Source organism: Streptomyces sp. cmx-4-9, assembly GCF_046548835.1.
In the GTDB taxonomy this organism is placed as follows: domain Bacteria; phylum Actinomycetota; class Actinomycetes; order Streptomycetales; family Streptomycetaceae; genus Streptomyces.
On the sequence record NZ_JAEBEE010000008.1, the window covers coordinates 224,783 to 451,272 of the forward strand.

At 72.9% G+C, this 226,490-nt stretch carries 202 protein-coding genes, 1 tRNA gene and 1 pseudogene (1 of these 204 cut by a window edge); 124 read left to right on the top strand and 80 right to left on the bottom strand.

The annotated features are described in order from the left end of the window. From ACLJTM_RS25200 to ACLJTM_RS25265, 14 genes are all read left to right on the top strand, one after another. Positions 1-705, top strand: partial view of a peptidoglycan D,D-transpeptidase FtsI family protein gene (locus tag ACLJTM_RS25200; RefSeq protein WP_411105990.1) — the 3' end only. It extends 1,305 nt beyond the left edge of the window; only the last 705 of its 2,010 coding nucleotides appear in the window; its start codon lies off the left edge, out of view; the stop codon is at positions 703-705. Between the two features lie 36 nt (positions 706-741). Next, positions 742-2,472 carry a UDP-N-acetylmuramoyl-L-alanyl-D-glutamate--2,6-diaminopimelate ligase gene (locus tag ACLJTM_RS25205; protein WP_411105991.1) on the top strand — a complete coding sequence of 577 codons (1,731 nt, stop codon included), beginning with the start codon at positions 742-744 and terminating at the stop codon, positions 2,470-2,472. Next, positions 2,469-3,893: a UDP-N-acetylmuramoyl-tripeptide--D-alanyl-D-alanine ligase gene (locus tag ACLJTM_RS25210; protein WP_411105992.1), complete on the top strand. Its 1,425-nt coding sequence runs from the start codon at positions 2,469-2,471 to the stop codon at positions 3,891-3,893. The genes ACLJTM_RS25205 and ACLJTM_RS25210 overlap by 4 nt, the downstream gene beginning before the upstream one ends. Continuing rightward, positions 3,890-4,960, top strand: coding sequence for a phospho-N-acetylmuramoyl-pentapeptide-transferase (gene mraY, locus ACLJTM_RS25215; protein WP_411105993.1), 1,071 nt, complete (start codon positions 3,890-3,892; stop codon positions 4,958-4,960). Before ACLJTM_RS25210 ends, mraY begins: the two co-directional genes overlap by 4 nt. After that, positions 4,942-6,387 (top strand): UDP-N-acetylmuramoyl-L-alanine--D-glutamate ligase, encoded by a 1,446-nt coding sequence (gene murD, locus ACLJTM_RS25220; protein WP_411105994.1) that lies wholly within the window; start codon positions 4,942-4,944, stop codon positions 6,385-6,387. The genes mraY and murD overlap by 19 nt, the downstream gene beginning before the upstream one ends. 67 nt (positions 6,388-6,454) lie before the next feature. Further along, positions 6,455-7,816: a putative lipid II flippase FtsW gene (gene ftsW, locus ACLJTM_RS25225; RefSeq protein WP_411105995.1), complete on the top strand. Its 1,362-nt coding sequence runs from the start codon at positions 6,455-6,457 to the stop codon at positions 7,814-7,816. 6 nt (positions 7,817-7,822) lie between these two features. Next, positions 7,823-8,917 (top strand): undecaprenyldiphospho-muramoylpentapeptide beta-N-acetylglucosaminyltransferase, encoded by a 1,095-nt coding sequence (gene murG, locus ACLJTM_RS25230; RefSeq protein WP_411105996.1) that lies wholly within the window; start codon positions 7,823-7,825, stop codon positions 8,915-8,917. A gap of 14 nt (positions 8,918-8,931) precedes the next feature. Next, positions 8,932-9,777 (top strand): cell division protein FtsQ/DivIB, encoded by an 846-nt coding sequence (locus tag ACLJTM_RS25235; protein WP_411105997.1) that lies wholly within the window; start codon positions 8,932-8,934, stop codon positions 9,775-9,777. 279 nt (positions 9,778-10,056) lie between these two features. Next, entirely contained in the window at positions 10,057-11,262 is a 1,206-nt protein-coding gene (gene ftsZ / locus ACLJTM_RS25240) for a cell division protein FtsZ (protein WP_411105998.1), read from the top strand. Continuing rightward, positions 11,259-11,990 (top strand): peptidoglycan editing factor PgeF, encoded by a 732-nt coding sequence (gene pgeF / locus ACLJTM_RS25245; protein ID WP_411105999.1) that lies wholly within the window; start codon positions 11,259-11,261, stop codon positions 11,988-11,990. The genes ftsZ and pgeF overlap by 4 nt, the downstream gene beginning before the upstream one ends. 3 nt (positions 11,991-11,993) lie before the next feature. Further along, the gene (locus ACLJTM_RS25250) at positions 11,994-12,713 is read left to right on the top strand and encodes a YggS family pyridoxal phosphate-dependent enzyme (RefSeq protein WP_411106000.1); all 720 of its coding nucleotides are present in this window, start codon (positions 11,994-11,996) and stop codon (positions 12,711-12,713) included. A gap of 149 nt (positions 12,714-12,862) precedes the next feature. Further along, complete coding sequence (locus ACLJTM_RS25255; protein WP_411106001.1) at positions 12,863-13,480, top strand: cell division protein SepF; 618 nt, start codon at positions 12,863-12,865, stop codon at positions 13,478-13,480. 60 nt (positions 13,481-13,540) lie between these two features. Continuing rightward, positions 13,541-13,837 carry a YggT family protein gene (locus ACLJTM_RS25260; protein ID WP_411106002.1) on the top strand — a complete coding sequence of 99 codons (297 nt, stop codon included), beginning with the start codon at positions 13,541-13,543 and terminating at the stop codon, positions 13,835-13,837. Positions 13,838-13,919: 82 nt separating this feature from the next. Then, on the top strand, positions 13,920-15,164 hold the full coding sequence (locus ACLJTM_RS25265) for a DivIVA domain-containing protein (RefSeq protein WP_411106003.1): 1,245 nt from the start codon (positions 13,920-13,922) through the stop codon (positions 15,162-15,164). Positions 15,165-15,529: 365 nt separating this feature from the next. On the opposite strand, the gene ileS is transcribed toward ACLJTM_RS25265, so the two are convergent. After that, positions 15,530-18,676 carry an isoleucine--tRNA ligase gene (gene ileS, locus ACLJTM_RS25270; RefSeq protein ID WP_411106004.1) on the bottom strand — a complete coding sequence of 1,049 codons (3,147 nt, stop codon included), beginning with the start codon at positions 18,674-18,676 and terminating at the stop codon, positions 15,530-15,532. A 544-nt stretch (positions 18,677-19,220) separates the two neighbouring features. On the opposite strand from ileS, the gene ACLJTM_RS25275 reads away from it, so the two are divergent. The 5 genes from ACLJTM_RS25275 (at position 19,221) to ACLJTM_RS25295 (ending at position 24,057) form a co-directional block, all read left to right on the top strand. Then, positions 19,221-20,180, top strand: a complete 960-nt coding sequence (locus ACLJTM_RS25275) for a TraR/DksA family transcriptional regulator (RefSeq protein ID WP_411106005.1) — start codon at positions 19,221-19,223, stop codon at positions 20,178-20,180. A gap of 168 nt (positions 20,181-20,348) precedes the next feature. Further along, the gene (lspA, locus tag ACLJTM_RS25280) at positions 20,349-20,909 is read left to right on the top strand and encodes a signal peptidase II (protein WP_411106006.1); all 561 of its coding nucleotides are present in this window, start codon (positions 20,349-20,351) and stop codon (positions 20,907-20,909) included. A gap of 41 nt (positions 20,910-20,950) precedes the next feature. Beyond that, positions 20,951-21,892, top strand: a complete 942-nt coding sequence (locus ACLJTM_RS25285) for an RluA family pseudouridine synthase (RefSeq protein WP_411106007.1) — start codon at positions 20,951-20,953, stop codon at positions 21,890-21,892. After that, on the top strand, positions 21,889-22,383 hold the full coding sequence (locus tag ACLJTM_RS25290; protein WP_411106008.1) for a GNAT family N-acetyltransferase: 495 nt from the start codon (positions 21,889-21,891) through the stop codon (positions 22,381-22,383). Before ACLJTM_RS25285 ends, ACLJTM_RS25290 begins: the two co-directional genes overlap by 4 nt. Positions 22,384-22,467: 84 nt before the next feature. Beyond that, the gene (locus ACLJTM_RS25295; RefSeq protein WP_411106009.1) at positions 22,468-24,057 is read left to right on the top strand and encodes a Na+/H+ antiporter; all 1,590 of its coding nucleotides are present in this window, start codon (positions 22,468-22,470) and stop codon (positions 24,055-24,057) included. A 27-nt stretch (positions 24,058-24,084) separates the two neighbouring features. Here ACLJTM_RS25295 and ACLJTM_RS25300 read toward each other — a convergent pair whose 3' ends face one another. Beyond that, entirely contained in the window at positions 24,085-25,158 is a 1,074-nt protein-coding gene (locus ACLJTM_RS25300; RefSeq protein WP_411106254.1) for a mechanosensitive ion channel family protein, read from the bottom strand. Positions 25,159-25,214: 56 nt separating this feature from the next. Between ACLJTM_RS25300 and ACLJTM_RS25305 the strand changes: the two genes are divergently transcribed. Next, entirely contained in the window at positions 25,215-25,784 is a 570-nt protein-coding gene (locus ACLJTM_RS25305; RefSeq protein WP_411106010.1) for a dienelactone hydrolase family protein, read from the top strand. Between the two features lie 117 nt (positions 25,785-25,901). Here ACLJTM_RS25305 and ACLJTM_RS25310 read toward each other — a convergent pair whose 3' ends face one another. From ACLJTM_RS25310 to ACLJTM_RS25330, 5 genes are all read right to left on the bottom strand, one after another. Then, positions 25,902-26,894, bottom strand: coding sequence for a zinc metalloprotease (locus ACLJTM_RS25310; protein ID WP_411106011.1), 993 nt, complete (start codon positions 26,892-26,894; stop codon positions 25,902-25,904). Between the two features lie 199 nt (positions 26,895-27,093). Further along, complete coding sequence (locus ACLJTM_RS25315) at positions 27,094-28,755, bottom strand: alkaline phosphatase D family protein (protein WP_411106012.1); 1,662 nt, start codon at positions 28,753-28,755, stop codon at positions 27,094-27,096. 138 nt (positions 28,756-28,893) lie between these two features. Continuing rightward, complete coding sequence (locus ACLJTM_RS25320) at positions 28,894-29,688, bottom strand: DsbA family protein (protein ID WP_411106013.1); 795 nt, start codon at positions 29,686-29,688, stop codon at positions 28,894-28,896. Between the two features lie 67 nt (positions 29,689-29,755). Beyond that, positions 29,756-30,445, bottom strand: coding sequence for a hypothetical protein (locus tag ACLJTM_RS25325; RefSeq protein ID WP_411106255.1), 690 nt, complete (start codon positions 30,443-30,445; stop codon positions 29,756-29,758). Between the two features lie 140 nt (positions 30,446-30,585). Next, entirely contained in the window at positions 30,586-31,911 is a 1,326-nt protein-coding gene (locus ACLJTM_RS25330; protein WP_411106014.1) for a DUF2252 domain-containing protein, read from the bottom strand. 168 nt (positions 31,912-32,079) lie between these two features. Between ACLJTM_RS25330 and dnaE the strand changes: the two genes are divergently transcribed. Further along, positions 32,080-35,619 carry a DNA polymerase III subunit alpha gene (dnaE, locus tag ACLJTM_RS25335; RefSeq protein ID WP_411106015.1) on the top strand — a complete coding sequence of 1,180 codons (3,540 nt, stop codon included), beginning with the start codon at positions 32,080-32,082 and terminating at the stop codon, positions 35,617-35,619. A gap of 144 nt (positions 35,620-35,763) precedes the next feature. Here the strand turns inward: dnaE and ACLJTM_RS25340 are convergent, their stop codons facing one another. Then, complete coding sequence (locus tag ACLJTM_RS25340; protein WP_411106016.1) at positions 35,764-35,925, bottom strand: hypothetical protein; 162 nt, start codon at positions 35,923-35,925, stop codon at positions 35,764-35,766. Positions 35,926-36,144: 219 nt separating this feature from the next. Here ACLJTM_RS25340 and ACLJTM_RS25345 point away from each other — a divergent pair, with 219 nt between their 5' ends. The 4 genes from ACLJTM_RS25345 to ACLJTM_RS25360 all read left to right on the top strand — a co-directional run bounded on the left by ACLJTM_RS25345 (position 36,145) and on the right by ACLJTM_RS25360 (position 40,060). Next, a complete protein-coding gene (locus tag ACLJTM_RS25345; protein ID WP_411106017.1) occupies positions 36,145-37,443 on the top strand; it encodes an NYN domain-containing protein in 1,299 nt (432 codons plus the stop codon). A gap of 115 nt (positions 37,444-37,558) precedes the next feature. Then, on the top strand, positions 37,559-38,521 hold the full coding sequence (locus ACLJTM_RS25350) for an ABC transporter ATP-binding protein (RefSeq protein WP_411106256.1): 963 nt from the start codon (positions 37,559-37,561) through the stop codon (positions 38,519-38,521). Then, positions 38,518-39,375 (top strand): ABC transporter permease, encoded by an 858-nt coding sequence (locus tag ACLJTM_RS25355; RefSeq protein WP_411106018.1) that lies wholly within the window; start codon positions 38,518-38,520, stop codon positions 39,373-39,375. Before ACLJTM_RS25350 ends, ACLJTM_RS25355 begins: the two co-directional genes overlap by 4 nt. Positions 39,376-39,409: 34 nt before the next feature. Beyond that, positions 39,410-40,060, top strand: a complete 651-nt coding sequence (locus ACLJTM_RS25360; protein ID WP_411106019.1) for a hypothetical protein — start codon at positions 39,410-39,412, stop codon at positions 40,058-40,060. A 40-nt stretch (positions 40,061-40,100) separates the two neighbouring features. Here ACLJTM_RS25360 and ybaK read toward each other — a convergent pair whose 3' ends face one another. Genes ybaK through ACLJTM_RS25375 form a run of 3 tightly spaced genes read right to left on the bottom strand, consistent with a single transcriptional unit; the run spans position 40,101 to position 42,983 of the window. Further along, positions 40,101-40,595, bottom strand: a complete 495-nt coding sequence (gene ybaK / locus ACLJTM_RS25365; RefSeq protein ID WP_411106020.1) for a Cys-tRNA(Pro) deacylase — start codon at positions 40,593-40,595, stop codon at positions 40,101-40,103. A 14-nt stretch (positions 40,596-40,609) separates the two neighbouring features. Beyond that, positions 40,610-41,347, bottom strand: a complete 738-nt coding sequence (locus tag ACLJTM_RS25370; protein ID WP_411106021.1) for an LON peptidase substrate-binding domain-containing protein — start codon at positions 41,345-41,347, stop codon at positions 40,610-40,612. Positions 41,348-41,387: 40 nt separating this feature from the next. Then, a complete protein-coding gene (locus ACLJTM_RS25375; protein WP_411106022.1) occupies positions 41,388-42,983 on the bottom strand; it encodes an oxidoreductase in 1,596 nt (531 codons plus the stop codon). Between the two features lie 124 nt (positions 42,984-43,107). On the opposite strand from ACLJTM_RS25375, the gene hisD reads away from it, so the two are divergent. From hisD to ACLJTM_RS25420, 9 genes are read left to right on the top strand one after another with little or no spacing between them, the layout of a single operon-like run. Continuing rightward, positions 43,108-44,448 carry a histidinol dehydrogenase gene (gene hisD, locus ACLJTM_RS25380; protein ID WP_411106023.1) on the top strand — a complete coding sequence of 447 codons (1,341 nt, stop codon included), beginning with the start codon at positions 43,108-43,110 and terminating at the stop codon, positions 44,446-44,448. Further along, positions 44,445-45,551, top strand: coding sequence for a histidinol-phosphate transaminase (locus ACLJTM_RS25385; RefSeq protein ID WP_411106024.1), 1,107 nt, complete (start codon positions 44,445-44,447; stop codon positions 45,549-45,551). Before hisD ends, ACLJTM_RS25385 begins: the two co-directional genes overlap by 4 nt. After that, positions 45,548-46,141, top strand: coding sequence for an imidazoleglycerol-phosphate dehydratase HisB (gene hisB / locus ACLJTM_RS25390; RefSeq protein WP_411106025.1), 594 nt, complete (start codon positions 45,548-45,550; stop codon positions 46,139-46,141). Before ACLJTM_RS25385 ends, hisB begins: the two co-directional genes overlap by 4 nt. Positions 46,142-46,143: 2 nt before the next feature. Then, complete coding sequence (locus tag ACLJTM_RS25395; protein WP_411106026.1) at positions 46,144-46,311, top strand: hypothetical protein; 168 nt, start codon at positions 46,144-46,146, stop codon at positions 46,309-46,311. Continuing rightward, on the top strand, positions 46,308-46,958 hold the full coding sequence (gene hisH, locus ACLJTM_RS25400) for an imidazole glycerol phosphate synthase subunit HisH (RefSeq protein WP_411106027.1): 651 nt from the start codon (positions 46,308-46,310) through the stop codon (positions 46,956-46,958). Before ACLJTM_RS25395 ends, hisH begins: the two co-directional genes overlap by 4 nt. Continuing rightward, on the top strand, positions 46,958-47,695 hold the full coding sequence (gene priA, locus ACLJTM_RS25405; protein ID WP_411106028.1) for a bifunctional 1-(5-phosphoribosyl)-5-((5-phosphoribosylamino)methylideneamino)imidazole-4-carboxamide isomerase/phosphoribosylanthranilate isomerase PriA: 738 nt from the start codon (positions 46,958-46,960) through the stop codon (positions 47,693-47,695). Before hisH ends, priA begins: the two co-directional genes overlap by 1 nt. After that, positions 47,692-48,096 carry a RidA family protein gene (locus tag ACLJTM_RS25410; RefSeq protein ID WP_411106029.1) on the top strand — a complete coding sequence of 135 codons (405 nt, stop codon included), beginning with the start codon at positions 47,692-47,694 and terminating at the stop codon, positions 48,094-48,096. The genes priA and ACLJTM_RS25410 overlap by 4 nt, the downstream gene beginning before the upstream one ends. Next, complete coding sequence (hisF, locus tag ACLJTM_RS25415; protein ID WP_411106030.1) at positions 48,093-48,848, top strand: imidazole glycerol phosphate synthase subunit HisF; 756 nt, start codon at positions 48,093-48,095, stop codon at positions 48,846-48,848. The genes ACLJTM_RS25410 and hisF overlap by 4 nt, the downstream gene beginning before the upstream one ends. An 11-nt stretch (positions 48,849-48,859) precedes the next feature. Beyond that, on the top strand, positions 48,860-50,065 hold the full coding sequence (locus ACLJTM_RS25420; RefSeq protein ID WP_411106031.1) for an MFS transporter: 1,206 nt from the start codon (positions 48,860-48,862) through the stop codon (positions 50,063-50,065). 34 nt (positions 50,066-50,099) lie between these two features. On the opposite strand, the gene ACLJTM_RS25425 is transcribed toward ACLJTM_RS25420, so the two are convergent. Next, positions 50,100-50,732, bottom strand: a complete 633-nt coding sequence (locus ACLJTM_RS25425; protein WP_411106032.1) for a TIGR03085 family metal-binding protein — start codon at positions 50,730-50,732, stop codon at positions 50,100-50,102. A 92-nt stretch (positions 50,733-50,824) separates the two neighbouring features. Between ACLJTM_RS25425 and hisI the strand changes: the two genes are divergently transcribed. The 11 genes and pseudogenes from hisI (at position 50,825) to lgt (ending at position 60,152) form a co-directional block, all read left to right on the top strand. Beyond that, on the top strand, positions 50,825-51,193 hold the full coding sequence (hisI, locus tag ACLJTM_RS25430) for a phosphoribosyl-AMP cyclohydrolase (RefSeq protein ID WP_411106033.1): 369 nt from the start codon (positions 50,825-50,827) through the stop codon (positions 51,191-51,193). Between the two features lie 15 nt (positions 51,194-51,208). After that, the gene (locus ACLJTM_RS25435) at positions 51,209-52,699 is read left to right on the top strand and encodes an anthranilate synthase component I (protein WP_411106034.1); all 1,491 of its coding nucleotides are present in this window, start codon (positions 51,209-51,211) and stop codon (positions 52,697-52,699) included. A 14-nt stretch (positions 52,700-52,713) separates the two neighbouring features. After that, positions 52,714-53,382: a TIGR02234 family membrane protein gene (locus tag ACLJTM_RS25440; RefSeq protein WP_411106035.1), complete on the top strand. Its 669-nt coding sequence runs from the start codon at positions 52,714-52,716 to the stop codon at positions 53,380-53,382. Positions 53,383-53,483: 101 nt separating this feature from the next. Then, positions 53,484-53,735, top strand: coding sequence for an HGxxPAAW family protein (locus ACLJTM_RS25445; RefSeq protein ID WP_411106036.1), 252 nt, complete (start codon positions 53,484-53,486; stop codon positions 53,733-53,735). A gap of 65 nt (positions 53,736-53,800) precedes the next feature. Beyond that, a complete protein-coding gene (locus ACLJTM_RS25450; RefSeq protein ID WP_411106037.1) occupies positions 53,801-54,325 on the top strand; it encodes a DUF2752 domain-containing protein in 525 nt (174 codons plus the stop codon). Between the two features lie 172 nt (positions 54,326-54,497). Then, complete coding sequence (gene trpC, locus ACLJTM_RS25455) at positions 54,498-55,307, top strand: indole-3-glycerol phosphate synthase TrpC (protein WP_411106038.1); 810 nt, start codon at positions 54,498-54,500, stop codon at positions 55,305-55,307. A 62-nt stretch (positions 55,308-55,369) separates the two neighbouring features. After that, positions 55,370-55,525, top strand: coding sequence for a tryptophan biosynthesis modulator TrpM (gene trpM, locus ACLJTM_RS25460; RefSeq protein ID WP_411106257.1), 156 nt, complete (start codon positions 55,370-55,372; stop codon positions 55,523-55,525). A 189-nt stretch (positions 55,526-55,714) separates the two neighbouring features. Then, positions 55,715-56,986 (top strand): tryptophan synthase subunit beta, encoded by a 1,272-nt coding sequence (gene trpB, locus ACLJTM_RS25465; RefSeq protein WP_411106039.1) that lies wholly within the window; start codon positions 55,715-55,717, stop codon positions 56,984-56,986. After that, the gene (trpA, locus tag ACLJTM_RS25470; protein WP_411106040.1) at positions 56,983-57,834 is read left to right on the top strand and encodes a tryptophan synthase subunit alpha; all 852 of its coding nucleotides are present in this window, start codon (positions 56,983-56,985) and stop codon (positions 57,832-57,834) included. Before trpB ends, trpA begins: the two co-directional genes overlap by 4 nt. A gap of 103 nt (positions 57,835-57,937) precedes the next feature. Beyond that, positions 57,938-58,723: pseudogene (locus ACLJTM_RS25475) on the top strand (DsbA family protein); the annotation flags it as partial. 337 nt (positions 58,724-59,060) lie between these two features. Continuing rightward, positions 59,061-60,152 carry a prolipoprotein diacylglyceryl transferase gene (gene lgt / locus ACLJTM_RS25480; RefSeq protein ID WP_411106041.1) on the top strand — a complete coding sequence of 364 codons (1,092 nt, stop codon included), beginning with the start codon at positions 59,061-59,063 and terminating at the stop codon, positions 60,150-60,152. Positions 60,153-60,240: 88 nt separating this feature from the next. On the opposite strand, the gene ACLJTM_RS25485 is transcribed toward lgt, so the two are convergent. Genes ACLJTM_RS25485 through ACLJTM_RS25515 form a run of 7 tightly spaced genes read right to left on the bottom strand, consistent with a single transcriptional unit; the run spans position 60,241 to position 68,312 of the window. Then, positions 60,241-61,056: an HpcH/HpaI aldolase/citrate lyase family protein gene (locus ACLJTM_RS25485; protein WP_411106042.1), complete on the bottom strand. Its 816-nt coding sequence runs from the start codon at positions 61,054-61,056 to the stop codon at positions 60,241-60,243. Next, positions 61,053-62,252 carry a CaiB/BaiF CoA transferase family protein gene (locus ACLJTM_RS25490; protein ID WP_411106043.1) on the bottom strand — a complete coding sequence of 400 codons (1,200 nt, stop codon included), beginning with the start codon at positions 62,250-62,252 and terminating at the stop codon, positions 61,053-61,055. Before ACLJTM_RS25490 ends, ACLJTM_RS25485 begins: the two co-directional genes overlap by 4 nt. Beyond that, a complete protein-coding gene (gene rbsK, locus ACLJTM_RS25495) occupies positions 62,249-63,184 on the bottom strand; it encodes a ribokinase (protein WP_411106044.1) in 936 nt (311 codons plus the stop codon). Before rbsK ends, ACLJTM_RS25490 begins: the two co-directional genes overlap by 4 nt. Continuing rightward, positions 63,181-64,587, bottom strand: a complete 1,407-nt coding sequence (locus tag ACLJTM_RS25500; protein ID WP_411106258.1) for an ADP-ribosylglycohydrolase family protein — start codon at positions 64,585-64,587, stop codon at positions 63,181-63,183. The genes rbsK and ACLJTM_RS25500 overlap by 4 nt, the downstream gene beginning before the upstream one ends. A 50-nt stretch (positions 64,588-64,637) precedes the next feature. Continuing rightward, complete coding sequence (locus ACLJTM_RS25505; protein ID WP_411106045.1) at positions 64,638-65,783, bottom strand: ADP-ribosylglycohydrolase family protein; 1,146 nt, start codon at positions 65,781-65,783, stop codon at positions 64,638-64,640. A gap of 7 nt (positions 65,784-65,790) precedes the next feature. Next, the gene (locus ACLJTM_RS25510; protein WP_411106046.1) at positions 65,791-67,329 is read right to left on the bottom strand and encodes an ADP-ribosylglycohydrolase family protein; all 1,539 of its coding nucleotides are present in this window, start codon (positions 67,327-67,329) and stop codon (positions 65,791-65,793) included. Next, positions 67,326-68,312 (bottom strand): ADP-ribosylglycohydrolase family protein, encoded by a 987-nt coding sequence (locus ACLJTM_RS25515; protein WP_411106047.1) that lies wholly within the window; start codon positions 68,310-68,312, stop codon positions 67,326-67,328. Before ACLJTM_RS25515 ends, ACLJTM_RS25510 begins: the two co-directional genes overlap by 4 nt. A 247-nt stretch (positions 68,313-68,559) precedes the next feature. Here ACLJTM_RS25515 and ACLJTM_RS25520 point away from each other — a divergent pair, with 247 nt between their 5' ends. From ACLJTM_RS25520 to ACLJTM_RS25530, 3 genes are all read left to right on the top strand, one after another. Beyond that, positions 68,560-69,291: a VIT1/CCC1 transporter family protein gene (locus ACLJTM_RS25520; RefSeq protein WP_411106048.1), complete on the top strand. Its 732-nt coding sequence runs from the start codon at positions 68,560-68,562 to the stop codon at positions 69,289-69,291. A gap of 386 nt (positions 69,292-69,677) precedes the next feature. Continuing rightward, entirely contained in the window at positions 69,678-74,219 is a 4,542-nt protein-coding gene (gene gltB / locus ACLJTM_RS25525; protein WP_411106259.1) for a glutamate synthase large subunit, read from the top strand. Beyond that, positions 74,212-75,672 (top strand): glutamate synthase subunit beta, encoded by a 1,461-nt coding sequence (locus tag ACLJTM_RS25530; protein ID WP_411106049.1) that lies wholly within the window; start codon positions 74,212-74,214, stop codon positions 75,670-75,672. Before gltB ends, ACLJTM_RS25530 begins: the two co-directional genes overlap by 8 nt. A 147-nt stretch (positions 75,673-75,819) precedes the next feature. Here ACLJTM_RS25530 and ACLJTM_RS25535 read toward each other — a convergent pair whose 3' ends face one another. Continuing rightward, positions 75,820-76,602, bottom strand: coding sequence for a GntR family transcriptional regulator (locus ACLJTM_RS25535; protein ID WP_411106050.1), 783 nt, complete (start codon positions 76,600-76,602; stop codon positions 75,820-75,822). Next, positions 76,599-77,147 (bottom strand): GntR family transcriptional regulator, encoded by a 549-nt coding sequence (locus ACLJTM_RS25540; RefSeq protein ID WP_411106051.1) that lies wholly within the window; start codon positions 77,145-77,147, stop codon positions 76,599-76,601. The genes ACLJTM_RS25535 and ACLJTM_RS25540 overlap by 4 nt, the downstream gene beginning before the upstream one ends. Before the next feature lie 146 nt (positions 77,148-77,293). Here ACLJTM_RS25540 and ACLJTM_RS25545 point away from each other — a divergent pair, with 146 nt between their 5' ends. Further along, a complete protein-coding gene (locus ACLJTM_RS25545) occupies positions 77,294-77,683 on the top strand; it encodes an ATP-binding protein (protein ID WP_411106052.1) in 390 nt (129 codons plus the stop codon). A 136-nt stretch (positions 77,684-77,819) separates the two neighbouring features. On the opposite strand, the gene ACLJTM_RS25550 is transcribed toward ACLJTM_RS25545, so the two are convergent. After that, complete coding sequence (locus tag ACLJTM_RS25550) at positions 77,820-78,353, bottom strand: pyridoxamine 5'-phosphate oxidase family protein (RefSeq protein ID WP_411106053.1); 534 nt, start codon at positions 78,351-78,353, stop codon at positions 77,820-77,822. Between the two features lie 28 nt (positions 78,354-78,381). Next, positions 78,382-78,546 carry a hypothetical protein gene (locus ACLJTM_RS25555; protein ID WP_411106054.1) on the bottom strand — a complete coding sequence of 55 codons (165 nt, stop codon included), beginning with the start codon at positions 78,544-78,546 and terminating at the stop codon, positions 78,382-78,384. 96 nt (positions 78,547-78,642) lie between these two features. On the opposite strand from ACLJTM_RS25555, the gene ACLJTM_RS25560 reads away from it, so the two are divergent. Continuing rightward, positions 78,643-79,368: a class I SAM-dependent methyltransferase gene (locus ACLJTM_RS25560; RefSeq protein ID WP_411106055.1), complete on the top strand. Its 726-nt coding sequence runs from the start codon at positions 78,643-78,645 to the stop codon at positions 79,366-79,368. Positions 79,369-79,378: 10 nt separating this feature from the next. Here the strand turns inward: ACLJTM_RS25560 and ACLJTM_RS25565 are convergent, their stop codons facing one another. Beyond that, positions 79,379-80,380, bottom strand: coding sequence for an acyl-CoA dehydrogenase family protein (locus ACLJTM_RS25565; RefSeq protein ID WP_411106056.1), 1,002 nt, complete (start codon positions 80,378-80,380; stop codon positions 79,379-79,381). Next, positions 80,380-81,525, bottom strand: a complete 1,146-nt coding sequence (locus ACLJTM_RS25570; RefSeq protein WP_411106057.1) for an acyl-CoA dehydrogenase family protein — start codon at positions 81,523-81,525, stop codon at positions 80,380-80,382. Before ACLJTM_RS25570 ends, ACLJTM_RS25565 begins: the two co-directional genes overlap by 1 nt. A gap of 83 nt (positions 81,526-81,608) precedes the next feature. Here ACLJTM_RS25570 and ACLJTM_RS25575 point away from each other — a divergent pair, with 83 nt between their 5' ends. The 5 genes from ACLJTM_RS25575 (at position 81,609) to ACLJTM_RS25595 (ending at position 86,516) form a co-directional block, all read left to right on the top strand. Continuing rightward, positions 81,609-82,394, top strand: a complete 786-nt coding sequence (locus ACLJTM_RS25575; protein WP_411106058.1) for an SDR family oxidoreductase — start codon at positions 81,609-81,611, stop codon at positions 82,392-82,394. Positions 82,395-82,409: 15 nt separating this feature from the next. Next, positions 82,410-83,036: a TetR/AcrR family transcriptional regulator gene (locus tag ACLJTM_RS25580; RefSeq protein ID WP_411106059.1), complete on the top strand. Its 627-nt coding sequence runs from the start codon at positions 82,410-82,412 to the stop codon at positions 83,034-83,036. Between the two features lie 19 nt (positions 83,037-83,055). Further along, positions 83,056-84,213, top strand: a complete 1,158-nt coding sequence (locus ACLJTM_RS25585; RefSeq protein WP_411106060.1) for an acetyl-CoA C-acetyltransferase — start codon at positions 83,056-83,058, stop codon at positions 84,211-84,213. A gap of 300 nt (positions 84,214-84,513) precedes the next feature. After that, a complete protein-coding gene (locus tag ACLJTM_RS25590; protein ID WP_030707191.1) occupies positions 84,514-84,720 on the top strand; it encodes a cold-shock protein in 207 nt (68 codons plus the stop codon). Between the two features lie 104 nt (positions 84,721-84,824). Further along, the gene (locus ACLJTM_RS25595) at positions 84,825-86,516 is read left to right on the top strand and encodes a DEAD/DEAH box helicase (protein WP_411106061.1); all 1,692 of its coding nucleotides are present in this window, start codon (positions 84,825-84,827) and stop codon (positions 86,514-86,516) included. A gap of 174 nt (positions 86,517-86,690) precedes the next feature. On the opposite strand, the gene ACLJTM_RS25600 is transcribed toward ACLJTM_RS25595, so the two are convergent. The 5 genes from ACLJTM_RS25600 to ACLJTM_RS25620 are packed head-to-tail and all read right to left on the bottom strand — an operon-like array spanning position 86,691 to position 91,084. Then, positions 86,691-87,629 carry a tyrosine-protein phosphatase gene (locus ACLJTM_RS25600; RefSeq protein WP_411106062.1) on the bottom strand — a complete coding sequence of 313 codons (939 nt, stop codon included), beginning with the start codon at positions 87,627-87,629 and terminating at the stop codon, positions 86,691-86,693. A 30-nt stretch (positions 87,630-87,659) separates the two neighbouring features. Then, positions 87,660-88,751 (bottom strand): NAD(P)H-dependent flavin oxidoreductase, encoded by a 1,092-nt coding sequence (locus ACLJTM_RS25605; protein WP_411106063.1) that lies wholly within the window; start codon positions 88,749-88,751, stop codon positions 87,660-87,662. Between the two features lie 4 nt (positions 88,752-88,755). Continuing rightward, a complete protein-coding gene (locus ACLJTM_RS25610; protein WP_411106064.1) occupies positions 88,756-89,490 on the bottom strand; it encodes a CoA-transferase subunit beta in 735 nt (244 codons plus the stop codon). Further along, a complete protein-coding gene (locus tag ACLJTM_RS25615; protein WP_411106065.1) occupies positions 89,487-90,338 on the bottom strand; it encodes a CoA transferase subunit A in 852 nt (283 codons plus the stop codon). Before ACLJTM_RS25615 ends, ACLJTM_RS25610 begins: the two co-directional genes overlap by 4 nt. Next, entirely contained in the window at positions 90,335-91,084 is a 750-nt protein-coding gene (locus tag ACLJTM_RS25620) for an enoyl-CoA hydratase family protein (RefSeq protein WP_411106066.1), read from the bottom strand. Before ACLJTM_RS25620 ends, ACLJTM_RS25615 begins: the two co-directional genes overlap by 4 nt. 56 nt (positions 91,085-91,140) lie before the next feature. On the opposite strand from ACLJTM_RS25620, the gene ACLJTM_RS25625 reads away from it, so the two are divergent. The 4 genes from ACLJTM_RS25625 (at position 91,141) to ACLJTM_RS25640 (ending at position 94,591) form a co-directional block, all read left to right on the top strand. Next, entirely contained in the window at positions 91,141-91,905 is a 765-nt protein-coding gene (locus ACLJTM_RS25625; RefSeq protein ID WP_411106067.1) for an SDR family oxidoreductase, read from the top strand. Between the two features lies 1 nt (position 91,906). Then, entirely contained in the window at positions 91,907-92,821 is a 915-nt protein-coding gene (locus ACLJTM_RS25630; RefSeq protein ID WP_411106068.1) for an SDR family oxidoreductase, read from the top strand. A gap of 413 nt (positions 92,822-93,234) precedes the next feature. After that, on the top strand, positions 93,235-93,885 hold the full coding sequence (locus tag ACLJTM_RS25635; RefSeq protein WP_411106069.1) for a DUF4360 domain-containing protein: 651 nt from the start codon (positions 93,235-93,237) through the stop codon (positions 93,883-93,885). 34 nt (positions 93,886-93,919) lie between these two features. Beyond that, on the top strand, positions 93,920-94,591 hold the full coding sequence (locus ACLJTM_RS25640) for a DUF4360 domain-containing protein (RefSeq protein WP_411106070.1): 672 nt from the start codon (positions 93,920-93,922) through the stop codon (positions 94,589-94,591). A 195-nt stretch (positions 94,592-94,786) separates the two neighbouring features. On the opposite strand, the gene ACLJTM_RS25645 is transcribed toward ACLJTM_RS25640, so the two are convergent. After that, entirely contained in the window at positions 94,787-95,473 is a 687-nt protein-coding gene (locus ACLJTM_RS25645; RefSeq protein ID WP_411106071.1) for an HAD family acid phosphatase, read from the bottom strand. Between the two features lie 685 nt (positions 95,474-96,158). On the opposite strand from ACLJTM_RS25645, the gene ACLJTM_RS25650 reads away from it, so the two are divergent. From ACLJTM_RS25650 to ACLJTM_RS25680, 7 genes are all read left to right on the top strand, one after another. Beyond that, the gene (locus ACLJTM_RS25650; RefSeq protein WP_411106260.1) at positions 96,159-96,920 is read left to right on the top strand and encodes a serine protease; all 762 of its coding nucleotides are present in this window, start codon (positions 96,159-96,161) and stop codon (positions 96,918-96,920) included. A gap of 247 nt (positions 96,921-97,167) precedes the next feature. After that, entirely contained in the window at positions 97,168-97,824 is a 657-nt protein-coding gene (locus tag ACLJTM_RS25655; protein ID WP_411106072.1) for a response regulator, read from the top strand. Between the two features lie 433 nt (positions 97,825-98,257). Further along, positions 98,258-99,454: a sensor histidine kinase gene (locus ACLJTM_RS25660; protein ID WP_411106073.1), complete on the top strand. Its 1,197-nt coding sequence runs from the start codon at positions 98,258-98,260 to the stop codon at positions 99,452-99,454. A 106-nt stretch (positions 99,455-99,560) separates the two neighbouring features. Beyond that, positions 99,561-99,911: a chorismate mutase gene (locus ACLJTM_RS25665; protein WP_411106074.1), complete on the top strand. Its 351-nt coding sequence runs from the start codon at positions 99,561-99,563 to the stop codon at positions 99,909-99,911. Between the two features lie 321 nt (positions 99,912-100,232). Beyond that, on the top strand, positions 100,233-102,758 hold the full coding sequence (pepN, locus tag ACLJTM_RS25670) for an aminopeptidase N (protein WP_411106075.1): 2,526 nt from the start codon (positions 100,233-100,235) through the stop codon (positions 102,756-102,758). A gap of 576 nt (positions 102,759-103,334) precedes the next feature. Next, positions 103,335-104,711, top strand: coding sequence for a pyridoxal phosphate-dependent decarboxylase family protein (locus ACLJTM_RS25675; RefSeq protein WP_411106076.1), 1,377 nt, complete (start codon positions 103,335-103,337; stop codon positions 104,709-104,711). After that, on the top strand, positions 104,708-106,117 hold the full coding sequence (locus ACLJTM_RS25680) for a lysine N(6)-hydroxylase/L-ornithine N(5)-oxygenase family protein (protein WP_411106077.1): 1,410 nt from the start codon (positions 104,708-104,710) through the stop codon (positions 106,115-106,117). The genes ACLJTM_RS25675 and ACLJTM_RS25680 overlap by 4 nt, the downstream gene beginning before the upstream one ends. 189 nt (positions 106,118-106,306) lie before the next feature. On the opposite strand, the gene ACLJTM_RS25685 is transcribed toward ACLJTM_RS25680, so the two are convergent. Further along, the gene (locus tag ACLJTM_RS25685; protein WP_411106078.1) at positions 106,307-108,115 is read right to left on the bottom strand and encodes a bifunctional metallophosphatase/5'-nucleotidase; all 1,809 of its coding nucleotides are present in this window, start codon (positions 108,113-108,115) and stop codon (positions 106,307-106,309) included. 154 nt (positions 108,116-108,269) lie between these two features. On the opposite strand from ACLJTM_RS25685, the gene ACLJTM_RS25690 reads away from it, so the two are divergent. From ACLJTM_RS25690 to ACLJTM_RS25700, 3 genes are all read left to right on the top strand, one after another. After that, the gene (locus ACLJTM_RS25690) at positions 108,270-108,968 is read left to right on the top strand and encodes an SIMPL domain-containing protein (RefSeq protein ID WP_411106079.1); all 699 of its coding nucleotides are present in this window, start codon (positions 108,270-108,272) and stop codon (positions 108,966-108,968) included. 160 nt (positions 108,969-109,128) lie between these two features. Then, on the top strand, positions 109,129-110,556 hold the full coding sequence (gene pyk / locus ACLJTM_RS25695; RefSeq protein ID WP_411106080.1) for a pyruvate kinase: 1,428 nt from the start codon (positions 109,129-109,131) through the stop codon (positions 110,554-110,556). 115 nt (positions 110,557-110,671) lie between these two features. Then, positions 110,672-111,127 carry a MarR family transcriptional regulator gene (locus ACLJTM_RS25700; RefSeq protein WP_411106081.1) on the top strand — a complete coding sequence of 152 codons (456 nt, stop codon included), beginning with the start codon at positions 110,672-110,674 and terminating at the stop codon, positions 111,125-111,127. 168 nt (positions 111,128-111,295) lie between these two features. On the opposite strand, the gene ACLJTM_RS25705 is transcribed toward ACLJTM_RS25700, so the two are convergent. Continuing rightward, the gene (locus ACLJTM_RS25705; RefSeq protein WP_411106082.1) at positions 111,296-112,072 is read right to left on the bottom strand and encodes a helix-turn-helix domain-containing protein; all 777 of its coding nucleotides are present in this window, start codon (positions 112,070-112,072) and stop codon (positions 111,296-111,298) included. 87 nt (positions 112,073-112,159) lie between these two features. Next, positions 112,160-112,242, bottom strand: a tRNA-Leu gene (locus tag ACLJTM_RS25710). Between the two features lie 94 nt (positions 112,243-112,336). On the opposite strand from ACLJTM_RS25710, the gene ACLJTM_RS25715 reads away from it, so the two are divergent. Then, positions 112,337-112,990 carry an ANTAR domain-containing response regulator gene (locus ACLJTM_RS25715; protein WP_411106083.1) on the top strand — a complete coding sequence of 218 codons (654 nt, stop codon included), beginning with the start codon at positions 112,337-112,339 and terminating at the stop codon, positions 112,988-112,990. Positions 112,991-113,061: 71 nt separating this feature from the next. On the opposite strand, the gene ACLJTM_RS25720 is transcribed toward ACLJTM_RS25715, so the two are convergent. The 9 genes from ACLJTM_RS25720 to ACLJTM_RS25760 form a co-directional block, all read right to left on the bottom strand. Continuing rightward, positions 113,062-113,778, bottom strand: coding sequence for an ABC transporter ATP-binding protein (locus ACLJTM_RS25720; protein WP_411106084.1), 717 nt, complete (start codon positions 113,776-113,778; stop codon positions 113,062-113,064). After that, positions 113,775-114,647, bottom strand: coding sequence for an ABC transporter ATP-binding protein (locus ACLJTM_RS25725; RefSeq protein WP_411106085.1), 873 nt, complete (start codon positions 114,645-114,647; stop codon positions 113,775-113,777). Before ACLJTM_RS25725 ends, ACLJTM_RS25720 begins: the two co-directional genes overlap by 4 nt. A gap of 3 nt (positions 114,648-114,650) precedes the next feature. Next, entirely contained in the window at positions 114,651-116,468 is a 1,818-nt protein-coding gene (locus ACLJTM_RS25730; RefSeq protein ID WP_411106086.1) for a branched-chain amino acid ABC transporter permease, read from the bottom strand. Positions 116,469-116,473: 5 nt separating this feature from the next. After that, positions 116,474-117,403 carry a branched-chain amino acid ABC transporter permease gene (locus ACLJTM_RS25735; protein WP_411106087.1) on the bottom strand — a complete coding sequence of 310 codons (930 nt, stop codon included), beginning with the start codon at positions 117,401-117,403 and terminating at the stop codon, positions 116,474-116,476. 120 nt (positions 117,404-117,523) lie between these two features. Then, positions 117,524-118,753, bottom strand: a complete 1,230-nt coding sequence (locus ACLJTM_RS25740; RefSeq protein WP_411106088.1) for a branched-chain amino acid ABC transporter substrate-binding protein — start codon at positions 118,751-118,753, stop codon at positions 117,524-117,526. A 301-nt stretch (positions 118,754-119,054) separates the two neighbouring features. Next, positions 119,055-119,723, bottom strand: coding sequence for a Tat pathway signal sequence domain protein (locus ACLJTM_RS25745; protein WP_411106089.1), 669 nt, complete (start codon positions 119,721-119,723; stop codon positions 119,055-119,057). Continuing rightward, positions 119,720-119,869, bottom strand: coding sequence for a hypothetical protein (locus ACLJTM_RS25750; RefSeq protein WP_411106090.1), 150 nt, complete (start codon positions 119,867-119,869; stop codon positions 119,720-119,722). The genes ACLJTM_RS25745 and ACLJTM_RS25750 overlap by 4 nt, the downstream gene beginning before the upstream one ends. A 57-nt stretch (positions 119,870-119,926) precedes the next feature. Further along, the gene (locus ACLJTM_RS25755) at positions 119,927-120,385 is read right to left on the bottom strand and encodes a PaaI family thioesterase (RefSeq protein ID WP_411106091.1); all 459 of its coding nucleotides are present in this window, start codon (positions 120,383-120,385) and stop codon (positions 119,927-119,929) included. A 54-nt stretch (positions 120,386-120,439) separates the two neighbouring features. Continuing rightward, positions 120,440-122,725: an FdhF/YdeP family oxidoreductase gene (locus ACLJTM_RS25760; RefSeq protein WP_411106092.1), complete on the bottom strand. Its 2,286-nt coding sequence runs from the start codon at positions 122,723-122,725 to the stop codon at positions 120,440-120,442. Positions 122,726-122,829: 104 nt separating this feature from the next. Here ACLJTM_RS25760 and polA point away from each other — a divergent pair, with 104 nt between their 5' ends. Next, the gene (polA, locus tag ACLJTM_RS25765; protein ID WP_411106093.1) at positions 122,830-125,553 is read left to right on the top strand and encodes a DNA polymerase I; all 2,724 of its coding nucleotides are present in this window, start codon (positions 122,830-122,832) and stop codon (positions 125,551-125,553) included. 40 nt (positions 125,554-125,593) lie between these two features. Here the strand turns inward: polA and ACLJTM_RS25770 are convergent, their stop codons facing one another. Continuing rightward, positions 125,594-126,457 carry a DUF4184 family protein gene (locus ACLJTM_RS25770; RefSeq protein WP_411106094.1) on the bottom strand — a complete coding sequence of 288 codons (864 nt, stop codon included), beginning with the start codon at positions 126,455-126,457 and terminating at the stop codon, positions 125,594-125,596. Between the two features lie 207 nt (positions 126,458-126,664). Here ACLJTM_RS25770 and ACLJTM_RS25775 point away from each other — a divergent pair, with 207 nt between their 5' ends. Next, a complete protein-coding gene (locus ACLJTM_RS25775; RefSeq protein ID WP_411106095.1) occupies positions 126,665-127,951 on the top strand; it encodes a lytic transglycosylase domain-containing protein in 1,287 nt (428 codons plus the stop codon). A gap of 18 nt (positions 127,952-127,969) precedes the next feature. Here the strand turns inward: ACLJTM_RS25775 and ACLJTM_RS25780 are convergent, their stop codons facing one another. Then, positions 127,970-128,368 (bottom strand): DUF6234 family protein, encoded by a 399-nt coding sequence (locus ACLJTM_RS25780; RefSeq protein ID WP_411106096.1) that lies wholly within the window; start codon positions 128,366-128,368, stop codon positions 127,970-127,972. Between the two features lie 163 nt (positions 128,369-128,531). Between ACLJTM_RS25780 and ACLJTM_RS25785 the strand changes: the two genes are divergently transcribed. Beyond that, entirely contained in the window at positions 128,532-128,672 is a 141-nt protein-coding gene (locus tag ACLJTM_RS25785) for an SPW_0924 family protein (protein ID WP_411106097.1), read from the top strand. Positions 128,673-128,686: 14 nt separating this feature from the next. Next, positions 128,687-129,673 carry a DUF3068 domain-containing protein gene (locus ACLJTM_RS25790; RefSeq protein WP_411106098.1) on the top strand — a complete coding sequence of 329 codons (987 nt, stop codon included), beginning with the start codon at positions 128,687-128,689 and terminating at the stop codon, positions 129,671-129,673. Here ACLJTM_RS25790 and hrpB read toward each other — a convergent pair. Together hrpB and ACLJTM_RS25800 are read right to left on the bottom strand one after the other, a co-directional pair. Further along, positions 129,663-132,218 carry an ATP-dependent helicase HrpB gene (gene hrpB, locus ACLJTM_RS25795; RefSeq protein WP_411106099.1) on the bottom strand — a complete coding sequence of 852 codons (2,556 nt, stop codon included), beginning with the start codon at positions 132,216-132,218 and terminating at the stop codon, positions 129,663-129,665. The two genes, ACLJTM_RS25790 and hrpB, sit on opposite strands and share 11 nt — an antisense overlap. A 4-nt stretch (positions 132,219-132,222) precedes the next feature. Next, positions 132,223-133,071 carry a class I SAM-dependent methyltransferase gene (locus ACLJTM_RS25800; RefSeq protein WP_411106100.1) on the bottom strand — a complete coding sequence of 283 codons (849 nt, stop codon included), beginning with the start codon at positions 133,069-133,071 and terminating at the stop codon, positions 132,223-132,225. 342 nt (positions 133,072-133,413) lie between these two features. Here ACLJTM_RS25800 and rpsA point away from each other — a divergent pair, with 342 nt between their 5' ends. From rpsA to ACLJTM_RS25820, 4 genes are all read left to right on the top strand, one after another. Continuing rightward, a complete protein-coding gene (gene rpsA, locus ACLJTM_RS25805; RefSeq protein ID WP_411106101.1) occupies positions 133,414-134,925 on the top strand; it encodes a 30S ribosomal protein S1 in 1,512 nt (503 codons plus the stop codon). A gap of 202 nt (positions 134,926-135,127) precedes the next feature. Continuing rightward, positions 135,128-136,066, top strand: a complete 939-nt coding sequence (locus ACLJTM_RS25810; protein WP_411106102.1) for a PAC2 family protein — start codon at positions 135,128-135,130, stop codon at positions 136,064-136,066. Positions 136,067-136,104: 38 nt separating this feature from the next. Continuing rightward, complete coding sequence (gene coaE, locus ACLJTM_RS25815; protein ID WP_411106103.1) at positions 136,105-136,716, top strand: dephospho-CoA kinase; 612 nt, start codon at positions 136,105-136,107, stop codon at positions 136,714-136,716. A gap of 63 nt (positions 136,717-136,779) precedes the next feature. Continuing rightward, complete coding sequence (locus ACLJTM_RS25820) at positions 136,780-137,187, top strand: tetratricopeptide repeat protein (RefSeq protein ID WP_411106104.1); 408 nt, start codon at positions 136,780-136,782, stop codon at positions 137,185-137,187. Between the two features lie 43 nt (positions 137,188-137,230). Here the strand turns inward: ACLJTM_RS25820 and ACLJTM_RS25825 are convergent, their stop codons facing one another. After that, positions 137,231-137,611, bottom strand: a complete 381-nt coding sequence (locus tag ACLJTM_RS25825) for a DUF6343 family protein (protein WP_411106105.1) — start codon at positions 137,609-137,611, stop codon at positions 137,231-137,233. 71 nt (positions 137,612-137,682) lie between these two features. After that, a complete protein-coding gene (locus ACLJTM_RS25830) occupies positions 137,683-137,820 on the bottom strand; it encodes a hypothetical protein (protein ID WP_411106106.1) in 138 nt (45 codons plus the stop codon). A gap of 437 nt (positions 137,821-138,257) precedes the next feature. Between ACLJTM_RS25830 and ACLJTM_RS25835 the strand changes: the two genes are divergently transcribed. Both ACLJTM_RS25835 and ACLJTM_RS25840 read left to right on the top strand, forming a co-directional pair. Further along, a complete protein-coding gene (locus ACLJTM_RS25835; RefSeq protein WP_411106107.1) occupies positions 138,258-141,125 on the top strand; it encodes a DEAD/DEAH box helicase in 2,868 nt (955 codons plus the stop codon). Continuing rightward, the gene (locus tag ACLJTM_RS25840) at positions 141,122-142,327 is read left to right on the top strand and encodes an SWIM zinc finger family protein (protein WP_411106108.1); all 1,206 of its coding nucleotides are present in this window, start codon (positions 141,122-141,124) and stop codon (positions 142,325-142,327) included. Before ACLJTM_RS25835 ends, ACLJTM_RS25840 begins: the two co-directional genes overlap by 4 nt. Here the strand turns inward: ACLJTM_RS25840 and ACLJTM_RS25845 are convergent. Further along, complete coding sequence (locus tag ACLJTM_RS25845) at positions 142,308-142,856, bottom strand: hypothetical protein (RefSeq protein ID WP_411106109.1); 549 nt, start codon at positions 142,854-142,856, stop codon at positions 142,308-142,310. The genes ACLJTM_RS25840 and ACLJTM_RS25845 overlap by 20 nt on opposite strands. A gap of 189 nt (positions 142,857-143,045) precedes the next feature. Between ACLJTM_RS25845 and ACLJTM_RS25850 the strand changes: the two genes are divergently transcribed. Further along, positions 143,046-143,705 (top strand): chaplin, encoded by a 660-nt coding sequence (locus ACLJTM_RS25850; protein WP_411106110.1) that lies wholly within the window; start codon positions 143,046-143,048, stop codon positions 143,703-143,705. A 12-nt stretch (positions 143,706-143,717) separates the two neighbouring features. Here the strand turns inward: ACLJTM_RS25850 and ACLJTM_RS25855 are convergent, their stop codons facing one another. Beyond that, positions 143,718-144,380 (bottom strand): DUF2293 domain-containing protein, encoded by a 663-nt coding sequence (locus ACLJTM_RS25855; protein ID WP_411106111.1) that lies wholly within the window; start codon positions 144,378-144,380, stop codon positions 143,718-143,720. A 142-nt stretch (positions 144,381-144,522) separates the two neighbouring features. Between ACLJTM_RS25855 and ACLJTM_RS25860 the strand changes: the two genes are divergently transcribed. Next, positions 144,523-144,891, top strand: coding sequence for a hypothetical protein (locus ACLJTM_RS25860; RefSeq protein ID WP_411106112.1), 369 nt, complete (start codon positions 144,523-144,525; stop codon positions 144,889-144,891). A gap of 32 nt (positions 144,892-144,923) precedes the next feature. On the opposite strand, the gene ACLJTM_RS25865 is transcribed toward ACLJTM_RS25860, so the two are convergent. Next, positions 144,924-146,369 carry a WGR domain-containing protein gene (locus ACLJTM_RS25865; protein WP_411106113.1) on the bottom strand — a complete coding sequence of 482 codons (1,446 nt, stop codon included), beginning with the start codon at positions 146,367-146,369 and terminating at the stop codon, positions 144,924-144,926. A gap of 92 nt (positions 146,370-146,461) precedes the next feature. Between ACLJTM_RS25865 and ACLJTM_RS25870 the strand changes: the two genes are divergently transcribed. After that, positions 146,462-147,106, top strand: coding sequence for a uridine kinase (locus tag ACLJTM_RS25870; protein WP_411106114.1), 645 nt, complete (start codon positions 146,462-146,464; stop codon positions 147,104-147,106). A 58-nt stretch (positions 147,107-147,164) separates the two neighbouring features. Here the strand turns inward: ACLJTM_RS25870 and ACLJTM_RS25875 are convergent, their stop codons facing one another. Both ACLJTM_RS25875 and ACLJTM_RS25880 read right to left on the bottom strand, forming a co-directional pair. Next, entirely contained in the window at positions 147,165-148,064 is a 900-nt protein-coding gene (locus ACLJTM_RS25875) for a carbohydrate kinase family protein (RefSeq protein ID WP_411106115.1), read from the bottom strand. Further along, on the bottom strand, positions 148,061-149,008 hold the full coding sequence (locus ACLJTM_RS25880) for a pseudouridine-5'-phosphate glycosidase (RefSeq protein WP_411106116.1): 948 nt from the start codon (positions 149,006-149,008) through the stop codon (positions 148,061-148,063). The genes ACLJTM_RS25875 and ACLJTM_RS25880 overlap by 4 nt, the downstream gene beginning before the upstream one ends. 216 nt (positions 149,009-149,224) lie before the next feature. On the opposite strand from ACLJTM_RS25880, the gene ACLJTM_RS25885 reads away from it, so the two are divergent. Further along, positions 149,225-149,605 (top strand): cupin domain-containing protein, encoded by a 381-nt coding sequence (locus tag ACLJTM_RS25885; RefSeq protein WP_411106117.1) that lies wholly within the window; start codon positions 149,225-149,227, stop codon positions 149,603-149,605. Here the strand turns inward: ACLJTM_RS25885 and ACLJTM_RS25890 are convergent. The 3 genes from ACLJTM_RS25890 to ACLJTM_RS25900 all read right to left on the bottom strand — a co-directional run bounded on the left by ACLJTM_RS25890 (position 149,592) and on the right by ACLJTM_RS25900 (position 152,913). Further along, the gene (locus ACLJTM_RS25890; RefSeq protein ID WP_411106118.1) at positions 149,592-151,019 is read right to left on the bottom strand and encodes an MFS transporter; all 1,428 of its coding nucleotides are present in this window, start codon (positions 151,017-151,019) and stop codon (positions 149,592-149,594) included. The genes ACLJTM_RS25885 and ACLJTM_RS25890 overlap by 14 nt on opposite strands. Positions 151,020-151,324: 305 nt before the next feature. Then, positions 151,325-151,888: a methylated-DNA--[protein]-cysteine S-methyltransferase gene (locus ACLJTM_RS25895; protein WP_411106119.1), complete on the bottom strand. Its 564-nt coding sequence runs from the start codon at positions 151,886-151,888 to the stop codon at positions 151,325-151,327. Between the two features lie 122 nt (positions 151,889-152,010). After that, a complete protein-coding gene (locus tag ACLJTM_RS25900) occupies positions 152,011-152,913 on the bottom strand; it encodes a glycerophosphodiester phosphodiesterase (protein WP_411106120.1) in 903 nt (300 codons plus the stop codon). Positions 152,914-153,171: 258 nt separating this feature from the next. Between ACLJTM_RS25900 and uvrB the strand changes: the two genes are divergently transcribed. The 4 genes from uvrB to ACLJTM_RS25920 all read left to right on the top strand — a co-directional run bounded on the left by uvrB (position 153,172) and on the right by ACLJTM_RS25920 (position 159,253). After that, positions 153,172-155,325 (top strand): excinuclease ABC subunit UvrB, encoded by a 2,154-nt coding sequence (gene uvrB / locus ACLJTM_RS25905; RefSeq protein WP_411106121.1) that lies wholly within the window; start codon positions 153,172-153,174, stop codon positions 155,323-155,325. A gap of 89 nt (positions 155,326-155,414) precedes the next feature. Beyond that, positions 155,415-155,993 (top strand): TerD family protein, encoded by a 579-nt coding sequence (locus ACLJTM_RS25910; RefSeq protein WP_411106261.1) that lies wholly within the window; start codon positions 155,415-155,417, stop codon positions 155,991-155,993. 43 nt (positions 155,994-156,036) lie between these two features. Beyond that, positions 156,037-157,989, top strand: a complete 1,953-nt coding sequence (locus tag ACLJTM_RS25915) for a TerD family protein (protein WP_411106122.1) — start codon at positions 156,037-156,039, stop codon at positions 157,987-157,989. A 277-nt stretch (positions 157,990-158,266) separates the two neighbouring features. Then, complete coding sequence (locus tag ACLJTM_RS25920) at positions 158,267-159,253, top strand: TerC family protein (RefSeq protein WP_411106123.1); 987 nt, start codon at positions 158,267-158,269, stop codon at positions 159,251-159,253. Positions 159,254-159,261: 8 nt separating this feature from the next. Here the strand turns inward: ACLJTM_RS25920 and ACLJTM_RS25925 are convergent, their stop codons facing one another. The 3 genes from ACLJTM_RS25925 to ACLJTM_RS25935 all read right to left on the bottom strand — a co-directional run bounded on the left by ACLJTM_RS25925 (position 159,262) and on the right by ACLJTM_RS25935 (position 162,223). Next, positions 159,262-160,611 (bottom strand): MFS transporter, encoded by a 1,350-nt coding sequence (locus tag ACLJTM_RS25925; RefSeq protein ID WP_411106262.1) that lies wholly within the window; start codon positions 160,609-160,611, stop codon positions 159,262-159,264. 184 nt (positions 160,612-160,795) lie between these two features. Further along, a complete protein-coding gene (locus tag ACLJTM_RS25930; RefSeq protein WP_411106124.1) occupies positions 160,796-161,452 on the bottom strand; it encodes an MBL fold metallo-hydrolase in 657 nt (218 codons plus the stop codon). 75 nt (positions 161,453-161,527) lie between these two features. After that, positions 161,528-162,223: a maleylpyruvate isomerase family mycothiol-dependent enzyme gene (locus tag ACLJTM_RS25935; protein WP_411106125.1), complete on the bottom strand. Its 696-nt coding sequence runs from the start codon at positions 162,221-162,223 to the stop codon at positions 161,528-161,530. Positions 162,224-162,397: 174 nt separating this feature from the next. Here ACLJTM_RS25935 and uvrA point away from each other — a divergent pair, with 174 nt between their 5' ends. Further along, positions 162,398-165,430, top strand: coding sequence for an excinuclease ABC subunit UvrA (uvrA, locus tag ACLJTM_RS25940; RefSeq protein WP_411106126.1), 3,033 nt, complete (start codon positions 162,398-162,400; stop codon positions 165,428-165,430). A gap of 138 nt (positions 165,431-165,568) precedes the next feature. Here the strand turns inward: uvrA and ACLJTM_RS25945 are convergent, their stop codons facing one another. The 3 genes from ACLJTM_RS25945 to ACLJTM_RS25955 form a co-directional block, all read right to left on the bottom strand. Further along, positions 165,569-166,234: a DUF4232 domain-containing protein gene (locus tag ACLJTM_RS25945; RefSeq protein ID WP_411106127.1), complete on the bottom strand. Its 666-nt coding sequence runs from the start codon at positions 166,232-166,234 to the stop codon at positions 165,569-165,571. Positions 166,235-166,415: 181 nt separating this feature from the next. Beyond that, complete coding sequence (locus tag ACLJTM_RS25950; protein ID WP_411106128.1) at positions 166,416-167,066, bottom strand: NAD(P)-dependent oxidoreductase; 651 nt, start codon at positions 167,064-167,066, stop codon at positions 166,416-166,418. A 149-nt stretch (positions 167,067-167,215) separates the two neighbouring features. Further along, positions 167,216-168,097: a carbohydrate kinase family protein gene (locus ACLJTM_RS25955; protein WP_411106129.1), complete on the bottom strand. Its 882-nt coding sequence runs from the start codon at positions 168,095-168,097 to the stop codon at positions 167,216-167,218. A gap of 92 nt (positions 168,098-168,189) precedes the next feature. On the opposite strand from ACLJTM_RS25955, the gene ACLJTM_RS25960 reads away from it, so the two are divergent. Continuing rightward, complete coding sequence (locus ACLJTM_RS25960) at positions 168,190-168,621, top strand: Rieske (2Fe-2S) protein (protein ID WP_411106130.1); 432 nt, start codon at positions 168,190-168,192, stop codon at positions 168,619-168,621. Between the two features lie 51 nt (positions 168,622-168,672). Here ACLJTM_RS25960 and ACLJTM_RS25965 read toward each other — a convergent pair whose 3' ends face one another. Continuing rightward, positions 168,673-169,734: a hypothetical protein gene (locus ACLJTM_RS25965; RefSeq protein ID WP_411106131.1), complete on the bottom strand. Its 1,062-nt coding sequence runs from the start codon at positions 169,732-169,734 to the stop codon at positions 168,673-168,675. A 231-nt stretch (positions 169,735-169,965) separates the two neighbouring features. On the opposite strand from ACLJTM_RS25965, the gene ACLJTM_RS25970 reads away from it, so the two are divergent. The 13 genes from ACLJTM_RS25970 to pgi all read left to right on the top strand — a co-directional run bounded on the left by ACLJTM_RS25970 (position 169,966) and on the right by pgi (position 185,767). After that, complete coding sequence (locus tag ACLJTM_RS25970) at positions 169,966-170,568, top strand: papain-like cysteine protease family protein (RefSeq protein WP_411106132.1); 603 nt, start codon at positions 169,966-169,968, stop codon at positions 170,566-170,568. Between the two features lie 5 nt (positions 170,569-170,573). Next, positions 170,574-171,383: an LPXTG cell wall anchor domain-containing protein gene (locus ACLJTM_RS25975; RefSeq protein ID WP_411106263.1), complete on the top strand. Its 810-nt coding sequence runs from the start codon at positions 170,574-170,576 to the stop codon at positions 171,381-171,383. Positions 171,384-171,501: 118 nt separating this feature from the next. Next, positions 171,502-173,511, top strand: coding sequence for an excinuclease ABC subunit UvrC (gene uvrC, locus ACLJTM_RS25980; RefSeq protein ID WP_411106133.1), 2,010 nt, complete (start codon positions 171,502-171,504; stop codon positions 173,509-173,511). After that, a complete protein-coding gene (gene rapZ / locus ACLJTM_RS25985) occupies positions 173,508-174,455 on the top strand; it encodes an RNase adapter RapZ (protein ID WP_030720410.1) in 948 nt (315 codons plus the stop codon). The genes uvrC and rapZ overlap by 4 nt, the downstream gene beginning before the upstream one ends. Further along, the gene (locus ACLJTM_RS25990; protein ID WP_411106134.1) at positions 174,452-175,507 is read left to right on the top strand and encodes a gluconeogenesis factor YvcK family protein; all 1,056 of its coding nucleotides are present in this window, start codon (positions 174,452-174,454) and stop codon (positions 175,505-175,507) included. Before rapZ ends, ACLJTM_RS25990 begins: the two co-directional genes overlap by 4 nt. After that, on the top strand, positions 175,498-176,493 hold the full coding sequence (gene whiA, locus ACLJTM_RS25995) for a DNA-binding protein WhiA (protein ID WP_030009075.1): 996 nt from the start codon (positions 175,498-175,500) through the stop codon (positions 176,491-176,493). The genes ACLJTM_RS25990 and whiA overlap by 10 nt, the downstream gene beginning before the upstream one ends. 160 nt (positions 176,494-176,653) lie before the next feature. Further along, positions 176,654-179,611, top strand: coding sequence for a M14 family zinc carboxypeptidase (locus ACLJTM_RS26000; protein ID WP_411106135.1), 2,958 nt, complete (start codon positions 176,654-176,656; stop codon positions 179,609-179,611). Positions 179,612-179,819: 208 nt separating this feature from the next. Further along, complete coding sequence (gap, locus tag ACLJTM_RS26005; protein ID WP_411106136.1) at positions 179,820-180,824, top strand: type I glyceraldehyde-3-phosphate dehydrogenase; 1,005 nt, start codon at positions 179,820-179,822, stop codon at positions 180,822-180,824. A gap of 155 nt (positions 180,825-180,979) precedes the next feature. Next, positions 180,980-182,200, top strand: a complete 1,221-nt coding sequence (locus tag ACLJTM_RS26010; protein ID WP_411106137.1) for a phosphoglycerate kinase — start codon at positions 180,980-180,982, stop codon at positions 182,198-182,200. Positions 182,201-182,206: 6 nt separating this feature from the next. After that, positions 182,207-182,992, top strand: a complete 786-nt coding sequence (gene tpiA / locus ACLJTM_RS26015) for a triose-phosphate isomerase (RefSeq protein ID WP_411106138.1) — start codon at positions 182,207-182,209, stop codon at positions 182,990-182,992. Between the two features lie 162 nt (positions 182,993-183,154). After that, positions 183,155-183,385, top strand: coding sequence for a preprotein translocase subunit SecG (secG, locus tag ACLJTM_RS26020; RefSeq protein WP_411106264.1), 231 nt, complete (start codon positions 183,155-183,157; stop codon positions 183,383-183,385). A 211-nt stretch (positions 183,386-183,596) separates the two neighbouring features. Continuing rightward, positions 183,597-183,932 carry an RNA polymerase-binding protein RbpA gene (locus ACLJTM_RS26025; protein WP_078904317.1) on the top strand — a complete coding sequence of 112 codons (336 nt, stop codon included), beginning with the start codon at positions 183,597-183,599 and terminating at the stop codon, positions 183,930-183,932. A gap of 179 nt (positions 183,933-184,111) precedes the next feature. Next, positions 184,112-185,767, top strand: a complete 1,656-nt coding sequence (pgi, locus tag ACLJTM_RS26030; protein ID WP_411106265.1) for a glucose-6-phosphate isomerase — start codon at positions 184,112-184,114, stop codon at positions 185,765-185,767. Positions 185,768-185,826: 59 nt separating this feature from the next. On the opposite strand, the gene pgl is transcribed toward pgi, so the two are convergent. The 5 genes from pgl to tkt form a co-directional block, all read right to left on the bottom strand. After that, complete coding sequence (gene pgl, locus ACLJTM_RS26035) at positions 185,827-186,609, bottom strand: 6-phosphogluconolactonase (protein ID WP_411106139.1); 783 nt, start codon at positions 186,607-186,609, stop codon at positions 185,827-185,829. Between the two features lie 99 nt (positions 186,610-186,708). Next, on the bottom strand, positions 186,709-187,755 hold the full coding sequence (opcA, locus tag ACLJTM_RS26040) for a glucose-6-phosphate dehydrogenase assembly protein OpcA (RefSeq protein ID WP_411106140.1): 1,047 nt from the start codon (positions 187,753-187,755) through the stop codon (positions 186,709-186,711). Beyond that, a complete protein-coding gene (zwf, locus tag ACLJTM_RS26045) occupies positions 187,752-189,278 on the bottom strand; it encodes a glucose-6-phosphate dehydrogenase (protein ID WP_411106141.1) in 1,527 nt (508 codons plus the stop codon). Before zwf ends, opcA begins: the two co-directional genes overlap by 4 nt. Before the next feature lie 5 nt (positions 189,279-189,283). Further along, the gene (tal, locus tag ACLJTM_RS26050; RefSeq protein WP_411106142.1) at positions 189,284-190,402 is read right to left on the bottom strand and encodes a transaldolase; all 1,119 of its coding nucleotides are present in this window, start codon (positions 190,400-190,402) and stop codon (positions 189,284-189,286) included. Positions 190,403-190,436: 34 nt separating this feature from the next. Next, the gene (gene tkt / locus ACLJTM_RS26055; RefSeq protein WP_411106143.1) at positions 190,437-192,539 is read right to left on the bottom strand and encodes a transketolase; all 2,103 of its coding nucleotides are present in this window, start codon (positions 192,537-192,539) and stop codon (positions 190,437-190,439) included. Between the two features lie 376 nt (positions 192,540-192,915). Here tkt and ACLJTM_RS26060 point away from each other — a divergent pair, with 376 nt between their 5' ends. From ACLJTM_RS26060 to ACLJTM_RS26070, 3 genes are all read left to right on the top strand, one after another. Then, a complete protein-coding gene (locus ACLJTM_RS26060) occupies positions 192,916-193,857 on the top strand; it encodes a heme o synthase (protein ID WP_411106144.1) in 942 nt (313 codons plus the stop codon). 15 nt (positions 193,858-193,872) lie between these two features. After that, positions 193,873-194,235 (top strand): hypothetical protein, encoded by a 363-nt coding sequence (locus ACLJTM_RS26065; protein WP_411106145.1) that lies wholly within the window; start codon positions 193,873-193,875, stop codon positions 194,233-194,235. A gap of 207 nt (positions 194,236-194,442) precedes the next feature. After that, a complete protein-coding gene (locus tag ACLJTM_RS26070) occupies positions 194,443-195,576 on the top strand; it encodes an amidohydrolase family protein (protein ID WP_411106146.1) in 1,134 nt (377 codons plus the stop codon). A 45-nt stretch (positions 195,577-195,621) separates the two neighbouring features. On the opposite strand, the gene ACLJTM_RS26075 is transcribed toward ACLJTM_RS26070, so the two are convergent. From ACLJTM_RS26075 to ACLJTM_RS26090, 4 genes are all read right to left on the bottom strand, one after another. After that, positions 195,622-196,590 (bottom strand): COX15/CtaA family protein, encoded by a 969-nt coding sequence (locus ACLJTM_RS26075; protein ID WP_411106147.1) that lies wholly within the window; start codon positions 196,588-196,590, stop codon positions 195,622-195,624. A gap of 25 nt (positions 196,591-196,615) precedes the next feature. Beyond that, the gene (locus ACLJTM_RS26080) at positions 196,616-197,740 is read right to left on the bottom strand and encodes a hypothetical protein (protein WP_411106148.1); all 1,125 of its coding nucleotides are present in this window, start codon (positions 197,738-197,740) and stop codon (positions 196,616-196,618) included. 82 nt (positions 197,741-197,822) lie between these two features. After that, on the bottom strand, positions 197,823-198,590 hold the full coding sequence (locus ACLJTM_RS26085; protein ID WP_411106149.1) for an ABC transporter permease: 768 nt from the start codon (positions 198,588-198,590) through the stop codon (positions 197,823-197,825). Next, a complete protein-coding gene (locus ACLJTM_RS26090; RefSeq protein ID WP_411106150.1) occupies positions 198,587-199,522 on the bottom strand; it encodes an ABC transporter ATP-binding protein in 936 nt (311 codons plus the stop codon). The genes ACLJTM_RS26085 and ACLJTM_RS26090 overlap by 4 nt, the downstream gene beginning before the upstream one ends. Before the next feature lie 307 nt (positions 199,523-199,829). Between ACLJTM_RS26090 and ACLJTM_RS26095 the strand changes: the two genes are divergently transcribed. From ACLJTM_RS26095 to ACLJTM_RS26135, 9 genes are all read left to right on the top strand, one after another. Next, positions 199,830-200,660, top strand: coding sequence for a helix-turn-helix transcriptional regulator (locus ACLJTM_RS26095; protein WP_411106266.1), 831 nt, complete (start codon positions 199,830-199,832; stop codon positions 200,658-200,660). Continuing rightward, positions 200,657-202,072 (top strand): Fe-S cluster assembly protein SufB, encoded by a 1,416-nt coding sequence (gene sufB / locus ACLJTM_RS26100; RefSeq protein ID WP_411106151.1) that lies wholly within the window; start codon positions 200,657-200,659, stop codon positions 202,070-202,072. The genes ACLJTM_RS26095 and sufB overlap by 4 nt, the downstream gene beginning before the upstream one ends. Before the next feature lie 91 nt (positions 202,073-202,163). After that, on the top strand, positions 202,164-203,342 hold the full coding sequence (gene sufD, locus ACLJTM_RS26105; RefSeq protein WP_411106152.1) for a Fe-S cluster assembly protein SufD: 1,179 nt from the start codon (positions 202,164-202,166) through the stop codon (positions 203,340-203,342). Continuing rightward, entirely contained in the window at positions 203,342-203,659 is a 318-nt protein-coding gene (locus tag ACLJTM_RS26110; protein WP_411106153.1) for a bifunctional 3-phenylpropionate/cinnamic acid dioxygenase ferredoxin subunit, read from the top strand. Before sufD ends, ACLJTM_RS26110 begins: the two co-directional genes overlap by 1 nt. Positions 203,660-203,666: 7 nt before the next feature. After that, the gene (sufC, locus tag ACLJTM_RS26115; protein ID WP_031148089.1) at positions 203,667-204,431 is read left to right on the top strand and encodes a Fe-S cluster assembly ATPase SufC; all 765 of its coding nucleotides are present in this window, start codon (positions 203,667-203,669) and stop codon (positions 204,429-204,431) included. Continuing rightward, a complete protein-coding gene (locus ACLJTM_RS26120; RefSeq protein WP_411106154.1) occupies positions 204,428-205,684 on the top strand; it encodes a cysteine desulfurase in 1,257 nt (418 codons plus the stop codon). Before sufC ends, ACLJTM_RS26120 begins: the two co-directional genes overlap by 4 nt. A 19-nt stretch (positions 205,685-205,703) precedes the next feature. Beyond that, entirely contained in the window at positions 205,704-206,165 is a 462-nt protein-coding gene (gene sufU, locus ACLJTM_RS26125; RefSeq protein WP_411106155.1) for a Fe-S cluster assembly sulfur transfer protein SufU, read from the top strand. After that, a complete protein-coding gene (locus ACLJTM_RS26130; protein WP_411106156.1) occupies positions 206,162-206,506 on the top strand; it encodes a metal-sulfur cluster assembly factor in 345 nt (114 codons plus the stop codon). Before sufU ends, ACLJTM_RS26130 begins: the two co-directional genes overlap by 4 nt. Positions 206,507-206,718: 212 nt before the next feature. Beyond that, entirely contained in the window at positions 206,719-208,086 is a 1,368-nt protein-coding gene (locus ACLJTM_RS26135) for a hypothetical protein (RefSeq protein WP_411106157.1), read from the top strand. A gap of 73 nt (positions 208,087-208,159) precedes the next feature. Here the strand turns inward: ACLJTM_RS26135 and ACLJTM_RS26140 are convergent, their stop codons facing one another. Beyond that, positions 208,160-209,041, bottom strand: a complete 882-nt coding sequence (locus ACLJTM_RS26140; protein WP_411106158.1) for a winged helix-turn-helix transcriptional regulator — start codon at positions 209,039-209,041, stop codon at positions 208,160-208,162. 104 nt (positions 209,042-209,145) lie between these two features. Here ACLJTM_RS26140 and ACLJTM_RS26145 point away from each other — a divergent pair, with 104 nt between their 5' ends. Both ACLJTM_RS26145 and dapD read left to right on the top strand, forming a co-directional pair. Beyond that, positions 209,146-210,516, top strand: coding sequence for an MFS transporter (locus tag ACLJTM_RS26145; protein ID WP_411106267.1), 1,371 nt, complete (start codon positions 209,146-209,148; stop codon positions 210,514-210,516). 9 nt (positions 210,517-210,525) lie between these two features. Beyond that, the gene (gene dapD / locus ACLJTM_RS26150; RefSeq protein ID WP_411106159.1) at positions 210,526-211,506 is read left to right on the top strand and encodes a 2,3,4,5-tetrahydropyridine-2,6-dicarboxylate N-succinyltransferase; all 981 of its coding nucleotides are present in this window, start codon (positions 210,526-210,528) and stop codon (positions 211,504-211,506) included. Positions 211,507-211,592: 86 nt separating this feature from the next. On the opposite strand, the gene ACLJTM_RS26155 is transcribed toward dapD, so the two are convergent. Together ACLJTM_RS26155 and ACLJTM_RS26160 are read right to left on the bottom strand one after the other, a co-directional pair. Further along, entirely contained in the window at positions 211,593-211,847 is a 255-nt protein-coding gene (locus tag ACLJTM_RS26155) for a hypothetical protein (protein ID WP_411106160.1), read from the bottom strand. Between the two features lie 239 nt (positions 211,848-212,086). Next, entirely contained in the window at positions 212,087-213,928 is a 1,842-nt protein-coding gene (locus ACLJTM_RS26160) for an endonuclease/exonuclease/phosphatase family protein (protein ID WP_411106268.1), read from the bottom strand. A 428-nt stretch (positions 213,929-214,356) separates the two neighbouring features. Here ACLJTM_RS26160 and ACLJTM_RS26165 point away from each other — a divergent pair, with 428 nt between their 5' ends. Continuing rightward, complete coding sequence (locus ACLJTM_RS26165; RefSeq protein WP_411106161.1) at positions 214,357-215,853, top strand: hypothetical protein; 1,497 nt, start codon at positions 214,357-214,359, stop codon at positions 215,851-215,853. 276 nt (positions 215,854-216,129) lie between these two features. Then, complete coding sequence (locus ACLJTM_RS26170; RefSeq protein ID WP_411106162.1) at positions 216,130-217,569, top strand: alkaline phosphatase PhoX; 1,440 nt, start codon at positions 216,130-216,132, stop codon at positions 217,567-217,569. A gap of 24 nt (positions 217,570-217,593) precedes the next feature. On the opposite strand, the gene ACLJTM_RS26175 is transcribed toward ACLJTM_RS26170, so the two are convergent. The 4 genes from ACLJTM_RS26175 to ACLJTM_RS26190 all read right to left on the bottom strand — a co-directional run bounded on the left by ACLJTM_RS26175 (position 217,594) and on the right by ACLJTM_RS26190 (position 221,070). Further along, positions 217,594-217,770 (bottom strand): hypothetical protein, encoded by a 177-nt coding sequence (locus ACLJTM_RS26175; RefSeq protein WP_411106163.1) that lies wholly within the window; start codon positions 217,768-217,770, stop codon positions 217,594-217,596. Between the two features lie 101 nt (positions 217,771-217,871). Continuing rightward, positions 217,872-219,125, bottom strand: coding sequence for a TerD family protein (locus tag ACLJTM_RS26180; RefSeq protein WP_411106164.1), 1,254 nt, complete (start codon positions 219,123-219,125; stop codon positions 217,872-217,874). An 87-nt stretch (positions 219,126-219,212) separates the two neighbouring features. Continuing rightward, positions 219,213-219,434, bottom strand: coding sequence for a hypothetical protein (locus ACLJTM_RS26185; protein WP_411106165.1), 222 nt, complete (start codon positions 219,432-219,434; stop codon positions 219,213-219,215). Between the two features lie 100 nt (positions 219,435-219,534). Continuing rightward, positions 219,535-221,070, bottom strand: coding sequence for an aldehyde dehydrogenase (NADP(+)) (locus tag ACLJTM_RS26190; protein WP_411106166.1), 1,536 nt, complete (start codon positions 221,068-221,070; stop codon positions 219,535-219,537). 137 nt (positions 221,071-221,207) lie between these two features. Here ACLJTM_RS26190 and ACLJTM_RS26195 point away from each other — a divergent pair, with 137 nt between their 5' ends. From ACLJTM_RS26195 to ACLJTM_RS26215, 5 genes are all read left to right on the top strand, one after another. Beyond that, a complete protein-coding gene (locus ACLJTM_RS26195) occupies positions 221,208-221,990 on the top strand; it encodes an IclR family transcriptional regulator (RefSeq protein ID WP_411106167.1) in 783 nt (260 codons plus the stop codon). A gap of 379 nt (positions 221,991-222,369) precedes the next feature. Beyond that, positions 222,370-223,818: a peptidoglycan D,D-transpeptidase FtsI family protein gene (locus ACLJTM_RS26200; RefSeq protein ID WP_411106168.1), complete on the top strand. Its 1,449-nt coding sequence runs from the start codon at positions 222,370-222,372 to the stop codon at positions 223,816-223,818. A 63-nt stretch (positions 223,819-223,881) separates the two neighbouring features. Next, positions 223,882-224,391 carry a GNAT family N-acetyltransferase gene (locus tag ACLJTM_RS26205; protein WP_411106169.1) on the top strand — a complete coding sequence of 170 codons (510 nt, stop codon included), beginning with the start codon at positions 223,882-223,884 and terminating at the stop codon, positions 224,389-224,391. Between the two features lie 78 nt (positions 224,392-224,469). Then, entirely contained in the window at positions 224,470-225,174 is a 705-nt protein-coding gene (locus tag ACLJTM_RS26210; RefSeq protein ID WP_411106170.1) for a DsbA family oxidoreductase, read from the top strand. Positions 225,175-225,236: 62 nt separating this feature from the next. Beyond that, on the top strand, positions 225,237-226,295 hold the full coding sequence (locus ACLJTM_RS26215) for an aminotransferase class V-fold PLP-dependent enzyme (protein ID WP_411106171.1): 1,059 nt from the start codon (positions 225,237-225,239) through the stop codon (positions 226,293-226,295). Positions 226,296-226,490 lie beyond the last annotated feature (195 nt).

The window sequence follows — 226,490 nt, forward strand, 5'->3', positions numbered from 1 at the left end:
GAGGCGAACAAGGTCCTGCACTCCTACCTGACCAAGTTCGGCATGGGGCGCCCCACCGGCCTGAACTACCCCGGCGAATCCCGCGGCATCCTCGCCGAGCCGCAGGACTGGTCCACCTCCCAGCAGTACACGATCCCCTTCGGCCAGGGCATGTCGCTCAACGCCATGCAGGCGGCCTCCGTGTACTCCACCGTCGCCAACGGCGGGGTGCGCATCGAACCCACCCTGGTCCGCGGCACCAAGGGCCCCGACGGCCGCTTCACCCCGGCGCCTGCCCCCGAGCAGAACCGGGTGGTCAGCCAGGAGACCGCCAAGACCCTCGCCGAAATGCTCGAATCCGTGGTCGACGACCAGGAGGGCACCGGAGTCAAGGCCCGCATCCCCGGCTACCGGGTCGGCGGCAAGACCGGCACCTCCAACCGGGTGGATCCGGCCACCGGCCGCTACAAGGGCTACACCGCCTCCTTCGCCGGGTTCGCCCCCGCCGACAACCCGCGCATCACCGTCTACTGCGCCATCCAGAACCCCACCAAGGGCAGCTACTTCGGCGGCCAGATCTGCGGCCCCATCTACAAGAAGGTCATGGAGTTCGCCCTCAAGACCCTCCAGATCGCCCCCACCGGAACCGCCCCCGCCGGGCTCCCGGTCACCTTCGACCCCGGCCCGCAGGCCGCTCCGCAGCCCAGTCCGCAGCCCGGTCCGTGACCCGCGACCCGGCCAGAAAAGCGTGAGGCACCATCAGTGACAACGATCACCCCGAATCCGGGGAACCAGTCCGCCGCCGACGCCGGGACCGGGCCCTCGCTTCGCGAGCGGGCGGCCGCGCCCGGTACGCTCACCGCCGTGCCCCACGCTGATCAGCCCAGAACCACCCAGAAAGCCGCCCCGGCAGTGCCGCCGGGAGCGCCCCGGCCCCTGACCGTCAGCCCGACCCCGCTGGGCGAGCTGGCGGCCCTGCTGGGCGTCCAGGTCCCCGGCGAGGCCGCGGTCACCGGCATCACGCACGACTCCCGTGCGGTGCGCCCCGGTGACGTCTACGCGGCCCTGCCCGGCGCCCGGCTGCACGGCGCCGACTTCGCCGCCCAGGCGGCGGACCTCGGCGCAGCGGCCGTGCTCACCGACCCCTCGGGCGCCGACCGCGCGGCCGCAACCGGTCTGCCGGTGCTCGCCGTCGACGACCCGCGCGGCCGGATGGGCGAGCTCGCCGCCGCGATCTACGGCCGCCCCGGCGAGGGCCTGCTGCAGATCGGCATCACCGGGACCTCGGGCAAGACCACGACGGCGTACCTCGTCGAGGGCGGCCTGCGGGCGGCGGGACGCAGCACCGGGCTCATCGGCACCGTCGAGATGCGCATCGGTGACGAGCGGATCAAGTCCGAGCGCACCACCCCCGAGGCGACCGACCTCCAGGCCCTCTTCGCGGTCATGCGCGAACGCGGGGTCGAGGCCGTCGCCATGGAGGTCTCCAGCCACGCCCTGGTCCTCGGCCGGGTCGACGGCTGCGTCTTCGACGTCGCCGTCTTCAACAACCTCAGCCCGGAGCACATGGAGTTCCACTCCGACATGGAGGACTACTTCCAGGCGAAGGCGCAGCTCTTCACCGAGCGCCGCGCCCGCCTCGGGGTGGTCAACGTCGACGACGAGTACGGCCGCCGCCTCGCGAAGGAGGCGCCGATCCCGGTCGTCACCTTCTCCGCCGCCGGCGACCCGGCCGCCGACTGGCGCGCCGAGGACGTCGTGTTCGGGCACATGGACTCCACGCTGACCGTGGTCGGCCCGGAGGGGCAGCGGATCTCCGCCACCGCCCCGCTGCCCGGCCCGTTCAACGTCGCCAACACCGTCGCCGCGATCGCCACCCTCGCCGCGGCCGGCCTCGACCCGCAGACCGCCGCCGACGGCGTCGCCGCGGTCCCCGGGGTGCCCGGCCGCCTGGAGCGGGTGGACGCGGGCCAGCCGTACCTGGCCGTCGTGGACTACGCGCACAAGACCGACGCCGTCGAATCGGTGCTCCGCGCGCTGCGCGAGGTCACCACCGGCAAGCTGCACATCGTCCTCGGCTGCGGCGGCGACCGCGACACCACCAAGCGCGCCCCGATGGGCGCCGCGGCCGCCCGGTACGCCGACCTGGCCGTGCTGACCTCCGACAACCCGCGCTCCGAGGACCCGCTGGCGATCCTCGCCGCGATGTTCGAGGGCGCGGTGTCCGTACCACCCGACGAGCGGGCCGCCGTCGTGGTCGACGCCGACCGGGCGGCGGCCATCGCCGCGGCCGTCGCGCGCGCCGAGCCCGGCGACACCGTGCTGGTGGCGGGCAAGGGCCACGAGCAGGGCCAGGACACCGCAGGCGTCGTACGGCCCTTCGACGACCGGCAGGTGCTCCGGGCCGCGATCGGGCTCCGGCAGCAGCAGGCAGAGCGGGCCGCGCAGGCCGCGTCCCCCGAGCAGGTCCGACAGGCCGAGGTGAACCAGTGATCGACCTCTCCCTCGCCGAGATCGCCGACATCACCGGCGGGCGGCCCCACGACATACCGGATCCGTCGGTGCGGATCAGCGGGCCCGTCGTCATCGACTCCCGCCAGGTGGAGGCCGGCAGCCTCTTCGCGGCCTTCGACGGCGAGCACGTCGACGGGCACGACTACGCGGTGCGGGCGGTCGAGGCGGGCGCCGCGGCCGTCCTCGCGGCCCGGCCGGTGGGGGTGCCCGCCGTCGTCGTCCCTGACGTCGAGAAGGCGCTCGGAGCCCTCGCCCGCGCGGTCGTCGAGCGTCTCGGCACCGACGTGGTGGCCCTGACCGGCTCCGCCGGCAAGACCTCCACCAAGGACCTCATCGCCCAGGTGCTCCAGGCCCACGCGCCCACGGTGTGGACCCCCGGCTCCCTGAACAACGAGATCGGCCTGCCGCTCACCGCGCTGAAGGCCACCGCGCAGACCCGCCACCTGGTCCTGGAGATGGGGGCCCGCGGCATCGGCCACATCGCCTACCTGACCGGGCTCACCCCGCCGCGCATCGGCCTCGTCCTCAACGTCGGGACCGCGCACATCGGCGAGTTCGGCGGCCGTGAGCAGATCGCCCAGGCCAAGGGGGAGCTGGTCGAGGCACTGCCGGCGGCGGCCGAGGGCGGCGTCGCCGTCCTCAACGCCGACGACCCGCTGGTCCGCGCGATGAGCAGCCGCACCCGGGCCCGCACGGTCTTCTTCGGTGAGGCCGACGAGGCCGAGGTACGGGCCACCGATGTGCGCATGGGACCGGGGGGACGTCCCTCCTTCACACTCCACACACCCACCGGGTGCAGTGATGTGACCTTGCGGCTGTACGGTGAGCACCACGTGTCGAACGCGCTCGCCGCGGCCGCCGTCGCCCATGTACTGGGCATGTCCGCATCGGAGATCGCCACCGCGCTCTCCGGGGCGGGCACCCTGTCCCGGTGGCGGATGGAGGTCACCGAGCGGGCGGACGGCGTGACGATCGTCAACGACGCCTACAACGCGAACCCCGAGTCCATGCGGGCCGCCCTGCGCGCGCTTGCCGCGATGGGCGGCACCGCGAGGGCCGAGGGGGGACGCACGTGGGCGGTGCTCGGCCCCATGGCCGAACTCGGTGACGCATCGCTCGCCGAGCACGACGCGGTGGGACGGCTTGCCGTCCGGCTCAACGTGAGCAAGCTCGTCGCAGTCGGGGGCAGGGAAGCGTCCTGGCTGCAACTGGGCGCATATAACGAGGGTTCGTGGGGTGAGGAGTCGGTGGTCGTGTCCGACGCGCAAGCGGCGGTCGACCTGTTGCGCAGGGAACTGCGCCCGGGTGACGTCGTGCTGGTGAAGGCTTCGAGGTCGATCGGTCTGGAGCGGGTCGCGCTGGCGTTGCTGGAGCGCGAGGGCGAGGTCGCCGACCGATGAGGCAGATCCTGTTCGCCGGAGTCATCGGACTCTTCCTCACGCTCGTCGGCACCCCGCTGCTGATCAAGCTGCTGGCCCGCAAGGGCTACGGCCAGTTCATCCGCGACGACGGCCCCCGCGGCCACGCCGGGAAGAAGGGCACGCCCACCATGGGCGGCATCTCCTTCATCCTGGCGACGCTCGTCGCGTACGCCCTGACGAAGGTCATCACCGGCGAGCCGGTGAGCCTCTCGGGCCTGCTCGTGCTCTTCCTGATGGCGGGCATGGGACTGGTCGGCTACCTGGACGACTACATCAAGATCGTCAAGCGGCGCTCCCTCGGCCTGCGGGCCAAGGCGAAGATGTCCGGCCAGCTGATCGTCGGCATCGCCTTCGCGGTGCTCGCGCTCCAGTTCAAGGACTCGCGCGGGCTGACCCCGGCGTCCACCAGGCTCTCGTTCGTCACGGACTTCGGCTGGTCGATCGGGCCGGTGCTGTTCGTCGTCTGGGCGCTGTTCATGATCCTGGCGATGTCCAACGGCGTGAACCTGACCGACGGTCTGGACGGCCTGGCCACCGGCGCCGCGGTGATGGTCTTCGGCGCCTACACCTTCATCGGCGTGTGGCAGTACCAGGAGTCCTGCGTGAACGCGCAGGACCTGACCAACCCGGGCGCCTGCTTCGAGGTCCGCGACCCGCTGGACCTCGCGGTCGTGGCCTCCGCCCTGATGGGCGCCTGCTTCGGCTTCCTGTGGTGGAACACCTCGCCCGCCAAGATCTTCATGGGTGACACCGGCTCCCTGGCGCTCGGCGGCGCCCTCGCCGGCCTGGCGATCTGCTCCCGCACGGAGTTCCTGATCGCCCTGCTCGGCGGCCTGTTCGTCCTCATCACCATGTCGGTCGTCATCCAGGTCGGCTCCTTCAAGATGACCGGCAAGCGGGTCTTCCGGATGGCGCCGCTGCAGCACCACTTCGAACTCAAGGGCTGGTCCGAAGTCCTTGTCGTGGTCCGCTTCTGGATCATCCAGGGCATGTGCGTGATCGTGGGTCTCGGTCTCTTCTACGCGGGATGGGCAGCCGACAAGTGACCTCCTGGCAGGGCAAGAACATCACCGTCGCCGGCCTCGGCGTGAGCGGCGTCAGCGCCGCCCGCGCCCTGGCCGGCCTCGGCGCGTCGGTGACCGTCGTCGACGGCGGCGACGGCGAGGGCCACCGGGCCCGCGCCGCCGAACTGGCCGCCCTGGGCATCTCCGTACGCCTGGGCGACGCGCAGACCCTCCCCGAGGGCACCGACCTGGTCGTCACCTCGCCCGGCTGGAAGCCCGAGAGCCCGCTCTTCGCGGCCGCCGGACGGGCGGGCGTCGAGGTGGTCGGCGACGTGGAGATCGCCTGGCAGCTGCGCGGGGAGAACGCCGCCCCCTGGCTGGCGATCACCGGCACCAACGGCAAGACCACCACCACCCAGATGCTGGCCTCGATCCTCAAGGCTGCCGGCCTGCGGACCGCGGCCGTCGGCAACATCGGCACCCCGATCATCGACGTGGTGCTCGACGAGGGTGCGTACGACGTGCTCGCCGTCGAACTCTCCAGCTACCAGCTGCACTGGGCGCCCTCCGTGCGCGCCCACTCCGCGGCCGTGCTCAACCTCGCCCCGGACCACCTCGACTGGCACGGCTCCATGGGGGCCTACGCCGCCGACAAGGGCCGCATCTACGAGGGCAACACCGTGGCCTGCGTCTACAACGCCGCCGACCCGGCCACCGAGAAGCTGGTCGAGGACGCCGACGTCGAGGAAGGCTGCCGGGCGATCGGCTTCACCCTCGGCGCCCCGGGCCCCTCCATGCTCGGCGTGGTCGACGGGATCCTCGTCGACCGGGCCTTCGTCGCGAACCGGCAGAAGAACGCCCAGGAACTCGCACAGGTCGAGGACGTCAACCCGCCCGCCCCGCACAACATCGCCAACGCGCTCGCCGCCGCGGCCCTGGCCCGCGCCTTCGGCGTGGAGCCGCGCGCGGTCCGCGACGGGCTGCGCAACTTCCGCCCCGACGCGCACCGGGTCGCGCACGTGGACGAGGTGGCCGGGGTCGGGTACGTCGACGACTCCAAGGCCACCAACACGCACGCCGCCGAGGCCTCCCTGGCGGCCTTCGAGCCGGTCGTCTGGATCGCGGGCGGGCTCGCCAAGGGCGCTGCCTTCGACGAGCTCGTGCAGAAGTCGGCCAAGCGGCTGCGCGGGGTGGTGCTGATCGGCGCCGACCGGGCCCTCATCGCCGAGGCGCTGGCGCGACACGCCCCCGAGGTCCCGGTCGTCGACCTCGCCCGGACCGACACTGGGGCGATGCTCGCGGCGGTCCGGGAAGCGGCCCGGCTGGCCGAGCCCGGCGACACGGTCCTGCTGGCGCCTGCCTGCGCCTCCATGGACATGTTCGCGAACTACAACAAGCGCGGGGACGCATTCGCCGACGCGGTGCGCGAACTGGCCGCCGGGGACGCTGCGGACGCGGCCGGCTCCTAGGGCTCCGGAACACGACGGTTCCCTCCGGCCGGCCGCTCGCCCGTACGAGTGGAGGGGAAGATCACAGATGCCGGCCAAGCAAATGCTGCCGGGGCGGCGGCCGTCCGCGGTCCGGGTGAGGGGCCGGGTCCGCCCGGCGGCGAACGTGCGGCGGCCCGGGGGCCGCGGGCCGCTGGCGCGACTGCGGCGTACGCAGCAGCAGCTGCGCAGGGCCTGGGACCGCCCCCTCACCGCGTACTACCTGATCTTCGGCAGCTCGCTGCTGATCACGGTGCTCGGCCTGGTGATGGTCTACTCGGCGTCCATGATCAAGGCGCTCCAGCTCGGCCTGGGTGACGCCTACTTCTTCAAGAAGCAGTTCCTGGCCGCCCTGCTGGGCGCGGGGCTGCTGCTGATCGCCTCCCGGATGCCGGTCAAACTGCACCGCGCGCTCTCCTACCCGGTGCTGGCCGGCACGCTCTTCCTGATGGTCCTGGTCCAGGTCCCCGGGATAGGAGTGTCGATCAACGGCAACCAGAACTGGATCTCCCTCGGCGGCCCCTTCATGCTCCAGCCCAGCGAGTTCGGCAAGCTGGCGCTGATCCTGTGGGGCGCCGACCTGCTGGCGCGCAAGGGCGACAAGGGGCTGCTGGACCAGTGGAAGCATCTGCTGGTGCCGCTGGTCCCGGTGGCCTTCCTGCTGCTCGGACTGATCATGCTCGGCGGGGACATGGGCACCGCCATGATCCTCGGCGCCATCCTGTTCGGCCTGTTGTGGCTGGCCGGTGCGCCGACCCGGCTGTTCGTCGGGGTGCTGGCGTTCGCTGGTGTGATCGTCGCACTGCTGATCAAGACCAGCCCGCACCGGATGGACCGGCTGGAGTGCCTCGGCGCCACCGAACCCGGCAAGAACGACCTCTGCTGGCAGGGCGTGCACGGGATCTATGCCCTCGCCTCGGGCGGGTGGTTCGGTTCCGGCCTCGGCGCCAGTGTGGAGAAATGGGGGCAACTCCCCGAAGCCCACACCGACTTCATCTTCGCCATCACCGGCGAGGAACTGGGTCTGGCGGGGACGCTGTCGGTGCTCGCCCTGTTCGCGGCCCTAGGCTATGCGGGTATCCGCGTGGCCGGACGCACGGAGGACTCCTTCGTACGGTTTGCCGCGGGAGGCGTGACCACCTGGATCACGGCGCAGGCCGTGATCAACATCGGTGCGGTGCTCGGCCTGCTGCCGATCGCCGGAGTCCCGCTCCCGCTGTTCTCCTACGGAGGGTCGGCCCTGCTGCCGACCCTGTTCGCGGTCGGACTGCTCATCGCCTTCGCGCGGGAGGAGCCGGCGGCGCGCGCGGCCCTCGCGATGCGGCAGCCGAAGACCGGCTGGAAGCGGACCGTGGTGAGATGGAAGTCGATGAGACGGCGCGTCAAGAAGCGTCCGTCCGGAGAGCGGTGAATTTCGGTGCATGTCGTACTCGCCGGTGGGGGGACCGCCGGCCACATCGAGCCGGCGCTCGCCCTCGCGGACGCCCTGCGCAGGCAGGACCCTTCAGTGGGCATCACCGCCCTGGGCACGGAGCGCGGACTCGAAACGCGCCTGGTGCCGGAGCGGGGCTACGAACTCGGGCTGATCCCCGCCGTACCGCTGCCGCGCAAGCCCACCCCGGAGCTGATCACCGTCCCCGGGCGGCTGCGCGGCACGATCAAGGCCGCGGAGCAGATCCTGGAGCGCACCAAGGCCGACTGCGTCGTCGGCTTCGGCGGCTACGTGGCCCTGCCCGGCTACCTCGCCGCCAAGCGGCTCGGGGTGCCGATCATCGTCCACGAGGCCAACGCCCGGCCCGGACTGGCCAACAAGATCGGCTCCCGCTACGCGCACGCCGTCGCGGTCTCCACCCCCGACAGCAAGCTCCGCGGCGCCCGCTACGTGGGCATCCCGCTGCGGCGCTCGATCTCCACCCTCGACCGGGCCGCGGTGCGCCCCGAGGCGCGCGCCGCCTTCGGCCTGGACCCCAACCTGCCCACGCTGCTGGTCTCCGGCGGCTCGCAGGGCGCCCGCCGCCTGAACGAGACCATCCAGCAGATCGCGCCGACCCTCCAGCGCTCCGGGATCCAGATCCTGCACGCGGTGGGGCCGAAGAACGAACTGCCGCGTGTCGACAACATGCCCGGGATGCCGCCGTACGTCCCGGTACCGTACGTGGACCGGATGGATCTCGCGTACGCCGCCGCCGACATGATGCTGTGCCGCGCGGGGGCGATGACCGTCGCCGAACTGTCCGCCGTCGGGCTCCCGGCCGCCTACGTCCCGTTGCCGATCGGCAACGGCGAACAGCGGCTCAACGCCCAGCCGGTGGTCAAGGCCGGAGGCGGTCTGCTCGTGGACGACGCGGAACTGACGCCCAAGTGGGTGCTCGGCCAGATCGTCCCGGTGCTGTCCGATCCGCACCGCCTGTACGAGATGTCCCGGGCCGCAGGCGAGTTCGGCCGCCGGGACGCCGACGACCTGCTGGTCGCCATGGTGTACGAGGCCATCGCGGCCCACAGGAACCACTGACGCAGGAGGCAGGAGTGGCCGGAGCGCCGACCGCCCAGCGCGGGACACCGTTTTCCGAACGGCCCGACGGGTCAGCCCGCCAGGGCTCCGGCCCCGCCAAGCCCCCCGAGGCGCCCGGCAAGCCGAAGCGACCCGGCCCGCGGGGCCTGGGCGGACGCGCCCGCCGGGGCCCCGTACTGGCCGCCCTCGCCGCAGCGGCGGTGCTCGCGGGCGCCGTCACCTGGGCCCTGTACGGCTCTTCGTGGCTGCGCGTCGAGAAGGTCACGGCGACCGGCACCGGCGTGCTCACACCCGAGCAGGTGCTGGCCGCCGCGGCCGTCCCGGTGGGCGCCCCACTGGTGAGCATCGACACGGACGAGGTCGAGAAGCGGGTCAGGGGCCGGCTGCCCCGCATCGATTCGGTCGATGTGGTGCGGGCCTGGCCGCACGGAATCGGGCTGAAAGTGACGGAACGCAAACCCGTTCTGCTCATCAAGAAGGGCGCTGACTTCGTCGAAGTGGACGCTTCCGGTGTGCGATTCGACACGGTGGCGAAAGCGCCCGCCGGCGTCCCGGTCCTCGCACTGGACGCCGCGCGCTCCCCGAGTGCCCGCCGTTTCGACGAGGAGCGGCTGCTGCACGAGGCCGTACAGGTCGCCGGCGGCCTCCCGGCGGCCGTGGCCCGGCAGACCGTGCAGGTCAGAGTGGGTTCGTACGATGCGGTCGTGCTGGAGCTGACCGGGGGCCGCAGCGTGATGTGGGGGAGCGGCGAACTGGGTGATGCGAAGGGGCGCGCACTGACCGCCTTGTTGAAAGCCGCTCCGAAGGCCGGTCACTTCGACGTGAGCGTCCCCACCGCCCCTGCGGTGTCCGGGAGTTGACGTCGGGTCGAACAGCGGCGCACCCTGGTTGGCCAGCGATACGGGTGATCACATAGGGTGAAAAGAAAAACGGGAGGTTCGGCGTGTTCGTTGAACCCGCGCTACTTGTCGACTTAGTGTCCTGTTCGGAAGAGTCCAAGGAACAGACACACCCCTAACCCTAAACTTCAGGGTGAGGGTTCGGGTCGGCGCGTTCGGACCGTCCCTATTTCGGCATCAGTCGTCGCAACGCAGGCCCGCGAGGCGGCGACACGTAACTCGAGGCGAGAGGCCTTCGACGTGGCAGCACCGCAGAACTACCTCGCAGTCATCAAGGTCATCGGTGTCGGCGGCGGTGGTGTCAATGCCATCAACCGAATGATCGAGGTCGGTCTCAAGGGCGTCGAGTTCATCGCCATCAACACGGACGCCCAGGCGCTGTTGATGAGCGACGCCGACGTCAAGCTCGACGTCGGCCGGGAACTCACCCGCGGCCTCGGCGCCGGGGCCAACCCGGCGGTCGGTCGCAAGGCGGCAGAGGACCACCGCGAGGAGATCGAGGAGGTCCTCAAGGGGGCCGACATGGTCTTCGTCACCGCCGGTGAGGGCGGCGGCACCGGCACCGGCGGCGCGCCCGTCGTCGCCAACATCGCCCGCTCGCTCGGAGCCCTGACGATCGGTGTGGTCACCCGGCCGTTCACCTTCGAGGGCCGGCGCCGCGCGAACCAGGCGGAGGACGGCATCGCCGAACTCCGCGAAGAGGTCGACACCCTCATCGTCATCCCCAACGACCGGCTGCTGTCCATCTCGGACCGCCAGGTCAGCGTGCTCGACGCCTTCAAGTCGGCCGACCAGGTCCTGCTCTCGGGCGTCCAGGGCATCACCGACCTCATCACCACCCCGGGTCTGATCAACCTCGACTTCGCCGACGTCAAGTCCGTGATGTCCGAGGCCGGCTCGGCCCTGATGGGCATCGGCTCCGCCCGCGGTGACGACCGGGCCGTGGCGGCCGCCGAGATGGCGATCTCCTCGCCGCTGCTGGAGGCGTCCATCGACGGCGCCCGCGGTGTGCTGCTCTCCATCTCCGGTGGCTCCGACCTCGGTCTCTTCGAGATCAACGAGGCTGCGCAGCTGGTCAGCGAGGCCGCGCACCCCGAGGCGAACATCATCTTCGGCGCGGTCATCGACGACGCGCTCGGCGACGAGGTGCGGGTCACCGTCATCGCCGCCGGCTTCGACGGCGGACAGCCCCCGGCCCGCCGGGACAACGTCATCGGTGCGGCGTCCACCAAGCGCGAGGAGCCCGCCCCGGCTCCGGCCCGCGCCCCCGAGCCGGTCCGCCCGGCCTTCGGCGGACTCGGCTCGGTCACCCCGCGCGAGGACCCCCCGGCCCCCGTCGAGGCCGCCCCGGCCGAGGCCCAGGCGCCCGCGCCGCAGGTCCCGACGGCCCGGCCGTACCAGGACAGCCCGGCCGAGGAACTGGATGTCCCGGACTTCTTGAAGTGACACCGGAGCAGCACAGCGTGGGCGGCGCCCACTTCGCCTTCACCGACCGGTGGGGCGGAGTGAGCGCCGTTCCGTACGAAGAGCTCAACCTCGGCGGCGCGGTCGGAGACGACCCGGCCGCCGTTCTCGCGAACCGGGCCCGCGCGGCCCGGTCCCTGGGGCTGGAGCCGGACCGGGTGGTCTGGATGAACCAGGTCCACGGCCGGGACGTCGCCGTGGTCGAAGAGCCCTGGGGGGCCGGGGCGCAGATCCCCGCGGTCGACGCGGTGGTGACCGCCCGTCGGGGGCTGGCCCTCGCGGTGCTCACCGCCGACTGCACCCCGGTCCTGCTCGCCGACCCCGTTGCCGGGGTGGCGGGGGCGGCGCACGCGGGGCGGCCCGGACTGGTCGCCGGGGTGGTGCCCGCCGCGGTCGCGGAGATGGTCGCCCTGGGCGCTGAACCGGAGCGGATCACGGCCCGCACCGGACCCGCGGTCTGCGGGCGCTGCTACGAAGTGCCCGCGGAGATGCGGGAGGCGGTGGCCGAGGCGGTACCGGCCGCCCGGGCCGAGACCAGGTGGGGGACGCCGGCGGTGGACGTGGTCGCCGGGGTGCACGCCCAGCTCGCGGAGGCGGGGGTGGTGGACATCAGCGGATCCGGGTTCTGCACACTGGAGTCGCGGGACCACTTCTCGTACCGCCGCGACCGGGTGACCGGGCGGCTTGCCGGATATGTCTGGTTGGACTGAGCAATGACGGATCGTAAGGCGGAGCTCGCGGAGAACCTCGCCCGGGTGGAGGAGCGCATCTCCTCGGCCTGTGCGACCGCGGGGCGCGCGCGGAACGAGGTGACGCTCATCGTGGTCACCAAGACCTACCCCGCAAGCGACGTACGACTGCTGGCGGACCTCGGGGTCCGCCATGTTGCGGAGAATCGTGACCAGGATGCCGCCCCCAAGGCCGCGGCCTGCGCGGATCTGCCGCTCACCTGGCACTTCGTCGGCCAGTTGCAGACCAACAAAGTCCGTTCCGTGGCGGGATACGCGCACGAGGTGCAGTCGGTCGACCGGCCCCGGCTCGTGAGCGCCCTCTCGGCCGCGGCGGTGCACGGCGGCCGCGAACTCGGCTGCCTCGTCCAGCTCGCCCTCGACGCCGAGTCCGGGGAGCGCGGTACCCGCGGCGGCGCGGCGCCCGAGCAGTTGGCCGCACTTGCGGACCTCGTCGCGGCGGCGCCCGGACTGCGGATCGACGGAGTGATGACCGTCGCTCCGCTGGCCGGGCCGTACGCGGGGCGTGAACGGGCGGCGTTCGAGCGGCTGGTGGAATTGTCATCCCGCCTGCGCGCGGACCATCCTGCTGCCACGATGGTGTCGGCCGGGATGAGCGCAGACCTGGAACAGGCCGTTGCGGCCGGTGCGACACATGTACGCGTCGGCACTGCGGTACTCGGCGCGAGACCCCGGCTCGGGTAACGTCGCGAAGAAAGTCGGACCACAGCAGAAAATATGGTCATTCCCGCTGATGGGCGGGCAGACCACGTGGATCGCGGGCAGTTGGTGACATTCGTGACACGGCGGCACCTGCGACAGGGCGATCCACCACAGAGCGGAGGACTCAGAGAATGGCCGGCGCGATGCGCAAGATGGCGGTCTACCTCGGCCTCGTGGAGGACGACCGGTACGACAACCCGGGGTACGACCCCGACGACGAGTTCGAGCCCGAGCCGGAACCCGAGCGAGCCCGGGAGCGGGACCGCCGCCAACAGCCGGTTCACCAAGCACCCGTAGCGGACGAACCCGTACGAATTGCCCAGCCTCCGGCGCAACGGGAACCTATCCCAATTCCGGTGGAAAACGGACGTCCCGCGCGAATCGCCCCCGTGGCATCCATCACACCTGACCGCACCAACCTGGAGAAGAACTCACCCGTGATCATGCCCAAGGTCGTCTCCGAGCGGGAGCCGTACCGCATCACGACGCTGCACCCCCGGACCTACAACGAGGCCCGTACCATCGGGGAACACTTCCGTGAGGGCACTCCGGTGATCATGAACCTCACGGAGATGGACGACACGGATGCCAAGCGTCTCGTGGACTTCGCCGCCGGTCTCGTCTTCGGCCTGCACGGCAGCATTGAACGCGTGACACAGAAGGTGTTCCTGCTGTCGCCTGCTAACGTCGATGTCACGGCGGAGGACAAGGCCCGCATCGCGGAGGGCGGGTTCTTCAACCAAAGCTAGACCGATCCGTCAGACACGGGGCCGGGAACAGAGCGGGATACGGGGAGAGGGAAGCACGGGATGGGTGTCGCACTCGAGGTCGTCTACGTCGTGCTGGCGTGCTTCCTCGGCGTCCTGATCTTCCGACTGGTCATGGACTACGTCTTCCAGTTCGCACGTTCATGGTCGCCCGGCAAGGCGATGGTGGTCGTTCTGGAGGCCACCTACACTGTCACCGATCCACCGCTCAAGCTTCTGCGGCGGTTCATCCCGCCGTTGCGTCTCGGGGGCGTGGCACTCGACCTGTCCTTTTTCGTTCTGATGATCATCGTTTACATCCTCATCAGTTTCGTGAGCACCGCTGCGAGAAGCGTGTGAACGATGTGCTTCCCCGCAGGCGCGGGGACAGTCCCGATACGGTCTTGCCGACTGCCGACGACTACGTAGAGGTGAAGAAGACATGCCGCTGACCCCCGAGGACGTGCGGAACAAGCAGTTCACGACCGTCCGCCTCCGAGAAGGCTATGACGAGGACGAGGTCGATGCCTTCCTCGACGAGGTCGAATCCGAGCTGACGCGCCTGCTGCGCGAGAACGAGGACCTGCGCGCCAAGCTGGCCGCCGCCACGCGCGCCGCCGCGCAGAACCAGCAGCAGCAGGGCATGCGCAAGCCGGAGCCCCAGGACCAGCGAGGCCCGGGCGCCCCCGTGCCGGCGGCCATATCCGGCCCGCCGCAGCAGCAGCAACAGCAGCAGCAGATGGGCCCGCCGCAGCTGCCGGGCGGCCAGCCCCAGCTGCCCGCCGGTCCCGGCGGGCACGGCCAGCAGGGTCCCGGCCCGATGGGCGGCCCCATGCAGCAGCACCCCATGGGCGGACCGCAGGGCATGGGCCAGCAGGGCATGGGCCAGCAGGGCATGGGTCAGCAGCCCATGGGACAGCAGGGCATGGGCCAGCAGTCCATGGGCGGCCAGAACCCGCTCGGCCAGCAGATGCAGCCCATGGGGCAGCAGATGCAGCCGATGGGCCAGCAGATGCAGGGCATGGGCCAGCCCATGCACCAGCAGCAGCCGCAGCTCCCGCAGCAGGGCCCCGGCGGCGACAGCGCCGCACGCGTCCTGTCGCTGGCGCAGCAGACCGCCGACCAGGCGATCGCGGAGGCCCGTTCCGAGGCCAACAAGATCGTCGGCGAGGCCCGTTCGCGTGCCGAGGGCCTGGAGCGGGACGCCCGCGCCAAGGCCGATGCGCTGGAGCGGGACGCGCAGGAGAAGCACCGCGTCGCGATGGGCTCCCTGGAGTCCGCCCGCGCCACGCTGGAGCGCAAGGTCGAGGACCTGCGCGGCTTCGAGCGCGAGTACCGCACCCGCCTGAAGTCGTACCTGGAGTCCCAGCTGCGCCAGCTGGAGACGCAGGCCGACGACTCCCTGGCACCCCCGCGCAACCCGGGCGCCCCCTCGCTGCCGCCGTCGCCGTCGCCCTCGATGGCCCCGGCCGGTGCGATGGGCCACTCCATGGGCGGTCCCTCGATGGGCGGCCCGTCCCCCATGGGCGGTCCCTCGCCGATGGGCGGAGCCCAGTCCTACGGCGGCCAGCAGCAGATGTCCCCGGCCATGACCCAGCCGATGGCTCCGGTCCGGCCGAACGCGCCGCAGCCGATGCAGGCGCCGTCGCCGATGCGCGGCTTCCTGATCGACGAGGACGACAACTAGGCGCCGCGCCGCAGGTCGGCAGTCGCTTCAACGGGCCGGGCCCGGTTCCCCTCAGGGGGCACCGGGCCCGGCCCGTTCCCGTACCGGGGTGCGGCTGCGGGGACGGGCGGGGCCGCGCCTGCCGGGCTCTGCCCGGACCCGCGCCTCAAACGCCGGCGGGGCTGGTCCTGGCTCCTGCCGTCGGAGGCGTGCAGCCGGGTGTCCCGGGATCCGCCCGACACGGGCGAATCCAGCCCCGCCGGCGCTTGAGGCGCGGGCGCGGAGCGCCGTGTTCGTGCGGGAGCGGCAGAGGGGCGGAGAAACAGGACGGCCCGCACCACCCCCCGGGAGGGGAGTGGCGCGGGCCGCTTCGGTCCGGCAGGCGGTTACGCCTTGCGGAGGCGGAACGTCAGGGACAGGGCCTCGTCCGCGAAGGGGTCTCCGTACGAGGCGTCCGCGTCGCCGGCGGCGAAGTCCGTGGCCAGGACCTCGTCCGCGATCAGGGCCGCGTGGTCCGTCAGGGCCGTCACGACCTCTCCGTCCGACGAGGACCACCGCAGGGCGATCCGGTCCGCCACGTCCAGGCCGGAGTTCTTCCGGGCCTCCTGGATCATGCGGATCGCGTCCCGGGCCAGGCCCGCCAGCCGCAGCTCCGGGGTGATCTCCAGGTCGAGGGCGACCGTCGCACCGGAGTCCGAGGCCACCGACCAGCCCTCGCGCGGGGTCTCCGTGATGATGACCTCCTCCGGGCTGAGGGACACGCTCTCGCCGTTCACCTCGACCTCGGCGGAGCCGGACCGCAGCGCCAGCGACAGCGCCGCGGCGTCGGCAGCGGCCACCGCCTTCGCGACGTCCTGCACGCCCTTGCCGAAACGCTTGCCCAGCGCACGGAAGTTGGCCTTCGCGGTGGTGTCCACCAGGGACCCGCCCACCTCGGACAACGAGGCCAGCGAGGAGACGTTCAGCTCCTCCGTGATCTGCGACTGCAGCTCGGCGGAGAGCCTGTCGAAGCCCGCGGCGCCGACCAGGGCCCGGGAGAGCGGCTGGCGGGTCTTGACGCCGGACTCGGCCCGCGTGGCGCGGCCCAGCTCCACCAGGCGGCGGACCAGCTGCATCTGCTGCGAGAGCAGCGGGTCCACGGCGGAGGCGTCCGCCTGCGGCCAGGTGGACAGGTGCACCGACTCCGGGGCGTCCGGGGTGACCGGGACGACCATGTCCTGCCAGACCCGCTCCGTGATGAACGGGGTCAGCGGGGCCATCAGCCGGGTGACCGTCTCCACCACGTCGTGCAGGGTGCGCAGCGCGGCGGCGTCGCCCTGCCAGAAGCGGCGGCGCGAGCGGCGGACGTACCAGTTGGACAGGTCGTCGACGAACGCGGAGAGCAGCTTGCCCGCGCGCTGGGTGTCGTACGACTCCATCGCCTCCGTCACCTCGGAGGTGAGGGAGTGCAGCTCCGAGAGGAGCCACTTGTCGAGGACCGGGCGGTCGGCCGGCGCCGGGTCGGCCGCGGACGGCGCCCAGTTCGACGTCCGGGCGTACAGGGCCTGGAAGGCCACCGTGTTCCAGTAGGTCAGGAGGGTCTTGCGGACGACCTCCTGGATGGTGCCGTGGCCGACGCGGCGGGCCGCCCACGGGGAGCCGCCGGCCGCCATGAACCAGCGCACCGCGTCCGCGCCGTGCTGGTCCATCAGCGGGATGGGCTGCAGGATGTTGCCCAGGTGCTTGGACATCTTGCGGCCGTCCTCGGCGAGGATGTGGCCGAGGCAGACCACGTTCTCGTAGGAGGACTTGTCGAAGACGAGGGTGCCGACCGCCATGAGGGTGTAGAACCACCCGCGGGTCTGGTCGATGGCCTCCGAGATGAACTGCGCCGGGTAGCGCTTCTCGAAGACTTCCTTGTTCTTGTACGGGTAGCCCCACTGCGCGAACGGCATCGAACCCGAGTCGTACCAGGCGTCGATGACCTCGGGCACGCGGACGGCCTCCAGCGCGCAGCCCTCGTGGGTGCAGGTGAAGGTGACCTCGTCGATGTACGGGCGGTGCGGGTCGAGGCCGGAGAGGTCCTCACCGGTCAGCTCCGACAGTTCGGCGCGGGAGCCGATGCAGGTGAGGTGGTCCTCCTCGCAGCGCCAGATGGGCAGCGGGGTGCCCCAGTAGCGGTTGCGGGACAGGGCCCAGTCGATGTTGTTGTTCAGCCAGTCGCCGAAGCGCCCCTGCTTGACCGAGTCGGGGAACCAGTTCGTCTTCTCGTTCTCCCGCAGCATCGCGTCCTTGACGGCGGTGGTGCGGATGTACCAGGACGGCTGGGCGTAGTACAGCAGCGCCGTGTGGCAGCGCCAGCAGTGCGGGTAGCTGTGCTCGTAGGCGATGTGCTTGAAGAGCAGGCCGCGCGCGTCCAGGTCGGCGGTCAGCTTCTCGTCGGCCTTCTTGAAGAAGACGCCGCCGACCAGCGGGACGTCCTCCTCGAAGGTGCCGTCGGGGCGGACCGGGTTCACGACCGGCAGGCCGTACGCCCGGCAGACCGCGAGGTCGTCGGCGCCGAAGGCGGGGGACTGGTGGACCAGACCGGTGCCGTCCTCGGTGGTGACGTACTCGGCGTTCACGACGTAGTGGGCGGGTGCCGGGAACTCGATCAGGCCGAAGGGGCGCTCGTACGTCCAGCGCTCCATCTCCTTGCCCGTGAAGGACTCGCCGGTGGCCTCCCAGCCCTCGCCGAGCGCCTTCTCCAGCAGCGGCTGGGCGACGACCAGCTTCTGCGTGCCGTCGGTGGCCACCACGTAGGTGACCTCCGGGTGCGCGGCCACGGCGGTGTTGGACACCAGGGTCCAGGGGGTCGTCGTCCAGACGAGCAGGGCCGCCTCGCCGGCGAGCGGCCCGGAGGTCAGCGGGAAGCGGACGAAGACGGAGGGGTCGACGACCGTCTCGTAGCCCTGGGCCAGCTCGTGGTCGGAGAGGCCGGTGCCGCAGCGCGGGCACCAGGGGGCGACGCGGTGGTCCTGCGTGAGCAGGCCCTTGTTGAAGATCTCCTTCAGCGACCACCACACGGACTCGACGTACTCGGGGTCCATGGTCCGGTAGGCGTCGTCCAGGTCGACCCAGTAGCCCATCCGGGTCGTGAGCTCGGCGAAGGCGTCGGTGTGGCGGGTCACCGAGTCCCGGCACTTGGCGTTGAACTCGGCGATGCCGTACGCCTCGATGTCCTGCTTGCCGTTGAAGCCGAGCTCCTTCTCGACGGCGAGCTCGACGGGCAGGCCGTGGCAGTCCCAGCCGGCCTTGCGGGCCACGTGGTAGCCGCGCATGGTGCGGAAGCGGGGGAAGACGTCCTTGAAGACGCGGGCCTCGATGTGGTGCGCGCCGGGCATGCCGTTCGCGGTGGGCGGGCCCTCGTAGAAGACCCACTCGGGGCGGCCCTCGGACTGCTGCAGGGTCTTGTCGAAGGTCTTGCTCTCGCGCCAGAAGTCGAGGACGGCGTGTTCGAGGGCGGGCAGGTCGACCTGGGCGGGTACCGGGCGGTACTGCGGCGGTGTGGTCATGAGGCTGAACTCTTCCTCCGGCGGGGGTCTTCTCCGTCCGGAGGGACGAGAGCACGCAGCTCCCGCGGTACCACCCTCCTTGGCCCCCGGACGGATCCGGTGGCCCCCTCATTGGGGTGCGAAGCCGGTTCTACCAGCCCTCGCGGGCCTTCTTCCGGCGGCTCAGGGGTGATCCTTCACCTCGCGCTCGCCCCCGGGCTCTCACCGTCCCCGGGTCGCTCCTGGCTGCGTCCGACGCTACTCGTCCCCGTCCATGCCTTTCGCTGGGCCCAGTGTACGGGCCCGGGGGCCGCGCGGCCGACCGGTTTGCGGCGGGCCCGGCGGGGCCCGCCGCAGGGCGACCGGCCCGGCGTGGCGCCAGGCGCGGTGCGGGGCCGGCGTGACCCGAACGGGCCGACGCGGCGGTACGGGATTCCGCGGGGCGGGACGGGCGGGTTACCGGGCCTCCGGCTGGGCACAACGGATGCAGGTTGACCTCGTCGGATGCGAGCCCCGTTGCCGCGGGGCCGGTGTCGACTTATCGTTCCGGCACGATGCGGGAGCAATGATCGCAGTAGGTGAAGGGGCCGCGGCCATGGTGGCGAAGAAGACCGCCGGGAGTTCTGCCAGGACGGCTTCCGCCGAGGAGGTGCCGGCCGGGAAAGCCCCGGCGGAGAAGGCCGTGTCCACCCGGGTCGCGGCGAAGAAGACCGCGGCCGGCAAGGCCGCGGCCAAGAAGGCCGTGCAGAAGAAGGCCGTGCAGAAGACGGCTGCCGTGCAGAAGAAGGCCGCGGTGAAGACGGCCGAGGCCGGGAAGACCGCGGCGAGGAAGGCCGGGCCCGGGACGGCCGCGGCCCGGAAGGCGACCGCCGCACGCGCGGCCGGCGCCGACGGGACCGCCGTCTCCACGGCGGCCACCGGACAGGCGACCGCCGTCGAGGAGACGACCGCCGTCGAGAAGCGGAAGGCCACGGCCAAACCGGCCGCGGCCGAGGGGGCGGCGCAGGCCGCGAAGAAGACGGGAGTCCGGAAAGTGGTTGCCAAGAAGAGCACCGGGACGGCGAGGAAGGCGGCCACGGCCGCCACCAGCGGGCTGCCCAAGACACGCCCCACGGCGGCCTCGGCGCCGGGCGGCCTCGCCGTACGCCCCGGAGAGGACCCCTGGGCCCCGGAGGAGGTCGCCGAGGCCCGTACGGAGCTGACGTCGGAGGTCCTTCGGCTGCGCAACGAGCTGGACGCCTCGGAGGCGGCCATCTCCGGCCTGATGCGGGACTCGGGCGACGGCGCGGGCGACGACCAGGCCGACACGGGCACCAAGAACATCACGCGCGAGTCCGAGCTGGCGCTCGCCGCGAACGCCACCTCGATGCTGGAGCAGACCGAGCGGGCGCTGGAGCGGCTCGAAGCCGGCACGTACGGCCTCTGTGAGAACTGCGGGGAGCCCATCGGCAAGGCGAGGATGCAGGCCTTCCCGCGGGCCACGCTGTGCGTGGACTGCAAGCAGAAGCAGGAGCGGCGCCACTAGGGCGCCCCCGCTGCCGCCGCCCCCGGTGCCCGCCGGCGGCGGCGTGCGGTGTGCCTCCTGGCGGGCGCCGCGCGGGCCCCCTGACGTACCCTCGTGTTCCGTCAGGGTCCAGGAACCTGGCGGTGCTGTTCGTCGGCAACCTGGTTCGAGCTGATTCGAAGGACTCACGTGGCAGAGGCGGAGCGCATCATCGGTACGCCGGAGGTCGGGGACGACGCCCAGCCGGAGTCCGCCGAGCCCAGGGGGCACCGGCGGATCGCGGCGCTGCTCGTCGTCGCGGTGCTGGCGTACCTGCTCGATCTCGGCAGCAAGATGCTGGTCGTGGCGAAGCTGGAGCACCAGCCGCCGATCGAGGTCATCGGGGACCTGCTGCGGTTCGAGGCGGTCCGCAACCCGGGCGCCGCCTTCGGCTTCGGCGAGGCCTTCACGATCATCTTCACCTGCATCGCCGCCTCGGTGATCATCGTGATCGTGCGGCTGGCCCGCAAGCTGTACAGCCTGCCCTGGGCGATCGCCCTGGGCCTGCTGCTCGGCGGGGCGCTGGGCAACCTGACCGACCGGGTCTTCCGCTCGCCGGGCGTCTTCCAGGGCGCGGTCGTCGACTTCATCGCGCCGGCCCACTTCGCCGTCTTCAACCTCGCCGACTCCGCGATCGTGTGCGGCGGCATCCTGATCGTGCTGCTGTCGTTCAAGGGGCTGGACCCGGACGGGACCGTCCACAAGGACTGAGCGCGGGGCTGCCGTCCTGCCGAGTCCTGCATACTCGACGGGTGAGTACGATTCCCGAGATCCGCACCCTGCCCGTTCCCGATGGCCTCGAGGGCGAGCGCGTCGACGCCGCCATCGCCCGTATGTTCGGATTTTCCCGGACGAAGGCGGCCGAACTCGCGGCCGCGGGGAAGGTGTCGGTCGACGGCAGTGTCGTCGGGAAGTCCGAGCGGGTGCACGGCGGCGCCTGGCTCGAAGTCGAGATGCCCGCGCCGCCGCGGCCGGTCGAGGTCGTGGCCGAGCCCGTCCCCGGCATGGAGATCGTCCATGACGACGACGACATCGTCGTCATCATGAAGCCGGTGGGCGTCGCCGCCCACCCGAGCCCCGGCTGGACCGGCACCACCGTCATCGGCGGCCTCGCCGCGGCCGGCTACCGCATCTCGACCTCCGGCGCGGCCGAACGCCAGGGCATCGTGCACCGGCTCGACGTCGGCACGTCCGGCCTGATGGCCGTCGCGAAGTCGGAGCGGGCGTACACCTCCCTGAAGAACCAGTTCCGCGAGCGCGTCGTCGACAAGCGCTACCACGCGCTGGTGCAGGGCCATCCGGACCCGATGAGCGGCACCATCGACGCGCCGATCGGGCGCCACCCGAGCGCCGACTACAAGTGGGCGGTGACCCAGGACGGCAAGGCCTCCGTCACCCACTACGACCTCATCGAGGCCTTCCGCGCCGCCTCGCTGCTGGACATCAAGCTGGAGACCGGCCGCACGCACCAGATCCGCGTGCACATGGCGGCGCACCGGCACCCCTGCGTGGGCGACCTGACCTACGGCGCCGACCCCACCGTCGCCAAGCGGCTGGGCCTGACCCGCCAGTGGCTGCACGCGGTCCGGCTCGGCTTCGAGCACCCCTCGGACGGCCAGTGGGTGGAGTTCGAGAGCACCTACCCGGCCGACCTGCAGCACGCGCTGGACGTGATCCGGGCGGAGAGCGAGTGAGCGGCCCGGCCCCGGCTCCGGTGGAGGTGCGGGTCGTCTCCTCCGAGGCGGACCTGCAGGCCTGCTTCGCGGTGCGGACCGAGGTGTTCGTGATCGAGCAGTCCGTGCCGGAGTCGATCGAGTACGACGCGTACGACGCCGGGGCGGTGCACGTCCTGGCCGTGGACGCCGACGGGCGGCCGCTGGGCACGGGACGGCTGCTGCACGGCGCCGCCGCGCTGGGCAAGACCGGCTCGCCGGACGTGGGCTCGCTGGGCCGGCTGGCCGTCGCCCGGTCCGCCCGCGGGCTGGGCGTGGGCGTGGCACTGGTCCGCGCGATCGAGGCGGAGGCGGCCCGGCTGGGCCTCACCGCCGTCGACCTGGGCGCGCAGACGCACGCGCTCGGCTTCTACGAGCGGCTGGGGTACGTGGCGTACGGCCCGGAGTTCCAGGACGCGGGCATCCCGCACCGCTCCATGCGGCGCCCCCTGGCCGGGACCGCGCAGGCCTGACCCGGCCCGCTTCCCGGCCGACACGGGCCCGGTCGGGACCTTCGACCGTGGGTGCGGGGCGGGGCGGCCTGGCAGGGTGGGGGAGTGGATCAGCTGGCTCTGCTGTTCGTGCTGTTGCTCGGGGCCGTCGTGACGGTACCGCTCGGGGACCGTCTCGGGCTGCCCGCGCCCGTGCTCATGACCATCGGCGGGGTGGTCCTGGCCCTGGTCCCGGCCGTGCCCAATGTCGACATCCCGCCCGAGTACATCCTCCCGCTGGTGCTGCCGCCGCTGCTGTACGCCTCGGTGCAGCGCACGTCCTGGCGGCAGTTCGCGGCCAATCTCCGCCCGATCTTCCTGCTGGCCGTGGCCCTGGTGTTCGTCACCACCGCGGCCGTCGCCGCCGTGGCGAACGCGGTGGTGCCCGGGCTGCCGATCGCCGCGGCCGTCGCGCTCGGCGCGCTCGTCGCCCCGCCCGACCCGGTCGCCGCCACCGCCGTCGCCGGTTCGCTGGGGCTGCCCCGCCGCATGGTGTCGATCCTGGAGGGCGAGGGGCTCTTCAACGACGTCACCGCCATCGTGCTCTACCACGTGGCGATCGGCGCCGCCGTCACCGGCAGCTTCTCCTTCCCCGACGCCCTCGGGGAGTTCGTCCTGTCCGCGGTCGTCGCCGTCGCCGTCGGCTTCGCCCTCGGCTGGGCCACGAACCGGCTGATGGGCCGGCTCGGCGATGCCACGCTCCAGATCGGGCTGACCCTGCTGGTGCCGTTCGTCGCGTACGTGGTCGCGGAAGAACTGCAGGGGTCCGGGGTGCTGGCCGTGCTGACGGCCGCCCTGTTCCTCGCCGAGTACGCCCACGACGCCGACGACGTCCTGGGGCGCCTGGCCGGGCACACCTTCTGGGAGGTCGTCGACGTCCTGGTCACCGGGGTGGCGTTCGGGCTCATCGGGCTGGAACTGCACAACGTGTTCGGCACCGCGCAGGGGCACCTGTGGGAGCGGGCCGGATGGGCCGCGGCCGTGGTCGCGGTGGTCGTCGGCGTACGGCTGCTGTGGCTGCTGCCGGCCGGCTGGGTCGCCAAGAAGCTGCACAAGCTGCGCGACTACGACGAAGAGATCCCGATGAGCTGGCGGGAGAGCGTGGTGATGTGGTGGGCCGGGATGCGCGGGGTGGCCTCCGTCGCGCTGGCCCTGGCCATCCCCTTGAAGACGGACAGCGGCGAGCCCTTCCCCGGGCGCGACGAGATGGTCTTCATCGCCTTCGCCGTGATCATGACGACGCTGGTGCTCCAGGGGCTGACCCTGCCGTGGCTGGTGCGCCGGCTGGGGGTGGAGGCCGACCGGGACGCGGACCGGGAGACGGAACGGCAGCTCGCGATCCGGGCGGCGAAGGCCGCCAAGCGGCGGCTCAAGGAGATCCAGGAGGTGGAGGAGCTGCCGGAGGACCTGGTGGAGACCCTGTACCGGCGGGCGTACGACGTGGGCGCCCGGATCAGCCCCGACATGGTGGACGAGGAGCGGCGGGAGGCGTACGCGCAGCGGGTGGAGCGGATCCGCGACATCCAGCGGATCCAGCGGGAGATGATGTCGGCCGCCCGCCACGAGGTCCTGGCCGCGCGCAGCGAACCCGGCTCCGATCCGGAGATCGTCGACCGGGTGCTGCGGCACCTGGACGTGCGGAGCCTGCGCAGCTGACGCCGGGCCCCGCAGGCGGGACCGGGATCAGGCCCCGGTCCGGGTCGGGGACTGCGGGGAGCCGTGCGGGGCGGCCGCCGCCTCGGAGGTCGTGACCCGGGGCAGGGCGTACGGGTGGTGGGCCACCAGCCAGGCGAGCATGCGCTCGCGGACCGCGCAGCGCACCGTCCACACGTCGTCCGCGTCCCGGGCGGTGACCACGGCGCGGACCTGCACGGTGGTCGGCGTGGTGTCGGTCACGGCCAGGCCGGCGCTGCGGCCGTCCCACTCCGGGACCTCCTTCACCAGGTCCTGCAGGTGCTCCCGCATCAGCTCGACCGGCGCGCTGTGGTCCAGGTGCCAGAAGACGGTCCCGGTCATCTGGGCGCCGCCGCGCGACCAGTTCTCGTAGGGCTTGCTCGTGAAGTACGAGACCGGCATCGTGATGCGGCGCTCGTCCCAGGTGCGGACGGTCAGGAAGGTCAGGGTGATCTCCTCCACCGTGCCCCACTCCTTGTCGACCACGACCGTGTCGCCGATGCGCACGGTGTCGCCGAAGGCGATCTGCAGACCGGCGAAGAGGTTGCCCAGCGAGGACTGGGCGGCGATGCCGGCCACGATCCCGAGGACGCCGGCGGAGGCCAGCATCGAGGCGCCGAAGGTCTTCATCGGCGGGAAGGTCAGCAGCATCGCGGCGACCGCCACCACGACCACCACCGCGGTGACCACCCGCTGGATCAGCGTGACCTGGGTGCGGACCCGGCGCACCCGGGCGGGGTCCTGGGCCACCGAGGCGTAGCGCGCGTACGAGGCGTCGACGACCGCCGTGGCGATCCGCACGGCCAGCCAGGCCGCGGAGGCGATCGTCACCAGCGACAGGACGCGGCCGATGAGGAACGCGTACTCGGGGAGGATGCCCGCCTGCCGGTACGAGCCCCTGAGCAGCCCGGTGCACAGCACCAGCTGGAAGGGCATCCGGCAGCGCCTCAGCAGCCCCCACAGGGGGGTCTCGGGGTGCCGGGCGTCGATGCGGCGCAGCAGCAGGTCGAGCAGCCAGGTCGTGACCAGGGTGATCAGCAGCGACCCGCCGACGACGATCAGTGGACGTATCAGGGACTCCATCTCCATGGGGTGCAACCTAACCGGAGGGCGCCCCCGGAAACTGGCACGATGGAGTCATGAACATCATGCTCTTCCATTCGACGTACGGGCTGCGGCCCGCGGTGCAGGAGGCGGCCGGCCGGCTGCGCGCGGCCGGGCACCAGGTGCAGGTGCCGGACCTCTTCGAGGGGCGCACCTTCGACTCCGTCGAGGAGGGCATGGCGCTGCGGGACGAGATCGGCCGGGACGAGCTGCTCCGGCGCGCGGTGCTGGCCGCGGCCCCCCACTCCGACCAGGGCCTGGTCTACGCGGGCCTGTCCTTCGGCGGTTCGGTGGCCCAGCACCTGGCGCTGGCCGACGAGAAGGCGCGCGGCCTGCTGCTCCTGCACGGGACCGCGGACCTGGAGGAAGGGGCCTCGGTCGACGAGCTGCCCGTGCAGCTGCACGTGGCCGACCCGGACCCGTACGAGTCGCACGACTGGCTGACCGCCTGGTACCTGCGGATGCAGCGGGCCGGGGCCGACGTGGAGGTGCACAACTACCCGGGCGCCGGGCACCTGTTCACCGACCCGGGGCTGGAGGACTACGACGCGCAGGCCGCGGAGCAGGCCTGGAAGGTCGCGCTCGGGTTCCTCGACAGCCTCTGACCCGGCCGCTGCGGGAGGCCTGCGGAGAGCCGAAACCGGCCCCCGCGGTCCGGTGGCCGCGGGGAGCCGGTGACGGGTCCTGCCGGGGGAGCGGCCCGGGGAGGGGCCGCTCCCGGGTCAGCCCGCCCGGTAGGCGGTCCAGCTGCTCTGCATGCGGCTCACCTGGCCGGCGGTGAACTGGTACATGCAGGAGTCGTAGGTGTAGTCCATGAAGTTGTGGATCGGGTCCGCACCGGTCTTGTTGGTGCAGCTGTCGCGGCCGGTCGGGCACTCGAAGGCCGCGCTCTTCTCGGCGGGGGTGTCGGAGACGTAGTCGCCGTTGCCGCTGCAGCCGCCCTGGAAGGTGTGGTAGAGCCCCATCCAGTGGCCGACCTCGTGGGTGGCGGTGTCGCCCTCGTTGTAGTGCGCGGCGGAGCCGCCCGGCAGCGAGGTGTCGAGGACGACCACGCCGTCCATCTTGGGGCTGGAGGCGTAGGAGCTGGGGAAGGTGGCCCAGCCGAGCAGCCCGCCGGAGAGGTTGGCGGTGTAGAAGTTGAGCGCGCCCGCTCCGCCCTTGCGCAGGGTGTTCTTCATGTCCTTCTCGGCCGTGGAGCCGTCGGCCAGGTTGTACCAGGAGGCGTTGTCCGTGTAGTCGGTCGACGCGAGGGTGAAGGTGTAGTTGGCGTCCGCGTTGCCGGCGCCCTGGCCGCCGTAGGCCGCGTTCAGCACCGCCAGCTGGTTGCCGATCTGGGTGGCCGTGAGCTTTCCGGCGGCGCCGGAGTGGATCACGTGGAAGTACACCGGGATGTTCACGGTCGCGGCGGCGGCGCCGGAGGCGCGCTGCGGCTGGTTCTTGAGGGCCTTGTCCAGCTTGGCCTTGAGGTCGGCGTCCATGGCCTTGGCCTGGTCCTCGGTGACCTCGTTCGGCTCGGCCGCGTGCTGGTCCCGGGGGCGCAGCACGCGGGCACCGGCCGGAGCGGCGGCCTGTTCGGCGCAGGCCTCGGCCGAGGCCTGCGCCGCGGCTGTCGTGGCGGGGGAGGCGAGCGGGGTGAAGGCCAGGCTTGCGGCCAGGACGGCCGTGACCGTCAGGTGGCGGCGGAGAAGGGGGGATATGCGGGCGACGGCGCGCACGTGTGCTCCTCGCGTGGGGGTACCCGTGGGGGGGTTCCGTGGGGGATTCCGGCCGAAGATCTCTCCGGATGGCGCGAAGCTTATGTGTCTATGACATGCGCGGGTCAAGCACTGTGCGTAAAAGATTTGTTGCTTCTGATGCCAGTGGGGCCCCTGGTCTGCACCAGGAGCCCCACTGCGCCGCAGGAATGACGGTCTGTCAGTAGACCGGGCGGTCGGCCCGTTCCACCTTCTGCGTGCCGTTCAGGGTCCGGTACGAGCGGCTCCACGCGGCCGTGGCGTCCTGCCGCCGCTTGTCGGAGACCACGTAGTAGTCCATCTGGGAACGCTCGGCGTCCACGTCGAGCACGCCGTAGCCGTGCGCGTCCATGTCGAGCCACTTGACGTGCCAGTTGGCCGCCTTGACGGCCGATTCCGCGACGAGCGAGGCGGTGTCCGCCGGCACGTGCAGGATGTCGTCGAGGTTGTCGGAGGTCACCGAGGTGACCACGAACTCGGTCGCCGCCGTCCCCGAACCCGGGTACGTCGCCATGTTCACCGGGACCTCGTTGGCCCACGCCATGTGGATGTCACCGGTCAGGAACACCGTGTTCTTGACGTTCCGGGCCTTCAAGTGGCCCAGGAGCTCCTTGCGGTCGTCCGTGTAGCCGTCCCACTGGTCCACGTTGACCGCTATCCCGCCCTCCGGCAGCCCCAGCAGCTTCGTCAGCGGCTTGAGCAGGTAGGCGGGCAGCGATCCGAAGGCCACCGGCGAGATCATCACCGAGGTGCCGACCAGCTTCCAGGTCGCGTCGGAGGAGGCGAGGCCGGACTTGAGCCAGTCCAGCTGGGCTCGCCCGGTGAGGGTGCGCTCCGGGTCGTCCACCGTGCCGCTGCCCACCTTCGCCTGCTGGGAGCGGAAGGAGCGCAGGTCGAGCAGGTGCAGGTCGGCGAGGGTGCCGAAGCGCAGCCGGCGGTAGACCGTGCCGGCGACGGAGGTGCGCACCGGCATCCACTCGAAGTACGCCTGCTTGCCGGCCGCGGCGCGGGCCGCCCACTCGCCCTCGGCGCCCGGGGTGTGGTTCTCCGCGCCGCCCGTCCAGGCGTCGTTGGCGAACTCGTGGTCGTCCCAGATGGCGATGACCGGATGGGCGGCGTGCAGCGCCTGGAGGTCGGCGTCCGTCTTGTACCTGCCGTGCCGGGTGCGGTAGTCGGCGAGCGTGAGGATCTCGTGCCGGGGCTCGTGCGGGCGCACCACGTACGCGGACTCCGGGTACCCGCCGGACTGGTACTCGTAGATGTAGTCGCCCAGGTGCAGCACCGCGTCCAGGTCGGCGCGGGCGGCGAGGTGGCGGTAGGCGGAGAACCAGCCCGACTCCCAGTTCGCGCAGGAGACCACGCCGAACCGCACCCCGTCCGGGGTGGCGTGGTGGTCCGGGGTCGTGCGGGTGCGCCCGACGGGGGAGACGGCGGTCCCGGCGGTGAACCGGTACCAGTAGGCGGTCTGCGGCCGCAGGCCGCGCACGTCCACCTTGACCGTGTGGTCGGAGGCGGCGGCGGAGGTCGCGGTGCCCCGGGCGACGACCTGCTGGAAGCCCTTGTCCGCGGCCACCTCCCAGGCCACCTGCGTGGCGGGGCCGGCGCCCGAACCGGGCACCGCCTCGGGGGTCGGGGTGACGCGGGTCCACAGCAGGACCCCGTCGGGCAGCGGGTCCCCGGAGGCCACGCCGTGCAGAAAGGCGGGGGCGGTGTCCGCCGCATGGGCGTCGGACGCGCCCAGCGAGGTCAGGGGGGCCAGGGCCGCGGTGGCCGCGGCGGCGAGAACGACCGTACGGCGGCGGGGCGTTGCCGGGGTCGGGACGGGTGAGAGTTGACTGGTCACGGATGATCACATTACTGACGGGTACCCCTTCGAAAACACTCTCGTGAAGGCAAAGGACGGGCGAACTCTGCGAGTCCGCCCGTCCTTCGGTGCCCGGTTGTCCGGAAACTGCCCCGGCCGTGGCCGGAGGCCGCCGGGTCAGCCCTGCAGCGCCTTGTCGATCGCCGCGGTGTAGGCCTCCGGCGAGTCCGGGGTCTCGATCTTCTTGCCGTCCATCTTCAGCGTCGGGGTGCCCGTCACCCCGGACTTGTTGAAGGACTTCGACATCTCCAGCGCCCACCGGTCGTAGGTGCCGTCCTCGACGGCCTTCTTGAACTCGGCGTTCCCCTTGAGGGCCGGGACGGTGTCGGCGACCTTCAGCAGGTAGTCGTCCTTGGCGAAGCTGTCGACCGTCTCCTCGGGGTGCAGCTCCTTGGAGTACAGCGCGGCCTTGTAGTCGAGGAAGGCCTCCGGGCTCACGTTCAGCGCCGCACCCAGTGCGCTCAGGGCGTTCTTCGAACCCTCACCCTTGGCCGCGTTGTCGATGAAGGTGGCGCCGATGTACCGGAGCTTGTACTTGCCCGCGTCCACGTCCTTGCGGACCTGCTCGCCGGACTTCTGCTCGAAGTCCGCGCAGGCCGGGCAGCGCGAGTCCTCGTAGAGCTCCAGGGTCTTCTTCGCCTCGGCCTTGCCGACGACGACGGTGGTGCCGTCCTCGCCCTCGGTGTTCTTCGGCTTGACCAGCGCCGCGTCGGCGGCCTTCTCCCAGTAGCCGGGCTCGTTGGCCTGCACGACCGCGTAACCGATGCCGCCGGCCAGCGCCAGGGCGGCGACGACCGCGCCGGCCACGATCACCTGGCGGCGGGCCTTGTCCTTCTTCGCCTGCTTCTCGCGCTCGACGCGCAGCCGCTCGCGGGCCGCTGCCTTGTTGGCCTGGCTGTTGCGTGCACTCATCGTGGTCTCCGTGGGTGGGGGCATGCCGGTGACATGCAGGAAGGGGTGGGGGACTGCCGTACGTGCGTCAGGCGCAGGGGAGCGCGCCGCACACGGGAGGTCCCCGCCGGCCCACGGAATGGACGGGAAAGCGGGTGCGGGCCACCGCGCCCGCGAGAACGGGCCGCAGGATCCTGCGCGGCGGCCCGGCGGCGCCGGCCGGCCCGGCCGCCGCCAGCCGCAGCGGCCGGAACGCGCAGGCGGCCACCGCCCGCAGCAGCTGGCCCAGCGCCCGCTCCCCGTGGCGCAGCCACGCGGAGGCCAGCAGCCCGACCGAGACGTGCGCGCCGAGGAGCAGCCAGGGGGCCCACGGCCCGGGCGAGGCCAGCAGGGCCGCCGGATCGGCGGCCGGGCCGCCCATCTCGGCCAGCGGCCCGCCGACCGGCGTCCCCCCGCACAGCTCGTCCAGGCCCATGGCGCGCAGGGGCCCGGCGACCGGCCCGCCCGCCGGGCCGTAGCAGACGTGCTGGCCTGCGGTGAAGACGGTGTCGGCGGCCAGCTCCAGCGGGACCAGCAGGGCGGCGATGGGGCCGAAGCCGCGCTCGCGGCCCGCCAGCGCGTAGGCGGTGGCGAACACCGCGGTGAAGGCGCCGGCCACCAGCGGGGCCGGCAGCGGCACCCGGGACATCAGGACGTGCGAGCCCGCGGACAGCAGCACGACGAGCGCGCTGAACAGCGCGGCCCGCAGCCCCCGGAGTCCCGTCCCTGATATGTCCATCGCCCGCGAGTGTGCCATGCGACCCTGTGAAGAAGGGCCGCAGGGCCCGCTCGGGGGCGTCCGCGACCCTGCCCTCGACCTGTCCGTGAGGCGGTTGCGAGGGGCGCCGCCCGGGGGGCGGGCCCGTACGGGGCGGGCCCCTACGAGGTGAGCCGGCCGTTGCGGAAGAGGTCCACGAAGATCTGGTGGTCGGCGCGCGCCCGGGCTCCGTACGCATGGGCGAAGTCCACCAGCAGCTCCGCGAAGCCCTGCTCGTCGGCCGCGATGGCCGCGTCGATGGCCCGCTCGGTGGAGAAGGGCACCAGGGTCTGCCCGCTCTCGTCCTCGTCGGCGGCCCCGTGCATGGTCGCCGTGGCCCGGCCCAGGTCCGCGACCACGGCCGCGATCTCCTCGGGGTCGTCCAGGTCGGACCAGTCCAGGTCCACCGCGTACGGGGAGACCTCCGCCACCAGCTGCCCCGAGCCGTCCAGCTCCGTCCAGCCGAGCCACGGGTCGGCGTGCGCCTGCAGGGCCCGCTGCGAGATCACCGTCCGGTGCCCCTCGTGCTGGAAGTAGTCCCGCACCGCCCGGTCGGTGATGTGCCGGGACACGGCCGGGGTCTGGGCCTGCTTGAGGTAGATCACGACGTCGTTCTCCAGGGCGTCGCTGTGGCCCTCCAGCAGGATGTTGTAGGAGGGCAGCCCCGCGGAGCCGATGCCGACGCCCCGGCGCCCCACCACGTCCTTGACGCGGTAGGAGTCCGGGCGCACCAGCGATTCGTCGGGCAGGGTCTCCAGGTACCCGTCGAAGGCGGCGAGCACCTTGTACCGGGTGGCCGCGTCCAGCTCGATGGTGCCCGGGCCCGGGGCGAAGCGGCGCTCGTAGTCCCGGATCTCCGTCATCGAGTCCAACAGGGAGAAGCGGGTGCGGGAGCGGGCCGCGCGCAGGGCCCCCAGCAGGGGGCCGTCGGCGGTGTCCAGGGTGAAGGAGGGGACCTCCTCGTTCTTGGCCCCGGCGGCCAGCCGGTGGATGCGCTCCCGGTAGGCCGCGGCGTAGGTCCGCACCAGGGCGCCGATCTGGTCGTCGCTGAGTGCCTTGGTGTAGCCGATCAGGGCCACGGACGCGGCGAAGCGCTTGAGGTCCCAGGTGAACGGCCCCACGTACGCCTCGTCGAAGTCGTTGACGTTGAAGACCAGCCGGCCGTTGGAGTCCATGTACGTGCCGAAGTTCTCGGCGTGCAGATCGCCGTGGATCCACACCCGGCCCGTCCGCTCGTCCAGGTACGGGCCGCCGTGCCGGTCGTGCTCCAGGTCGGCGTAGAACAGGCAGGCCGTGCCCCGGTAGAACGCGAAGGCCGAGGCGGCCATCTTGCGGAATTTGACCTGGAAGGCAGCGGGATCGGCGACCAGCAGCCGTCCGAACGCGGTGTCGAAAACGTCGAGTATCTGTTCGGCGCGCTGCTCGTCGGTCGTCTCGGGAACCGCCATGGCGGATGCCTCCAGGTGGTGCGGGGTGGATCGGTTGCCGATCGCATTCCGGACAGGTGTCCTTGGCTCTGCAACGGATGAAGGTACCCGTCGGTGCCCCGGACGTGTCAGCCGGGAGACGTAGGATTCAGAGCTGCCGCCCCTCTCTCCCCCCGGAGGACTCCCACCGTGACCAAGCCGCCGTTCACGCACCTGCACGTCCACACCCAGTACTCGCTGCTGGACGGTGCCGCGCGGCTGAAGGACATGTTCAACGCGTGCAACGAGATGGGCATGACGCACATCGCCATGTCCGACCACGGCAACCTCCACGGGGCCTACGACTTCTTCCACAGTGCCAAGAAGGCCGGGGTCACGCCGATCATCGGCATCGAGGCGTACGTGGCCCCCGAGTCCCGGCGCAACAAACGGCGCATCCAGTGGGGCCAGCCGCACCAGAAGCGCGACGACGTCTCCGGTTCCGGCGGCTACACGCACAAGACGATCTGGGCCTCGAACGCCACCGGCCTGCACAACATCTTCCGGCTGTCCTCCGACGCGTACGCCGAGGGCTGGCTGACGAAGTGGCCGCGCATGGACAAGGAGACCATCTCCAAGTGGTCCGAGGGGCTCATCGCCTCCACCGGCTGCCCCTCCGGCGAGCTCCAGACGCGTCTGCGCCTCGGCCAGTTCGACGAGGCCCTGAAGTCGGCCTCCGAGTACCAGGACATCTTCGGCAAGGACCGCTACTTCCTGGAGCTGATGGACCACGGCATCGAGATCGAGCGCCGGGTCCGCGACGGGCTGCTGGAGATCGGCAGGAAGCTCGGCATCCCGCCGCTGGTCACGAACGACTCGCACTACACGTACGCCAGCGAGGCCACCGCGCACGACGCCCTGCTGTGCATCCAGACCGGCAAGAACCTCTCGGACCCGGACCGCTTCCGCTTCGACGGCACCGGCTACTACCTGAAGTCCACGGAGGAGATGTACGCCATCGACTCCTCGGACGCCTGGCAGCAGGGCTGCGCCAACACGCAGCTGGTCGCGGACCAGATCGACACCGACGGCATGTTCGTCGAGCGCAACCTGATGCCGAAGTTCGACATCCCGGACGGCTACACCGAGGTCACCTGGTTCCGCGAGGAGACCATGCGCGGCATGCACCGCCGCTACCCGGGAGGCATCCCGGCCGACCGGATGCAGCAGGCCGAGTACGAGATGGACACGATCATCTCGATGGGCTTCCCCGGCTACTTCCTCGTGGTCGCCGACTTCATCATGTGGGCCAAGAACCAGGGCATCGCGGTCGGCCCGGGCCGAGGCTCCGCGGCCGGCTCGATCGTCGCGTACGCCATGGGCATCACCGACCTCGACCCGCTCACCCACGGCCTGATCTTCGAGCGCTTCCTGAACCCCGAGCGCATCTCCATGCCCGACGTCGACATCGACTTCGACGAGCGCAGGCGCGTCGAGGTGATCCGGTACGTGACCGAGAAGTACGGCGCCGACAAGGTCGCCATGATCGGCACCTACGGCACCATCAAGGCCAAGAACGCGATCAAGGACTCCGCGCGCGTCCTCGGCTACCCGTACGCCATGGGCGACCGGCTCACCAAGGCCATGCCCGCCGACGTCCTCGGCAAGGGCATCCCGCTCTCCGGCATCCTCGACCCGCAGCACCCCCGCTACGGCGAGGCCGGCGAGATCCGCGGGATGTACGAGAACGAGCCCGACGTCAAGAAGGTCATCGACACCGCCATGGGCGTCGAGGGCCTGGTCCGGCAGATGGGTGTGCACGCGGCCGGCGTGATCATGTCCAGCGAGCCGATCACCGACCACGTGCCCGTCTGGGTCCGGCACACCGACGGGGTCACCATCACCCAGTGGGACTACCCGAGCTGCGAGTCGCTCGGCCTGCTGAAGATGGACTTCCTGGGCCTGCGCAACCTCACGATCATGGACGACGCCGTCAAGATGGTGAAGGCCAACAAGGGGATCGACATCGACCTCCTCGGCCTGCCGCTCGACGACCCCAAGACCTTCGAGCTCCTCGGGCGCGGTGACACCCTCGGCGTCTTCCAGTTCGACGGCGGCCCCATGCGCTCCCTGCTGCGCCTGATGAAGCCCGACAACTTCGAGGACATCTCCGCCGTCTCGGCCCTGTACCGGCCGGGCCCGATGGGCATGAACTCGCACACGAACTACGCCCTGCGCAAGAACAAGCAGCAGGAGATCACCCCGATCCACCCGGAGCTGGAGGAGCCCCTCGAAGAGGTGCTCGCGGTCACCTACGGCCTGATCGTCTACCAGGAGCAGGTGCAGAAGGCCGCGCAGATCATCGCCGGGTACTCGCTCGGCGAGGCCGACATCCTGCGCCGCGTGATGGGCAAGAAGAAGCCCGAGGAACTGGCGAAGAACTTCGTCATCTTCGAGGCGGGCGCCAAGAAGAAGGGCTTCAGCGACCAGGCGATCAAGGCCCTGTGGGACGTCCTGGTCCCCTTCGCCGGCTACGCCTTCAACAAGGCGCACTCCGCCGCGTACGGCCTGGTCTCCTACTGGACCGCCTACCTCAAGGCGAACTTCCCCGCCGAGTACATGGCGGGCCTGCTCACCTCGGTCAAGGACGACAAGGACAAGTCCGCGATCTACCTGAACGAGTGCCGCCGCATGGGCATCAAGGTCCTGCCGCCGAACGTGAACGAGTCCGAGCCGAACTTCGCGGCCCAGGGCGACGACGTGATCCTCTTCGGCCTCACCGCGGTGCGCAACGTCGGCAGCAACGTCGTCGAGTCGATCATCAAGACCCGCAAGGCCAAGGGCAAGTTCTCCTCCTTCCCCGACTTCCTGGACAAGGTCGAGGCCGTGGTCTGCAACAAGCGGACCGTCGAGTCGCTGATCAAGGCCGGCGCCTTCGACGAGATGGGCCACACCCGCAAGGGCCTCGTGGCCCACCACGAGCCGATGATCGACAACGTGGTCGCGGTCAAGCGCAAGGAGGCCGAGGGGCAGTTCGACCTCTTCGGCGGCATGGGCGACCAGGGCGCCGACGAGCCCGGCTTCGGGCTGGACGTGGAGTTCTCCGACGTCGAGTGGGAGAAGTCCTACCTGCTCGCCCAGGAGCGCGAGATGCTCGGCCTCTACGTCTCCGACCACCCGCTCTTCGGCCTGGAGCACGTGCTCTCCGACAAGACGGACGCCGGGATCTCCCAGCTGACCGGCGGGGAGCACTCCGACGGCGCCGTCGTCACCATCGGCGGCATCATCTCCGGCCTCCAGCGCAAGATGACCAAGCAGGGCAACGCCTGGGCCATCGCCACCGTCGAGGACCTGGCCGGCTCCATCGAGTGCATGTTCTTCCCCGCCACCTACCAGCTCGTCTCCACCCAGCTGGTCGAGGACACCGTGGTCTTCGTCAAGGGCCGCCTCGACAAGCGCGAGGACGTGCCCCGGCTGGTCGCCATGGAGATGATGGTCCCCGACCTCTCCTCGGCCGGCACCAACGCCCCCGTGGTCCTCACCATCCCCACCGTCAAGGTCACCCCGCCGATGGTGACCCGGCTCGGCGAGATCCTGCGCCACCACAAGGGCAACACCGAGGTCCGCATCAAGCTCCAGGGGCCCCGGACGACCACCGTGCTGCGCCTCGACAAGCACCGGGTCCAGCCCGACCCGGCCCTGTTCGGAGACCTGAAGGTGCTGCTCGGCCCGTCCTGCCTGGCCGGCTAGCGGGACAGCGGGGCGGCGGGACAGCGGGGCAGCGGGGCAGCGGGAGGCGCCCGGCCTGCGCGGCCGGACGTGCACGGCGTACGAGAAGGGCCTGCCCGGCAGCCGGGCAGGCCCTTCTCTCGACACGTCGACCGCGCGGAGGCGTCAGTTGTGGCCGAACTTGCGCTGCTTGCCCTTGTGGGCCATGTCCAGCGGACTCGGCGACGGCGACACCGACGGCGAACCGGACTCCGCCGAGCCCTTCGACGGATCCTCGGAACGGGTCTGCTGCTTCGACGGCTGCTTCTGGTTCTTGTTCTTCGCCATGGTGGAGCCTCCGTGGGGGTCGGGGTCGGGGACCGCCTTCACACTCACACAGCGCCTGAAACCGCGCATTTTGGATCATTACTGCCCGTAGCGGAAGGGCGTACCCCGCTCTTCTGAGAGATACGCCACGCCGATGATCCAGTTCCGGCCGTCAACACCCTTGCGGTCGGGCAGACTCGGGGCACTCGCCGAAAGCACAGAGGACCCCCAGGGAAGAGGGTGGAACGCGTGGACCGCTGCGTCGTCCTGGTGGACGCCGGCTATCTGCTGGGCGCCGCCGCGAGCCTTCTCGCAGGGGAGCCCTCCCGCTCCCGCATCACCGTCGACCACGCCGCCCTCATCCAGGGCCTGCGCGAGCGGGCCGAGGCCGACACCGAACAGCCCCTGCTGCGGATCTACTGGTTCGACGGAGCACCCGACCGGGTGCCCCAGCCCGAGCACCGCAGACTGCGCGTCATGCCCCGCGTCACCGTCCGGCTCGGCGCGCTGACCCGCAGCGACGGCCGCTGGGCGCAGAAGGGCGTCGACGCCGCCATGCACGCCGAACTCACCGAACTGGCCCGCAACCGGGCCTGCTCCGACGTGGTCCTGGTGACCGGTGACGGAGACCTGCTGCCCGGCCTGATGTCCGCCAAGGAGCACGGGGTCGCCGTCCACCTGTGGGCCGTCCAGGCCGCCGACGGGGACTACAACCAGTCCGAGGACCTCGTCGCCGAGGCCGACGAACGCCGCGTCCTGGACCGCACCTGGATCACCCGGGCCGTCCGCGCCAAGGACCTCGCCGGGCTCTGCGCCCCGCCGCCCGCCCCGCGCCCCGACATCGCCGCCATCCTCTCCGCCCCGCTGCCCGAGGCGGCGCTCGCGGAGGCCGCCCGCAACGGCAGCGCCGCCGGACAGGACGAAGGCGGCGCCGGCCCCGCGCTGCCCGCGCCCGCCGGAGCCGCGGGCAAGGCCGTCCCCACCCCGAAGGACCTCGCCGGCTCCCTGCGCGCACCCGGACCGCAGACGGGGCCGCCCGGCGGCCACAGCGCCGGCCAGCCGCCCGCCGGCAGCGCCCTGCGGTGGTCGTCCGACAAGGGCTGGATCGACCGGGCCGGCCCGCTGGGCGAGCCCGCCGAGACCGCCTCGCTGCCCACCCTCGCCCAGCTCACCAGCGCCGAACAGCGCTGGGCGGACCGCGAGGAGGACATCACCACCGTCGGCGGTGACCCGTTCGAGGTGGGACAGGTGTTCGCCCGGCGCTGGATGGAACGCCTCCCGGAGACCGTCCACCTGCAGAAGCTGGCCACGATGTACCCGCGCATCCCGCACCGCATCGACGGCGAGCTGCTGCGCTACGCCGCCCGGTTCGGCCTGCTCGCGCACAAGGACGACCAGATCGACGAGCACGACCGGTACGCCATCCGCGCCGGGTTCTGGCGCGAGATCGACGTCCGGGCGGCCGCCGAACACGTGGCGGCGGTGCCCGGCGCCGTGCCCGCCGCGCCCGTCGCCCCGGCGACCCCGACGGCCGAGTAGGGCCGGGAACCCCGTAGGCTGCTCCCTCGTGAGTACGGGCACAGCACACGCGGGACACCCCACGGCGGCGGCCGCGGCAGCAGCCTCGGGAGCGGCCGGCGAGGTCGTCTGCGCGGTGCGTGACCTGGTCAAGACCTACCCGGCGGTACGAGGCCGGCGCGGGGCCCCGGCCCTGCCCGAGACCCGCGCCAACGACGGAATCACCCTCGACGTCCGGCGCGGCGAGATCTTCGGCCTGCTCGGCCCCAACGGCGCCGGCAAGTCCACCCTGGTCCGCCAGCTGACCGGGCTGATGCGCCCCGACTCGGGCAGCGTGACCCTGCTCGGCCACGACCTGGTCCGCCACCCCGAGCGGGCCGCACGGCTGCTGGCCTACCTGGGGCAGGAATCCACCGCCCTGGACGAGCTCACCGTGGCCCTGGCCGCCGAGACGACCGGCCGGCTGCGCGGGCTCCCCCTGCGGGAGGCGCGGGACGCCCGGGACGCCGTCCTGGAGGAACTCGGGCTGACCGCCCTCGCCGGGCGCCCGCTGAAGAAACTCTCCGGCGGGCAGCGCCGCCTCGCCTGCTTCGCCGCCGCCCTGGTGGGCGAGCGGCCGGTGCTGGTCCTCGACGAGCCCACCACGGGCATGGACCCGGTGGCCCGGCGGGCCGTCTGGAACGCCGTGGACCGGCGGCGCGCCCGGCACGGCGCCACCGTCCTGCTCGTCACCCACAACGTCATCGAGGCCGAGACCGTCCTCGACCGGGTCGCGGTCGTCGACCAGGGCCGGGTCATCGCCTGCGACACCCCGGCCGGGCTGAAGGCCCGGGTCTCGGGCGAGGTCCGGCTGGAACTGGTGTGGCGCGAGGCCGCCCCGCTGGACGTGCCCGAGGTCGCGCGGCTGCGTGCGGAGGCCGTCGAATCGGGCCGCCGCTGGGTGCTGCGGCTGGCCCCTGACCGGGCGCGGGCCGCGGTGGCCGCGGTCACCGGGGGCCCGGCCTTTGCCGCCCTCGACGACTTCACCCTGGCCACCCCCAGCCTCGAAGACGTGTACCTGGCCCTCGGCGGCAAGACGAAAGGGCTGGTGAAGTCATGAGCGACCGCTCGACGGGGGCCGTCGTGCCCGCCCTCGCGACCGAGGCCCCGCCGGGCCCTGCACCGGCCGCCGGCCCGGACCGGGACCGGGCCCCGCAGCCCGCCCCGCTCGCCCCCCGGGCCGGGCTGCTGCCCGCGCTGGCCGCCGTGTACCGGGCGCAGCTGTCCCGGGCCCGGGTGGCCCGGATCCCGCTGCTGTTCGTGGCCACCTTCCAGTCCGTCGGCATCATGATCCTCATGCGGGGAGTGGTGGACGGCGGCTCGGAGGCCCGGGCCGTGGTGGCCGGCTCCTCCGTCCTCGTCGTCGCCTTCGTCGCCCTGAACCTGCTCGCGCAGTACTTCGGCCAGCTGCGGGCCGGCGGCGGACTCGACCACTACGCCACCCTGCCGGTGCCGCCCGCCTCCGTGGTGCTGGGCGCGGCCGCCGCCTACGCCTCCTTCACCCTGCCCGGAACCCTGGTCACCGCGGTCTTCGGCTGCGTGCTGTTCGGGCTGCCGATGGGCGGGCTGTGGATCCTGGCCGCGGTGGTGCCGCTGGCCGGGGCCGCGCTGGCCGGGCTCGGCGCGGCGCTGGGGCTGCTGGCCCCCCGCCAGGAGCTGGCCACCCTCGCCGGGCAGCTCGGCATGTCGGCCGCGCTGCTGCTGGGGGTGCTGCCGCCCGAGCGGATGCCCGGCGTCGTCGTGTGGGCGCGCGACCTGCTGCCGTCGACGTACGGGGTCGAGGCCTTCGCCCGCACCTTCGCCCCGCACCCGGACTGGACGGCCGTCTTCCTCGACCTCGGCGTGTGCGCCGCCGTCGGCGTCCTCTCGCTGGCCGCCGCGACCTGGGCGTACCGGCGGGCGGCGGTCCGCTGACGCCGCTGCCGGGTACACCTGGCACGATGTGGGGGTGACCGAAGCCGTGACCCCGCCGTCCCCGCTCGACCCGCCGCCGCTGCCGCCCGAGAAGCCGGCCGACGGGGAGGGCCTCATCACCGCGTCGGACGTCCGCGACGGCGCCGCCGTGGCCCTGGCGGTCGCGGTGGCCGGGGTGCTCCTCGCCGTGCTGTGGGCCTGGCTGGCGCCGCGGGCGCAGTACGTGTCCAACGGCGAGGCCGTGTTCCTGCGCGACAGCGAGAGCGAGGCGCGGATCGGCGGCGACGGAACCTTCTTCCTGCTGTCGGCCGCCCTGGGCGTGCTGAGCGCCGTGGCCGTCTTCCTGTGGCGGCGCCGGGGCGGGGTGCCGCTGGTCATCGGGCTCGGCGCCGGCGCGCTGTTCGCCGCGCTCGTCGGCTGGCGCCTCGGGCTGGTGCTGGGCCCCACCGACGACCTGGCGGCGGCGGCCGCCGCGGCGGGCAAGGGCGTACCCTTCGACGCGCCGCTGCAACTGCTCGCCCACGGGGTGCTGCTGACCTGGCCGATGGCCGCGATCCTGACCCACCTCGGCCTCACCGCACTGTGGACCCCGCGCGACGCCCCGCCGCCCGAGTGGCTCGGCGGCTACCCGCCCCCGCACGTGCACGCCGACCCCGCTCCGGCGCCGGAGCCCCCGCGCTCCTGACCCGGGCGGCGCCCTGCGGCGGCGGCCGGACCCGTACGGCCTAAGGCCGGGCGATCGGGGCGAGGACCGCCCCGGTGAGGGCCGTCAGATCCGCCGGGGACAGCTCGACCTCCAGTCCGCGGCGGCCCGCCGAGCAGCAGATGGTCGCGTGGCCGCAGGCGGAGGCGTCGACCACCGTGCGCAGCCGCTTGCGCTGCCCCAGCGGGGAGATGCCCCCGCGGACGTACCCCGTGGTGCGCTCGGCCAGGGCCGGGTCGGCCATCGTCGCCCGCTTGCCGCCCACCGCCGTCGCCAGCGCCTTCAGGTCGAGCGACCCCGAGACGGGGACGACCGCCACCGTCAGCACCCCGTCCACGTCCGTCACCAGGGTCTTGAACACCTGGGACGGGCAGACACCCATCGCCTCGGCGGCCTCCTCCCCGTACGAGGGGTGCGCCGGGTCGTGCTCGTAGGCGTGCGTGGTGAAGGGCACGCCGGCCGCCGTCAGGGCGACGATCGCCGGGGTGCCGGCCGCCTGCCTGGACTTCTTCGCCATCTTCGCCGGCCCCGTCAGTTCGGGCTGGTCGGAGCGCGGGTCAGGTCCACCGCGGGCAGGGACGGCAGGTGGCGGATCACCGCCGTCTCCGTACGCAGCAGTTTCAGTTCCTCCGCGAGCCGCGTCGCGGTGTCCGGGGCCTGCAGCAGCCGCTGCTTCGCCGGGACGTCCAGTACGGCCGCCGCCGCCACCAGGTACGAGACCACGGACGGCTCGTCGGGCAGCTCCGCGCCGGTCAGGGAGCGCTCGCGGGCTCCCGCCAGCCGCTTCTGGTAGGCGCGGAAAGCCCGCAGGACCCCCTCCGCCAGTGCCCCGGCGCCCTCGCCCGAGTCCTCCGGGAGCTCCTCCAGCTCCGCGGTCAGGAACGGGCCCGAGGAGTCCACCGAGAGCAGCCGCACCCGGCCCGTACCGGTCGCCAGGACCTCGAAGCTGCCGTCCTCCCGCTCCCGGATCGTCGCCGCGTCCGCGATGCAGCCCACCCGGTGGAAGGCCTGGATCGGGTCCGCGCCGAAACCGGCGGCCGGCCCCCGCTCGGGGACGGCCGTCTGGTCGGGGAGCCCCGGCTCGGTCGGCGCGACCTCCCGGCCGTCGCGGATCGCGACGACCGCGAAACGGCGCGGCTCGTCCTCGCCCGTCTTCAGCAGCTCGCGCATCATGGCGCGATAACGCTCCTCGAAGATGTTCAGCGGGAGGACGAGGCCCGGGAACAGCACCGAGTTCAGCGGGAAGAGGGGAAGGCGAACCGTGGTCACGAGGCACAGGGTAGTGGCCAGGGGCCCACAGGGTGTGCCGTCACCCCCGCCTCAGCAGCCGGGACGCCCCCGCGGCGACCGTCGTGGCCAGGATCCAGCCCAGCAGGACGAGGGCGGCCGCGCCCCACTGCCAGCCGCCCTCCACCCGCCACTGGCCCTCCTGACCGAGATCGATCACCGGGAGCAGCAGGTCCAGGGCATACAGGGCGGCGTTCCACTGCGGATGCTCGTCCGCCTTGATCGCGGGCGGGTCGAGCTGCGAGAACATCAGCGCCCCGGCCGCCCACAGCACCGCCATCCACAGCGCGGCGCGGCCCGGCCGGTACCCGTAGACCACCGTCCAGTCCTGGAGGTAGCCCCAGGCCTTCGCCGCCGGCGGCAGCGTGCCGCGCCGGCGCCGCTGCTTGGCCAGCAGCACCTCGCGGGCGTCCGAGTCCTCGCCGCCGGCCCGCAGCACCGCGGCCAGCCGCTCGTACGGCTCCGGCGAGTACTCCGGGGTGGCCGCCGCCACCCAGGCCAGCCGGCGGGAGAGCGGGAAGTGGCCGCGGGGTGCGAGGTTCTCGTAGACGAAGCCCTCGATGGACACCCCGCCCGGATCCGGCCAGCTCGTCGAGGTGTCCACGAGCTTGACCACCTTCGCCCCCGACACGACGACCCGCCCCCGCTCGGGCCGCTCGCCGACGAACCGGAACTCGGGCGTCTGGATCCGGCGCAGGGAGACCTCCTGCTCGGCGGTGAGCAGGAAGCGCGCCCCGTAGAAGTCGATGGCGTCCCCGAACCGCCCGTCGTCCAGCCGCAGCCCGCCCCGGCACTCGAAGTGCTGCGCCGCCCGGCCGCGGCCCGGCGGCGTCCCCAGCCCGTACGGGGGAGTGGAGGAGTTCGTGCCCGGCACGTAGTCCAGGGCGATCGAGGTCAGGTGCAGGGTCCGCTCGACCGTCAGCTGCGGGGCGTTCAGTGCGTACCGGCCGTACGGGTTGCGCAGCCGGGCCCCGCGCAGGTTCATGGACACCCCGACCTTCGCCCCGCGCAGGCTCACCTCCCCGTACGTCTCCAGCAGCTCGCCCTGGAAGTCCTGCGCCACCGACAGGCCGTCCGCGGCGATCGCCCGGCCCTTGTTGTCGCGCTGCACCACGGCCTGGCTGACCAGCAGGTCCGTACCGATCTGCGCATCGGTCAGCCGCACCCCCCGGGCCACCCGGCAGCGCGGCAGGTGCAGGTCGCCCTCGGTGTGCAGGCGCGCCGCCTCCAGGCGCGGGACCGCGCAGTTCGTCAGCCGCAGCGTGCCGAAGCGGGCCTCGGCCAGCTGCACCTCGCCGTCGAAGCGGCAGGACTGGAACTCCACGTACGGGGCCACGCTGCCGCCGGACAGGTCCAGCCGGCCCGTCACCCGGGCGCCGCGCAGCTTCAGCGAGGCCACCCGGCCCGGGACCGGCGGCGGACCGTGGAGCAGCAGCAGCGCCACCACCTGGGCCCGGACGCTGCGCCCGGCGCCCCAGGCCCGGTCACCGTGCGGATCGTCCTCGCCGGCCGTGCGGGCACTCAGATCGCAGATGCTGCCGGTGCGGAAGGCGGCCCACAGGCGGCGCTCGGCATCCGTGAGGTCGGCCGGCTCCTCACCGGCCCGTGCCTCGGTCATGGCGGCCCCCCCGCTGTCCCTGTACGTGTGAGCGAACGCTAACGGGCGCCTGTGACGTCCGGGGCGTGTATCAGCCAGTGATACGGAAGGACAGCGGCGCGAAACGGTCTGAGAGAATTGGGGGGTGATCTCTCGTATCGACCTGCGCGGTGACGCCCTCCCCGAGGGCGGCGCCCTGCGCGACCTGCTGCCCCGTGCCGAGTTCGACGTGGAAGCCGCCCTGGACAAGGTGCGGCCCATCTGCGAGGACGTCCATCATCGCGGCACGGCGGCGCTGATCGACTACGCGCGGAAGTTCGACGGGGTCGAGCTCACGCAGATCCGGGTCCCGCAGGCTGCCCTCACGGCCGCCCTGGAGCAGCTGGACCCGGCCGTCCGCGCCGCCCTGGAGGAGTCGATCCGGCGCGCCCGGATCGTGCACCGGGGCCAGCGCCGCACCGAGCACACCACCCAGGTGGTCCCCGGCGGCACCGTGACCGAGAAGTGGGTTCCGGTGGAGCGCGTGGGGCTGTACGCCCCGGGCGGCCGCTCGGTGTACCCCTCCTCCGTGGTCATGAACGTCGTCCCGGCGCAGGAGGCGGGCGTCGAGTCCATCGCGCTGGCCAGCCCGCCGCAGAAGCCCGCCTTCGACGGGGACCCCGCCGGCGGGCTGCCGCACCCCACGATCCTCGCCGCCTGCGCGCTGCTCGGCGTGGACGAGGTGTACGCGGTCGGCGGCGCCCAGGCCGTCGCGATGTTCGCATACGGCACGGACGAGTGCGCCCCGGCGAACATGGTGACCGGCCCCGGCAACATCTGGGTCGCCGCCGCCAAGCGGTACTTCACCGGGCGGATCGGCATCGACACCGAGGCCGGCCCCACCGAGATCGCGGTCCTCGCGGACTCCACGGCCGACCCCGTGCACGTGGCCGCGGACCTGATCAGCCAGGCCGAGCACGACCCGCTGGCCGCCGCCGTCCTCGTCACGGACTCCGCCGAGCTCGCGGCCGCCGTGGAGAAGGAGCTGGAGCCGCAGGTCGCCGCCACCAAGCACGTCGAGGACCGGATCAAGCCCGCCCTCGCGGGCCGCCAGTCCGCGATCGTCCTGGTCGACAGCCTGGAGGACGGCCTCAAGGTCGTCGACGCGTACGGCGCCGAGCACCTGGAGGTCCAGACCGCGGACGCCGCCGCGTGGGCCGCCCGCGTGCGCAACGCCGGCGCGATCTTCGTCGGCCCCTGGGCCCCGGTCTCCCTGGGCGACTACTGCGCCGGATCGAACCACGTGCTGCCCACCGGCGGCTGCGCCTGCCACTCCTCCGGCCTGTCCGTGCAGTCCTTCCTGCGCGGCATCCACATCGTCGACTACACCCGCGACGCCCTCGCCGAGGTCACCCACCACGTGGTGACGCTCGCCGAGGCCGAGGACCTGCCCGCGCACGGCGCCGCCCTCAAGGCCCGCTTCGGATGGAAGGTGCCCCAGCAGTGACCGGGATCGACGACCTGCCCGTCCGGGACGAGCTGCGCGGCAAGACCCCGTACGGCGCCCCGCAGCTCGACGTGCCCGTCCGGCTGAACACCAACGAGAACCCGTACGAGCTGCCCGAACCGCTCGTACGGCGCATCGCCGAACGCGTCGCGGACGCCGCCCGCACCCTCAACCGCTACCCCGACCGGGACGCCGTCGAGCTGCGGACCCGGCTGGCCGAGTACCTCACCCGCACCGGCCGGCACCCGGTCGCCCGGGAGAACGTCTGGGCCGCCAACGGCTCCAACGAGGTCATCCAGCAGCTGCTGCAGACCTTCGGCGGACCCGGCCGCACCGCGATCGGCTTCGAGCCCTCCTACTCCATGCACGCGCTGATCTCCCGCGGCACCGGCACCGGCTGGATCTCCGGCCCGCGCCGGGACGACTTCACCATCGACGTGGCGGCGGCCGAGCAGGCCCTCGCCGAGCACCGCCCCGACGTCGTCTTCATCACCTCCCCCAACAACCCCACCGGCACCGCCGTGGAAGCCGAGACGGTCCTCGCCCTGTACGAGGCCGCGCAGGCCGCCAAACCCTCCCTGGTGGTCGTGGACGAGGCGTACGTGGAGTTCAGCCACCGCGACTCGCTGCTGCCCCTCATCGAGGGACGCCCGAACCTGGTCGTCTCCCGGACCATGTCCAAGGCCTTCGGGGCGGCCGGCCTGCGGCTGGGCTACCTGGCCGCGCACCCCGCCGTCGTGGACGCCGTCCAGCTGGTGCGCCTGCCGTACCACCTGTCGGCCGTCACCCAGGCGACCGCGCTGGCCGCCCTGGAGTACACCGACACCCTGCTCGGCTACGTCGAGCAGCTCAAGGCCGAGCGCGACCGCCTCGTCGGCGAACTGCGCGCCCTCGGCTGCGAGGTGACCGAGTCCGACGCGAACTTCATCCAGTTCGGGACGTTCGACGACTCCCACACCGCCTGGCAGAAGATCCTCGACCAGGGAGTCCTGGTCCGGGACAACGGCGTACCGGGGTGGCTGCGCGTCACCGCCGGCACCCCGGACGAGAACGACGCGTTCCTGGAAGCGGTTCGCGCACTGAAGAAGGAGCAGCACGCATGAGCCGCATCGGACGGGTGGAACGCACCACGAAGGAGACCTCGGTCCTCGTCGAGATCAACCTCGACGGCACCGGCAAGGTCGACGTCTCGACGGGCGTGGGCTTCTACGACCACATGCTCGACCAGCTCGGCCGCCACGGTCTGTTCGACCTCACCGTCAAGACCGACGGCGACCTGCACATCGACAGCCACCACACCATCGAGGACAGCGCCCTGGCGCTCGGCGCCGCCTTCCGCCAGGCCCTCGGCGACAAGGTCGGCATCTACCGCTTCGGCAACTGCACCGTGCCGCTCGACGAGTCCCTCGCCCAGGTCACCGTCGACCTGTCCGGCCGCCCCTACCTCGTGCACACCGAGCCCGAGAACATGGCGCCGATGATCGGCGCCTACGACACGACGATGACCCGGCACATCTTCGAGTCCTTCGTCGCCCAGGCCCAGATCGCCCTGCACATCCACGTCCCGTACGGCCGCAACGCCCACCACATCGTGGAGTGCCAGTTCAAGGCCCTGGCCCGGGCCCTGCGCTACGCCGCCGAGTTCGACCCGCGCGCGGCCGGCATCCTGCCCTCCACGAAGGGCGCCCTCTAACCGTGAACGGGCTCAACACCGTCCTCATCGTCCTCGGCCTGTTCCTGGCCGGGGGCGTCTACTCCTTCCAGAAGCAGAAGATGCCGAAGTCCCTCGTCATCCTGCTCGCCATCGGCTCCGCGATGTGCCTCGCCGCCGGAGTCCTGCGAATCCAAGGGATCTGGGAATGAGCGCAGCGCACCCCACCAAGAAGGTCGTCGTCTTCGACTACGGCTTCGGCAACGTCCGCTCCGCCGAACGCGCCCTCGCGCACGTCGGCGCGGACGTGGAGATCACCCGCGACTACGACCGGGCCATGGACGCCGACGGGCTCCTCGTCCCCGGCGTCGGCGCCTTCTCCGCCTGCATGCAGGGGCTCAAGGACGCCCGCGGCGACTGGATCATCGGCCGCAGGCTGTCCGGCGGCCGCCCCGTCATGGGCATCTGCGTCGGCATGCAGATCCTCTTCGCACGCGGCATCGAGCACGGCGTGGAGACCGAGGGCCTCGACGAGTGGCCCGGCACCGTCGGCCCGCTCAAGGCCCCGATCGTCCCCCACATGGGCTGGAACACCGTGGAGGCCCCGGCCGGCAGCCAGGCCTTCGCCGGCCTCGACGCCGAGTCCCGGTTCTACTTCGTGCACTCCTACGCGGCACACGAGTGGAGCCTGGAAGTCACCAACCCGCTGATCCGCGCCCCCAAGGTCACCTGGGCCACCCACGGCGAACGCTTCGTCGCGGCGGTGGAGAACGGGGCCCTGTGGGCCACCCAGTTCCACCCCGAGAAGTCCGGCGACGCCGGCGCCCAGCTCCTCACCAACTGGATCGAGACCCTCTGATGACCGTGTCCGCAGCGAAGCTGGAACTCCTCCCCGCGGTCGACGTCCGCGACGGCCAGGCCGTCCGCCTCGTGCACGGCGTGTCCGGCAGCGAGACCTCGTACGGCTCCCCGCTGGAAGCGGCCCTCGCCTGGCAGCGCTCCGGTGCCGAATGGCTCCACCTCGTCGACCTCGACGCCGCCTTCGGCACCGGCGACAACCGCGCCCTCGTCGCCGAGATCACCCGCGCCATGGACATCAAGGTCGAACTGTCCGGCGGCATCCGCGACGACGCCTCGCTCGCCGCGGCCCTCGCCACCGGCTGCACCCGCGTCAACCTCGGCACCGCCGCCCTGGAGACCCCCGAGTGGGCCGCCCGCGCCATCGCCGAGCACGGCGACCGGATCGCCATCGGCCTCGACGTCCGCGGCACCACCCTCAAGGGCCGCGGCTGGACCAGCGAGGGCGGCGACCTCTACGAGACCCTCGCCCGCCTCGACTCCGAGGGCTGCGCCCGCTACGTCGTCACCGACATCGGCAAGGACGGCACGCTGACCGGCCCCAACCTGGAACTCCTGCGCAACGTCTGCGCCGCCACCGACCGCCCCGTCGTCGCCTCCGGCGGCGTCTCCTCCCTGGACGACCTGCGGGCGCTGTCCGAGCTGGTACCGGCGGGCGTCGAGGGCGCGATCGTCGGCAAGGCCCTGTACGCCAAGGCCTTCACCCTGGAAGAAGCCCTGAAGGTGGTCTCCGCATGAGCAGTTCCTCCGCCGGCTCCCCGCCCCCGGTACGGCGCATCTCCTCCGGCGGCCCCTACGAGGACGTCATCGCCTACTCCCGCGCCGTGCAGCTCGGCAACGGCCTCGTCCTCGTGTCCGGCTGCACCGCCGCCGACGCGGGCGGCCCGTACGACCAGGCCCTCGCGGCCTTCGGCGTCGCCTTCAAGGCCCTCGCCCAGGCCGGACTCGGCCCCGAGGACGTGGTGCGCACCCGCATGTACCTGACGCACGCCCGTGACGTGGACGACGTGGGCCGCGCCCACAAGGAGCTCTTCGACGCGGTGCGCCCCGCCGCGACCATGCTCATCGTCTCCGGCTTCGTCGACCCCGGCATGGTCGTCGAGGTCGAGGTGGAGGCGTACCGGGAGCCGTCCGCATGAGCCTCGCCGTACGCGTGATCCCCTGCCTGGACGTGGACAACGGCCGGGTCGTCAAGGGCGTCAACTTCCAGAACCTGCGCGACGCGGGCGACCCCGTCGAAATGGCCAAGCTGTACGACGCCGAAGGCGCCGACGAGCTGACCTTCCTCGACATCACCGCCTCCTCCGGCAACCGCGAGACCACCTACGACGTGGTGCGGCGCACCGCCGAACAGGTCTTCATCCCGCTCACCGTCGGCGGCGGCGTCCGCACCGCGGACGACGTGGACAGGCTGCTGCGCGCGGGCGCCGACAAGGTCGGCGTGAACACCGCGGCCATCGCGCGGCCCGACCTCGTCCGGGAGATCGCGGAGCGCTTCGGCCGGCAGGTCCTCGTCCTGTCCGTGGACGCGCGCCGCACCGCCGCCGGCTCCTTCGAGGTCACCACGCACGGCGGCCGCAAGGGCACCGGCATCGACGCCGTCGAATGGGCCCACCGGGCGGCCGAACTGGGCGCCGGGGAAATCCTGTTGAACTCGATGGACGCCGACGGTACCAAGGACGGCTACGACACCGAGATGATCGCGGCCGTGCGCCGGCACGTCACCGTCCCGGTGATCGCCTCGGGAGGCGCGGGCACCCTCGCGCACTTCCCCCCGGCGATCGGGGCGGGCGCCGACGCGGTGCTCGCGGCCTCGGTGTTCCACTTCGGTGACCTGCGGATCTCAGAGGTCAAGAACGTCCTCCGAGAGGCGGGCCACCCCGTCCGCTGACTCACCGGGGGGTGGGCTTGAACCGGAACACCTGGCGCTGGCTGGCCGCGTACGCCGCTTCCCTGGTCGGGGACGGGATCTACTTCCTCGCCCTCGGCTGGGCGGCCGCGCAGACGGCCGGACCCGCCCAGGCCGGACTGGTCATGGCCGCCGGCGCGGTGCCGCGCGCCCTGCTGATGCTCGGCGGCGGGGTGGTGGCCGACCGGTTCGGCCCCCGCCCGGTCGTCATCGCCTCGGACGCGGTGCGGTGCGCCGTCGTCCTGGCCCTGGCTGCGGGGGTGGCCCTGACCACCCCCGGGCCGGTCGTCCTGATCGCGGTCGCCCTCGTCTTCGGCGCCGTGGACGCCCTGTTCATGCCCGCGGTGGGCGCCCTGCCGCCCAGGATCGCCGGACCCGGCCGGCTGGTCCGCGTCCAGGGGCTGCGCAGCCTCGCCGAACGGATCGGCCACACCGCCGGGCCGCCCGCGGCGGGGCTCGCCATGGGCCTGGGCGGCCCCGCCGCGGCCTTCGCCGTCGCCGGGGCCCTGTTCGGGCTCTCCCTGGCGCTGCTGCTGGCCGTGCGCATCGCCCCGCTCGCCGCGTCCGCCGGCGCCGCCCCCGCGGAGACCCCGGGGCAGCAGCTGCGCCGAGGCGTCGGCTACATCCGCCGGCACGGACTGATCGGCCCGCTGATCCTGTCCGGCGCGCTCAGCCAGCTCGGCACCTCGGCGCCGCTGACGCTCGGGCTGATCCTGCTGTCCGAGGAGCGCGGCTGGGGGCCCGGCGGGGTCGGCTGGATCGTGGGCGGCTTCGGGGCGGGCGCGGCGAGCAGCGCCCTCGTCCTGACGCTCGTGCCGAGGTTCCCCCGGGCGGGCGCCGTCCAGAACCTCACCCTGATCGTCGGCTCGGCCGGCATCGGCGCCCTCGCCCTGGCCCCGACCCTGGCCGGGGCGGTCGTCCTGGCCCTGCTGACCGGCCTGGTCTGCGGCATCTGCGGAGGCCTGGCGGTGGCCCTGATCCAGAGCGCCACCGACCCCGCGTACCTGGGCCGGGTCAGCTCCGTGATGGCGTTCACCGCCGTGGGCCTGGCCCCGCTGGCGTACCCGGTGGCCGGGGCGGCCGCCGGCCTGTGGGGCACCACCCCGGTCTTCCTCGCGGGCGCGGCCCTCAGCATGACGGGCGCGGCCATAGGCACCGCCGCCCCCGCCGTCCGCCGCGCGGAACTCTCCTTCGCCTAGGCGCGGAACCCTCCTCCGCCCCGGCGCGGAGCGCTCAGAACCCCAGTTTCGCCGCCGTCAGCCTGGCCACCGCGTCCTTCTCGCCGTCCAGCGCCACGGCGGCGGCGTCCTGGCGGCCGAAGCAGAACAGCGTCAGCTCTCCCGGCTCGCCCGTCACCGTCACCACCGGCGAGCCCTTGTGCGCCACCGCCGTCTGGCCGTTCGGGCGGCGCAGCACCAGGCCCACCGGGGAGCGGCGGCCCGTCAGCCGGGCCATCTTCTCCAGGCGGGACCACAGGGAGTCCGCGAACACCGGGTCCACCTCGCGCGGGGACCAGTCCGGCTGGGCCCGGCGGACGTCCTCCGCGTGGACGAAGAACTCCACCGCGTTCGCCGACTCGTCGATCTGCTTCAGCGCGTACGGGGACAGCCGGGGCGGCCCGGTGCGGATCAGCTGGAGCAGCTCCTCGTACGGCTTGGCCGCGTACTCCGCCATCGCCTTGTCCAGCCGGGCCTTCAGGACGTTCAGCAGCAGCCCGCCCGCCGCGTCCGGGCGGCGCTCCCGGACCACGACGTGCGCCGCCAGTTCCCGGCAGGTCCAGCCGTCGCAGAGGGTCGGCGCCTCCGGGCCTGCCGCCTCCAACAGGTCGGCCAGCAGCAGGCGTTCACGCTTCGCATGGGTAGACATGCGCGAAAGCCTACGGCCGGAACCCGCCGGGCGCCCGCCCATCAGGCGGACAGTGATCCATGTCCCGCCGCCGCGCCCGGCACAATGGCCCCATGAGTACGTCCCCCCGCCCCGGCAGCCTCGACCCCGCCGTCGCCGCGCGCCTCAAGCGCTCCCCGGACGGCCTGGTGCCGGCCATCGCCCAGCAGTACGACACCGGTGAGGTGCTCATGCTCGGCTGGATGGACGACGAGGCCCTGCACCGCACCCTGACCACCGGCCGGTGCACCTACTGGTCGCGCAGCCGCCAGGAGTACTGGGTCAAGGGGGACACTTCCGGCCACTTCCAGCATGTGAAGTCCGTCGCCCTCGACTGCGACGCCGACACCGTGCTCGTCCGGGTCGACCAGGTCGGCGCCGCCTGCCACACCGGGGCCCGCACCTGTTTCGATGCCGATGTCCTCTTCCGCGCCGCCGACTGAACAGGGCCCCCGCACATGGATCTCGACACGTTCCGCAAGCTCGCGGCCGACCGCCGCGTCATCCCCGTGAGCCGCAAGCTGCTGGCCGACGGCGACACCCCTGTGGGCCTCTACCGCAAGCTGGCCGGCGAGCGCCCCGGCACCTTCCTGCTGGAGTCCGCCGAGAACGGCCGCTCCTGGTCCCGCTACTCCTTCATCGGGGTGCGCAGCGACTCCACCCTGACCGTCCGGGACGGCCAGGCGCACTGGATCGGCACCCCGCCCGTCGGGGTCCCCGTCGACGGCGACCCCCTGGACGCGCTGCGCGCCACCGTCGAGGCCCTGCACACCCCCCGCGACCAAGCCGCCGACACGCCGCCCTTCACCGGCGGCATGGTCGGCTACCTCGGCTACGACATCGTGCGGCGCCTGGAGCGCATCGGCGAGCACACCACGGACGACCTCCGACTCCCCGAGCTGACCATGCTGCTCACCTCGGACCTCGCGGTGCTCGACCACTGGGACGGCACGGTCCAGCTCATCGCCAACGCGATCAACCACAACGACCTGGACTCCGGGGTCGACGAGGCCCACGCGGACGCCCTCGCCCGGCTCGACGCCATGGAGGCCGACCTCGCACGGCCCGCCCCCTACGTCCCGGCCCCGCTGCCCGCCTCCGAGCTGCCCGAGTTCTCGGCGCTGTGGGGCGGCGAGAAGTACCAGGCCGCCGTCGAGGACGTGAAGGAGCGCATCCGGGCCGGCGAGGCCTTCCAGGTCGTGCCCTCGCAGCGCTTCGAGACCCCCTGCACGGCCTCCGCGCTGGACGTCTACCGGGTGCTGCGGGCCACGAACCCGTCCCCGTACATGTACCTCTTCCGCTTCGAGAACGGCTTCGACGTCGTCGGTTCCAGCCCCGAGGCCCTCGTCAAGGTGGCGGACGGGCGGGCGATGGTCCACCCGATCGCCGGCACCCGGCACCGCGGCGCCACCCCGCAGGAGGACCACGACCTCGCCGAGGAACTGCTGGCCGACCCCAAGGAGCGCGCCGAGCACCTGATGCTCGTCGACCTGGGCCGCAACGACCTCGGCCGGGTCTGCGAGCCGGGCTCCGTCGAGGTCGTCGACTTCATGAGCATCGAGCGGTACTCGCACGTCATGCACATCGTCTCGACGGTCACCGGCAGGGTCGCCGAAGGACGGACCGCCTTCGACGTGCTGACCGCCTGCTTCCCGGCCGGCACCCTCTCCGGGGCGCCCAAGCCGCGGGCCATGCAGATCATCGAGGAGCTGGAGCCCTCCCGCCGCGGCCTGTACGGCGGCTGCGTGGGCTACCTGGACTTCGCCGGGGACTCCGACACCGCCATCGCCATCCGCACCGCGCTGCTGCGCGACGGCACGGCGTACGTCCAGGCCGGCGCCGGTGTCGTCGCCGACTCCGTGCCCGAACTCGAGGACCGGGAATGCCGCAACAAGGCGGCTGCCGTGCTGCGCGCGGTCGGAGCGGCCAACCGCCTCCACGGCGCGTGAGGGCGTAGGGGATAGTGGGGTATGTGAGCGCCGTACCCCCGCCCCGACCCGATGCCGCCTCCGAGCCCGGTGACGCCCTGGCTCCCGCCGCCTCCGACAGCCGCAGCAGCCGCCGCAGCGTGGCGATCGCCCTGCTGCTCGGCACGCTCGGCGCGACCGTCGTGCTGCTCGCCTCCGGCCGGGTCTGGGCCCGGGGCACCGCCGCCGTCGGAGGCGGCGTGCTGCCGCTGACCGCCGACGGCCGGGCCGTCACCGGGCTGCCCGCGGCCCTGGCCATCGTGGGCCTTGCGGCCCTGGTCGCCGTGTTCGCCGTACGCGGCCCCGGCCGGCTGCTGGTGTCCGGGCTGCTCGTGCTGAGCGGCCTGGGGGCGGCGCTCGGCGCCGTCTTCGCCGCCGACGACCGCCGCGCCCTGGACTCGCAGGCCGCCCGGACCACGGCCGACACCGCCGCCCAGGTGGCGGGGCTCACGCACACGGCCTGGCCGTACGTCACCGCGGGCGGCGGGGCACTGATCCTGGCGGCCGGACTGCTGGCCCTGTTCTTCGGGCGCGGCTGGCCCTCGATGGGCGGCCGCTACGAGCGTGACGGGAGCCCCCGCAAGCGCGCGGCGACGGCAGTGGACCCGGAACGGCCGGAAGATCTGTGGAAGGCTCTGGACCGCGGCGAGGATCCGACCCGCTGACCGCGGGCGCCGACCGGACCCCCCCCGGACGAGGCCGCCGCCCGGTGCGGGACAATGGGCACCGAGCGTTCGACACAGCTGAGAGCAACAAGGAGCAACTCATGGCGGGCACATCACACGGACACACCCCGGCCGCCTGGACCGGTGTCATCATCGCCTTCGTCGGCTTCTGCATCTCCGGCGCCTTCATGGTGCTGGCCAACCAGCTCGGGTTCTGGCTGGGTCTGGGCGTCGTCGCGCTCGGCGGTGTCGTCGGACTGGGGATGAAGGCCGCGGGCATGGGCGCCCCCAAGGCGTCCTACACCGACCTCGCGGAGGTCATCGCCGCCAACAAGGTCCCCGCCAAGGTCTGAGTGCCCGCCCGGCGAGGACCAGACGCAGCCGAAAGGCGCGGCCCCGCCGGGCTGCGCCTTTTGTCATGAGCGGAGAGAATCAGCGGGTGGACGCCCCCCGCACCCCCGACGCCCCGCCGCCCGCCGCCGGGCCGCCCGCCGCCGGGCCGCCCCCGGCCGCGCCACCCGCCGCCGCCCCCGCTGCGGCCCCCGGACGGCTCCGGCGGCTGGCCGCGCCGGTGCTGGTGCTCGCCGGGGCCGTCTCCGCCTTCGCCTACGTGGGCGCCGTCGACCCCAACGAGCCGGGCCACTACCCGGTCTGCCCGCTCTTCCGGCTGACCGGCGTCCTGTGCCCCGGCTGCGGGGGCCTGCGCAGTGCGCACGCGTTCGCCCACGGCGACCTGGTGACGGCCCTCGGGGCGAATGCGGTGGCCGTCGCCGGCTACGCCGTCTTCGCGGGGTTCATGGCCCTGTGGCTGGTCAGGGCGGCCCGCGGCCGCCCCGTGCCGAAGCCCGCGCCCACGCCGGCGCAGTGGTGGGCCCTCGGCGCCGCGGTCCTGGTCTTCTCCGTGGTCCGAAATCTTTCTTTCGGCTCGGCACTGGCCCCCTGAACCCGGTCGGCACACCCTCTGAAGTCCGTATTCCGATTGTCCAGTCACTGGGACGCCGTCAACCGCGTGCGGAGAGCAAGCCCTCCTGCGGATATCATTTGAGTGCTGACCTTGCAGGTGTACGTGTCTGCAAGGCGGCCGACCGTCATCAACCCGGAAGGGGGCCGCTCGCGTGAGTGTGCTCGACGAGATCATCGAAGGGGTCCGCGAAGACCTTGCCGAACGGCAGTCCCGCGTGAGCCTCGACGAGCTCAAGGAGCGTGCCGCCAAGGCGCCCCAGGCCAAGGACGGCGTCGCTGCCCTGCGCGGCGACAGCGTCAAGGTGATCTGCGAGGTCAAGCGCTCCAGCCCGTCCAAGGGCGCGCTGGCCGCCATCGCCGATCCGGCCGGGCTCGCCGCGGACTACGAAGCGGGCGGTGCGGCGGTCATCTCCGTCCTCACCGAGCAGCGCCGCTTCGGCGGCTCGCTGGCCGACCTGGAGGCCGTCCGCGCCCGCGTGGACGTCCCGATCCTGCGCAAGGACTTCATCGTCACCGCGTACCAGCTGTGGGAGGCCCGCGCCTACGGCGCCGACCTCGTGCTGCTGATCGTCGCGGCCCTGGAGCAGGAGGCCCTCGTCTCCCTCATCGAGCGGGCCGAGTCCATCGGCCTCACCCCGCTCGTCGAGGTCCACGACGAGGACGAGGTCGAGCGCGCGGTCGCCGCCGGCGCCAAGATCATCGGTGTCAACGCCCGCAACCTGAAGGACCTCAAGGTCGACCGCGCCACCTTCGAGCGCGTCGTCCCGGAGATCCCCGCCCACATCGTCAAGGTCGCCGAGTCCGGCATCCGCGGGCCGCACGACCTGATCGCCTACGCCAACGAGGGCGCCGACGCCGTCCTGGTCGGGGAGTCCCTGGTCACCGGACGCGACCCCAAGGCGGCCGTGGCCGACCTGGTCGCCGCCGGAGCCCACCCCGCACTGCGCCACGGGCGGAGCTGACCCGTCCCGTGTCCCCCGACCGCTCCTGCGTCCGCACCCGGCCCGGCCTCGGCCCGGCCGCCGTGCCGACGGCGCACGCGCCCCTGGCGCGCGGCTGCCGCCCCCGCGGCTGCCGCGCCCCGGCCCGGCGTGTGCACGGGCGGCGGGTGCGGTACGTGATCGGCTCCGAGCCCGGTCAGGTCAACGGCATGCGATGGCGCCGCCGAGGCGCGCTGTAACGAGGAACGCCCCCGCGGCCCGGCCGCGCCGGCGTTCCCGTACGGCCCGCCGCCCGGGCCGCCGGCTCCGGGCGCGGGCTGCTCCGCACCGTACGCACGGCACGCCCCAGCGGGGTGTGCGCGCCACGGGCGGGCGGCGCCATACGGTGACAACCCCGCCGCACCACGCATCCGCAGGAGTATCCGGCCATGTCCAGTGAGTTCTTCATTCCGGACCCTGAGGGTCACGTCCCGAACGCCGAGGGCTACTTCGGCGACTTCGGGGGCAAGTTCATCCCCGAGGCGCTCGTCGCCGCCGTGGACGAGGTCGCCGTCGAGTACGAGAAGGCCAAGGGCGACCCGGCCTTCGCGGCCGAGCTGAACGACCTGATGGTCCACTACACCGGCCGGCCCAGCGCCCTCACCGAGGTGCCCCGGTTCGCCTCCCACGCCGGCGGCGCGCGGATCTTCCTCAAGCGCGAGGACCTCAACCACACCGGCTCGCACAAGATCAACAATGTGCTGGGCCAGGCCCTGCTGACCAAGCGCATGGGCAAGACCCGGGTCATCGCCGAGACGGGCGCCGGCCAGCACGGTGTCGCCACCGCCACCGCCTGCGCCCTCTTCGGCCTCGACTGCACCATCTACATGGGCGAGATCGACACGCAGCGCCAGGCGCTGAACGTGGCCCGCATGCGCATGCTCGGCGCCGAGGTCATCGCCGTGAAGTCCGGCTCCCGGACCCTCAAGGACGCCATCAACGAGGCGTTCCGCGACTGGGTCGCCAACGTGGACCGCACCCACTACCTCTTCGGCACGGTCGCCGGCCCGCACCCCTTCCCGGCCATGGTGCGCGACTTCCACCGGGTGATCGGCGTCGAGGCCCGCCGCCAGATCCTGGAGCGCGCCGGCCGACTGCCCGACGCCGTCGCGGCCTGCGTCGGCGGCGGCTCCAATGCCATCGGCCTCTTCCACGCCTTCATCCCGGACGCGGACGTCCGCCTGGTGGGCTTCGAGCCCGCCGGGCACGGCGTCGAGACGGGCGAGCACGCGGCCACCCTGACCGCGGGCGAGCCCGGCATCCTGCACGGCTCCCGCTCGTACGTCCTGCAGGACGAGGAAGGCCAGATCACCGAGCCGTACTCGATCTCGGCCGGCCTGGATTACCCGGGCATCGGCCCCGAGCACTCCTACCTCAAGGACTCCGGCCGCGGCGAGTACCGCGCGGTGACGGACGACGCGGCGATGCAGGCCCTGCGGCTGCTCTCGCGCACCGAGGGCATCATCCCGGCCATCGAGTCGGCGCACGCCCTCGCGGGCGCCCTCGACCTGGGCCGGGAGCTGGGCGAGGACGGGCTGATCGTGGTCAACCTGTCCGGCCGCGGGGACAAGGACATGGACACGGCGGCCCGCTACTTCGGGCTGTACGACACCGACGGGGAAGTCGCCGAGAACGAGTTCTCCGAGGGGGACGACAAGTGAACGCCACCCAGAGCGCCGCAGCGGGCAGCGGCAACATCGAGCTGCTGACGGCCACCCTAGCCAAGGCGAAGTCCGAGGACCGGGCCGCCCTCGTCGCCTACCTCCCCGCGGGCTTCCCGACCGTCGACGGCGGCATCGAGGCGGTCAAGGCCGTCGTCGAGGGCGGCGCCGACATCGTCGAGATCGGGCTGCCGCACAGCGACCCGGTCCTGGACGGGCCGGTCATCCAGACCGCCGACGACATCGCCCTGCGCGGCGGGGTCAAGATCGCGGACGTCATGCGGACGGTCCGGGAGGCGCACGCCGCGACCGGCGCCCCGGTCCTGGTGATGACGTACTGGAACCCCATCGACCGCTACGGCGTCGAGCGGTTCGCCACCGAGCTGGCGGCGGCGGGCGGCGCCGGCTGCATCCTGCCCGACCTGCCGGTCCAGGAGTCCGCGCCGTGGCGCGAGCACGCGCACCGGCACGGACTGGCGACCGTCTTCGTCGTGGCCCCCAGCAGCAAGGACGAACGCCTGGCCACCATCACGGCGGCCGGCTCCGGCTTCGTGTACGCCGCCTCCCTCATGGGCGTCACCGGCACCCGCGAGTCGGTCGGCAACCAGGCCCAGGACCTGGTGGAGCGCACCCGCGCCACCCCCGGGGCCCAGGCCGGCCTCCCGGTCTGCGTCGGGCTGGGCGTCTCCAACGCCGCGCAGGCCAAGGAGGTCGCCGCCTTCGCCGATGGCGTGATCGTCGGTTCGGCCTTCGTGAAGCTGCTGCTGGACGCGCCGGACCCTGCCGCCGGGCTGGCCGGCGTACGGGCCCTGGCGGCCGAGCTTGCGGAAGGCGTACGCAGGAGCTGACGCACGGCGGTCCGCCGGCGGGTTCTGTAGCCCGATCGGGTGGAAGTGGGAGCAGGGAGGCACGCGAGTGCCTCCCTGCTTCGTTTGGCGGAACGTGAGCGAGATGAACGACGGTGCGAACCGCGATGCGACGAAACGATCGGCCCGGGAGCGACTCCAGCAGGAGCGCGAGCGGCAGAAGACCCGGGACAGGCGCCGACGGACCCTCGTCGTGTCGGCGGCGGTGGTCGGCGTGCTCGGCCTGGCCGCCGTCGTCGGCCTGATCGCGGCCAACACCGGCAAGAGCGGGGACTCGGCCAAGGAAGGTCCGCTGGTCGCCCCCTCGGGGGCCACCGGCAAGGACGCGCTCGTCATCCGGACGGGCAAGGACGAGGCCCCGTCCACGCTGACGGTGTGGGAGGACTTCCGCTGTCCGGCCTGCAAGGCCTTCGAGGACAACTACCGGGAGACCGTCCACGAACTGGAGGCCAAGGGGCTGCTGAAGGTGGACTACCACCTGGCCACCCTCATCGACGGCAACATGGGCGGCAGCGGCTCGCTCAAGGCGGCGAACGCGGCGGCCTGCGCACAGGACGCCGGCAAGTTCCCCGCCTACCACGACGTGCTCTTCCAGAACCAGCCGCAGGAGGTCGACGACGCCTACGGCAAGAACGCCAAGCTGCTGGAGCTGGCCGGCAAGGTCGAGGGGCTGGACACCCCGGCCTTCCGCTCCTGCGTCGAGGACGGCACGCACAACGGCTGGGTGGCCAAGTCGCAGGAAGCCTTCCGGGCCGGCAAGTTCCGGGGCACCCCGACCGTGCAGCTGAACGGCAAGGACATCTTCGCCGACCAGGCCGACCCGCTGACCCCGCAGAAGCTGAAGGCGCAGGTGGAGGCCGCCGCGAAGGGGACCGGCTCCACCGGCGACCCGGACGGGGGAGCGGACGCCGGCGCCGGCGCAGGCGCCTCGAAGGGACCCGGCAAGGCCTCGGCGTCAGCGAGCCCGGGCTCCCGGTCCGGATCGGGGACGGCCTCCGGCGGCAGCTCCGGGACGTCGTCCGGCATGTCCTCCGGGACGTCGTCCGGTACGGCGTCCGGCGGGAAGGCCTCGCCCTCGTCCGCGGCCTCCGGCAGCCCGGAGGGCTCCTCGGCCCGCTGAGCGGCCCCCGGGCCGTGTGTGGATTTGGTTTCGGCTTGCCGGGCGGGTTGCGGTCAGCACCGCCCGGCAGGGTAGCGTCATGTCTGCCATGGACATTGCTTACATCCCCAGCCCGTCGACCGGCGTGGTCCACCTCGGACCGATCCCGCTGCGCGGCTACGCGTTCTGCATCATCATCGGCGTCTTCGTCGCCGTCTGGCTCGGCAACAAGCGGTGGATCGCGCGCGGCGGAAAGCCGGGCACCGTCGCGGACCTCGCCGTGTGGGCAGTGCCGTTCGGCCTCGTCGGCGGCCGCCTCTACCACGTGGTCACCGACTACCAGCTCTACTTCGGCGAGGGCCGCAACTGGGTCGACGCCCTCAAGATCTGGGAGGGCGGCCTCGGTATCTGGGGCGCCATCGCCGTCGGCGCGGTCGGTGCCTGGATCGGCTGCCGGCTGCGCGGCATCCCGCTGCCGGCCTGGGCGGACGCCCTGGCCCCGGGCATCGCGCTGGCCCAGGCCTGCGGCCGCTGGGGCAACTGGTTCAACCAGGAGCTGTACGGCCGCGCGACCGACCTGCCGTGGGCGGTGCAGATCAGCGAGGGCCCGAACCGGGACGCCGGCACCTACCACCCGACCTTCCTGTACGAGTCCCTGTGGTGCATCGGCGTCGCCGTCCTGGTGATCTGGGCCGACCGCCGCTTCAGGCTCGGCCACGGACGCGCCTTCGCCCTGTACGTCGCCGCGTACTGCGTGGGCCGCGGCTGGATCGAGTACATGCGCGTCGACGAGGCGCACCACATCCTCGGCCTGCGGCTGAACGTGTGGACCTCGATCGTCGTCTTCGTGCTGGCCGTGGTCTACCTCGTGCTGTCGGCGAAGCTGCGGCCGGGCCGCGAGGAGGTCGTGGAGCCGGACCTCCCGGGCGGCAAGCCCACGGCCGGGACCGGGACCGACGCCGACGCCGAGGCCAAGGACGCCGCCACCGGGACGGACGCGCCGGAAGCCGGCGCGGACGCCGCATCCAAGGACGCCTCCCCGGCCGACGCCTCCCCGGCCGGGACCGGTCCGGACGGCGCCGCCAAGGCGGCCGCCGCCCCCGCGAAGGCCGCGAAGGCCTCCGTGCTGACCAAGGACGCCGGGACCGCCGGGGCCGCGCCGCAGACCGCGGACCGAGCCCCGGACACCGACAAGCCCTGAGCCCTGGACCCCGCCCCGGGCAGGGGAATCCGCGCCACCGAAGGGGCGCCGCGCACGGCGCGGCGCCCCTTCGGCGCTGCCGGTCGGGTCAGCGGGCCGCCGTCCGGGCCGACAGCGCGAGGGTGCGCTGGGCGGCGGCGACCACGGCCGGGTCCACGAAGCGGCCGTCGGGCAGGGCCAGCGCCCCCGGGGTGGCCCGGGCCGCCGCGAGGATCTGCTCGGCCGCGGCGACGTCCGCGGGAGCGGGCAGGTAGGCCCGCTCGATCACCGGGAGCTGGCGGGGATGGATCGCCGCCCGGCCCAGGAAGCCGAGGGAGCGGCCCCGCGCGCAGGACACGGCCAGCGCCTCCAGGTCCCGGATGTCGGGGAACACGGACTGGGCCGGGGGCGCCAGCCCGGCCGCCCGGGCCGCCACCACCACCCGGGAGCGGCACCAGTCCAGGCCCGGGTCCGCGCTGACGGCCAGGTCGGCCCGCAGGTCCGCCTCACCCAGGGAGAGCCCGCGCAGGGCGGGGTGCGCGCGGGCGATCTCGTACGCGCGTTCCACGCCCAGCGCGGATTCCAGCAGGGCGTACAGGCCGACCCCGCCGGTCCGCTCGGCGACGGCCGCGACCTGCTCCGGGGCGCTGACCTTGGGCAGCCGGAGCCCCGCGAGCCCGGGCCGGCCCGCCAGCGCGGTGAGGTCGGCGCCGCCCCAGGGAGAGTCCAGGGCGTTCACGCGGACGTGGACGGGGAGCGCGGGCGGCTCGGAGAGCAACTCGGCCGTCGCGGCGCGGGCGTACTCCTTCCGGGAGGCCGGCACCGCGTCCTCCAGGTCGACGATGACCGCGTCGGCGGCGCAGCCCAGGGCCTTGGCCACCACCGCCGGGCGGTCTCCCGGCGCGTACAGCCAGGTCAGGATCACAGGGCTCCCTCGGTGCGGAGCGCGGTGATCTCGGCCGGGGTCAGGCCGAGTTCGGTGAGGACCTCCTCGGTGTCCGCTCCGTGCGGGCGGCCCGCCCAGCGGATCGCGCCGGGGGTCTCGGACAGCCGGAACAGGACGTTCTGCATCCGCAGCGGGCCGAGTTCCGGGTCCTCCACCTCGGTGACCGTGTCCAGCGCGGCGAACTGCGGATCGGCCATCACGTCCCGGACGTCGTACACCAGGGCGACGGCCGCCTGCGCCTCCTCGAAGGCCGCGACCACCTCGTCCGCCTTGTGCCGGGCGATCCACCCGCCGACGGCCTCGTCGAGGACGTGCCCGTGGGCGGCCCGCTGCGTCCCGGAGGCGAACCAGGGCTCCTCGGCCAGCTCGGGCCGGCCGACCAGCCGCACGACCCGCTCCGCGATCGACTGGGCGGACGCCGAGACCGCGAGCCAGCGGCCGTCCGCACTGCGGTAGGTGTTGCGGGGGGCGTTGTTGGCGGACCGGTTGCCGGTGCGCGGCTGCACGTACCCGAGCTGGTCGTACCAGAGCGGGTGGGGGCCCAGCACGGTCAGGATCGGCTCGATGATCGCCAGGTCCACGACCTGCCCGTGCCCGGTCCGGTCCCGGCCGGCCAGGGCGGTCATCACGGCATACGCGGTGGTCAGCGCGGCGATGGAGTCCGCCAGCCCGAAGGGCGGCAGGGTCGGCGGCCCCTCCGGCTCCCCGGTGATCGCGGCGAACCCGCTCATCGCCTCGGCCAGGGTGCCGAAGCCGGGCCGGTGCGCGTACGGGCCGTGCTGGCCGAAGGCGGTGACCCGGGCCAGCACCAGGCGCGGGTTGACGGCCGACAGCTCGCTCCAGCCCAGCCCCCACTTCTCCAGGGTGCCGGGGCGGAAGTTCTCCACGACCACGTCGGCTCCGGCGGCCAGCCGCAGCAGCGTGTCCCGGCCGCCGGGCGTGGACAGGTCCAGGGTCATCGTCCGCTTGTTGCGGCCCAGCAGCTTCCACCACAGGCCGATGCCGTCCTTGGCGGGCCCGTGGCCGCGGGAGGGGTCGGGGCGGCCGGGGTGCTCCACCTTGACGACCTCGGCGCCGAAGTCACCGAGCAGGGTGGCGGCCAGCGGACCGGCGAACAGGGTGGCGAGGTCGAGGACGCGCAGCCCGGACAGGGGCCCGGCCGGGGACCCGGTCACCGTCCCGTGCCCCGGTCCGCCGCGAACGCGTCGACCTCGGCGCGCGACGGCATCGAGTCCTGGGCCCCGCGCCGCTGCACGGACAGCGCGGCGGCGCAGGAGGCCCAGGCGAGGGCGTCCCGCATCGGCCGGCCCTCGCCGAGGGCCACGGCGAGCGCCCCGACGAAGGTGTCCCCGGCGGCGGTGGTGTCCACGGCCCTGACCTGCGGCGCGGGCACGGTCAGCGGCTCCTGCCCGCGGGCGGCGTACAGGGATCCGGCCGCGCCGAGGGTGACCACCACCTCGGGCACGTCCTCCAGCAGGGCCGCGGCGGCCCGGTGGGGGTCGGTGAGCCCGGTCAGGGCCGCAGCCTCGTGCTCGTTGGGGACCAGCAGGTCGGTGGCGGCGAGGAGTCCGGCGGGCAGCGTCCCCCAGCCGCCGCCGGGCGGGGCCTCCGGGGCGGGGGCCGGGGTGAGGACCGTACGCACTCCGTGTGCGCGGGCGGCGAGGGCGCCGGCGAGGACGGCCTCCAGGGGCAGTTCCAACTGCAGGAGCAGGGCGCCCGCGGCGCCGATCCGGCGGTCGTCCCCCGCCTCCAGCCCGGTGACGCTCGCGTTCGCCCCGGGTACGACGATGATGCTGTTGGCGCCCTCGTCGTCCACGGTGATGTGCGCGGTGCCGCTGGGGCCCTCGACGGTGCGCAGGGCCGCCGTGACCACCCCGGAGGCGGCGAGCGCGGAGCGCAGCCGCACACCGAAGTCGTCGGCCCCCACCGCTCCGATCATGACCACCTCCGCGCCGCAGCGGGCGGCGGCGACGGCCTGGTTGGCGCCCTTGCCGCCGGGGGCGGTGCGAAACGCGCGGCCGGTGACGGTCTCCCCGAGGCGGGGCGCCTTCGGGACGTAGGCGACGAGGTCCATGTTCGTACTGCCGAGCACGGCGATGGCCGTCATGAGCGGGCTGCCTCCTGTGCGGTGAGATGGGCGAGGGTGTCGAAGCCGATGCCGTCGAAACCGGCGACGGAGGTGGCGAGGCGGTTGCGCAGCGGGGCGGTCCACCGCTCCGGCAGCTTCCCCGGCGCCCCAGCCAGGATCCCGGCGAGGGCTCCGGCGGTGGCCCCGTTGGAGTCGGTGTCCCAGCCCCCGGACACGGCGTGGCAGACGGAACGGGTGAAGTCCCCGTCGGCGTGGGTGAGGGCGGCGGCGATCAGCGCGGTGTTGGGGACGGCGTGCACCCAGTGGTAGTGGCCGTAGCGGGCGTGCAGCCGGTCCACGACGGCCTCGAAGCACGGCTCCTCGCGGGCCGCCCCGATACCGTGCCGGACGGCCTCGGCGAGGCGGGAGCGGGGCGGAACGAAGTCCAGGCCGGCCCGCAGCGCCCCGTGCACGTCGGTGCGTCCGGCAGCCGCCTCCGCGGTGGCCGCGGCGACGAACAGGGCGGCGTACACGCCGTTGCCGGTGTGGGTCAGGGCCGCGTCCCGGTAGGCCGCGGCCGCGGCGCCGGCCGGGTCCCCCGGACGGGTCCAGCCGTGGACGTCCGCGCGGATGAGGGCGCCGATCCACTCGCGGAACGGATTGCGGCGGGTGGCGGTCGCGGGCGGCTCCAGCCCGAGCAGGAGGTTGCGGTACGCGACGCGCTCGGCGGTGAAGGTCCGCCCGGCGGGCAGCTCGTCGAGCCAGACCCGGGCGACGTCGGCCGTGGTGAAGGCCTTGCCGTACCGCTGGAGCAGGAGCAGGCCGAGGAGGGGGAAGTTCAGGTCGTCGTCCTCGGGCATCCCGTCGATGTTCTCGGCGAGGGAGGTGGGGGCGGAGCGCCGGTTCCACGGATACGCGGCAAGCAGCTCCGGCGGCACGCCGTGCGCGCTGAACCAGCCGTCCAGCGGCCAGTTGCCCGCGGCCCGGGCCAGCGCCCGGATCCCCTCCAGGGGCAGCTTCTCGACGGGCTTGCCGAGCAGGCACCCCGCGGCCCGCCCCACCCAGGCGGCCTCCAGCCGGGCCGGCAGGCCCGCGGCCGGGGACCGCGGTGGCCGGGGTGCGGCAGCGGCGGGGCAGGCGGCGCGCACGCCCGCCCACGACGCGGGCTCCGCGGCGGCCAGCGGGGAGGGCTGGGCGCCGAGCTCGTCCAGCAGCCGGCAGGCCAGGGCGCGCAGCCCCGGATCCGCGGGGACGGCGCGGGCCCCGGCCCGCTCGGGCGCCGGGTGCCCGCCCGCGGCGAGCCAGGCCCGGCGGGCCGGCGCCGGATCCCGGCCGTCCTCGGCGGCCTGCCGCAGTTCGTGCCCGATCAGGTCCTCGGGCTGCACCCAGGTCACCCGCAGGAGCGCGGGCCCGCCGCCCGGGGCGGGGCCGGGGCCGGGCAGCGGCTCGGGCGGGGCGGCCACGGCCGGGGAGCCGAGGCCGCAGGGACGGGTCACCGGGGGGCCGAGATGGCGGTGAAGGCCGACTCGTGGGCCTCGCGCCGGGTCAGGTCGAGGGTGAACACCTCGCGGGCCACCGCGGCCAGGGAGCGGGCCGGGGCGTGCAGGTCCAGACGGCTGGCCTCGGCCACCTGCTTGGCCCAGACCTCCGGGACCACCGCCTCGCCGCCCATGGCCCCGGCGATCGCCCCGGCCATGGTGGCGATCGAATCGCAGTCGCGGCCGTAGTTGACCGCGCCGAGCACGGCGGCCTCGTACGCGCCGTCCGCGACCAGCAGCATGCCGAGCGCGACCGGGAGCTCCTCGACGGAGTGCAGCCGCGAGGGGCGGCGGGCGCCCAGGGAGGGCGCGCGGTAGTGGGGGCCCACCGAGTCGTACGGGGCCACCGCCGCCCGCAGCGGGCCCAGCGCCGACTCGACGTCCCGGTGCGCCGACGCCGCTTCGGCCACCGCGGAGATGGCCGCCCGGGTGCCGTCCTTGGCCAGGGACAGGGCGCTCTCCACCACGGAGGCGGCCGTCGCCCCGGGGGTGCACGCCGCGGCCACCGCCGCCGCGAACACGCCCGCCGCCTCCCGCCCGTAGGAGGACTGGTGCGCCCCGGCGAGGTCCAGCGCCTCGGCGTACGCTCCCGCCGGGTTGCCCGCGTTGACGATGCCCACCGGTGCCATGTACATCGCCGCACCGCAGTTGACGATGTTGCCGTTGCCGGCCTCGCGCGGGTCGACGTGCGCGTAGTGCAGCCGGGTCACGATCCACTTCTCGGCCAGGAAGATCCGCTGGAGCGGCAGGGCCTCGGCCTCCAGCTCGGGGATCCAGCGGGGGTTGGTCATCAGGTCCGGGACCAGGTGCTCGGCGACGGCGTAGGCGTCCAGGTGGTCCCGTACGGCCTCGTACACCCGGACCAGGGCGTGGGTCATCAGGGTGTCGTCGGTGACGTGCCCGTCACCCTTGTGGTAGGGCGCGATCGGCCGGGCCGTGCGCCAGTCCTCGTGCCACGGGCCGACGATGCCGTGCACGCGGCCGCCGTGCCGGTCGACGATCTGCTCGGGGGTCCAGCCCTCCACCGGACCGCCGAGCGCGTCACCGACCGCGGCCCCGACGAGGGCGCCTGCCGACCGGTCCTCCAACGTGAGCGTCATGTCCGAATCATCCCTTGGGTGAGGTGAGTTCCGTGCGGGTCAGGAGTGCGGCGAGTTCCACGAGGTCGGTGCCGGCGAGGCGGGGGAGCGCGCAGCCGGAGAGGGTCCGGCAGGCCTCGCGCCAGGCGGCGGGCACGCAGTCGCCGCCGCCGAGGGCTCCGGTGAGCGCGCCGGCGAGGGCGGGGGCGGAGTCGGCGACCCGCGAGAGGCAGGCCGCGGCGGGGACGGCCTCGGCGACCCTGCCCCGGGCGGCGGTCGCGAGGGCGAGGGCCACGGGGACGGTCTCGGCGGCGGCGATGCCGTAGCTGTACACGTGGTCCACGATCTCGTGTTCGAGGGTGGGGACGATGGCGAACGCCCCGGCTTCCCCGCTCGTCCGGGCGAGCCGGACGGCGTGCCGTGCGTTGCGGCCGATCTCGGTGCTGCCGGGGAGCTGGTCGAGGGCGGCGTCGACCGCGGCGTCGACGTCCGCCCCGGCGAGCGCGGTCGCCAGGGCCGCGGCCATGGCGCGGGCGCCGTGGACCCCGTCGCCGTCCTGGGTGTAGCGGGCGTCGAACTCGGCGAGGTCGGCCGCCGCGCCGGCGTCGCCGGGGTGGACGACGGCGAGGACGCAGGCCCGGACGCAGGCGGCGTCGTCGAAGTAGTGCGGGTTGTCGTGGCCGGTGGCGGGCGGGCGCAGGCCGGCGGCGAGGTTGCCGAGGCCGGCGCGTACGGAGATCCGGGCGCGCAGCGGGAGCACGGCGGACTCGACCTCCGGGGCGCGTTCGGCCGCCGCGGCGACCTCGGAGGCGAGGGCGTTCCAGGCGAGGTCGATGGCGGCCCGCATCCGGCGGGACCGGGAGAGGTCGCTGAGCAGGACGCCGGCGGCGGTGAGCACGGACTCGGCCACGAAGGCCGCCCACTCGGCGTCGTCGCTGGGCCCGAGGCGCAGCGGTTCGGGCGGCTGGTTGAGGGCGATGGGGACGGGGAGGGTGGTGGTGGCGTTCTGCTCGGCGAAGGTGTCGAGCTCCCGGGTGAGGCGGCGGGTCCACTCGGGCATCCGGCTGGCCCGGTGCCGGGCGGCGGGCCAGCCGGCCGCATCGCCTGCGGCGAGCCCGAGGAGCAGCCCCTCGATGGGCCGGGCCCCGGCCCGCACCCCGGTCCGCAGCCCGGCGGGGAGCGCCGCGGGGGGTCCGGCGGAGGGCCGGGCGGCGGGTCCGGCGGGGCGGAGCAGTGCGGGGAGGCCCGGCGCACGGCCCTCGACGGGCCGTTCCGCGGCGGGCGGGAGGGCCGTGCCGGCCCGGGCGGGCACGGTCTCGGCGGTGCACCCCGCCGCGGGCCCGGCGAGGGCGGCCGGCGGGAGGGCGTCGGGGGCGGGGGTGAGGCCGGCGGCCGGGAGGGTGCGGGTCTCGGGGGCGCCGGTGAGGGGGGCCGCGGTGTAGGGGGTCCCGGTGACGCGCACGGGGACCAGGGCCGGGGTGGCGGCCGTGGCGGTGGCCGGGGGAGCCGCTGCGGGTGCGGGGGGCGGGAGAGCGGCTGCGGGGGCCGGGTCGGGGGTCGGGGTCATCGCGGGCCCTCGTACTCCGGGGTCAGGAGGTCCGCGATGTCCAGGACGTGGTAGCCCCGCATCGACGGCAGGCAGCTGCCCCGCACCGGGCCGATGGCCGCGGCCCACCCCTCGGGGATGGCGGCGGCGCCGGCCGTCGCGCCGGCCAGCGCGCCCGCGACGGCCGCGGTGGTGTCCGCGTCCCGGCCCATGTTGACCGCCGTCAGGACCGAGCCGGCGAAGTCCCCCCGGCAGGCCGCGAAGGCCCCGAAGGCCAGGCCCACCGCTTCCGGCGCCAGGTCCGTCCACGGGTAGCCGCCGATGACCACGGCCGAGCGGACGGCCCGCTCGCCGCGCGGGGCGGCGGTGACCGCCCGGCGCAGGGAGCGGGCCGTCCAGGAGTCGGAGGGGATGACGGACAGGGCCGCCGAGACCACCGAGGCCGGCGAGCCCCCCGCCATCGCGGCGGCGACACCCGCCGCGACCGCCTGGCCGCCGTAGATGCCCTCTCCGTCGTGGCTGACCGTGCCGTCGATGGCGACGAGCCGGGCCGCCTCCGCCGGACGGCCCGCGGCGAACACCCCGAAGGGGGCCGCCCGCATGGCGAGACCGTCCGACCACGCGTGCCGGTGCTGGGCGGAGATCGGGGCGGCCAGGCCCCGCCGGAGGTTCTCCAGGGTGCCGCGTTCGGAGAATCCGGCGCCCCGGAACGGGCCCTCGTCCAGATCCGCGATCCAGTGGTGCCAGGCCCGCTCCACGTGGGGGACGGTGAGCGCCGAGCCGTGCCGGGCCAGCAGCAGCCCCGAGAAGATCGCGTACTCGGTGTCGTCCGTGCCCGCCGGGTCGTCCGACACGAAGCCTTCGATGCGGCCCCACTTCGCCCGGATCTCCGAGGGCTTCATGTTCTCGGCGGGAGCGCCCAGCGCGTCCCCCACCGCGAGGCCGAGAAGAGCGCCCCTGGCCCGTTCGAGGAGGACCTGCGGATTGCATGCAATCAGCTCCATGGCGCGCCTCTCCACTTGATGGGACTCATCTTGAGCCCTTGGGGGATTTGTGCCATGGCATGTGGTTTGTCGCTCGTCGCGAAACACCCCGCGAACGCCCCCGTCACCCGGTCGCCGACCCGTAAAACCGCAGGTAAGTACGGCCTTCCTTGCTGGCGGGGGGCAAAAATCGTGCGTAGTTTCGAGGTGTTCAGGGGGAGCGGGACGTGTCGCGCGGCCCGTTCGAGCAAAAGGGGAGATATATCGCATGTCCATCATTGATGTCGAAGCACCGCTGCACACCGCACACCGGGACAACCACACCCACCGCGACGTCAACGGCGGGTGGCTACGGCCGGCCGTGTTCGGTGCCATGGACGGGCTCGTCTCCAACCTCGCGCTGATGACCGGTGTGGCCGGCGGGGCCGTCGCCCCGCAGACCGTGGTGATCACCGGCTTGGCGGGCCTGGCGGCCGGCGCGTTCTCGATGGCGGCCGGCGAGTACACCTCCGTCGCCTCCCAGCGCGAGCTGGTGCTGGCCGAGCTGGACGTGGAGCGTCAGCAGCTGCGCAAGCACCCCGTCGACGAGATGGAGGAGCTGGCCGAGCTGTACGTCTCGCGGGGCGTCGAGCCAGCGCTGGCCCGCGAGGTCGCCATACAGCTGTCCCGTGACCCCGAGCAGGCCCTGGAGATACACGCCCGCGAGGAGCTCGGGATCGACCCCGACGAGCTGCCCTCGCCCATGGTCGCCGCGGTCTCGTCCTTCGGCTCGTTCGCGCTCGGCGCGCTGCTGCCCGTCCTGCCGTACCTGCTGGGTGCCACGTCCCTGTGGCCCGCGGTGCTGCTCGCGCTGGCCGGCCTCTTCGCCTGCGGGGCCGTGGTCGCCCGGGTCACCGCCCGGTCCTGGTGGTACAGCGGGCTGCGCCAGCTCGTCCTGGGTGGCGCGGCCGCGGGTGTGACGTACATCCTGGGAACCTGGATCGGCGGAGCCGTAGGCTGACCGCGCAAGGAATGAGACACTATGCAGTGCACCACATAAGTAGTTCGTTACCCGGCGGTTTCGCTCGCGTGTGCGCCGGGCATCACCACAGGGCTCCGGGCAACGATGCCCGCCCTGCACGGGACCCCCGCCCCGCGTCGCCTCCGGCGTACGACCACCGGATGTGCAGCGGAGGTCCCCACTTTTCTGCCTCGTGCAGTGTCCGCATGCTGGAATGACGTATCCGCTTCTCGGGATTGTCGTCATCATGTAATCTGCACGAAATTTCGCAGAGGGCCAACGTCGTCCCTCGGCTATGCACATATGCCACGACGACGACGGGAGAGCCGATGCGTTCCGCATCCACGCACTCCGCGACCGGCCTCAGCACCACTGCCTGGTCGCCCATGGACGGTCGCCCCGCCCAGCAGGGCATGTACGACCCGCGCAACGAGCACGACGCCTGCGGCGTCGGCTTCGTGGCCAACCTCAGCGGCGAGGCCGGCCACACGCTGGTCGAGCAGGCGCTGACCGTATTGCGGAACCTCGAACACCGCGGCGCGACCGGCTCCGAGCCGGACTCGGGCGACGGCGCCGGAATCCTCTCCCAGGTGCCGGACGCGTTCCTGCGCGAGGTGGCCGGTTTCGACCTGCCCGAAGCCGGCGCCTACGCCGTCGGCATCGCCTTCCTCCCCGCCGACGGCCCCGCACAGGCCGTCGCCGTGGAGCAGATCGAAGCGATCGCCGCCGAGGAGAACCTCACGGTCCTCGGCTGGCGCGAGGTCCCGGTCACCCCCGACCTGCTCGGCAACGGCGCCCGCGCCACGATGCCGGCCTTCTCGCAGCTGTTCGTCAGCAACGGGACGACGGGCATCGAGCTGGACCGCAAGGCCTTCGTGCTGCGCAAGCGCGCCGAACGCGAGGCGGGCGTGTACTTCCCGTCGCTCTCCGCCCGCACCATCGTCTACAAGGGCATGCTGACCACCGGCCAGCTGGAGCCCTTCTTCCCCGACCTCTCCGACCGTCGCTTCGCCTCGACGCTCGCCCTGGTCCACTCGCGGTTCTCGACGAACACCTTCCCGTCCTGGCCGCTCGCCCACCCGTACCGCTTCGTCGCGCACAACGGCGAGATCAACACGGTCAAGGGCAACCGCAACTGGATGAAGGCCCGTGAGTCCCAGCTGGCCTCCGAGGCCTTCGGCGAGGGCGCACTGGACCGGATCTTCCCGATCTGCACCCCCGACGCCTCCGACTCGGCCTCCTTCGACGAGGTCCTGGAGCTGCTCCACCTCGGCGGCCGGTCGCTCCCGCACAGCGTGCTGATGATGATCCCGGAGGCGTGGGAGAACCACACCTCCATGGACCCGGCCCGCCGCGCGTTCTACAAGTACCACTCCACCCAGATGGAGCCCTGGGACGGCCCGGCCTGCGTCACCTTCACCGACGGCACCCAGGTCGGCGCGGTCCTCGACCGCAACGGCCTGCGCCCCGGCCGCTACTGGGTCACCGACGACGGCCTCGTCGTCCTCGGCTCCGAGGTCGGCGTCCTCGACATCGACCCGGCCAAGGTCGTCCGCAAGGGCCGCCTGCAGCCCGGCAAGATGTTCCTCGTCGACACCGCCCAGAAGCGGATCATCGAGGACGACGAGATCAAGGCCGAGCTGGCCGGCGCCGCGCCCTACGCCGAATGGCTGGAGACCGGCGAGATCGAGCTGACGGACCTGCCCGAGCGCGAGCACATCGTGCACACCCACGCCTCGGTCACCCGCCGCCAGCAGACCTTCGGCTACACCGAGGAAGAGCTGCGCGTCATCCTCGCGCCGATGGCCCGTACCGCCGGCGAGCCCCTCGGCTCCATGGGCACGGACTCCCCGATCGCGGCCCTGTCCGAGCGCCCCCGGCTGCTCTTCGACTACTTCACCCAGCTCTTCGCGCAGGTCACCAACCCGCCGCTGGACGCCATCCGCGAGGAGCTCGTCACCTCGCTGCTGTCCTCGCTCGGCCCCCAGGGCAACCTGCTGGAGCCGACCGCCGCGTCCTGCCGCAGCGTCACCCTGCCCTTCCCGGTGATCGACAACGACGAGCTGGCCAAGCTCATCCACGTCAACGCCGACGGCGACATGCCGGGCATGAAGGCAGCCACCCTCTCCGGCCTCTACCGGGTCTCCGGCGGCGGCGAGGCCCTGGCCGCGCGCATCGAGGAGATCCGCGGCGAGGCCGACGCGGCCATCGCCAACGGCGCCCGCCTCATCGTCCTGTCGGACCGCCACTCGGACGCCGAGCACGCACCGATCCCCTCGCTGCTGCTCACCTCCGCCGTGCACCACCACCTCATCGCCACCAAGCAGCGCACCCAGGTGGGCCTGCTGGTCGAGGCCGGCGACGTCCGCGAGGTCCACCACGTGGCCCTGCTGATCGGCTACGGCGCCGCCGCGGTCAACCCGTACCTCGCCATGGAGTCCGTCGAGGACCTGCTGCGCGCGGGCACCTTCCTGTCCGGCCTGGAGCCGGAGCAGGCCATCAAGAACCTGATCTACGCGCTCGGCAAGGGCGTCCTGAAGGTCATGTCCAAGATGGGCATCTCCACCGTCGCCTCCTACCGCGGCGCCCAGGTCTTCGAGGCCGTCGGGCTGAACGAGGAGTTCGTCGGGGCCTACTTCAACGGCACCGCCACCAAGATCGGCGGCGCCGGCCTGGACGTCATCGCCAAGGAGGTGGCCGCGCGCCACGCCAAGGCGTACCCGGCCTCCGGCATCGCGGCCACGCACCGCGCGCTGGAGATCGGCGGCGAGTACCAGTGGCGCCGCGAGGGCGAGCCGCACCTGTTCGACCCGGAGACGGTCTTCCGCCTCCAGCACGCCACCCGCAACCGCCGCTACGACATCTTCAAGCAGTACACGGACCGGGTGAACGAGCAGTCCGAGCGCCTCATGACGCTCCGCGGCCTCTTCGGGTTCAAGAGCGAGGACCGGCCGTCGATCCCCCTCGACGAGGTCGAGCCGGTCGCCGACATCGTCAAGCGCTTCTCCACCGGCGCCATGTCGTACGGCTCCATCTCCAAGGAGGCGCACGAGACCCTCGCCATCGCCATGAACCAGCTGGGCGGCAAGTCCAACACCGGTGAGGGCGGCGAGGACCCGGACCGCCTGTACGACCCGGCGCGCCGCTCGTCCATCAAGCAGGTCGCCTCCGGCCGCTTCGGCGTCACCAGCGAGTACCTGGTCAACGCGGACGACATCCAGATCAAGATGGCGCAGGGCGCCAAGCCCGGCGAGGGCGGCCAGCTGCCCGGCCACAAGGTGTACCCGTGGGTCGCCAAGACCCGGCACTCCACCCCGGGTGTCGGCCTGATCTCCCCGCCGCCGCACCACGACATCTACTCCATCGAGGACCTCGCCCAGCTGATCCACGACCTCAAGAACGCCAACCCGGCCGCCCGCATCCATGTGAAGCTGGTCTCCGAGGTCGGCGTGGGCACGGTCGCCGCGGGTGTCTCCAAGGCGCACGCGGACGTCGTCCTCATCTCCGGCCACGACGGCGGAACGGGCGCCTCCCCGCTCACCTCGCTCAAGCACGCGGGCGGCCCCTGGGAGCTCGGCCTCGCCGAGACCCAGCAGACCCTGCTGCTCAACGGGCTGCGCGACCGCATCGTGGTCCAGACGGACGGCCAGCTCAAGACCGGCCGCGACGTGGTCATCGCCGCGCTGCTCGGCGCCGAGGAGTTCGGCTTCGCGACCGCGCCGCTCGTCGTCTCCGGCTGCGTCATGATGCGCGTCTGCCACCTGGACACCTGCCCCGTCGGCATCGCCACCCAGAACCCGGTCCTGCGGGACCGCTTCTCCGGCAAGCCCGAGTTCGTCGTCAACTTCTTCGAGTTCATCGCCGAGGAGGTCCGCGAGCTCCTCGCCGAGCTGGGCTTCCGCACCCTCGAAGAGGCCGTCGGCCACGCCGAGCTGCTCGACACCACCCAGGCCGTCACGCACTGGAAGGCCCAGGGCCTCGACCTCGAACCCCTCTTCCACGTGCCCGAGCTGCCCGAGGGCGCGGTCCGCCACGCCCGCATCGAGCAGGACCACGCGCTGGAGAAGGCCCTCGACAACGAGCTCGTCGAGCTCGCCTCCGAGGCCCTGAACGCCGAATCGGCCGAGGCGGCCCAGCCGGTCCGCGCCCAGGTCGCCATCCGGAACATCAACCGGACCGTCGGCACCATGCTCGGCCACCACGTGACCAGGAAGTTCGGCGGCGCGGGCCTGCCCGACGACACGATCGACCTGACCTTCACGGGCAGCGCCGGCCAGTCCTTCGGCGCCTTCGTGCCGAAGGGCATCACCCTGCGGCTGGAGGGCGACGCCAACGACTACGTCGGCAAGGGCCTGTCCGGCGGCCGCATCGTGGTCCGGCCCGACCGCGGCGCCGACCACCTCGCCGAGTTCTCCACGATCGCCGGCAACACCATCGGCTACGGAGCCACCGGCGGCGAGATGTTCCTGCGCGGCCGCACCGGTGAGCGCTTCTGCGTCCGCAACTCCGGCGCCCTGGTCGTCTCGGAAGGCGTGGGCGACCACGGCTGCGAGTACATGACCGGCGGTCAGGCGGTGGTCCTCGGCGAGACGGGCCGCAACTTCGCGGCCGGCATGTCGGGCGGCGTCGCGTACGTCATCGACCTCGACCGGGACAACGTCAACGTCGGCAACGCGGGGGCCGTCGAAGCCCTCTCCGACACCGACAAGCAGTGGCTGCACGATGTGGTGCGCCGCCACGAGGAGGAGACCGGCTCGACCGTCGCCGCGAAGCTCCTGGCTGACTGGTCCGTCGCGGCGGACCGCTTCAGCAAGATCATCCCGACCACGTACAAGGCAGTGCTCGCCGCCAAGGACGCCGCTGAGCTGGCCGGACTCTCGGAGTCCGAGACCACCGAGAAGATGATGGAGGCGGCGACCCATGGCTGACCCGAAGGGCTTCCTCACCACGGCGCGCGAGACCGCCTGCACCCGTCCCGTCGGCGAACGGCTCAAGGACTGGAACGAGGTCTACGTCCCGGGCGGCCTGCTCCCGATCATCAGCAAGCAGGCCGGCCGCTGCATGGACTGCGGCATCCCGTTCTGCCACAACGGCTGCCCGCTCGGGAACCTGATCCCCGAGTGGAACGACTTCGCCTACCGCGAGGACTGGTCGGCGGCGTCCGAGCGCCTGCACGCCACGAACAACTTCCCGGAGTTCACCGGGCGGCTGTGCCCGGCCCCCTGTGAGTCGGCGTGCGTCCTCGGCATCAACCAGCCGGCCGTCACCATCAAGAACGTCGAAGTCTCGATCATCGACAAGGCCTGGGACAACGGCAGCGTCACCCCGCAGCCGCCCGAGCGGCTGTCCGGCAAGACGGCCGCCGTCATCGGCTCGGGCCCGGCGGGCCTCGCCGCCGCCCAGCAGCTGACCCGGGCCGGGCACACCGTGGTGGTGTACGAGCGCGCCGACCGCGTCGGCGGCCTGCTGCGCTACGGCATCCCCGAGTTCAAGATGGAGAAGGTGCACATCAACCGCCGCATCGAGCAGATGCGCGCGGAGGGCACCAAGTTCCGTACCGGTATCGAGGTCGGCCGCGACATCACCGCCACGGACCTGCGCAAGCGGTTCGACGCGGTGGTCATCGCGGCGGGCGCGACGGTCTCCCGCGACCTGCCCGTCCCGGGGCGCGAGCTCAAGGGCATCCACTTCGCGATGGAGTACCTCCCCCTCGCGAACAAGGTCCAGGAGGGCGACTTCATGGCGCCCCCCATCACGGCCGAGGGCAAGCACGTCGTCGTGATCGGCGGCGGTGACACGGGCGCCGACTGCGTGGGCACCGCCCACCGCCAGGGCGCGGCCTCGGTCACGCAGCTGGAGATCATGCCCAAGCCGGGCGAGGACCGCAGCGCCAACCAGCCCTGGCCGACGTTCCCCATGCTGTACAAGGTCACCTCCGCGCACGAGGAGGGCGGCGAGCGGGTCTACTCCGTCTCCACCACCCACTTCGAGGGCGACGAGGACGGCAATGTCCAGGCGCTGCACCTGGTCGAGGTGGAGTTCAAGGACGGCAAGCTGGAGCAGAAGCCCGGAACCGAGCGCGTCCTCCCCGCGCAGCTGGTCACCCTGGCGATGGGCTTCACGGGCACCGACCAGGAGAACGGGCTGGTCCAGCAGTTCGGCCTGGCGATGGACGCCCGCGGCAACATCGAGCGCGACGCCTCCTACGCGACCAACGTCGACGGCGTCTTCGTCGCCGGCGACGCGGGCCGCGGCCAGTCGCTCATCGTCTGGGCCATCGCGGAGGGCCGCTCGGCCGCCCGCGGCGTGGACCGCTTCCTGACCGGCGCCAGCGCCCTCCCGTACCCGGTCAAGCCGACGGACCGCTCGCTGACGGTCTAGCCGCCGACCGCCCCCGGGGCGGGACCGCCGTACCCCCGCCTCCCGGGGCGGGACCCCTCATACGGTCCGTACAACGGCGTACGGAGCCCTGACGCAGCGCCCGCCATGTCCCCGACCAGGGATGGCGGGCGCTGTGGCGTGCGGCGGTCAGCCCTCGGGCGTGAACGCGTACTGCAGCTCGTAGAGGTGGCCGGCCTTCACCATCACGGTGACCTCGACGGGTCGGTCGGCGTCGCCGTACACGGTGCGCAGCGTGCGCAGAACGGGCAGGTCCCCCGGCAGCCGCAGGGCGGTGTACTGCTCCTGCGTCGCGACCCGGGCAGAGAGCCGGTCGACGGCGCGACGGGGCGGGAAGCCCAGCTCGCGCAGGACGGTCGGCGTCCCGCCCCTGATCCGCCGCTCCTCGGCCAGGACGGTGCCCTGTGCGACGTCCTCGGGGTAGTACGAACTCACGAGCTCGGCGGGCTCGTCATCGACAGTGATCAACTGGTGTCGGCACACCGCCGGTGCACCCGACGGCAGTCCGAGTGCGTCGGCGACCTCACCGGTGACCCGTACCTGCTCGACCGACAGCAGTCGGATGCGCGCTGCGGGCCGCCCTTCCGGCATCTCGGCGAGCCAGGGGTACGGGGCCCCGGCCGACGCCGGGGCGAGCGAACCCGCGGGGCGGACGGTCCGCTGCCGGATCTCCCTCACGGTCACCCCGGCGCCTGCCCGTCCGACGGCCAGCCCTTCCTCCTTCAGGAGTTGCACGGCCTTCTGGATCGTGGCGTTGGAGGCGTCGAAGCGGTCCTTCAACCGGGTGGTGGAGGGCAGTCTGGTGCCTGCCGCGAGGCTGCCGCTCATGATCTCGTCGCGCAGGTCGGAAGCGATGCGGACGTGGAGCGGCCGCGGGTCGACGGCTTCGGCTTCGTGGCTGGGCAAGGTCATCCGATCCTGATCTCGTACTGCAACTGCTGGAGGCCGGCAGGCATGACCATGACGTCGGCCTGGACAGGGCGGTCGGCCGCGTCATAGGTGGTGCGGACGAGCTGCAGTACCGGCTCGCCCGCCGCGAGGCGGAGCTGCCCGCTCTCCTCGGCGTCGGGCAGCCTGGCTGTCACGTTCTCCACGACCCGCACGCCGACGTGCCCGAGAGCGGCGAGCAGGGTCACGGCCCCGCCCTTGATCTTCCCGGCGCCGGCCAGCGGGGTGCCCGCCGCGATGGCCGCAGGATAGTAGGTGTCCGTCAACTCGACCGGCTGGCCGTCGAGTTCGATGATCCTTCGGCGCACCACCACGACAGCTCCGGGCGTCAGGTCGAGGGCTGCGGCGACCTGCGGGGGAGCCTCGGCCTCCCCGGCCCCGAGGATGCGCTGGCCTCCGCGCCGACCCGCCCCCGAGGCTTCCGCGCTCCACGCGTCCTCGGCGCCGGCGGCCCGCGGAGCCAGGTAGGGCATCGATGTGCTGGTCCAGCCACCGCCACTGCTCACCATGCCTCCTGTGGGTCCGACTCCCCTTGCCGTGTTCCACGTTAAGCGACGGCGTGCGCCCGACCCAGCCCGTAGACCTTGCTGCTTTTCGCGAAAAGCGATACGTTCCGTAGTGTCCTGGAAGCTCAGCGTCAAGGTGGTGGCGTGCCTTGTCTTTCTCCCGGCGGCAGCGTTTCCTGCGGGCCCGCACCTCGGTGCGTGCGGCCCGTCAGTTCGTCGGTGACACGCTCGCCGAGTGGGATGTGACCGAGCGGCGGGACGACATACGGCTCTGCGCCTCGGAGCTCGCTGCGAACGCGGTCCTGCACGGCGTGCCGCACGGGCGCGAGTTTGCCGTACGGCTGTGGTGGGACGGCGGCCTGTTCTGGATCGAGGTGCGGGACAGCGGACCGGGTGGTCCGCAGGTGCAGCGCGCTGACCTCGAAGCGCAATGCGGCCGCGGATTGTGGCTGGTGACGACGCTCGCGGACGAGTTCGAGATCCGTGACGAACCGGTGGGGAAGTCGGCCTGCGCCGGTTTCAGACTGGCGCAGGCATGAGCTGAGCCGAACGCACGGCGGCGGGGCGCCCGCCGGCTCCGGACCGGGGGAGCGGGCGCCTTGCGTTCCGGGCCGTCGTACGGGCTCTTGTGGGTGAGGGCGGGTGCAGCCGGGGCTGGTTGTGTGGGGGTGCGGCTCAGGTGGTGGGGGAGGCCGGGGTGTCCGTGGCCGCGTCCTCGTGGGGTGGTTCGTCGTCGTTGCGGCGGCGCAGGGTGCGCAGGGCGTGGTCCGGGGTCCAGGAGCGGACCACCAGTTCGTCGCCCTGCACCGTCGTGCGGACGACCTCCGTCAGGTCGGCGTGGAAGAGGTGGAACGGGTGCGGGGTCTCGGTCTCCTCCGCGTACCGGTGCAGTTCCGGCGGGTCCACCAGTTCCAGCGCGCGCCCGCAGATCCGTACGTCCCCGTCCGGCATCGCCTCGCCCTCGCCCGGGTTGGTGTGCAGGGCGAAGCGGGGGTCGCGCTGGAGGTCCCGGGCCTTCAGGGAGCCCGCCATCATCCCGAGCCACAGCTCACCGCCCCGGATGTCCACGGTGAGACCGCTGAGCCGGGGCGACCCGTCCTTGCGGAGGGTGCCCAGGACGTGGTGCGGGTACTGCGCGAAGCGGGCCCGGACGGCCCGCGCGAACTCCGGCTCCGCCTCCTCGAACGCTGCCCAGTTGTTCGTCGTCATGGGGTCCATCAAAGCGCCTGGCCGCCGGTCAGCCGCGGACGGTGCCCGCGCCGCGCGCCGCGGCCGACCAGGCGGCCGTACGGCCCGGTGACGACAGGGTCTGCTGCCCGAAGCCGCTCCGGTGGCCGCCGGACAGGAGCGCCGTCCGGCCCGAGCCGCCGGCCTGCGGGACCACCTCGTCCGTGCGCCGCACCCGGGCCCGACAGGCGGGCGATCACGGCTGATCCCCCCGCGGGGGCGGCAGTTCCCCGTACTGGTGCCGGGACGGCTGAGCGCAAACAATGGCCCCATGACGACACGTGCCCGGTCCTTCGACTCCGCCGCCGCCCTGTACCAGGCGCACCGCCCCGGCTACCCGCCGGAGCTCTTCGACGCGCTGGAGGAACTCGCCGGGCGGCCGCTCGCCGGGGCGCGGGTGGCCGACGTCGGGGCCGGGACCGGGATCGGCACCGCCCTGCTGCACGGCCGGGGGGCCGAGGTCCTCGCCGTGGAACCCGGGGACGGGATGGCCGCCGAATTCCGCCGGGCGAACCCCGCGATCCCGCTCGTGCGGGGGGACGGGGACCGGCTGCCGCTGGCCACCGGCGCGTTCGACCTGCTCACCTACGCCCAAGCCTGGCACTGGACGGACCCGGCCCGCTCCGTCCCCGAGGCCCGCCGCGTGCTGCGGCCCGGCGGGGCGCTCGCCATCTGGTGGAACGACACGGACTCCGCCGTCCCGTGGATCGCGGCGCAGGAGGAGCGGCTCGCCGCCTTCTTCGGGGCGCAGGGGCAGAGCTTCCGCACCCTGCCCCGGGGCCTGGGCGAGTTCACCACCCGGTCCGTGCGCTGGTCCCGGCGCGTCACGCTGGAGGACCACCTCGCCAACCTGGCCAGCCACTCCGCCTTCCTGCTGCTGGGCGGGGAAGGCGCCCGCGCCTACTTCGCAGCGGAACGGGAGCTGCTGGCCCCGCTCTTCCCCGGCGGCACGGTCGAGGAGCAGTACGTCGTGAGCCTCGCCGTCGCCGTGCTGTGAGGCGGGCCCGTCACGTACCGGAGTCCGCCGGGCCGTGGCACCGGACGACCTCCGCCCGGCACTGCGCCGGCGTGCCCCACGCGTCCCGCAGCGGGCGGGCCTTGCGCAGCCACAGGGACAGGTCCAGCTCCTGCGTGTAGCCGACCGCGCCGTGCACCTGGAGCGCGGTCATCGCCGCCCGGTAGCAGGCCTCGCCCGCCGCCACCTTGGCCGCCGCCACGTCCCCGGGTTCCAGGGACAGCGCCGCCGCATGCACCAGCGGCCGGGCGAACTCCAGGGCCAGCAGGGTGTCCGCCAGCCGGTGCTTGACCGCCTGGAACCCCCCGATCGGTGTCCCGAACTGGGTGCGCTGCTTCGCGTACACCACCGTGCGGGCCAGCAGCGCCTCGCCGGTGCCCAGGCACTGCGCGGCCGTCAGCAGCCGGGCCCAGCGGGCTGCCGTGCGGGCCGCCTGCGCCACCCGGGGCCCCTGCGCGAGCAGTTCGCCGCCCGCCGCCCGCGGCAGGGACAGCCGCCGCGCGGGGTCCGTCGAGGGCCGCGCCCGCCCGCCGCCCCCGGCCAGCCGCAGCGCGCCCGCCGCCGAGACCGTGAAGCAGTGCGCGGCGGCGTCCGCGTCCAGGGCGTACGGGCTCCCCTCCGGCAGCGTCAGGGTGGCGAGGGAGCCGCCCGCGACCAGGCCCGGCAGGAACCGCTTCGCCAGGGCGTCGTCGCCCAGTTCCGCCAGCAGCACGCAGACGGCCGCGCCCTCCACCACCGGCCCCGGCACTGCGGCGCGGCCCAACTCCGTGAATCCAAGGGAGAGTTCCAGCGGCAGCAGGCCGGCGCCGTCGTAGGCCTCGGGCACGGCGAGCGCGGGCAGGCCCGTGCCCGCCAGCTTCGACCAGAGCGCCCGCCCCGGCACGCGGTCCCCGTCCGCCCAGGCCCGTACGGCCGCGGGGACGTCCGCGGCGGCCAGCAGGGAGCGCAGCGCACGGGTGAAGTCGGACTGCTCCTCGGTCGGCAGGAAACGCATCAGCGGCGGCCCTTCGGGAGGCCGAGCAGCCGCTCGGCGACGATGTCGCGCTGGATCTCGTTGGTCCCGGCGTAGATCGGGCCGGCCAGGGAGAACAGCCACGGTTCGGCCCATTCCCCGTCGGCGAGTTCGCCGTCCGCCCCCAGCAGGTCCAGGGCCGTCTCGTGCAGGTCGATGTCGTACTGCGACCAGAACAGCTTGTTCAGGCTGGACTCGGCGCCGATCTTCTCGCCCGCCGCGGACCGGGAGGCGTTGGCCCAGGTGTACAGCTCGTAGGCGCGGGCCCCCACCAGCGCGTCCGCCACCCGGTCCCGCAGCGCGGTGTCGCCCGGGTCGCCCGCCGCCCGCCACAGTGCGTGGAGGCGGCCGGCGGCGGCCAGGAAGCGGCCGGGGGAGCGCAGGGTCAGGCCGCGTTCGTTGCCGGTGGTCGACATGGCGATCCGCCAGCCCTGCCCCGGCCGGCCGATGACGTCCTCGTCGGGGACGAAGACCCGGTCGAGGAACAGCTCGGCGAAGGCCGGCTTGCCGTCGAGGCGGCCGATGGGCCGCACCGTCACCCCCGGCGCCCGCAGGTCGAACATCAGGTACGTCAGCCCCTGGTGGGGCTCGGGCGTGTCCGGCTCGGTGCGGAAGATGCCGAACGCGCGGTCCGCGAAGGCAGCCCGCGAGGACCAGGTCTTCTGTCCGGTCAGCAGCCAGCCGCCCTCGGTGCGCTCGCCGCGGGAGGTCAGCGAGGCCAGGTCGGAGCCGGCCTCCGGTTCCGACCAGGCCTGCGCCCAGACCACGTCACCGGCGGCCATGGACGGCAGGACGCGGGCCCGCTGCTCCTGCGTCGCGTGGTCGAAGAGGGTGGGGGCGAGCAGGCTGATGCCGTTCTGCGAGACCCGGCCGGGGGCGCCCGCCGCCCAGTACTCCTCCTCGAAGACCAGCCACCGCACGAGGTCCGCGCCCCGGCCGCCGTACTCCTCGGGCCAGGACACCGCCGACCAGCGGCCCGCGTACAGCTGTGCCTCCCAGGCGCGGTGCGCCGCGAAGCCCTCCTCCGTCTCCAGGGAGGGCAGGGGCGCGGCGGGCACGTGGGCGAGGAGCCAGGCCCGGGCCTCGGCCCGGAAGGCCGCCACCTCCGCCGTCTCGGTCAGATCCATCGTGTGGCCGCCTCCCTGGACGCCTTCCCTAACAAGTGTTTGGTAGGTTAACGTACGGCCATGAGCAGCGTCGAGGAGTGCGCATGAACGAGCCCCGGTACGTGGCCGGCCACCGCCTGCTGGAAGGCCGCTCCGCCGTCATCACGGCCGCGGCCGGCGCCGGGATCGGCGGCGCCACCGCCCGCCGCTTCCTGGAGGAGGGCGCCCGCATCCTGATCGGCGACGCCCACGCGCGCCGCCTGAAGGAGACCGAGGACGCCCTCGCCGCCGAGTTCGGCGCCGGCCGGGTCGCCTCCCTGCCCTGCGACGTCACCGACGAGGACCAGGTGCAGGCCCTCTTCGCGCACGCCGAGCAGATCCACGGCGGCCTCGACGTCGTCGTCAACAACGCCGGCCTCGGCGGCACCGCCGCCCTCGTCGACATGACCGACGAGCAGTGGTCCCGCGTCCTCGACGTCACCCTGGGCGGCACCTTCCGCTGCACCCGCGCCGCCCTGCGCACCATGAAGGCCGCCGGCACCGGAGGCGGGGTCGTCGTCAACAACGCCTCCGTCGTGGGCTGGCGCGCCCAGCGCGGCCAGGCCCACTACGCCGCCGCGAAGGCCGGGGTGATGGCCCTGACCCGCTGCGCCGCCCTGGAGGCCGCCGAGTTCGGCGTACGCGTCAACGCCGTCGCCCCGAGCCTGGCCATGCACCCGCACCTGGCGAAGGTCACCAGCGAGGAACTGCTCGCCGAACTGACCGCCCGCGAGGCCTTCGGCCGGTACGCCGAGCCCTGGGAGGTCGCCAACGTCATCGTCTTCCTGGCCAGCGGCTACTCGTCGTACATGACGGGCGAGACCGTCCCGGTCAGCAGCCAGCGCGCGTAGCCGCAGAATGGGCGCGTGCCAACGAACAAGCCGACAGCCAAGAAGAAGCCGCAGGTGACCGCGGCGCCCGAACGCCGCCGGGAGCTCCTCGCCACCGCCGCCGAGGTCTTTGCCGCGCAGGGCTACAACGCCACCACTGTCCGGAAGATCGCCGACGCCGCCGGGATGCTCGCCGGCAGCCTCTACTACCACTTCGATTCCAAGGAATCGATGCTCGACGAGATCCTGTCCGCCTTCCTCACCGAGCTGTGGGAGGGCTACGACAGCGTCCTCGCCGCCCGCCTCGGCCCCCGCGAGACCATCGAGGCCTTGGTCACCGAGTCCTTCCGGGAGATCGACCGGCACCGCGCCGCCGTGGCGATCTACCAGAAGGAGTCCCGGCACCTGTCGGTCCAGCCGCGCTTCCACTACCTCGCCGACTCGCAGCAGAAGTTCGAGAAGGCCTGGCTGGGCACGCTGGAGCGCGGGGTCGCCGCCCGGGTCTTCCGCTCCGACCTCGACGTCCGCCTCACCTACCGCTTCGTGCGCGACACGGTGTGGGTGGCGGCCTCCTGGTACCGGCCCGGCGGGCAGCACGGCCCCGAGGAGATCGCCCGCCAGTACCTCTCGATGGTGCTGGACGGGATCGCCCTGCGTACGTAAACCGACCCGAGGAGTCCCGATGCCCGAGGCCTACATCGTCGACGCGGTCCGCACCCCCGTGGGGCGGCGCGGGGGCGGCCTGTCCGCGGTCCACCCCGCCGACCTGGGCGCGCACGTCCTGAAGGCGCTGGTCGAACGCACCGGGGTGGACCCGGCCGCCGTGGAGGACGTGGTGTTCGGCTGCCTCGACACCGTCGGACCGCAGGCCGGGGACATCGCGCGGACGGCCTGGCTGGCGGCGGGCCTGCCCGAGGAGGTCCCCGGGGTCACCGTCGACCGCCAGTGCGGCTCCTCCCAGCAGGCGGTGCACTTCGCGGCGCAGGGCGTGCTCTCCGGCACCCAGGACCTGGTCGTTGCGGGCGGCACCCAGAACATGTCGATGATCCCGATCGCCTTCGCCTCCCGGCAGGCCGCGGAGCCGCTGGGCCTCACGCAGGGCCCGTACGCGGGCAGCGCCGGCTGGCGGGCCCGGTACGGCGACGCCCCCGTCAACCAGTTCCACGGGGCCGAGCTGATCGCCGGCAAATGGGGCATCTCGCGCCGCGACATGGAGGAGTACGCCCTCCGCTCGCACCGCCGGGCCCTGCGCGCCATCGACGAGGGCCGCTTCGAACGGGAGATCGCGGCCTACGGACCGGTCGCGGTCGACGAGGGCCCGCGGCGCGACACCTCGCTGGAGAAGATGGCCGCGCTGAAGCCGGTCGCGGAGGGCGGCACCCTCACCGCCGCCGTCTCCTCCCAGGTCTCGGACGGGGCGGCGGCGATGCTGATCGCCTCCGCGCACGCGGTCCGCGAGCACGGCCTGCGGCCGCGGGCCCGCATCCACCACCTCTCGGTACGCGGCGAGGACCCCATCCGCATGCTGTCCGCACCCATACCGGCCACCGCCCACGCCCTGAAGAAGACCGGCATGTCCCTGGCCGACATCGACCTGGTCGAGATCAACGAGGCCTTCGCCCCGGTGGTGCTGGCCTGGCTGAAGGAGACGGGCGCGGACCCCGGCCGGGTCAACGTCAACGGCGGGGCGATCGCCCTGGGGCACCCGCTGGGCGCAACCGGCGTCCGGCTGATGACCACCCTGCTCCACGAGCTGGAGCGCACGGGCGGCCGCTTCGGCCTCCAGACCATGTGCGAAGGCGGCGGCCAGGCCAACGTGACGATCATCGAACGCCTGTGACCGGACCCCCGTGCCCCGGCCCGCGGCGGCCGGCCCGCCCCGGGCCGGCCGGCCGCGGGCCAGGTACCTGTTCCCCCGGCGGCCGAAAAGGTGCGACAGGTGGGCGCGCGGTACCACGTCAGAGTGATCTGGCGCACCAGTCGTCGCATCCTCCGGCCGAGGTGTGCTAGCTTTGAGGCGTTGCAGTTGTGGTACCCATGAACTTTATGTGCGCCTGACGGGAATGTTCCTCAGGCGCTTTTATTGTTTTGCCGGACTCTCCGGATGGGGCCCTTTGCCGCCTATTCAGGAGATTTAAAAATGGCACTTGGCACCGTGAAGTGGTTCAACTCGGAAAAGGGCTTCGGCTTCATCGAGCAGGATGGTGGCGGCCCCGACGTCTTCGCCCACTACTCGAACATCGCCACCCAGGGCTTCCGTGAGCTCCAGGAGGGCCAGCGCGTGTCCTTCGACGTCACCCAGGGCCAGAAGGGCCCCCAGGCGGAGAACATCCTCCCCGCCAACTGACGTCATCAGCATGCCGGGGCCCGCACCGCGAGGTGCGGGCCCCGGCTTGTCTGCTGTTTCGACCTTTTAGCAGTACCTTGCCGGTTTCAGGAGGGCATTTCCGCATGACCAGCTCCAGCTCCGCACGACCCAGCCGCCGCCCCACCCGGGGCCGAGGTGCGGCCCAGGGACGTCCGAAGACTGGCGCGGGACGGCAGAAGTCCGCCCCCGTTGCCAGGCCCCAGGAATTCACCATGCCCGTACCGCAGGTCCCGGCGCTCCCCGCCGTCGCCGCGTTCGAGGACATGGGCATGCCCGAGGCGCTGCTGAAGACCCTCGCCGCCCAGGGCGTCACCGAGCCGTTCCCGATCCAGGCCGCCACGCTGCCGAACTCGCTCGCCGGGCGCGACCTGCTCGGCCGCGGCCGGACCGGCTCCGGCAAGACCCTCGCCTTCGGCCTGGCGCTGCTGGCCCGGACCGCCGGCCGCCGTGCGCAGCCGAAGGCGCCGCTCGCGCTGGTCCTCGTACCGACCCGTGAGCTCGCGCAGCAGGTGACCGACGCGCTGGCCCCGTACGCCACGTCCGTCAACCTGCGCATCGCCACCGTCGTCGGCGGCATGTCGATCAACCGGCAGTCGGGCGCCCTGCGCCGCGGCTCCGAGGTGCTCGTCGCGACCCCCGGCCGGCTGAAGGACCTCATCGACCGCGGCGACGCCGACCTCTCGCAGGTCGCGATCACCGTCCTCGACGAGGCCGACCAGATGACCGACATGGGCTTCATGCCGCAGGTCACCGCCCTGCTCAAGCAGGTTGCGCCCGGCGGCCAGACCATGCTGTTCTCGGCGACGCTCGACAAGAACATCGACAAGCTCGTCAAGATGTTCCTCACCGACCCGGTCGGCCACTCCGTCGACCCGTCGGCCGGCGCGGTCACCACCATGGAGCACCACGTCCTGTACGTCATGGACGAGACCGACAAGAAGGCCGTGGCCACGCGCATAGCCGCTCGCGACGGCCGGGTGATCATGTTCGTGGACACCAAGCGCGGGGTCGACCGCATGGTCAAGAAGCTCCTCGCGGACGGCGTCCGCGCCTCCGGCCTGCACGGCGGCCGCTCCCAGCCGCAGCGCAACCGCACCCTGGACTGGTTCAAGACGGGCGAGGTCACCGCACTGGTGGCCACCAACGTCGCCGCGCGCGGCATCCACATCGACGACCTCGACCTGGTCGTCAACGTGGACCCCCCCACCGACCACAAGGACTACCTGCATCGCGGCGGCCGCACCGCCCGGGCGGGCGAGTCCGGCAGCGTGGTGACCCTGGTGCTCCCCGACCAGAAGCGGGACATGACCCGCCTCATGTCGGACGCCGGGATCTCCCCGCGCACCGCGCAGATCAAGTCCTCCGACGAGGAACTGGCCCGTCTGACCGGCGCCAAGGAGCCCTCCGGTATCCCGGTGGTCCTGGACACGCCGCAGCCCACCCCGCCGCGCCAGCGCTCCGCCGGCCAGGGCGGATCGGGCGCCGGCGGCGGCCGCCGCCGCTCCGGCGGGGCCCGCACCGGCTCCGCGGCCGGCGCCGCTCCCGCCACCGGCGGCCGCGGCCGCCGCACCGGTGGCGCACCCGCGGCCCAGCCCGCGGGCGGCGGCTCGGGCCAGCCGCGGCGCGGCCAGGGCGGGCAGGGCGCCGCTGCGGCCGGTTCCGGCGAGCGCGGACGGCGCAGCGGGGGCGGCTCCTCCTCCGGCGGCGGCGCGGCGGCGGCTTCGGCCCGCAGCCGGGTCGGCGGCGCCGGCCAGGGCCGCCGACGCTCGGTCTGACGCCCCGGACACCCGAGGGACACCCGGAACGCCGGGTGGTGCGCGCACCGCGCACCACCCGGCGTTCCGCCGTTTCGGGGACGGACGCCGGGACGATCGCCCGGACGGAAGCCCGGGCGGTCGTCACGCCGGTCGCCACGCCGGGCGCCGGGGTGGGCGCCGGGGTGGGCGCCCTCAGCGGACCAGCCGGGACTGGAGCTTCGCCAGCGTCCGCAGGTCCAGGCCCAGCCCCTCGGTCAGGTAGCCGTAGAGGCTGCCGTAGTCGGCCTCCAGCTGGGCCGTCGCGGAGTCCAGGTAGTCCTGGCGGACCTCCTGCAGCGGGATCAGCAGGTCCGGGTTCTGCATCCGCCCCGACTGCTTGAGCCCGGCCCGCACCCGGGCGTCGTACGCGGCGCGGAAGGTGTTCGACGCCAGGTAGTCGCGCTCGGCCGTGGCCTCGGGCACGGCCAGGGCGCGCAGCAGCACGTAACTCACCCATCCCGTACGGTCCTTGCCGGACGTGCAGTGGTACAGCACCGGGCCCTGCCGGGCGTCGGCGATCTCCCGCAGCGTCGTCGCGAACTGCGCCCGGTTCTCGGGGCTGTTCACGAACGTCCGGTAGATGTCGCGCATGTACGCCTCGGCGCGCCCGCCGCCGAGCATCTGCTCCTGCGTGACGGGGTCACCGCTGGCGATGGCGCCGACGAGGGTGGCGTACAGGCCGAGGTCGCTGACCGGCCGCGGCGTCGCGGCGAGCCCCGCGGGCAGCGTGTCCGGACCGTCGTACTGCACCTCCATCGGGATGCGGAAGTCCACCACCTTCGTCAGGCGCAGGGCGGCGACGGCGGCGGTGTCCGCAGGGGTCAGTCTGCTCAGGGCATCGCCGCGGTAGACCAGCCCCGTGCGCACCTGCCCCCCGGTGTACGTGCGGGGGCCGCCCAGGTCGCGGACGTTGACGGCGCCCTGGAGGGGGATGTGGACGATCGGCTCCGCCGCGGCGTGCTGCCGGTGCGGCGCACGGGCGGCCGCCGCCGCCCCCGGCGCGGTCGTGGCGAGCGCGGAAGCGGGCAGGACCGCGGTGGCGAGAACGGATGCGAGGACCGCGGACACCAGGCGGATTCGGGCACGGCTCATGTGTGCGACTCCTGAGGCGGAGAGGGGGGATCACCCTGGTGGTGGCAGGGCGGCGAGCGGGTGCGGACGTTCCAGCTGCTCCAGGTACCGGAGCACGGAGTGTGCTTCGGCCATGACGCGGGAGACGAGCTCCGCGCAGGACGGGAGATCGTCGATCACCCCCGCGACCTGGCCCGATGCCATGACACCGAGGTCGGTACGGCCCTCGACCATGGAAGCCTTCAAGAGCATGGGGGTGTTCGCGGCGAGCAGGACCTGGCTCCAGGACAGCTCCTTGCCGTGCTTCATCGCGAGGCCGTCGCGCACCATCCGGGACCAGGTGAGGCCGGACAGCCGCTTGAAGCCCGCCGCGTGGCGGACCGCCCGCAGCAGCGCCGTGGCGCGGCCCGCCCGCTCCAGGGAGTCGACCAGCTCGGTACGGAGCATCCGGTGCGGCAGGCCGTCGACCGCCGTGGTCACGGTGACGTCCTTCACCGAGGCCGCCAGGTAGCGCGCCTTGACGGCGTCCGGGACGGTGGAGTCGGAGGTCAGCAGGAAACGGGTCCCCATGGCGATGCCCGCAGCCCCGTACGACAGCGCGGCGACCAGGCCCCGCCCGTCGCTGAACCCGCCGGCCGCGACCACCGGGACGTCCACCGCGTCCACGACCTGCGGCAGCAGCACCGAGGTGGCCACCTCCCCGGTGTGGCCGCCGCCCTCCCCGCCCTGCACGATCACCGCGTCCGCGCCCCACGCGGCCACCTTCTCCGCGTGCCGCCGCGCCCCGACCGACGGGATGACGACCACACCCGCGTCCTTCAGCCGCGCGATCAGCTCCCGGGACGGCGCCAGGGCGAAGGAGGCCACCCGCACGCCCTCGTCGACGATCAGCTGCGCCCGCTCGGCCGCGTCCCCGGCGTCCGCCCGCAGATTGACCCCGAAGGAGGTGCCCTCGGCGACCCGCGACCTGACCTCGCGCACCGCCGACCGCAACTGCTGCGGCGTCATCGTCGCCGAGGCCAGGATTCCCAGGGCCCCCGCATTCGCCGCCGCCGACACCAGCCGCGGGCCGGCGACCCATCCCATGCCCGTCTGCACGATCGGGTACCGGACCCCGACCAGCTGCGTGAACGCCGTGTCCACCGGCTCAGCCCCGCACTTCGCGCTCGCGCAGCCCCCGCGGGTCGACCACCTCGCGGATCAGCCGCAGCTCCTCGGCGGACGGCTCCCGCGTACAGGGCACCTCGTCCGCCACGGCCAGCTCGAAGCCCGTGGCGGCCCGGACCTCCTCGACGGTGACCCCGGGGTGCACCGAGACCAGGCGCATGCTGTGCTCCGGCCCCCCGAAATCGAAGACGCCCAGATCGCTGACGACCCGCGGCAGCCGGTGGAAACGGGTCACCCCGGCCTCCCGCGCACGGTCGTGGCCGACACCGCTCACCATGTCGACCCGCTCGACGAACACCCGGGGGGAATGCCGCGGCACCCAGTAACTGACCGGATTGTTCAGGGTGTTCGCGGGCGCGCCGCGCACCCCCAGCAGTTGGCGGGCCGGCTGCTCCCACGCCCCGATGCAGGAGATGTTCTGGTTGCCGAAGCGGTCGATCTGGCTGGCGCCCATCATCACGTGGCGCCGTCCCCCGGCCACCATCGCCAGGTGCCTGCGGTACGGGAGCCACCCCTCGACGGTGCCGTCGAGGCCGACCAGCAGGGCCTCCCCGTCGGTCAGCAGGAGGTCGGGGGAGAAGGTCCGCTTGGCGAGCCGCGCCCCGAAGGAGGGGATCAGCCCCATGGGGCTGGCGAGGACCTCGCCGTTGTCGCGCCAGGCCTCGGCGCAGGCGATGACGCAGAACTCGGCACGGGTGGCGGTCGTTGCGCTCACTGCTGCTCCTCGTGCCAGGCCCGCACCGCGGACCGGTAGTCGTGCTCGCTCGCACCGGACAGGAAGCGGGCGGCGAACTCGGGCCAGGGGGTGCTCGCGTAGAGCTTCTGGAAGGCCTCGTCGCGCTCGTAGTCGGGCACGCAGGAGGTGAAGTGGGCGCCGCCCGGGGCCTCCACGACCCCCGTCACGGAGTGCCTGCTGACCAGGAGGGACTGCGGCGGCCCGGCCTTGGCCAGCTCGGCGCTCTCCACGAGCTGCTCGCAGGAGACGTAGGCGGCGTCGGCAGCCTCGCAGAACAGGTCGTCGAAGTACGGGTCGGGGCCCAGGTACTGGGCGTTGCCGAGGCGGTCGGCCCGGTTGAGGTGGACCAGTGCGGCGTCCATCCGCAGGGCGGGGGCGGCGACGAACTCCTCGCCGTCGGCGTAGGGGGAGGTGACCGTGCGCAGCTCCGGGTTGACCCGCATCACGTCGGAGCCGAGGCCGGCCCGGACCGGCAGGAAGGGCAGCCGGTTGGCGGCCGCGTGCAGGCCCCACATGAACATGGCCTCGTCGAGCTCGGTGAAGGTGAAGGCCGCCCGCTCGCGGGCGGCCCGGAAGTGCGGCTCCAGCGCGATGGAGTCGAGGGTGGCGAAGGGGGCGACGAGCCGGCTGATCCGGCCCGCGGCCGCCAGCAGGCCCACGTCCGGGCCCCCGTACGCGACCACCGTCAGATCGGTGACCTGCGACCGGAGCAGCGCTCTGACCAGGGCCATGGGCTTGCGCCGGGAGCCCCAGCCGCCGATGCCGAGGGTCATGCCGCTGCGCAGCCGGCCGACGACCTCCTCCGGGGTCATGGTCTTGTCGGTCATGGGCGCGGTTCCTTCCCGAAGGTGTCGCGGACCCGGTCGGCCACCCCGCTCAGGTTGGCCTCGAAGGTGAAGCCCTGCTCGAAGCGGTAGCTTCGGCGGACGTCCACCGGGTCGATGCCGTTGAGGGCGGCCTTGGCCAGCCGGATCAGGTAGCCGTCCTTGCGCGCGATCTCGGCGGCCAGCTCCAGGGCGGCGGATTCCAGTTCCGCCCGCGGGACCACCTTCCAGACCGAGCCGTGTGCGTGCAGTTCGGCGGCGGTCGCCGTGCGCGAGGTGTAGTACAGCGCCCGCATCAGGTGCTGCGGGACGAGCCGGGCCAGGTGGGTGGCCGCGCCGAGGGCGCCCCGGTCCAGCTCGGGCAGGCCGAAGACCGCGTCCTCGGAGGCGACGACCGCATCGGCGTTGCCGACGAGCCCGATGCCGCCGCCGAGGCAGAAGCCGTGCACGGCCGCGACCACCGGCACCTCGCACTCGTACACGGCGGCGAAGGCCTCGTAGCAGCCGCGGTTGGCGCCGATCAGTGCGGCGTGGCCGCTGTCGCGCTGCATCTCCTTGATGTCCACGCCCGCGTTGAAGCCGCGGCCGGCGGCGGCCAGCACCACGCACCGGGTCTGCGGGTCGCGGCCGGCCGCGCGCAGGGCGTCGGCGAGCTGGTACCAGCCCTGCACGGGCAGCGCGTTGACGGGTGGGAAGTCGACTGTGACACGTGCGATGCCCTTGCCGGGGCTTGCGGTGGAGACACCCATGAACGGATCAGCTACCTTTCCACCAAACATTTGTTAGGCGAGGAAGGTAGCAGCCCATGGAGCTCGACGGGAGGGTCGTCGCCGTCACCGGCGGAACCCGGGGAGTCGGCGCCGGCATCGCCCGGTCGTTCCTCGCGGCCGGCGCCGAGGTCGTCGTCTGCGCGCGCAGGCCGCCGGACACCCCGGTCCGCGCGGCCGGCCGCGAGGCCGCCCACAGCACGGTCGACCTGCGCGACCCCGGGGCCGTGGAGGAGTTCCTCACCGCGGTCGCGCACCGCCACGGACGCCTGGACTGCCTGGTCAACAACGCGGGCGGCACCCCGTACCGGCCGCTCGCCCAGGGCGGCCCGCAGCGCCACGCCCGGGTGGTCGAACTGAACCTGCTCGCCCCGATGACGGCCTCCCTGCTGGCCTACCCCCTGCTGCGCGAGGCGCGGGGCTCGGTGGTGATGATCGGCAGCGTCAGCGGCGCCCGGCCCTCACCGGGCACGGCCGCGTACGGGGCGGCCAAGGCGGGACTGGAGAGCCTGGCCCGCTCCCTGGCCGTGGAGTGGGCCCCCGAGGTGCGGGTGAACACGCTGGTCCTCGGCATGGTGCGGACCGAGCTGTCCCCTCTGCACTACGGGGACGGAGCCGGGATCGCGGCGGTGGAGGCCACCGTGCCGCTGGGACGGCTGGCCGAGCCCTCGGACGTGGGGGAGGCGGCCGTGTTCCTGGCCTCGGCGCGGGCCGGGTACGTGAGCGGGGCCAGCCTGCTGGTGCACGGGGGCGGGGAGCGCCCGGCGTTTTTGGATGCGGCAACGGCGAACAGGGAGAGCTGAGATGGGCATGGCAGAGGGCCGAGTGGTCGTCGTGACCGGCGCGGGACGGGGGCTGGGGCGGGCGCACGCCCTGGCCTTCGCGGCGGAAGGGGCCAGGGTCGTCGTCAACGACCTCGGGGTGGGCCTGGACGGGGAGCCGGGGCAGGGCGGCCCTGCGGAGCAGGTGGTGGCGGAGATCCGGGCGCTGGGCGGGGAGGCCGTGGCACACGGCGGGGACGTCGCCACCGGAGCGGGGGCGGCCTCGCTGGTGGAACGGGCGCTCGCGGAGTTCGGCCGGCTGGACACACTGGTCAACAACGCGGGCTTCCTGCGGGACCGGATGCTGGTGAACCTGGCGGAAGAGGACTGGGACGCCGTCGTGCGGGTCCACCTCAAGGGCCATTTCCTGCCGCTGCGGTCGGCCGCCGCATGGTGGCGGGCGCAGGCCAAGGCGGGCCGGCCGGTGGATGCCCGGGTGGTCAACACCTCCTCGGGCGCCGGGCTGCTGGGCTCGGTGGGGCAGGGCAACTACAGCGCGGCCAAGGCAGGGATCCTCGGCATGACCCTGGTGGCCGCCGAGGAGATGCGCCCGTACGGGGTCCAGGTCAACGCGATCGCGCCCGCGGCGCGGACCCGCATGACGGAACAGGCCTTCGGGGCGGCCATGGCCGCCCCGGGGGAGGGCGGCTTCGATGCGATGGCGCCGGAGAACGTGTCCCCGCTGGTGGTCTGGCTGGGCTCGGCGGCCTCGGCGGGAGTCACCGGCCGGGTCTTCGAGGTGGAGGGCGGCCGGATCACCGTCATGGAGGGCTGGCGCCCGGGCCCGACGGCGGACCGCGGGGCCCGGTGGACCCCGGCCGAGGCGGGCGAGACGGCGGCGGGACTCCTCTCCGGGGCCGAGCCCCCGCTCCCGGTGTACGGAGCCCGCCGGGGCTGAACTGCGGGGGCGGGGAGCGGGGCTTGGGGAGCGGGGCCGGGGAGGGGGGCCCGAGGGAGCGGGGCTTGGGGGAGCGGGGGTGCGGGCGACCGGGTGCGGGCGGTGGGCCGTGCCGGGCGGTCCGGGGGGTTCCGGTCATCTTCGGGGCCCGCGGGGGTCCGTACCGTCCGGCCGCGGCGGGTCGCGGGGCTGATGCGGGGCACGGCGGCGGGAGCGGCGGCCCGGGTTCCGGCCAGGGGGGTGCGGGCGGCGGGCGTTGGCCGTATCGGAGCCTTCTCGGCACCTCGGCGCCCGTGATGGCATGCCCATGCTGAACCCACCGGACCGCGCATGCCGGAAGACCCGTGCCGGAGGACACCTGCCGGACGGCGCATGCCGGACGTCGCTCCGGTCCGAACGGAAAGGGAGACACGATGACGTCGCTCCGCAGACTGACCGTCGGTGCGGCGGCGGTGGCCCTCTTGGCCATCGCCGCACCCGCAGGGGCCGACCCCGGCCCCACCCCGCCGCCCGGGAGGATCACCGTCGAGGTGGTCGGGGTCAACGGCTCCGGCTGCCCGCAGGGCACCGCGGCCGTGGCCGCCGCCTCCGACAACACCTCGTTCACCGTCACCTACAGCGACTACCTGGCGCAGACCGGAGGCGGCTCCGGCGGCACCGAGTTCCGCAAGAACTGCCAGCTCGCGCTGCGCGTCCACGTACCCCAGGGGTACACCTACGCCATCGCCCGCGCCGACTACCGCGGCTTCGCCCACCTCCAGCGCGGAGCCTTCGGCCAGGAGCGGGCGAACTACTACTTCCAGGGCGCGGCCCAGTCGGCCCGGACCACCCACCAGTTCAACGGGCCGCACTCGGACAACTGGCAGGCGAGCGACAGCACGTCGTACGCGGACCTCGTCTGGGCGCCCTGCGGCGAGGAGCGCAACCTCAACGTCAACACCGAACTGCGCGTCTACGCGGGCACCTCGGCCCCCCAGACGCTGAGCTTCATGAGCATGGACTCGACCGACGGCAGCGTCAGCACCGTCTACCACTTCGAGTGGAAGGAATGTCCGGCCTCCTGATCCCGCCGTGCTCGCGCAGAAGGAAGTGACAACGATGTCTCGTTCCCTGTCCCGCACCCTCCTCGTCGGCGGCGCGGCCGCCGCCCTGATCGCCACGGCGGCCCCGGCGCAGGCCGGGAGCCCGGCCCCCGGCCCCATCACCGCCCCGCCCGACAAGATCGTCATCGAGCTCGCCACGGTCAACGGCTCCGGCTGCCGCGAGGGCACCGCCGAGGTCGCCGTCGCGCCCGACAACACGGCCTTCACGGTCACCTACAGCGAGTACCTGGCACAGGTGGGCCCGGGGGCCCCGCCGACGGCCTTCCGCAAGAACTGCCAGCTGAACCTGCGCGTCCACGTGCCCTCGGGGTTCACCTACGCGATCGTCCAGGCCGACTACCGCGGATTCGCCTTCCTGCAGCCCGGAGCCTGGGGCCAGGAGCGGGCGAACTACTACTTCCAGGGAATGCCCCAGACGACCCAGCGCACGCACCAGTTCAACGGGCCGCTCAACGACAACTGGCAGTCCAGCGACCGGACGGAGTACGCCGACCTGGTCTGGGCACCCTGCGGGGAGAAGCGGAACTTCAACATCAACACCGAACTGCGCGTGAACGCCGGCACGTCCAACCCGCAGGCGGCGACCAGCTTCATGGCGATGGACTCCACGGACGCCAGCGTCAATACCCTCTACCACCTGGCCTGGCAGGTGTGCCCCGCCCGCTGACCCCCCCCGCCGACGAGCCCCCCGCCGACGGGCCCCCGCCCGCCGACGGGCCCCGGAAACGGCCGGGCCCGGCCCCCTGGCGAGGGGTCGGGTCCGGGTCCGTCGCTCGTGCGATGAGGTATCAGTACCCGCCGGATGCCCGTGCTCAACCGCGGACGCCCCCACGGGTTGTCCGAAGTTCCGCCGGGACCGCGGTCAGGACAGCTTGCCGCCGTAGTCCGGCAGCTTGACGGTCCGTTCGGCGTGGCCGCCGACCAGGTCGGTCGGGCTGTTGCCGATGTTGGCGATGATCGTGTAGCCGCGCGCCTCGATCTCGGCGCGCTTGTCCGTCTTGTACGCGCTGACCTCGTCGAACAGATCGGGCAGATCGCGGACGTAGAGCCCCGAGACGGGGTAGCCCACCGCCTTGAGGTTGTGCTCGGTGAGGTGGTGGATGATGCCGGGGCGGGCGGTGACGAAGAAGACGGCGACACCGCGCACACTCGCGTACTGGGTCAGCGCCCGCACGGGGGAGACCGCGGGGGTCGGGAAGGTCCAGAACCAGTGGAAGTCCGTCTCCAGCGCGGTGTTGTCGATGTCCAGGACCAGGGCGGGCTTCTCCCCGGCGGGCGAGGCGGCGATGCGCTGCTCGATGGCCGGGCGGGCCGCGGCGAGGGCGGCGGCCACGTCCCGCTGCCAGGTGGCGTAGTCGATCCCGAGGAGCGCCGCATTGCCTCCGGGCGCCGAGGCGGCGGGGGCGGCGCCGGCGGTGGCCGCCGGGACCGGGGCGGGGGCCGCCTGGGCGGCGGTGGCCGGGACCAGGGCGAGGATCGCGGCCGTGGCGGCCGCGGCGGCAGCGGTGCGGGTGGCGTGCAGGGTGCGGGTGCGGCGGGTGATGCGCATGGGGGACGCTCCTCGGTCGCGGCTATTGGCATGTACGCGACCACATTCGGTCAGTGTGGCCCCCCTGTCTACTGGCCGGTAAGAAACTTTTCGTGGCCGAGCGGTGAACCAACGCCTGCCGGACGGCATCCGGTTGGCCAGGGCGCACGGTCCGGCACCGTGCGGCACGGCCCGCACCGGGCCCACAGCCGCCGGGACGCCGGCACGCGCAGCCGCCGGGACGCCGGCACGCGCAGCCTCGTCCCGCACGCCGGGCAGCAGAGTTCCACCCGCAGCCGCTGCCCGCACGCCGGGCGGCAGGATTCCACCCGCAGCCGCTGCCCGCACACCGGGCGGCAGGATTCCACCCGCAGGACCGATCCGGGGCCGAAGGGCGCGTCGGCCCGGGCGAGGCTCGTTCCGTAGGCGCTGATCCCCTCGGCCGGCAGGCGGCGGAAGAGGGCGGTGAGGCTGGTGCGCACGGTCGCCGGGTGGGGAAATCCGTGCTCGACCGGGCCGGGCGCCGCGCCGTTCTGCGTCACGGGTGCCTCCTCGCCGCAAGGCCTGCCGTGCGCAAGGGCAGTTGGCCGAAAATGCGTTCTTGATGCCCGCCCTACGTTCGATGTGTCATGGACCCGTCATTCACCCGATGACGCGCACGGCCCCACCCCCCACGAAAGGCAGTGTGTCGACTGTGTCCACCCTCATGCGGTTCATGAAGCGCACCCTTGCCGTCGGCGCGGTCGCCCTCGCGGCCGTCAGCCTCCAGCCCGGCTCCGCCACCGCCGGAACCGCCCCCGTCGTCGGCGGCACCCGCGCCGCCCAGGGCGAATTCCCCTTCATGGTCCGCCTCTCCATGGGCTGTGGCGGCGCGCTCTACACCCAGCAGATCGTCCTCACCGCCGCCCACTGCGTGAGCGGCTCCGGCAACAACACCTCCATCACCGCCACCGCCGGAGTCGTCGACCTCAACAGCTCCAGCGCCATCAAGGTCAGGTCCACCAAGGTCAAGCAGGCCACCGGCTACAACGGCACCGGCAAGGACTGGGCCCTGATCAAGCTCGCCCAGCCCATCAACCTGCCCACCCTCAAGATCGCCGAGACCAAGCAGTACGACAGCGGCACCTTCACCGTCGCCGGCTGGGGAGCCACCCGCGAAGGCGGCGGACAGCAGCGCTACCTGATGAAAGCCACCGTCCCCTTCGTCTCCGACGCCAGTTGCCAGCAGTCCTACGGCAGCTCCCTCGTCCCCGCCGAGGAGATCTGCGCCGGCCTGCCCCAGGGCGGCGTCGACACCTGCCAGGGCGACTCCGGCGGCCCCATGTTCCGCCGCGACAACAACAACGCCTGGATCCAGGTCGGCATCGTCAGCTGGGGCGAGGGCTGCGCCCGCCCGAACTACCCCGGCGTCTACACGGAGGTCTCCACCTTCGCCGCCCAGATCAAGGCCGCCGCAGCCGCCCTCTGACGCCGCCTGCACCCGACCCTCGTCCTTCCGGCCGACTGCGGACCGGCCGGAAGGACGAGGCACCACCCCCCGGGCGCACGTACCGCCGGACACGGCACCGCAGGGCCCCGCAGCCGCCGCCCGCACCCCGCGGCACCCGCCCGGCGGCCCGCCGTGCGGTTGCGGGCCGCCGCCCACCCCGGTCCCATGGGAAGGACCCGCCGGGCACCAGGACACCGGCGGCGGCCAACAGTGGGGCAGGTGGCGCATGGCGATCCGAGTGGTCATCGCGGACGACCAGGAGATGGTCAGGACCGGATTCCGGATGATCCTGGAGAGCCAGCCCGACATCGAGGTCCTCGCCGACGTGGTCGACGGCGAAGCCGCCCTCGCCGCCGTCGCCGAGCACCACCCCGATGTGCTCCTCCTCGACATCCGCATGCCGAAGCTCGACGGACTCGAAGTCACCCGGCGCCTGAACGGACACGACGGACCCCGCATCGTCATCGTCACCACCTTCGACCTCGACGAGTACGTCCACGCGGCGCTCCACGGAGGAGCATCCGGCTTCCTCCTCAAAGACGCCAGCCCCGCGATGCTGGTCGAGGCCGTACGGGCCGCAGCCGTCGGCGACTCCCTCGTCTCACCCGCCATCACGGTGCGGCTGCTGCGCGAGATGGCCCCCCGAACCCCCGCCGCCCAGGCCGCGCGCCGCCCCGCCGAACCCCTCACCGAGCGCGAACGCGACGTCGTCCGCTGCCTCGCCCGCGGCATGACCAACGCCGAGATCGCCGGGGAACTCTTCGTGTCCCTGTCCACCGTCAAAACCCACCTGGCCAACGTCCAGGCCAAACTCGACGCCCGCAACCGGGTCGAGATCGCCGCCTGGGCCTGGGAAAGCGGCCTGGCCGCCCACCCGACGTGAGCGCCCCCGCACGCCCCCGGGTGCGGCCCGGGCCCCCCGTCCGGTGCGACGTGAGCGTCCCCGCACGCCCCCGGGTGCGGCCCGGGCCCCCCGTCCGGTGCGACGTGAGCGTCCCCGCACGCCCCCGGGTGCGGCCCGGGCCCCCCGTCCGGCGGCCCCTCACGGTCCGTACGCCGACCTCCGGCCGTATCCCGAGGGCGGCCGCGGGCCCGAGGCGGGCGGCGCCCCGCGCGGCCGCTGCGGCTCCGGCCCGGCCGTCGCGCGCCCCCGCGCCCTCCCCGGCCCCGGCCCGGTCGTCGCGCGCCCCCGCGCCCTCCCCGGCCCCGGCCCGGTCGTCGCGCGCCCCCGCGCCCTCCCCGGCCCCGGCCCCGGCCCGTCCGCCGGGTCGCGGACGGCAGCAGCCGCAGGCAGACGCCGGCGCGGGGGACGGGCGGTGAGCCCGCTCGCCCGGTGGAGCCGGCGCCACCCCCGGGCCGCCGACGGCATCAAGATCGGCGTCTGCCTGGTGCTGCTCGGGCTCGTCGCCTTCGAAGGGGTCGTCCTCGCCCGCCAGCCCAGCCTCCCGCACGCCGCCGTCCTCACCTCCGGGATCCTCGTCTGCCTCAGCGCCGCCCCCTGGCCCCGGCTCACCCTCCTGGCCCGCGCCTGGTTCGCCGTCGCCGTCACCTGGAGCACCACCCTCCTGCTCATCCTCGGCAACCACCCCCTCGCCGTCTGGGGAGGCGGCGAAGCCATCGCCCTGCTCGTCCTGCTCTCCCAGGTCCTGCTCCGCACCCCCGCCCGCACCGCCGCCGTCCTCGGACCCCTCCTCGGCCTGGGCTGCATGGCCGTACCCGTCCGCGACACCGACCCCGGCCGGTTCACGCTGCTCTTCTCCGTCCTGACCGTCGTCGTCGCGGCGTACTCGCTCCTGCTGCGCCTGCAGTCCCTGCAACGGGTGCGCGAGCTGGACGCCGTACGCACCGCCGAACGCCTGGAACTCGCCCGCGAACTCCACGACCTCGTCGCCCACCACGTCACCGGGATCGTCGTCGAGGCCCGGGCCGCCCGCTTCACCCAGGTCCCCGCGGACCGCGCCGCCGAGATCTTCGGCCGCATCGAGACCGCCGGCGACGAAGCCCTCGGCTCCATGCGCCGCCTCGTGAAGATCCTCCGCGAGGACGAGGCCGACGCCCGGGACGCCGGCGCCGGCGCCACCCCCGGAAGCGGCCGCGCCGGCACCGCCCCCGTCGCCGGCCTCGCCGACATCCGCGGACTCGCCGAACGCTTCTCCGTGACCGGCCCGCCCGTCGCCCTGTCCATCGAAGCGGGACTGGAGGACCGCCTCCCCGGCGACGTCGCCGCCACCGCCCACCGCATCGTCCTCGAAGCCCTCACCAACATCGGCAAGCACGCCGCCACCGCCACCGCCGTACGGATCGGCCTGCGCACCGTCCCCGCCGGACTGGAACTGCGCATCGCCGACGACGGGGGCCGCCCCGCCCGGCTCTCGGAGAAGGCCCGCGGCGGCGGCTACGGCCTCGCCGGCATGACCGAACGCGCCGGAGCCCTCGGCGGCTCCCTCACCGCGGGCCCCGCCCCCGAGGGGGGCTGGCTCGTCACCGCCACCCTGCCCCTCCACCCGTCCTGAAACCAGGCGGCCACCGAACCGTCGTCCCGGGCGCCCGCCCGGGCCGCCGTCTCACTGAACGGCCGGGCGGCGCCGGACCCCGCCCGGCCACGTATTCTCGATGACCATGAACACGAGCGACATCGACAACGGCACCGGTACCGGCACCGGGGGGATCGACGCGGACGTCACCGCCGAACTGGCCCGGCTGCGGGACAGCATCGACAACATCGACGCGGCCGTGGTCCACATGCTCGCAGAGCGCTTCAAGTGCACCCAGCAGGTCGGCCACCTCAAGGCTCGGCACCAGCTGCCGCCGGCCGACCCGACCCGCGAGGCCAGCCAGATCGCCCGGCTGCGCCAGCTCGCGGAGAACGCCAAGCTCGACCCGGCCTTCGCGGAGAAGCTCCTCACCTTCATCATCGCCGAGGTCATCCGCCACCACGAGACCATCGCCGCAGGCGAAGACTCCGCCTGAGCCGCCTGACCGCGTGGCCGGACCGGCGCGTCCCCCGGCCGCCTGAGCGCCCCGGCCGCCCCGCCGGGCCGGCCCGTCCGCCGGTCGCCTGAGCGCCCCGATCGCCTGAGCTGCCTGGCGGCGTGGCCGGACCAGCGCGTCCGCCGGCCGCCTGAGCGCCCCGCCGCGCGGCCGGACCGACCCGCCCACCCGAGCCCCCCGGCCGCCCCGCCGGACCGGCCGCGCCGCCGGACCGGCCCGCCCCGCCGGCCCCCGTCCCCGCCGGGCGGTCCCGACAACACCCCCCTGGGAGCCGGAAGCACCGTGCGGCAGCATGGCCCCATGTCCGCACTGACGCGCAACGAAGCGCAGCACCGAGCCCAGCTCCTCGACGTCCACGACTACGCCGTCACCCTCGACCTCACGACCGGCGAGGACACCTTCGACTCCACCACCGTCATCCGGTTCACCGCCCGCACCGCCGGAGACACCTTCCTGGAGCTGAAACCGGACGAACTGCGCTCCGTCACGCTCGACGGACACCCCCTCGACCCCGCCTCCCTGACCGGCAACCGCCTCCCCCTCACCGGGCTCGGCGAAGGCCCCCACGAACTGCACGCCGACGCCCGCATGCGCTACTCCCGCACCGGCGAAGGCCTGCACCGCTTCACCGACCCGGCGGACGGGGAGACGTACGTCTACAGCCAGCTGTTCCTCGACGACGTCCAACGCGTCTTCCCCGCCTTCGACCAGCCCGACCTGAAGGCCGTCTTCACCTTCACCGTCACCGCACCCGCGCACTGGACCGTCCTCGCCAACGGCATCACCACCCGCACGGACGCTCCCGCGGACGGCCCCGCGGACACCCCCGCCGACGCCAGCACCGCCGTGTGGCGCTCCGCCCCCACCCCCCTCATCCCCACCTACCTCGCCGCCGTCGCCGCAGGCCCCTGGCACAGCATCACCACCGAACACGCCGGACTGCCCTTCGGCATCCACTGCCGCCGCTCCCTCGCCCCCCACCTGGACGCCGACGCCGAAGAAATCCTGTCCGTCACCACGGACTGCTTCGACCGCTACCAGGAGAAGTTCACCGAGCCCTACCCCTTCGACTCCTACGACCAGGCCTTCGTCCCCGAGTTCAACGTCGGAGCCATGGAAAACCCCGGCCTCGTCACCTTCCGCGACGAGTACGTCTTCCGCTCCGCCGTCACCGACACCGAACGCCAGCGGCGCGCCGTGACCATCGCCCACGAAATGGCCCACATGTGGTTCGGCGACCTCGTCACCCTGCGCTGGTTCGACGACATCTGGCTGAACGAGTCCTTCGCCGAGTACATGGGCTACCAGACCCTCACCGAAGCCACCCGCTTCACCGGCACCTGGACCGACTTCGGCGCCTCCCGCAAAGCCTGGGGGTACGACGCCGACCAGCGCCCCTCCACCCACCCCGTCGCCCCCGACCCCGAAGACGTCCCCGACACCGCCTCCGCCCTCCTCAACTTCGACGGCATCTCCTACGCCAAGGGCGCCTCCGCCCTGCGCCAACTCGTCGCCTGGCTCGGCGAGAAGGACTTCCTGGCCGGCATCAACACCCACTTCGCCCGCCACAAGTTCGCCAACGCCTCCCTCGCCGACTTCGTCGACTCCCTCGCCGTCCACACCGACCGCGACGTCCACGCCTGGGCCGACAGCTGGCTGCGCACCACCGGCGCCGACACCCTCACCCCCCGCCTGGAGGACGACCCCGACGGCTGGACCCTCACCGTCGACCGGCACGGCAGCCGCCCCCACCGCATCACCGCCGGCCTCTACGACCACGGCCCGGACGGCACCCTCGCCCTGCGCCAACACCTCACCCTCGACGTCCCCACCACCGAGGTCCTCTCCGCCGCCGGCCCCCGCCCCGCCCTTCTCGTCCTCAACGACCAGGACCTCGGCTACGCCAAAATCCGCCTCGACGCCCACTCCGTCGAGACCGTCCTGCGCGGCATCTCCCGCATCCCCGACCCGCTCACCCGCGCCGTCGTCTGGAACGCCCTGCGCGACATGGTCCGCGACGGCGAACTCGAACCCGAGGCCTACCTCGCGACCGCCGAGGCCCACCTCCCCGAGGAGGCCGACCTCGCCATCGTCCAGAGCGTCCTCGCCTTCGCCCGCGACCACATCGCCGACCACTACCTCGCCCCGGCCCGCCGCAGCGAAGCCCTCGCCGGCCTCACCGCCATCGCCCGCGACCTGCTGCGCCGCACCGAGGACGGCTCCCACCCCGGCCTGCGCCTCGCCGGCGTCCGCACCTTCGTCGACAGCGCCACCCAGCCCGACGTCCTCACCGCCTGGCTCGCCGACGAAGCCGTCCCCGGCGGCCCCGGACTCGACCCCGCCCTGCGCTGGCGCATCCTCACCCGACTCGCCGTACTCGGCGCCCTCACCGGCCCTGACATCGACGCCGCCCTCGCCGCCGACCCCAGCGCCGCCGGAGAGGAAGGCGCCGCCCGCTGCCGCGCCGCCCTGCCCTCCGCCGACGCCAAGGCAGCCGCCTGGCAGCGGCTCTTCCACGACGACACCCTCTCCAACTACCTGTTCACCGCCACCGCCCAAGGCTTCTGGCAGCCCGAACAGGCCGCACTCGTACGGGACTACGTGCCGCGGTACTACCCCGAGGCCGTCGCCCTCAGCGCCCGCCGCGGCCCCGCCATCGGCGACGCCGCAGGCCGCTGGGCCTTCCCCGCCCACGCCGTCGACGAAGCCAACCTCCAAGCCGGCCGGGCCTGCCTCGCCGACCCGCAGATCCAGCCCACCCTGCGCCGCAAACTGGAGGACCAGCTCGACGACCTCGCCCGCGCCCTGCGCGTCCGCACCCCCTGACCCACCCGCCCCGGCCGCCGGCCCGCCACCCCTGCCCCGCACCGCCACCCCGGACCCACCCCAGGGCCCACCCCCCGGGCCCGGCCGTACCTCGTACGGCCCGGCCCGCCCAGGCCCAGCCACACCCCGTACGGCCCGCCCCGCCCCGGCCGGGCCGGTGGCCCGCCCGGGCCCGGCCGCACCCCGTAAGGCCCGCCCGGGCCCGCCCGCACCCGGTACGGCCCGACCCGCCCGGGCCCGGCCGCACCCCGTAAGGCCCCCCCGGGCTCGGCCGCACCCGGTACGGCCCGGCCCGCCCAGGCCCGGCCGCACCCGGTACGGCCCGGCCCGCCCGGGCCCGGCCGCACCCCGTACGGCCCGCCCGGGCCCGGCCGCACCCCCTGCGCCGCACCCGGCCCCCTGACGGCGACCCGCCCGCCACCGCGGACCGGCCGGAAAACACCCCCGGACAAACCCCGGCGGTTACCCCATTCGGGTCGGATCGTTGTACCAGCCGGGTGCCCGCACCCGCCCCACCCCCGGGCTGCGCCGACAACCGGCACCGCAGGCCGCCCGCCCCGCCCCCGGAGGAGCCCGATGACACCGTCCCCGCTCGCCGGCGGCCCCCACGGCCCCGACGCCCTGCGGCCCCTGCTCGACACCGTCCTCACCGCCCTGCACAGCGGGGCACACGCCCGCGGCGGCCCCCTCCCCGCCGGCGGCCCCGACACCGTCACCGCCCGCGTCGCCACCGCACTGGGCGACGTCCTCCCCGACCACGGAACCGGCGACCACGAAGCCCTGCGCACCCTCGTCCACACCCTGGCCGCCGGAGCCGCCGACCCCGCCGACCCCCTCTGCGCCGCCCACCTGCACGGCCCGCCCCTCGCCGTCGCAGCCGCCGCCGACCTCGCCGCGAGCGCACTCAACCCCTCCCTCGACTCCTGGGACCAGGCCCCCGCCGCCTCGGCCCTCGAAGCCCTCCTCACCCGCAGCCTCGCCGCCGAGTTCTACCCCGCCGCCCCCCACCCCGACGCCCTCGTCACCACCGGCGGCACCGAAGCCAACCAACTCGCCCTGCTCCTCGCCCGCGAACGCCACGGCCCCCGCCTCACCGTCCTGCACGGCGCCAACGCCCACCACTCCGTCCCCCGCGCCGCCTGGCTCCTGGGCCTGCCCCCCACCGTCACCCTCCCCACCCCCGCCGGCACCCTCGACCCCGCCGTCCTCGCCGAAGCCCTCGCCGCCACCCCCGGCCCCACCCTCGTCACCGCCACCGCCGGCACCACCGACGCCGGACTCATCGACCCCCTCCAACCCCTCGCCGACCTCTGCGACCACCACGGCGCCGACCTCCACATCGACGCCGCATACGGCGGCCTCCTCGCCCTCAGCCCCCGCCACCGCGACCGGCTCACCGGCCTCGACCGCGCCCGATCCCTCACCATCGACCTGCACAAACTGGGCTGGCAACCCGTCGCCGCAGGCCTCCTCGCCGTCCCCGACACCACCCTGCTGGCCCCCCTCGCCCACCAGGCCGACTACCTCAACGCCACCGACGACACCGAAGCCGGCCTCCCCGACCTCCTCGGCCGCTCCCTGCGCACCACCCGACGCCCCGACGCCTTCAAAATCGCCACCACCCTGCGCTCCCTGGGCCGCGACGGCCTCACTCGCCTCATCGACCACACCTGCGCACTCGCCCACCACCTCGCACAACGCCTCGACGCCCACCCCCGCTTCGAGACCCACTCGGCGCCCACCATCAGCACCGTGCTCTTCCGGCCCACCGACGCCGACGACAACCAGGTCGCCACCCTGCGCCGCACCCTCCTCCACGAGGGCCGCGCCGTCCTCGGCCGCACCCGCACCGACGGCAGGCTCTGGCTCAAAGCCACCCTGCTCAACCCCCACACCACGGTGCGGGACCTGGACACCCTCATCGCCCTCCTGGAAGGCAGCACCCACCGATGACCGCCCAGCTCGATGCACCCCACGACCTCGTCGGAATCGGCATCGGCCCCTTCAACCTGTCCCTCGCCGCCCTCGCCCACGGCCTGCCCCGGCAAGGCACCGGCGAACTCGCCACCGCCTTCTACGACCAGCGCCGCGACTTCCGCTGGCACCCCGGACTCCTCATCGAAGGCGCCACCCTCCAAGTCCCCTTCCTCGCCGACCTGGTCACCCTCGCCGACCCCACCAGCCCCTGGAGCTTCCTCAACTACCTCAAACACAAAGAACGGCTCTTCCCGTTCTACTTCGCCGAGCAGTTCCACATCCAACGCGCCGAATACGACGCCTACTGCCGCTGGGTCGCCGACCGCGTCCCCGGACTCCACTTCGGCCACCAGGTCGACGCCGTCCGCTGGAACCCCGAACGCGACCTCTTCGAAGTCGACTGGACCCGACTCGACACCACAGGACAAGCCGAAGCCCTCGGCCGCACCTGGACCCGCCACCTCGCCCTCGGCATCGGCACCGCCCCCCACGTCCCCGAACCCCTGCGCCCCCTCGTCGACGCCCCCGCCGCCCCCGTCATCCACTCCGCCGACTACCTCGACCACCGCGCGCGCATCCTCGCCGCACCCCACGTCACCGTCATCGGATCAGGCCAGTCCGGCGCCGAAGTCTTCCTCGACCTGCTCCGCGCCCGCCCCGACGGCCGCGAAGGCCTCACCTGGCTCGCCCGCACCCCCTCCTTCGCCCCCATGGAGTACTCCAAACTCGGCCTGGAACACTTCACCCCCGACTACACCCGCTACTTCCACGCCCTCCCCGAACCCGTCCGCGACCGGCTCATCCCCGCCCAATGGCAACTCCACAAGGGCATCGACGCCGACACCATCGCCGCCATCCACCAGGAGCTCTACCGCCGCACCCTCCACGGCGGCTGGCCCGACGCCGTCCTCACCCCCGGAGTCACCGTCCGCACCGCCGGCCGCGTCGCCACCACCCGGGTCGAACTCCACCTCGAACACACCGAGGAAGGCACCCGCTCCCGCCTCACCACCGACGCCGTCGTCCTCGCCACCGGCTACCGCGAACGCCCCCTCACCGGCCTCCTCGCCGGCCTCGACCCCTACCTCCGCAAAGACTCCTCCGGCCGCCCCCGCATCGACGACCGCCACCGCATGGCCACCGACCCGGCCGTCACCGGCAGCATCTTCGTCCAGAACGGCGAACGCCACACCCACGGCGTCGGAGCCCCCGACCTCGGCCTCGCCGCCTGGCGCAGCGCCGCCATCCTCAACACCCTCACCGGCAAAGAGCCCTACCCGCAGCCCCACCGCACCGCCTTCACCACCTTCGGCCTCGAACAACGGGAGCACTCCCGCCCCCTGCCCGCCGGCGAACTGCTCCCCCTGGTCGACCACCCCTAGTGCCCTGACGGCCGGCCCGCCCCGGCGCCCGCCGGCCCCACCCCGCGCCGCACCACACGGCAGGGGCAGAACCGACCCCGCCGGGCCACCGCCCGGCCCACCGGCCACAACACCGGCCCGACCCACCGGCGGCAACACCAGCCCGACCCCCGGGCTGGAACACCGGCACGGCGGCGGCCGGCCCACCGGCTAGAACACCGGCACACCCGCCCGCGTCAGCCGCCAGTCCACCGAAGCGAACGCCACCGGGTCCACCGTCCCCTTCGCCTTCACCCACGACACGATCGTGTTGCGGATCTCGTCCGAGTCCGCCCACAACTGCCGCGCCTGCGGAACATGCGGGAAGTTCCCACCCCCCGAAGCCCGGTAGTTGTTCACCGCCAGCACGAACTGCGCCGCCGGATCCACCGGCTTCCCCTGGAACGACAGCCCCGAGATCCGCGAACCCGCCGGCTGCGCGATGTCGATGTCGTACACGAGCCCGTACACCGCGTCATAGTTGTAGTCCGGGACGCCCTCCGCATTCGTCAGCTTCGCCGGGTCCACCGCCTCACCCGGAGCCGTCCGCACGTAGTACCGCGCCGAGAACTCCAGGTAGTCCTTCAGCTGCGCACCCGTCAACAGCCGCGCCTCCAGCGTGTTCTCGAACGGATACAGCCCCGCCGCATCCTTGATCGTCACCTGCCCGGCCGGAATCCCCGCCGTCCGCGAGAAGCACGAGGCCTGCGACACCACCGGCAACGCCCCCCACTCGGAGCCCGCCAGCGCCGCCTTCACCGTCTCCGCCTGCACATGGTTGATCAGGTCGATCACCGCCACGTCCTTGAACGGACCCTCCGCCGAACTCATCGCCTGCGTCGAGGTGCCGATCACCTGGTTCACGTACGCCACGACCTTGCGGTGCTCGTCCGACAGCAACCCCGTGATCTTCGGATCCTCCGCCACCGTGTTCGAGTTCAACACACTCGCCGCGACCTTCACCACCGACCAGCGGCCCTTCGCCCACGACAGCTCGAAGTCGAACAGCGTCAACCGCTGACCCCACTTCAACGGCTCCGACAGCACCACGTCCTTGCCCGTCGCCTTGTTCTTCACCCGGTACTCCGGGATCTCCGTGTGCGCATGCCCCACCAGGATCGCGTCGATCCCCGGCACCTGCTCCGCCACCAGAGCCGCGGCATTCTCCACGTACGGCAACTGGTCCCCGTACGAGGACGTCCCGCTCGACCCCGAATGCGCCGACACGACCACCACGTCCGCACCCATCGACCGCAGCTTCGGCACGTACTTCGCCGCCTGCTCCTCCAAGCCCGGGAACGTCATCTTCCCCTGCACGTTCGCCTTGTCCCAGATCGCGATCCCCGGATTCGTCAGACCCAGCACCGCCACCTTCACATCCCGCCCGCACGGAGTCCGCAACCGGTGCATGCTGTACGGCGCGAACGCCGGCCGCAGCGTCTTCGCATCCAGCGCATTCGCCCCCAGCAACGGGAAGTCGCACTGCTCCTCGAACCTGCGCAGCACCGGAATCCCGTAGTTGAACTCGTGGTTCCCGAGCGCCGCCGCGTCGTAGCCGATCGCGTTCATCGCCTGCGCCATCGGGTGCACCGGACCCCGCCGCGCCGTGATCGGATCCACCTTCGCGTAGTAGTACGACAGCTGCGTGCCCTGAATCGTGTCACCCGCATCGATCAGCAGCGTATTGCGCCGCCCCTTGCGCGCCCGCACCTCCTCCACCAACGTGGAGATCTTCGCCAGACCGACATCGTTGTGCGCCTTGTCGTCGAACTCCCGGTCCGTGAAGTAGTCCCAGTTGAAGACGTTCCCGTGCAGGTCCGTCGTCCCCATCACCGTGAACGCGTACGACACGGGCTTCGGCCCCCTCGACACCGGCGCGCCCTCCCGCGCGGCCGCGGGCGCGGCGGCAACCCCCGTCAAGGCCACCGCCGCACCCGTCGCAGCCGTCGTACCCAGAAAAGCCCTGCGGTCGAAACCCATGCCATCTCCCTCGTGGAGCAAACCCGAAAACCGTCCACAACGCGCGTAGACCAGCGCGCCACGATTCTGACCCCCAGGTAACAAGGAGCAACACCCCCGCAAGGTTTCGATCCGATGACCACACCCCTCCGCACGACAGTGCGACAGTGAAACCATGACCCAGGACGCATCGCACCAGCCCTACGGAACCCCCGAGACCCCCCGCGTCGCCGTCCGCGGCGAAGCCCGCCTCGAAGTCGACCCCGAGATCGCCCGCATCGGCATCACCGTCAACGCCCGCGGCACCGACCGACGCACCGCCCTCGAAGACCTCACCCGCCGCAACTCCGCCGTCCTCGACCTCATCAAGAGCTACGGCGACCCCGTCGAAAAACTTGAGACCGGCACCTTCTCCATCAGCCCCGAACTCACCCGCCACGGCCGCGGCGAACGCATCCGCGCCTACCACGGACGAGTGCACCTCACCGCCGAGCTGAACGACTTCACCACCCTGGGTGAACTCACCACCCGCCTCGCCGACCTCGAACTCACCGAAGTCGACGGACCCTGGTGGGCCCTGCGCCCCACCTCCCCCGCCCACGGGGAAGCCCGCCGCCAAGCCGTCCTCGAAGCCGTCCAACGCGCCCGCGAATACGCCGAAGCCCTCGGCGCCCGCCTCGCCGCCCTCGTCGAACTCGCCGACCTCGGCGCCGAAAACGCCCCCTTCCCCGGCGACGCCGGAACCGGCCTGCGGACCATGGCCTTCGCCACCACCGACGACACCACCGCCCCACCCCTCGACCTCGAACCGCAACGCCAGACCGTCTACGCCCAGGTGAACGCCCGCTTCACCATGACCCCGCCGCAACTCTGAAAAACCGCCCCCGCACACCCCACCGCACGGGCCCCCGGGGGTGCTCATCAGAGCACCCCCATGCACATTCAACACTTGTCAACAAGCGTTTCACACAAGGTCGTTGACCAGACACCGAGAACCAATTTCCTACTGCCTGGTAGGGGCCTACGCTCGCCTCATGCGACGAGCAAAAATCGTATGTACCCTGGGCCCCGCCACCGACTCATACGACCAGATCAAAGCACTGGTCGAAGCCGGAATGGACATCGCCCGCCTCAACCTCAGCCACGGCACCTACGCCGAACACGAACAGCGCTACCAACACGTACGCAAAGCCTCCGACGAAACCGGCCGCAGCGTCGGCATCCTCGCCGACCTTCAAGGCCCGAAGATCCGACTCGGCCGCTTCCACGAAGGCCCCGTACTCCTTGAACGCGGCGACACCTTCACCATCACCGTCGAAAACCACGAAGGCAACCGCCACACCTGCAGCACCACCTACCAAGGCCTCGCCACCGACGTCACCCCCGGCGAACGCATCCTCGTCGACGACGGCCGCGTCACCCTCGAAGTCACCGCCACCGACGGCCCCCACGTCCACACCACCGTCATCGAAGGCGGCATGGTCTCCGACCACAAAGGACTCAACCTCCCCGGCGTCGCCGTCTCCGTCCCCGCCCTCTCCGAAAAAGACATCGACGACCTCCGCTGGGCCCTGCGCACCGGCGCCGACATCATCGCCCTCTCCTTCGTCCGCACCGGCCGCGACATCGACGACGTCCACCGCATCATGGACGAAGAAGGCCACCGCCTCCCCGTCATCGCCAAAATCGAAAAACCCCAAGCCGTCGACCACATCGACGACATCGTCGCCGCCTTCGACGGCATCATGGTCGCCCGCGGCGACCTCGGCGTCGAAATGCCCCTCGAACACGTCCCCATCGTCCAAAAACGCGCCGTCAAACTCGCCAAGCGCAACGCCAAACCCGTCATCGTCGCCACCCAAATGCTCGACTCGATGATCGACAACTCCCGCCCCACCCGCGCCGAAGCCTCCGACGTCGCCAACGCCATCATCGACGGCACCGACGCCGTCATGCTCTCCGGCGAAACCAGCGTCGGCAAATACCCCATCGAAACCGTCCGCACCATGTCCCGCATCGTCGAAGCCGCCGAAGAAGACATCCTCGCCAAGGGCCTCCCCCCACTCACCGACCGCAACAAACCCCGCACCCAAGGCGGAGCCGTCGCCCGCGCCGCCGCCGAAATGGGCGACTTCCTCGACGCCAAATTCCTCGTCGCCTTCACTCAAAGCGGCGACACCGTCCGCCGCCTCTCCCGCTACCGCTCACCCATCCCCCTCCTCGCCTTCACCCCCGACCCCGCCACCCGCTCCCAACTCAACCTCACCTGGGGCGTGGAAGCCTTCCTCGGCCCCCACGTCGACTCCACCGACGCCATGGTCGCCCAAGTCGAAGAAGAACTCCTGCGCATCGGCCGCTGCATCCCCGGCGACACCGTCGTCATCACCGCCGGCTCACCCCCCGGCGTCAGCGGCTCCACCAACCTCGTCCGCATCCACCACATCGGCGACGCCGTCCGCTGACCCCCACCCACCCCCCACGACACCCCCACCGCGTCGGGCCCCACCACACAGCCCGACGCGGCACGCACCGAAAAACCTTGACCTCAACCAAAGTCGAGGTCCTACGGTCGAACCCATGACAACCACCACCTACACCCAAGCCCAACTCGCCGCCCAACCCATCGGATACTGGGCCCGCGAAACCGCCCACCTCACCATCGCCGGCCTCCGCGCAGCCCTCGCCCAAGACCACCTCACCCAGCCCCACTGGTGGACCCTCAACCACATCGCAGGCTCACCCGGCACCTGGAAAAGAGCCGCCCTCACCGCAAAACTGGCCCCCTACGACGACCAGCACACCGACTTCGAAACCGTCTACGACGACCTCACCGCCCGCGGCTGGCTCACCGAGACCAACGGCACCCTCACCCTCACCGACACCGGCGAAGCCGGCCGCCAACGCGCCCACGACCGCAACGCAAAGATCCACACCCGCATGCGCGAAGGCATCGACGACACCGCCTACGCAGCCACCATCGACACCCTCCGCCGCATGGTCGCCAACCTCGGCGGCAACGGCGACCTCCCCTAGTACACCGTCCGATCCGGGCATCACCCTTCGGAGCCGAGAGGCCGCCACCCTTGAAGCTGCGCCGGACGGCCGCCGGGGGTTCAGGCGCAGCGACCGGGATGTCGAGCGGGCGGGCGGCCACCAGACCGTCCGGCCAAGAAAGCAGCCGGAGCCGGAGCCGGAGCCTCGCTAATGCTTCGGCCCGATGTGGACGTCCATCAGCGCGACGCACGCCTTCCGCGCGACGGACACGTTGAAGGGGTCGCAACCCCGCGCCAGGACCGTCCACTGGACGCCGACCTTGGCGAGCGTGTCCGTGCAGAGCTTCCGGATGTCATCGGACTTGTTGGTGAAGAAGTACCGCGGATACTCGTACCGCTTCCCGTTCCGCACCGTCCAGTTCATGATCCGGCACCCGTCGGAATGGATCAGCCCCCGCAGGAACTCCCAGGGATGCGCATCGACGATCTCCTGCTGCCAGCCCTCCAGGGCAATGCGCCGCTCGTGTTTCCTGCCGGGTCCGTGCTGGGGGAAGAGACAGAGCAGATGCTTCGAGTACACCTTGACGTCGTGGCAGCCGACCTTCTTGGCCCGGCATACCCGATTGAACGGGAACACTCGCCGTAGCGCCTCTTCGGCGGCGTTCATGAGGCCGGGCCACTTGTTGTCACAGGTGATCCTCAGGCTTGGCACGCGGTGACCTGAGGACTGGCTTATGTGGCCGTCGCCGAGGTAGAGGCCCAGCGCATAGGCATAAGCCTGCCCATCGAGCGCGCTGCCGTCGCATCGTGGACAGTCCGGGCTGTGCGCCGGTCCGCATTCGCCACGCTTTGCGCGGTCCGAGTGCTTCCAATAGCTGACAGTGCCGACGGGCACATCGAGGCGCCGAGCCACCTCCGCGTTTCGCACGCCGCCGCGCAGCAGCGAGAGCGCCGTCTGTCGTACTTCCAGAGTGTGGGACTTCATGCCGACACTGTGTGTCACGACCAGTGGCTCTGTGCAGCAAAAAGCGGACGTTCATACGAAGGTGAACGTCCGCTTTTGCGACAACTGTGCCCGGTGTGGGATTCGAACCCACATGCCCGAAGGCACGGTGGTTTGAGCACCGCGAGTATGACCAGTTCCTCCAACCGGGCTGGCACCAGCGTCGTAAGAGTACCCTGTGCCGCACTCCGTGCGCCGCTAGGTAGGCTCATACAAGCAGCAGAGCCCCGCAAAGAGGAGCCCCCCGTGACCGCCGAGCACGAGTCGACGCCCACGCCCGACGCCGACCAGTCGCACGTTCCGCCGCTGACGACACGGGTCGTCATCGCCGAGGACGAGGCGCTCATCCGCCTGGACCTGAAAGAGATGCTGGAGGAGGAGGGGTACTCCGTCGTCGGTGAGGCCGGGGACGGCCAGCGGGCCGTGGAGCTGGCGCGCGAGCACCGGCCGGACCTGGTCATCCTCGATGTGAAGATGCCCGTGCTGGACGGGATCTCCGCGGCTGAGAAGATCGCGGAGGAGTCGATCGCCCCCGTGCTGATGCTGACCGCGTTCTCGCAGCGCGATCTGGTCGAGCGGGCGCGGGATGCCGGGGCCATGGCGTACCTGGTGAAGCCGTTCAGCAAGAGTGATGTGGTGCCGGCCATCGAGATGGCGGTGTCGCGGTTCGCGGAGCTGCGGGCGTTGGAGAAGGAGGTCGAGGACCTCTCGCTGCGTCTGGAGACGCGCAAGCTGGTGGACCGGGCCAAGAGCATTCTGCAGACGCAGTACGGGCTGAGTGAGCCGGCTGCGTTCCGGTGGATCCAGAAGACGTCGATGGATCGGCGGATGTCGATGCAGCAGGTGGCGGAGGCGGTCATCGAGGACGCCGAGGAGAAGAAGAACGCGGCCAAGGGCTGAGTTTGTCCGGATGTGCGTGAGGCCCGCTTCCCCTGTGGGGGAGGCGGGCCTCACGTGTGTGGTGCGGGTGGTCAGTCCTCGCCGAGGTAGGCCTTGCGGACGTCCTCGTTGACGAGGAGTTCGCGGCCGGGGCCGGAGAGGACGATCTTGCCGATTTCCATGACGTGTCCCTGGTCGGCCAGCGACAGGGCGGCCTGGGCGTTCTGCTCGACCAGCAGGATGGTGGTGCCGCCTGCCTTGAGTTCGGCGATCGTCGCCATGATCTTCTGCATCATGATCGGCGAGAGGCCCATCGAGGGTTCGTCCAGCATGAGCAGCTTGGGGCGGCACATGAGTGCGCGGCCCATGGCGAGCATTTGCTGTTCGCCGCCCGAGAGGGTGCCGGCGGCTTGCTTGCGGCGTTCTCCCAGGATGGGGAAGAGGTCGTAGGCGCGGTCGATGTCCTGCTGGATGCCTGCTTTGTCGTTCTTGAGGTAGGCGCCGAGGAGGAGGTTGTCCTCGATGGTCATGCGGGGGAAGATGTGCCGCCCCTCGGGGGAGTGGGCGAGACCGAGGGCGACGATGTCGTGCGCTTGGACCTTCTTGAGGGATTTGCCCTCGAAGCGGATCTGGCCGCCGCGGGGTTTGATCAGCCCGGAGAGGGTGCGCAGGGTGGTCGTCTTGCCGGCGCCGTTGGTGCCGATCAGGGTGACGATCTGGCCGGCTTCGACGCTGAAGGAGATTCCTTTGACGGCTTCGATTTTGCCGTAGGCGACGCGGAGGTCCTCGACCTCGAGGAGGGCGGTCACTTGGCTTCTCCGTCCGTGCTGGTGGTGCTGTGCGCTTCCGCGGCCTCGACTTCCGCGACCTCTTCGGCGCCGGGGGCGCCTTCGAAGGGTTCGCCGAGGTAGGCGGCGACGACGCGTTCGTCGCCTTGGACCTCGGCGGCGGTGCCTTCGATGAGCTTCTCGCCTTGGACGAGGCAGGCGACGCGGTCGCAGAGGTTGAAGATGAAGCGCATGTCGTGCTCGATGACGAGGACGGCGATGCCTTGGTCCCGGATGGCGAAGATGAGTTCTTCGGCGGCGCGGGTTTCCTGGGGGTTCATGCCGGCGGTGGGTTCGTCCAGGAGGATGAGGCCGGGGTCGCTGGCGAGGGCGCGGGCGATTTCCAGTTTGCGCTGTTCGCCGTAGGGGAGGTTGCGGGCGAGGTGTTCGGCCTTGTGGTCGAGGCCGATGAACTCCAGGAGTTCCATTGCGCGCTTGCGGCTGGCTTCTTCGGCGCGGCCGAAGGCGGGCAGGCGCAGGAGGGCTGACCAGAGGCCTTCTTTGGTGCGGGTGTGGCGTCCGACGAGGACGTTTTCCAGGACCGTCATGTTGTTGAAGAGACGGATGTTCTGGAAGGTGCGGGCGATGCCGGCCGCGGTGACCTTGTAGGACTTGGGGGGCAGGACTGTGCCCTTGTAGCGGACTTCGCCCTCGGTGGGGATGTAGAGGCCGGTGAGGCAGTTGAAGAAGGTGGTCTTGCCGGCGCCGTTGGGGCCGATGAGTCCGACGATCTCGCCGCTGCGGACGGTCAGGTCGACGTTCTTGACGGCGGTGAGGCCGCCGAAGCGCATCGTGACGCCTCGGGCGTCGAGGACCGTCTCGGTGACTTTTTCGGTCGTGGTGGTGGTCATGGATCAGGCCCCTGTCTTGCCGAGGACTGTGGGCGCTTCGAGGTCCTTGTGGAGTTCGAGCTGGTTGCGCCGGTTGGGGATGAGGCCTTCGGGGCGCAGGCGCATGAGGACGACGAGCGCGATGCCGAAGGCGAGGAGCTGGATGTCGCCGAAGTCCTGAAGCTTGTTGGGGATCAGGAAGAGGAGGGCGCCGCCGACGAGGGGGCCGGAGATGGTGCCCATGCCGCCGAGGACGACTGCGGCGAGGAGGAAGGCGGAGTTCGGGGGTACGGCGTTGGCGAAGACGTACTGGTCCGGGGTGACGGTGTAGTTCACGTGGGCCTGTACGGCGCCGGCGAGGCCGGCGAGGGTGGCGCCGAGGGCGAAGGCGATGAGTTTGACGCGGAAGCCGTTGATGCCCATGGCTTCGGCGGCGGTTTCGTCTTCGCGGATGGCGACCCAGGCGCGGCCGATGCGGGATTCGGCGCTGCGGCGGAAGACCATGATCACGATGAGGGTGATCAGGAGCATCAGGAAGAAGTAGTTCGCGAAGCGGCCGATGGTGAATCCGGCGAGGATGTGGCTGGCGCCGAAGTCGAATCCGAAGAGGTTGATGTTGGGGACGCCGGCGATGCCGTTGGGCCCGTTGGTGAGGTCGGGGCCGGAGACGCCGTCGAGGTTGCTCATGGAGATGCGGAAGATCTCTCCGAAGCCGAGGGTGACGATGGCGAGGTAGTCGCCGCGCAGGCGGAGGGTGGGGGCGCCGATGAGGACGCCGAAGACGAGTGAGGCGCCGGCGCCGATGAGGATGGCGGCCCAGAAGGGGAAGTGCACTCCGAAGGGGGAGTTGGGGGAGCCGGAGACGAGGGCGGCGGTGTAGGCGCCGACGCCGAGGAAGGCGACGTAGCCGAGGTCGAGGAGGCCGGTGAGGCCGACGACGATGTTCAGGCCGAGGGCGACGGTGGCGAAGATGAGGATGTTGACGCCGAGGGTCGCGTACTGGTCGTCGGTCTGGGTGAGGGGGAAGGCGGCGGCCGCGACGAAGGCGCCGACGAGGGCGACGTTGCGGTGCTTGTTGGTGAGGGTGGTGAAGCGGCCTACCAGGCCGGCTTTGTGGAGGGCGCCGAAGCCGAAGCCGGCGATGATCAGGAAGCCGAGGAAGAGGTCCTGGTAGGGGGTGGTGACGCCGTAGGTGAAGACGCCCAGGGCGAGGGCGAGGACGGCGGCGATGATGAGGAGTTCGGCGTAGGCCGGGAGGGCGCGGGCCGGGGCGGGGGTGTGGCCGGCGTGGGCGGCTTTGGTGACGGCCCAGCTGTTGCCGATGTTGTGCTTGGTCTGCTCCCAGCGGGTGTCTTCGGGGTCCGCGGGTTCGAGTGCGGGGCGTTCGAAGGGCAGGGAGCGGGCGCCGAGGTAGGCGGTGGCGGCGGTGGCGAGGGCGACGTAGGCGCCGGGTTCGAGGTTGACCAGGCCGCCGAGGGTGTCGCTGATGGCCCACGCGGTGTAGGCCATGGTCAGGAGGGTGCCGAGGGAGGCGAGTTTGAGTGCGGCGTCGGCTCCTGCGGGGGTGATCCAGCGCAGGCCCTTGATGCCGTAGGAGGAGAGGCCGAGGAGGGTGGTGAGGGCGCCGCCGACGAGGACGAGCCACTGGAGGCCGCCGGGGTAGCCGTAGACGGTGAGGTCGCCGGGGAAGGCGGACGTCCAGGTCCAGGCGAGGAAGCAGGAGACGATGGTGAGGGCGCCGCCTGTGGTGGCGAGGGCGCGGGCGGTTTTCTCGGAGAGGGAGATTCCCGCGCGTCCGGTGGTCTCGGTCTGCTGCGTGGTGTCCGTGGTGGTTGTCGTCATGGTTCTCACGCCCTGTCCGCCACGCGCTCACCCAGCAGGCCCTGGGGCCGGAAGAGGAGCACGAGGATGAGGAGTACGAACGCCCAGGTGTTGCCCCAGGACTGGCCGCCGAGCTGGCTCATGCCGGGGACGTCGGCGATGTAGGCGGTGGTCAGGGTTTCGGCGAGGCCGAGGACCAGGCCGCCGATCATGGCGCCGTAGATGTTCCCGATGCCGCCGAGGACGGCGGCGGTGAAGGCTTTGAGGCCGAGGATGAAGCCCATGCGGTAGTTGACTTCGCCGTATTTGAGGCCGTAGGCGACGGCTCCGATCGCGGCGAAGGCGGCGCCGAGGGCGAACGCGATCGTGATGATGCGGTCGGTGTTGATGCCCATGAGCTTGGCGGTGTCGGGGTCTTGGGCGGTGGCCTGCATGCCGCGGCCGGTGCGGGTCTTCTTGACGAAGAAGCCGAGGAAGGCCATGGAGATGGGGGCGGCGATCAGGAGGAAGACGTCACCGGTCTGGATGGTGATGCTGCCGAGGTGGAAGGGGCCGCCGGGGATTTCCGGGAAGACTCGGGAGGACTTCGCGTCGGGGTACCAGGCCCATACCGCCTGCTGGAGGACGATGGAGAGGCCGATGGCGGTGATGAGCGGCGCGAGTCGGGGAGCGCTGCGCAGGGGGCGGTAGGCGAAGCGTTCGGCGCCGACGGCTATGAGGGTGGCGATGATGATCGCCCCGATGATCATGAGGGGCAGGGCGACCCACATGGTGGTGCCGCCGGGGAGCATCAGCCAGACCGTGAGGGCTCCGAACCCGCCGGTCATGAAGATCTCGCCGTGGGCGAAGTTGATGAGCTGGACAATGCCATAGACCATCGTGTAGCCGATGGCGACGAGCCCGTACATGGATCCCAGTAGCAGGCCGTTGACCAGCTGTTGCGGCAGTTCGTGCACCGCAGGTCCTCCGAGTCTTTCGACGGATGTGACACCGCGCGGGGCGCTGTGTGCGCGCCCCGCGCGGTAAGAGGGGTGGTGGTGCTAGCGGTGGCGGGAGGGCCTGCTAGCGGGGGGAGGTCAGCTGAGGGTGCCGGATTCGACGGCCTTGAAGTCGTCGCCCTCGACCTTGTAGACGGTGAGCTGCTTGTTGGTGGCGTCACCGAACTCGTCGAAGGCGACCTTGCCGGTCACGCCGTCGAAGGAGACGTTCTGGACGGCTTCGAGGACCTTGGCGCGGGCGTCGGTGGGGAGCTTGCCGTCGTTGGCTTCGACGACCTTCTTGACGCCCTCGATGATGGCCCAGGCGGAGTCGTAGGAGTAGCCGCCGTAGGCGGAGAAGTCGTCCTTGTAGCCGGCCTTCTTGTAGTTCTCGATGAACTCCTTGGCGGACGGCAGGGACTCGACGGGGGCGCCGACGGAGGTGCAGAGGTCTCCGGCGGCGGTGGCGCCGGCGAGCTCGACGAACTTCTTGTCCTTGATGCCGTCGCCGCCGATGAGCGGGATGTTGGCGCCGGAGGCCTTGATCTGCTTGCTGAGCGGGCCGGCTGCGGGGTACTCGCCGCCGTAGTAGACGACGTCGGCGCCGGAGCTCTTGACCTGGGTCACGATCGCCGAGAAGTCCTTGGACTCGGGGTCGATGTGGCCTTCGCCGGCGACGGCACCGCCGAGCTTGGTGAACTCGGTCTTGAAGGTGCCGGCGAGGCCTGCGCCGTAGGTCTTCTTGTCATCGATGATGAAGACCTTCTTCTTGCCCGCCTTGTTGAAGAGGTACTGCGCCGCGTAGGGGCCCTGGATGGCGTCCGTGGTGGCGGTGCGGAAGTAGCTCTTGTAGGTGCGGGCCTTCTGGCCTTCGGCCCACTTGGGGCCCTGGGTCAGGGAGGGGCTGGTGTTGGCCGGGGAGATCTGGACGAGCTTGGCGTCGTCGAAGACCTTCTGCATCGACTCGGAGACCGAGGAGTTCAGGGGGCCGACGACACCGAGGACGTTCTTGTCCGCGGTGAGCTTGGTGGCGTTCTGCTGGCCGGAGGAGGCCTGTGCCTGGTCGTCCAGGGCCGTGAACTTGAAGGTGACGCCCTTGACGTACTTCTTCTCGTTGGCCTGCTTGACGGCCAGCTCGGCGGAGTTCTTGATGCCGAGGCCGAGGGCCGAGAGGTCGCCGGTGAGCGGGGCGTCGACGGCGATGGTGACCGTGGTGTCGCCTCCGCCGGAGTTGTCGCCGGCCTTGTCGTCGCGCGAGCCGCAGGCGGTGAGAGTGAGGGCACCCGCGGCGAGGGCGGCCGTCACGGCGATGAGCTGACGATGACGCACGTTCAGTCCTTTCCTGGCGCCGCGTCCCCCGTGGGACGCGCCGAGTCGAACGCGGGGAACCGAAGTGAGGGGAATCCGGCGGTCGCGGTAACTGGCCGTGACTCTAAGCGGCTCATCGGGGGATATGGAGGGCTGAGGCCAAGGATGTGACTCTCTTGTTATGCCACGGCGTAATACATAGCGGATCTCTGAGGGTGGAACGGGGGAATTCAGGCCGGTTCGTCGTGTCCGCATGCTGGGACGGGCAAGGACTGTCGGCTGGTTTGGGTCCTGTCATTCCAGGAGTCTTGGGGCGTTTGACTCATGACCGAGGGGAGGGGGAGGTGTCTCGATCTTCGGGACAGGCCCTGGTCAGGGCGACGGAGAGATCCCTGGCATATCGGTCACCGGGGATGTAACTGTGATCCTCTTTCTGCATTTCATTACTGAGGGTTACTTCCAGGAATGGCAGGCCCGAATTCCGTGCCACATGCACGCAGTCTTTGGCTTCAATCGTCAGCAGCAGCTCGACCACTTCTCCCGGGCCGACCGTGACGGGCAGATGTGGCCGGACCGTCACGCTGAGCGCCCGGGACGGCTGGCCGATGCGCTCCACCGTGACCGGGGGGCCGCCCGTGTTCCGCACACGGACAGTGAACGCGAAGTCGGGCCGGCCGGCGGTGGGCGGCCGTGGCTCACCGTAGTTCAGCGCCAGGGTCTGGGAGGGGGCCGCCGGGGGCAGGGGAGCCGCCTGCTGCGGGCGCGTGGCGTGGTAGCGGGCGGCGCTCGCCGCCACGACGCCGGCCGCGGCCAGTGCGACCAGGGGCCGGCGGTGGCGGGCCGCCAGGGCTCGCAGGCGGTCGGTGCGCCGGGCGAGCGGGCCGGGGGCGGGCGTGCGGGGGCCCGTGCCCGCGTCGTGCTCGTCCCTGGGGCCCTCGGTGCCCTCGCCCGGTTCCACGGGCCCGATGCCGCCGCCGGTGAGGCCGCTCACCGGGGTCCGCCGATCGCGGCGCCGGCGCGGCAGTGGTGGACCGCGAGGGAGGCCGCGCGGGAGGCGGCACGGGAGGCCGCGCGGGCGGCCGGGCGCGCCGTCCGTGCGCGTGCGGCGGCGTGGCGCGGCGCCGGTCCGGATCCCATGCGGGGAACGCTAGACCGGCGCCGGAGGTCGCACAACTGCCCGTCTCGGCCTTGTCGTTAAGAGTCCGTGTCGCGCAGCAGGCAGGTCAGCCTCGCGGTGCAGACGCGGCGGTCCTGCTCGTCGGTGACCACGATCTCGTACGTGGCGGTGGTGCGGCCGCGGTGCACGGGGGTGGCGACCCCGGTGACCAGGCCGGAGCGGGCTCCGCGGTGGTGCGTGCAGTTCAGGTCGACGCCGACGGCGATCTTGGTGATGCCGCCGTGCAGCATGGCGCCGACCGAGCCGAGGGTCTCGGCGAGGACGGCGGAGGCGCCGCCGTGCAGCAGGCCGTAGGGCTGGGTGTTGCCCTCGACGGGCATGGTGCCCACGACGCGGTCGGCGGAGGCCTCCAGGATGCGGATGTCCATCCGCTCGCCGAGGTGGCCCGCCGAGAACAGCGAGGGCAGGTCGATGCCCAGGGCCGCGTACTCGTCGAGCACCTCCTGCGGGAACTTCACTGCGTGCTGCTCGCCCATGGGCAGGCTCCGTTCGTCAACGATCGTTAACCATCTTGTCCTGGGGTCGTTCTATCAGGCCGGTTCGAAGCGCACGACGACGGACTTGCTCGCGGGGGTGTTGCTGACGTCCGCGGTGGCGTCCAGCGGCACCAGGACGTTGGTCTCCGGGTAGTAGGCGGCGGCGCAGCCGCGGGCCGTCGGGTAGTGCACGACGCGGAAGCCGGGGGCGCGCCGCTCCACGCCGTCCTTCCATTCGCCGACCAGGTCGGTGTAGGAGCCGTCGGCCAGGCCGAGTTCGGCGGCGTCCTCGGGGTTGACCATGACGACGCGGCGGCCGCCGGTGATGCCGCGGTAGCGGTCGTCGAGGCCGTAGATCGTGGTGTTGTACTGGTCGTGGCTGCGCAGGGTCTGCAGGAGCAGCCGGCCGGGCGGGACCTTCGGGTACTCCACCGGTGCGGCCGTGAAGTTGGCCTTGCCGGTCTTCGTGGGGAAGCGGCGCTCGTCGCGGGGGGCGTGCGGCAGCCGGAAGCCGCCGGGGCGGGCGACGCGGGCGTTGAAGTCCTCGAAGCCGGGGACGACCCGGGAGATCCGGTCGCGGATCTTCGCGTAGTCCCGCTCGAACTCCTCCCAGGGGGTCGTGGAGGCCGTTCCGAGGACGGCGCGGGCCATCCGGGCCACGATGGCGGGTTCGGAGAGCAGGAGCGGTCCGGCGGGGGCGAGGTTGCCGCGGGAGGCGTGGACCATGCCCATGGAGTCCTCCACGGTCACGAACTGCTTGCCGCAGGCCTGGACGTCCTTGTCGGTGCGGCCGAGGGTGGGCAGGATCAGCGCGCGCCGGCCGGTGACCACGTGGGAGCGGTTGAGTTTGGTGGAGACGTGCACGGTCAGGGCGGCGCGGCGGATCGCGGCCTCGGTGACCTCGGTGTCGGGGGTGGCCCCGACGAAGTTGCCGCCCATGGCGAAGAGGACCTTGGCCTCGCCGTCGCGCAGGGCCTGGATGGAGCGGACCACGTCGAAGCCGTGGTGGCGGGGCGAGGTGATCCCGAATTCCAGGTCGAGGGCGTCGAGGAAGGCGGGGGCGGGGCGTTCGAAGATGCCCATGGTGCGGTCGCCCTGGACGTTGGAGTGGCCGCGCACCGGGCAGACGCCGGCGCCGGGCCGGCCGATGTCGCCGCGCAGCAGGAGGAGGTTGACCACCTCGCGGATGGTGGGCACGGAGTGCTTGTGCTGGGTGAGGCCCATGGCCCAGCAGACGATGGTGCGCCGTGAGGCGAGGACCATGGCCAGGGCGCGTTCGATCTCGGGGCGGGTCAGGCCGGTGGCGGCGAGGGTGGCGTCCCAGTCCGTCTCGCGGGCCGCGGCCGCGAACTCCTCGTAGCCGTGGGTGTGCTCGCGGATGAACGCCTCGTCGGTGGCGCCGCCCGCCTCGATGACCAGTTTGTTCAGGAGCCGGAAGAGGGCCTGGTCGCCGCCGATGCGGATCTGGAGGAAGAGGTCGTTCAGGGCGGTGCCTTTGAGCATGCCGAGGGGTGTCTGCGGGTTCTTGAACCGCTCCATGCCGGCCTCGGGCAGCGGATTCACCGAGATGATCCTCGCGCCGGCGGCTTTGGCCTTCTCCAGGGCGGAGAGCATGCGCGGGTGGTTGGTGCCCGGGTTCTGGCCGGCGACGATGATCAGGTCGGCCTGGTGGAGGTCCTCCAGGGAGACGCTGCCCTTGCCGATGCCGATGGTCTCGTTCAGGGCGGAGCCCGAGGACTCGTGGCACATGTTGGAGCAGTCGGGCAGGTTGTTCGTGCCGAACTCGCGCACGAAGAGCTGGAAGAGGAACGCGGCCTCGTTGCTGGTGCGGCCGGAGGTGTAGAAGACGGCCTCGTCGGGGGAGTCGAGGGCGTTCAGCTCCTCCGCGATGATCTCGAAGGCCCGGTCCCAGCCGACGGCCTCGTACCGGTCCTCGCCCTCGGGCCCGGTCCCGCGTTCCAGCAGCATCGGCTCGGTGATCCTGCCCTGCTGCCCCAGCCAGTAGCCGGAGCGGCCGGCCAGGTCGGAGAGCGGGTGCGCGGCGAAGAACTCCGGGGTGACCCGGCGCAGCGTGGCCTCCTCGGCGACGGCCTTGGCGCCGTTCTCGCAGAACTCGGCGGTGTGCCGCTTGTCGCCCTCGGGCCAGGCGCAGCCGGGGCAGTCGAAGCCGTCCTTCTGGTTGACCTTGAGGAGCGTGCGGGTGGCGCGGACCAGGCCCATCTGCTGCTGCGCGGCTTTCAGGGTGTACCCGACGGCGGGCAGGCCCGCTGCGGCGTGCCGGGGCGGCGCGACCTGCGGCGCGTCCTGTACGGGATCACCTGCGGGCGGCTTGGCGGCCATGTCGCTCCCCTTCGAGCTGCATTCGCTGACACCTTCGATCCTGTCACGCCCTGCCCCGATCTCCGACGCCGGAATTGTCGGCGGGGCCCCCTAGGATCGGGGGCGTGGCAGATTCAGCATCGAAGAAGACCGACCAGACGACCGCAGCGGGCCGCCCCCGCCTGATGCTCATGGACGGGCACTCCCTGGCGTACCGGGCGTTCTTCGCGCTGCCCGCGGAGAACTTCACGACCGCGACCGGCCAGCCGACGAATGCCGTCTACGGCTTCGCGTCGATGCTGGCGAACACGCTGCGCGACGAGGCGCCCACGCATTTCGCGGTGGCGTTCGACGTGTCCCGCAAGACGTGGCGTTCGACGGAGTTCCCCGAGTACAAGGCGAACCGTTCCAAGACCCCCGACGAGTTCAAGGGGCAGGTCGAGCTGATTGGCGAGCTCCTCGACGCGATGAAGGTGCCGCGTTTCGCCGTCGACGGCTTCGAGGCCGACGACGTGATCGCGACGCTGGCCACGCAGGCGGAGGCCCTCGGCTTCGACGTCCTGATCGTCACGGGCGACCGCGACTCCTTCCAGCTGGTGTCCGCGCACACCACCGTGCTCTACCCGACGAAGGGCGTCTCCGAGCTCACCCGGTTCACCCCGGAGAAGGTCGAGGAGAAGTACGGCCTCACCCCGCAGCAGTACCCGGACTTCGCGGCGCTGCGCGGTGACCCCTCCGACAACCTGCCCGGCATCCCGGGCGTCGGCGAGAAGACCGCCGCCAAGTGGATCATCCAGTTCGGGTCGTTCGCGGAGCTCGTGGAGCGCGCCGAGGAGGTCAAGGGCAAGGCCGGGCAGAACTTCCGGGACCACCTGGAGGCCGTCAAGCTCAACCGGGTCCTGACCGAGATGGTCAAGGACGTCGAGCTGTCCAAGACCCCCGCCGACCTGGAGCGCGCCCCCTACGACCGGTCCGCGGTGACCGGCGTGCTGGACGTCCTGGAGATCCGCAACGCCTCGCTGCGCGAGCGGCTGCTGGCCGTGGACCCGGGCGCGGAGCAGGCGCAGGTGCCCGCACCGGTCGCGGCCGGGGTGGAGCTGGACGGCTCCGTCCTGGGTCACGGCGAACTCGCGCCGTGGCTGGAGGCCCATGCGGGCGGCCCGCTGGGCGTCTCCACCGTCGACAGCTGGGCCCTGGGCCAGGGCAGCATCAGCGAGATCGCGCTGGCGGCGGCCGGCGGTCCGGCCGCCTGGTTCGAGCCCTCCGCACTGGACGAGGCCGACGAGCGGGCCTTCGCCGCCTGGGCCGCCGACCCGGCGAAGCCGAAGGTCGTGCACCACGCGAAGGGCCTGATGCGGGTCTTCCCGGAGCACGGCTGGAGCCTCGCGGGCGTCACCATGGACACCGCCCTCGCCGCGTACCTGGTCAAGCCGGGCCGCCGCTCCTTCGCCCTGGACGCCCTGTCCAACGAGTACCTGCACCGGGAGCTGGCCCCGGCCGCCGCGGACGGGCAGCTGGCCTTCGGCGCCGACGACACGGCGGAGGCCGAGGCCCTCATGGCGCAGGCCCGGGCGGTCCTCGACCTCGGCGAGGCCTTCACGGGCAAGCTCGCCGAGGTGGGCGCGGTGGAACTGCTCCACGACATGGAACTGCCGACCTCCGAGCTGCTGGCCCGGATGGAGCGCTCCGGCATCGCCGCCGACCGCGACCACCTGGAGGCCATGGAGCAGCAGTTCGCCGGCGCCGTGCAGCAGGCCGTGAAGGAGGCGCACGGGGCGGTGGGCCACGAGTTCAACCTCGGGTCGCCCAAGCAGCTCCAGGAGGTCTTCTTCGGTGAGCTGGACCTGCCGAAGACGAAGAAGACCAAGACCGGCTACACCACGGATGCGGATGCGCTGGCCTGGCTGGCCGCGCAGACCGACCACGAACTCCCGGTGATCATGCTGCGCCACCGGGAGCAGGCCAAGCTGCGCGTCACCGTCGAGGGCCTCGTCAAGACCATCGGCGCCGACGGCCGGGTGCACACCAGCTTCAGCCAGACCGTCGCCGCGACCGGCCGGCTGTCCTCCACCGACCCCAACCTGCAGAACGTGCCGGTGCGCACCGACGAGGGCCGCGCCATCCGCCGCGGCTTCGTCGTCGGCGAGGGCTACGAGTCGCTGATGACGGCCGACTACAGCCAGATCGAGCTGCGCGTGATGGCCCACCTCTCCGAGGACGAGGGCCTCATCGAGGCGTTCGCGACCGGTGAGGACCTGCACACCACCGTCGCCTCCCAGGTGTTCGGGGTGGAGCGGACCGCGGTCGACGCCGAGATGCGCCGCAAGATCAAGGCGATGTCGTACGGGCTGGCGTACGGGCTGTCCGCCTTCGGCCTCGCCCAGCAGCTGAACATCGAGCCCGCCGAGGCGCGCGGACTGATGGACACCTTCTTCGAGCGGTTCGGCGGGGTGCGCGAGTACCTCCAGCGCGTCGTGGACGAAGCCCGGGCCACCGGGTACACGGCGACGGTCTTCGGCCGCCGCCGCTACCTGCCGGACCTCAACAGCGACAACCGGCAGCGCCGCGAGGCCGCCGAGCGGATGGCGCTGAACGCCCCCATCCAGGGCACCGCCGCCGACATCGTCAAGGTCGCGATGCTGCGCGTGGACAAGGCGGTCACGCAGGCCGGGCTGAAGTCCCGGATGCTGCTCCAGGTCCACGACGAAATCGTGCTGGAGATCGCCCCGGGCGAGCGGGAGAAAGTCGAGGAGCTGGTGCGCCGCGAGATGGGCGCCGCCGTCGCCCTGCGGGCCCCGCTGGACGTGTCCGTGGGCGTCGGCACGGACTGGGAGTCCGCCGCGCACTGACCGCCGCCGGCCCAACGCCTCCGGACGCCCGTCTCCCTGCCTAAGCCGTGGGGACGGGCGTCCGCGCGTGCGTGTCCCGGTCGGCCGGGCCGGGGCCGCGGCCGGGGCGGTGGCGCAGCCGGACGAGGACCCCGTACAGCAGCAGCCCCACGGCGAGGCCGCCGCCCGCGCCGAAGCAGACGGTCGGGATGATGTCGAGCGGGCTGCTGATCCGGTCGAAGAAGGTGAAGTACCGCACCACCCGCAGCGCAGTCCCCACCGCCGCGCACCCCGCCACCAGCGCGACGGCGAGCACGGTCTCCCCGCGGGTCAGCGCCGGCACCGATACGGGCGCGGCGCAACGGGGCAGCCGCCGCAGGCCGGAAACGGTGAACCAGGCGAGCGCGCAGGCCGCCACCGCCGAACTGCCGTACTGCAGGTACGAGTAGAGCGGCAGGCCGAAGGCGAGCGGCGCACCCAGCTCCGGCAGGGCGTTGGTCCCCCAGCGGTCCAGGTGGGTGAAGCTGTCCCAGACGATGTGGGTCAGCGAGCCCGCCAGCGCCGAGAGGTAGAACCGCAGCGCGAGCGGCAGCAGCCCGCGGCCGCGCCAGTGCTCGCCCCGCACGAAGGAGTGCACCCTGCCCTGCACGCCGCGCGGCAGCAGGGCCAGCAGCGGTTCGCGCAGCAGCAGCCACAGCGCCGCCAGCGCGGCGGTGAGCACCGCGTCCGCCGTGGCCGCGCCGACCAGGGAGTGCGTGAAGTCCCCGTACTGCATGAGGCCGCCGACCACGGCGTCCGCGAAGTAGAACGTGTCCGGGGCGAACGATCCGAGGACCAGCGCCGAGGCCACGAACGGCCCCCGCCCCCGCCCGGTCCGGCGGACGGCGGGCAGGACGGCAGCCGCATGGCTGAGGGTGAACGGCACGACGCCTCTCCTCGGTGGTCCGACGGGCGCCGGCGGACGCCCGGCGCAGCCCTTCGGGCCGTGGCGGCGCCCGCGGCGAAGGGTCCGGACAGTATGCGCGACCGGGTCGGGGACGTGGGGATGTGGTGAAGCCCCCGCCACCGTGCGTGCCCTGTGCAGGGAGTTGGCATAGGGTCACGCGGACGTCGAGGGGGAGGGGTCCGGCTCATGGCGACTCGCATCAGCGGACGAAGGCTGCGCCGGGGCGCGGCGGCCGCCCTGGTCTGCGCACTGGTGACCGCGGCGGTGACCGGGTCCCAGGGCCCGGCCGCCGGACGCGCCGGGCGGACGGCCGCGGCGGAGGCGGCCGCGCAGCCCCTCCCGGCGGCCGCGGCCGGCGGGGACTCCTCGTACTCCGCCGAACTGCCGCCGCCGGTCGGCCAGGAGCCCCCGGCCGTCCTGCTGCCCGAGGGCGGCGCGTCGGCGGCGCCGGTCACGGCGGGTGCGCAGCAGCCGCCCCCCGGGCCCGGTTCCGGACCGGGGGCCGCGGCGGCCGCCGGGGGCGCGCAAGGGATACCGGCGAGCGTGCTCGCCGCGTACCGGCGGGCGGAGCGGACGGTGGCGGCGGGCGACCCCGGATGCGGGCTGCGCTGGCAACTCCTGGCAGCCATAGGCAAGGTGGAGTCCGGACAGGCGCGAGGCGGGCAGGTCGACGCGGCGGGCACCACGCTGCGCCCCATCCTGGGACCCGTGCTCGACGGCAACGGCTTCGCGGACATCCCCGACACCGACGGCGGGGCCCACGACGGGGACGGCCGCCACGACCGGGCCGTCGGGCCGATGCAGTTCATCCCCTCCACCTGGGCCTCCTGGGGGCAGGACGGCGACGGCGACGGCCGGCGCAACCCGAACAACGTGTACGACGCGGCCCTGGCCGCCGGGCGCTACCTGTGCGCGGGCGGCCGTGACCTGCGCCAGGACGCCGACCTGGACCGGGCCGTGCTGTCGTACAACCGGTCCGCGGACTACCTGCGGACGGTACGGTCCTGGTTCACCTACTACCTCAAGGGGACCCGTGAGGTCCCGGACGCCGGAGCCGCGGCCGTGCCCGCGGTGGCGGCCCCGAAGCCGGTCCCGAAGCCGGTCCCGACGCCGGACCCGGGCCCGAAGCCCGCCCCGACGCCGCCGCCTCGCCCGCGGCCCGGGAGCCCGAGCCCGACGCCGAGCCCGGCCCCCACACCGAGCCCGACGCCCACGCCGAGCCCGTCCCGGACGCCCACGCCCACGCCGACCCCCACCCCGACGCCGCCTCCCACCCCGACGCCGACTCCCACGTCCACCCCCACCCCCACCCCGACGGCGGCCCCGACGCCGAAACCCGCCCCCACCGCGGCGCCGGCTCCGACCGCGTCGCCGACCCCGAGTCCCGCGGCCACCGTGGAGCCCGCCCCCGCGCGCTCCGGGACGGCGGGCCGCACGCCGGCGCCGGCCCCGAGCCCGACCGAGGCCCCGTAGCCGGGGGCGCCGGTCCCGTCAGCCGTTGCACCACGGCGCCGACGGGGACTGCAGGCACGGACTCGGCGGAGGCGGGGTGTCCTCGCGGTGCTGGTAGTAGGCCGCGGCGAGGATCAGCACCACCGTCCCCATGGCCATGACGGCCTGGGTCGTGGCGGTCACCCCGCCGCCGGGCCGCCGCGAGGCGCGCAGGCTCGCCCAGGCCATCAGCACCGCCAGCACGCCGACCGGCACCAGGTAGCCCCAGACCGGGTCGGGCCGGGAGTCTCCCTGCGGGTCGAGGTTCCATCCGGACAGCGCCCAGACGAAGAACACCGCGGCGAGGCCCAGGAGTTCGAGCAGGATCAGGCACAGGGCCGTGGCGGTGTCCGCAACGAGGCCCCGGATGCCCCCGGATGGGGCAGGTGAGGTGCTCATGACCGTCAGCCTGCCCGCCGACCGGCCCGCGGGCATGAGTACGGGTACTCAGGCGGGCGGCCGGGCACGGCGGTGAACGCGCAGGCCCAGACGGTTCTCATCTGGCCCCCGCGTTGCTACGGTGCGTCCGCCCTGACGCCTTATCAGATTCCGGAGGCCCGGCATGCGCGCAACGATCGCCGCCGCCAGCGGGCTCGTCCTCGCGGTGCTCCTCGTCCTCGCCGTCACGGCGCTCGGGGCGCCCGAAGGCAAGACCTCCCCCAAGCCCCTGCTCACCACCGCGCCCGCCGCGCCCGGACTGTAGAGGAGGGCCCGGCCATGCGACGCAGAGCGAGCCTCGTCCTGCTGGCCCTCGCCGTGTTCTGCGCGGCCCTCGCACCGCTGCTGCGCTGGTACGCGTACCCGCGGCTCGCGAAGATACCGCCGAACCAGTACCAGGAGGTGGTGCTGGAAGCGAAGGACGCCACCCTCCTCGACTACGCCGACGGCATGCAGCCCAGGAAGGTGGACAAGGTCACCATCGTCCAGACCCTCAAGGGCAACGTGGAGGCGTCCGAGGAGATCGAGGCGGACGCGGGCCGGGACGTCGTCGTCTGGGACACGCTCACGCACATCATCGGCCCCGGGGGCAGGATGGTCTCCCAGATCCCCGAGCGCTACATCTTCGACGCGCACACCCAGGACCCGGTGCACGCCACCGGGGAGATGGTGGACGGGGACGCCGTCCAGCGCCAGGGCATCGAGTTCAAGTGGCCGTTCTTCACCGAGCCGCGGGACTACCTGTACTTCGACGCGCAGACCCGCACCTCCTCGCCGATCCACTACGTCGGCCCCCGCACGTTCAAGGGCATGGACGTCTACTACTTCGAGCAGACCGTCCCGTGGACCAAGGTGCCCATGCCGAAGAAGATGCCCGTCGAGGGCATCGACCCGTCCACGATCGAGGCGACCACCGGAACCACCCTCTGGTACACGACGAAGGCGATGTTCTGGGTGGACCCGGTGACCGGCGCGCCCGTCAACGCCGAGCAGGAGATCCGGCAGGAGATGCGCGGCGGGATCGCGGCGGGCGGCCCCGACGGCAAGCTCACCGCCTTCGCCGGGCACGTGAAGATGCGCGAGGACTACAGCGCGTACACGGTCGACCTGGTCCGGGCGAACCGCCTGAAGGTCCTCGCGCTGCACACCTACGCCCCGGCCGGGCTGGCCGGCGCCGGCCTGCTGCTGCTCGGGCTCGCGCTGTGGCTGGAGGCCCGGGGCCGGCGGCGGCCGCGGGAGAGCGCCGAGGGCGAGGTCAGCCCTTGAACCGGGCGTTGGTGTGCCGGGTGGGTACGGCTCCCGCCGGGTCCTGCGGCCAGGGGTGCCGGGGGTAGCGGCCGCGCAGCTCGGCGCGGACGGCCCGGTAGCCGTCCCGCCAGAACGAGGCGAGGTCGGCGGTGACGGCCGCGGGCCGCCCGGCCGGCGACAGCAGGTGCACCAGCACCGCCACGCCCGCGACCCGGGGGGTCTCGGCCAGCCCGAACAGCTCCTGGAGCTTCACGGCGAGGACGGGCTGCCCGGCGGAGTAGTCCACCCGGATCCGGGAGCCGCTGGGCACCTCGATCCGTTCGGGCGCCAGCTCGTCCAGCCGGGCGGCCTCGCCGGTCGCCCACGGCAGCAGCCGGGTCAGGGCCTGCCCGGCGTCGATCCGCCCGAGGTCCGCGCGGCGCCGGGCCCGGGACAGCTCGGGCTCCAGCCAGTCCCCGGCGCGCTCCAGCAGAGCGGCGTCGTCGGCCACGTCGGGCCAGCCGCCGCCGAGCGTGCGGTGCAGGAAGCCGAGCCGGGCCCGCAGCGCCACGGCGTCCCGGGTCCAGTGCAGCAGGCCGAGGCCCTCGGTGTGCAGCCCCTGGAGCAGCGCGGCCCGCACCAGCTCCGGGTCCGGGTCGCGCAGGGGCCGCACGGTCAGCTCGATCGCCCCGAGCCGTTCGACGGAGCGGGCCACCACGGCGCCGTCCTCCCAGCGCACCTCCTCCCCGCCGCCCAGCAGATGCCCGCAGGCGGCGCGGGCCGTCCCCTCGTCGACGACGGCGGCCAGCCGCACCCGGGCGCAGACGGCGTGCGCGGCCCGGTCCGCGACGGCGACCGCCAGCCAGGGCGCGCCGCGCAGCCCCGAACCGGCGCCCGGCTCGGCCGCGGTCCCGGAGGCCATCAGGAACACGCCCTCGCCCCTCGCCTTCGCGACCCGCTCGGGGAAGGCCAGGGCGGCGACGAGTCCGGCCGCGCCGTCGTCGCCCACCGGCCGCGACTGCGCCGCGGAGTCCGCCCCGGACCCGGACCGGGGTGCGCGGGCGGAGCCCGCAGGCTCCTGGGCGGCCCGCTCCAGGCGGCGGACCTCCGCCCGCCAGCGCGCCGCGTAGCCGTCGCCGCCCCGGCGGGCCTGCCGCCAGGCCGCGGCCAGGTCGTCCCCGTACTCGCGCGGCGGCTCCTCGCTCAGCAGGGCCACCACCTCGGCCGCCCGGCGGGAGCCGAGCGCGGCCGAGCCGTCCAGCAGGGCCCGGGCGAGCCGCGGGTGCAGCCCCAGCCGGGACATCCGCACCCCGCGCGGCGTCGGCCGGCCCGCCGCGTCCACCGCCGCGACGGCGAGCAGCACCTCGCGCGCCGCGGCCATCGCCCCGGCCGGAGGCGGATCCAGCAGGGCCAGACCGGTCGCGTCGGGGTCGCCCCAGCAGGCGGCCTGGAGGGCGAACTGCGTCAGGTCGGCGATCCGGATCTCCGGGGACGGGAAGGAGGGCAGGCGCCCGTCCTCGGCCTGCGTCCAGCAGCGGTACACCGTCCCCGGCGCCTCACGGCCCGCCCGGCCCGCCCGCTGGCGCCCGGCCGCCCGCGAGGCCCGTACGGTCGCCAGCGCGCCCAGTCCGCGCGCATGGTCGACCCGGGGCTCGCGGGCCAGCCCCGAGTCCACCACCACGCGCACCCCCGGCACGGTCAGGCTCGACTCCGCCACGGCGGTGGACAGGACCACGCGGCGGTGGCCGGCGGCCGTCAGCGCCGCGTCCTGGACGTCGGCCGGAGCCCGGCCGTGGATCTGCAGCACCTCCGCGTCCACCCCGGCGAGCTGCCCGGCGACCCGGGCGATCTCCCCGACGCCGGGCAGGAAGCACAGGACGTCGCCGGTGCGCTCCGCCAGGGCCCGGCGCACCACCGAGGCCACGTGGGCGAGCTGCGCGGGGTCCACCCGCATCCCGTGCGGGGGCCGCACCGGGCGCGCCGGGGGAGCCCACACGGTCTCCACCGGGTACGAGACCCCCGCCGCCTCGACGACCGGGGCGCCGCCCAGCAGCCGGGCCCAGCCGGCCGCGTCGGTCGTCGCCGAGGCCGCGACCAGGCGCAGCTCCGGCCGCAGGGTCTGGCGCACGTCCAGAAGGAACGCGGCGACGGTGTCGGCGTCCAGGTGCCGCTCGTGGCACTCGTCCAGGACGACCACGTCGACCCCCGACAGCTCCTGGTCACGCTGGAGCCGCTGGAGCAGCACCCCGGTGGTGACGACCTCCACGGCGGTGTCGGGCCCCACGACCCGTTCCCCGCGCACCGTGAAGCCCACCGGTCCGCCGGGCTGCCCGCCCAGCAGCCAGGCCATCCGCCGGGCCGCCGCGCGGGCGGCGATGCGCCGCGGTTCGGCGACGACCACCCGGCGCCGGGGACCGCCGCCCACCAGCCCGGCCAGGACCAGCGGCACCAGGGTGGTCTTGCCGGTGCCGGGCGGCGCGCAGAGCACGGCGGTGCCGTGGCCGTCGAGGGCGGCGGTGAGCGCGGGCAGGGCCTCCCGCACCGGGAGGGCGTCGAGGGCGGCGGTGCGGTGGGGCGGGGTCACCGGGTCAGTCCCTCTCGCACACGAAGATCGCGGTGCCGGGGATCAGGCCGCCGCGCAGCGGGGACCAGCCGCCCCACTCCTGGCTGTTCCACGCGGGCCACTCCGGTTCGACCAGGTCGACGAGGCGGAAGCCGCCCGCCACCACGTCGCGGACCCGGTCGCCGATCGTGCGGTGGTGCTCGACGTACACGGCCTCGCCGTGCTCGTCCTGCTCGACGTACGGGGTGCGGTCGAAGTAGGAGGCGGCGACGGACAGTCCCTCGGGGCCGGGCTCGTCGGGGAAGGCCCAGCGCACGGGGTGGGTCACCGAGAAGACCCAGCGGCCGCCGGGGCGCAGGACGCGGTGCACCTCGCGCATCACGTTCACCGGGTCGGCGACGAAGGGGACGGCGCCGTACGCCGAGCAGGCCAGGTCGAAGGAGGCGTCGCGGAAGGGGAGCCGGCCGGCGTCGGCCTCCACCAGGGGGACGCCGTCACCGATGCGCAGGGCGTGCTGGAGCTGGCGGTGCGAGAGGTCGAGGGCGACCGGGCGGGCGCCCCGGGCGGCCAGCCAGCGCGAGCACTGGGCGGCGCCCGCGCCGATCTCCAGGACGTCCTTGCCGGCGAGGGAGGCGGCGGGGCCGAGCAGGGCCGCCTGCTCCTCGTCCAGGCCCTCGGGGCCCCACACGAAGCGGTCGTCGCCGAGGAAGGCGCCGTGCTCGTTCTGGTAGTCGTCGGCGTTGCGGTCCCACCAGCTGCGGCTGGCCCGGCTGCTCTCCGCTTCCCCGGCGTCACGCCGGGTGGCCTCCGCGTCCGCGTCGGTGTCGCCGTCGGCTCCGAGCGCGTCTTCGGGGGCGTAGGACTCTTGGTTCATGGGGCCCGTCGTCGTAGTCTGCGAAGGAGGCAGGAAGGGCCACCAGGGCCTCCCCGCCGGAGAATTGTGCCGGTTATCCGGCGATCCGCCCGCGGTGTGCGCCTTCGCGCATTGACCCTGTCGGGCTGCCCCCGTATGCTACAAGTTGCGCTGCGAGCCTGTGCTCCTCAGACCTAGCAGGCTGCGCTTGCATCTGTTGATGTCCCCTCGGTTTTCGAGGCCCCGCCGCTCTTCTGCGGATCGGGGGCCTCCTTGGCTGTCCGGTCTTCGGTGGATGCCGATAAGGGCTCCCGGCGTAGCAGTACCTACGACTTTCTGTCCGTAACCGGAGCCCTTTCCCACATGACGAGCAGCACCGAGACCACCGCCACCACTCCGCAGGTTGCGGTCAACGACATCGGCGACGCGGACGCGTTCCTCGCGGCGATCGACGAGACGATCAAGTACTTCAACGATGGCGACATCGTCGACGGCGTCATCGTCAAGGTTGACCGGGACGAGGTTCTCCTCGACATCGGTTACAAGACCGAAGGCGTCATCCCGAGCCGCGAGCTGTCGATCAAGCACGACGTCGACCCGAACGAGGTCGTCAAGGTCGGCGACGAGATCGAGGCCCTGGTTCTCCAGAAGGAGGACAAGGAAGGCCGCCTGATCCTCTCGAAGAAGCGCGCTCAGTACGAGCGTGCCTGGGGCACCATCGAGAAGATCAAGGAAGAAGACGGCATCGTCACCGGTACCGTCATCGAGGTCGTCAAGGGTGGTCTCATCCTCGACATCGGCCTCCGCGGCTTCCTGCCGGCCTCTCTCGTCGAGATGCGTCGCGTCCGCGACCTCCAGCCCTACGTGGGCAAGGAGCTCGAGGCGAAGATCATCGAGCTCGACAAGAACCGCAACAACGTGGTCCTGTCGCGTCGCGCCTGGCTTGAGCAGACCCAGTCCGAGGTTCGCCAGACGTTCCTCACCACCCTGCAGAAGGGTCAGGTCCGCTCCGGCGTCGTCTCCTCGATCGTCAACTTCGGTGCCTTCGTGGACCTGGGCGGCGTCGACGGTCTCGTGCACGTCTCCGAGCTCTCCTGGAAGCACATCGACCACCCCTCCGAGGTCGTCGAGGTCGGTCAGGAAGTCACCGTCGAGGTCCTCGACGTGGACATGGACCGCGAGCGCGTCTCCCTGTCGCTGAAGGCGACGCAGGAAGACCCGTGGCAGCAGTTCGCCCGGACCCACCAGATCGGCCAGGTCGTCCCGGGTAAGGTCACCAAGCTGGTTCCGTTCGGTGCGTTCGTCCGCGTGGACGAGGGCATCGAGGGCCTGGTCCACATCTCCGAGCTGGCCGAGCGCCACGTGGAGATCCCGGAGCAGGTCGTCCAGGTCAACGACGAGATCTTCGTCAAGGTCATCGACATCGACCTCGAGCGTCGCCGGATCTCGCTGTCGCTGAAGCAGGCCAACGAGTCCTTCGGTACCGACCCGGCCTCGGTCGAGTTCGATCCGACCCTCTACGGCATGGCCGCGTCGTACGACGACCAGGGCAACTACATCTACCCCGAGGGCTTCGACCCCGAGACCAACGACTGGCTCGAGGGCTTCGACAAGCAGCGCGAGGCCTGGGAGACCCAGTACGCCGAGGCGCAGCAGCGCTTCGAGCAGCACCAGGCGCAGGTCATCAAGAGCCGCGAGGCCGACGAGGCCGCCGCTGCCGAGGGTGCTGCCGCTCCGGCCGCCACCGGTGGCAACGCCGGTGCGGGCATCTCGGGTGGTTCGTACTCCTCGGAGTCGGACGAGACCTCCGGCGCCCTGGCGTCGGACGAGGCCCTGGCCGCGCTCCGCGAGAAGCTGGCCGGCGGCCAGAGCTGATCGCAGCGCGCACGCACTCCGGTGTGAGCAGAGCTGGTTGAGGTGAACGACGAGGCCCGTCCCCTTCGGGGGGCGGGCCTCGTCGCGTTCCCCCCGTCCCGGGACCCGGGACGGAATGCGGCGGGAATGCGGCCAACTGGGGAATGCCGGCGCCTCCTTGCACGTTCTTGGCAGGGAACGAGGCGAGGGAGGAGTGGCAACGGTGCTTGATCCACAGGGTTTGTACGAATGGGACGCCAAGGGCCTGGCGGTGGCCGACCTGGCGCTGGCCCAGGACTCGGCCGGGCTGGTCATGCTCTACCACTTCGAGGGGTACATCGACGCGGGTGAGGCCGGGGAGCAGATCGTCGAGCGGCTGCTCGACACCCTGCCCCACCAGGTGGTGGCCCGCTTCGACGCGGACCGGCTGGTGGACTACCGGGCCCGGCGCCCGCTGCTCACCTTCGAACGGGACCACTGGACCGAGTTCGAGGAACCCCGGCTGGAGGTGTACCTGGTCCAGGACGCCACCGGCGCCCCCTTCCTGCTGCTCTCCGGTCCCGAACCGGACGTGGAGTGGGAGCGGTTCTCCGTCGCGGTCCGGGAGATCGTCGAGCGGCTCGGCGTGCGGCTCTCGGTCAACTTCCACGGCATCCCCATGGGGGTCCCGCACACCCGCCCCGTGGGGATCACCCCGCACGGCAACCGGACCGACCTCATGCCGGGGCACCGCAGCCCCTTCGACGAGGCCCAGGTGCCCGGCAGCGCCGAGTCGCTCGTGGAGTTCCGCCTCGGCCAGGCCGGGCACGACGTGCTGGGCGTCGCCGCGCACGTCCCGCACTACGTGGCCCGCTCCCCGTACCCGGACGCGGCGCTGACCGTGCTGGAGGCGATCACCGCGGCGACCGGCCTGGTCCTGCCCGCCGTGGCGCACGCCCTGCGCACCGAGGCCCACCGCACCCAGACGGAGATCGACCGGCAGATCCGCGAAGGCGACGACGAGCTGGTGTCCCTGGTCCAGGGCCTGGAGCACCAGTACGACGCCGCCGCCGGAGCCGAGACCCGCGGCAACATGATCGCGGAACCTGCCGAGATCCCTTCGGCGGACGAGATCGGCCGGGAATTCGAGCGGTTCCTCGCCGAGCGCGAGGGGGAGAACTGACCGCGGGGATTCCGCGGCCGCGGCATTAGGCTGCGGGCATGCTGAAAGTGGGCCTGACGGGCGGAATCGGTGCCGGCAAGAGCGAGGTCTCGCGGCTGCTGGCGGGGTACGGGGCGGTCCTCGTGGACGCGGACCGCATCGCACGGGAGGTCGTCGAGCCCGGCACGCCGGGACTCGCGGCCGTCGTCGACGCCTTCGGCCAGGAGGTGCTGACCCCGCAGGGGGACCTGGACCGGGCCCGGCTGGGCGCGATCGTCTTCGCCGACCCGGCGAAGCTCCAGACACTCAACGCGATCGTGCACCCGCTGGTCGGAGCCCGGTCGGCCGAGCTGGAGGCCGCTGCCGGGTCCGACGCGATCGTGCTGCACGACGTACCGCTGCTCGCGGAGAACGGCCTGGCGCCGCTCTACGACCTGGTGGTCGTCGTGGACGCGGCCCCCGCCACCCAGCTGGAACGGCTGACCGGGCCGCGCGGGATGGCCGAGGGCGAGGCGCGGGCCCGGATGGCCGCGCAGGCCACCCGGGAGCAGCGGCTGGCCGTGGCCACCCTGGTCATCGACAACGACGGCCCGCTGGAGGCACTGGAACCGCAGGTCCGCCGGGTGTGGGCGGAGCTCACCGCCCGCGCCCGGGCCGTACGGCCGGTGTAGGGGGTCCACCGAGCTGACCGGCGGCCGCGCGTGGAACGCGTTCGCAGAGGGAAGGATCAGACCGTGTCCGACACCACGCCGCAGCCTCCGCAGCCCGCGTCCTCGCCGTCCGGCGGGACGAGCCCGGAGACGCACGTCATCGACTACCGGGCCGCCGAGCAGCTGCTGGCCGCTCGGGACCCGCGCGGCGCCGTCAAACTCCTCGACTCGGTGATAGCCGCCCACCCGGAGAACACGGCGGCCCGCCTGCTGCGCGCCCGGGCCTTCTTCGCGGCCGCGCAACTGCGCCCCGCGGAGCTGGAGTTCGAACTGGTGCTGGAGCGGGAGCCGGACAACGCCTTCGCGCATTTCGCGCTGGCCCGCACCCACCAGCGCTCCGGCCGTCCCGCGCAGGCCCGCAAGCACTTCCGGCTGGCCGCCGCCCTGGACCCGCAGCCGGAGTACCTGGAAGCGGCCCGCTTCGACGAGTAGGACCCCGGCCTGCAGGACCCCGGCCGCGGCCCGGGCGGGCGAATCAGTCGGCGCGCCCGGGGCCCGGCGGGCCCTGGGGGCCCGCCGGGCCCTGCGGACGGTGCGGCTCCTGAGGGCGGTGCGGCTCCGGCGGACGGTGCGGCCCCTGCGGACGGTGCTGCTCCGGGGAATGGTGCGGGGGTTCGTACGGCGGGATGTCCCGGCCCGGCTGGTAGTGCGGGCCCTGGCGGATGTGCCGGACCACCACCGCCAGGTCGGTGGCCGCCAGCAGCGCGAGCGCCCCGCAGACCGCGGCCCAGCCGGGACGGTCCGCCAGCGCGAACGCCACCGCCCCGCCGGCGCCCCACAGCACCCCCCACAGGCTCAGCCAGAACCGCAGCCGCAGCGGACTGCGGGCGGTCACCGGCTCGTTTCCGGAACGCATCGCTCCCGCCTCGGATCGCGGACTGCCCCCGGTGTCCATGGTCCCACCGGGGGCGTCCGCATGCGCCGTGATCAGGGGTTGAGCCGGTGCACGGCCTTCGTGGTGGTCTTCTGGAACGCGCCGACCGGGGCGTCGGAGAGGTTGCCCATCCGGCCCCACGGGACGGCCGTGACCGTGGCCCCGTCCCGTCCGATGCCGAAGAGGTGCACGCTCGGCGGACTCGGGGAGGCAGACGTGCACCCCGTAGACGTGCGCCCCCTCCTCGACGGCGAGCGTGCCGCAGTCCTGCCAGGAGGCGGTGCTTGCCCGGGTGGGTCCGCAGCCGGTCGGCGGCGCAGGCCGCCGCCTTGCCCTCCAGTGCGCCGGCCGGCTCCGCGGCCGCGGAGCCCGAGGAGGACCGTACGGACACCTGCACGGCGGCGGTGTCGAACGTGGTGCCGAACCCGCGGTGCCGGCCGCCGGCCGCCGGGGGCCCCGTCGAGGCGGCTCCGCCGCGGGCCGCCCGGTCTGCGGCTACGCCGCGGAGCTGGGCCGCTGGGCCCGCTGAGCCGGGCGTAGGCCCAGGTCAGCAGGGGTTGTCAGTGCTCCCGCCTAGACTCGGTGCACGGGAGATCCGCACCGACCGGGACCGGGGGAGGGGAAGCTTATGACACCGCAGTCGCAGCCGCAGCCGGCGCCGACCGGTGGCGGCGCCGCCACCGGTGCGCTGCTGCGCCATGCCGCCGTCTTCCTGCCCGCGGCCGTCCCCCGCGAGGGCCTGGTGGTCTTCTGGGCGCCCGGCGGGGAGGCGCTGCCCGAGGCGGGCACGCCGACGCCGCTCACCGTCGTACGGCCGCACGGCGAGGGGGTCCGCAGCCGCACCGTGCCCGCCGTGGCCCTCTCCGTGGCGGCCGCCCTCCCCCTGCTCGTCCGGGCGTCCCGCAGCCCCGCCGCGCATCCCGCCACCCGTGTCTGGGGCGCGGCCGCCGCGCAGGCCCTCACCCTGACCGCCCGGGGCCGGCTGCTCCCGGGCCTCACCCCCGAGGGGGTCGACGCCTGGCGGGCCGGCCCGCTGGAGGCGTCCGATGTCGACCGGGTCCGCGCCCTCGCCGCCGCGCTGCCCCACGAGGGGTACGCCACCCCCCTGGCGGGGCGCCGCCCGCTCCAGCTGCCCGCACCGGAGGCGCTGGTCCGGGCGTTCCTCGACGCCGTCGCCGACACCCTGCCGCGCACCCCGGCCGCGGCGGTGGCCGCCGGGCGGCCCTTCGCCGCGCGGGAGCCGCAGCAGGTCCCGGAGATGGCGGACTGGGCCGCGCAGGTCGCGGCCGGCGCCGACACCGGGGTGGGAATGTCGCTCCGGCTCGACCTGTCGTCCTTCCGCCTCTTCGACGGGCCCGGGGAAGAGGAGGACCCCGCGGCGGAGGTCCGCCGGGCCGGGGCCGCCGTCGTGCAGGTGCACAGCCTCGCCGACCCGACCCTGGTCACCGACGCCGCCGCGCTGTGGGCGGGCGCGGCCGCCGCCGGTTTCGGCCCCCGCGCCCGCATCGACGCCGTGCTCGCGCTGCGCCGGGCCGCCCGCGTCTGGCCGCCCCTGCTGCGGCTGCTCGACCAGCCCGCCCCCGATGTCCTTGCCCTCTCGGACCCGGAGCTGGAGGACCTGCTCGGCCCGGCCGCGGACCGGCTGGCGGCCGCCGGGGTGCCGGTCCACTGGCCGCGCGAGCTGGCCCGCTCACTGTCGGCGACCGCCGTCGTCCGCTCCACGGCGCCCGGGTCGGCCACCGACGGCACGGCCTTCTTCGACGCCGGGCAGCTCTTCGCCTTCTCCTGGGAGCTGGCCCTCGGCGGGGACCGGCTCACGCCGGGCGAGATGGACGCCCTGGCCCAGGCGCACCGGCCCGTCGTGCGGCTGCGGGACCAGTGGGTGCGGGTCGATCCCGCGCTGGTGCGCAAGGCGCGCAAACGGGAGCTGGGACTGTTGGACCCGGTGGACGCCCTGGCCGTGGCCCTGTCGGGCACCGCGGAGGTGGACGGGGAGCCCGTCGAGGCCGTTCCCGTCGGCGCGCTGGCCGCACTCCGGGAGCGGCTGACGCGGGAGCCGGCCCCGCTGCCGCAGCCGGCCGCGCTGAAGGCCACCCTGCGGGACTACCAGGCCCGCGGCCTGGCCTGGCTGGACCTGATGACCTCCCTGGGGCTGGGCGGCTGCCTCGCCGACGACATGGGGCTGGGCAAGACGGTCACCCTGATCGCCCTGCACCTGCACCGGAACCGCGCCGAGCCGACGCTCGTCGTGTGCCCGGCGTCCCTGCTGGGCAACTGGCAGCGGGAGATCGAGAGGTTCGCGCCGGGCACGCCCGTACGGCGCTTCCACGGCGCCGCCCGGAGTCTGGAGGGGCCGCCCGGCGGCTTCGTCCTCACCACGTACGGCACGATGCGGGCGGCCGCCCCCGAGCTCGCCGGGCAGGCCTGGGGCATGGTCGTCGCCGATGAGGCGCAGCACGTCAAGAACCCGCACTCGGCGACCGCGAAGGCGCTCCGCACGATCCCGGCACCCGCCCGGGTCGCGCTGACCGGGACCCCGGTGGAGAACAACCTCTCCGAGCTGTGGGCCCTGCTCGACTGGACGACCCCGGGGCTGCTGGGGCCGCTCACCGCCTTCCGGGCCCGGCACGCCCGCCCGGTGGAGCACCAGCAGGAGGAGGACGGGGGCAACGAGGCGGCGGTGGCCCGACTGGCCGCGCTCGTACGGCCGTTCCTGCTGCGACGCAAGAAGTCCGACCCCGGCATCGCGCCCGAGCTGCCGCCCAAGACGGAAACGGACCATCCGGTCTCCCTGACCCGCGAGCAGGCCTCGCTCTACCAGGCCGCGGTGGACGAGGCGATGGCGGTGATCGAGGCGAGCGAGGGGATCGAGCGGCGCGGCATGATCATGAAGTTGCTGGCCTCGCTCAAGCAGATCTGCAACCACCCCGCGCAGTACCTGAAGGAGGAGCGGCCGCGGATCGCGCACCGCTCGGGCAAACTCGCCCTGCTGGACGAGCTGCTGGACACCATCCTCGCCGAGGGCGGCTCGGTGCTGGTCTTCACCCAGTACGTGACGATGGGCCGGCTCATCGAGCGGCACCTCGCGGACCGGGGGATCTCCCACCAGTTCCTGCACGGCGGGACACCGGTGCCGCGCCGGGAGGAGCTGGTGGACCGCTTCCAGGCGGGCGAGGTCCCCGTGTTCCTGCTGTCGCTGAAGGCCGCGGGCACCGGGCTGAACCTGACCCGGGCGGGCCACGTCGTCCACTTCGACCGCTGGTGGAACCCGGCGGTCGAGGAGCAGGCCACCGACCGGGCCTACCGGATCGGGCAGACCCAGCCCGTGCAGGTCCACCGGATCGTCGCCGAGGGCACCGTCGAGGACCGGATCGCCGAGATGCTGGAGGCCAAGCGGGCGCTGGCCGATGCCGTCCTCGGCTCGGGCGAGTCGGCGCTGACCGAGCTGGGCGACCGCGAGCTGGCCGACCTCGTCTCCCTGCGGAGGACCGCGTGATCACGGCGAAGGACGACCGCCGCCGCACCTTCGAGGCCGTGCCCGCGGGGGCGCAGGCGGCGAGCTGGTGGGGCCGGGCCTGGACGGCGGCCCTGGAGCAGGCCTCCCGCGACGGCGCCCGCCTCGACCGGGGGCGGGCCTACGCGGCCGGAGGCCACGTCGACGCGGTCACCGTCACCCCGGGCCGGATCGTGGCGTACGTACGGGGCAGCCGCCCCCGCCCCTACCGCACCGAACTCATCCTGCCCGCGTTCGCGGACGACGAGTGGAGCGTCCTGCTGGAGGCGGTCGCCGCCGAACCCGCCTCGCTCGCGGCCCTGCTGGAGCGGGAGGTCCCGCAGAGCCTCGCCGGGCAGGTCCTGCCCGCGGCCGGTGAGCTCCTCGCGCGCTGCTCCTGCCCGGACCCGGCCCGTCCGCCCTGCAAGCACGCCGCGGCCCTCTGCTACCGCACGGCCCGGCTGCTGGACGAGGACCCGTTCGTCCTGCTGCTGGTGCGCGGCCGCGGCGAGCGGGAGCTGCTCGAAGAGCTCACCCGGCGCAACGCCGCCCATGCCGCGCGGGAGCGTCCCCGGTCCGCACCCGGGTTCCCGGGGGTGCCGGCCCGCGCGGCGCTCGCCCGGACCGCTCTGCCCCCGCTGCCCGCGCCGCTGCCCGTGCCCGCCGCGGCCGGGCTCCCGCCGGCGTACCCGGCCGACCCCGCCGGACCGGATCCGCTGGCCCTGGACCAGCTCGCCTCCGACGCCGCGGCCCGAGCCCTCGCCCTGCTGGCCACTGCCGAGGACCCGCTCGCCGGGCTGAGCCTCTGGCAGGACGCCGTCCGGCTGGCCTCCGCTCATCCGACGGCCGGCCTCACCGGAGCGGCCCGCGTCCTCTACCGCGACCTGGCCCGCGCCACCGGCCGCAGCACCACCGACCTCGCCCGGGCCGCCGCGGCCTGGCGCCAGGGCGGCCGCGCGGCGCTCGCGGCCCTGGAAGAGCCCTGGGACCCGCCGGCGGGCCCCTTCGACCGGGCCCGGCCGGCGCTGATCGCGGCCGGCCGCGGGTCCTTCCGTCCCGCACGCAACCGCCTCAGCTGCGGCACCCGGCAGCTGCGGCTGGGCCGCGACGGCCTCTGGTACGCCTACGAGTCCCGTCCCGGCGACGAGGACTGGTGGCCCACGGGACGGCCCTGCCCGGACCCGGTCACCGCCCTGCGGGGCTGATCCCGTCCGCCCAGCGCGTCAAGGCGGTGAAGTCGCGCTCGCGCAGGCCGTGCCGGGGACGGATCCGCAGCAGCAGCGCCGGGGACGGGTGGTGGGCCGCGACCCAGGCCCGGTCCCGCGGCGTGATCATGTCGTCGACCCAGGCGAAGGGACGGCCGGCCGCCCAGGCGACGAGGGGCCGGGTCTTCCAGGAGAGGCCCTCCGGATCGCGGGCGAACAGCTCCGGCCAGTCGACGACGGGGAGGTTGCCCGGCAGGCCGATGTGCGGGGCGATCAGCGTGTTGGCCTGGTGCGTCCAGGCCGTGGCCCAGGCGAGTTCGAAGGGCAGTGCGAGCAGCCGGGCCCCGTGGGAGGGGTGGAGGCGCACCCGGGCGCCGCGGCGTGCGCTGCGGGAGGCCGGGTCGCGGTACGACAGCCACACGTCCGGGTGCATCCGGTGGCTGGTGTACCCGCGCAGGCCGGCGGAGAGGGACCGGAACGGATTCAAGGGGCCGTCCACATCGAGGAGGAGCAGCGGGCGAGCAGTCATGCACCAGGCCATACCCCTTACCCGTTGGAGTGAAATATCCCCCGCCCCTATAACCCGAACGGGTTCAAGGCGTTGTCTCCGGTGCGGGCCCAACACCCGTGAACTTTGCGGAAGGCAGGAAATCTGATGCTTCACAGTCGTCGGAATGGTCTGATCGCGGCGGTGGTTGCGGGAGGTGGTCTGGCGGTCGTGGGTGTGAGCGGACTCGCCTACGCCGATGCGGAGGCGGGCGCCGCGGCCGAGAACTCGCCCGGCCTGCTGGCCGGGAACCTGGTGCAACTGCCCGTGCACACCCCGGTGAACGTGTGCGGGAACACCGTCAGCGTCATCGGCCTGCTCAACTCCGCCGCCGGGAACCGCTGCGCCAACGGGGCGCCCGGCGCAGGTGCGCACGGCGGGGCGAACACGGCGCAGCAGTCGGCCCCGTCGTCGCGGGCGGGCGGGAGCGCCGTCTCGGGCAACGGCGGCGGCGCCACGGCCGACGCACGCGGAAAGGGTTCACCCGGACTGCTCTCCGGAAACGGGCTCCAACTCCCGGTCCAGCTCCCGCTGAACGTCAGTGGGAACGCGGTGAGCGTCGTCGGCATCGGCAACACCTCCAGCGGCAACACCTCCGTCAACGGCGAGGTGCCCAGCGGGGCGAAGCCGCCGGTCCAGCCGGTCCAGCCTGTCCGGCCGCCCGTCGAGGAGGAGCCGGTCGTGGTCCCGCCCGCACCGCCTGCCCCGCCGCGCCACACGGGGGCCCTCGCCCACACCGGAGCCGACGCCCTCGGCTACCTGCTGCCCGGTGGCGGCGCCCTGCTGCTCGGCGGAGCCCTCCTCTACCGCCGCTTCCGCCCCGCCGCGTAGCAGGTACGGCGGTCAGCCGCCCGGCGGCGTGCGGCGCCAGGCGTCCAGGACGGCCTCGATCTGCGGGGCGATCCGGGCACGGGCCGCGAACCGGGGGACGCCGGCCATGAGCAGGGAGTCGTAGGCGGTGTCGGTGTGCCGCACGGCCGCCCGGACCGCGTACGCCACCGCCTGCTCGTCCAGGGCCCGGCCGGCCGCGCTGCGCCCCACCCGGCCGCTGCCGCGCACCGAGGCGTGGGCGGCGATCGCCACCGCCCGCTCGGCCGGACACCCGGGGTAGAGCCGCACGACCGCGGCGGCGAAGGCCGCCGTGAAGCGGACGTCCTGCGCGGCCCTGCGCAGCCGGTCGCGCTCCCTGCGCCGGGCCCGCGCCTCGGCGTCCGCCAGGCAGGCCCGCTCCGCCCGGGCCAGGGCCGCGTCCTCGACGAGGATCCCCCGGCGCTCGTGGCGGTGGCGCCGCCGGTCGAAGCGCACGACGACGGCCGACAGCGAACTCCCCTCCCGGGCGCGGCGGGTGAGGGCCGCGTCGCCGCGCGGCAGGTACACCAGGTGCCCGAGGTCCGCACAGTCGAGGCAGCGCGGAACGCCCGCCTCGCGCACCAGGTGCCGCAGTGGGCCCCGCCGGCACTCCGCGCAGTGGATCTGCTTCGCCGATTCGAAGACGACCAGGCTCATACAGGGGTGATACCGCCGATCGGACCTCATATCACCTGGTCGGAAGGGCGGGTTGAGGTTTCGTCAACTCTTCCTCGATGGCGGGGTGGCCTTCTACGGTGTGACGGGTGGGCCGCGGCAGGAGTCCACCGAGGAGGGGCACATGGGTGGACAGCAGGCGACGGTACGACCGGCGAGGGCGCGCATCGCGCGGATCCCGCGCGGACGGGAGATCGTCATGGCGCCCGGCAGCTGCACGGGCTGGCACTACCACCGGGTCCGGCTCGACGCCGTCGTCCTGGCGGGGACGCTGACGCGCGTCCTGCACGACCGCACGGTGGAGGTCCACACGACCGGGACCCGCTTCGTGGAACCCGCGGGCAGCGGCCACGTCCACCTGGGCCACAACCTCGGCACCGAACCCGTCGTGCTGTACGTGACTCCCGCGCTCCCCGAGCGCGCCCCCTTCTCCATACCCGTCCCGGCCCCCTGCGGTGCCACCCCCGCGGTGTGCCGCGAGCACGCCGGCTGAGCGCCCCGGCCCCCCGCGCGGCCCGCACCGGCTCACACCAGCCGGCGGATCTCCCCGCGCACCCGGTAGAAGCCGCCCGACGCGGCGTGCAGCCCGTCCACGACGTACCGGGCGCCGGGCTCCCGGATCCCGAGCGGGAACTGCACGTTCCACGACGGCTCGAACCCGGTCGACACCACCTGCACCCGCAGCCGGCCGCCCTGCTGCACGCACTCCACCACCACGCCGCCGGCGGGCGCCGCGGCCACCGAGACCGTCGCCACCGCCGCGGCCGAGGCCGCCGGGGTGAACACGGGCAGCGCCGCAGCCGACTTCACGTCCAGCGCGGCCGGCACCGAACCCTGCTGGGCCGCCGCGATGGCCCCCTCGCTCGCGTCCACGCAGACCAGCGAACCGTCCGTCGTCACCAGGTACAGCCGCTCGTCCAGGTACTGCATCGACAGCGCGGCCCCGCCACCGGTGCCCAGCTTCCACAGCCGCCGCCCGTCGGCGTCGAAGCAGTACACCGAGGAGGCCAGGTCGCCCGCGAACACGTGCCGGCCGTCCGGCGAGGTCGCGCACGCGTACACGGCCGCGTCGCACCGGTAGCCGGCCTCCACCGCACCCGTCGCCTTCGACAGCCGCTGCACCGTGTTGCGCCCGGTGCCCGCGTACACCGCATGCTCCTCCTGCCAGCCGAACAGCACCGGGCCGTCGGTCGCCGTGTGCCACAACTCCCCGCCCCCGTCCGGTGCGTAGGCCGTGACCCCGCCGCTGTGCCCGTGGTAAACCGCATCGGCGTCCGCCCGCACCATCCAGGCCTGGGAGCCTGGAGAGCGCCGCGACCACTGGAACTCGTCCTCGTGGTCGATGACCGTCAGCCCCCCGCTGCGGTCCGACACGTTCAGCACGCCCTCGTGGATGTCGAGCCAGAAGATGTCCACGTCCGGCGCGATGTCGTAGGCCCCGAACGGCACCTTCGAGGACAGGTCGTACACCGTGCCGTCGTCACAGCCCGCATAGATCCAGAACTCGTCCGCCACCAGGCATTTCACCCCGTCCGGCAGGGAGTAGCGGGCCAGCACCTCACCGCCGTGGCTCAGGGTGTACACGTCGCCCGCCTGGTTGCCGACCCAGCAGCGGTCCTCGTCCACGTGGATCCCGAAAGCCGAGGAACCGGTGCGAAAGCGCCACAGCACGGGGGCCACCGCGCGGGCCGTCGACGGGGCCGCCGTGACCTGGCGGCGGGTCACCGACCGCGCCGCACGCCCGCCGCGCACCGCGGGAGCGTACCCCTTGCGGATCTTCTCCCCGACCTTCTTCGCGGCGGCGGCCCGGGCCTTCTCGGCGGACGGGAAGGAGGAGCTCTGCACCGCGCCGTCCGCGCCGATGCGCCCGTACCGGACGGAGACGGCGGTGCCGTCCACCGTCACCTCGTAGAACTTGTGCGCGCCGCCGCCGTCCTGCGACAGCTCCAGGTACGTCGTCTCCCGAGCCATGACCGACCCCTCCCCGAAAGCCGGGCCGCCGGCCCGTGTCCGCCGGCGGTCCCTCAGGGGAAAAGCTAGGCGCCACCACTGACAATGGGCGGGTGCACCTGGAAGCGATCACCTGGCAGCGGATGGCCGAGCGGCTCGCCGGCCACCTCGACGACCACCGGCCCGCCGACGGGGAGGCCGTCTGGCAGCGGGCCGGCATCGACGGCGCGCCCGCCGCCGACACCGGGGTGCTCGCGGGACACCTCGCGGAGGAACTCCGGCGACGGGGCCGGGCGGTCCTGGTGGTCCCGGCCGAGGGCTTCCTGCGCCCGGCCTCCCTGCGCTACGAGTTCGGCCGCGAGGACGTGGAGTCCTACCTCGGCGGCTGGTACGACACCGCCGCGCTCTGGCGCGAGGTGTTCGGCCCGACGGACCCCGGCGGCACCGGGCGGGTGCTGCCCGACCTGTGGGACCCGGTGACCGACCGCGCCACCCGCAGCCCCTACGCCCCGCTCCCGCCCGGCGGCGTCCTGCTCGTGCACGGCCCGCTGCTGATGGGGCACTGGTTCCCCTTCGACCTCTGCGTCCACGTCCGGCTCTCGCCCGCGGCCCTCGCCCGCCGCACCGAGGAGTCCGCCCGCTGGACGCTGCCCGCCTTCGCCCGCTACGAGGCCGAGACCGACCCCGCCGCGACCGCCGACGCGGTGGTCCGCGCCGACGACCCGCGCCACCCGGCGTGGACCGGCATCCGCACCTGAACCCGCCCGCCGGGAACGGCCCGCCCGGCCGGAGGCCCCCCGCCCGGCCGGAGGCCTCCTACGGCCTGCCGCCCAGCCGGGCGACCGCCGAAGCCGCCGCCCGGCAGCCCGCACGGGCCGCGGCCGCCGGGGCCGCTCCCGCCAGCCTCGCCGCGAGGAACCCGCCGGTGAAGGCGTCCCCGGCGCCGGTGGAGTCCACCGCCACGGCCGGCTCCGCGGCGACCTCGGCCGTCACCCCGCCCGCCTCGGCGACCAGCGCCCCGGCCGCGCCCCGGGTCACCACCACCAGCGGCACCCGCAGGCTCAGCTCCGCCGCCGCCCGCCGCACCCCCGCCCGCTCCGGCAGCCCGGCCAGCAGCCGCGCCTCCTCCTCGTTGGGCAGCAGGACCTCCGCCCCCGCGACGCAGTCGAGGAAGCGCCGGGGGCCCAGCACGCGCAGGAACCCGGCCGAGGCGGGGTCCACGCTCACCGGCACCCCCCGGGCCCGGGCGGCCCGCAGCGCGAGCAGGGCCAGCTCCCTGCTGCTGTCGGCGAAGAACAGGTAGCCGGAGAGGTGCAGGTGGGCGGCGCCGTCCAGCAGTTCGGGCGCCCAGTCGGCGGGGGAGAGCCGCAGGGCGGCCCCGCTGTCGGTCAGGAAGGTCCGCTCCGCGTCCCGGCCGACCAGCGCCACCACCGTCCCGGTGGGCTCCTGGGCGTCGAGCACCAGCCGCGGCTGCACCCCCGCAGCCGCCAGCGCCTGCTCGTGCCACTGCGCGGAGCCGGTGCCCACCCGGGCGAGGAGGCGCACCTCCGCAGTCCCCGTACGGGCCGCCCAGCAGGCCGCGTTCGCCCCCGCGCCGCCCGGCAGGGTCCGGATGCGGGCGGGGGTGTCGGTGGCCGGGGCCAGTGGCTCCTGGTGCACCGCCACCACGTCCGTCACCACGTCGCCGACGACCAGCAGCGCCCCCGCCGCGGTCATGCCCGAGCCGCCCAGGCCCCCGCGATCCGGGCCCCGAGCCGCACGTTCCCCCGTACGGCCGCCAGGTTCGCCTCCAGCGAGGCCCCCTCCGTCGCCCGCACCAGGAACCCCAGCAGGAACGGGGTCACCGCCTGCCCGGTGACCCCCTGCTCCCGGCAGGCCGCGAGGGCCTGCGCCAGCACGCGGTCGTGGAGGGCCGGATCGAGCTGTTCGGAACGGGCCACCGGATTGGCCACCAGCAGCGCCGACTCCGGTCCGCCGAGCGCGTCCTGGGCGGACATCACCGCCGCCACCTCCTCGGGGTGCTCCACGGTCCAGTCCACCGGCTCCCCGGAGTCCGCCAGGTAGAAGCCCGGGAACCGGCGCGTGCGGTACCCCAGCACCCCCACCCCCAGCGTCTCCAGCCGCTGGAGGGTGGCCGGCACGTCCAGGATGGACTTCACCCCGGCGCACACCACCGTGATCCGCGTCCGGGCCAGGAGCGCCAGGTCCGCCGACTCGTCCTGGGTCTGCGCCCACTCCCGGTGCACCCCGCCCAGCCCGCCCGTGGCGAAGACCCGCAGCCCGGCCCGCGCCGCCAGGAAGGCCGTCGCGGAGACCGTGGTCGCCCCGGTCGCCCCTGCCGCCAGGGCGGGGGCCAGGTCCCGGTGGCCGAGCTTGCGCACGCCCTCGCCGCCCGCGATCCGCTCCAGCCGGGCCTTGTCGAGCCCGGCGTACGGGACCCCGTCCAGCACCGCGACGGTGGCCGGGACGGCGCCCTCCGCCCGGACCAGGGCCTCCAGTTCCTCGCCCACCGCCAGGTTGCGGGGCCGGGGCAAGCCGTGCGTGAGGATCGTCGACTCCAGGGCCACGACGGGCTGCCGCCGGTCCAGTGCCTCGCGGACCTCCTCCGACAGGACGACGGGACCGCCGGACCGGGAACCGGTTGCTGTGTGCTGTGACATGTCCCCATCCATGGCACGGGATCCCGGTCGCCAAACTCCCCTCCGCCCCACCCGCCCCGGCCTGTCCGGAACCCGCCGCCCGGCCCCCGCCACCCGGAACCCGCCGCGCGACGGCCGCGGCGTGGCCCGGGCTGGACAGGGTGCCCCGTGCGGACCGGCACCGCTGGACGTTGTGGCCACCGCGCCGGGCGGGCGGCGCGGACTAGGGTGCGGCTCATGAGCACCCGTGACCGCAGCGCCGCCGCCCCCTCCTTCGCCGTCTCCGTCATGGCGGTCCCGGACGCCGAACTGGAGGTGGAGGAGCTCGATCCGGCGCAGGTGGTCGCCGGCGAGCCGGTGGTGACGGGCAAGGTGCTGTGGGAGTCCCCGGACGGGAGGCAGGTCCGCGGGATCTGGCAGATCACCCCGGGAGTGGTCACCGACACCGAGGCCGACGAACTGTTCGTGGTGGTCAGCGGGCGGGCCACCATCGAGGTCGAGGGGGGCGCGACCCTGGAGGTCGGCCCCGGTTCCGCCTGCGTCCTCAGGGAGGGCGACCGGACCACCTGGACCGTGCACGAGACCCTCCGCAAGGCCTACCACCTCACCTGTCCGTGACACCGTCCACGGACGGGGACGGGGACGGGGAAGGGGACGGGGACGGGGAAGCGGAGGGGGAAACGGAAGCGGAAGACGAGGCGGGGGCCGCCGGCGCGGCAGCGTCCGGCGCGTCCGGCGCGGGAGCGGGCTGCGCGGGCGCCGGGTGGCGGCGCGAGGTGAACAGCGCGAGCGCCGCCATCGGCAGCAGCAGCGCGGCCCCGATGGCGTTCAGCCACCCGTAGCCCGCCTGGGACATGACCAGCCCCGCGGACGCGCCGCCCAGTCCGGCCGCGGTGTTCATGGTCAGGTCGCCGAGGCCCTGGACGGCTGCCCGCGCGGGCTGCGGCACCGAATCGGTCAGCAGCGCCGAACCGGACACCATCCCGGCGGACCAGCCCAGGCCGAGCAGGAACAGGCCGGCCGCGGTCTGGCCGTGGTTCGGCCCGGCGGTGCCGGCGAGCAGGGCGGCGACGGACAGCAGCCCGGCGGCGAGGCCGATGACGGACAGCCGGCCCAGGCGGTCCGCAAGCCACCCCATCAGCGGGGAGAAGGCGAACATCCCGGCGATGTGACCGCTGATCACCAGGCCGACGAGCTCCAGCCCGGCCCCGTGGTGGCCGAGGTCCATCGGGGTCATGACCATGATCGAGACCATGGTGGTGTGGGTCACCGCGACGGTCAGCAGGGCGAGCCGGGCCCGCGGGGACGCCTTGACGGCGGCGAACCCGGCCCGCAGCGACCGTCCCTCACGGGCCCGGTCCGCGGGGGCGGCGAGGGCCCGGGCGGTCAGCAGGGGATCCGGCCGCAGGAATACCGCGATCAGCGTGCCGGTCAGCAGGAAGACGGCCCCGGCCCAGACGAAGGGGCCGGCCGTCTGGGGGATCGAGGTGCCGGCGAAGCTCCGGCTGGCCGGGGCGGACAGGTTGGGTCCGAGCACCGCGCCGATGGTCGAGGCCCACACCACCAGCGAGATCGCCCGGGCCCGGCGGTCCGGGGCCGCGAGGTCGGCGGCGGCGAACCGGGACTGCAGGTTCGCGGAGGAGGCGGCGCCGAAGGCGGCCATGCCGAGCAGCAGCAGCGGGAAGTTCCCGATCGTGGCGGCCAGCACCACCAGGCAGGCGCCCGCCGCGCCGATCGCGTAGGCCAGCACCAGCCCCGGCCGGCGCCCGCGGGCGGTCATCAGGGCGGCGAGCGGGAGCGAGACCACGGCGGTGCCGATCACCGCGGCGGTGGAAGCGAACCCCGACACGGCCTCGGTGCCGCTGACCTCCGTCGCCAGCACCGGGGCCAGGGCGATGCTGATGGGCACGCCGAGCCCGCCGAGGATCTGGCTCGCGATCAGTACCGCGGAGGTACGCCTCCGCAGCCGGGGCAGGTCGTCGGCGGATATCTCCGCCGCCGGGCGGCGGCCGGTGGCCGGCGAGGCGCTCACGCGGCCCACCCCGGACAGGAGCGGGCGGCGGCGCGGTCGGACGCGGTGCGGGGGGCGGCGGCAGGGTCTGGGACGGCAGCGGCAGTGGTCACCGCGGCAGTTTCCCACCCCCCGCCGCAGGGCGATACCCGGCGGTCACGGGCCCGGAGCGGGCGCCGGGGGGCGCCGCCGCCCCGGCGGCGGACCGGGGCGGCGGCTCGCGGGCCGGGACGGCGGTTGGCGGCGACCGGGACGGCGGCTCGCGGCCGGGACGGCGGCGAGCGGGTCAGGGCGGCGGCGGGCGGGTCAGGGCGGCGGCCGCCGGGTCAGAACAGCGGTTGCGGGAGGACGCCCTCCAGGGCGAGCAGGATCCGCTTGGTCTCGACCCCGCCGCCGAACCCGCCGATCCCGCCGTCGTTCTCCACGACCCGGTGGCAGGCCACGACCAGGGGCAGCGGGTTCGACCCCATGGCGCTGCCCACCGCCTGGGCCGCGCCGGGCCGGCCGACACGGGCGGCCAGCTCGCCGTAGCCGACGACCGCCCCGTACGGCACGGAGCGGTCCAGTTCCCGGAGCACCTGCCGGTTGAAGCCGGAGCTGAGCCGCCAGTCCAGCGGGAGCTCGAAGCGGCGCAGCGACCCGGCGAAGTAGGCGGCCAGCTGGCGCACGGGCTCGGCCAGCAGCACCTCCTGGCCCGGCTCGGGGCGCCGGGCGTCGGCGCCGAGCCGCGAGACGAGCGCGCCGATCAGGGAGTCGACCCGGTCCGGCCCGGCGTGGAAGCCCACCTGGACCAGTCCCTCGGGGGTCGCGGCCAGGAGCAGGGGGCCGATGCCGCTGGGGACGACGGTCCATTCGAGGTGCGGCCCGCGGGGCCGCTCGGTGCTGTCCACGCGTCCACCGTACGACCCCCCACCGACAGGCCCGGCCGGCCCGGCCCGGCCCCCGCCCCCACCGGCAGCCCCCGCCCCGGCCGGGGCTGCCGGTGGGCTGCCGGGGCCGCGCCGCGGGGCCGTCAGAAGCCGCCGACGGCCTCCTGGACCACGTCGGGCGCATTGGTGATGATCCCGTCCACGCCCATCCCGGCGACCTTCCGGGCGGTCGTCGCGTCGTCCACGATCCAGGTGTCCACCTCCATGGCCCTGCCGTGCGCCCCCAGCAGGCCGTGCACCGCGGCGACCCACTCCGCCGTGATCGTGGTGTGCCACGGGTTGATCCGGTCGGTGAACTGCGCGTACCGGGGGAGGTCCGCCACCTTCGGCGTGCCCAGGAAGGCCGTCACCAGGTCCGGGCGCAGCTGGTGCACGATGCGTACGCTGTCGGCGCTGAAGCTCTGGACGACCAGCCGCTGGGAGACGTGGCGCTCGTCGAGCCAGCCGGTCTCCTGCAGCAGTTCCAGGGTCTGCTTCTCGATCCCGGGGTAGAGCTCCGGCTTCTTGATCTCCAGGAGCAGCCGCTGCTGGTTGCGCTGCACGCGGACCATGTACTGGCGCAGGGTCGGCACCCGGGCCCCGGCGAACTCCGCTCCGAACCAGCTGCCCGCATCCAGCCGGGCGATCTCCGCGGCCGTGAAGTCCTTGACCTTCCAGGGGGAGCGGTCCGGGAACAGCTGCTCCACGTTCGTGGTCCGGGCCAGGGTGTCGTCGTGGATCACGACCAGTTCGCCGTCCCGGGTGCGCTGGACGTCGTTCTCCACCCAGCGGAAGCCCAGCCGCACGGCGAGGTCGATCGAGGCAAGGGTGTTCTCCGGGGCGTACGCCGAGGCTCCCCGGTGGGCGTACACGACGGGTCCCGACAGCCCGTCCAGCGGGCCCCCGGCGGAGGCGGAGGCGGCTGTGGAGCCGAGCACGGTGCAGGTGAAGCCCAGCAGGGCGGTGAAGGCGGCGGCTGCCGCTGCGGCGGGTCGGACGACGTACATGTGCGTTCTCCTCGGGTCGTGAGCCCTGGTCCTGCGTCAGGCATGTGCGGAACGACAGACGTTGCGGCGGGGCACCTCACCGGGGAGCCTGCACCGCGATCATGGGGTTGAAGATCACCGGGCCGCCACCGAACTACGACAAACGGACCAGAACGAATGAGATCCGCCCGGCCCGGTCCACGGGGGCGCGACCCGCCGGACCCGGCGCGGGGGCCGTCGGCGCGCGTGAGTGTCAGTGGGGGGTCGTACGGTGGAGGCATGCGGCCCGTATCGAAGATCGAACGCACGGTGGCGCCTTTCGAGGTCGTCAGCCCCTACCAGCCCAGCGGCGACCAGCCGGCGGCCATCGCCGAGCTGGAGAAGCGCATCCGTGCAGGTGAGAAGGATGTCGTCCTGCTCGGTGCGACCGGCACCGGCAAGTCGGCGACCACCGCCTGGATGATCGAGAAGCTCCAGCGGCCCACCCTGGTCATGGCGCCCAACAAGACCCTCGCCGCCCAGCTGGCGAACGAGTTCCGTGAGCTGCTGCCGAACAACGCCGTCGAGTACTTCGTCTCGTACTACGACTACTACCAGCCCGAGGCCTACGTACCGCAGTCGGACACCTACATCGAGAAGGACTCCTCGATCAACGAGGAGGTGGAGCGGCTGCGGCACTCCGCGACGAACTCGCTGCTCACCCGGCGCGATGTGATCGTCGTCGCCTCGGTGTCCTGCATCTACGGCCTCGGCACCCCGCAGGAGTACGTGGACCGGATGGTCTCGCTCAAGATCGGCGACGAGGTCGACCGGGACCAGCTGCTGCGCCGCTTCGTCGACATCCAGTACACGCGCAACGACGTGGCCTTCACCCGGGGCACCTTCCGGGTGCGCGGCGACACCATCGAGATCTTCCCGGTCTACGAGGAACTGGCCGTCCGCATCGAGATGTTCGGCGACGAGATCGAGGCCCTCTCCACCCTGCACCCGCTGACCGGCGAGGTGATCAGCGACGACCGCGAGCTGTACGTCTTCCCGGCCAGCCACTACGTCGCCGGTCCCGAGCGGATGGAGAAGGCGGTCCGCGGCATCGAGGCCGAGCTGGCCGAGCGCCTCGCGGAGCTGGAGAAGCAGGGCAAGATGCTGGAGGCCCAGCGGCTGCGCATGCGCACCACCTACGACCTGGAGATGATGCGCCAGATCGGGTCCTGCTCCGGCATCGAGAACTACTCGCTGCACATGGACGACCGCGAGCGGGGCTCCGCGCCCAACACGCTCATCGACTACTTCCCCGAGGACTTCCTCCTGGTCATCGACGAGTCGCACGTCACCGTGCCGCAGATCGGCGCCATGTACGAGGGCGACGCCTCGCGCAAGCGGACCCTGGTCGACCACGGATTCCGGCTGCCGTCGGCGCTCGACAACCGGCCGCTGAAGTGGGAGGAGTTCCAGGAGCGGATCGGCCAGACCGTCTACCTCTCGGCCACCCCCGGCAAGTACGAGCTCTCGCGCGGCGACGGCTTCGTCGAGCAGATCATCCGCCCCACCGGCCTCATCGACCCCGAGGTCGTCGTCAAGCCCACCGAGGGCCAGATCGACGACCTGGTGCACGAGATCCGCCGGCGGGTGGAGAAGGACGAGCGGGTCCTGGTCACCACCCTCACCAAGAAGATGGCCGAGGACCTCACGGACTACTTCCTCGAACTCGGCATCCAGGTCCGCTACCTGCACAGCGACGTGGACACGCTGCGCCGCATCGAGCTGCTGCGCGAGCTGCGGGCCGGCGAGTACGACGTCCTGGTCGGCATCAACCTGCTGCGCGAGGGCCTCGACCTGCCCGAGGTGTCCCTGGTGGCGATCCTCGACGCCGACAAGGAGGGCTTCCTGCGTTCCGGGACCTCGCTGATCCAGACCATCGGCCGCGCGGCGCGCAACGTGTCGGGCGAGGTCCACATGTACGCGGACAAGATGACGCCGGCGATGGAGAAGGCCATCGAGGAGACGAACCGGCGCCGCGAGAAGCAGGTCGCCTACAACACGGCCAACGGGATCGATCCGCAGCCGCTGCGCAAGAAGATCAACGACATCGTGGCCACCATCGCCCGCGAGGAACTCGACACCGAGCAGCTGCTCGGCACCGGTTACCGGCAGGGCAAGGACGGCAAGGCCGCGAAGGCCCCGGTCCCCGCGCTGGGCGGCAAGGCGGCCGCGGGCAAGGGTGCGAAGGGCGCCAAGGGTGCCAGGGGTGCAGCCGCCGCCGAGGTGCTCACCGACCGGCCCGCCGCGGAACTGGCCGCGCTCATCGAGCAGATGACCGAGCGGATGCGCGGCGCTGCCGCCGAGTTGCAGTTCGAGGTGGCGGCCCGGATCCGCGACGAGGTGGGCGAGCTCAAGAAGGAGCTGCGACAGATGAAGGAAGCGGGCCTCGCCTGACCGGAACCGGGTCAGTAGGGTTGTGCCTCAGCCGCAGGTACATGCTGCGCGCCCGTTAACAGGGGCGGGCTATGGAGAGGGGACAGTACGTGACGGTCAACATGACCAAGGGTCAGGCCATCAGTCTGCAGAAGGCGGACGGGGGGACGCTGACCGCGGTCCGGATGGGCCTCGGCTGGCAGGCCGCGAAGCGCCGCGGGCTGTTCGGTTCGCGGACCCGTGAGATCGACCTGGACGCCTCGGCGGTGCTGTTCGCCGACAAGCAGCCCGTGGACGTCGTGTTCTTCCGGCACCTGCAGAGCGACGACGGCTCGGTCCGGCACACCGGCGACAACCTCGTCGGAGGCGCGGGCCAGGGCGGGGACGACGAGTCGATCCTCGTCGACCTGCAGCGCGTGCCGGTGCACATCGACCAGATCGTCTTCACGGTGAACTCCTTCACCGGCCAGACGTTCCAGGAGGTGCAGAACGCGTTCTGCCGCATCGTCGACGAGACCAACGGCCAGGAACTGGCCCGCTACACCCTCGACGGCGGCGGCCAGTACACGGCGCAGATCATGGCGAAGGTGCACCGTGCCGGTGCGGGCTGGCAGATGACGGCCCTCGGCAACCCGGCCAACGGCCGGACGTTCCAGGACCTGATGCCGTCGATCCTGCCGCACCTGTAGGACGTACGGAACAAGAGAAGAAAGCACGGGGGAGGGCTGCACGATGACGGCCGAACTGGTCCGGGGGCAGAACCACCCCGTGTCCCACAGCAGGGTGGAGGTCAGGGTCTCGGCGGGCACGCCCGTGCTCGCCCTGGCCTCGGCCTTCGACGACGACGGCCGGCTTCCCGGCCCGGCCGCGGTGGCCCATCCCGGCGCCCGGCAGCTGCCGGGCCTCCAGGTGCCGGAGGCGGTGGCCCGGCAGCACCGGATCGCCGTCGACCTCGACGCGGTCGAGGCGGCCGTGCACCGGGTCGGGGTGCTGCTCGTCCTGCCGCCCGGCGGCCCGGCACGCTTCGGCGAGGTCGCCGCCTCGTACGTGTCCGTGGCCGGCCCGGACGGCGCCGAGCTGGCCGGCTACACCCTGACCGGGCTGGAAGCCGAGACCGCGGTGATAGCCCTGGAGCTGTACCGGCGCCAGGGCGCCTGGAAGGTCCGCGCCGTGGGACAGGGCTACGCCGGCGGCCTGTCCGCACTGCTCGCGGACGCGGGCCTGCCCGCCCCGGCCGCCGCCGAACTCGCCGCCACCGCCACCGGGCTCACGCCGTCCGGGGACCTCACCCTCGCAGCGCTGCCCACGGGCGCCGCACCCACCGTCCCGCACGGGCTGCGCGCCCCGCAGGACGCAGCGGCCGCCCCCGTGGCCCCGCCCGTCCCGCCGGACCCGCTGCCCGTCCCCGCGGCCCCGTACCCCGGGGCGCCCGGTCCCGCCGGCGAGGGCGCCGGATCCCCGCCCACCATCAGCTACGCGCACCCGCGCCGCCGCCGCACCAGCACCGAGCCGCCCGAGCCCGCGCCGGCCGCTCCGGCGCCGGAGCCCGGCCGACCCCCGGTGCCCGTCGCCGGGGACGCCTCCGGCTGGTCCATGGAGGAGCGGCTCTACAACCAGGTGTGGGGCATGTTCGAGGACATGGCCCGCTCGGTCGCCGCCTACCGCAGCGCCGTGGAGTTCGCCGACTCCCGCAGGGACCGCGAGCTCGACGAGGCGCTGTCCGACCCGCGCCACCGCCTGGGCGGCTCCGGCCATGCGGCCCGTGACACCGCCCGGGCCCGGCGCGACGAACTCGTCGGACAGGCCCAGGCCGTCCTCGACCGGGACCTCGCCCAGCTGACCGCCGAATGCGGGGTGGTCGAGCCCGCGCTGCCGGCCTCGTACGCCCGCTGGGACAATCCCGTCTGGCACGGCCACCGGATCCCCGAGGAGGGGCCGCTCGCCGTGCGGCTGGGCGACCTGCACCTGCCCGAGCGGCCCGCCCTGCGCATCCCGATGCTGGTCCGGGTGCCGCTGGAGCGCGGCCTGTGGATCGACAACGGGCGCACCGGCTCCGAGGCCGCGATGACCATGGACACCGACCGGCTGCGCCGGGCCGCCATGGACATGGCCGTCGCGCTCGCGGTACGGCTGCTGGCCGTCCATCCCGGCGACCGGTTCTCCGTCCATGTGATCGACGCCGCCGGAGCGGGGGCCGCCTCCCTGGCGCCGCTGGTACGCGCCGGGGTGCTGGCCGGGCCGCCCGCCGCCGGGGCCGCCGGGGTCACCCAGACCCTGGCGGCGCTGACCCGCCGGGTGGACCTCGTCCAGATGGCGCTGCGGGCCGGCGCCCCCGAGGACCTGCCGCCGGACGTGGACACGGCCGAGCAGCTGCTGATCGTGCACGACTTCCCGCACGGGTTCGACGACCGGGCCGTCACCCGACTGCGCTACCTGGCCGACGAGGGCGCGGCGGTCGGCGTGCACCTCCTGATGGTCGCGGACCGCGACGAGGCCTCGGCGTACGGGCCGCTGCTGGACCCGCTGTGGCGCTCGCTGATGCGGCTGTCCCCGGTCCCGGACAACCATCTCGCCGACCCCTGGGTCGGCCACGCCTGGACCTTCGAGCCGGATCTGCCCCCGCAGGGCAGCCGGGTCCTGGAGCAGGCCCTGGAGCGGATCGCGCAGGCCCGACGGCGCCGCTGACCGGGACGGTCGGCGGCAGCCGGATGACCTGCCGCTGACCAGTCCTTGGCATTCCCTTTACCCAACGGGCCTTCCCCGGGTAGGCTGTGTCGTGCGGAGGGGAGTATTCCTGCTTTCCTGCTACGGCGTTCCCGTCAATACGGACCCTTGCGGTGCTACGACACGCACCCGGTCCCGGGGCGTCGGCCCACGGCCTCCAGGCCGCCCGGGTGGAAGAGACCTCCGGCAGCGATGACGCTGACGATGTGCTGAGCCATCCGCCGGAGGCGTGTTTACCGTGGAAGTTTCCTGGACCCTGTGGGCGCTGACCATTCTCGGTCTGTCCCTCCTCATCGGCGCCGATTTCTTCATCGGCCGCAAACCCCACGACGTATCGATCAAGGAAGCGGGCACCTGGACGGTCGTCTGGATCGCCCTCGCCGGACTCTTCGGCCTCGGCCTGTGGTTCTTCGGCAACGGCCAGGCCTCCCAGGAGTTCTTCGCCGGCTTCATCACCGAGAAGTCCCTGAGCGTCGACAACCTCTTCGTCTTCGTCCTGATCATGGCGAAGTTCGCGGTGCCCTCCCACCTCCAGCAGCGCGTCCTGCTGGTGGGCGTGCTCATCGCCCTGGTACTGCGCGCGATCTTCATCGCGGCCGGCGCGGCCATCATCGCCAGCTTCTCCTGGGTCTTCTACCTCTTCGGCGCCTTCCTGATCTACACCGCCTGGAAGCTGATCCAGGAGGCCCGCAAGGACGAGGACGACGAGGAGTTCGAGGAGAACCGCCTCCTGAAGTCCGTCGAGAAGAAGTTCGGCGTCGCCGACCGGTACCACGGCACCAAGCTCTTCATCCGGAGCAACGGCAAGCGCGTCCTGACCCCGCTGATGGTGGTCATGCTGGCCATCGGCACCACCGACGTGCTGTTCGCCCTGGACTCGATCCCCGCGATCTTCGGCCTCACCCAGGACCCGTACATCGTCTTCACCGCCAACGCCTTCGCGCTGATGGGCCTGCGCCAGCTGTACTTCCTCATCGGCGGCCTGCTCAAGAAGCTGGTCCACCTCAGCTACGGCCTCTCGATCATCCTCGGCTTCATCGGCGTCAAGCTGGTGCTGCACGCCCTCCACGAGTCCGGGGTGCACGTCCCGGTGATCTCCATCCCGGTCTCCCTCGGCGTCATCTGCGGCGTCCTGGTGATCACCACGATCACCAGTCTCGTCGCCTCCAAGAAGCAGGCGGCGGCCGAGGCCGCCGACGAGCGCCCCGAGAGCATCGACGCCTGACGGGACGCTCACCCGGACACCCCCCGGGCGGGGGCGGCCTCCGCGGCCGCCCCCGCTCCGGCGTCCGCGGCCGTTGCCGTACCCGCCCCGGGACCCGGCCGCCGGCGCACGATCCGCGGGTTCGTCTCGGGGAGCAGCGCGAAACAGCCCAGGCTGCACAGCGCCACCGCCGTCAGGTACCCGGCCACGCTCCACGGCGGGCCGGAACCCGCCGCCAGCGCCGTCGCCACGACCGGGGTCAGCGCCCCGCCCAGCACGCCGCCCAGGTTGTAGCCCACGGCCGCGCCCGTGCAGCGGATCCGCGCGGGGTAGAGCTCCGGCAGGTACGCACCCACCACCGCGAACATCGTCACCATGCCCAGCAGCGCCCCGACGAAGCCCAGCGTCATCAGCACGGGATCGCCCGTGCTCAGCAGCGCCACCAGCGGGAACATCCACACCGCGCAGGCCGTGCAGCCGGCCAGGCACAGCGGCCGCCTGCCGTGGCGGTCACCCAGCACCGCCACCAGCGGGGTCACCAGCCCCTTCAGGGCGACCGCGCCCATGACGCAGGCCAGGACCACCGTGCGGCCCAGCCCGAGGCGCTCGGTGGCGTACGCGAGGGACCAGGTGGTGACCGCGTAGAACACCGCGTACCCCACCGCGAGCGCCCCGCCGGTCAGCAGGAGCAGCCGCCAGTGGCCGCGCACCACTTCGGCCAGCGGGGCCTCGGCCCGGCGGCCGGCGCCGGCCAGCGCGCGGAACGGGGGGGTCTCCTCCACCGAGCGGCGCAGCCACAGCCCGGCGAGGGCCAGCAGCCCCGCCGCCCAGAACGGGACCCGCCAGCCCCAGGAGCGGAACTGGGCGTCGCTCAGCGCGGCGGACAGGGCGAGGACGATGCCGTTGGCCAGCAGGAACCCCACCGACGGGCCGATCTGCGGAAAGCTCGACCACAGTCCGCGGCGCCGCTCGGGGGCGTGCTCGGCGGTCAGCAGCACCGCCCCGCCCCATTCGCCGCCGAGGCCCAGCCCCTGGAGGAAGCGCAGCAGGAGCAGCAGGGCCGGCGCGGCCGTACCGATCGCGGCGTACGTCGGCACGCAGCCGACGGCGACCGTGGCCAGACCGGTCAGCAGCAGCGAGCCCAGCAGGACCGGGCGCCGCCCGTGGCGGTCGCCGATGTGGCCGAAGAGGGCCGAGCCCAGCGGGCGGGCGAGGAAGCCCACGCCGAAAGTGCCGAAAGCGGCGAGGGTCCCGGCGAGCGGGGAGAAGGAGGGGAAGAAGAGCGGGCCGAGCACGAGGGCGGCGGCCGTTCCGTAGACGAAGAAGTCGTAGAACTCGATGGCGGTCCCGGCGAGCGAGGCCGAGGCGAGGCGCAGCATCCCGGGCGGAGCGGGGGCGGGGCGGCCCGGGGCCCGGGAGAGGACCGGGGCCGGGGAAGGATCTTGGTGCATGGAGCAGCAAATACCCGTTCCCCGGCTGTCAGGAGGTGCGTTTGCGCCGCCATGACCGGAAGGAGTGCACCGCGCACCGCGCGTTGACGCGGTGCGGGGCGCGGTCCCCGTGCTACCAGCCGCGCTCGCGCCATTCGGCCAGGTGCGGCCGCTCGGCGCCGATGCTGGTGTCGTTGCCGTGGCCGGGGTACACCCAGGCCTCGTCCGGCAGCTGCTCGAAGAGCTTGTGCTGGACGTCGTCGACCAGCGAGGCGAAGGCCTCCGGGTCGCCCCAGGTGTTCCCCACGCCGCCCGGGAACAGGCAGTCCCCGGTGAACACGTGCGGGTGCCCGTGCGGGTCGTCGTAGACCAGGGCGATCGAGCCGGGCGTGTGGCCGACCAGGTGGCGCGCGGTCAGCTCGACCCGGCCCACGCGCACGGTGTCCCCGTCGGCGACCGGCACGTCGGTCTTGACCGGGATGCCCTCGGCGTCGTGCTCGCCCGCGTAGGTGGTCGCGCCCGTGGCCTCGACCACGTCCTGCAGGGCGCCCCAGTGGTCGCCGTGCCGGTGGGTGGTGACGACCGACTCGATGCCGTCGTCCCCGATCAGGGCCAGCAGCGCGTCCGCGTCCGCCGCCGCGTCGATCAGCAGCTGCTTGCCGGTGGCCCGGCAGCGCAGCAGGTAGGCGTTGTTGTTCATCGAGCCCACCGCGACCTTGGAAATCATCAGGTCCGCGAGTTCGTGCACGTCGGCCGGACCGCCGACCTTGACCGCTCCGCTGTACGTCATGTCTGTGATCCTAAGGGTGTCGGGGCCGCTGGGGGTGGTGGTGCCGGTCGGCCCGGCCGATCGCCGGGACGCCCCTCAGAGCGGGGGGAGGACGGGCAGTCCGTCGCCCGCCTCGACCGTGAGGCCGGCGCCCTTGCGGCCGCGGCCGGCCAGCCAGCCGAGCAGGTCCTCCGGGCTGCCGGCGAGGACGACCGGGGCGCCCTCGGAGCCGCCGGTGTGCCAGACCCGCTCGGAGCCGTGCGCCCGCAGGGTCACCGGCGGGACCTCCGGGCGCCCGGACCACCGGTCGGCGAGGAAGGTGGTCTCGCGCTCCGTGAACTCCCGGGGCAGGTCGCCGAGCCCGTAGCCGATGTCCAGGTCGACGTGGTGCAGGGCGACCTCGACCCAGCGGCGGAAGGGCACGTTCGAGGCCAGGTCGGTGACCCCGTTGCGCAGCTCGACCGTGCGGGACCAGTCCTGGTCCTGCTCGGTGGTGGCGGAAAAGCGGGCCCCGGAATCACGGAGGTCCGCCAGGTGTTCTTCAAGAGGCCGCCCGGCGTCCCGGGCGATGTCCGCGTCGCGCGCGGCGGCGCTCGCGTACATGGGGCGGCCCTCGAAGACGTTGACGAGCGCGTCCGCATTGCGTGCGAGGTGCGCCAGGACGTGCCCGCGGCTCCAGCCGGGAAGGTGTGACTCCCCGGCCAGGGCGGCGTTGTCCAGTTTTCCGACAGCGGTCAGCAGTCGGTCCGTGGCCTCACGTACCGATCGCAGGTCGTGCACATGATCAGTCATGGCTCCGAGCCTAGTGCGCGGGGCCTTCGGCCACACGATCGGGTGAAGCCGTCCGCGGAGTGCCGTAATTCGAATGTGCGTGCTATACGCTCGGAAGTCCATCGACCCAGACCATTGCAGCGGCGCCCCCCATACCCTGGGACGGGGGCCCGTGCCCCCGCTCTCTCAAGAAAGGTGCGGACCGGCGTGACCGACCGTCTCATCGTTCGTGGCGCTCGCGAGCACAACCTGAAGAACGTCTCGCTCGACCTGCCCCGCGACTCACTCATCGTCTTCACCGGACTCTCCGGGTCGGGCAAGTCCTCCCTGGCCTTCGACACGATCTTCGCCGAGGGCCAGCGCCGCTACGTCGAGTCGCTCTCGTCGTACGCCCGCCAGTTCCTCGGGCAGATGGACAAGCCCGACGTCGACTTCATCGAGGGCCTCTCCCCGGCCGTCTCGATCGACCAGAAGTCGACCTCGCGCAACCCGCGCTCGACCGTGGGCACCATCACCGAGGTCTACGACTACCTCCGCCTGCTGTTCGCCCGCATCGGCAAGCCGCACTGCCCCGAGTGCAGCCGCCCCATCTCGCGCCAGTCGCCGCAGGCCATCGTGGACAAGGTGCTCGCCCTCCCCGAGGGGAGCCGCTTCCAGGTGCTCTCGCCGCTGGTGCGCGAGCGCAAGGGGGAGTTCGTCGACCTCTTCGCCGACCTGCAGACCAAGGGCTACAGCCGGGCCCGGGTGGACGGCGAGACCGTCCAGCTCTCCGAGCCGCCGACGCTGAAGAAGCAGGAGAAGCACACCATCGAGGTGGTCATCGACCGCCTCACGGTCAAGGACAGCGCCAAGCGCCGGCTCACCGACTCGGTGGAGACCGCCCTCGGCCTCTCCGGCGGCATGGTCATCCTGGACTTCGTCGACCTCGCCGAGGACGACCCCGAGCGTGAGCGGATGTTCTCCGAGCACCTCTACTGCCCGTACGACGACCTGTCCTTCGAGGAGCTGGAGCCGCGCTCCTTCTCCTTCAACTCGCCCTTCGGCGCCTGCCCCGAGTGCACCGGCATCGGCACGCGCATGGAGGTGGACCCGGACCTGATCATTCCCGACGAGGAGAAGTCCCTCGACGAGGGCGCGGTCTCCCCGTGGTCGCTCGGCCACACCAAGGACTACTTCCAGCGGCTGATCGGTGCGCTCGCGGGCGAACTGGGCTTCCGCACCGACATCCCGTGGGCCGGGCTGCCCCTGCGGGCGAAGAAGGCCCTGCTCTACGGGCACAAGACGCAGATCGAGGTCCGCTACCGCAACCGGTACGGCCGTGAGCGGGCCTACACGACCGCCTTCGAGGGCGCCGTGCCCTTCGTCAAGCGGCGCCACTCGGAGTCGGAGAGCGACGCCAGCCGCGAGCGCTTCGAGGGCTACATGCGCGAGGTGCCCTGCCCCACCTGCCAGGGCACCCGGCTGAAGCCGATCGTCCTCGCGGTGACGGTGATGGAGAAGTCCATCGCCGAGGTGGCCGCGATGTCGATCAGCGAGTGCGCGGACTTCCTGGGGCGCATGCGCCTGGACGCCCGTGACAAGAAGATCGCCGAGCGGGTGCTCAAGGAGGTCAACGAACGACTGCGGTTCCTCGTGGACGTCGGCCTGGACTACCTCTCCCTCAACCGCGCCGCCGGCACCCTCTCGGGCGGGGAGGCCCAGCGCATCCGGCTGGCCACGCAGATCGGCTCCGGCCTGGTCGGCGTGCTCTACGTCCTCGACGAGCCCTCCATCGGCCTGCACCAGCGGGACAACCACCGGCTGATCGAGACCCTGGTCCGGCTGCGGGACATGGGCAACACGCTCATCGTGGTCGAGCACGACGAGGACACCATCAAGGTCGCCGACTGGATCGTGGACATCGGCCCGGGCGCCGGCGAGCACGGCGGCAAGGTGGTGCACAGCGGTTCGCTGAAGGAGCTGCTGAAGAACACCGAGTCGATGACCGGCCAGTACCTCTCGGGCAAGCGGTCCATCGCCATCCCGGACGTGCGCAGGCCCGTGAACGGTGAGCGGAAGCTGACCGTCCACGGGGCCAAGGAGAACAACCTGCGGGACATCGACGTGTCCTTCCCGCTGGGCGTGCTCACCGCGGTCACCGGCGTCTCCGGGTCCGGAAAGTCGACGCTGGTCAACGACATCCTCTACACGCACCTGGCGCGCGAGCTCAACGGCGCCCGCTCGGTGCCCGGCCGCCACACCCGGGTCGACGGGGACGACCTGGTCGACAAGGTGGTCCACGTCGACCAGTCGCCGATCGGCCGGACGCCCCGGTCCAACCCGGCGACGTACACGGGCGTCTTCGACCACGTGCGCCGGCTCTTCGCGGAGACCATGGAGGCGAAGGTGCGCGGCTACCTGCCGGGCCGCTTCTCCTTCAACGTGAAGGGGGGCCGGTGCGAGAACTGCTCCGGCGACGGCACGATCAAGATCGAGATGAACTTCCTGCCGGACGTCTACGTCCCCTGCGAGGTCTGCCATGGCGACCGGTACAACCGGGAGACGCTGGAGGTCCACTACAAGGGCAAGTCCATCGCCGAGGTCCTGAACATGCCGATCGAGGAGGCGCTGGACTTCTTCGAGGCGGTGCCGACCATCGCGCGCCACCTGCGGACGCTGAACGAGGTGGGGCTGGGCTACGTCCGCCTCGGCCAGTCGGCGCCGACCCTGTCGGGCGGCGAGGCGCAGCGCGTGAAGCTGGCCTCGGAACTCCAGAAGCGCTCGACGGGCCGGACGGTGTACGTCCTGGACGAGCCGACGACCGGCCTGCACTTCGAGGACATCTCGAAGCTGATCAAGGTGCTGTCGGGGCTGGTGGACAAGGGCAACTCGGTGATCGTCATCGAGCACAACCTGGATGTCGTCAAGACCGCGGACTGGGTCATCGACATGGGTCCGGAAGGCGGCTACGGCGGCGGACTGGTCGTGGCCGAGGGCACGCCGGAGCAGGTCGCCTCGGTCGGGGCGAGCCACACCGGCAAGTTCCTGCGGGACATCCTCGGCGCCGACCGGGTCTCCGACGCGGGTGCGCCCCCGGCGCGGACCGCGGCGAAGAAGGCCCCGGCCAGGAAGGCGGCCACCGCCAAGACGGCCGCGGCCAAGCGGAGTGCCGCCCCGGCGAAGACGGCGGCGGCCGCCGCGAAGAAGGCCGCCCCGGCGAAGAAGGCCACCCGGGCCCGCAAGGCGTAGCCGTCGCACGGCGCCCGACAGCGAGGGGCCCGGCCGTCCGCCGGGCCCCTCGCCCGTCCGCCGGGGTTGCCGTCCGGCCGTCGTGGTCGCCGTCCGGCCGTCGTGGTCGCCCGTCCGCCGGGGTCGCCGGTCAGGGCGTCAGGACGGCTTGGCGGAGGACCAGGCGGTGACGGTCACCCGGTCGTCACAGAAGGCGAACACCCCGTCGTCCATGGCGATCTGGTGCTTCCCGGCGGCGCCCGCGCCGATGACCAGCGTCGGGTGGGAGGCCGGGGTGGCGCCGGAGGCGCAGTAGCCGTCCGCCTCGCCCTGGACCTGGACGAAGGTGAGTTTGGTCCAGGCGCGGGCGCCCGGGGCCAGCAGGACCTCGGCGGCGGCCGGACCGGTGTGGGTGGTGGCCAGCGGCTTGTTCTTCTCCGGCGAGCCGTTGCCCGCCGCCGCGACCGTCGGGTCCCCGGACACCGTGCAGGGGGCCGCGGAGGTGTTGGTGACGGAGACGACCGCGGCCCCGGTTCCGGTGCCCGGCGGACGGACGTCGGCCTGGTGCCCCTCGGAGACCTTGACGGCCCCGGCCGTGCAGGGCTTCTTCGTCACGCCCCCGGCCCCGCCCGGCGAAGCACCGCCCGAGGGCGACCCGCCACCGGTGGGCGTGGGCCCGGCCGGCTGCGAGGCCGCGGGCGGTGCGGCAGGGGCGCCGGCCCCGCCGGTGTCCCCGGTCGGCGTGCAGCCCGTCATCACGGCCGCGGCCGCCAGGGCCGTCGCCAGGGCAGCCGCGCTCCGGCCGATGCCTGCTGTGTACTGCATGGGTGCTCCCGAGGCTCAGGACCGGTTCCGCACCGGCACTCGCAGGCAGGGACACGGTCCCCTGCCCCCAGCAGGTTCCCGCCGCACACCGCTGTGGCGGTTCCGTGACGCGCCCATGACGAACGGTGACCACCCCGGCGCCGTACACCGGGTCCGCCCCGCGGCGGAACGAGCCCGTGCCTCAGGTGGCGACGCCCACCGCCCGGCAGACGGTGGACGGGTCGTCCAGGGCGGCCAGGAGGGCGTGGGCCACGTCCGCGCGGGGGATCGTGCGGCCGCCCGGGACGTTGCCGCCGACCACGCGCCGGTAGGTGCCCGTACCGGGGCGGTTCAGCAGGCGCGGCGGGCGGACCACCGTCCACCGCGCCGTGCTGGCGGCGAGGGCGGCCTCCATGACCGCCAGGTCCGCGTACAGGTCCCGCAGGACCCGCCGCAGGACCGGGAGGAACACGGCACGCGCGAAGAAGTCCTCCCCCGGCACGTCCGGGCCGACCGGCGCCGCGCTGACGGCCGCCAGCCGGGTCACCCCCGCCCGGTCCATCGCGGCGAGGACCGCCCGCAGCGCCGGGCCCGTCACCGGAGCCGCCTTGGCCTGCCGGTTGTTGGCCGAGCCCAGGGCCGAGACCACCGCGTCGCGTCCCTCCAGCACGTGCACGAGCGCTTGCGCGTCCGTCAGGTCGCGTACGACCGCCACCCGGAGCCGGTCGTGGGGGACCGCGGCCAGCCGGGCCGGGTCGCGGACGACGGCCGTCACCTCGTGGCCCGCGGCCAGCGCCTGAGTGACGACCTCCCGGCCCACGCCGCCCGTGGCCCCGAATACGGTGAGTTTCATGGCGGCGAGTCTCTCAGGCCCCGGCGGAGCCGCAGCAGGATCCGGCTCGACCCCCGGCAGCCGCCCCGGCCGTCCCGTCCCTCGGCCGCCCCGGCCGCCGGCCCGCCGCCTCGGCCACCGGCAGCCGGGCTGCTCGCCGGCTCGCCCCGTCAGTCGGCCAGTTCGGCTGCGTACGGCGGCTCCGCACCCGCCCGGCTGCAGGTCACGGCTGCCGCGTGCGCGGCGTGCCGCAGGACCTCCGGCCAGTCCACCGGTCCGCCCGGGTCGGCCGAAAGCCGGTGCAGCAGAGCGGCGTTGACGGTGTCGCCCGCCCCGATCGTGTCCGCCACGGCCACCCGGCGGGCCGCCACCGAATGCTCCGCCCCCTCGCGGGTCCACACCGTCAGGCCGTCCCCGCCCCGGGTCAGCACCACCGCCGACGGCCCCGCCGCCAGCCAGTCCCGTACCCCGCCGCCCAGCCAGCGCGCGTCCTCCTCCGACAGCTTCAGGACGTTCGCGTACGGCAGCAGGCGGCTCAGGAAGCGGGCCCGGTAGGCGGCGGGGTCCGCGATCAGCGCGGGGCGGATGTTGGGATCCAGCAGGGTCAGCAGCCCGCGCCGCGACTCCCGGCGCAGCAGGGCCTCGTACGCGCTCGCGCCCGGCTCCAGCACCAGCGAGCAGGTGCCGAGACCGAGGGCCCGGGCGCCCGGCGGCAGCGCGGGCGGCAGGGTGAACAGCCGGTCCGCGGTGCCCTCGGCGTAGAAGCCGTAGGAGGCCGAGCCGTCCGGTCCCAGCGAGGGGACGGCGAGGGTGGTCGGCTCCGGTCCGCGCTGCACCAGCGACAGGTCCACGCCGGCCGCCCGCAACCCGGCCAGCAGGGTCTCCCCGAAGCCGTCCGCCGAGACCCGGGAGCAGAAGGCCACCTCCGCGCCGAGCCGCCCCAGCGCCAGTGCGGTGTTGTACGGTCCGCCGCCCGGGCGCGGCAGCAGGGCGCCCGGCGGCCGCGCCACGGGCACGAGGTCGATCAGGGCTTCTCCACCGACGACGATCACGCGGGGGAAGGTACCCCATCCGGCGGCGGTATCGTCGGGAGGACCGGCCCCGCCCGTCCGTGCCGTCCGTCCCTTCCGTCCAGGAGAACCCCATGCCCGCGTCGCCGTCCCCCGCCCGCCGCACCGTCCTGCGGGGCGCCGCCGCGCTCGCGGGGGCCGCGGGAGCCGGAGCGGCGCTCACCGCCTGCTCCACCGCCACCGACAGCGGCGGCGGCACCCCGGCGACGCCCACCGCCCCGGTGGAGCTCGGGGCCGCCGCCGAGGTTCCGGTGGGCGGCGCGAAGCTCTACCGGGAGCGGAAGCTGATCGTCAGCTGCCCGGCGCAGGGCGAGTACAAGGCGTTCAGCGCCCAGTGCACCCACGCGGGGTGCGTCCTGGACACGATCGACGAGGGCGAGGGCAACTGCCCCTGCCACGGCAGCCGCTTCGACGCGGCCACCGGCAAGGTGCTGCGCGGCCCGGCCACCGAGGCGCTGCCGGCCGTCCCGGTGCGGGTCGAGAACGGCAACCTCATCGCGGGCTGAACGGCCCCGGGCGCACCGGGACCGTGCGCCCGAACCGGGCGGCGCACCCGCTCAGGCCCAGTCCCAGGTGATCCCGAGGAGCCCGCGCCGCACCTCCCGCTCGACCAGGTGCACCGCCCGGTGCCGGCCGCTGGGGGTCAGGTCCGCGAGGCCGGTGCGCGGAGCGCCCGGTCCGGTCCGGGCGAACCGCAGGCAGCGCACCGGCAGCGCCGCCTCGTCGAAGCGGACCTGGAGCATGTACTGGCCGCCGGCGTAGTTGAAGCCGCGCACGTACTCGGTGCTGCGCGCGCCCGTGCCGTCCTCGACGCCGTAGCCGAAGACGTACGTGTCCCCGCGGCGCAGCCGGGCGTCGAAGAGCAGCTCCGCGACCACCATCCCGGTCTCCCGGTGGCACCGCACCCGGCCGGTGCGGCAGTTCTCGTACGCCGTCACCTGCACGCGGGACGGGTCACAGCCCGGGTCGCCGTGGTGGACGGCGAGGTAGCGGTCGACGCCGTCGCGGTGGGCCCGCACGATCTGCTGCGAGTCGCGGCCGCGCAGTTCGCCGGCCGGGCCGATGCGGACCCGTTCGTGGTGGCCGACCGAGTGCAGGCCCCCGTCCGGCGGGAGGTCCATGGCCTCCAGCAGCCGCTCCACCACCCCGCCCGCGTGCACCAGCGTCCGGTAGCGGCGGGCCGCGGGCCGGGCCGGACCGGCGTCCGGCTCCGGGGCGGCCAGCAGGCGCAGCAGGGAGCCCTCCGGCAGGTCCAGGATCTGCTCCAGTGCGCGGACGGCCCGGAGGGATTCGGCGTGCCGGGGGCGGCGGGCCCCCTGCTGCCAGTAACTGAGGCTGGTGACGCCGACCTTGATGCCGCGGGCCGCGAGCCGGTGCTGCACGCGGTGCAGGGGCAGGCCGCGGGCCGCCAGGGCCGCGCGCAGGGCGAGGTGGAAGGGACCGCCGCTGAGCAGCCGGCCGAGCTCGGTCGGACCGCCCGCGCTTGCGCCGCCGCCGCCCGCCGCGCCGCCCGCGCCCGCGCCCGCCGCGCCGCCCGCGCCCGCCGCGCCGCCCGCGCCCGCCGCGCCGCCCGCGCCCGCCGCGCCGCGCGGGCCTGCCGTGTCCCCGGTCGGCGCCATGGCGACTCCTCTGTGAACGTTCACTCGCGGCGGAGCGGGGGGATCACGCCGGGGAGCGGGAGGACCAGATGGAACCGCAGCCACCGTTCACACCGCAGTCCCCACCGTTCACACTGCGGCGCCACCGCGTATTGAAGCGGGTTGACCTGATCGCGACAACACCCTGATGCTCCTGCACAGCGTCCGGACGCGCTCCTCCACCCCCACACTCCCCACCTCGGGAGGAACGCGATGCGCAACCGAAACCGGCGGCTTTCCCTGGCCGCCTTCCTCACGACCCTGCTCCTGGCCCTGTCCGGCGCCGGCCCCGCCACCGCCGCCGAGGCCGGCCCGGACACCGCCCGGGCGGCGCTCGCCGCCAAACGTCTCGACATCACCATGCAGGCGCAGGCGAAGACCAACTGGTGCTGGGCCGCGGGCGGCAACACCATCGCCACCTGGTTCGGCCGCACCTACAGCCAGAACCAGTTCTGCAATGCCGCCTTCAACCGCCAGCAGGGCTACGACTGCCCCAACAACCAGGCCACCCTCGGCAACGTCCAGACCGGCCTGCGCTGGGCCGGCATCAACTCCGGCTCCTACGTGAACGGCTGGCTCCAGTACTCCACCGTCCAGAGCGAGATCAACGCCGACCGCCCGGTCGAGACCCGCATCCAGTGGTCGAACGGCGGCGGCCACATGCACGTCCTCTACGGCTACGACACCGCCAACAGCTGGGTCTACTGGGGCGATCCCTGGCCCTCCAGCAGCCGCTACAACTGGGCCTCCCACGCCTGGTACGTCAACAACAGCACCTTCTCCTGGACCCACTCCCTCTACCGGATCGGGGCGTGAGCGCCATGGACCCGCGCGTCACCGCCACCGCGGCGCTCCTCGCCGCGACCGCCCTGCTCGGCCTCGCCCCGCAGGCGCAGGCCGCCCCGGCCGCACCCGTACCGCAGCCGCAGGCCGCCACCGCGGAGGTCCGGGCCGCCGCCTCGGAGGCCGCCGGGGCGCCCGCCGCCCTCGCCACGCTGTCCCGGTTCTTCGCCCGGGAGGGCAGGGTCTCCGCGGCCGCCGCACAACCCCGCATCGAGGGCGAAGCCGTCCCGGTCCACCACCTGTCCCCGGAGTTCGTCGCGGGGAAGGCCGGGGCGCCGGTGGCCCGCCTGGAGTTCCTCGCCAGCAAGGCGGTCTCCTCCGACGGGCAGCAGGCCGCGCTGTGGACCGCGCGCACCGAGGCCGGCTGGCAGGTGGTGAACATCGCGACCGGCGACGACGAGTTCCGCTATGCGCAGCTCGGCGCCGCCCGGCTGCCGGGCGGGACCGTCTTCCGGGAGCCCCAGATCGACGCCTGGTACGTGGCCGGGGGAGCGCAGGTGCTGCCGCTCGACGAGGACGCGGTACAGGCCGTGGGCGCCGGCGGCACCACCCTCGCCGCGTACCGGGCCCGGGTGGCCGCGGACTACGGGGACAAGCTGCCCGGCTCCGCGTACGACCGCCGCGGCACGGCCGGCGGCTTCGCGGAACCCGGCCCGCAGGACACCGGCCGGGACACCGGCCCGCCGGCGCCCCTGCTGGCCGGCGGAGCCGGGGCGCTCGCGCTCGGCGGGGCCGGACTGCTGGTCCTGCGCCGCCGCCGCGCCGCCGCCCCGGGGGGCCCGGCCTGACCGACCCGCACGCGCGGCCCGGCCCCCGGCGGGGACCGGGCCGCGCCGTGGGCGCCGGGGCCGCCGCCGGGGCGACGGGTACGGCGGGCTGTCGGTCCGCGCCAGTAGGGTGGACGGCATGGCCGACCCTTCCAGCTACCGCCCCAAGCCGGGTCAGATCCCCGACTCCCCGGGGGTCTACCGATTCCGCGACGAGCACCGCCGGGTGATCTACGTCGGGAAGGCCAAGAGCCTGCGTCAGCGCCTGGCCAGCTACTTCCAGGACGTCGCCGGACTGCACCCCCGTACCGCCACGATGGTGACCACGGCCGCCTCCGTCGAGTGGACCGTGGTCTCCACCGAGGTCGAGGCGCTCCAGCTGGAGTACTCCTGGATCAAGGAGTACGACCCCCGGTTCAACGTCAAGTACCGCGACGACAAGAGCTACCCCTCGCTCGCCGTCACCCTCAACGAGCAGTACCCGCGCGTCCAGGTCATGCGCGGCCCGAAGAAGAAGGGCGTGCGCTACTTCGGTCCGTACGGACACGCCTGGGCCATCCGCGAGACCGTGGACCTGATGCTCCGGGTCTTCCCGGTGCGGACCTGCTCCGCCGGCGTGTTCAAGCGCTCCGCGCAGATCGGCCGCCCGTGCCTGCTCGGCTACATCGGCAAGTGCTCCGCGCCGTGCGTGGGCCGCGTCACCCCCGAGGAGCACCGCGAACTCGCCGAGGACTTCTGCGACTTCATGGCCGGCCGCACCGGCACCTACCTCTCCCGGCTCGAACGCCGGATGCACGAGGCCGCCGAGGAGATGGAGTACGAGAAGGCCGCCCGGCTGCGCGACGACATGGGGGCCCTGCGCCGGGCCATGGAGAAGAACGCCGTCGTCCTCGCCGACGCCACCGACGCCGACCTGGTCGCGGTCGCCGAGGACGAGCTCGAAGCGGCCGTGCAGATCTTCCACGTCCGCGGCGGCCGGGTCCGCGGCCAGCGCGGCTGGGTCACCGACAAGGTCGAGGCCGTGGACACCGCCGGGCTCGTCGAGCACGCCCTCCAGCAGCTGTACGGGGAGGAGAAGGGCGAGGCCGTCCCCAAGGAGGTGCTGGTCCCGGCGCTCCCCGAGGACAGCCCGGCCCTCAGCCAGTGGCTCGCCGAACGGCGCGGCTCGCAGGTCAGCCTGCGCATCCCGCAGCGCGGCGACAAGAAGGCCCTGATGGAGACGGTCCACCGCAACGCGCAGCACTCCCTCGCCCTGCACAAGACCAAGCGCGCCAGCGACCTGACCACCCGCTCCCGGGCCCTGGAGGAGATCGCCGAGGCCCTGGAGCTGGACGGCGCCCCGCTGCGCATCGAGTGCTTCGACATCTCGCACCTGCAGGGCGAGGACGTGGTGGCCTCCATGGTCGTCTTCGAGGACGGTCTCGCCCGCAAGAGCGAGTACCGGCGCTTCCAGATCAAGGGCTTCGAGGGGCAGGACGACGTCCGGTCCATGCACGAGGTGGTCTCCCGGCGCTTCCGCCGCTACCTCCAGGAGAAGCTCAAGACGGGGGAGTGGGCGCCCGAGGACGGCGAGGAGCCGCTCGCGGAGGACGACGGGCGGCCGCGCCGCTTCGCGTACCCGCCGCAGCTCGTCGTGGTCGACGGCGGACAGCCGCAGGTCGCCGCCGCCCAGCGGGCCCTGGAGGAGCTGGGTGTCGACGACGTGGCCGTGTGCGGCCTCGCCAAGCGGCTGGAGGAGGTCTGGGTGCCCGGCGAGGACGATCCCGTCGTCCTGCCCCGCAGCAGCGAGGGCCTGTACCTGCTCCAGCGGGTCCGTGACGAAGCCCACCGGTTCGCCATCCAGTACCAGCGCAACAAGCGCGGCAAGCGCCTGCGGTCCGGCCCGCTGGACGAGGTGCCCGGCCTCGGGGAGAGCCGCAAGCAGGCCCTGGTGAAGCACTTCGGTTCGGTGAAGAAGCTGAGGCAGGCGACAATCGACCAGATCTGCGAGGTCCCCGGCATAGGGCGCAAGACGGCCGAGACCGTGGCCGCTGCCCTCGCCGGGGCGGTTCCCGCCGGCCCTGCCGTCAACACGGCCACGGGAGAGATCATTGAGGATGAGACCCCCGCGCCCGCGGGAGCATCGTCCGAACGGGGGACCGAGCAATGACCGAGCACGAGACCACGCACGACCGAGACGGAGCACAGGTGAGTACGGGCACGACAGTGGAGCCCGGTGAGACCGCCGAGGCGGCCATCCCCGAGCTGGTGATCATCTCCGGGATGTCCGGGGCCGGACGCAGTACCGCGGCCAAGTGTCTGGAGGACCTCGGCTGGTTCGTCGTCGACAACCTCCCGCCGGCGCTGATCCCCACCATGGTGGAGCTCGGCGCCCGCTCGCAGGGCAACGTGGCGCGGATCGCCGTGGTCGTCGACGTCCGCGGCCGGCAGTTCTTCGACGCCCTGCGCGAGTCCCTGGCGGACCTCGACAGCAAGGGCGTCACCCGGCGCATCGTCTTCCTGGAGTCCTCCGACGACGCCCTCGTACGCCGCTTCGAGTCGGTCCGCCGCCCGCACCCCCTCCAGGGCGACGGCCGGATCACCGACGGCATCGCCGCCGAGCGGGACCTGCTGCGCGAGCTGCGCGGCGACGCCGACCTGGTGATCGACACCTCCAGCCTGAACGTGCACGAGCTGCGCGCCAAGATGGACGCCCAGTTCGCCGGGGACGAGGAGCCCGAGCTGCGGGCGACCGTCATGTCCTTCGGCTACAAGTACGGCCTCCCGGTCGACGCGGACCTCGTCGTCGACTGCCGCTTCATCCCCAACCCGCACTGGGTGCCGGAGCTGCGCCCCTTCACCGGGCTCAACGAGGAGGTGTCGGGGTACGTCTTCAGCCAGCCCGGCGCCAAGGAGTTCCTCGACCGCTACACCGAGCTGCTCCAGCTCATCGCCACCGGCTACCGGCGCGAGGGCAAGCGGTACGTGACCATCGCGGTCGGCTGCACGGGCGGCAAGCACCGCAGTGTGGCCATGTCCGAGAAGCTCGCCGCCCGCCTCGCCTCCGAGGGAGTCGAGACCGTCGTCGTCCACCGGGACATGGGGCGCGAGTGACCGCACGGACCACCCGGCTGAGCCGCCTGCGCCGCCTCACCCCGGGACGGGGCGAGGACGGCGCGAGCCGTTCCGGCCGCCGGCGCGGCGCCGCGCCCAAGGTGGTCGCCCTCGGCGGCGGCCAGGGCCTGTCGGCCTCCCTCGCCGCGCTGCGCCGCATCACCGGTGACCTCACCGCCGTGGTCACCGTCGCCGACGACGGCGGCTCCAGCGGCCGGCTCCGGGAGGAGCTCGGCGTGCTGCCGCCCGGCGACCTGCGCAAGGCGCTGGCCGCACTGTGCGGGGACGACGACTGGGGCCAGACCTGGGCCCGGGTCATCCAGCACCGCTTCCAGTCCCAGGGCGACCTGCACGGGCACGCCGTCGGCAACCTGCTGATCGTCGCCCTGTGGGAGCAGCTCGGCGATCCCGTCCAGGCCCTGGACCTCGTCGGTCGGCTGCTCGGTGCGCAGGGCCGGGTGCTGCCGATGTCGGCGGTGCCCCTGGAGCTCCAGGCCCTGGTCAAGGGCCACGACCCGGACCGCCCGGAGGACGTGGACACCGTCCGGGGGCAGGCCACGGTGGCCCTGACGCCCGGCGAGGTGCTGTCCGTGCAGGTCGTGCCCAGCGACCCGCCGGCCGTGCCCGAGGCCGTCGCCGCCGTACTGGACGCCGACTGGGTGGTGCTCGGACCGGGGTCCTGGTTCTCCTCGGTCATCCCGCACCTGCTGGTGCCGGAACTGCTCGACGCGCTGGTGCAGACGAAGGCCCGGCGGGTCCTGTCGCTGAACCTCGCTCCGCAGCCGGGCGAAACAGAGGGGTTCTCTCCGCAGCGTCATTTGGAGGTTTTGGCCCGACACGCCCCTAAACTCGCCCTGGACGTGGTGTTGGCCGACGAGGCCGCCGTGCCCGACCGCGAATCCCTCGCCGATGCCGCCAAACGGTTCGGCGCCGCGATCGAGCTGGCGCCCGTGGCCAGGGAAGACGGCTCTCCGAAGCATGATCCGGAGCTGCTTGCCGCCGCGTACGACCGTATTTTTCGGATGCATGGAAGGATCGGCCCATGGCGATGACGCCCGCGGTGAAGGACGAGATCTCGCGCCTTCCCGTCACCCGGACCTGCTGCAGGAAGGCGGAGGTCTCGGCGATCCTTCGGTTCGCGGGCGGCCTCCACCTGGTGAGCGGCCGGATCGTCATCGAGGCGGAGCTGGACACCGGAATTGCCGCCCGGCGCCTGCGCAAGGACATCCTGGAGATCTTCGGGCACTCCTCCGACCTCGTGGTGATGGCCCCGGGCGGTCTGCGCCGCGGCAGCAGGTACGTGGTCCGGGTGGTGGCCGGCGGCGACCAGCTGGCCCGCCAGACCGGTCTCGTGGACGGCCGGGGCCGCCCCATCCGGGGCCTGCCCCCGCAGGTGGTCTCCGGTGCCACCTGCGATGCGGAGGCGGCCTGGCGCGGTGCCTTCCTGGCCCACGGCTCGCTCACCGAACCGGGCCGGTCCTCCTCCCTGGAGGTCACCTGCCCCGGACCGGAAGCCGCCCTGGCCTTGGTGGGCGCCGCCCGCAGGCTCTCCATCGCGGCCAAGGCGCGCGAGGTCCGCGGGGTGGACCGGGTGGTCGTCCGCGACGGTGACGCGATCGGCGCGCTGCTGACGCGCCTGGGCGCCCACGAGTCGGTGCTGGCCTGGGAGGAGCGGCGGATGCGGCGCGAGGTGCGCGCCACCGCCAACCGGCTCGCCAACTTCGACGACGCCAACCTGCGCCGCTCGGCGCGGGCGGCCGTGGCGGCCGGCGCCCGCGTGCAGCGCGCGCTGGAGATCCTCGGCGAGGAGGTCCCCGAGCACCTCGCCGCGGCCGGCCGGCTGCGCATGGAGCACAAGCAGGCCTCCCTGGAGGAGCTGGGCGCGCTCGCCGACCCGCCGCTGACCAAGGACGCGGTCGCCGGCCGGATCCGGCGCCTGCTGGCCATGGCCGACAAGCGGGCCCAGGACCTCGGCATCCCGGGCACGGAGTCGAACCTCGACCTCAGCGAGGAGATGGCCGACAACATGGCCGGATAGCCGCACCGCAGTGCCCGTACGCCGGTGAACCCGTACGCCGCAAGGGGTCCGCACGATCACTCGTGCGGACCCCTTGCGGCAGGCCCCATTGACATGGGCATGGGTGGTCGTGAGCCTGTCGTCCGAACGCTTTCGTGGCAGACGACGCCCAGGGGGGCACATGAGGCACCGCGCGAGATCGATCCTCGCCGCAAGCGCACTCGTCTTCGCAAGCACACTCGCCGCACTACCCGCCGCGGCCCAGGCACGGCCCGCCCCGAGCGCCCCGGGCGCCGACGAGGTGCGGGTCTACGAAGCCGACCTCACCAAGGAGCAGGTCCCGCTCGTCCTGGCACTCGGCCAGGACGCCCACGAACTCTCCGAGCGCGCCCCCGACACCGGGACGGCCGAGGTCGAGCTGTTCCTCACCGGCGACCAGGCGGCGAAGCTCGCGGCGCAGGGCGTCACGCTCGCCGAACGCACGGTGCCCGCCGGGGCCGCGGCCCGCTCCCGGGCCGCCGGCGACGGGGTCTTCCGCCCCTACAGCGGCAAGGGCGGCCTCCAGGAGGAGATCCTGCGGACCGCGCAGGAGCACCCCGCGCTCACCAAGGTCGTCTCCCTCGGCAAGACCGTGCAGGGCAAGGACATACTCGCCCTCAAGGTCAGCAAGGACGCCCGCAGGGCCAAGGACGGCGGCAAGCCGTCCGTGCTGTACATGTCCAACCAGCACGCCCGGGAGTGGATCACCCCCGAGATGACCCGGCGGCTGATGCACCACACGATCGACAACTACGGCAAGGACCCGCGGATCACCAGCCTGGTGGACTCCACCGAGCTGTGGTTCCTGCTCTCCGCCAACCCCGACGGGTACGACTACACGCACGCCCCCGACGGCCGGCGGCTGTGGCGCAAGAACCTGCGCGACAACGACGGCGACGGCGCGGTCACCACCGCGGACGGCGTCGACCTCAACCGGAACTTCGCCTACAAGTGGGGCTACGACAACGAGGGGTCCTCGCCCAACCCCTCCAGCGAGACCTACCGCGGTCCCGCCGCGCAGTCCGAACCGGAGACGGTCGCCCTGGACCGCTTCGAGAAGCGGATCGGCTTCGAGTACGCCGTCAACTACCACTCCGCCGCCGAGCTGCTGCTCTACGGAGTGGGCTGGCAGGTGGCCACCCCCACCCCTGACGACGTGGCCTACGAGGCGCTCGCCGGAACCCCGGAGAACCCGGCCGTCCCCGGTTACCACCCGCAGGTCTCCTCCGAGCTCTACACCACCAACGGCGAGGCCGACGGGCACGCCTCCAACACGCACGGCACCATGATGTTCACACCGGAGATGACCACCTGCCAGACGGCCTCGCAGAGCGACCCGGACGACCGGTGGAAGCCCGAGGACTGCGCCTCCGGCTTCAACTTCCCCGACGACGAGAAGCTCATCCAGGCGGAGTTCGCCAAGAACGTCGCCTTCGCCCTGTCCGTCGGCGAGAGCGCCGCGCGCCCCGACCGGCCGGCCTCCTCCGTGGGCCTGAGCGCCGTGGACTTCACCCTCGACCCCTTCACCACCTCCTATGCCGCCCGCGGTGAGGACCAGGAGGTCTCCGTCACGGCCCGCAAGGCGCTGCGCGACAAGGAGCTCAACTTCCGGATCAACGGCGGCCGTACGCACGACGAGGAGCTCAAGGCCTGGAAGGGCGGCGAGGTCTACGGCGGCGAGGACAACAACTGGTTCGACGAGTACCGCGCCGACATCGGCGGCGCCCGCCCCGGTGACCGGGTCGAGGTCTGGTTCACCGGCCGCGACCGCTCGGGCCGCCAGGTCTCCAGCGAGCACTTCACGTACACGGTGGCCGAGCGACCGCGCGCGGACGTGCTGGTGGTCGCGGAGGAGGGGGCACCGGCCCGGCACGCCGGGATGTACACCGACGCCCTGCGCGCCAACGGGAAGCCGGCGGCCGTCTGGGACGTCGCCGCGCAGGGGGCGCCGCACCCCCTCGGCGTGCTGTCCCACTTCCGTACGGCCGTGCACTACACGGGGGCCAAGACCCCCGGCGGCGACACCCAGCTGGCCCTGCGCGCCTTCCTCAACGAGGGCGGCAAGCTGATCGAGGCGGGAGAACTGGCCGGCGGCAACGCCCAGGTCGGCCCGGCCGTGACCAATGACTTCAGCCAGTACTGGCTCGGCGCCTACGGTCGAACGAGCGGCAGCGGAGCCACCGGTTTCACCGGCGCCGGAGCCCTGGCCGGAGCCCGGGGAGCCCTCGCGGGCGCCGCGGACAACCCGCTGAACGCCCCCGGGGCCTACACGGTGACCTCCGAGACCCTGGCCCCCGCGCAGTTCCCGCAGTTCACGAGTGCGCAGGCCGGCCAGTACACGGGGACCGTGAACCCGTACGCCCCCTACGCGGGCGCCGGAATGGCCGCGGCCCTGCACCAGGACGACGACTGGCAGCGGCTGACCCGCACCCTCGACCTCACCGGGGTCACGGCCGCCGACCGGCCGAAGCTGGAGGCAGCCCTGAACTGGAACACCGAGGAGGGCTACGACCACGCCGTCCTGGAGGCCCGTACGGCCGGCGGGGACGACTGGACCACGCTGCCGGAGGCCGGCGGGCTGACCAGCGCCGCCGTACCCGAGGAGTGCGCGGCCGGGTTCCTCCTGAACGACCACCCGTTCCTGGGCCGCTACCTGACGCTCGGCCCCGACGGCTGCACCCCGCAGGGCAGCAGCGGCGCCTGGAACAGCTTCACGGGCTCCTCCGGGGGCTGGAAGCAGGTCTCCTTCGACCTCAGCGCCTACGCGGGCCGCAGCGTGGAGGTCTCGTTGTCCTACGTCACCGACCCCGGCTCGGGCGGCCGGGGGGTCTTCGCGGACCAGGTCCGGCTGGACGTCGGCGGCGCCGACCGCGAGACGGAGGGCTTCGAGAGCGGGCTGGGCACCTGGGCCGCGCAGGGCGCGCCTGCCGGAAGTCCCGAAGTTCCGGGCGACTGGTCCCGCACCGGCGAACTGTTCAGGTCCTACGCCTCGGTCACTACGCGTGACACGGTGCTGCTGGGCTTCGGCCTGGAGCACCTGCCGGCCGCCGGAGACCGCGCCCTACTCGTCGGTAAGGCGCTGCGGACACTGAACCGCTGATCAGCGGCCCTCCCGTTACTCACCCTCAGTGACGGGGCACAAGGTCCCGCAGCCCCCTTGTCCGGGCGTCCCGCGCGGGCAAGGGGGCGTGTCAGGCCCCGGCCGATGTCACTCCCAAGCTCACGGAGAGGTAGGGTCGTAAGCGGTCGGGGACATCCCATACAGCTCGCCGGCGCACTGACCGGCGCACCAACGAGGAGATCGGTTCGTGACGATCCGCGTAGGCATCAACGGTTTTGGCCGCATTGGCCGCAACTACTTCCGGGCGCTCCTTGAGCAGGGAGCGGACATCGAGATCGTCGGTGTCAACGACCTGACTGACAACGCGACCCTGGTGCACCTGCTCAAGTACGACACCATCCTGGGCCGCCTCAAGGCCGAGGTCTCCCACACCGCAGACACCATCACGGTCGCCGGCAACACCTTCAAGACCTTCGCCGAGCGCGACCCCGCGAACCTCCCCTGGGGCGAGCTGGGCGCCGACATCGTCATCGAGTCGACCGGCATCTTCACCAAGAAGGCCGACGCCGCCAAGCACATCGCGGCCGGCGCGAAGAAGGTCCTCATCTCGGCTCCGGCCAAGGACGAGGACATCACGATCGTGATGGGCGTCAACCAGGACAAGTACGACGCGGCCCAGCACCACGTCATCTCCAACGCCTCCTGCACCACCAACTGCGTGGCGCCGATGGCCAAGGTCCTCCTGGAGAACTTCGGCATCGTCAAGGGCATGATGACGACGGTCCACGCCTACACGAACGACCAGCGCATCCTGGACTTCCCGCACTCGGACCTGCGCCGCGCCCGCGCCGCCGCCGAGAACATCATCCCGACCACCACCGGTGCCGCCAAGGCCACCGCGCTGGTGATCCCGGAGCTCGCGGGCAAGCTCGACGGCATCGCGATGCGCGTCCCGGTCCCGACCGGTTCCGTGACCGACCTCGTCATCGAGCTGGAGCGCGAAGTCACCCGCGACGAGGTCAACGCCGCCTTCCAGAAGGCCGCGGAGGGCCAGCTCAAGGGCATCCTCGACTACACCGAGGACGCGATCGTCTCCTCCGACATCGTCAACTGGCCCGCGTCCTGCACCTTCGACTCCTCCCTGACCATGGTCCAGGGCAAGAGCGTCAAGGTCATCGGCTGGTACGACAACGAGTGGGGCTACTCCAACCGCCTCGTGGACCTCACGGTCTTCGTCGGCGGCCGGCTCTGAGGTCGCGCGGCTTCTCGCAACACGAGGTCTAAGGCAAGGCACCACGATGTGAGCACAGGGTCCGGGCAGCGCGACGAAGCGCCGCACGGGCCCTGTTGCTTGTCTCGTTCTCCCTTCCTCGCCCAGGGTGAAGGGCTGACAAGGAGTAGGAACACATGAAGACGATCGACGAACTGCTCGCCGAGGGCGTCAAGGGCAAGCGGGTCTTCGTCCGCGCGGACCTCAACGTCCCGTTCGCCAAGGGCACGACCACCATCACCGACGACGGCCGCATCCGCGCCGTCCAGCCGACCGTCGCGAAGCTCGCCGAAGCCGGCGCCCGCGTGGTCGTCGCCTCGCACCTGGGCCGCCCCAAGGGCACCGGGGCCGAGCCGGAGTTCTCCCTCGCTCCGGCCGCCGCCCGCCTCGGCGAGCTGCTGGGCACCGACGTCGCCTTCGCCACCGACACCGTGGGCGCCTCCGCCAAGGAGACCGTCGCCGCCCTCGCCGACGGCCAGGTCGCCGTCATCGAGAACCTGCGCTTCAACGCGGGCGAGACCTCCAAGGACGACGCCGAGCGCGGCGCCTTCGCGGACCAGCTCGCCGAGCTGGCCGACGTCTACGTCGGCGACGGCTTCGGCGCGGTCCACCGCAAGCACGCCTCGGTCTTCGACCTCCCGGCGTGCCTCCCGCACGTGGCCGGCTACCTCATCGCCACCGAGGTCGGCGTGCTGAAGAAGCTGACCGACGAGGTCGAGCGGCCGTACGTGGTCGTCCTCGGCGGCGCCAAGGTCTCCGACAAGCTCGCCGTGATCGACGAGCTCCTCGGCAAGGCCGACCGCATCCTCATCGGCGGCGGCATGGCGTACACCTTCCTCCACGCCCAGGGCCACGAGGTCGGCATCTCCCTGCTCCAGAAGGACCAGGTGGACGTCGTCAAGGAGTACATGAAGCGCGCCGAGGAGACCGGCGTCGAGCTGGTCCTGCCGGTGGACGTCCTCGTCTCCGCCGAGTTCCCCGACCTCAAGACCAAGGCCCCGGCCGACTTCGAGACCGTCGCCGCCGACGCGATCCCGGAGACCAAGGAGGGCCTGGACATCGGCCCCGAGACGCGCAAGCTCTACGCGTCCAAGATCGCCGACGCCAAGACCGTCTTCTGGAACGGTCCGGTCGGCGTCTTCGAGCACCCCGACTACGCGGGCGGTACCTCCGCCATCGCGCAGGCCCTCGTCGACAGCAGCGCCTTCACCGTGGTCGGTGGCGGCGACAGCGCTGCCGCGGTCCGCATCCTGGGCTTCGACGAGAACGCTTTCGGACACATTTCCACCGGTGGCGGCGCCTCCCTCGAATACCTCGAGGGCAAGACGCTCCCCGGACTCGCCGCCCTGGAGGGCTGAACCCGCATGTCTGCTGCTGACACCCGCACCCCGCTCATGGCGGGCAACTGGAAGATGAACCTCAACCACCTGGAGGCCATCGCCCACGTCCAGAAGCTCGCCTTCGCGCTCACGGACAAGGACTACGACGCCGTCGAGGTCGCCGTCCTGCCGCCCTTCACCGACCTGCGTTCGGTGCAGACGCTGGTCGACGGCGACAAGCTGCAGGTCAAGTACGGCGCCCAGGACATCTCCGCGCAGGACTCCGGCGCCTACACCGGCGAGATCTCCGGCGCCATGCTGGCCAAGCTGAAGTGCACCTTCGTGGCCGTCGGGCACAGCGAGCGCCGCCAGTACCACGCCGAGACCGACGAGGTCTGCAACGCCAAGGTCAAGGCCGCCTACCGGCACGGGATCACCCCGATCCTCTGCGTCGGCGAGGGCCTGGAGGTCCGCAAGGCCGGCCGGCAGGTCGACCACACGCTCCAGCAGGTCGACGGCGGCCTCAAGGACGTCCCGGCCGAGCAGGTCGAGTCCATCGTGATCGCGTACGAACCCGTCTGGGCGATCGGCACCGGCGAGGTCGCCACCCCCGAGGACGCCCAGGAGGTCTGCGGGGCGATCCGCGGCCGCCTCGCGGAGCTGTACTCCCAGGAGCTGGCCGACAAGGTCCGCATCCAGTACGGCGGCTCGGTCAAGTCCGGCAACATCGCGGCGATCATGGCCCAGCCCGACGTCGACGGCGCGCTGATCGGCGGCGCGGCGCTGGACGCGGACGAGTTCGTCAAGATCGTCCGTTTCCGCGACCAGTAGGAGCGTTCCGCAGTCCTGCTACGACGGGCTGTGAGTATGCGGTAGGACGGATCCGTCGTACCCTTGCGGGGGCCAGAGGCTGAACCACCAGCCGCTGGCCCCCGCGCACATAGAGCGAAGCCGGAAAGCCAGAAAGCCAGAAAGTAGGAATCAGCCGTGATTATGGGGTTCTCGATCGCCCTGATCGTCTTCAGCGCCCTGCTGATGCTGCTCGTGCTGATGCACAAGGGCAAGGGCGGCGGCCTTTCCGACATGTTCGGCGGCGGCATGCAGTCCTCGGTCGGCGGCTCCTCCGTCGCCGAACGCAACCTGGACCGGATCACCGTCGTCGTCGGTCTGCTCTGGTTCGCCTGCATCGTGGCGCTCGGACTGCTGAACAAGTCCGCCGGCTGACCGTTCTGGCCATTCCGGCGGACTGGCCGGCTCCGCCCGGCCTATCATGAGGTTCGGCGCCCCGGTCGCGGAACGATGCACTCTGCTTCCCGTCACTGCGGGGCCGGTCCCTCCGTTCGCTGCAGGCGAGTTGGGCCGGACGTGGAGCCGGGCGCCCGCAGCGGACATTCCACGCACGCTTTGCGGCACCATCACGCAGGGAGTTACGACCGTGGCAAGTGGCAACGCGATCCGTGGTAGCCGGGTCGGAGCGGGGCCGATGGGCGAGGCCGAGCGCGGCGAGTCCGCGCCCCGCCTGCGCATCTCCTTCTGGTGCTCGAACGGGCACGAGACGCAGCCGAGCTTCGCCAGCGACGCGCAGGTGCCGGACAACTGGGACTGCCCGCGGTGCGGGTTCCCGGCCGGCCAGGACCGGGACAACCCGCCGGCGCCGCCCCGCACCGAGCCGTACAAGACCCACTTGGCGTACGTACGGGAGCGGCGAACGGACGCCGACGGCGAGGCGATCCTCGCCGAGGCCCTCGCCAAACTCCGCGGCGAGATCTGAACACTCCCGGCCAGCAGCCGACTTGGGGCCCGGTCCCGCAGGAATTCCCTTCCTGCGAGACCGGGCCCTCTGCATGGCGGACCGCGCCGCATGCGCCGCTACGGCACAGGCGCTTCTGATCCTTTAAGTTGGAGCCCGGCGGGGCACGACAGGACGGAAGAAGTGGGTTGATGTCGGAGATGAACGCAGAGGGACGTACGAAGCTCAACCGGACGCCGCAGTGGCAGGCACTGGGCAAGCACCGGGAGGAATTCGGGCAGACGCATCTGCGGGAGCTGTTCGAGGCCCGGCCGGGCCGCGGCACCGGGTACACCCTGCAGGTCGGGGACCTGCACATCGACTACTCCAAGCACCTCGTCACCGACGAGACGCTGACGCTGCTGCGCGAACTCGCCGAGGCCACCGGCGTGGCGGAGCTGCGCGAGGCCATGTTCCGCGGCGAGAAAATCAACACGACGGAGGGCCGGGCGGTCCTGCACACCGCCCTGCGGGCCCCCGCGGACGCGGACGTCGAGGTCGACGGCGAGAACGTCGTCCCCGAGGTGCACGCCGTCCTCGACAAGATGGCCGGCTTCGCCGACCGGGTCCGCTCGGGCGAGTGGACCGGCTCCACCGGCGAGCGCATCACCAGCGTCGTCAACATCGGCATCGGCGGCTCCGACCTCGGTCCGGCGATGGCGTACGAGGCGCTGCGCGCCTTCACCGACCGCGGCCTGACCCTGCGCTTCGTCTCCAACGTCGACGGCGCGGACCTGCACGAGGCGCTGCGGGACCTGGACCCGGCCCGGACGCTGTTCATCATCGCCTCCAAGACCTTCACCACCATCGAGACCATCACCAATGCCACCTCGGCGCGCGAGTGGCTGCTCGCCGGACTCGGCGGCGACACCAAGGCGGTGGCCCGGCACTTCGTGGCCCTGTCCACCAACGCGGAGAAGGTGACCGGCTTCGGCATCGATCCGGACAACATGTTCGAGTTCTGGGACTGGGTCGGCGGCCGCTACTCCTTCGACTCCGCCATCGGGCTCTCGCTGATGATCGCGATCGGTCCGGCGGCGTTCCGCGAGATGCTCGACGGTTTCGCCACCATGGACCGGCACTTCCGCACGGCGCCGCCGCAGGAGAACGCCCCGCTGCTGATGGGGCTGTTGGGAATCTGGTACATCGGGTTCTTCGACGCGCAGTCGCACGCGGTCCTCCCGTACAGCCACTACCTGTCCCGCTTCACGGCGTACCTGCAGCAGCTGGACATGGAGTCCAACGGCAAGTCCGTCGACCGCCAGGGCGACCCGGTCGAGTGGCAGACCGGCCCGGTGGTGTGGGGCACGCCCGGCACCAACGGGCAGCACGCCTACTACCAGCTCATCCACCAGGGCACCCGGGTGATCCCGGCGGACTTCATCGGCTTCGCCGAGCCGGTGGGGGAGCTGTCGCCCGCGCTGGCGGCCCAGCACGACCTGCTGATGGCGAACTTCTTCGCCCAGACCCAGGCGCTGGCCTTCGGCAAGACCCCGGACGAGGTCCGGGCGGAGGGCGTCCCCGAGGAACTGGTCCCGCACAAGACCTTCCGCGGCAACCACCCGACCACCACGATCCTGGCCGCCGAGCTCACCCCGGCCGTGCTCGGACAGCTGATCGCCCTCTACGAGCACAAGGTGTTCGTCCAGGGGGCCGTCTGGAACATCGACTCCTTCGACCAGTGGGGCGTCGAGCTCGGCAAGGTCCTCGCCAAGCGGATCGAGCCCGCCCTGACGGAGGGCGCGGACGTCCCCGGCCTGGACCCCTCGACGAAGGCCCTGGTGGCCCGCTACCGCGAGCTCCGCGGCCGCGGCTGACCCCAAAAAGCGGCACGGCGCCCCGCACCGGAAGGTGCGGGGCGCCGTGCCGTTCGGCCTCAGGCCGAGGCCGCCGGGTACAGCTCCGCGGGCAGCCGGGCCGCGGCCGCCCGGTCGAGCAGCCACAGGGTGCGGGCGCGGCCGCGGGCCTCCGCCGCCGGGGCCTGCACCCCGCCCGCGCCGCCCAGCGCGATGGCCACGGCGCCGGCCTTGTCCTCGCCCGCCGCCAGCAGCCACACCTCGCGGGCGGCCCGGATGGCCGGGAGGGTCAGCGAGATCCGGGTCGGCGGGGGCTTCGGGGCGCCGTGTACGCCGACCACCGTGCGCTCGGTCTCGCGGGAGGCCGGGTGCTCGGGGAAGAGGGAGGCCACGTGCGTATCCGGGCCCACACCCAGCATGAGCACGTCGAACGAGGGGACCGGGCCGTGGTCCTCGGGCCGGGCCGCCCGGGCCAGTTCCGCCGCGTACGACGCGGCCGCCGCGTCCACGTCGGCGCCGTACGGGCCGTCGGAGGCGGGCATGGCGTGCACCCGCGCGGGGTCCACCGCCACCCGGTCCAGCAGCGCCTCACGGGCCTGCACGTGGTTGCGTTCGGGGTCGTCCGCGGGCACGTAGCGCTCGTCACCCCACCACAGGTCCAGCCGCGACCAGTCGACCGCGTCCCGGGCCGGGGCGGCGGCCAGCGCCGCCAGCAGGCCGTTGCCGTTGCGGCCGCCGGTGAGGACCACCGACGCGGCGCCGCGGGCGGCCTGCGCGTCGACGATCCTGGTGATCAGCCGGGCCGCCGTGGCCTGCGCCATCAGCTCCTTGTCCCGGTGGACGACGACCTGGGGAGTCGTCATACCCATGTGCTGCCGCCTTCTGCGTCGTGCGGATGGTGCCGGATGCGCCGCTGCGCGGGACGGGGGAGCCGGGCCCCCCGCCCCGCGCAGCGGTCGGTGCTACTTGGCCGAGGCCTTCTTGGCCGGCTTCGGTGCGGCGGCCTTCCCGGCCGGTGCACCGCCCTCGGCCGCCGGCGCGCCGCCCGGGGCGGCGGCGCCGTCCCCGGCGGTCCCGCGCGGGTGCGCGGCCAGCTTCGCCACGCCGAACTTCAGCGCGGACTCGTAGGTGTTGTCCGGGTCCAGCCGGCGCAGCTCCTCCGCGAGCAGCTCCGCCGTGTCGCGGCGCTTGAGCGCCACCGCCCGGTCGGGCTGACCCGGCATGCACAGCGTGGCGAGGGCGCCGTCCGCGCGGTCCAGGACGATCTCGCCGCCCTCGGTCTCCAGGCGCACGGCGGTGAGGCCCGGGCCCTCGGAGACGGTGCGCTTGACGGGGACCTGGAGCCGGTCCGCCAGCCACATGGCCAGCAGTTCGCAGCTCGGATTGTCCGCCTCGCCCTCGACGCTCGCCGAACCGACCGAGTAGGACTGCTGGTCCAGGGCTGCCGCGAGCATGGAGCGCCACGGCGTGATCCGGGTCCAGGACAGGTCCGTGTCCCCGGGGGCGTAGGCGGCGGCCCGCTTGCCGAGCTTCCCGATCGGGTCCTCGCTGGAGTACGTGTCCGTGATCCGGCGCTGCCCCAACGCTCCCAGCGGATCGCCCGCGAGGTCCGCGGGAGAGGCGTCCGGCCACCAGACGACCACGGGGGCGTCCGGCAGGAGCAGGGGCAGGACCACCGACTGGGCGTGGTCGACCAGCTCGCCGTGCAGGCGCAGCACGACCGTCTCACCGCTGCCGGAGTCCGCCCCGACACGGACTTCCGCGTCGAGGCGGGCGTCGCGGCGGCTGCGCGGCGAGCGGCTGATCCGCTTGACGACGACCAGGATCCGCGAAGGGTGCTCGTGGGACGCGTCGTTGGCCGACTTGAGCGCGTCGTACGCGTTCTCCTCGTCGGTCACGATCACGAGGGTGAGGACCATGCCGATGGCCGGCGTGCCGACGTCCCGGCGCGCCTGCACCATCGCCGCGTTGATCTTGCTGGAAGTGGTCTCCGTGAGGTCGATCTTCATGGCCGGCGCCAGCTCCGTCCGTCTCGTGCGAGCATCTCGTCCGCCTCGACCGGGCCCCAGGTGCCCGCCGGGTACTGCGCGGGCTTGCCGTGCTTGTCCCAGTACTCCTCGATGGGGTCGAGGATGTTCCAGGACAGCTCCACTTCCTGGTGGCGCGGGAAGAGGTTCGCGTCGCCGAGGAGCACGTCGAGGATGAGCCGTTCGTACGCCTCGGGGCTCGACTCCGTGAAGGACTCGCCGTAGGCGAAGTCCATCGTGACGTCCCGGACCTCCATGGAGGTGCCCGGGACCTTCGAACCGAACCGGACCGTCACGCCCTCGTCCGGCTGGACCCGGATGACCAGGGCGTTCTGCCCCAGCTCCTCGGTCGCACCCGACTCGAAGGGCAGATAGGGGGCCCGCTTGAAGACCACCGCGATCTCGGTCACCCGCCGGCCCAGGCGCTTGCCCGTCCGCAGGTAGAACGGGACGCCCGCCCAGCGGCGGTTGTTGATCTCCAGGCGGACGGCCGCATAGGTGTCGGTCTTCGACTTGGGGTCGATGCCGTCCTCTTCGAGGTACCCGACGACCTTCTCGCCGCCCTGCCAGGCCGCCGAGTACTGGCCGCGCACGGTGTGCTTGCCGAGGTCCTCCGGCAGCTCCACCGCGGTCAGCACCTTGAGCTTCTCGGCCACCAGCGCCTTCGGGTGGAAGGAGCCGGGCTCCTCCATCGCGGTGAGCGCCAGCAGCTGCAGCAGGTGGTTCTGGATGACGTCGCGGGCCGCGCCGATGCCGTCGTAGTACCCGGCCCGGCCGCCGATGCCGATGTCCTCGGCCATGGTGATCTGCACGTGGTCGACGTACGACCGGTTCCAGATCGGCTCGAACATGGTGTTCGCGAAGCGGAGCGCCAGGATGTTCTGGACGGTCTCCTTGCCGAGGTAGTGGTCGATACGGAAGACCTCGTCACGGGGGAAGACCTCGTGGACGACCTTGTTGAGCTCCTCGGCGCTCTTCAGGTCGTGGCCGAAGGGCTTCTCGATGACGGCGCGCCGCCAGGAGCCCTCCTTCTGGGCCAGCCCGTGGTCCTTGAGCTGCTGGACCACCTTGGGGAAGAACTTGGGCGGGACGGACAGGTAGAAGGCGAAGTTGCCGCCCGTGCCCTGCGCCTTGTCCAGCTCCTCGATGGTGGCCTTCAGGGTCTCGAAGGCCGCGTCGTCGTCGAAGTCGCCCTGCACGAAGCGGCAGCCCTGCACCAGCTGCTGCCAGACCTCCTCGCGGAAGGGCGTGCGCGCGTGCTGCTTGACCGCCTCGTACACCTCCGTGGCGAAGTCCTCGTGCTCCCACTCCCGCCGGGCGAAGCCGATCAGGGAGAAGCCCGGCGGCAGCAGGCCGCGGTTGGCCAGGTCGTAGACGGCCGGCATCAGCTTCTTGCGCGACAGGTCACCCGTAACGCCGAAAATGACCAGGCCGGACGGCCCCGCGATACGCGGGAGCCGCCGGTCCTGTGCGTCACGAAGCGGGTTCGCTCCGTTCACAGACAAAGTGTTCAGGCCTCCGTGGGGGCAAGGCGCTCAAGCTCCGCCTCGGTGGACTTCAGCAGGTCGTTCCAGGACGCCTCGAACTTCTCGACGCCCTCGTCCTCCAGCAGCTGCACCACATCGTCGTACGAGATGCCCAGCTTCGCGACCGCATCGAGCTCGGCGCGGGCCTGCGCGTAGCTGCCGCGGACGGTGTCGCCGGTGACCTGGCCGTGGTCGGCGGTGGCCTCCAGGGTGGCCTCCGGCATGGTGTTCACCGTGTTCGGGGCGACCAGGTCGACCACGTACAGGGTGTCCTTGTACGCCGGGTCCTTGACTCCGGTCGAGGCCCACAGCGGACGCTGCTTGTTGGCGCCGACCCGCTCCAGGGCGGCCCAGCGGTCGGAGGAGAAGACCTCCTCGTACGCCTCGTAGGCCAGACGGGCGTTGGCGAGGGCCGCCTTGCCCTTGAGGGCCTTGGCCTCGTCGGTGCCGACGGCGTCCAGGCGCTTGTCGATCTCGCTGTCCACGCGGGACACGAAGAAGGAGGCGACCGAGTGGATCAGGGAGAGGTCCAGGCCGGCGGCCTTGGCCTTCTCCAGGCCCGCCAGGTAGGCGTCCATGACCTTGCGGTAGCGCTCCAGCGAGAAGATCAGCGTGACGTTGACGCTGATGCCCCGGCCGATGACCTCGGTGATGGCCGGCAGGCCGGCCTCGGTCGCCGGGATCTTGATGAGCGTGTTCGGCCGGTCCACCAGCCAGGCGAGCTGCTTGGCCTCGGCGAGGGTCGCCGCAGTGTTGTGGGCCAGCCGGGGGTCGACCTCGATGGACACCCGGCCGTCCTGGCCGTCGGTGCGGTCGTAGACCGGGCGCAGGATGTCGGCGGCGTCGCGGACGTCCGCCGTCGTGATCATGCGGATGGCCTCCTCGACGGTCACCCTGCGGGCCGCGAGGTCGGCCAGCTGCTGGTCGTAGCCGTCGCCCTGGCTGATGGCCTTCTGGAAGATCGACGGGTTGGTGGTGACACCGACCACGTGCGACTGGTCGATCAGCTCGGCCAGGTTGCCGGACGTGATGCGCTTGCGCGACAGGTCGTCCAGCCAGATCGCCACGCCCTCGTCGGAGAGGCGCTTGAGTGCGTCTGTCATGGGAATTGCATCTCCTACTGGTGTAGTACCGGCGTCAGCGGGCGGCGGCGGCGAGGGATTCGTGGGCGGCGGCCTTCACGTTCTCGGGGGTGAACCCGAACTCGCGGAACAGCACCTTCGCGTCGGCCGAGGCACCGAAGTGCTCCAGCGAGACGATCCGGCCCGCGTCGCCCACGTAGCGGTACCAGGTCAGGCCGATGCCCGCCTCGACCGCGACGCGCGCCCTGACGGAGGGCGGCAGGACGCTGTCCTTGTATGCCTGGTCCTGCTCCTCGAACCACTCCACGGACGGCATCGAGACCACGCGCGTGGGGATCCCGTCGGCCTGGAGCTGCTCACGGGCCTCCACGGCCACGTGCACCTCGGAGCCGGTGCCGATGAGGAGGACCTGGGGTTCGACGGCCGAGCCGTCGGGGCCCGCCGCCTCGAACAGCACGTAACCGCCCTTGGCGGCGTCCTCGTTGCGGTCGTAGGTGGGCACGCCCTGGCGGGTGAGCGCCAGACCGTGCGGAGCACCCTTGCCGTAGACCTTGGTGTGGCGCCTGAGGATCTCGCGCCAGGCGATGGTCGTCTCGTTCGCGTCGGCCGGGCGGACCAGGTTCAGGCCCGGGATGGCGCGCAGCGAGGCGAGGTGCTCGACGGGCTGGTGGGTCGGGCCGTCCTCGCCGAGGCCGATGGAGTCGTGCGTCCACACGTAGGTGACCGGCACGTGCATCAGGGCGGAGAGGCGCACGGCGTTGCGCATGTAGTCGGAGAACACCAGGAAGGTGCCGCCGTAGATGCGGGTGTGTCCGTGCAGGGCGATGCCGTTCATGGCCGCGGCCATGGCGTGCTCGCGGATGCCGAAGTGGATGGTGCGGCCGTACGGGTCGGCCTCCGGCAGCGGGTTGCCCACCGGCAGGAACGAGGATTCCTTGTCGATGGTGGTGTTGTTGGAACCGGCCAGGTCGGCCGAGCCGCCCCACAGCTCCGGGATGACCGCGCCCAGTGCCTGGAGCACCTTGCCGGAGGCGGCGCGGGTCGCGACGGCCTTGCCGGTCTCGAAGGCCGGGAGGTGGTCCTCCCAGCCGGCGGGCAGCTCGTTGGCGTTGATGCGGTCGAACTCGGCGGCGCGCTCCGGGTTGGCGGTGCGCCAGGCGGAGAAGTCCTTCTCCCAGGCGGCGCGGGCGTCGCGGCCGCGGTCGAGGGCCTTGCGGGTGTGCGCGATGACCTCGTCGGAGACGTCGAAGCTCTTCTCCGGGTCGAAGCCGAGGACGCGCTTGGTGGCCGCGACCTCGTCGTCGCCGAGGGCCGAGCCGTGCGCGGCCTCGGTGCCCTGGGCGTCCGGGGCGGGCCAGGCGATGATCGAGCGGGCCGCGATGAAGGACGGCCGCCCGGTCTCGGCCTTGGCCGCCTGCAGGGCCTCGTACAGTGCCTTCGGGTCGAGGTCGCCGCTCTCCTGGGGCGCGACGCGCTGCACGTGCCAGCCGTACGCCTCGTAGCGCTTGAGGGTGTCCTCGGAGACGGCCGTCTCCGTGTCGCCCTCGATGGAGATGTGGTTGTCGTCCCACAGCAGGACCAGGTTGCCCAGCTTCTGGTGGCCGGCCAGCGCGGACGCCTCGTGCGAGATGCCCTCCTGGAGGCAGCCGTCGCCCGCGATCGCGTAGATCATGTGGTCGAACGGCGAGGTGCCCTCGGGGGCCTGCGGGTCGAAGAGGCCGCGCTCGTAGCGGGAGGCCATGGCCATGCCCACCGCGTTGGCGATGCCCTGCCCCAGCGGGCCCGTGGTGGTCTCGACCGCCTTGGTGTGGCCGTACTCGGGGTGGCCGGGGGTCTTGGAACCCCAGGTGCGGAAGGCTTCGAGGTCCTCCAGCTCCAGCCCGAACCCGCCGAGGTACAGCTGGGTGTAAAGGGTGAGGGACGAGTGCCCCGCGGAGAGCACGAAGCGGTCGCGGCCGACCCACTCGGGGTCCGACGGGTCGTGCCGCATCACCTTCTGGAAGAGGGTGTACGCGGCGGGGGCCAAACTCATCGCCGTGCCGGGGTGGCCGTTTCCGACCTTCTGGACCGCGTCAGCGGCCAGGATGCGGGCGGTGTCGACGGCCCGCTGGTCCAGTTCGGTCCACTCGAGCTCTGTGGTGGTCGGCTTGGTGCTCACCGTTGGTCAGGGCTCCTCTCCACATGTCTGTTCCCGGTGACGAACGGTGCACCGGCGCGATTCCGAGCCTACCCCCGTGACGGCGTGCAGCTATTCGAGTGTCCACGGTCCGTCACCGCGTCGGCAGCCCCTGTTCACCTGCCCGCCGGACCGCGGTCCACGCACCCGGCCGCCGCCGCCCACGATCCGTCAGCGGTGCACGGGCCGTCGGCCCGCGCCGTCGCGGGCGGGCGAACGGCCCAACACGAAGCGACCCCCGCGCAGGGCCATACAAGTGCAACGTCTAGAGTGGCGTGGTACGCGCAAGCCTTTACCGGGCCTTCATGTTCTGAACGGTCCGCGTCGGAGCTTGCTGGATTCTCTCTCAGGGGTGCGTGTGACGGCCGTCGAATCCCGTCCAGCGGGGGTGCTCGGGACGAGCCCCGGTCACCGGCCGCTCGGGTCCCGGGTCATGGCTTTCGTGGCATTGACCAAGCCGCGGATCATCGAACTTCTGCTGATCACCACAGTGCCGGTGATGTTCCTGGCCGAGGAGGGTGTTCCGTCGCTGTGGCTGGTCCTCGCGACCTGCTTCGGCGGCTACCTCTCCGCGGGCGGCGCCAACGCGCTGAACATGTACATCGACCGCGACATCGACGCGCTGATGGACCGCACCGCGCAGCGCCCGCTGGTGACGGGCATGGTCAGCCCGCGCGAATGCCTCGCCTTCGGCATCACCCTGGCCGTGGTCTCCACCCTCTTCTTCGGCCTGCTGATCAACTGGCTGTCGGCCGCGCTGGCCCTCGGCGCGCTCCTCTTCTACGTCGTGGTCTACACGATGCTGCTGAAGCGGCGTACCGCGCAGAACATCGTCTGGGGCGGCATCGCGGGCTGCATGCCGGTCCTCATCGGCTGGTCGGCGGTGAAGAACGAGGTCTCCTGGGCCGCGGTCATCCTCTTCCTCGTCATCTTCTTCTGGACGCCGCCGCACTACTGGCCGCTGTCGATGAAGGTCAAGGACGACTACGCGCGGGTCGGCGTGCCGATGCTGCCGGTCGTCGCGGGCAACCGGGTCGTGGCGCGCCAGATCGTCCTCTACAGCTGGGTGATGGTGGCGGTCTCGCTGCTGCTGACCCCGCTGGGGTACACCGGCTGGTTCTACACCTCGGTCGCGCTGCTGGCCGGCGGCTGGTGGCTGTGGGAGGCGCACGCGCTGCACGCCCGGGCCAAGTCGGGCGTGACGGGCGCGAAGCTCAAGGAGATGCGGCTGTTCCACTGGTCGATCACCTATGTGTCGCTGCTGTTCGTGGCGGTGGCCGTGGATCCCTTCCTCCACTGATTACTCGCCGGTAGCATGCCGTCCATGGCAGAGAACGCGGACACCGCACAGACCACCGCCGACCCGACGCAGGACCGCACGGCCGCGAAGCTGGCCAAGCGGATCGGCGCTTTCGCCAAGGAGCACGGCGGCGCCGACGGCCACCTCGCCCACATCGGCCAGGCCGGCACCCGGATCGTCCTCGTGGGCACGGACGGCGCCTGGGGCGACCTGGTCGCCCCGACCCACGAGACCGCGCGGCTGGCCGCCGAGAAGGCCGGCCTCACCCTCCACGAGGAGTTCGACGGGGAGCTGGCGGCGCGCGTGCGCACCGGCCCGTACGAGTGGACCCGCATGGCGGGCATCCAGATCGGCGGCCCCGCGAACCCGGCCGCCTAGGCCCCGGCGCGATCCGCAGGAGACGGCCCGGCCCCCTTCCGGTACCGCCCCCACCGCCGTCCGGGCCGGGCGGCCGACGGAGCAGCGGGCCGCCGGAGGTCCCCCGGCCGGGGGTTCTCGGTCAACAGCGCGAGCAACACCTCACACCCCGCTCACCCGTTAGGACGCGTGGAAGCCCCTTCCTCACGTCCGCAACGGGATGCCCGGATGATCGAAACGCCGCCCCTGGTGGACCAGCACTGCCACGGAGTGCTCCGTACGGAGCTGGGCCTGGGCACCTTCGAGGCCCAGCTGGTCCGCTCGGCCGGCCCGCCCGCCGCGGGTACCACGCTGTTCGACACGCAGACCGGCTTCGCGGTGCGCCGCTGGTGCCCGCCGCTGCTGGGGCTGGAGCCGCACTGCGCCCCCGCCCGCTACCTGGCCCGGCGCCGCGAGCTGGGCGCGGCCGAGTCCGCCCGCCGGCTGCTGCGGGGCTCCGGGGTCGCCGCCTACCTGGTGGACGCGGGGGCGCCGGGGGAGGAGCTCACCGGGCCCAAGGAGCTCTCCCTGGCCGCGGATGCCGAGGCCTTCGAGGTGGTCCGGCTCGAACCGCTGGCCGAGCAGGTCGCCGACACCTCCGGGACGGTGGCGGCCTTCCTCGCCAACCTGGCCGGCGCGGTCTACGCGGCCGCGGGCGCGGCCGTGGCCTTCACCGTCGGCAGCGGGACCGGCCGCGCCGCCGCCCCGGCCCTCGCGGCCGAACCGCCCGGTCCCGGGGAGGTGCGCGGCGCGGCCGGGCGGTGGCTGGCCCGCCGGCCCCGGGGCGGTGCCCTGCGGGACCCCGTACTGCTGCGGCACCTGCTGTGGAGCGCGGTGGCGTCCGGGCTGCCCCTGCAGCTGCACACCGGCCCGGCGCTGCCCGGGATGCCGCCCGACCCGGCCGGGCCGGCGCTGCTGGTCGACTTCCTGCGGGCCACGGAGGGACTCGGCACGCGTGTGGTGCTGCTCGGCCGGCACCCGTACCCAGGGGACCACCGGGAGGCCGCGCGGCTGGCCGCGGCCTTCCCGCACGTCCACGCCGACGTGGGGGCGGCCCTGGGGCAGACCGGGTCGGGGGCCGCGGGGGCACTGGCGGAGCTGCTGGAGCTCGCGCCGTTCGGGAAGCTGCTGTTCTCCAGCGGCGGGGCGCGCCTGCCCGAACTGCACGCGGTGGGCGCCCTCGTCTTCCGCGAGGCGCTGGGCCGGGTGCTGGGCGGCTGGGTCGCGGACGGAGCCTGGTCCTGGCGGGACGCCGACCGGGTGGCGGGCCTGCTCGCCGCGGGCAATGCCCGCCGCGTCTACCGGCTCGACGAGGGCGGCTGAGCCGGCCGGCGGCCCGGCCCGCCGGCTCAGCGCAGCCGCGACCGGTCAGACCGCGGAGAGCTGCGGGTCGGCCTGGGCCGGGACCGCCGCCGGGGCGGCGGGCCGCTCGCGCAGGCTCAGTGCGAGCCGCAGCACCGCGACCCACACCAGGCAGGAGCCGAGCATGTGGGCGGCGACGAGCACCTCGGGGAGCTCGGTGGCGTACTGCACGTAGCCCACGGCGCCCTGGGCGAGCAGGACGACCAGCAGGTCGCGGGCGCGGCTGCGGGTATCGGCGGGGGCGTCGACCACCCGCAGCACCAGCCACATGGCGACGGCGAGCGCGCAGACCGCCCAGGCGGCGATGGCGTGCACATGGGCCGTGGCGGCCCAGTCGAAGGGCATCCGCCGGATCTCGCTGCTGTCGCCCGCATGCGGCCCCGAACCCGTCACCACGGTGCCCGCGGCGATCAGTACCAGAGTGGCCGCGATCAGCGCCCAGGAGAGTCTGCGCACCGGGCCCGGCACCCGCGGCCTCGGGGCGGCGTCGCCCTCGGCGGTGCGCTGCCAGCTGACGGTGGTGACCGCGATCAGCGAGGTGGCGAGCAGGAAGTGCCCCGCCACGCTGTACGGGTTCAGGCCCGTCATGACGGTGATGCCGCCGAGGACGGCATTGCCCAGGACGACGAGGAACTGGAGCCATCCGAGCCGGGTCAGCGCATGCCGCCACGGCTTGGCCGAACGGGCGGCGAGGATGAACCAGCCCACCGCACCGGACAGCACGTAGGTCAGCATCCGGTTGCCGAACTCGATGGCGCCGTGGAAGCCCTGGGCCCGGGTCGCGATCAGGCTGTCATCGGTGCACTTGGGCCAGGTGTCGCAGCCGAGACCGGATCCGGTCAGCCGCACCGCGCCCCCGGTGACGACGATGGCCACGCTCATCACGAGCGCGGCGAGTGCAGCGCGCCGGACGGTCCGGGGTGACGGGGTCCAGCGGGCGGCGAGGTAAGCACATGGGTTGAACACGGCGTCCATCGTATGCGGAGCCTTGTGCAATCTTTCACGAGGGGGTGCCCGCAGGGCCGACGGTCCGCCGGAAGCGGGCACCCGCGGGGTCGCCCTCCTCGTGCCACCACACGCGCACCCGCCAAGGGCGCCCGTCGCGGGGGCAGTCCGGCGACTGCGCGAAACCGCGCACCAGGGCGTCCCCCGCCTCCTCCGCCGTCCTGTTCCGCACGTCCGCGAAGTTGTGCCAGGAATGACCCGGTACGTCCCACAGGCCGTCAGGTCCGCGGACCTCCACGCGCCACACCGCGCGCCAGGGCGTCACCTCCAGCATCGTGCGCACCTGCTCGGGCTCCAGTCCCAGCCGGACGGCGATCGCGGACTCCGGCGCCCCCTGGATCCGGGCCGCCACCACGGCCCGGGGCAGCAGGCGTTCGGGCAGCAGACCCCGGCCGCGCAGGCCGGCCAGGGCGTCGAAGTCCAGGAACCGCAGGCGCAGTTCCAGCTGGCGCCCGATGTGGTCGAGGGCCTCCTCGGTCTCCGCGGAGTCCTGCCCGCCGGGGTCCGCGAGGAGCAGCTGCCGGAAGTCGGCCTCGGCGTCGACGGCCCAGGCCACCGCCTCCTCGGCGAAGCCCAGCTCCGCGAGCCGGTCCCCGAGGAACACCTTGGCCTGGGCCAGCCCCCTCCGGTTGACCGGCTCGCGCGGGTCCAGCCCCGCCCACACCTCGACGGCGGCCAGGGTCAGGTCCCGGGCCCGCTCGCCCGCGGCGCGCTCCATGGCGCTGGGCCCCTCGGAGGCCGCCGGGCCCAGCGGGTGCCGCGGCAGCCGGGCCCCGTCGCTGAGCGGCCAGGCCAGCCACACCCCGTGGTTGATCAGCCCGCGGGCGTACCAGCGGGCGAAGTCGGGTGCGTACGGGGCCGCCCGCTCGGCATGGCGCAGCGCCTCCTCGATCGTGGCGAGGGCGCCCGCCCGGTCGCCCGCGGCGAAGCGCAGTGCGGCGCGGTCCGCCAGCCGCAGCCCCAGCAGGGCGGTGCACTCGGGGTCGGCCGGCCAGCCGCGCAGAGCGCTGATCAGCTCCTCCAGCAGCCGTTCGCGCTCCCCGGGGCCGGCGGGCACGGCGCCGGAGCGGACCTGCGCCCACTGGTCGTCCAGCCGAAGAACTGCCTCTCGCTCCGCCATGTCCGCCCCCCGGCGTCGTGGTCCGCGCACCTCTGGGTGAGGCGTTCATAGTCGCGGGAAGGCCGACCTCAGCGGAAGGGTTTCATTCCCAGCGGAACAGCCGCGCGGCGGCGCCCAGCCCGAGTACGGCCCAGACCGCCAGCACGGCGGCGTCCTGCCAGGGCAGCGCGGCCCCGTGCTGGAGCACCTCGCGCAGGCCGTCGGACAGGGCCGTGATGGGCAGCAGCCCGAGGACGCTCCGGGCGGCCTCCGGGAACTTCTCCAGGGGCACGATCACCCCGCCGCCGACCAGCAGGAGCAGGAAGACCATGTTGGCGGCGGCCAGGGTGACCTCCGCCTTGAGGGTGCCGGCCATCAGCAGCCCCAGCCCCGAGAAGGCCGTGGTGCCCAGCAGGAGCAGCAGGGCGACCGACAGCGGGCTGCCCTGCGGGGACCAGCCCAGCCCCAGGGCGATCACCGTGAGCAGGGCGACCTGGAGCACCTCGGTGACCAGCACCGACAGGGTCTTGGCCGCCATCAGCGCCCAGCGGGGCAGCGGGGAGGCCCCGAGCCGCTTGAGGACCCCGTAGCGGCGGTCGAAGCCGGTGGCGATGGCCTGGCCGGTGAAGGCGGTGGACATCACGGCCAGGGCCAGGACGCCGGGGGCGAGGAAGTCGACCGGCTTCCCCTCGCCCGTGTCGAGGATGTCCACGGTGGAGAACAGGGTCAGCAGCAGGGCCGGGATGACCACGGTCAGCAGCAACTGCTCGCCGTTGCGCAGCAGCATCCGGGTCTCCAGGGCCGTCTGCGCGAGGATCATCCGGGAGACCGGGGCGGCCCCGGGCCGGGGGGTGAACGTACCGGCGCTCATGCGCGCAGCTCCTTGCCCGTGAGTTCCAGGAAGACGTCTTCGAGGGTGTGCCGCTCCACCGAGAGGGTGTCCGGCATGACGCCGTGCTGGGCGCACCAGGAGGTGACGGTGGCCAGGAGCTGCGGGTGGACGTCCCCGGTGACCCGGTAGGCCCCGGGGGTGAGCTCGGCGGCCTGGGTGCCGTCGGGGAGCGCCTTCAGCAGGGAGGCGAGGTCGAGGGCGGGGCGGCCGGTGAAGCGCAGGGTGTTCTCGGCGCCGCCGCGGCACAGCTGCTCGGGGCTGCCGTGGGCGATGACCCGGCCGGCGTCCACGATGGCGACCTCGTCGGCGAGCTGCTCGGCCTCGTCCATGTGGTGGGTGGTGAGCACGACGGTGACCCCGTCGGCGCGCAGTTCCCGGACGAGGTCCCAGGTCGCCCGGCGGGCCTGCGGGTCCAGGCCGGCGGTGGGCTCGTCCAGGAAGACCAGCTCGGGGCGGCCGACCACGGCCATGGCGAGGGCGAGGCGCTGCTGCTGGCCCCCGGACAGCCTGCGGTAGGGGGTCCGGCCGCAGCCGCCGAGGCCGAGGCGGTCCACCAGCGCGTCCACGTCCAGCGGGTCCGCGTAAAGCCTGGCCATGTGGTGGAGCATCTCGACGGCGCGGGCGCCGGAGTAGACCCCGCCGGACTGCAGCATCACCCCGACGCGCGGGCGCAGGGCCGCGGCCTGGGCGACCGGGTCGAGGCCGAGTACCCGGACGGTCCCGGCGTCGGGGCGGTGGTAGCCCTCGCAGGTCTCCACCGTGGTGGTCTTGCCCGCGCCGTTGGGGCCGAGGACCGCGGTGACGGAGGCCCGCCGGACGGTGAGGTCCAGGCCGTCCACCGCCGGCCGGTGCGGGACGGGGCGGTACCGCTTCACCAGTCCGCGGATCTCCACGGCGGGGTCGTTGCTCATGGGGGGCAAGTCTACGGAGCGGTACGGGGGGCCCTCGGTCCCGGGGTCGAAGGGTCACGGACCCGGTTGTGCACGAAGTTTCGAGCACGGGGCGGCGGACATGTCCGTTTTCAGGCCGGGCGTCCCCGGAAGGATCAGCCGGTTTCGGTGACCTCGCAAGGACCCCGTACGTCGTCGCCCCGGGGACCGGCGGGGGCGGAGGTCTGCTGGTGGGCGCGGTGTACGGGTTCACCGGGGGGTCGTGGCGAGAATGCGGAGCGCTCCCCTCCGGATTACTCTCCGTAGACAGATAAGGTAACCCTTAGTGATGGAGGCCACCCGGCGTGGCCTCCGTCACGGCTTGTCGGGGCTCGGCTATTTACGCAACAATGGTGTTGTGAAATACGGCGAACGGCAGACCGAGGCCCCCCAGGGGGAACTCGCGACCGGGGAGCGGTCCACCCGCAACCGGGTCGCGCGCTCCATCCTGGACCACGGTCCGTCCACCGTCGCCGACCTCGCCGCGCGGCTCGGCCTCACCCAGGCCGCCGTCCGCCGCCACCTCGACACGCTCGTCGCCGACGACGTCGTCGCCTCCCGCGAGCAGCGCGTCTACGGCGCGCGCACCCGGGGCCGGCCCGCGAAGGTCTTCGAGCTCACCGACTGCGGCCGCGACGCCTTCGACCAGTCCTACGACACCCTCGCCGCGGACGCCCTGCGCTGGATCGCGCAGTCCGTGGGCGGCGGGGAACAGGGCGAGGCAGCCGTCGCCGCTTTCGCCAGGGCGCGGATGGAAGCGCAGGCGCAGGGGTACCGGGAAGCCGTCGAGGCATCCCCTCCGGAGCACCGCACGGAGGCCCTCGCCCGGGCATTGACCACGGACGGGTACGCTGCTACGGCGAAGAGCGCTCCCGGTCCGCACAGCGGCGAACAGCTCTGTCAGCACCACTGCCCGGTCGCCCATGTGGCCGAGCAGTTCCCCCAGCTCTGCGAGGCGGAGACCGAGGTCTTCTCCCGCCTGCTGGGGACGCACGTGCAGCGCCTCGCCACGATCGCCCACGGCGACGGGGTGTGCACCACCTTCATTCCGCGCAGCGCGAGCGCCGCACAGACCGACACACCAGCATCTGCAAGTACGGCCGGGAGGAACCCCGCATGACCACGGAGACTGCTCACCCTGAGCTCGATGGCCTGGGCACCTACGAATACGGCTGGGCCGACTCCGACGCGGCCGGCGCCGCTGCCAAGCGGGGTCTGTCCGAGGAAGTCGTCCGCGACATCTCGGCGAAGAAGTCCGAGCCGGAGTGGATGCTGAACCTCCGCCTCAAGGGCCTCAAGCTGTTCGACCGCAAGCCCATGCCGAACTGGGGCTCCGACCTCTCCGGCATCGACTTCAACAACATCAAGTACTTCGTGCGCTCCACCGAGAAGCAGGCCGCTTCGTGGGAGGACCTGCCGGAGGACATCAAGAACACGTACGACAAGCTCGGCATCCCCGAGGCGGAGAAGCAGCGCCTCGTCGCCGGTGTCGCGGCCCAGTACGAGTCCGAGGTCGTCTACCACCAGATCCGCGAGGACCTGGAGGAGCAGGGCGTCATCTTCCTCGACACCGACACCGCGCTCAAGGAGCACCCGGAGCTCTTCCAGGAGTACTTCGGCACGGTCATCCCGGTCGGCGACAACAAGTTCGCGTCGCTGAACACCGCGGTGTGGTCCGGCGGATCGTTCATCTACGTCCCCAAGGGTGTCCGCGTGGACATCCCGCTCCAGGCCTACTTCCGCATCAACACGGAGAACATGGGCCAGTTCGAGCGGACGCTGATCATCGTCGACGAGGACGCCTACGTCCACTACGTCGAGGGCTGCACCGCCCCGATCTACTCCTCGGACTCGCTGCACAGCGCCGTGGTCGAGATCATCGTGAAGAAGGGCGGCCGCTGCCGCTACACGACGATCCAGAACTGGTCGAACAACGTCTACAACCTGGTCACCAAGCGCGCCGTGGCGTACGAGGGCGCGACCATGGAGTGGATCGACGGCAACATCGGCTCCAAGGTCACCATGAAGTACCCGGCCGTCTACCTGATGGGCGAGCACGCCAAGGGCGAGACCCTGTCCATCGCCTTCGCGGGCGAGGGCCAGCACCAGGACGCCGGCTCCAAGATGGTGCACATGGCGCCGAACACCTCCTCGAACATCGTCTCCAAGTCGGTGGCGCGAGGCGGCGGCCGCACCTCCTACCGCGGTCTCGTCGAGATCGGCGAGGGTGCGCACGGCTCCAAGTCCAACGTGCTCTGCGACGCCCTGCTCGTCGACACCATCTCCCGCTCGGACACGTACCCCTACGTGGACGTCCGCGAGGACGACGTGACGATGGGCCACGAGGCGACCGTCTCCAAGGTCTCCGACGACCAGCTCTTCTACCTGATGGCCCGCGGCCTGACCGAGTTCGAGGCCATGGCCATGATCGTGCGCGGCTTCGTCGAGCCGATCGCGAAGGAGCTGCCGATGGAGTACGCGCTGGAGCTGAACCGGCTGATCGAACTGCAGATGGAGGGCTCGGTCGGCTAGTCCCGGCCCACCCGCACCGCAGCACCATCTTCGACGCAGGCAGTGCTTTTAAGAGGCAGTGCTTTTTAAGAGAGCGAGCAACACGACAGCCATGGCTGAGGCTCAGAACATTCCGGCGGGCTCCACCACCGCCGGCTCGATCGCGGTGGCCGCAGAGTCCACCGTCGCCACCCGGATGAGCGCGCCCCCGTCCTTCGACGTGGCCGACTTCCCCGTGCCGAACGGCCGTGAGGAGGAGTGGCGCTTCACGCCGCTCGCCCGACTCAGGGGCCTGCACGACGGCACCGCGGTCGCCGACGGCACGATGAAGGCACAGATCGACGCCCCCGAAGGGGTCACCGTCGAGTCCGTGGAGCGCGGCGACGAGCGGATCGGCAAGGCCGGCACCCCCGTCGACCGGGTCGCCGCCCAGGCCTTCTCCGCGTTCGCCAAGGCCACGGTCGTCACCGTGGCCAAGGAGACCGTGCTCGCCGAACCGATCCGCGTGGCCCTGCACGGAGAGGGCGGCACGACCTTCGGCCACACCGTCTTCGACATCAAGCCCTTCGCCAAGGCGATCATCGTGATCGACCACACCGGTGACGGCGTGCGCGCCGCCAACGTCGACATCCTCGTCGGCGACGGTGCCAAGGTGACCTTCGTGTCCGTGCAGGACTGGGACGACACCGCGGTCCACACCTCGCAGCACAATGCCCTGGTCGGCCGCGACGCCACCTTCAAGTCCGTGGTCATCACCTTCGGCGGCGACCTCGTCCGGCTGCACCCGCGCGTCAGCTACGCGGGCCCCGGCGGCGCGGCCGAGCTCCTCGGCCTGTACTTCACGGACCAGGGCCAGCACCAGGAGCACCGCCTCCTCGTCGACCACATGGCCCCGCACTGCACCTCGCACGTCGTCTACAAGGGCGCGCTCCAGGGCCAGGACGCCCACGCCGTCTGGATCGGCGACGTGCTCATCCAGAAGACCGCCGAGGGCACCGACACCTACGAGATGAACCGCAACCTCGTCCTCACGGACGGTGCGCGGGTCGACTCGGTGCCGAACCTGGAGATCGAGACCGGCGAGATCGTCGGCGCCGGCCACGCCTCCGCGACCGGCCGCTTCGACGACGAGCAGCTCTTCTACCTCCAGGCCCGCGGCATCCCGGCCGATGAGGCCCGCCGGCTGGTCGTGCGCGGCTTCTTCGCCGAGCTCGTCCAGCAGATCGGTGTCGACGACATCGAGGAGCGCCTGCTCACCAAGATCGAGACCGAGCTCCAGGGCTCCGTCTGATGACGTACGTCAAGGTCTGTGCGCTGAGCGAGCTGGAGGCGGACACCCCCAAGCGGGTGGACGTCGACGGCACGCCGGTGTCCATCGTCTCCACCGGCGGGGAGGTGTTCGCGATCAAGGACATCTGCTCGCACGCGAACGTCTCCCTCTCGGAGGGCGAGGTCGAGGACTGCATGATCGAGTGCTGGCTGCACGGGTCGGCCTTCGACCTGCGCACCGGCAAGCCCTCGGGCCTGCCCGCGACGCGCCCCGTTCCCGTATACCCCGTAAAGATCGAAGGGGACGACGTGCTCGTCTCCCTCACCCAGGAGTCCTGAGGTATCCATGGCAACGCTTGAAATCCACGACCTGCACGTCTCCGTCGAGGCCGAGAACGGCGCCCGCGAGATCCTCAAGGGCGTCGACCTCACCGTCAAGCAGGGTGAGACGCACGCCATCATGGGTCCGAACGGCTCCGGCAAGTCCACCCTGGCCTACTCCCTGGCCGGTCACCCGAAGTACACCATCACCGGTGGCACCGTGACCCTCGACGGCGAGGACGTCCTCGAGATGTCCGTCGACGAGCGCGCCCGTGCCGGCGTCTTCCTCGCCATGCAGTACCCGGTCGAGGTCCCCGGCGTCTCGGTCTCCAACTTCCTGCGCACCTCCGCCACCGCCATCCGCGGCGAGGCGCCGAAGCTGCGCACCTGGGTGAAGGAGGTCAAGGCGGCGATGGAGCAGCTGCAGATGGACCCGGCCTTCGCCGAGCGCAACGTCAACGAGGGCTTCTCCGGCGGTGAGAAGAAGCGCCACGAGATCCTCCAGCTGGAGCTCCTCAAGCCGAAGATCGCGATCCTCGACGAGACGGACTCCGGCCTGGACGTCGACGCCCTGCGCGTCGTCTCCGAGGGCGTCAACCGGGTGCGCGAGGGCGGCGAGGTCGGCACCCTGCTGATCACCCACTACACGCGCATCCTGCGCTACATCAAGCCCGACTTCGTGCACGTGTTCGCGAACGGCCGCATCGCCGAGTCCGGCGGCGCCGAGCTGGCCGACCAGCTGGAGGCCGAGGGTTACGACAAGTACGTGAAGGGTGGCGCGACCGCGTGACACAGCTGCCCGGCCTCCTCGACATCGAGGCGATCCGCAAGGACTTCCCCCTGCTGGATCGCGTGGTCCACGACGGGAAGAAGATCGTTTATCTGGACAACGCGGCGACCTCCCAGAAGCCGCGCCAGGTGCTCGATGCGCTGAACGATTACTACGAGCGGCACAACGCCAACGTGCACCGCGGTGTGCACGTGCTCGCCGAGGAGGCCACGGCGCTGTACGAAGGCGCGCGCGACAAGGTCGCCGCGTTCATCAACGCGCCGAGCCGCGACGAGGTGATCTTCACCAAGAACGCCTCGGAGTCGCTCAACCTGGTCGCGAACATGCTCGGCTGGGCCGACGAGCCCTACCGCGTCGACCGCGACACCGAGATCGCCATCACGGAGATGGAGCACCACTCCAACATCGTCCCGTGGCAGCTGCTCTCGCAGCGCACCGGCGCGAAGCTGAAGTGGTTCGGCCTCACCGACGACGGCCGGCTCGACCTGTCCACCATTGAAGAGGTCATCACGGAGAAGACGAAGATCGTCTCCTTCACGCTGGTCTCCAACATCCTGGGCACGGTCAACCCGGTCGAGGCGATCGTCCGGCGCGCCCAGGACGTCGGCGCGCTGGTGCTGATCGACGCCTCGCAGGCCGCTCCGCACATGCCGCTGGACGTCCAGGCGCTCGGCGCCGACTTCGTGGCCTTCACCGGTCACAAGATGTGCGGCCCGACCGGCATCGGCGTGCTGTGGGGCCGCCAGGAGCTGCTGGAGGACCTGCCCCCGTTCCTCGGCGGCGGCGAGATGATCGAGACCGTGTCGATGCACTCCTCGACGTACGCCCCGGCGCCGTACAAGTTCGAGGCGGGAACCCCCCCGATTGCCCAGGCCGTCGGCCTCGGCGCGGCCGTGGACTACCTGAGCGCGATCGGCATGGACAAGATCGCCGCGCACGAGCACGCGATCACGGAGTACGCGGTCAAGCGCCTCTCCGAGGTGCCCGACCTGCGGATCATCGGCCCCACCACGGCCGAGGACCGCGGAGCCGCGATCTCCTTCGTCCTGGGCGACATCCACCCGCACGACGTGGGCCAGGTCCTGGACGAGCAGGGCATCGCCGTCCGCGTGGGCCACCACTGCGCACGCCCGGTCTGCCTGCGGTACGGAATTCCGGCGACCACGCGAGCGTCTTTCTATCTGTACTCCTCTCCGGCCGAGGTCGACGCACTCGTCGACGGGCTGGAGCACGTACGGAACTTCTTCGGCTGACGGCGAGGGCGACGAAGCAGTGAAACTGGATTCGATGTACCAGGAATTGATCCTGGACCACTACAAGCACCCGCACGGGCGCGGCCTGCGCGACGGCGATGCCGAGGTGCACCACGTCAACCCGACGTGCGGTGACGAGATCACGCTGCGCGTGAAGTACGACGGGGAGACGCTCACCGACGTCTCGTACGAGGGCCAGGGCTGCTCGATCAGCCAGGCCAGCGCGTCCGTGCTGAACGAGCTGCTCGTGGGCAAGGAGCTCGCCGAGGCGCAGAAGATCCAGGCCGTGTTCCTGGAGCTGATGCAGTCCAAGGGCAAGGTCGAACCCGACGAGGCGATGGAGGAGGTGCTGGAGGACGCCATCGCGTTCGCCGGTGTCTCCAAGTATCCCGCGCGCGTGAAGTGTGCTCTGCTGAGCTGGATGGCCTGGAAGGACGCGACGGCCCAGGCTCTGGGCGACGCGGAGAGGAAGACGGCATGACCGAGAACGCGACGCCCGAGGCGTCGATCAAGCCGGCCACCGAGGGAGAGGTCCGCGAGGCCCTCTACGACGTGGTCGACCCCGAGCTGGGCATCGACGTCGTGAACCTGGGCCTGATCTACGGGATCCACGTCGACGACGCGAACATCGCCACCCTGGACATGACGCTGACCTCGGCGGCCTGCCCGCTGACCGACGTCATCGAGGACCAGGCGAAGTCGGCGACCGACGGCATCGTCAACGAGCTCCGCATCAACTGGGTGTGGATGCCGCCGTGGGGCCCGGACAAGATCACGGACGACGGCCGCGAGCAGCTGCGCGCCCTCGGCTTCAACGTCTGAGACCTGCGCCCGCGCGCTGCGTCCGCGACCGGGTCGGCGACCCGGCTCGTGACCCGCGTCCGCGACCGGTGTGAGAAGGCCCCCGGCACTCCTGCCGGGGGCCTTCCGCGCTGTTCGCCCCGTGTACCCGGTCCGTGCACCGGACGTTGGGGTGCGGGCTCCAGGCTGCTCGTCGGCCGTCACGCCGTGGCGGATACACGAGAGGAACAGCCGTGACCGTTCGCTTCGCCTCGGGGGCCGTAGGGGTCGCCGCACTGCTGGCCGCCGGGCTGGCCGGGCCCGCACAGGCCGTGTCGTACGGGACGCCCACCATCGCGCTGTCGGCGGCGTACCTGTCCGGAGCCGTCGGCGGGGTCGGGGACCCCACCGTGAACGTGACCGTGGGGCAGAGCGGAGCCGACGCGTCTTCGCTGGCCGTCAGCGCCTCCGCGTCCAGCAGGACCTCGGTCGCCGGGACCGGGGACGTCACGGTGACCGGCGCCGGAGCGGTGCGCCGGCTGGCCGTCGCCGCCCGCGGGCGCGGTCACACCGACCTCACCGTCAAGGTGACCGGACTCGGCGGCAAGACCGCCACCAAGACCCTCTCCTACGCGGCGTCGGCCGCCGTGCAGAACCCGGCCGACGCCCGCTACCTCACCGGGTCCGCCGATGCCTCCGCCGCCGTCGATGTGGGCGGCGGGTACGCCGTCGTCGCCGACGACGAGTCCAATGTGCTGCGCCTGTACGACCGCTCCCGCTCAGGCGGGCCGGTGAAGACCTGGGACTTCAGCTCGCAGCTCGGTGTCGGCAAGGAGGTGGACATCGAGGCGGCGACCCGGATCGGCGACACCGTCTACTGGACCGGCTCGCTCGGCAACAACAAGGACGGCGAGTACAAGGCGCCCCGCAACACGGTGTTCACCACCACCGTCAGTGGTTCGGGAGCCGCTGCGCAGCTGGCGTACGGCCGCTCGTACAAGAAGCTCCGCGAGGACCTGGTGGCCTGGGACACGGCGAACGGGAACACGTACGGCTTCGCCGCGGGCACCGCGCAGGGGGAGGCGCCCAAGCAGATCGACGGGTTCAACGTGGAGGGCCTGGAGTTCGCTCCGGGCTCCACCACCACCGCCTACCTGGGCTTCCGCGCCCCCCTGGCCCCGGCCGTGCGCGGCGGCAAGGCGCTGGTCGTGCCGGTCACCAACTTCGACAAGGTGCTCTCCACCGGGGCCCGGGCGGTCTTCGGGGCGGGCATCGAACTCGACCTCGGCGGGCTCGCCGTGCGCGACCTGCGCAAGAACGCAGCCGGCCAGTACCTGGTCCTGGCCGGCTCCTGGGCCGCCGACGACAACTCCGACCCGTACGCGCTCTTCCAGTGGGACGGCGTCCCGGGCCACGCCCCGGTGAAGCGGGCCGACCTGCCCACCACGGACCCCGGCGGCTGGGAGGCCCTCGTGGACGTGCCCGACCTCACGGCGCCCGGCGCCCGGGTACAGCTGATCACCGACAGCGGCTCCGCCGACCTGTACGGGGACGGCGCCGAGGCCAAGGACCTGACGCACGCGGAGTGGAAGAAGGCCCGCTCGGCCTGGTTCACCCTCTGACCGGCAAGGCCCTCCCGGGGTGCGCGGCGCACCCCGGTCCACAAGGGGGCTGAGTGCCGGGCCGGGCCGCTCCTCAGGGGGCGGGTGCGGCGCGGACCGCCGCCAGGGCCGCCGTGACGCTCGCCTCGATGTCCTGGATGGGGTAGAGCACCTCGCGCACCGTCCGCTCGCGGTCGACCACCAGGGTCAGGCGCTTGAGCCGGCTCACCCCGGCCGCGCGGAAGGTCGGCAGCCGCAGCGCCGTCGTCAGGGCGAGGCCGGCGTCCGAGAGCAGGGGGAAGCGCAGGCCCTCCTTCCGGGCGAACTCCCGCTGCTCGTCGGGCCGCTGCGTCGAGACCCCGTGCACCGTCGCCCCCGCCGCCGTGAACAGCGCGAGCTGGTCGCGGTAGGTGCACGACTCGAAGGTGCAGCCCCTGGCGCCCGGAATGCCGGCCCAGCCCGGGGGGTAGGCGCCGGCGTCCGCGTACGCGGCCGGGAAGCAGTACAGGACGGTGAAGGGGGAGTCCGCCACCGGATCGCGCAGTGCGCCGGACCGGTCCGGCAGCAGCAGTTCGGGCAGCCGCGTACCGCGCAGTGCGTGGACCCGCTGCGCCTCCCGCGAGGCCTCGTCCGTCGTCGCCGTCATTCCGCCGTCTCCCAGGATCCAGGTGTCGCCCCAGTCCTGGAGGGCCACCAGGACCGGCAGCAGCCCCCGCCCGCGCGGGGTCAGCCGGTACTCGTGCCGCACCGGGCGCTCCTGGTACGGCTCGCGCGTCAGCACCCCTGCCTCGACCAGCAGCTTCAGCCGTTCGGACAGCACCTTCCGGGACAGCCCCAGCTCGCGCTGGAACTCCTCGAAGCGGCGCAGGCCGCGCGCGGCGTCGCGGACGAGCAGCATCGTCCACCAGTCGCCGACGACGTCGAGGGCCTGGGCGATGGAGCAGTCCGCGTCGCCGAGGGGCGTGCGCTGGGCCATGGCACTCCTTTGTCCGTTGACCCCAGGCTGTCATGCTGACATAGTCCGTTCCCAAAAGGAACTGACAGGAAACCGGCCGGGGTCGCACGGGGGAGACGGATGTGCTGCAGGGCTTCAAGGACGTACCGAGAACGGTCTGGCTGCTGGCTGCGGGGGTCTTCGTCAACGCCCTCGTCAGCTTCACCTTCGTCTTCGTCTTCCTGTACCTGACCGGGCCGCGCGGCCTCGGCACCGCCGAGGCGGGCCTGGTCACCGGTATCGGCGGCGTCGGCCTGGTCGCCGGGAACTTCACCGGCGGCTGGTACGGCGACCGCTTCGGCCACCGCCGGGTCCTCCTCGCCGCCTCCGCGCTCGGCGGGCTCGCCCTGACGGCCCTGCCGCTGCTGGCGACACCGCTGCTGTACGCGGCCCTGCCCCTGGCCCAGTACGCCTCCGGCGTGGTGCGGGCCGCGAACGCCTCGCTCGTCGCCGTCACCGTCCCGGAGGGTGCCCGGCGCCCGGCCTTCGCCGTCGTGCGCTGCGTCTCCAACGGCGGCTTCACCCTCGGCCCGCCCGTCGGGGCGCTGGTCGCGACCGGGCTCTCGTACGACTGGCTCTTCGTCGCCGACGGCCTCGGCACCCTGTTCTTCGCCCTGTGGACCGCCCGGGTGGTCCCGGCGCGGGGCGCCCCCCGCAGACCCGCCGCGGCCCCGGACGGGGGTCGGGGCCGCGGCGCCCCCGGCATCCGCAGCGCCCTGCGGGCCCGGCCCGCCGTACTGGTGCTCCTCGGCGCGATCCTGGCCGCCGACCTCGTCTACCGCCAGCAGTACGGGGTGTTCCCGGTCTACCTCGCCGACCAGGGCCTGGACGCGCGGGCGTTCGGCCTGGTCATCGCCCTCAACGGCGGGATCATCCTCCTGCTGGAACTGCCCGCCGCGGTCGCGCTGCGCGCCCGGCCCGCGCTGCCCGTGATCGGCACCGGGCTGGTGCTGGTCGGGGCCGGGTACGCGGCGCTGCTGCTCGGGGCGGGGATCGCGGGGGCCGTGCTGATGATGGTGCTGCTGAGCCTGGGCGAGATCCTGTACAAGACCACCGCCACCGCCTACGTCGCCGACCAGGCGCCCGAGCACGCCGCCGGCCGCTTCCAGAGCCTGTACGCCGGGGTCTCGGTCAGCGGTGTCGTCCTCGGCCCGCCGCTGGGCGGAGCGCTGTACTCCGCGGCGCCCGGGCTGCTCTGGCCGCTGTGCGCGCTGCTGGCCGCCGGAGCCGGGGCGGCGGTCCTGTGGGCCTCCCGGCTCCCGGGGGGCGGGGCCGGACCGGCGGTGGGCGCGGCGGCGGACGCGGGAGCGGCCGGACCGGCGGTGGGTGTGGAGGCGGACGCGGCAGCGGCCGGACCGGCGGGGGGCGCGGAGGCGGACGCGGCGGCTCCGGGGGAGCGACACGCGGTGCGACCGGCACATGAGACCGGTTGGCAAGGTCAGGCCGTCGCCGGTTAGGTTTCAGGCATGACTGCTACGCGTACCACCGGCGCCGTCGCCGCCGGCCTTGCCACCCTCACCGCCGACGGCACCGTCCTCGACACCTGGTTCCCCGCCCCCCGGCTGGTCGCCGAGCCCGGCCCGGCCGGCACCGAGCGGCTCACCGCCGACCAGGCCGTCGAACTGCTGGGCGCCACCGCGCCGAAGGCGATCGGCTCGGACGCGGTGCGCGGCGTCGAGGTCGTGGCCGTCCGCACGGTGATCTCCTCGCTGGAGGACAAGCCGCTGGACGCGCACGACGCGTACCTGCGCCTGCACCTGCTCAGCCACCGGCTGGTCAAGCCGCACGGCCAGAACCTCGACGGGGTCTTCGGCCTGCTGACCAACGTGGCCTGGACCTCGCTCGGCCCGGTCGCGGTCGACCAGCTGGAGACCGTCCGCCTCAACGCGCGCGCCGAGGGCCTGCACCTCCAGGTCACCTCGGTCGACAAGTTCCCGCGGATGACGGACTACGTCGCCCCCCAGGGGGTGCGCATCGCCGACGCCGACCGCGTCCGCCTCGGCGCGCACCTCGCCGAGGGCACCACCGTCATGCACGAGGGCTTCGTCAACTTCAACGCGGGCACGCTCGGCACCTCGATGGTCGAGGGCCGCATCTCCGCGGGCGTCGTCGTCGGCGACGGCTCCGACATCGGCGGCGGCGCCTCCACCATGGGCACCCTGTCGGGCGGCGGCAAGCAGATCATCTCGATCGGGGAGCGCTGCCTGGTCGGCGCGGAGGCCGGCGTGGGCATCGCCCTGGGCGACGAGTGCATCGTCGAGGCCGGCCTGTACGTGACCGCGGGCACCCGCGTCACCCTGCCGGACGGCCAGATCGTCAAGGCCCTGGAGCTCTCGGGCGCCGACAACATCCTCTTCCGCCGCAACTCGGTGACCGGGGCCGTCGAGGCCCGCCCGAACAACGCGGTCTGGGGCGGCCTGAACGAGGTCCTGCACAGCCACAACTGACCCCCGGGTCCGGCCGCACCGCGCCCTCCCGCCCCGCCAGGGGCCGGAGGGCGCCTGCGCGTGCGGGTCCGCGCGACGCGCGCGCTTCAGCGCAGAGGCAGGGAGCGGACGACGTCGGCGAAGGCCTGCTGCTCGGCCTCGCTGAGCTCCACCGACTCCATCGGGTGGGCCGCGGAGCCGCGCTGGGCCGGGATCACCCAGAGGCCCTCGAAGGCGCCGGGCTGCGGGTGGTGGAAGCGGCTGTCCCACAGCATGTGGCCCAGTCCGACGACCCAGACGAGCGTGGCGACGAGCAGGACGGCGAGGCCGATTTCCTGGGCGAGCGAGATGGAGGGGAACACGCGGTCCTCCGGGGAGTGCGGGCGGTACGAGCCGGACGGGATCGGGCGTGGGGACACTCAACACCACAACGGGCCGGTCCGGTGAGGTTGTGTGGGGATCCTCACGCCAGGGCCGGAAGTCCCCACCTCGCCGGATCCACGTCCCGGGCCCCGTCGGCCGGCGGGGCGCAGGATCGTGGCCGGGAGCATGGCAGAGGGCCCGGCCGGGACGGCGGCCGGGCCCTTTGCGGTTCAGGGGGCTACGGGCGGAAGCGCAGCACCTGCGGGTCGTGGTCGCTGTTCTGGTTCGCGAACTCCGCGTTGATGTGGACGCTGTCGTAGCTGAACTGCTTGATGGCGGGGCTGGTCAGGATCTGGTCCAGCACCTGGGCGTTGCCCTGGTACACGTACGAGTAGCGCTCGGACTTCGGCAGCGACTTGACCGCCGGGTACAGGGCCTCGCCGTCCGCCAGCGCGTCCGTCGTCGCGGAGAACTCGAAGTCGTTGATGTCGCCGAGGACCAGGACGTTCGCGTTCTTCTGGACGGCCAGGATGTCCTTCACGAAGCCGTTCACGGCCTGCGCCTGGAGCAGCCGCTTGGCCTCCGAGGAGCGGACCGGCGGCTGGTGGTGCGAGACCAGGCCCTCGTCCCCGCCCTTGGAGCCGAAGTGGTTGGCGATCACGAAGACCGTCTTGCCGCGGAAGACGAACTCGCCGGCCAGCGGCTTGCGGCTGTCCGCCCACGCCGGGTTGGCGGGGTCCACCCGGCCGGGGGAGTGGGTCAGGGCGGCCTTGCCGTTCTCCTGCACCACACCGGTCGCCGTCACCGCGTCGCCCGGGGCGCGCTCGGTGAAGGAGACCCGCGCCGGGTTGAAGAGGAAGACCTGGCGGATGTTGCCGCCGGGCTCACCGCCGTCCTTCTTGTCCTCCGGGTCGACGGTGCGCCACTGGTAGGAGGGGCCGCCCGCCGCCGCGATCGCCGCGGTGAACTTGGCGAGGGTCTGCCCGGCGGAGACGGTGCCGTCGTTCTTCGCGCCGTTGTCGTCCTGGATCTCCTCCAGGGCGAGGACGTCGGGGGAGGCGAGGTTCTCGACGACGGCCTTCGCCAGCGCGTCGAACTTCTCCTGCGGGTCGGTCGGGTCGAGGTTCTCCACGTTGTACGTGGCCACCGCGAGCTCGTTCGCCGCCTGCGCCTTGGTCTTCTCGGGGGCGAGGGTACCCGCTTTGACCGTACCGAGGGTGCGGGCCACCAGGGTGTAGCCGCCGAACTGGTTGAAGTCCAGCGGGCCTTCGGTGGTGCCGGTCAGCTTGTCGCCGACGTTGGCCACCGGGAAGGGCTGCTGCGCGAGGGGGGCGAGCTGCTGGATCTGGAGGCGGCCGGTGTTCTGGGACTCGTAGGAGCCGTAGACCGTGCCGCCGCGCTTGGCGGTGTTCTCCCAGCCCTTGACCGTGACCCACAGCTCGGCGTACGGGTCGGTGGCGCCGACGACGCGCGAGGTTCCGATCCTGACGTTCATGCCCTCAAGGGACTCGTAGAAGTCCAGGGCGTGCCGCGAGGGCTCCAGGGCCAGGCCGTTGATGCTGCCGCCGGCGGCCGGGTCGCCGGCCGGGGCGTACGCGGCGGGCACGGTGTACTCGTTGATCGCGGCGGCCTCGGGCAGGGGGTTGCCCGAGGAGACCGCGGTGACGACGGGCTTGGAGATCTGGGTCACCGACTGGTTGCCGGAGGCGGCGCCGCCGGGGACGTACTCGCCGACCGTGCCGGAGACCTTGACGGCGTCGCCCACGGCGACGGTCGGGACGGCGTTGGTGAAGACGAACACGCCCTCGCTGGTGGCCGCGTCGTCGTCGGCGTCCGGGTCCTGGATCCAGAAGCCGCGCGAGCCGTAGGTCCGCACGCCCGTCACGATGCCCTCGACGTCGGCGACCTGCCGGCCGTTCAGCGGGGATATCCGGGTGGTGCCCTGGATGTCGTGGATGCGGACCGGATCGGCGGAGGCGGAGCCCTCGGCCGCGTCGGCGGAGCCCACGAGCAGGCCGGTGGCCAGGGCGGTGGCGACGAGGGCCGCGACGGCGGCGGAACGGGGATGCGAGGAGCGCATGGTCAGGAACTCCGGTGTGAGGGTGAGGGATGGGGGAGCGGTGTGGTGCGGGTCATACGCGCGGTGCGGGTCTCGCGGGTCGTGCGGGTCCTGCACCGTCGTGCGGATGCGGTACGGGGTGCAGGTGGTGCAGGTCCTGCGGGCGGAGCACGTCGTACACATGGGGCATATGGCACCGCGATCGGTGCGATCGGCGTCCCCCGGACGCCGTGCCACATGTCTACGCGCGTCAATTTCCTGTGTGACCGGCAAAGTTGTCAAGGTCTCCAGGGAAGACGGCGGCTGACTGTGGGATGAACCAAGGGGGATGCCCCGGCGGGAGCGCCCGAAATGCGTCTACGCTGGGGCGCCGAAAGGCCGTCACCACAACGCCCCGGCCCCCGTCCCAGGCCTCAACGCCCCACCGCGTCCGCGAGGAGAACCACCCCATGTCCGCAGAGCCGCACCCCTCGCTGCCGCCGGTCCGGCTGCACTCCGATGCGGAACTGGCCCGCGACGCCCTCGTCGCCCCGCTGTTCGCCCGCGCCGTGCGGCTGGCCCGCTGGGCGGGACCCGCCACCCGCGTCGACACCGGCGGTGAACTCGTCGCCGACCAGCTCCCCGAGGCGGCTTCCGTGCTCGGCCTCGACGCCGCCGACCCGGACTCCACGGCATACGCCGCCCAGGCCTGGCGGGTGGCCGTCGACAGCGGCCTCGTCGACGTCACCGAACCCGAGGAGGACGCGGGGGAGGCCGGGGAGCCGCAGTTCGGCACCGCCGCCCCCGGCGAGGACCTGGCCGTGGTGGCGGGCGGGACGCCGGCGGACGTGCTCGACCTGTGGCTGGCCGCGGTGGACACCGTGCTCGCCGACGCCGCCGTACCCGACCTGGAGGACCTCGTCGACGCCCTGGACGAGGGCGGCGAGATCGACTTCGACCAGCTGGACTGGAACCCGCGCCGGGAGGCCGACTTCCTCGACGGGGTGCTCGCCAACCTCTACCTGCTCACCGTCGCCGAGGGCGGAGCGGCGGACGCTCCCGTTCCGCTGCCCGTGCTGGCCGCGTCGATGGTCGTGCCCGAGGGCATGGGCGAGCCCACCGACGCCGTGCTGGAGCAGGTCTCGGACGCGATGATGCGCCTGGACGACCAGTTCCGGCAGCTGGAGCCGATCGGGCTGGTGGAGTTCCGGCCCGTCGACGAGGAGCTGATGGCGGAGGCCGAGGAGCCGCCCGCCGCGGGTGCGGCCTCGCCGACCGATGAGGAGGACGTCTCCCGGTACGGCATGGTCCGGCTGACCCCCCTCGGTCTGTACGGGGTCCGCGCCCGGATGCTGGAGGCCGGTGTCGAGGCGCCGGCCGTCGGTGAACTCGCCGACAAGGGGGCCGACGCCCTGCTCGACGCGGTCGCGGTGTACCCCGAGAGCGCCGCCCAGGCCGAGATCGAGCAGTGGATGGCGGGCCGCGAGCCGGCCGCCGCCGTCGCCGAACTGCTGGCCGCGGCGCGCGGCGACGACGAGGGCGCCCCGCTGCGCCGGCTGCGCTGCCAGCAGGCCCTCGCCACGGCCGGGCCGGAGGCCGAGCCGTCGGTCCGCGGTGTACTGGACGACGCCGAACTGGGCGGCCTGGCCCGGGTCTGGCTGGCCGAGCGCGGGGCGGCCGAGGTCCCGGCGCCGGATCCGGCGATGGTGTTCTGGCTGACCGTCGACACCATCGCGGCGCAGCTGGCTGCGGACGGGGAGACGCAGGAGCTGCCGCTCCTGATGGAGACGCTCACGGCCCACCACTCGGGCTTCTTCGAGCAGGTCTGGCGGGTGGAGCACCCGGCGACGGCGTACGTGCTGGAGGCCATGGGCCGGCTGCACCCGGACAAGAAGGCGGCGAAGGAGGCGCGCAAGGCCGCGTTCAAGGCGCGTTCGCGCCGGCCGTGGCCGGGAAGCCCTTCCTGACCGGTGGTCGGTGGCCGGTGATCGATGGCCGGTGGCCGGTGGCCGGTGGCCAGTGGCCGGGCGGCGGTGGTCGGGCGGCGGTGCGCGGACACCGGCGCCCGGTCCGGGGCGGCCGTCGACAACGCGCCGTTCCTGGGGCGGACTTGGCCATTCCGTCCCTCGCGTGCAAGAGGCCTTTCCTTCGTGGGTAGTTCAGCCGCCGTTCACGTGCGGGCGGGAGCGTGTGCGCCGACGACCGCACGACAGGCGCACCACCTCCCCACCCCTGGAGACCCGATGCCGCTCAGCCGAAGAGACTTCACCGCCCGAACCGTCCTGGCCGGCGCGGGCGTCGCACTCACCGGGACGGTCGGCGCCCTCGCCACCGCCCCCGGAGCGCTGGCGGCCGAGGAGGACGTGCGGCGCGACGGGCACGGCCGGCCCCGCGACCCGGGCTACGGCCCGCTGCTGCCCGACCCGGCCGGACTGCTTGCGCTGCCCGCCGGGTTCCGCTACCGCGTCCTCACCCACAGCGGGGTGACCACGCTGGAGTCCGGCGAGAGCACCCCGTCCCACCACGACGGCACGGCCGCCTTCGCGGGCCCGCGCGGGGTCACCCTCCTCGTCAACAACCACGAGCTGAAGGGTCGACGGGAGAACTGGGCCCGCCCCGTCCCGCTCACCGAGGGCCTCGTCTACGACCCGGCGGCCGCGGGCGGTTGCACGGTCGTCGAGGTCCGGCACGGCGGCGAGGTCGCCGAATGGGTGGGCATCGCCGGTACGTCCACCAACTGCGCGGGCGGCTCCACCCCCTGGGGCACCTGGCTGACCTGCGAGGAGAACTCGGACCTCGCGGGCAAGAACGGCATGACCAAGGACCACGGCTACGTGTTCGAGGTCGACCCGCACGACCGCCGCGCCAACCGCGACCCGCAGCCGGTCAAGGCCTTCGGGCGCTACGACCACGAGGCCGTGGTCATCGACCCCCGCCAGGGCCACGCGTACCTGACCGAGGACGCCTCCGGCCCGAACGGGCTGCTGTACCGCTGGACTCCGCCGCGCGGCTTCCACCACGGGCGCGGCCGGCTGCGCACCCTCGCGGCGGACGCCGGCGTGCTCCAGGCCGCGAAGTGCTTCGACAGCTCCGGCCGGCTCGTCGACGACCTGTCGCGCGCGACCAGGACCGGCACCGTCTACGGGGTCGACTGGGTGGACGTGCCGGACCGCGACGCCCGGACCGTATCGGTGCGCCGGCAGTTCGGGGCGGGCGGCGTGACCCGGGGGCGCAAGCTGGAGGGCATGTGGTGGGCCGACGGCGGAGCGTACTTCGTCTCCTCCTATGCCCGTGAGGAGAGCCCGGGCGCCGCGCACGACGGCCAGGTGTGGTTCTACGACCCCAAGCGGCGCACGGTCCGGCTCACCGTCCTCATCGGAGTGAACGCCGACCCCGCGGCAGAAGGCGGTTACGACGGACCCGACAACATCACGGTGTCGCCCTACGGCGGCCTCGTCATCGCCGAGGACGGCTCGGGCCTCCAGCACCTGTTCGGTGCGACCGCATCGGGCCGCACCTATCCGCTGGCGCGCAACGAGCTGAACATCGGCACGGCCGAGGAACCGGAGTTCTCCGAGTTCACCGGAGTCTGCTTCTCTCCGGACGGGCGGACGCTGTACGCCAACATCCAGGACCCCGGGATCATGCTGGCCGTCACCGGTCCCTGGCGGCGCGCGCGCTGACCGCGCACGTCGCGCCGCGGGGCGTCACTGGGCGGGGGAGGTCTCCGAGTGGCTGGCGGTGGCCCACTCCGCGAGCAGGAATTCGTACGCGTCGGAAGGCCATTCGTCGTCCACCCGGGTTTCGACGAGGTGCCTGATCGCCTCGTTCGCCTCTGCGGCGGACGGGCGCGCGGGTCCCGCGGGCCGGAGTGTCTGATGCATGCTCCCAGGCTACGGGCGGGCACTGACAGCCACGTGCGGATGACGGGTGGCATCCATCACCCGCTCCGGGGCGCCGTGGCGGTACGTGCCCGCCCACCTGCTCAGAGAGCCTGGGAAGCGGGCTTGACCATGCCCCGCACTGTGCGGGACTTCACAAAGTCGCCCATGGCCGTCATCTCCCACTCGCCGGTGAACTGCTTGATGAGCTTGGCCATCATCACGCCGGTCTGCGGTTCGGCGCCCGTGAGGTCGAAGCGCACCAGCTCCTCGCCGCTCGCCGCGTCGATCAGGCGGCAGTACGCCTTGGCCACTTCGGTGAACTTCTGGCCGGAGAAGGAGTTGACCGTGAAGACCAGGCCGGTGGCGTCCGCGGGCAGCCGGCCGAGGTCCACGACGATCACCTCGTCGTCCCCGGCGCCCTCCCCGGTAAGGTTGTCGCCGGAGTGCTTGACGGCGCCGTTCAGGATGGACAGCTTGCCGAAGTAGCAGCTGTCCAGGTGGTTGCGCTGCGGGCCGTACGCGATGACGGAGGCGTCGAGGTCGATGTCCTTGCCGCGGAACGCGGGCTCCCAGCCCAGGCCCATCTTGACCTGGGAGAGCAGCGGGCGGCCGCCCTTGACCAGGGAGACGGTCTGGTTCTTCTGGAGGCTGACCCGGCCCTTGTCCAGGTTGATCTTCCCGGCGCCCAGGGGTGCGGCGGCCGGCGCGGGGGCCGCGGGGGCCGGCGCGGCCGGGGCGGACGCCGTGGCACCGCCGAGCCAGGGGGAGACCGGCGGGGCGGACGGCGGGGCGGGCGGGGCCGGGGGGACCGGCGGGGCCACCGGCGCGGGAGCGGCCGGAGCCGCGGCCGGCTCCTCGTCCACCGAGACGCCGAAGTCGGTGGCGATGCCCGCCAGGCCGTTCGCGTACCCCTGGCCGACCGCGCGCACCTTCCACACGCCGCCGCGCAGGTACACCTCGACCACGACGAGGGCCGTCTCGCTGCCCAGCTGCGGCGGAGTGAACGTGGCGATCACCGCGCCGCCGTCCGCATTGCGGACCGTGGCGGTGGGCTCGATGCCCTGGAAGCTCTGCCCGGCCGCGTCCGGGCTCGCCGTGACCACGATCCGCTCGATGCCGGGCGGCACCGCAGCGGTGTCCACCGTGATCGAGTCCGGCGCGGAACCGCCGCCCGACCGGTGGCTGACACCGGGCCCGGACGGCTGGTTGTAGAAGATGAAGTCGGCATCGGAACGCACCTTGCCGTCTGCCGTGAGGAGGAGTCCCGATACGTCGAGCCGCACCGGAGCAGCCACGTCCACCGTCACCCGGACGGCATTGAGCGGCAGATTGGAACCAGGGGTCATAGCGGTCATGCCCGGAGAACGACCGGAGGTGCTTTGCCGTTCCCTTACCCTCGCCGGAGATTTCCCGGACGGCGGCACGGGGGTCCGGCGGCGGTCTCAGCGCCGGTTGCGCGGGTGGTTCCTGGCCGTGCGCTCGTTGCCGAACTTGTACGCCCCGGTCCAGCGGGCCATCACCAGCTGGGCGTCGCCCGACTCCACCTCGGCCAGGAACTTGTCGGCCCGGCCCCCGCGCAGGGTGCCCGCGGCGCGGCCGAGGTGGGTGATGACGACGGTACGGTCGGCGCGTACGTCGTACGAGAATCCGTGGGGTTTCGGCATGGCGGCAGCCTGCCCGGCCGGGGTGCGGCGGGCAACGGAATTACCCCGGCCGGGCCCCGCGCCCCGCTCCTGCACCCGGGGGCCGGGGCCGGGCCCTGGCTCAGCTCCCGGTGGGGCCGCCCGTCACCCGGCGCGGCAGCCCCCTCGGGTTGGCCTCGCGCAGCTCCTCCGGAAGGAGCGCGTCCGGGACCGACTGGTAGGCCACCGGCCGCAGCCACCGCTCGATAGCTGTGCCGCCGACCGAGGTGGAGTGCGAGGTGGCCGCCGGATACGGGCCGCCGTGGTGCTGGGCCGGGGCGACGGCGACCCCGGTCGGCCAGCCGTTGACCACGATCCGGCCGGCCAGTCCGGTGACCCGGGCGAGCAGTTCGGCGGCCGGGCCCGGCGCGCCCCCGGTCTCGGCGCCCGACAACTGGAGGGTGGCGCTCAGGTTGCCGGGCAGCAGCCCGAGGACCGCCGCGGCCTCGGCCTGGTCCGCGTACCGCACGACCACGGTGACGGGGCCGAAGCACTCCTCCAGCAGCAGGGCGTACCGGCCGCCCGCCAGGAGGGTGCGGGCCGCCACCGTCAGGAAGCCCGCGCGGACGGTGTGCTCCCCGCCGGAGCCCGGGGTGACGGGCGCACGGACGCCCGGCAGGGCGGCCCGCTCCCGCACGCCGGCGACGAAGTCCTCCCGCATCCGGTGGTCGAGCAGCACCCCCGGCTCGGTCTCCCCGAGCGCCTTGGCCAGGGCCTCGGCGAGCAGGTCGCCCTCCGCGCCCTCGGGGACGAGGACCAGTCCGGGTTTCACACAGAACTGGCCCACGCCCAGGGTGACCGCGCCCGCGAGCCCGGCGCCGATCTCCGCAGCCCGTTCGGCGGCGGCGGCCGGGGTGACCACGACGGGGTTGAGCGAGCCCAGTTCGCCGTGGAAGGGGATGGGCACCGGCCGGGCGGCGGCCGCATCGAAGAGGGCCCGGCCGCCCCGCACGGAACCGGTGAATCCGGCAGCGGCCACCAGCGGGTGCCGGATGAGCTCCAGCCCCGCGTCGAACCCGTGCACCACGGCCAGCACGTCGGCCGGGAGCCCGCAGGACACCGCTGCCCGGCGCAGCAGCGAGGCGCACAGCTCCGAGGTCGCCGGGTGGTCCGGGTGCGCCTTGACCACCACAGGGCAGCCCGCGGCGAGGGCGCTCGCGGTGTCCCCGCCCGGCACGGAGAAGGCCAGCGGGAAGTTGGAGGCGGCATAGACCGCGACCACGCCCAGCGGCACCTTGTAGCGGCGCAGTTCGGGGCGGGGCGGGCTGAGGGAGGGGTCGGCGCGGTCGATGCGGACGTCGAGGTAGGCCCCTTCGTCCACGGCGTCGGCGAAGGAGCGCAGCTGACCGGTGGTACGGGCCAGTTCCCCGGTGAGCCGGCCCGGGCCGAGCGCCGTCTCGGCGTCGGCGGCCGCGACGACGTCGGAGCCGGCCTCGTCGAGCAGGGTGGCGGCCGCGCGCAGGAAGGCGGCGCGGCCGGGAGCGTCGGCCAGCGCGGCGCGGGCCGCCGCCGCCGCACGCACGGCTCCGTCCACCTCCTGGGGTGTGGCCTGGGCCGCAACCTGCTCCCGCTGCCTTCCGGTGCGGGGGTCCACACTCCAGACTGGTGTCGCCGTCATGGCCCGCTGCCTCCTGGATCGTTCAGTATTCTGAACGCCGTTCCGGTGGGTGAATGATCACGTCTGCCGGGGACTCTATTTCGACGTCCTGCGCGTGACAAGGGGCGAGCCGGGCGAGCAGAAGGAGAGCAAAGGGAATGACGACGACCGAGCCGGAGGGCCCCAGCGCGGCGGCGCCGGTCAAATCGGCGGTGCGCACGGTCCTGCTGCTGGAGCACTTCGCGGCCCGCCCCGGGCTGCACAGCCTCGCGGACATCCAGAACGACCTGGCGCTGCCCAAGTCCAGCCTGTACATGCTGCTGCGCACGCTGGTGGACCTGGGCTGGGTGGAGACGGACACGACGGGCACGCGGTACGGCATCGGGGTGCGGGCGCTGCTGGTCGGGAGCTCCTACATCGACGGTGACGAGGTGGTCGCCGCGGCCCGGCCCACCCTGGACCGGCTCTCCGACGACACGACCGAGACCATCCACCTCGCCAGACTGGACGGGACGAGCGTGGTGTACCTGGCCACCCGGCAGTCCCGGCACCACCTGCGGCCCTTCACCCGGGTCGGGCGGCGGCTGCCCGTGCACTCGACCGCGCTCGGCAAGGCACTGCTGGCCACGCACACGGACGAGGAGGTGCGGCGCCTGCTGCCGCGCCGTCTGGAGGCCGTCACCCACCACACCGTCACCGACCGGGACCAGCTCGTCGAGGAGCTGGCGCTGGTACGGGAGCAGGGGTACGCGGTCGACCGGGAGGAGAACACCCTCGGGCTGCGCTGCTTCGGCGTGGCCGTGCCGTACCGGACGCCCGCGCGGGACGCGGTGAGCTGCTCGGTGCCGGTGGCACGGCTGACACCGGGGCACGAACAGGTTATCAAAGCGGCCCTGTTCGCGGCGCGGGACCGGTTGTCGGTGGTGACGCGGCGCATGTGAGGCGGCGCGGAGGGCGGCCCCCGGGGCGCGCGGACTGCGCGGGCTGCGTGGGCTGCGTGGGCTCTGTGCGGACTGCGTGAGCGGTGCAGGTGCGGCGGTGGAGGGCGTGGCTCCTCCCCCGCGCGGGGGAGGCGGCTCCCCGGCGCGGGGGAGGTGGCGGGGCGGCGGGCACGGGACCGTTGATCCATGACCACACGGAGCACGCGAACAGTTCCCGGGCCGACCATCCCCCGGCCACCGACCATCCCCCGGCCACCGACCACGCCGATGCTGCCGACCACCCCACGGCTGAGGCGGGGTTCATGAAGAAAAGCTGAGAAGCCCGCCACAATCGGGGCAGAGCGGAACGCCCGGGGCCGCCGGGACGTCTTTCCGGGGGATGAACAAGACGATCAGGCGTGCGTCGGTCTTCTGTCTGCTTCTGGTGCTGGCCCTGCTGGTCCGCGTCACCTGGGTGCAGGCATACCAAGGCCAGGCCCTCGCAGACGACAAGCACAACCGGCGGAACCTCATCGGGCAGTACGAGAACCCGCTGGGCAACATCATCGTGGGCGGGGAGGCGATCACGGGCTCGACGAAGACGGGCGGAAAGGACTTCGGCTACAAGCGGACCTATGTGGACGGGCCGCTGTACGCGCCGGTCACCGGCTTCAGTTCCCAGGCCTTCGGCACGAGCATGCTGGAGGGCGTCTACAAGAACGTGCTCAACGGCTCCGACAGCCGGCTGAAGACCATGATGGACATGCTCACCAACAAGCGGGCCGCCCCCGGCAACGTGCTGACCACCATCGACAAGGACGTACAGAAGGCGGCCTACGACGCCCTGCAGGGCAAGCAGGGCGCCGCCGTGGCCCTGGACCCGGCGACGGGGGAGATCCTCGCGGTCGTCAACAACCCCTCCTTCGACCCCGGCCGGATCGCCGGCGCCAACGACACCGCTGCCTGGGAGGAGCTGTCCGCCGACCAGGGCAAGGCCATGGAGAACGTGGCGCTGCGCAAGCCGCAGGCGCCCGGTTCCACCTTCAAACTGGTCACCCTGGTCGCAGCGATCGAGAACGGCCTGGTCACCGACCTCGACCAGGCGACCGGCGTCGCGGACCCGTACACGATCCCCGGCACCCGGACCCCGCTGCCCAGCGAGGCCCGCACCCCGGCCTGCAACAATGTGTCCGCGCGGACCGCCCTTAAGCTGTCCTGCAACAACGTCTTCGCGGAGCTGGCGTCGAAGCTCGGCCAGGACAAGATGCGGGCGACGGCCGAGAAGCTCGGCTTCAACACCGAGATCGACACCCCGGTGCGCACCAGCCCGAGCAGCAAGTACCCCTCGGCGAAGATGTCGATCGACCAGGTCGCACAGACCGGAATCGGCCAGTTCGACGTGCAGGCGACCCCGCTCCAGATGGCGATGGTCACGGCCGCGATCGAGAACGGCGGCAAACTCGTCGCCCCGCACATGGTCTCCGAGGTCACCGACGCCAACGGGGACGTGCTGGAGAGCTTCAAGGACCCCGCGTCCCGGCAGGTCATGAAGGAGAAGACCGCCTCCATGGTCCGGGACGCGATGCGTACGGTCGCCTCCGAGGGCGGCGGCAAGCCGGCCCAGGTGGCGGGCGCCGAGGTGGGCGGCAAGACCGGCACCGCCCAGCGCGGCGTCAAGAACAGCCTGGACCCGCTCGCCTGGTTCACCTCGTACGGGAAGCTGAACGGCAAACAGATCGCGGTGGCCGTCGTGATCGAGAACTCCGACACCGACCGCTCCGAGATCGGTGGCGGCAGGCTGGCGGCCCCGATCGCCCAGAAGATGATGGCGGCCTGGCTGAAGAAGTAGCCGCGCGGACGGCGCCTCGGGGGGCCCGGGAACCGCCGGTGCCCCCGGCGCGTTCCCCTTCCCATGATCAGAACCGCGCAGCCCGCAGACCTCGATGCCATAGCCACCCTGCACGCGCGGGCGCGCGCCACCTATTACCGGGGGCACCTCCCCGAGCAGGACTACGCGGGAGAGGGCGAAGTGGGGCGGACCCGCGAGGGCTGGTCCCGGGCCGTCGCACGGTCCGCCGCGGACGGTGGGGTGCTGTGCGCCGAGCAGGACGGGCAGCTCGCCGGGGTCGCCGCCTTCCGCACCGAGCGCGGCGAGACCACCCTCACCCAGCTGCACGTCGATCCGGCGCACTGGCGCCGCGGCATTGGCGCGGCCCTGCACGCGGCCTGCCTGGACGCCTGGCGCCGCGCCGGCATCCGGCGGGTCCGCCTGGAGGTCTACGAGAAGAACCTCCGCGCCCAGGCGTTCTACGCCGCCCACGGCTGGCGCCCCGACCCGGCCACCCCCGGCTCCGGTTCCCACCGCACCCTGTGGCTGACGGTGCCGGAGCCGTCCGGTGAGGGGGAAGCGTCCGGGGAATGAGACGGGGCTCCGGCTGGTTGCACCGGTCGTTGAATGAGGAACCGTCTCATTCCGCCGGAACCGGAGAGAAGAAGGATCATGCGCGTCGAGATCTGGAGCGACATCGCCTGCCCGTGGTGCTACATCGGCAAGGCCCGTTTCACCCAGGGCCTGTCCGCGTTCGCGCACCGCGACGAGGTGGAGGTCGTCTTCCGGTCCTTCGAGCTCGACCCGGACGCCCCCCGCACCTCCCCGGTGCCCGTTGTGGAGATGCTCGCGGCGAAGTACGGCCGCACCCTCGACGAGGCGCGCGGCATGGAGGAGCACGTCGCCGGCAGCGCCCGCGCCGAAGGGCTGCCCTACCGCACCGAGGGGCGCGACCACGGCAACACCTTCGACATCCACCGCCTGCTGCACCTGGCGGCCGCCCGCGGCCGCCAGGAGCACCTGCTCGACCTCGCCTACCGGGCCAACTTCGGCGAGGAGCGCTCCGTCTTCGACCCCGAGGTGCTGATCGCCCTCGCCGTCGAGGCCGGCCTGGACGAGGCGGAGGCCCGCACCGTCCTCGCCGACGGCTCCGCCTATGCCGCCGAGGTCCGGGCGGACGAGCAGGAGGCCGCCGAGCTCGGGGCCCGCGCCGTGCCGTTCTTCGTCCTCGACCGCCGCTACGGGATCTCCGGCGGCCAGCCCGCCGAGGTGTTCACCCGGGCCCTGGAACAGGCGTGGGCCGGCCGCGAGCCCGTGGAGCAGTCGGCGGCCGGGGCCTGCGGGAGCGACGGGGCGTGCGCGGTACCGCAGTCCTGAACCAGCCGGGTCCGGCCCGCGGTCCGTGGACTGCGGGCCGTTCCTGCAGCAGAGTGGACGGCATGGATCTCTCCCTCATCGACGCGGTCCGTGCGGAGTTCACGCATGCCACCACCTACCTCAACACCGCGACGGCGGGGCTCCTGCCGCGTTCCGCCGTCGCGGCCGTACGGGAGCTGGCCGAGGCCGCCGGCGCCGGAGTCCCCGCCGGGCACGGCGACTTCGACCGCGTGGACCGGGTCCGGGCGGCCTACGCCCGGCTGGTCGGGGTGGACGTGCAGCGGGTGGCCCTCGGCTCCGCGGTGGCCACGCACGTGGGGCTCGTCGCGGCCGCCCTGCCCCCCGGCGCCGAAGTCCTGTGCCCTGAGGGGGATTTCGCCTCGGTGATCAACCCGTTCGTGGTCCGCGGCGACCTCAAGGTCCGCTTCGTCCCGCTGGAGGCCGTGGCCGAGGGCGTCGGACCCGGTACCGCCCTGGTCGCGCTGAGCGCCGTACAGTCCGCCGACGGACGCCTCGCGGACCTCGCCGCGGTGCGCGCCGCGACGCTCCGGTACGGGGCGCGGATGCTGGTGGACGTGACCCAGGCGGCGGGCTGGCTGCCCTTCGACGCCTCGCCCTACGACTACACGGTCGCCGCGGGGTACAAGTGGCTCCTCGGCTCCCGCGGAGCCTCCTACCTGACCGTCTCGGAGGAGGCCCAGGAAGGCCTGACCCCGCTGCACGCCGGCTGGGTGGCCGCGGAGGTGCCGCATGAGGCCACCTACGGGCCGATGGTGCAACTGGCGCGCGGGGCAAGGAGGTTCGACGAGTCGCCGGCCTTCCTCCCGTACTACGCGGCCGAGGCCTCGCTGGCCCTGCTGGAACGGATCGGCATCGGGGCGGTGCACGCCCACGGCACCGCCCTCGCCGCCCGCTACCGGGCGGGGCTGGCCCGCCTGGGCCACGAGCCCGTGCCCGGTGGGTCGCCGATCGTCGCCGTACCGGGTCTGGCGGGGCGCCAGCCCGCCCTGCTGGAGGCGGGGATCGCCACGGCCGCCCGCGCCGGCGCCCTGCGGGCCTCGTTCCACCTCTACACCACCGAGGCGGACGTCGACCGCCTGCTGGACGCCCTCGCCGGCTGACCCCACCCCGCCAGGGCGCCCGCCACCCGACCCACCCGCCCCGCCCGGGGCACCGCCGATGCCCCGGACGCCGCCGGCCCCGGACGCCGCCAGGCCCGGACGCCGCCAGGCCCGGACGCCGCCAGGCCCGGGGGCCTCGGTCGCCCCGGGCGCCCCGGTCGGCCCGGGCGCCGCCGGGCCGGGACGCCGCTAGGC

Excerpts from the sequence above, each read along its gene's own strand:
- mraY (WP_411105993.1), top strand. The coding sequence starts at position 3,890 with ATGAGGCAGATCCTGTTCGCCGGAGTCATCGGACTCTTCCTCACGCTC.
- murD (WP_411105994.1), top strand. The coding sequence starts at position 4,942 with ATGGGCAGCCGACAAGTGACCTCCTGGCAGGGCAAGAACATCACCGTC.
- ftsW (WP_411105995.1), top strand. The coding sequence starts at position 6,455 with ATGCCGGCCAAGCAAATGCTGCCGGGGCGGCGGCCGTCCGCGGTCCGG.
- ACLJTM_RS25250 (WP_411106000.1), top strand. The coding sequence starts at position 11,994 with ATGACGGATCGTAAGGCGGAGCTCGCGGAGAACCTCGCCCGGGTGGAG.
- ACLJTM_RS25255 (WP_411106001.1), top strand. The coding sequence starts at position 12,863 with ATGGCCGGCGCGATGCGCAAGATGGCGGTCTACCTCGGCCTCGTGGAG.
- ACLJTM_RS25260 (WP_411106002.1), top strand. The coding sequence starts at position 13,541 with ATGGGTGTCGCACTCGAGGTCGTCTACGTCGTGCTGGCGTGCTTCCTC.
- ACLJTM_RS25265 (WP_411106003.1), top strand. The coding sequence starts at position 13,920 with ATGCCGCTGACCCCCGAGGACGTGCGGAACAAGCAGTTCACGACCGTC.
- ileS (WP_411106004.1), bottom strand. The coding sequence starts at position 18,676 with ATGACCACACCGCCGCAGTACCGCCCGGTACCCGCCCAGGTCGACCTG.
- ACLJTM_RS25275 (WP_411106005.1), top strand. The coding sequence starts at position 19,221 with ATGATCGCAGTAGGTGAAGGGGCCGCGGCCATGGTGGCGAAGAAGACC.
- ACLJTM_RS25300 (WP_411106254.1), bottom strand. The coding sequence starts at position 25,158 with ATGGAGTCCCTGATACGTCCACTGATCGTCGTCGGCGGGTCGCTGCTG.
- ACLJTM_RS25305 (WP_411106010.1), top strand. The coding sequence starts at position 25,215 with ATGAACATCATGCTCTTCCATTCGACGTACGGGCTGCGGCCCGCGGTG.
- ACLJTM_RS25320 (WP_411106013.1), bottom strand. The coding sequence starts at position 29,688 with ATGAGTGCACGCAACAGCCAGGCCAACAAGGCAGCGGCCCGCGAGCGG.
- ACLJTM_RS25325 (WP_411106255.1), bottom strand. The coding sequence starts at position 30,445 with ATGGACATATCAGGGACGGGACTCCGGGGGCTGCGGGCCGCGCTGTTC.
- ACLJTM_RS25330 (WP_411106014.1), bottom strand. The coding sequence starts at position 31,911 with ATGGCGGTTCCCGAGACGACCGACGAGCAGCGCGCCGAACAGATACTC.
- ACLJTM_RS25340 (WP_411106016.1), bottom strand. The coding sequence starts at position 35,925 with ATGGCGAAGAACAAGAACCAGAAGCAGCCGTCGAAGCAGCAGACCCGT.
- ACLJTM_RS25355 (WP_411106018.1), top strand. The coding sequence starts at position 38,518 with ATGAGCGACCGCTCGACGGGGGCCGTCGTGCCCGCCCTCGCGACCGAG.
- ybaK (WP_411106020.1), bottom strand. The coding sequence starts at position 40,595 with ATGGCGAAGAAGTCCAGGCAGGCGGCCGGCACCCCGGCGATCGTCGCC.
- ACLJTM_RS25375 (WP_411106022.1), bottom strand. The coding sequence starts at position 42,983 with ATGACCGAGGCACGGGCCGGTGAGGAGCCGGCCGACCTCACGGATGCC.
- hisB (WP_411106025.1), top strand. The coding sequence starts at position 45,548 with ATGAGCCGCATCGGACGGGTGGAACGCACCACGAAGGAGACCTCGGTC.
- hisH (WP_411106027.1), top strand. The coding sequence starts at position 46,308 with ATGAGCGCAGCGCACCCCACCAAGAAGGTCGTCGTCTTCGACTACGGC.
- priA (WP_411106028.1), top strand. The coding sequence starts at position 46,958 with ATGACCGTGTCCGCAGCGAAGCTGGAACTCCTCCCCGCGGTCGACGTC.
- ACLJTM_RS25410 (WP_411106029.1), top strand. The coding sequence starts at position 47,692 with ATGAGCAGTTCCTCCGCCGGCTCCCCGCCCCCGGTACGGCGCATCTCC.
- hisF (WP_411106030.1), top strand. The coding sequence starts at position 48,093 with ATGAGCCTCGCCGTACGCGTGATCCCCTGCCTGGACGTGGACAACGGC.
- ACLJTM_RS25425 (WP_411106032.1), bottom strand. The coding sequence starts at position 50,732 with ATGTCTACCCATGCGAAGCGTGAACGCCTGCTGCTGGCCGACCTGTTG.
- hisI (WP_411106033.1), top strand. The coding sequence starts at position 50,825 with ATGAGTACGTCCCCCCGCCCCGGCAGCCTCGACCCCGCCGTCGCCGCG.
- ACLJTM_RS25435 (WP_411106034.1), top strand. The coding sequence starts at position 51,209 with ATGGATCTCGACACGTTCCGCAAGCTCGCGGCCGACCGCCGCGTCATC.
- ACLJTM_RS25445 (WP_411106036.1), top strand. The coding sequence starts at position 53,484 with ATGGCGGGCACATCACACGGACACACCCCGGCCGCCTGGACCGGTGTC.
- ACLJTM_RS25450 (WP_411106037.1), top strand. The coding sequence starts at position 53,801 with ATGAGCGGAGAGAATCAGCGGGTGGACGCCCCCCGCACCCCCGACGCC.
- trpB (WP_411106039.1), top strand. The coding sequence starts at position 55,715 with ATGTCCAGTGAGTTCTTCATTCCGGACCCTGAGGGTCACGTCCCGAAC.
- lgt (WP_411106041.1), top strand. The coding sequence starts at position 59,061 with ATGGACATTGCTTACATCCCCAGCCCGTCGACCGGCGTGGTCCACCTC.
- rbsK (WP_411106044.1), bottom strand. The coding sequence starts at position 63,184 with ATGACGGCCATCGCCGTGCTCGGCAGTACGAACATGGACCTCGTCGCC.
- ACLJTM_RS25505 (WP_411106045.1), bottom strand. The coding sequence starts at position 65,783 with ATGACGCTCACGTTGGAGGACCGGTCGGCAGGCGCCCTCGTCGGGGCC.
- ACLJTM_RS25510 (WP_411106046.1), bottom strand. The coding sequence starts at position 67,329 with ATGACCCCGACCCCCGACCCGGCCCCCGCAGCCGCTCTCCCGCCCCCC.
- ACLJTM_RS25515 (WP_411106047.1), bottom strand. The coding sequence starts at position 68,312 with ATGGAGCTGATTGCATGCAATCCGCAGGTCCTCCTCGAACGGGCCAGG.
- ACLJTM_RS25520 (WP_411106048.1), top strand. The coding sequence starts at position 68,560 with ATGTCCATCATTGATGTCGAAGCACCGCTGCACACCGCACACCGGGAC.
- gltB (WP_411106259.1), top strand. The coding sequence starts at position 69,678 with ATGGACGGTCGCCCCGCCCAGCAGGGCATGTACGACCCGCGCAACGAG.
- ACLJTM_RS25530 (WP_411106049.1), top strand. The coding sequence starts at position 74,212 with ATGGCTGACCCGAAGGGCTTCCTCACCACGGCGCGCGAGACCGCCTGC.
- ACLJTM_RS25535 (WP_411106050.1), bottom strand. The coding sequence starts at position 76,602 with ATGACCTTGCCCAGCCACGAAGCCGAAGCCGTCGACCCGCGGCCGCTC.
- ACLJTM_RS25540 (WP_411106051.1), bottom strand. The coding sequence starts at position 77,147 with ATGGTGAGCAGTGGCGGTGGCTGGACCAGCACATCGATGCCCTACCTG.
- ACLJTM_RS25550 (WP_411106053.1), bottom strand. The coding sequence starts at position 78,353 with ATGACGACGAACAACTGGGCAGCGTTCGAGGAGGCGGAGCCGGAGTTC.
- ACLJTM_RS25560 (WP_411106055.1), top strand. The coding sequence starts at position 78,643 with ATGACGACACGTGCCCGGTCCTTCGACTCCGCCGCCGCCCTGTACCAG.
- ACLJTM_RS25565 (WP_411106056.1), bottom strand. The coding sequence starts at position 80,380 with ATGCGTTTCCTGCCGACCGAGGAGCAGTCCGACTTCACCCGTGCGCTG.
- ACLJTM_RS25570 (WP_411106057.1), bottom strand. The coding sequence starts at position 81,525 with ATGGATCTGACCGAGACGGCGGAGGTGGCGGCCTTCCGGGCCGAGGCC.
- ACLJTM_RS25575 (WP_411106058.1), top strand. The coding sequence starts at position 81,609 with ATGAACGAGCCCCGGTACGTGGCCGGCCACCGCCTGCTGGAAGGCCGC.
- ACLJTM_RS25585 (WP_411106060.1), top strand. The coding sequence starts at position 83,056 with ATGCCCGAGGCCTACATCGTCGACGCGGTCCGCACCCCCGTGGGGCGG.
- ACLJTM_RS25590 (WP_030707191.1), top strand. The coding sequence starts at position 84,514 with ATGGCACTTGGCACCGTGAAGTGGTTCAACTCGGAAAAGGGCTTCGGC.
- ACLJTM_RS25595 (WP_411106061.1), top strand. The coding sequence starts at position 84,825 with ATGACCAGCTCCAGCTCCGCACGACCCAGCCGCCGCCCCACCCGGGGC.
- ACLJTM_RS25600 (WP_411106062.1), bottom strand. The coding sequence starts at position 87,629 with ATGAGCCGTGCCCGAATCCGCCTGGTGTCCGCGGTCCTCGCATCCGTT.
- ACLJTM_RS25615 (WP_411106065.1), bottom strand. The coding sequence starts at position 90,338 with ATGACCGACAAGACCATGACCCCGGAGGAGGTCGTCGGCCGGCTGCGC.
- ACLJTM_RS25620 (WP_411106066.1), bottom strand. The coding sequence starts at position 91,084 with ATGGGTGTCTCCACCGCAAGCCCCGGCAAGGGCATCGCACGTGTCACA.
- ACLJTM_RS25625 (WP_411106067.1), top strand. The coding sequence starts at position 91,141 with ATGGAGCTCGACGGGAGGGTCGTCGCCGTCACCGGCGGAACCCGGGGA.
- ACLJTM_RS25630 (WP_411106068.1), top strand. The coding sequence starts at position 91,907 with ATGGGCATGGCAGAGGGCCGAGTGGTCGTCGTGACCGGCGCGGGACGG.
- ACLJTM_RS25635 (WP_411106069.1), top strand. The coding sequence starts at position 93,235 with ATGACGTCGCTCCGCAGACTGACCGTCGGTGCGGCGGCGGTGGCCCTC.
- ACLJTM_RS25640 (WP_411106070.1), top strand. The coding sequence starts at position 93,920 with ATGTCTCGTTCCCTGTCCCGCACCCTCCTCGTCGGCGGCGCGGCCGCC.
- ACLJTM_RS25645 (WP_411106071.1), bottom strand. The coding sequence starts at position 95,473 with ATGCGCATCACCCGCCGCACCCGCACCCTGCACGCCACCCGCACCGCT.
- ACLJTM_RS25650 (WP_411106260.1), top strand. The coding sequence starts at position 96,159 with ATGCGGTTCATGAAGCGCACCCTTGCCGTCGGCGCGGTCGCCCTCGCG.
- ACLJTM_RS25655 (WP_411106072.1), top strand. The coding sequence starts at position 97,168 with ATGGCGATCCGAGTGGTCATCGCGGACGACCAGGAGATGGTCAGGACC.
- ACLJTM_RS25665 (WP_411106074.1), top strand. The coding sequence starts at position 99,561 with ATGAACACGAGCGACATCGACAACGGCACCGGTACCGGCACCGGGGGG.
- pepN (WP_411106075.1), top strand. The coding sequence starts at position 100,233 with ATGTCCGCACTGACGCGCAACGAAGCGCAGCACCGAGCCCAGCTCCTC.
- ACLJTM_RS25675 (WP_411106076.1), top strand. The coding sequence starts at position 103,335 with ATGACACCGTCCCCGCTCGCCGGCGGCCCCCACGGCCCCGACGCCCTG.
- ACLJTM_RS25680 (WP_411106077.1), top strand. The coding sequence starts at position 104,708 with ATGACCGCCCAGCTCGATGCACCCCACGACCTCGTCGGAATCGGCATC.
- ACLJTM_RS25685 (WP_411106078.1), bottom strand. The coding sequence starts at position 108,115 with ATGGGTTTCGACCGCAGGGCTTTTCTGGGTACGACGGCTGCGACGGGT.
- ACLJTM_RS25690 (WP_411106079.1), top strand. The coding sequence starts at position 108,270 with ATGACCCAGGACGCATCGCACCAGCCCTACGGAACCCCCGAGACCCCC.
- pyk (WP_411106080.1), top strand. The coding sequence starts at position 109,129 with ATGCGACGAGCAAAAATCGTATGTACCCTGGGCCCCGCCACCGACTCA.
- ACLJTM_RS25700 (WP_411106081.1), top strand. The coding sequence starts at position 110,672 with ATGACAACCACCACCTACACCCAAGCCCAACTCGCCGCCCAACCCATC.
- ACLJTM_RS25705 (WP_411106082.1), bottom strand. The coding sequence starts at position 112,072 with ATGAAGTCCCACACTCTGGAAGTACGACAGACGGCGCTCTCGCTGCTG.
- ACLJTM_RS25725 (WP_411106085.1), bottom strand. The coding sequence starts at position 114,647 with ATGACCACCACCACGACCGAAAAAGTCACCGAGACGGTCCTCGACGCC.
- ACLJTM_RS25730 (WP_411106086.1), bottom strand. The coding sequence starts at position 116,468 with ATGACGACAACCACCACGGACACCACGCAGCAGACCGAGACCACCGGA.
- ACLJTM_RS25750 (WP_411106090.1), bottom strand. The coding sequence starts at position 119,869 with ATGGGATCCGGACCGGCGCCGCGCCACGCCGCCGCACGCGCACGGACG.
- ACLJTM_RS25755 (WP_411106091.1), bottom strand. The coding sequence starts at position 120,385 with ATGGGCGAGCAGCACGCAGTGAAGTTCCCGCAGGAGGTGCTCGACGAG.
- ACLJTM_RS25760 (WP_411106092.1), bottom strand. The coding sequence starts at position 122,725 with ATGGCCGCCAAGCCGCCCGCAGGTGATCCCGTACAGGACGCGCCGCAG.
- ACLJTM_RS25775 (WP_411106095.1), top strand. The coding sequence starts at position 126,665 with ATGGCGACTCGCATCAGCGGACGAAGGCTGCGCCGGGGCGCGGCGGCC.
- ACLJTM_RS25780 (WP_411106096.1), bottom strand. The coding sequence starts at position 128,368 with ATGAGCACCTCACCTGCCCCATCCGGGGGCATCCGGGGCCTCGTTGCG.
- ACLJTM_RS25785 (WP_411106097.1), top strand. The coding sequence starts at position 128,532 with ATGCGCGCAACGATCGCCGCCGCCAGCGGGCTCGTCCTCGCGGTGCTC.
- ACLJTM_RS25790 (WP_411106098.1), top strand. The coding sequence starts at position 128,687 with ATGCGACGCAGAGCGAGCCTCGTCCTGCTGGCCCTCGCCGTGTTCTGC.
- ACLJTM_RS25800 (WP_411106100.1), bottom strand. The coding sequence starts at position 133,071 with ATGAACCAAGAGTCCTACGCCCCCGAAGACGCGCTCGGAGCCGACGGC.
- rpsA (WP_411106101.1), top strand. The coding sequence starts at position 133,414 with ATGACGAGCAGCACCGAGACCACCGCCACCACTCCGCAGGTTGCGGTC.
- coaE (WP_411106103.1), top strand. The coding sequence starts at position 136,105 with ATGCTGAAAGTGGGCCTGACGGGCGGAATCGGTGCCGGCAAGAGCGAG.
- ACLJTM_RS25825 (WP_411106105.1), bottom strand. The coding sequence starts at position 137,611 with ATGCGTTCCGGAAACGAGCCGGTGACCGCCCGCAGTCCGCTGCGGCTG.
- ACLJTM_RS25835 (WP_411106107.1), top strand. The coding sequence starts at position 138,258 with ATGACACCGCAGTCGCAGCCGCAGCCGGCGCCGACCGGTGGCGGCGCC.
- ACLJTM_RS25845 (WP_411106109.1), bottom strand. The coding sequence starts at position 142,856 with ATGACTGCTCGCCCGCTGCTCCTCCTCGATGTGGACGGCCCCTTGAAT.
- ACLJTM_RS25855 (WP_411106111.1), bottom strand. The coding sequence starts at position 144,380 with ATGAGCCTGGTCGTCTTCGAATCGGCGAAGCAGATCCACTGCGCGGAG.
- ACLJTM_RS25860 (WP_411106112.1), top strand. The coding sequence starts at position 144,523 with ATGGGTGGACAGCAGGCGACGGTACGACCGGCGAGGGCGCGCATCGCG.
- ACLJTM_RS25865 (WP_411106113.1), bottom strand. The coding sequence starts at position 146,369 with ATGGCTCGGGAGACGACGTACCTGGAGCTGTCGCAGGACGGCGGCGGC.
- ACLJTM_RS25875 (WP_411106115.1), bottom strand. The coding sequence starts at position 148,064 with ATGACCGCGGCGGGGGCGCTGCTGGTCGTCGGCGACGTGGTGACGGAC.
- ACLJTM_RS25880 (WP_411106116.1), bottom strand. The coding sequence starts at position 149,008 with ATGTCACAGCACACAGCAACCGGTTCCCGGTCCGGCGGTCCCGTCGTC.
- ACLJTM_RS25885 (WP_411106117.1), top strand. The coding sequence starts at position 149,225 with ATGAGCACCCGTGACCGCAGCGCCGCCGCCCCCTCCTTCGCCGTCTCC.
- ACLJTM_RS25900 (WP_411106120.1), bottom strand. The coding sequence starts at position 152,913 with ATGTACGTCGTCCGACCCGCCGCAGCGGCAGCCGCCGCCTTCACCGCC.
- uvrB (WP_411106121.1), top strand. The coding sequence starts at position 153,172 with ATGCGGCCCGTATCGAAGATCGAACGCACGGTGGCGCCTTTCGAGGTC.
- ACLJTM_RS25915 (WP_411106122.1), top strand. The coding sequence starts at position 156,037 with ATGACGGCCGAACTGGTCCGGGGGCAGAACCACCCCGTGTCCCACAGC.
- ACLJTM_RS25925 (WP_411106262.1), bottom strand. The coding sequence starts at position 160,611 with ATGCTGCGCCTCGCCTCGGCCTCGCTCGCCGGGACCGCCATCGAGTTC.
- ACLJTM_RS25930 (WP_411106124.1), bottom strand. The coding sequence starts at position 161,452 with ATGACGTACAGCGGAGCGGTCAAGGTCGGCGGTCCGGCCGACGTGCAC.
- ACLJTM_RS25935 (WP_411106125.1), bottom strand. The coding sequence starts at position 162,223 with ATGACTGATCATGTGCACGACCTGCGATCGGTACGTGAGGCCACGGAC.
- ACLJTM_RS25945 (WP_411106127.1), bottom strand. The coding sequence starts at position 166,234 with ATGCAGTACACAGCAGGCATCGGCCGGAGCGCGGCTGCCCTGGCGACG.
- ACLJTM_RS25950 (WP_411106128.1), bottom strand. The coding sequence starts at position 167,066 with ATGAAACTCACCGTATTCGGGGCCACGGGCGGCGTGGGCCGGGAGGTC.
- ACLJTM_RS25960 (WP_411106130.1), top strand. The coding sequence starts at position 168,190 with ATGCCCGCGTCGCCGTCCCCCGCCCGCCGCACCGTCCTGCGGGGCGCC.
- ACLJTM_RS25965 (WP_411106131.1), bottom strand. The coding sequence starts at position 169,734 with ATGGCGCCGACCGGGGACACGGCAGGCCCGCGCGGCGCGGCGGGCGCG.
- ACLJTM_RS25970 (WP_411106132.1), top strand. The coding sequence starts at position 169,966 with ATGCGCAACCGAAACCGGCGGCTTTCCCTGGCCGCCTTCCTCACGACC.
- ACLJTM_RS25975 (WP_411106263.1), top strand. The coding sequence starts at position 170,574 with ATGGACCCGCGCGTCACCGCCACCGCGGCGCTCCTCGCCGCGACCGCC.
- uvrC (WP_411106133.1), top strand. The coding sequence starts at position 171,502 with ATGGCCGACCCTTCCAGCTACCGCCCCAAGCCGGGTCAGATCCCCGAC.
- rapZ (WP_030720410.1), top strand. The coding sequence starts at position 173,508 with ATGACCGAGCACGAGACCACGCACGACCGAGACGGAGCACAGGTGAGT.
- whiA (WP_030009075.1), top strand. The coding sequence starts at position 175,498 with ATGGCGATGACGCCCGCGGTGAAGGACGAGATCTCGCGCCTTCCCGTC.
- ACLJTM_RS26000 (WP_411106135.1), top strand. The coding sequence starts at position 176,654 with ATGAGGCACCGCGCGAGATCGATCCTCGCCGCAAGCGCACTCGTCTTC.
- ACLJTM_RS26010 (WP_411106137.1), top strand. The coding sequence starts at position 180,980 with ATGAAGACGATCGACGAACTGCTCGCCGAGGGCGTCAAGGGCAAGCGG.
- tpiA (WP_411106138.1), top strand. The coding sequence starts at position 182,207 with ATGTCTGCTGCTGACACCCGCACCCCGCTCATGGCGGGCAACTGGAAG.
- secG (WP_411106264.1), top strand. The coding sequence starts at position 183,155 with ATGGGGTTCTCGATCGCCCTGATCGTCTTCAGCGCCCTGCTGATGCTG.
- pgi (WP_411106265.1), top strand. The coding sequence starts at position 184,112 with ATGAACGCAGAGGGACGTACGAAGCTCAACCGGACGCCGCAGTGGCAG.
- pgl (WP_411106139.1), bottom strand. The coding sequence starts at position 186,609 with ATGACGACTCCCCAGGTCGTCGTCCACCGGGACAAGGAGCTGATGGCG.
- opcA (WP_411106140.1), bottom strand. The coding sequence starts at position 187,755 with ATGAAGATCGACCTCACGGAGACCACTTCCAGCAAGATCAACGCGGCG.
- tal (WP_411106142.1), bottom strand. The coding sequence starts at position 190,402 with ATGACAGACGCACTCAAGCGCCTCTCCGACGAGGGCGTGGCGATCTGG.
- ACLJTM_RS26065 (WP_411106145.1), top strand. The coding sequence starts at position 193,873 with ATGCCGTCCATGGCAGAGAACGCGGACACCGCACAGACCACCGCCGAC.
- ACLJTM_RS26070 (WP_411106146.1), top strand. The coding sequence starts at position 194,443 with ATGATCGAAACGCCGCCCCTGGTGGACCAGCACTGCCACGGAGTGCTC.
- ACLJTM_RS26075 (WP_411106147.1), bottom strand. The coding sequence starts at position 196,590 with ATGGACGCCGTGTTCAACCCATGTGCTTACCTCGCCGCCCGCTGGACC.
- ACLJTM_RS26080 (WP_411106148.1), bottom strand. The coding sequence starts at position 197,740 with ATGGCGGAGCGAGAGGCAGTTCTTCGGCTGGACGACCAGTGGGCGCAG.
- ACLJTM_RS26085 (WP_411106149.1), bottom strand. The coding sequence starts at position 198,590 with ATGAGCGCCGGTACGTTCACCCCCCGGCCCGGGGCCGCCCCGGTCTCC.
- ACLJTM_RS26090 (WP_411106150.1), bottom strand. The coding sequence starts at position 199,522 with ATGAGCAACGACCCCGCCGTGGAGATCCGCGGACTGGTGAAGCGGTAC.
- ACLJTM_RS26095 (WP_411106266.1), top strand. The coding sequence starts at position 199,830 with ATGGAGGCCACCCGGCGTGGCCTCCGTCACGGCTTGTCGGGGCTCGGC.
- sufB (WP_411106151.1), top strand. The coding sequence starts at position 200,657 with ATGACCACGGAGACTGCTCACCCTGAGCTCGATGGCCTGGGCACCTAC.
- sufD (WP_411106152.1), top strand. The coding sequence starts at position 202,164 with ATGGCTGAGGCTCAGAACATTCCGGCGGGCTCCACCACCGCCGGCTCG.
- ACLJTM_RS26110 (WP_411106153.1), top strand. The coding sequence starts at position 203,342 with ATGACGTACGTCAAGGTCTGTGCGCTGAGCGAGCTGGAGGCGGACACC.
- sufC (WP_031148089.1), top strand. The coding sequence starts at position 203,667 with ATGGCAACGCTTGAAATCCACGACCTGCACGTCTCCGTCGAGGCCGAG.
- ACLJTM_RS26130 (WP_411106156.1), top strand. The coding sequence starts at position 206,162 with ATGACCGAGAACGCGACGCCCGAGGCGTCGATCAAGCCGGCCACCGAG.
- ACLJTM_RS26140 (WP_411106158.1), bottom strand. The coding sequence starts at position 209,041 with ATGGCCCAGCGCACGCCCCTCGGCGACGCGGACTGCTCCATCGCCCAG.
- dapD (WP_411106159.1), top strand. The coding sequence starts at position 210,526 with ATGACTGCTACGCGTACCACCGGCGCCGTCGCCGCCGGCCTTGCCACC.
- ACLJTM_RS26160 (WP_411106268.1), bottom strand. The coding sequence starts at position 213,928 with ATGCGCTCCTCGCATCCCCGTTCCGCCGCCGTCGCGGCCCTCGTCGCC.
- ACLJTM_RS26165 (WP_411106161.1), top strand. The coding sequence starts at position 214,357 with ATGTCCGCAGAGCCGCACCCCTCGCTGCCGCCGGTCCGGCTGCACTCC.
- ACLJTM_RS26170 (WP_411106162.1), top strand. The coding sequence starts at position 216,130 with ATGCCGCTCAGCCGAAGAGACTTCACCGCCCGAACCGTCCTGGCCGGC.
- ACLJTM_RS26175 (WP_411106163.1), bottom strand. The coding sequence starts at position 217,770 with ATGCATCAGACACTCCGGCCCGCGGGACCCGCGCGCCCGTCCGCCGCA.
- ACLJTM_RS26180 (WP_411106164.1), bottom strand. The coding sequence starts at position 219,125 with ATGACCGCTATGACCCCTGGTTCCAATCTGCCGCTCAATGCCGTCCGG.
- ACLJTM_RS26185 (WP_411106165.1), bottom strand. The coding sequence starts at position 219,434 with ATGCCGAAACCCCACGGATTCTCGTACGACGTACGCGCCGACCGTACC.
- ACLJTM_RS26190 (WP_411106166.1), bottom strand. The coding sequence starts at position 221,070 with ATGACGGCGACACCAGTCTGGAGTGTGGACCCCCGCACCGGAAGGCAG.
- ACLJTM_RS26195 (WP_411106167.1), top strand. The coding sequence starts at position 221,208 with ATGACGACGACCGAGCCGGAGGGCCCCAGCGCGGCGGCGCCGGTCAAA.
- ACLJTM_RS26200 (WP_411106168.1), top strand. The coding sequence starts at position 222,370 with ATGAACAAGACGATCAGGCGTGCGTCGGTCTTCTGTCTGCTTCTGGTG.
- ACLJTM_RS26205 (WP_411106169.1), top strand. The coding sequence starts at position 223,882 with ATGATCAGAACCGCGCAGCCCGCAGACCTCGATGCCATAGCCACCCTG.
- ACLJTM_RS26210 (WP_411106170.1), top strand. The coding sequence starts at position 224,470 with ATGCGCGTCGAGATCTGGAGCGACATCGCCTGCCCGTGGTGCTACATC.
- ACLJTM_RS26215 (WP_411106171.1), top strand. The coding sequence starts at position 225,237 with ATGGATCTCTCCCTCATCGACGCGGTCCGTGCGGAGTTCACGCATGCC.